Below are 224,423 nucleotides of genomic sequence, written 5' to 3'. Positions count from 1 at the left end.
GGCCGATCCGCTCGATGGTCTCGCGCAGTTCGCGCAGGCAGAACTCGGTGACGTCCTCGCCCTCGTACGCGGCGTTCTGGTAGGGATCGGGGGCGGTGAGGTGGTGTACGTGCGGGAGTTGGGGACCGAAGCCCTCGTGGTACACGGGAAGGCCCGAGACGCTTCCTGCTCCGTAGGCGATGCCGTGGTAGGCCGTTTTGCGCGAGAGGATCCACGTCCGCTCGGGCTGCTGCCTGCGGTAGTGGAAGAACCGCGCCATGCGCAGGGCGATCTCGTTGCCCTCCGCTCCCCCGCTGGTGAAGAACGCCCGGTCGAGACCGGCGGGCGCGAGATCGGTCAGCCGTACGGCCAGTTCGATCGCCTTGTCGTTGCTCATGGACTCCCAGAGGTGGAAGCACTCCAGAGTGGCCAGCTGAGCGGCGGCGGCCGCCACGATCTCCTCCCGCCCGTGCCCCACCTGCATCATGCCGAGCACCGCGGCGGCGTCCAGATACTGCTTGCCCAGACTGTCGCGTACGTAGCAGCCACGGCCCTCGACCATGACGGTGCGGTCGGTGCGGCCGCCGGGGAGATTGGGGTGGATGAGCCGGTCGCGGTCGGCCAGGACCCACTGTGCCGTCCGGTCCTGGCCGGGAATCGGTGCCGTCGAGAAGGTGGGCATGGGGCAAGCTCCTTTGCGAAGTCCCTCGGGAGACATCGGGAGAGGTACGAGGGAGGACCGCAGCCACGACGAACGGCTGCCGGATCGCGGGGAGTCTTGCAGCGGGGGGTTGTGTCCGGCTGGCACGGTCACACGAGCGGAACGTCAAGCGGCCTGCAAGGGAGCGGCGTCGTGCGTCAGCTTCCGCCTCCCCGACGCGGCACGGGCCGAGTCCGGTGCGGCCGCAGCACCGCCAGCCCGTCCTCGAGTCCGACCTTCATCGCGAAGTCGAACCGGTCCACCTCCACGCACAACTCCGCATCATCGGGGTGCGCGCCGCCGCGCCGCCCGCCACGCAGGTCGTCCGCGGCCGGGGAGGTGCGGGCACGACGCAGCCAAGGGCCGGGATCGGGAGCGTCCCCGGCCAGCAGCCGGTCCAGGTAGTCGGCGCAGGCCAGGTCCTCGGCGGCGCGGCCGTCCTCACCGGTGGCCACGAACGTCACCGCGTCGGCGCCCGCCTCCGCCAGGGCCCGGGCCGTGGCGCCCGCCACGACGAAGCTCGCGCACAGCGCCAGTTCCGCTTCGACGACCGCCAGGGCACCCACCGTTCCCGCGGTGGTCTTCTGGATCACGGTACGGCCGGTCAGGTCCGCCGCACGGATCAGGCCGGGAGAGTTGACCAGGTCGAACCCGTCGGCAGGCGGCCCGTCCTTGAGCGCGAGCCAGCCCGCGTGACGTGCCTTGACCGCCAGTGCCTCGTCCGCGTCGGCGGCGAGAACGATCTTCTCCGCCCCGCGGTGGAACGCCCAGGCGGCGGTGGTGAACGCCCTCATCACGTCGATCACGACGGCCACCTCTTCGGTGCCGTCGACCTCGGGTATTCCGACTGTTCGCGATGTCATCCCGGGATGGTTCCAGCCCACCGAAGTGATCCACAAACGGTTTCCGCCCCGGCCTGTCGAGGCCGACCGCGTCAGGCCCGACCGCCTCAGGCCAGACCGCGTCAGACCGAGCGCGCCGGGTCGGCCGGCCGCGCCGGAATGTCCCCGGCGAAGACGATCATCTGCGCGATGCGTCCCTGCTGGATGTGCACCACGTCGGTGCCCGACAGCGCGGACCGGTCGTCGGCCGCCGCGTAGCGCCACTGGTAGCGCGCCCACTCCCCCGGCGCGTCGACGTCCGAGCAGCGCTCCATCGTGCCTTCGCCGCCCGAGTGGCGGCGCAGGTCCAGGACGAAGGCGCCCACCGCCTCCACGCCCTCGGACCGGCCCCACGGCCCCCAGAAGGTGATCTCGGGGCTCAGCGCGCGCGAGAGCCGGTCGACGACGCTGACGTCGTCCGGAGCGTTGAACGCGGACAGGAACATGTCGATCGCGGCCCGTGCCTCATCGCTCTCCATTCCCCTACTACTACCACGCCCTCCCAGGACCGCCTGCGCCGATGCCGGTCGATCGAACGCACCGCTCGTTCCCCCTTGTTCAGCGCCCGCATAGCATCCCTCCGGCGGCAAAGGGGCAGCCACGCGCTCCGCCACGAGAGAATCGGGTGAGATCGATGGATCGAGAAACATCCGCGGACACGGTCGTCCTCCTTCACGGCCTCTGGATGACACCGCTGTCGTGGGAGCACTGGGTCACCCGCTACGAACAGCGCGGCCTGCGTGTCCTCACCCCGGGTATCCGGGCATCCCGCCCGGCGAGGCCGGTGTCCGGGCGATCCGCGACGATCCCTCGCCCTTGGTCGACCTGGGCGTACGCGAGATCTTCGACCACCTCGGCGAGGTCATCGGCGCACTCGACGCGAAGCCGATCATCATCGGCCACTCCTTCGGCGGGGTCTTCGTGCAGCTGCTGCTCGACACCGGATACGGAACAGCGGGGGTGTCCGTCGATGGCGCCGCCGTGAAGGGCCTCAAGGCGCTTCCCCTCAGCGAGATCAAGGCGACGCTCCCCGTACTGCGCAACCCCGCCAATCGACACCGGGCCGTGCCGATCACGGAGAAGGAGTTCCATTACGCGTTCACGAACAATCTGAGCGTCGAGGAATCGAGGAGGGTCTTCGATCGCTACGCGATTCCGGTGTCGGGCCGCATGCTGTTCCAGGCCTCTCTGGCCAACTTCACGCCGAACGCCGTGACGACCTACGACTTCGCCAACGACCACCGCGCCCCCCTGTTGTTCATCGCCGGTGGCAACGACCACATGCTCCCGCCCCCGGTGCAGCGCGAGAACTACAAGAAGAACGCGGAACGCTCCGAGGCGATCACGGCCTTCAAGCTCTTCGAGGGCCGCAGTCACTACACGTGCGGCGAACCGGGCTGGGAGGACGTCGCCGACTTCGCCCTCGACTGGGCACTGGCACCCTCGCCGGGCGAGCTCGACAAGGGCTGACGAGGACTGACGAGGACTGACGCGTCTCGTACCGCCGCACCCGCCACTGCGACCCCTGCGACCCCTGCGCCAACAACACCCCTCCCCCGGCAGTAGATTGAGGATCAACGACGGGCGAGGATGCCCTGTCGACGGGGGAGGCAGGGATGCAGGGTTCGGTCCTGGACGGCCGGTACACGCTCGTGGAGCGCATCGGCGCGGGCGGCATGGGCGAGGTGTGGCGCGCGGAGGACTCGCGGCTGCAGCGGCGCGTCGCCGTCAAGGTCCTGAGCACGCCGCGCGGCACGACGACGGCGGAGGCGGAACGCTTCCTCGCCATGTTCGTGCGCGAGGCGCGGGCCGCGGCGGCGCTCGACAGCTCGTACATCGTGCCCGTCTTCGACCACGGGTCGGCGGACGGCGTCCCGTACCTGGTGATGCCGCTGCTGTCCGGGCGTACGGTCGGGGAGTTGGTCCTGGAGGCGGGGCCCCTGGCGCCCGAGCGGGTCGCCGCGATCTCCGCGCAGGTCTGCCGGGCCCTGGCCACCGCGCACCGGGCGGGCATCGTGCACCGGGACATCAAACCGGCGAACGTGATGGTGACGGACGAGGGCACGGTCAAGGTCCTCGACTTCGGCATCGCCAAGTTCCTCGACGCCACCTCCACCGCCGGATATCTGACGGGGACGGCCGACGCGCCCGTGGGCACCCTGCACTACATGGCGCCGGAGCGCTTCACCCGTGGCACGGACGACGGGCGCTGCGACGTGTACTCGCTGGGCTGCATGGTGCACGAACTCCTCACCGGCAGACCGCCGTTCGACGCGGACTCCGCCGCCGCGCTCATGCACGGCCACGTGTACGAGACGCCGGACCCGCCGTCCGTACGCCGCCCGGAGCTGGCCCCCGCGTGGGACGACCTGGTCGGCCGGATGCTGGCCAAGCAGCCCGGCGACCGCCCCGACGCGCAGGGCGCCGGTGACGCCCTGGAGAACCTGAGCGCACGGAACCCGACCCCCCAGGCTCCGCCCTCGTCCGGCGCCCCCACCTCCTACTCCCTCGCGCCGCCGCTTCCCCCGATGCCGCAGTCCCCGCCGCCGACCGCGGAGGCATCCGGAGCACCGCCGCTCCCCACGGTCACCGGCCCGTCCCCGTACGCCCACGTCCCCTCCCCCGGCCCCTTCGTGACCCCCTCCCGCCCGGTCGGCAGGTCGCGGGCCAAGGTCTGGGGCATCGGTGCGATCGTCGCGGTGGCCGCGGGGGCCCTGGTGACGACCCTCACGATCGTCGACCCGTTCGGGGACGCGTCGAAGGACGGCGGGGACGGCGCCAAGGGGAAGGGGCAGGGAAGTTCCAGCGAGGGCAGCGGGATCCAGACCGATGAGCTGACCCGGGCCGCGACGGCGGGCCTCGTCGTCGGCGACGCCGCCGACTCCAAGGGCCCCGCACCCGCCCTCAAGGGTGCCCGCAAGGGCGGCCAGGTCACTGTGCTCGAACCGCAGGACTTCACCTCGCTCGACCCCGGCATGATGTGGCCCGGCAGCACCGACCACCAGCTCGCACGCCTCGTGTACCGCGGGCTCACCACGATCAAGGCCCAGCACGGCCGCCCGGTGAAGGTCGTCGGCGATCTCGCCGAGGACGCGGGACGGACGCCGAACGGCCGGGACTGGACGTTCAAGCTCAAGCGCGGCCTCACGTACAACAACGGAACGCCGGTCCGCTCCCAGGACTTCCGGTACGCCGTCGAACGCACCCTCGAACCGGAGCTGGCAGCGGGCGATCCGATCCTGCGCAGGTTCCTGTACGGCCTCAAGGACGCCGACGCCGAGTCCGCGAAGAAGAACGCGATCGAGACACCGGACGACCGCACGATCGTCTTCCATCTCGCCAGTGCCCACCGGGATTTCAACGTCGTCCTCGCGGGCCCTTCGGGTGCGCCGCTCCCGAAGGGGGCCACCGGCTCGGCCGGGCGCACCGAGGCGCTGCCGTCCACCGGCCCGTACCAGATCACCAGCAACCCCTCCGACACCAAGAACGTCACCCTCGCCCGCAACCCGCACTGGCAGAAGGGCAGCGACCCCGTGCGCGGCGCCTACCCCGACGGCTACCGCATCCAGACCGGAGTGCAGCTCCAGGAGATCAGGCACCGCATCGGCTCGGCGGCCGCGGGCCAGGCGTTCATGACCTTCACCGGGACCGATGATCCGGCCGGGGTCCAGGGAGGTCCCGCCGGCACGGCGAAGTCGGTCAAGTTCCCGGCCTGGAACGCCCAGTCGTACTTCATCAACACGGCCCGGGTGAAGGACCGCGACGTACGCAGGGCCATCGCGACCGCCCTGCCCGCCGACCAGGTCCTCAAGGCGAGCGGAGGGCAGGGGCGCGTGACCGCTCACCTGATGCCGCCGGGGGTGCGCGGATCAAGCAGCGCCGGCGACGTCTACCACGCGGGCAAGAACGGCAACCCGACCACCGCTCGCGCGCTCCTCGAGGACGCGGACGCACTCGGCTATCGCCTCACCCTCGCCCACCCGGACACCAGGATCGACACGGACCGCGCGGAGGCCGTCCGCGCGGGCCTGGAGAAGGCCGGGTTCAGGGTGACCGTCAAGAAGGTCTCGATCTCCTCCTTCTGGGCCGACGCGGCCGCCGGCAAGTACGACATGTTCCGCATGTCCGTCGGCGGCGGGCTGCCCACCGCCGCCAACTACCTTCCTGACCAATTCGACGGACGCCAGCCCTTCGAGACGTCGAGCAACTACAGCAGGCTCAAGAGCAAGCAGGTGAGCGAGGCGATCGACGCGGCGGGCGCCGCGCCGAACCTCGAAGCGGCAGGCAAGCTGTGGGCGGAGGTGAACCGCCTGGTGATGGAGCAGGCGGCGGCCGTACCGGTGTACGTACCGGAGCGCACCTACCTGTACTCACCGGCGCTGCGCGGGCTGCAGGTCGACCTGTCCGGGCTTTCACCGATCAACGCGTACGTACGCGGGTGAGGGTGCGCCGAGCAGGGCGCATGCCAACTCGCCCTGCTCAGTGCCGACGTGGCTCCCTCATCGGGGGCCGTGCCACGACCCCCGGCCGCGCACCGTGATGTCCAGCCGGTCCGAGGCCCGCCACTCCCCGGTGGCGCGGCTGATGACGTAGCTGACCCTGGCGGCGCCGGGCCTCGGGGTCGGGATGGTGAAGAGGGTGCTGTGCCCCACTTCGGTGGCGTCGACGACGTGTGTTTCGACCCGCGAGGTCCGCAGGACTCCGGTGTCCCAGCGCAGATAGACCTGATCTCCGCCGCTCATCCCCGCGTACGGCTCAACACGGATCACCAGCTGCGGAATTCCGTCGTCCAGGACCACCGCGCTGTCGACCGCTTCGTCGATCGTGGGTGCGGCCAGCCGGTCCACGGACGCATCGGAGACGTCTGTCATGTTGTGCTCTCCCCATGTCCCCATGCCTGCGTCGGCACACCACCACCGGGATCGGGACGGCATGCCGACGCCTTCACTGCCCATCTTCCTCAGTCAGGCGCTCCGCGTACACGCCTTGTTCGCGCTTTGTGTGCCCCGTGTGCCCTGTTGACGTACGCGCTGTCGACTGCTTGTGGTCGCACCGCTCTGCCGCGGCGTCAGGAACCCGCCGAAACCGGCGACTTCGTCGCGTCGCCCACCGACGCCTCGGTCGCCGACTTCGGGATGGCCCTGTCCTCGCGCAGCGCGGTCCAGACCCGGTGCGATGCCTTGTCCAGGGGCAGGACGCGTCCCGAGTTCCGCGCGTCGTAGGTGACCGGCATCGTGACGGTGTCGGTGCGGTCGGGGCTTATGCCCCTCAACTCCTTCGCCAGGCCGAGGAGTTTGTCCGCCGACGCCAGCTCGGAGTCGGCGCTGATGGCCTTGGTGGCGGTGTCCGCGAGTGCGTACGACTTGGCCGGGCTGCCGAGCGGATCGACGGTGTCGGCGCGGTGGATCAGGGCCTTGATGAACGCCTGCTGGAGCTGGATGCGGCCGAGGTCGCTGCCGTCGCCGACGCCGTGCCGGGTCCGGACGAGCTCCAGCGCCTCCTTGCCCTTCAGCATGTGCTTGCCCGCGGTCAGGTCGAGGCCGCTGTTGGGGTCGTCGATGGCCTCGCGGGTGGTGATGTCCACGCCGCCGAGCTCGTCGATGAGCTTCTCGAATCCCTTGAAGTCGACTTCGAGGTAGTGGTCCATGCGGACGTCCGACATCTTCTCGACCGTCTTCACGGTGCAGGCAGGGCCGCCCACCTGGTACGACGAGTTGAACATGGTCTGCCGCGCGCCCGGCGCGGTGCCGCCGTGCGGCTTCGCGCACCGGGGGCGCTCGACCATCGTGTCGCGCGGGATACTGACGACCGAAGCCTTCTTGTGGGTCTTGTCGACGTGCAGGACCATCGCCGTGTCGGCGCGGGCGCCGCTGACGCCGCGGCCGTACTGACCGCGGGTTCCGCCCCGGGAGTCCGACCCGAGCAGGAGGATGTTCATGGACCCGTCGCGCCGCTCGCCGGGCCGGTCGTGTCCGAGCGCGGCGTTGACGTCCGTGCCCCGGATGTTGCCGTCGAGGTGCTGCCAGGCGTAGGCGAGGCCTCCTCCGCCGACGAGGGCGACGCCGAGCGCGCCCCACGCGACGTACCGCAGGGCCCTCTTCCGCGGCTTGCTCCGGGTTCCGCTCCCGTACGACATGCGCTGCCCCCGCTCAGTAGGCGGAGTCGACGTTGTCGATGGAGCCGTACCTGTCGGCGGCATAGTTGGCGGCCGCGGTGATGTTGGCGACCGGGTCCGTCAGCTCGTTCGCGGTGCCCTCGACGTGGTAGGTGTCGAAGGTCGGCTGGATGACCTGCAGCAGGCCCTTGGACGGGGTGCCGTTCTGCGCGTTGACGTCCCAGCCGTTCTGCGCGTTCGGGTTTCCGGACGACTCGCGCATGATGTTGCGGTGCAGCCCCTCGTACGTACCGGGGATGCCCTTGGCCTTCATGATGTCGAGCGACTCGCGGATCCAGCCGTCGAGGCTGTCCGGGTAGTTCTTCTCGGCGGCGGCCTTGGTCACGGCGGCGCTCGGCGCGGCCGCCTCGGCGGCGTGCGCGGGCGAGGGAACCAGCGTGAGGGCCGCGGCGGCGGCACCGGCGGTGGCGATGCCTGCCACGGAGAGCTTGCGGAGACGAGCGGTGCGGCCGGTGCGGGCGGCGCCGGCCTTGATGTGCGTGGGGGACATGCGGCGGTGACTCTCCAATGCGCGGATGGCGCGTGGGGGGCTCTGCTTGCGTGTGTCAGCCAGGCATAACGGCGCACGGTGTCAGGACGCAAAGGTGTGACGTACTACCCCGGTACGCAGACCGCCCTGACCAGCCCCTTCACGACCACCACAGGGCCCCGTCGCGATTCTCCGTCGGCGCTACTACCGCGCTTAGCATGTGACGTGGCTCCTATGGGTGGGCTCACACCCACGGCGGTTTTTCAGACACGTATGCCGGGCCGGTCAGGCGCTCGGCCCCGGCAGCACGACCCGCACCACGAGCCCTCCGCCCGTGCGTGCCGTCGCCGATGCCGTGCCGCCGTGGGCGCGGGCCACCGAGCGGACCAGGGCGAGTCCCAGGCCGTGGCCGCGTTCGCTGCCCACCCGGGGCCTCGCCCGGTAGAACGGTTCGAAGAGGCGGTCGGTGATCTCCGGGGCGATCCGCGGACCGGAGTTGCCGACCTCGAGGACCACACCTTCCGCGCCCTCGTCGCGCACGGTCACGTCCACGAAGCCGTCCGGGGCTCCGGTGTTGTGGGTGACGGCGTTCTCGACGAGGTTCGTCACCAGCTGCCTCAACAGCGTCGCGCTGCCCAGGACTTCGCAGGGGGCGACATCGGCGTGGACGGCGAGCGCGGCTCCTTCGGCGGGCGCGGTGGCGTCGGCGACGACCTCCCGTACGAGAGCCGCGAAGTCGACCGGCTCGGCGTCGCACGGGACTTGGTCGGCGGCGGCGAGAGCCAGGAGTTCCTTCACGACCCGAATGTTGCGCTCATTGGTCTCCGTGAGCATCGGAAGCAGTTCGCGCAGCGACTCCCCCGAGTCGTCGGCGGCCGCGAGCTGCAGCGCGGCCCGCGTGGTGGCCAGGGGGGTGAGCAGCTCGTGCGAGGCGTTCGCGGCGAACCGCTGGTGCGCGGCGAAGGACTCCTCCAGGCGTTCCAGGGTGGTGTCGAAGGTGTCCGCGAGCTGCTTGAGCTCGTCACGCGGACCCTGCGCGTTGATGCGGTACGCCAGGTCGCCCTCGCCCGCCTGAGCGGCCGCCCGGTTGATCGTGTGCAGCGGTGCGAGCAGCCTGCGCGAGAGCACCCAGCCCGCGGCCAGCCCCACCGCGGTCACCACAAGGAGCCCGCCGATGGAGATCGCGAGCACCGAGGCCCAGACGTCCTCCTTGTCCCGGACCACGCCTGACGCGGGGATCTTCTGCCCGGGTTCGGGGGTGCCGCTCGGGCTCACCGTGTGGGGTTCGATCCACTGCGGCTCGCCGGAGGAGCTGCTCGGCAGGGGGCTCGGCACCTCGATGGGAGTCGTCAGGTCGTACGTGGGGACGAAGCGGATCCCGACGTAGATCACGGCGACCATCAGCGCCGAGCAGGCGACCAGGGCGCCGCCGAAGCCGAGGAAGAGCCGCAGATGGATGCTGAGGGCCCGGGGGCGCCCGCGCCTGGGCAGCCTCACTCGCTGCCCAGGTAGTAGCCCGCGCTGATCGCGGTGTGCACGAGCTGCGGCTCGCCCAGCTTCTTGCGCAGCGTGTGCACGACGAGGCGGACGGCGTTGGTCAGCGGGTCGGTGTGCGCGTCCCACGCCTTGTCCAGGAGGTACTCGGCGCTGAGCACCCCGCCGTCGGCGCGCAGCAGCAGCTCCAGGACCGCCAGTTCCTTCGGGGTGAGACGGATCTCCTGGCCCGCGCGGGCGACCCGGCGCCGGTGCGTGTCGAAGGTGAGGTCGGCGAAGGTGAGCACGGGCGCGTGGGCCTGGGGGCTGCGCCGGTACAGGGCGCGCAGCCGGGCGACCAGCTCGGGGAAGTCGAAGGGCTTGGCCAGGTAGTCGTCGGCGCCGAGGCCGAGGCCCGCCACCTTGTCGCCGAGGCGGCCCGCGGCCGTCAGCATGAGGATGCGGCAGTCCAGGCCCTGGGCGACGATGCGGCGGCAGACCTCGTCGCCGTGCACGCCCGGCAGGTCCCGGTCGAGGACCACCGTGTCGTAGTCGTATACGGACACCCTCTCCAGCGCGGCCTCGCCGTCGTGGACCACGTCCACCGCCATGGCCTCGCGGCGCAGCCCCATCTCGATGACGCGCGCCATGTACTGCTCGTCCTCGACCACCAGCACCCGCACGCGTCCGCCCGCCCTCGCCCGATCGGTCCGTCCCGGTCGGTGAGCCCCGATCGGTCCCGCTCGCCCCGGGACGCCGTGAAAGGAGCTTCCGCGCGGCTGAGAATTCCATGAATTACCGGATACTCGGTCCCGGTAATTCGCCCTTGCCACGCCCACATTTACCAGATCTCGTCTGTGAACCGTGTATGAGGACGGCGGCCGCACCGCGGGAACCAAACACGGTTGAAAGCGGGAACTGCCTAGCGTCCCATGGCATGAACCTCTTCAAACGGGCCTGGTGGCGGCTGACGGGCCACCTCGGGAAGACGCTGATGCTCGTCGGCCTCTTCTTCGTGATCTGCACCCTGGTGCTCTCCGGCTTCCTCATCGAGGCCGCCGCCGCACGTGCCGCGGACGCCGCCAAGCAGCGGGTGGGCGCGGTGGCCACGATGCAGCTGGACGTGAACGGCCTGATCAACTCGGGGAAAATGGAGAAGCCGGACGGGCCGCAGGGCGGCAGCATCGGCAAGGCGGGTGATCTGCACGCGAGCCTCGTCGACAAGATCTGCGAGTCGACCGCGGTGGCGAAGTGCAATTACTCGACGGACGGCGGCGCCTTTCCCACGAAATCCACCAAGCTGCACCAGCCCGTTCCCCCTCCGCAGGGCCAGGACTCACTCGGCACGGACCTGTTCAGCGCCTCCGGAATCCTCGATCTCGGCGAGGTCAAGGAATTCCGCAACGGCGACTCGGAGCTGGTCGCGGGACACGGCATCACTCCCGACAGCAAGAGCGACGAGATCGTCGTCGAGGAGCGCGTCGCCAAGGACAACCACCTCGAGGTCGGCGACCGCATGAAGCTCATGGTCGGTGTGCTGCCGGGCGCCGGTCAGGAGCGCGACAAGCGGGAGTACTCCTTCAAGGTCGTCGGCATCTACAAGAACAGCACGCCCGACAGCGGCCAGTACGTCCCCGCGATGATGGACCCGGCCAACCGCCTGTACGTCACCCCCGGCGGCGGCTCGAAGCTGGAGGGCAAGGGCGACAAGGACACCGTCCTCAAGAACGCCACCTTCACCCTCAAGGACCCCGAGGACCTCGACCGGCTCAAGAAGGACGCCGAGGCGGCGGGCGCCGATCTGCGGATCTTCCCGATCACCGTGAACGACAAGCAGTACAAGACGCTCGTCGGCCCCATCAGCAAGACCGCGGACTTCGCATCCGTCACCGTCTGGCTCGTCGCCCTCGCGGGCACCGTGATCCTCGCGCTGATCGTCGCCTCTTCGCTGCGCGAGCGCCGCAAGGAACTCGGCATCCTCCTCTCCCTGGGAGAGAGGAAGCCGCGGCTGCTCGGCCAGCACCTCGTCGAGGTCGTCGCCTGCGCGGTCGTCGCCATCGGCCTCGCGGGTGCCTGCAGCCAGGTCCTTTCGCAGAGCATCGGCGACAAGCTGCTGGCCGGTGAGGTGTCCTCGGCCGAGGAGGACGCCGCGAACAAGTCCCAGGAGCCGGACTACGCCAACTCCATGGGGAACGGCGCCGCCGGGGACAAGGAGCCCGAGGCCCGGCCGATCAGCTCCATGGACATCCGCATCGGCCCCGCCGACATCGGCAAGGTCGGCGCCACGGGGCTGGGCATCGCGGCCCTGGCCACCCTGGTCCCCGGCTCCCGCGTCCTGCGCCTGAACCCGCGCGACATCCTCACGAAGGGCGACTGACGTGACCACCCACGCCACGCACTCCAACCACTCTGCTCATTCCGACCACTCCGCCCACTCCAGCGACGCCATGCTCGAACTCACCGACGTGACCCGCACCTACCAGAGCGGCAGCCGCCGCCGCACCGTACTCAAGGGCGTCAACTACCGCTTCGAGGCCGGGCGGATGTACGCCGTCGTCGGCCCCTCCGGATCCGGCAAGACCACGCTCCTCTCCCTGGCCAGCGGCCTTGACGCGCCGAGCTCCGGCACGGTGAGCTTCCAGGGCAGGGACGTCGCGCACCTGGGCCTCGGCCGGTACCGCAACCAGCACGTGGCGACCGTCTTCCAGTCCCTGAACCTGCTGACGTACATGACCGCGGTGCAGAACATCACCTCCGCCATGGAGATCACCGGCGTCAAGGCGGGCCGCCGCAAGCAGCGCGCCGTCGAACTGCTCACGCTGCTCGGCGTCGAGCCCACCGAACACCACCGCCGCACCCTGCAGCTCTCCGGCGGCCAGCAACAACGCGTGGCCATCGCCCGCGCCCTCGCCTGCGAGGTGGACATCCTCTTCGCGGACGAGCCCACCGGCAGCCTCGACCACGAGACGGCCGACGGAATCATCGAGGTGTTCCGCCGACTCGCGCACGACGACGGCAAGTGCGTGATCGTCGTGACCCACTCCAAGGAGGTCGCGGCGGCGTCGGACGAGGTGTTGCACCTCAAGCGCGGGAAGCTGACGGCCTAGGGATAGGGGGGTGTGCGTCCTGCGGGGCACCGGCCCGTCACATGAGCGCCCTCACATGAGCGCCCTCACGTGAGCGTCCACAGCAGGACCGCATCCTTGTCCGAGTAGTGCACCGCGCTCATGAGGCCCGCCGCCAGCCACTTGCCGTCCGGGCTGAACGCCAGCGCCTCCACGGAGGTGGGGCCCTTGAACGAGCTGACCTTCTTTCCCGTCACCCTGCTCCACACCCGCACCGTGCCGTCCTGGCCACCGCTCGCCAGGAGATCGCCCGCGGGGTGGAACGCGAGCGCGTGGATCATGCTGTCCGGGTTGTCGAGCGTGACGGTCTCCTGGTTCGATCCGGTGTTCCACACGTGGATCGGTCCCGACTGGTCCGCGTAGGCCAGCAGTTCGCCGTCGGGGCTGAACGCGCCGACCGCGGCGTTCTCGCTGTCCTTGACGGTGGCCGTCGGCACGCCGGTCGGGTTCCGCAGCCGCAAGGGGCGCCCGGCCACCAGCATCTTGCCGTCGCTCCTGAACGCCACCGGGCCGCCCTCCGAGTCCTTGCGGACGGCGAGCCTCTTCCCCGAGCTCACCTCCCAGACGTACAGGCCCTTGGTGGTGGCCGCCACCACGGTCCCGCCGTCCGGGCTGATGGTGACATCGGTGGCCCAGCCGTCCTGGCCACCGGCCTTGCCGGGGCCGGTGAAGGTGCGTATGAGCTTGCCGTTCTCGGTGTTCCAGACCCGGATCTTGTTCTCCTCCGCCCGCACCACGTACTGGAGGTCGCGGCTGATCACGGTGGGCTGCAGGTATCCCGGCATGCCGATGTGTACGGGCGTGCCCTTCGTGGAGGTCACGTCCCAGCGGCAGATGCCGTTGCTGCCGGTGCCGCACAGCGTGTTGCCGTCCGCGGAGAAGGCGAGGGCGCGTACGGAGTTGAGGCCCTTCAGGGCGACGGACCCCTTGGAGGCGGAGGTGTCAGAGGTGTCGCCTGGGTTCTTGCCCGGGTCCTTCTTGTCCGCCCCGTCTGCCCCGTCCGCCCCGTCTGCCTTGTCCGTCTTCTTTCCGCCGCTGGAGTCGTCTCGCCGTGTAAGGACTACGGCCCCCGCGGTGGCCGCCGCCGCGACGCCCAGACCGGCGAAGAGGAGCGTCCGCCGGGACACTCCACCCGCGTTCCCGCCCGTGGGCTCGGTCGGGGCGCCGTCATGCGGGGCGTACGAGGGCCGGTCGGGGCTGTCACCGTGGCGAGGCGGGGCTGCTGGGCCGCGAGCAGGACCGTGTGATCCCGCACGGGCACGCGCGGGTCGACGGGGGCCTCGCTTGAGGGACTTGAGGGACTTGGGAGGCTTGAGGGACTTGAGGGGCGTCCCGCGAAGCGGGCGGGGAGGTCGCCGACGGGCGGCCGCGCGCCCGGATCCTTGGCCAGGCATTCGCTCAGCAAGGTACGGAGCCGCCCCGCCCCCTCACCGTCGCCGCCCTCGACGCCATCGAGCACCGGCGGCTGATCCAGAATCCGCTGGACGACTTCGATCAGGGTCGGTGCGTCGAACGGGCCGCGCCCCGTGGCGGCGAACGCCAGGACGGAGCCGAGGGAGAACACGTCGCTCGGGGCTCCCGCCCGGTCGGCGCGGATCTGTTCCGGTGACATGTACGAGTAGGTGCCGATGACGGTGCCCGTCGCCGTGAGGGAACTGGCGTCCACCGCCCGCGCGATGCCGAAGTCGATGATGCGCGGCCCGTCGGGGGCCAGGATGACGTTGCCGGGCTTGAGGTCGCGGTGCACCAGGCCGCATGCGTGGATCGCGGCGAGACCCTCCGCGAGACCCGCGCCGAGCCGCAGGACGGCGTCCGGGGCGAGCGCGCCGTCCGACGTGACCACGTCGTGCAGGGTCGGGCCCGGGATGAACGCCGTGACCAGCCAGGGGGACGCGGCCTCGGGGTCCGCGTCGACGACCTGCGCGGTGTGGAAACCGCCGACGCGGCGCGCGGCCTCGACCTCGCGCGCGAAACGCTCACGGAACTGCGGCGCCGCCGCGAGCTCCCGCCGGATCAGCTTCACCGCGACCTGTCGGCCACCGGGCGACGTGCCGAGGAAGACCGACCCCATGCCTCCCTCGCCGAGCCGCCCTTCCAGGCGGTAAGGGCCGACCCACTGCGGGTCGTCGGGATCCAACGCGTCCATGAGTACCGTCCGGTCGAAGAGTCGAGAAGCCAACTGAGGCGCGAGCTGGCGGAGTTGAAGTGAGTCAGGCTGTCCTACGGGAGTTTCCACAGCTGCACCGAAGGTTCGACGCCGTCCGCGTCCGCCGCCGGGTTGAGCACACCCGCCAGGGTCTTGCCGTCCGGGCTGAACGCCACCGCGGGAATCGAGGCCCGGAGCGCGGACTTCGACGGACCGCCGATCAGCGTCGCGGTGACCTCGCCGGTGGACATGGACCAGAGGGTGACGGAGCGGCCCACCGTGTCGACGCCCTCCATCTCGACGTAGCCACCCGCACCGGCGATCACGCCGTGCCCCGGCTTTCCCGGCCGGTAGGCCGCCGCCAGGACGTACTCGTGCTGGTCGGTGAGTGTCCTGGTGCTGCGGCCCGCGTCCACGTCCCAGAGCCGGACACCCGCTCCGTTGGCGATGAGGGTGGCGCCGTCCTCGCTGAACGTGACCTGGGAGTAGTTCTTCTTCCGGTCTGCGGTCAGTGTCTTGGTCAGGCGGCCGGTGCGGGCGTTCCACAGCCGGATCGTGCCCTCCTTGAGGTCGGCGGCCACGCTGGCGACCGTCGCGCCGTCCGGGCTGAACGCGACCCAGCCCATGCTCCCCGTGTGACCGGTGAGCGTGGCCCTCGCACGGCCTGTCGCGGGGCTCACCAGTTCGACGCGGCTGCCCACGCCGACGGCGAGGGTCTTGCCGTCGGGGCTGATGGCCAGGCAGTTGACGCTGTCGTACTCGCCTTCGTACGTGGTGATCACGCGCTTCGGCGCGCCGCTGCGCACGTCCCAGCTGCGCAGCGTCTTGTCGAAGCCGCCGGTGAACAGGGTGCGCCCGTCACGGCTGTACACGACCGCCATGACGTTCTCGGTGTGGCCTTCGAGCGTGGCGATCGAGCGACCGGCGCCCGCGTCCCACAGCCGCAGCGTCTTGTCCTGGGCTCCGGTGGCCAGGGTGCTGCCGTCCGGGGCGAAGGCGAGGCAGCTGATGTCCTGGGTGTGGCCGGTCAGTTGGGCGACCGGTCTGGTCGCGGTGCGGGAGGCGGAAGGGCGAGGTGTGCTGCCGCCCTTCGACGTGGGCTTCCGGTCGGACGCGGGGGCGTCTTCCGGCCAGAGGAGGTAGGCGGGCACGGCGACGGCCGCCGTGGCGGCAGCGGCGATCCCGCCGATCATCAGGGCTCGTCGCCCGACCGGCTTCGCGGCGGGATCCGTCGGGGCTGCCACGGGCGGGGCCGACGGGACGGGTGGTAGAGGGGCGACCGGCGGTGCGGCCGTGGTGGAGAGCCGGTGCAGGAGATCCGCGGCGGAGGGCCGCGCGGCGGGGTCCTTGGCCAGGCAGGTGCTCACCAGCTGGTGCAGTCCCGGGTGCCCGTCGAGCCCCGTGAGTACGGGTGGTTCGCCGGTGACCCGGTGAATGATCGCCGGGACGTTCGACGCGTCGAAGGGGCTTCGGCCGGTGGCGGCGAAGGTGAGCACCGAGCCGAGGGAGAAGACGTCGCAGGCGGGCGTGACGTCGGCCGGGGTGCGTATCTGTTCCGGCGACATGTAGGCGTACGTGCCGATGAGCGTGCCGGTGTGCGTCATCGTCCCGGTGTCCGGCGCGTGGGCGATGCCGAAGTCGATGATGCGCGGCCCGTCCGGGGCGAGGATGACATTGCCGGGCTTCAGGTCGCGGTGTACCAGGGCGCACTTGTGGATCGCGACGAGGCCCTCCGCGAGGCCCGCGCCAAGGCGCAGGACGGCATCGGCGGGCAGCGGCCCCTGCTCGGTGACGAGTTGCCGCAGCGTCGGGCCCGCGATGAACTCGGTGACCAGCCAGGGGGACGCGGCCTCGGGGTCCGCGTCGACGACCTGCGCGGTGTGGAAACCACCGACGCGGCGCGCGGCCTCGACCTCGCGCGCGAAACGCTCACGGAACTGCGGCGCCGCCGCGAACTCGCGCCGGATCAGCTTCACCGCGACCGACCGGCCGGCCGGTGACGTACCGAGGAAGACCGACCCCATGCCGCCCTGGCCAAGGCGTCCTTCGATCCGATAGGGGCCGACCTGCCGGGGGTCCGAGGGACTCAGCGACTCCACCATGCGCTACTCACCACCAACGGATATGTACACGCACGGAATTGAACCATGATCCGATCCTCGCCCAGGGCTGTGAGCGGGTGTCCGTGCGGCGACGCGGGGCGCACGGTGAGCAATTAGGAAACTTTCCTGTCAGTCTTGACGGCGCCGGGAAAGGACCTTAGCTTTTCCCGCCAACCCCACCTTTCGATCGGGCCCCCACAGCACCCCACAGCACCCCCTGAACACGCGCTGAAGCACTTCCCCACAGAGTGACGCGAACACAGGAGGCACCTCCCATGGCACATCCCACTCCCGGCCGACGCCACCCCCGGCTCCACCGCCGCTGGATCACCATCGCCGCGGCACTCGCCGTGGGCTCGCTCCTCACCGTCGCCCCGCAGTTCAGCGCGGACGCGAGCGCCGAGCAGGGCACCGCACAGGACACCGGCACCGTCCGGGCCCCGGCCGGATCGCCGGTGGCTCTGAACGGGCAGCTCAAGCTGTGCGGCACCGATCTGTGTTCCGCGCAGGGCAAGGCCGTCCAGCTCAGGGGCATGAGCTCGCACGGCACGCAGTGGTACGAGCAGTGCCTCACGGACGGCTCGCTCGACGCCCTGGCCAAGGACTGGGGTGCCGATGTGCTGCGCGTCTCCACGTACGTCCAGGAGGACGGCTACGAGACCGACCCGGCGAAGTTCACCGAAATCGCCCAGCGCGTGATCGACCAGGCCATCGAGCGCGGCATGTACGCCATCATCGACTGGCACATGCTCGACCCCGGCGACCCCAACGCGAACACCGCGCTGGCCAAGAAGTTCTTCACCGACATGGCGAAGAAGTACGCGGATCAGCCCAATGTGTTCTACGAGATAGCCAACGAACCCAGCGGCGTCGAATGGTCCGAGATCAAGTCGTACGCGGAGGAGATCATCCCCGTCATCCGGCGGTACGACCCCGACGGCATCGCGCTCGTCGGAACCCGCGCCTGGTCCTCGCTCGGCGTCTCCGAAGGCGCGGACGAGAGGGAGGTCATCGACAACCCGGTCGACGCGGAGAACGTGATGTACACGTTCCACTTCTATGCCGCCGACCACGACGACGAGTATCTGCGGACGCTGTCCAGGGCCGCCGACGAAATCCCCATGTTCGTCACCGAGTTCGGTACCCAGGAGGCATCGGGTGACGGCGGCAACGACTTCGCGATGTCCCAGAAGTACATCGACCTCATGAAGCAGAAGAACATCTCCTGGACCAACTGGAACTACTCGGACGACTCCCGCTCGGGGGCGGTCTTCAAGCCGGGCACCTGCGATGGCGACGAGTGGGCGGGCACCGGCGTGCTCAAGCCCGCTGGCGCGTGGGTGCGGGAGCGCGTCAGGGGCTGACGACACGGCGGGGCCGGACCCCTGTCCAGGGTCCGGCCCCGCCCCGCTCGTCGCGGGATCAGACCATGCGGCCCGGGCCGCCCGGGAAGTGGGCGCCGTAGTACGTACCGATCTGGTCGTGGTACGCCGGGTCGGTCAGGTGCTTGTGCTTGTCGAACTCAGGCGCGTCCTTGATCTGGTCCTTGGTCCGCGCCACCTGGATCGTCTTCGCTTCCGGGTCGATGCCCGTGATGGTCCCCGCCGGCAGCAGAACCTCCTTGCCGAAGATCCACACGCCGGTGTCGACGACGATGTACTGCGAGTCGACGTCGTTCGAGTGCTTGTCGACCTTGCCGATCTGCCCGTCCGTCGCCTCGACCTTGTACCCCGTCAGGTCGGCGTTGGGAGTGTGACCTGCCGAGGAGGGGTACCTCCAGATGTTCTCGGTCATGGTGTGACCTCCGTGCGCTAGCCGGTCCGGTCAGGCGGTGCGGACTGCACCGTGCGTCCTTCCCGGCGACACCACCCGGTTCTCCGGGCACGCCGCCGGTAAACGTCCGACACCGGCACGACCGCGCGTTCGGCGTGAACCGCACCCCCACCCGGCGCGGCCTCTGAGATGACTTTCGGCCCGGCGTGTCGAACCACCCCCCGGCACCCGCAGACCGCCACTTCTAGTCGCACTCCCGCGGCTCCGCGATGCGGTGAGCCAGCCACACGAGAGCGGGCGGCATGCGGTACTCGACGGCGTGGTGGCCGCCCTCGAAGAGTTCGAAGTGCACGTCGGTGTCCCGCACTCCGGCCTCGGCGATCGCGTCGCGGAAGGCCAGTGCGCCCAGGTCGAGGAACCACTCGTCGCGGGTTCCGGCGTCGATCCAGATGCCGCGCTGGGAGCGCAGCGCCTCGGCGTGGTCGGCGGCCATGCGTACCGGGTCCCAGGCCAGCCAGCGCTGCCACTCCTCTTCGCGCAGTGCGCCGGTGCGCGGGTCGAAGGGCAGGGTGGGCGTGCCGTCGGGCCCCGGGGAGAAGCAGGCGGAGACCCCGAGGATCTCCAGGAGGTTCAGGTCCTCCTCCTTGGTGAAGGCGACCCGCGAGCGGAAGTCGTCCCACCAGCGGAAGATGTCGCCGCCGTAGGGCCTCAACTGGCGGGCCGCGGTGAGGAAGTGCGGCTGGTACTGCGCCTGGGACAGCGAGTCCCCGGAGTGCGTGGCGAACGCGCCGAACAGGTCGGGGCGGAGCATCGCGCTGACCGCGGCGCCGAGACCGCCGCTCGACTTGCCCGCGATGGCCCGGTGTTCACGTTCGGGCAGGGTGCGGTAGTGGGCGTCGACGTACGGCACGAGCTCCTCGCACAGATACGAGTGGTAGCGGCCGGTGCCCGGCGAGTCGATGAACTGGCTGCCGCCGTACGTGGTCCAGGCGTCCACGAACACCAGCAGCGTGCCGGGCGCGTCACCGCGGGCGAAGAGCGCGTCGGCGAGCTCGGGAACGGGCTGCCGGAAGGCCGTGCGGTTGCCCCAGACCGGCAGCGTTCCCGCGTATCCGAGCAGCAGGTAGACGACGGGGTAGCGGCGCCCGGGCGCCTCCTCGTAGCCGGGCGGGGTGTAGACCCACAGCGGCCGTCGGGCGGGGTCGCGGAGGGGATTGTCACGGAGCAGCGCGCTGTCGATGACGTGCTCGTCGATGCGGCCGGAGAGCGTGAAGGTCGGCATGACCCGGGACGTTACTACGATTTCAAATTATCTGAGTCCGTAATTTATGGGCGATAGGGTGGAGCCGTGACAACAGGCAAGTCGACGACGACATCGACACAGACACGGGACTCGGTCGATCGGCACATCACCCGCTGGGAGCGGGAAGTGCCCGGTCTCGTACCGGAGTTGGAGGGCGCGGTCACCCGCATGCAGATGCTGGTCCGGCACCTGCACGGGCAGAAGGAGGCCGCCCTGGCGCGGCACGGGCTGAAGCTGTGGGAGTACGAGATCCTGTGGCGCCTGCGATCGGCGGGCGAGCCCTATCGCATGACACCCACGCGTCTCGCACGGGGACTCGGCATCCATCCGGCGACCCTCACCAACCGCCTCGACCGGCTCCAGTCGTCGGGCCTGATCACGCGCGAGCATCCACCGGAGGACCGCCGCAGTCTCCTCGTCGGCCTGACCCCCGAGGGAGCCGAGGCGTGGTCGGCGGTGATCGACGACCAGCGGGCGGCCGAGGCCACACTGCTCGCGCCCCTGGGCGAGCGCGAGTTGGCACACCTGTCCGCCCTCCTGCGGACCGTGGCGCTCGCCGTCGAGGACGGCGGCCCGCCGCTCATGCCCGACGCCACTTGAGGGCGCCCGCCACCGTCGGCGTACCGGCGGCGGGCTCTCTGTCTGCTACCTCAGGTGACGCTCACGGCCGCGGGGTGACGTTCTTGACCGGCAGCTCCTTGCTCGCACCCGCGATGTAGTAGTCCTTGGGCGCGGAGAAGAGCACGAACTCGTTGTCGTAGTCCCGGATCTTGGCGCGCACCTCGAAGTTGCCCCGGGCGTCGGTGGTGGCCCGCGCGTCGTAGGCGGACTCGTAGTAGGTCCGCAGCAGCACCTGGGTACCGGCGACCGGGCCGTGCCCGGCGGGCCAGGTGACCTTGCCCGTGACGACGAGTGTGTCACCGGCGCGCACCTTGGTGCGGTTCACCTTGTAGGTGAGGGCACTGGCGACCGGCTGGACGGTGAGCGTGTCGTAGGCGAAGTAGATCTCGTTGTCGTCGGGCGGTCCCGGGTCGTACGAGGCCTGGAACTCCACCTGATGCCGGGGGAAGACGTACACGCTGCCCTGGTCCAGCCAGCGGTCCGCCCGCACGTCGGAGAGCGCGAACCGCCCCTGGGCGTCCGCGCGGACGGCACCCAGGTCGAGGGACTCGCGCTCGGTCGGGTCGATGGGGTCGCCCCACGGGTTCCACGTCTTGTACAGGACGATCTTGGTGAGCTTGACCGGCGCGTCCGCGACGGGGGTGCCGTCGGCGCGGGTCACGGTGCCGCTGAGGTCGGTGGTGCGGTGGGCGAAGTCGGTGGTGGCGGCGCTGCTGGAGAGCGCCACCCGGTAGGCCGCCGTCGGCTCATCGGCCGTCGTGCGGGCGGCAGTTGATCCTTGCTCGGCGGTGGAGCCATGGGCGGCCGGGACGCCGAGCGCGAAGGTCGTCAGGGCGAGGGCGGCGGCCGCGGTCAGTCTCGCGGCGCGGGTACGCAGGTGCACGTGAACTCCGTTGCTGGTGCGGTCAGTTACTGGCGTGATGACTAATCGCCGGAGAGTCCGGCGTGGAGTTCGACACGCGGATGCCCGAGCGTGGTTGTAGGGGCGGCAGGGAGTGCACGGACCGTGCATGACGCGTTTGACTGCTGGTCGTCGGCCGGTCTTCTGCGCGTTGCCCTGCCCCCTGAGAGGGCTCGGAAAGACCCGTCGGCGAGGGGAAAGGACCCACACGGCGGCAGATGGATGCCGCCTTGGTCTACACCAACCACCGCTGTCCCAGTATCCTCAGCCGTGGCCAGTAGCCATTCGCCGCCTCCAGGAGGCTCACGGTGAAAGTTCGCACCAGAAGCTCGGCGATCATCGGCACCCTCTGCCTCATCGCGTCCCTCGCCCTCACCACGGCGTCCGCGGACGAGTCCGCGGCCCCGCGTCAGGCCGCCAAGGTCGCACTGACGAAGGTGACCACGGCCAAGAACCCGACCGCGGGCGCGGCAGGCCCGGGCGGAACGGTCTGGATCGCCGAACGCGCGGGAACCGTAAGGGTCTTGGACCGGGGTGCACTCAGCGCGCCCGTGCTCGACATCTCCGCCGAGACCACCACCGACGGCGAACGCGGCCTGCTGGGCATCGCGTTCGACAAGAAGTTCGCGCACTTCTACATCTCGTTCACGAACCTCGAAGGCACCAGCACCGTCGACGAGTTCGCCGTACGGCACGGCAAGATCCGGCCGGAGACCCGGCGCACCGTCATCACCCAGACCCAGCCGTACTCGAACCACAACGGCGGCGACATCAAGTTCGGCCCCGACGGCTACCTCTACATCGCCCTCGGCGACGGCGGCTCGGGCGGCGACCCGCACGGCAACGGACAGAACCTCGACACGCTGCTCGGCAAGCTGCTTCGGATCGACCCGCACGGCGGCAAGCCGTACGCGATCCCCCAGGACAATCCGTTCGTGGACGACCCGAAGGCGAAGGACGAGATCTGGGCCTACGGGCTGCGCAACCCGTGGCGGTTCTCCTTCGACGCGGGCACGGGCGACCTGCTGATCGGTGACGTCGGCCAGAGTGCCTGGGAGGAGATCGACTGGGCTCCCGCCAAGAGCGAGGGCGGCGAGAACTACGGCTGGTCCCAGATGGAGGGCAACCACCCCTTCCGCGAGGGCACCGAACCCGCGAACCACGTGCCACCGGTCCACGAGTACGACCGCACCGGCCTCGGCTGCTCGGTGACCGGCGGATTCGTCTACCGGGGCAAGGCGATCCCGGCCCTCAGGGGCCAGTACGTGTACAGCGACTACTGCGACGGCACCATCCGCTCGCTGGAGATCAAGGACGGGAAGGTGACCGGCACGCACGACCTCGGAGTCAACGGCGGCGAGGTCATCTCGTTCGTCCAGGGCGGCAATCGCGAGCTCTACGCCCTCGACATCGGCGGCAGCGTCTACCGCATCGATCGGGCGTAGCGGCGCGATGACCGAAGGGTGACCGAAGATGGGCGCATGTCAGCGGAAACGAGCGGCATCGCTCTGAGCAAGCAGGATCTTCGTGAGGTCACCGCGTACGCCGCGGCCTGCGCGGAGACGGTCCTCGACGTGTTCGAGGCCGATCGGCCGGACGACCCACGCCCCCGGGACGCGATCGGTACGGCGTGGGTGTTCGCCCGGGGCGGCGAGCGCGGGAAGGCACTGCGCGACGCCGCGTGGGCGGCGCTCAAGGCGGCCAAGGACACGGACACCGCGGCCGCCCGCGAGGCGGCGCGGGCCGCGATGGCCGCGGCGGGCGCCGCCTATCTGCACCCGTTGGCCAAGGCCACCCAGGTCAAGCACATCCTCGGCGCGGGCGCGCACGCCGCGCGAGCGGCCGAGCTCGTCGCCGGTGATGATCCGGCCGTGGGCGCCGAACACCTTCAGCGGGCGGTACGTCGTGTGACACCGGCCGTCGTCGACGTACTCACACGTTTTCCGACGGCACCGGGTGGTGGCGGACGGGTCGGTGAGCTGATCCGCGTGCTGGACGCGGATCTTCGCGGCTGACCGACCCGTCGCCGTCGGTGGCGTCGTCGTCGGCGCCCGTCATGTGGGCGAGCACCCTGGCGGCGCCGTCGGGGCCGAAGGTGTCGGCAATGGCACCGGCAGCGCCCTCGGCCGCTTCGATGGAGCGCGGCAGGAGGAGGTCCTCGTAGGCGATGACGGCCTGGTCGATGACCGAAGCGTCGACGAGGGCCTGCGCGAGGTCCGCGCCGTCGCGCATGGCGAGGTTGGCGCCCATCCCGGAGAACGGGGACATCAGGTGTGCGGCGTCTCCGAGGAGGGTGAGGCCAGGTGTGTGGGTCCAGGTGTGCGGGACGGGCAAGGCGTACAGCGGGCGGTTGACGTAGCCCGTGTCCGTGTCCGTGATGAACCCGAGCAACTCCTCGCTCCAGCCGGTGAATTTCTTCAGGAGGGCCTCGCGTACGGCGGCGGTGTCGGTGTCGGTGAGGTCGAGCCCGGCCCGGCGGTACCAGTCCTCGTCCGTACGCATGGCGACGTAGACGCGGATGTGTCCGCCGCTGTTGCGCTGGGCCACGATGCCCCGCTGGTCGTGGAGGGCCATCATCGTGCCCGCGCCGGTGAGTTCGGCCAGGCGGGGGTGGCGGGTGTCGGCGTCGTCGAAGCCGGTCTCCACGAAAGTGACACCGGTGTAGCCGGGCGTCGCGCCGGACAGTTGCCGGCGGACCCTGGACCAGGCACCGTCGGCGCCGACGACGAGGTCGGCGTCGACGGTGGTGCCGTCGGCGAAGTGCAGGCGGTGGGTGCCGTCGCCGAGGGGTTCGACGCGGGTGAGCTTGTGGTCCCAGCGCACGGTGCCGGGCTCGAGGGACTCCAGCAGCAGGGCGCGCAGTTGGCCGCGATCTATCTCGGGATTGCCCTCGACGGTCTCGGCCTCGGGCGGGACGGCGTCGAACAGGATCCGTCCTGAGCCGCCGTCCATCACCCGCATCTGCTGCCCCTCGGGACGCGACAGGGCAAGGAACTCGTCCATCAATCCTGCCTGATTCAGGGCGTGTTGACCGGAGTCCGGGTGCATGTCGAGGGTGCCGCCCTGGTCGCGTGCGGCCCCGGAGGCGTCCAGGTCGTGGACAGTGACGGCGATACCGTGCCGCTGGAGGACGCGGGCGCAGGTCAGGCCGCCAAGTCCGGCGCCGATGACCGCGATGCGGGGCGTGGGAGAGGACATGACTGATCGCTCCTTCGAGGAACTGGAGTGGGGTGGGGTGGGGCGTGGCGGGCCGCCATCTCAGAAGAGCACACCGATTCACTAACTGCAACCGTTGCACTTTATGAGTCGCTCACCTAATTGAGTCGAGCCCCTTAATGAACTGTTCAACTCAAAGGTAGACTGTCCGGCATGACCAAAACCGAGACCGCCGCCGCCTCGGCACCCGCGGGCCGCCGCGAGCGCAAGAAGGCCGCCACCCGGCAGGCCATCGCCGACGCGGCACTGCGCCTGTTCCTGGAGCGCGGGTACGACGACGTCGGCATCCGCGAGATCGCGGACGCCGCGGACGTCTCCACCACCACGCTGTTCAAGCACTTCCCGGTCAAGGAGGCCCTGGTCTTCGACGAGGACGCCGAGCACGAGGCCCGCCTGCTCGCCGCCGTACGCGAAAGGACCGCCGGGCGGTCCATCCCCGCGGCGCTGCGCGACCACGCGCTGAGCCACCGTCTGGCGGCCGCGGACAGCGACCCTCGCTTCGCCGCCTTCGCCGGTCTGGTGAACGACACCCCGGCCCTGCGCGACTACCTCCAGAGCATGTGGCTGCGTCACTCCGCCGCCCTGGCGCAGGTCATCGCCGAGGAGAGCGGCCTGCCCGCGGACGACCCCGCCTGCGCCGCCCTGGCCCACTTCGCCCTGGAGGCCCCCCGTGCCGTCCACGGCCACGACGACCCGCGCCAGGCCCTCACGCGCGCCTTCGACCTGCTGGAGAACGGCTGGCAGGCCACGTCACCCTGAGGCACCGAACTCCGCGACCGTGGACCGCACTTGCCGAAACAGCAACGAACAATGCTCTTTACGGCACACCGATTGAGACTGGCCCCACGGAATCCGGGGGAACCCACGGAGCGATCGAGGGGAAGGCACACGATGAAGAGCGCCGAAGCCGCACGGTACTGGGACGCGGTGTACACGGAACGGCCCACGCCCGAGGAGCCGCGACCGAACGCCCGCCTCGTCGAGACGGTCACCGCGCTCCCGCCGGGGGACGCGCTGGACCTCGGATGCGGGGGCGGCGGCGACGCCCTGTGGCTCGCCGACCAGGGCTGGCGCGTCACCGCTCTCGACGTCTCGGCCGTGGCGACCGCGGCGCTCGCCCAGAAGGCCCGCGCACGCGGCCTGGGCGACCGGATCACCGCCACGCAGCACGACGTACGCGCCTCGCTGCCCGACCTACGCTGCGACCTGGTCACCGCCCACTACTTCCACACCCCCTACGACCAGGACAGGACGCCCGTCCTCAACGCCGCCGCAGGTCTGCTGCGGGTGGGCGGACGACTCCTGATCGTCGACCACGGATCGACGGCACCGTGGTCATGGAACCAGGACCCCGGCGTGCGGTACCCGACCCCTCAAGAGGTCGCGGCGCTGCTGGACCTCTCCCCCGAGCAGTGGGAGATCGACCGCGCGGACACGCCGAGCCGGACGGCGATCGGCCCCGACGGAAGCACGGCCGAGGTCATCGACCACGTCCTGCTCGTACGCAGGACGGCGTGATGACCCGCAAGGACACCCCGCCGCCCCGGACCGCGAACGACGAAGCCGATGTCCTGCGCGGCTTCCTCGACTACCTGCGCGTCTCGATCGCCTCGAAGGTGGAGGGCGCCGCGGAACCCCAGGCCCGGGCGTCGATGGTGCCCTCGGGCACGAGCCTGCTCGGCGTACTCAACCACCTGGCGGCCGTGGAGAGCGCGACGTTCCTCGGTGAGAAGGTCGGCGACTGGCAGGCCACCTTCCGGCCCGACCCGCAGGACAGCGTCGCCGACGTGGTCGCCCGCTACCGGGCCACCGTCGACCGCGCGAACAAGGCCCTCGACGCATGCACCGACCTCGGCGCGCCACTCCCCCGGCCGGGGCGTCCGGGCTCATCTCCCAGTGTGCGCTGGGCACTTACCCACATGATCGAGGAAACCGGCCGCCACGCGGGCCACGCCGACATCCTCCGCGAACTCATCGACGGCGCCACCGGGCGCTGACTTCCGGCTACGACGGAGCGTGCCCGCCGCCTCCGTCGAGCAGCATCCGCGCGGCCACCGTCGCGCCGTCGGTGCGGATCGTGCCGGACACCGTCTTGGCTCGCGCGCGCGTCTCCGGTGCGAGGGCCGTCCTGAGCGCCGCCGACAGGGAGTCGACGGTCGGGGTCGGTCCGTCGTGGGCCGCGCCGATGCCCAGTTCGGCCACTCTGGCGGCCCACTGCGGCTGGTCCGCGATCTGCGGGACGAGTACCTGGGGCGCGCCCGCCAGGGCGGCCGTCGTCGTGGTGCCCGCGCCGCCGTGGTGCACCACGGCGGCCATCTGGGCGAACAGGGCCTGATGGTTGACCTCGCCGATCACCAGGCAGTCGTCCCCGTCGTCGGCGGGGGCGAGGTCGGCCCAGCCCCGGGAGAGGATCGCGCGGCGGCCCTGCGCGCGGATCGCCTCGACGGTCACCCGCGCGAGGTCCGGCGAGGTACGCAGCGCCATGCTGCCGAAGCCCGCGTACACCGGCGGTTCGCCCGCGGCCAGGAACGCCTCCACCGCTGCGGGGAGCGGGCGTCCGTCCGGCAGGATCCATGCCCCGGTCTGCACGAGGTCGAGGTTCGTCAGGTCCTGCCACGGGCCGAGGACCGGGTCCGCGGCCAGCCACACCCGGTCGGTGAGGACGTGGTCGCGGACGCTGTCCACCGGTGGCAGGCCGATCGCCGCCCGGTGCCGGTTGAGCGCCTCTCCGTACAGCGCGTCCACGCGTCGGCCGTCCTGCTCCCACAGCACCTTGAGGTCGGTCTCGTCGCTCGGCGACGGCGTGCCCGGCCGCGCACCGGGACGGAAGTACGGCGACGGCAGCCCGAACGGATGGAAGCACGCCATGACGTACCGGATGCCCAGCTTCTCGGCCACGTCACGCGCACCGGCGGGCATCAGGCCCGTCGCGAGGATCGCGTCGCACCCCTCGGCCGCCGCGGTGAGCGTCTCGAACCGCGCGGCGACCAGCTCGGGCGCGAGCCGGAAGGCGTCCTGCGCTGTCGGCGGCCGCTCGCCGGTCACCACCGAGCGCACCGACGGGCCGAGCGGCACGTGCTCCACGCCGACACGGGCGAGCAGCGTCGTGAACTCCTCGTCCGGCGGCGCGCACACCCGCGCCTGCGCGCCGAGCTCCCGCAGCCGCACCGCCACTGCCGCAAGGGGCTCGACGTCCCCGCGCGATCCCCAGGTCGACAACACCACACGCATCTCGTGAATCCCCATTTCGCATTTCCGCGTTCCCGCATTCCCGCATTTCCGCAGGTCCTGGCCTCGGCCGACCATCTTGACGCACCGACGGGGCCTTGCCGCAAGCCCCCCGTTGGGCTATAGATTGAAAGTGGCAGGGAGGTACACCTCTCTGCCTTTTCGCTGTCCGCGGCCCTGCTGCCGGTGCGCCGAATACGCGGGTCCGTCTGTGTCCGAAAGGCGGGTTTGCGGCGGGCCGGGTGTGCCGAGGAATGCCCCATGACTGAGGAGAACGCGGCGCGTGCCACGGATGTGGCGCGCGCCTACTACGACACCGGTGACATCGACGGCTTCTACTCGCAGACGTGGGGCGGTGAGGACATCCACGTCGGGGTGTACACCGATCCGCACGAAGCGATCGGTTCGGCGGCCGGGCGGACCGTCGAGCGCATGGCCTCGAAGGTGGGCGACGCGCTCGGCGCCGACAGCACCGTCCTCGACATGGGGTCGGGCTACGGCGGCGCGGCCCGCAGACTGGCCGCCGCGTACGGCTGCCATGTGGTGGCCCTCAACATCAGCGAGGTCCAGAACCAGCGGCACCGTGAACTCAACGCGGAGCGCGGCCTCGACGACCGGATCGAGGTCGTGTCCGGCTCCTTCCAGGACATCCCCGCCCCCGACGGGAAGTTCGACGTCGTCTGGTCCCAGGAAGCCCTGTGCCACAGCGGCGACCGGGCCGGGGTGCTGCGGGAGGCACGGCGGGTCCTCAAGCCCGGCGGCCACCTGGTGTTCACCGACCTCATGGCCGCCGAGGACGCCCCGGACGACGAGGTGCGCCCGGCCGCGGAGCGCCTGCGCCTCGCCGACTTCGCCACGCCGGGTTTCTACGTCGAGCAGCTCAAGGCCCTGGCCTACGCCGACGTGGCGTTCGACGACCTCAGCGACCACATGCTGACCCACTACGAGCGCCTCACCGAGGAGGTCCTGAAGGCGGCGCCAGGACTGACCGACGCCGTCAGCGCCGAGTACGTCGACCGGCTGCGGACGAGCCTGCCCCAGACGGCGGCCGCCTGCCGCAAGGGCCACTTCAGGTGGGGGATCTTCCACGGCCTTCGCGGCTGACACTGCCAGGCCGGTGGATGACACACGCCGTGGCGGCGGCCGGACACCTGAGTGCCCGGGCCGCCGCCCGCGGGAAGGGGCCGACTCCGGTCAGAGCACCCCGATGTCGTAGAAGAACTGGTAGCGCGTCGGGTCGTCCGGCAGGAACCAGTGAAAGCCCTCTTCCAGGAAGACGGCGACCAGGTTGACGGCGATGATCAGGCCGACGAACGCCAGGACGACACGGGCGATCGCGCGCTGCGGTGCGGGGGCGATCGTACGGTCAGCGGTGACGTGCGCGAGCGCCATGACGATGCCGACCGCGACCACGGACGCCTGGAACAGGATCCACGCCCAGACGTACATGTGCAGGCCGAGGACCGGCGCCCCGTAGCCCTTGTCCCCCGGCAGGATGTGCAGCATGGTCTGGCGCCAAGCGGTGAACGAGCCGCCGATCATCGCCACCAGAGCCAGGCCCCAGCCCAGCATGTAGTCCCGGCCCGTGATGGTGCCGGTCATGCCGCGACGCACGACGCAGCAGGCGCCCAGTGCGCCGAGGAGCATGAACATCCGCTGGATCATGCAGAGCGGGCAGGGATAGTCCCAGCTGACGAACTGCACGCCGAGACCCGCGCAGACGATGCCGGTCCAGCCGACGGCGAAGAAGCAGGCGAACCAGAACTGGACCTGCCCGAGCACCGCGGGCGGCCGTTGGTCCGAGGCGGCGGGAGTCGTGGTGTGGGCCATGTCAGTAAGTCAGCCCCAGCCCGAGCCCGCTGGTGATGTGGTGGTTCAGCAGCACGGCGACCAGCGCGATCACGACCGCCCAGGCGCCCAGAACCACGCCTCTTGACCGGTCCTGCCAGATCGCCACGAGCGTGGCGAGCAGGCCCGCGAAGATGATGGTGTCCATGACCGCGGACCGTACTGACGGTCCGTCATTGATTGCGGTACGCCGCGCACACGGGTCCCGGTCCGTACCTCCGCATGGCGCAAGCGGGACCTGCCGAAGCGGCGCCTCGGCAGGGGGGGTTCAGTACGAGGTCCCCATCGCGGACCTGACCTCGTCCAGGGTCTCCTCCGCGATCGCTCCGGCCTTCTCGTTCCCGGCCCGGAGCACCTTGCGGATGCGCGCCCGGTCCTTGGCGAGTTCGGTCCGGCGGGCCCGCAACGGCGCGAGGTGGTCGTTGACCGCTTCGGTCACGGTGCGCTTGAGCGCGGCCCCTCCGCCGTCGCCGATCTCCGCGGCGACCTGGACCGGGTCGCGGCCCTGGCACAGGGCGGCCAGCAGGACCAGGCTCGATACTTCGGGGCGGCGGTCCGGCTCGTAGGTGATGCGGCGGTCGGCGTCGGTCTTGGCGCCCTTGATCAGGGCGGCGGTCTCGTCGGCGGTGGCCGCCAGGGTGAGGGCGTTGCCCCGCGACTTGCTCATCTTCGTACCGTCGGTGCCCAGCAGCAGCGGTGCCGACGACAGCAGCGCGTCCGGCTGGGGAAAGACCTGTCCGTAGCGGTCGTTGAAGCGGCGTGCGACAGTGCGCGTGACCTCCAGGTGGGGCAGTTGGTCCTGCCCGACCGGCACGAGATCGGCCTTGCAGAACAGGATGTCGGCGGCCTGGTGCACCGGATAGGTGAACATCAGCCCGGACACGGAGGACTGGCGCGAGTGCGCGATCTCGTCCTTCACCGTGGGGTTACGGCGCAGTTCGGAGACGGAGACCAGGGACAGGAACGGCAGCAGCAGCTGGTTCAGGGCCGGAACGGCACTGTGCGCGAAGATCGTCGTCCGCTCGGGGTCGAGCCCGGCCGCCAGGTAGTCGAGGACCAGGTCCTCCACGCGCTCCGTGAGGTGTTCGGCGACGTCCCGGTCGGTGAGCACCTGGTAGTCGGCGATCAGGACGAGGGTGTCGACGCCGCGGTCCTGCAGTTCCACGCGGCCGCGCAGGGTGCCGAAGTAGTGCCCCAGATGCAGCCGCCCCGTCGGCCGGTCACCGGTCAGCACCCTAAACCGGGACGGAGCGGCCGCAATCTCCTTCTCCAGCTCGGCGCCGCGCCGCAACGCCGCGGCCACGTCGGCCTTGCTGACCGAGGGAGCGTCCGCCGCGTTCAGGCCTCCGTCTGTCGTGCCGCCTGTCATGCCGTCCGTCATTTCGTCTGCCAGGTCGCCTGCCATGGGCCTCTCCCGCCTCGCGCTCCCGGTGCGCCGTCACAGTAACCGCCGCATACGAGGCATATCGGCCAGGCGAGCGGGACCCGCCCGGCGCCGCCCGGCGCGTCAGCCGCTCGGCCGACGCGACGGGCCCGAACCAGATCGCCGCCCTACGGTGAGGCCATGTCCCCACCACGCGCACCACAGGCAAGCGCTACCCGGAGCGGCTCTCCTACGACCGCGAAGCCGCCTATGCCGTCCTCGACCAGGCACTCGTGGCCCATGTCGGTCTCACCACCGAGGACGGCCCGGTGGTCATCCCGACCCTGCACGTACGCGACGGGGACCGGCTGCTGCTGCACGGCTCCGCGTACGGCCGGTTCATGACCGCGGCCGCCTCGGGGATCGAGGTGTGCGTGACGGTGACGCTGTTCGACGGCCTGATCCTCGGGCGGGCCGCCTCGCACCATTCCGGCGCCTACCGGTCCGTCATGGTCTTCGGCCGGGCCACCGGGATCGAGGACCACCAGGAGCGGGCCGACCTGCTCGGCCAGATCGTGGAGGGCATCGTCCCCGACCGGCTGTCCGGCGCGCACCCGGCGCGCCGCCCCAGTACGGACGAGGCCGCCTACACCGCCGTACTCGCCCTGCCCATCGAGGAGTTCTCACTCAAGACCCGCGGCGGCTTCGCCCGGGACGAGCCCAAGGACGACGGCGTCGAGGCGTGGGCCGGGATCATCCCCTTCAACGTCACCCCGGGCACACCCATCCCCGACAGCCTCACCGGCACCCGCTTCCCCGCCCCCGACACCTCGACCCTGCGGGGCATCCAGCACAACGGCTGACCTGTCACGTGCGCCCCTAGGCCGCGAGGGAACCGCGCTCGACCGAACCGTGTTCCACGATGACGAGCGTCCCCCTGCTGCCGGGGCGCACGGCGTGTTCCACCCCCGCCTCCACCACGTACATCTCCCCGGCGCGCACCTCGATCTCGGCGCCGTCGGCCGTCAGTCGCAGTGTTCCGTCCACGACCAGCAGTGTCTCCGCGGTCTCGTGCGATTCCACGGGCACGGTGCGGCCGTCCATGCGCAGGACCTTCACCTCGGTGGGGCCGATCCGGGCGAGCACGAGTGGGCTCCAGGCGTCGGGGAGTTCCGCGGCCCTGCTCGGTACGTCGACGGGGTTCATGGCACTGCCTCCTCGCGGGCCGTCCGGTCGGAGGGCTCCATGAGCCGTCGAGGACGTCCGCAGTCGTGATCAAGGAATGAGACGACGGTACGACACGGCTGCGCACGACTGGCTGACCGTTCGGTAAAACCTCACCCGGCGTAGCGGTGAAACGGGGTGACTTCTGGGGTTCCCGGGGTCCCGGTAGCACCCCTCCGTCACAATCGGAGGTCCGGTCCGGCACGTCAACTGCCGTATGGATGCCCGATGTTGCTGGCCTCGCAGCGCTCCGCGCGTTGTGCGTGGGCGGTCGAGGGAGAAGGTGGAGATGGTGTCCGACGAGTACGACTACATCGTGGTGGGCGCGGGGTCGGCCGGTTGTGTGCTGGCGGCCAGGCTGTCCGAGGACGGGCAGAGCTCGGTCCTGCTGATCGAGGCGGGCGGGGAGGACAGTCGGGCGGAGATCGGGATACCCATGGCCTGGCCCGCGCTGCAGGGCACCGAGGTCGACTACGGCTACACCACGGTCCCGCAGACCGGTGCCGACGGAGCGGCCAGGCCCTTCCCGAGGGGGCGGACGCTCGGCGGGTCGGGCACCATCAACGGGCTCATCCATCTGCGCGGACACCGTGCCGACTTCGACCGTTGGGAGGCCCTGGGGTGTTCGGGGTGGGGGTTCGAGAGGGTCCTGCCGTACTTCCAGCGGATGGAGAGCGTCGAGGGCAGGGACCCGAAGTTCCGCGGGAACGAGGGGCCGCTGCGTCCGGCGCCCGCGCAGGAAGGCGGCCACCCGCTGTCCCAGGCGTTCCTCGACGCGGCGAGCGCGGTCGGGCACGCGCGAACCGATGACTTCAACGGCCGCGACCAGGAGGGCGCGGGCTGGCACGACTTGAACATCGTCGACGGCAGGCGGCAGACCACCGCGGACGCCTATCTGCACCCGGTCAGGAACAGCAGGCCCAATCTGTCCGTCGCCACCGGATCGCGCGCGCTGCGACTGCTCTTCGACGGCGGAAGCCGGTGCACCGGCGTGGAGTTCGGGCAGCACGGCGCCGGGCGTACCGCCCGTGCGGCGGCCGAGGTCATCGTCAGCTGCGGGGCCGTCGACTCCCCCCGGCTGCTCCTGCTCTCCGGCATCGGGCCCGCCGACGAGCTGCGGGAGTTGGGCATACCGGTGCGGCACGACCTGCCAGGGGTCGGGCGCAATCTGCACGACCACCCGCTCTGCCCGGTCGTCTTCACGGCCGACCGCCCCCTTCCCCCGGCGCGGACCAGCCTCGCCGAGACGTCCCTGCTGTGGCGCGGCGACGCCTCCGCGCAGAGCCCCGACCTGCAACTGCTGTGCATCCACGTCCCGTACCACCCGCCGTCGATGCCTCCGCCGGACAACGGCTTCACCCTCGCGGTGGCCACCGTCCCCGACAGCCGTGGCTCGGTACGGCTGAGCGGTCCGCGCCCCGATGCCCCGCCGCTGATCGACCCCAACTACCTGGGCGAGGAGAGCGACGTACGCCGCTTGCTCCAGGGCATCGCGACGGCCCGGGAGATCGCGGCGGCGCCACCCTTCGCCCCGTGGCGCGCACGCGAGGTGCTGCCCGGGGCCGGTGTCACCGACGAGCCCGGACTGCGCGACTACCTCGCCGCGGCCGTCGGCCCGTACTTCCACGCCGTGGGCACCTGCGCCATGGGCACCGGCACGGACGCGGTGGTGGCGCCCGATCTGACCGTGCACGGCGTCCAGGGCCTGCGGGTGGCCGACGCGTCGGTGATGCCGTCGATCGTCTCGGTCAACACGAACGCCGCGACCGTCATGATCGCCGAGAAGGCGGCGGACCTGATCCGGTCCGGCGCTCGGTAGGCCGGTAGTCCGGGGCAGTGACCTGCGAGCTGATCCACGGCCGCGTCGGAAGCGTCGGGAGCCTGCCGTGGTCCAGGGCGAACCGGGGCAAAGAGACGCCGAATGCCTTCGCTATCTCGTCCAGCGCGCCGGTCTCGTCCGAGCGGTCCACGGCGGGCCCGACGGGGTCGGGGAACAGGTGGTCGGGAGCGAGTGCGGCGGGGATGGCGCCTGTCCGGTGGCGTTCGGTCTCGTGGACCGTGAAGGCGTAACGCTGCTCGCCGTCCTCGGCGCAGGCGAAGTGGAACAGACCGGGGGCCCACCAGACCGTGAGGGCCCGGGTGCCGCGCGACAGCTCGGTGCCCGGGTGCGTCAGGCGGGCCGCGTCGAAGCCCGGCCAGCGGTTCGAGTCGAAGCCGAAGCTCCAGCCGTTCAGGGCGCCGACACGGGCCGTGGGGCCGCGCTCCTCCCGCTGCCAGCCGAACGGGAAGCCCCCCAGCTCGGTCTCGCCCGCCGGTGGCCCCAGTGGCCCGGTGCCGAACCGCTCCGCCAGTTCTTCGGGGCTGATGCCTTCCACCAGGACGAACCGGTACGCGTCCCTGCGCAGTTCAGCCCTGGGGTTCCGCTGGGTCAGCCAGCCGAGGCCGTCCGGCGCCGCCACCACCGCATCGTGTGCGGGTGCGAGTGCGGGCGCTGATGCCGTCTTCGCCTGACCGGCCCGGGGTGTCGTCAGCAGCCGCCTGCCCCGTTCCGGCGTGATGACGGGGCCGAGCAGCGGGTCCCCGAGCAGGCCGAACGGGGCCACGTGGTCCGCCCCGTACGGCTCCCAGCGCGGGACCGCCGCCACGAGCACCCGCCAGGCGCCGTCCGTGTCGCCCCAGCGGGCCAGCTCTCTGGCTTCCTTGACCGCGTGGCCGAAGGGGCCCGGTGCCGCGTACTCGTAGGTGCGCGCCCTGATCCGCTCAAGGACGACCTTGGCACGCTCCCTGTCCGCCGCCCAGTCGTCGCTCGCGGGGCCGAGCACGAAGGAGTCGTCCCTGCCGTAGTGGCGCAGATGGTCGCGCACCTTGAGAGGCAGCACCTCGCCCGCGTACATCGGATCGTCCATGCGCGGGTCCACCGGCACCCAGCCGCTACCTTCGAGCAGCGCCCTGAGCTGCGCGGACAGCAACTCCGCCCGCGGCCTGCCGAGGTCCCCCGCCTCGCGGAAGACGGCGAGCGCTTCGTCCAACTCGCCCCTCAGACAGGCGATTCGGGCCTCCTCCACCTTGGCGTCGAGGGCACGCGTCACCCCGTTCTCGAATCCTTCGTGGCCTCCGCCCAGGCGGTAGATCTCCTGGTACATCGCTTCCATGAACGCGCGGAACGACTCGTACCGGGTGGGCCGTTCGCCGCTCCACCCGTGGTACACGTACACCGCCCACTCCCCGTCGGCGCCCACGTCACCCGGGTCGAGCAGCACATCCGTCATGTCCGAGTCGAGCGAAAGCTGCAGCGCCCGGCCCCACATTCCGGCCTGGCGCACCTCCGCCTCGGTGGGGTCCGCGTCCAGGTTCCTCCCGTAGAGCCCAGCGAGGTCGTGCGGGTCCCCGTAGCGGCTGATGCCGTCGGCCCCCGCCAGCAGGTAGACGAACCCACCCGCATGACGCCAGCCGTCCGACACCTGGAGGAAGGAGCGCAGGGACGGCGGCAGCGGACCCGCCGTCCCCCACTCCTGGAGCCGCTCTTCCAGGGCCGTGAGGCGCCCGGGGTCGACCGGGGCGAAACCCAGCCATCGGTCGCGGACCATGTCCTCGTCGAGTTCCTCGAACTCCTCGGGATCCTCCGCGGCCTGCGCTTCCAGCCACTCCTCGCTCCACCGCTTCAGCAGCGGCCCCCACTCGAAGATCTTCATGTCCGCCATCGTGACACCCGCCACTGACAATCGATCACGCGTCACCGCGAGGCGCCTTAGGGTCGTCCTAGCCAGCCTGACGAACATCCTTACAAGCATGGGGAGTTGACATGAGCGAGAGCAGATTCGCCGATCGCGTCGTCGTGGTCACCGGCGGCGGGTCCGGTATCGGTGCCGCGACCGTGGACCGGTTCGGGCGGGAAGGCGCGACGGTGATCTCCGTCGGTCGGTCCGAGGCCAAACTGAAGCACGCCGCCGGGCAGGCACCCGCCGGTTCGACCGTCGTCCCGCGCGTCGCGGACGTCGCGGACGAGACCGCGATCGGCACGCTGATCGCCGATGTGGCCGAGGAGTTCGGCCGCCTGGACGTCCTGGTCAACAACGCCGCCATCGCGGTTCCCGGAACCGTCGAGCAGCTCGACACGGCGTCCTGGCGCCAGGTCTTCGCCGCCGACATCGACGGCGTCTTCTTCGCCTCGCGTGCCGCGCTCCCCCACCTGCGTCGGGTCGGCGGCTGCATCGTCAACGTCGGCTCGGTGTCCGGACTCGGCGCGGACTGGGGCATGGCCGCGTACAACAGCGCCAAGGGGGCCCTGGTCAACCTGACCAACGCGATGGCGCTCGACCACGCCCGCGAGGGCGTCCGGGTCAACGCCGTGCACCCGAGCCTGACCCGCACCCCCGTGGCCGCCCCCGTCGTGGAGAACGAGGAGATCCTCGCGGCGTTCCAGCAGCGGATCCCCATGGAGCGCCCCGCGGAACCGGCCGAAGTCGCCGCCGTCATCGCCTTCTTGGCCAGCGCGGACGCGAGTTTCGTCAATGGCGCCCACATTCCGGTGGACGGCGGCCTCCGGGCTTCCAGCGGCCAGCCCCGCTTGTTCTGAACCGTCGCACGGTCCGCGCGGCGTTGTCCCCGGTCGGCCGCGAGGCGGCCGACCTCCGCGGCCACACCTCAGGACGAGGACGTACGACGCCTCAGGACGAGGACGTCAGCGGCAGCGACGCGGCCGTCTGCCACTCGAATCCGTCCGGGTCGGTGAAGGGCCCGCCGTCGCCGCCGATCACGAAGCGGTGCGATCCGGTTCCCTCGGGCGCGACGCCGACCTCCTTGGCCAAGGCGCGGCGCCGGTACAGCGCGAACTTGACGCGTCCGGATCCGCCGTCGAACTCGGCGTACGTACGTCCGAAGCTCTTCGCGACGGTGAGACCGCGCCCGACGTAGAACCGCTTGCTCGCGACGACGTCCGCCACGCCCACCAGGAGCACGATCTCGTCGATCTGCCGGGTGGCAGGGCCCGTGTCCTTCTTCGCCGAGGTCGCGATCTTCCAGATCTCCCCGTCCGGGGCCTGGACGACACCGCTGTAGCCCCACAGCGACTTGGCGGCGGGCTTCAGCGTCGTGGCACCGGCCGCCAGGGCGCTGGCGATGAGGCCGTCGACCGTGGCGGGCCGGGACACCGTGAGCGCCAGCATGAACCCGCGGAAGCCGGTCGTGGAGTCCTGCGCGGCCCTCGTACGTATCGGTGAATCCAGGCCGAAGGCCTCGGCGTAGAAGCGGTTGGCCGCCGTCGGGTCGGCCACGTCAAGGGTGATGCATTCGATGTTCGCCATGCCCATCACGCTAGGCGCGGGCCTGTGAGGGGTGCTTCTCCATTCCTGACCGATGGGACGTCGGCCGCGGCGCCGATCGCGCGCTGCCGGTAGACGTCCGGCGACACACCGACCCGTTCCGTGAAGCAGGTCCTGAACGTGTCGAGGGACGGGCCGCCGACGGCCGAGCAGACCTCGGCGACGCTCAGGTCCCCGCGGCGCAGCAGGGCCGTCGCGTGTTCGATACGACGTGTCATCAGGTACGCGTACGGGGCCAGGCCGTAGGCCAGCAGGAACTGGCGGCCGAGGGGTGCGGCGGGCAGGTTCGCGGCGCGGGCGAGCACCTCGATGTCCAGCGGCCGCCCGTACTCCCGGTCGATCCGGTCACGCACGCGACGCAGCCGCGCGAGGTCGCTCAGGCGCTGCGCCTCGACGCGAGCGCGGCCCCACGAGGGTTGGCACATGAAAGAGCTCCTTCCACCTGTCGTGGGTCGGACCGCTCAGCCGACTTCCTGGATGCGGACCATGTTGCCCGCGGGGTCGCGGAAGGCGCAGTCCCGGATGCCGTACGGCTGATCGGTCGGTTCCTGGACGATCTCGGCGTCGCCCGCGCTGACCTTCTCGAACACGCCGTCGAGGTCATGGGTGGCGAGGAGGATCCAGCCGTAGGTGCCCTTGGCCATCATCTCGGCGATGGTGCGGCGTTCGTCCTCGGTGATCCCGGGGTCGGCGGCCGGTGGCGCCAGGAGGATGGACGTGCCGACCTGACCGACGGGACCGACCGTTATCCAGCGCATCCTGCCCTGTCCGACGTCGCTGCGGACCTCGAAGCCGAGGACGTCCCGGTAGAAGGCGAGGGACGCGTCCGGGTCGTCGTGCGGGAGGACGGTCGTGTGAATGGTGATGTCCATGCCGTTGATGCTAAGCGCGGCGGCCGGGCTCGGGCTTCTCGAATCGTGCGGGACCGCTACCCGACGGAACCGGCGCTCCCAGATTGGCGGGATAGTGCTCCGACGTTTTCCGTCGAGGGCGTTGACCGTGTCCCGTCATGGCGCAACCCTAATGCACGTTGCTGAATATCAGACACAGATCTGAACAACGCGCGAGCTCCGCAGTATCCCTCCCTCTCGCCCCCACGAAGGCAGGTATCAGCTCATGCACCTCATGAGCGGCACGATGAACGTCACGAGAAGGAAATCCGCACTGCTCATGACCGGCGCACTGGTCGGTGCCCTCCTCTACGGGGGTGGCACCGAGGCAGGAGCCGGGACGACCGTGTCCGCATCTCTGAACGGGAGTACCCCCGACCGGTCCACCACCGACTGGTCCGCCTCCATGGTCGATTCCACCCTCGCCCGCTACACGCCCACCACCATCGGCGGCTGGTCGTACCCGGTCGGGCTCTACCTCTACGGCCAGTACCTCACCTATCAACGCACGCACGACGAGCGGTACTTGACGTTCATCAAGGAGTACGTGGACCGTTTCGTCGGCGCCGACGGCTCCATCGGCCAGAGCTTCAACAGCCTGGACAGCATGCAGGCGGGCCGACTCCTGACGATCCTGCACCGCGAGACCGGACAGGACCGCTACCGGATCGCGGCCCACAAGATCCGCGACCGCCTCAAGACCTATCCGCGCACGGGCGACGGCGGCTTCTGGCACGCCACAGCGGCCAGTCGCGCCCATCAGCTGTGGGCCGACGGCGTCTACATGGTCAATCCGTTCCTCGTCGAGTACGGCGCGGAGTTCGGCGACACGTCGTACACCCAGGACGAGGCGGCCGAGCAACTGGCCGTGTACGGCACCCATCTGCAAGTTTCCGGCGGGCTCCTGCGGCACGCCTACGACGAGTCCCGCGAGGCGAGTTGGGCCGACAAGGACACCGGGCGCGCCCCCGAGTCCTGGTGCCGGGCCGTCGGCTGGTACTCGATGGCACTGGTGAACGTGCTCGACGCGATCCCGGCCGACCACCCCCGGCGTGCGCGGCTCCGGACCGTCCTGACGCGGCTCGCCGCCGGTCTCGAGCGGTACCAGGATCCGGCGACCGGCCGCTGGTTCCAGGTGATCGACAAGGGGGCCCGTCCCGGCAACTGGACCGAGACGTCGTGCTCCAGCATGTTCACCTACGCGCTGTCACGCGGCGCCCAACAGGGCTACATCGACGCCCATTACGCGGACGTGGCCAGGCGCGGATACGCGGGTGTGCTCGCCCGCGTCTCGCTCGACGGCGACGGGCGCACGGAACTCGCCGAGATCTCCGTCGGCACCAACGTCGGGGACTACGCGTACTACATCGGTCGCGGCCGGGCGACCAACGACTTCCACGGTCTCGGCGCCTTTCTGATCATGAACGAGCAACTCAGGGCAAGCAACTCAGCGGAAGGCAGGGACAGATGAACACGTCCAGGAGGACCGTGCTTGGAGCCGCGCTCGGCGGCGCCGCCGCGGCGGCGCTACCGGCGAGCGCGCTGGCCACGTCGGCGGGAGCGGCGGCGCCTACGGCGAGTTGGCAGTTGCGCTGGTCGCCGACGGCGAGCGGCGACGGGATGCGCGCCTGGGAGACGGTCGAGGACGACCGGGCCGACTCGCACACGGCGGGCCAGCCGCACATCCGTACCGAGGGCAAGAACTGGCGCTTCAACATGCACATGGTGGATCGCGACACCTCGACCGACCGGCAGCGCCAGGAGGTCACGGGCTGCCGCAAGGGCGACTCGTACCTGCGCTGGCTGCCGGGCCAGACCTGGCGGCTCACGTACAAGATGTTCCTGCCGAGCTCGCTGAAGGCGACCACCTCCTTCACCCACATCATGCAGATGAAGCAGCCGGGGCAGGGCAGTTCGCCGATCGTCGTGCAGTCGCTGCGGCGGGTCGACGGCGTGGAGACCATCGAACTGCAGCTGTTCACCTCGGGCACGCTGATCGGGCGTACCGCTCTCGCGCCGCTGCACGACGCCTGGACGGACGTCGACTTCCAGATGAAGATCGGCAACGGTTCGTCGGGCTCGATCCGCTGGATCCTCAAGAGCGGCGGCACGACGTTGGTCGACAAGTCGCGGACGGGCATCGACACGTTCCTCGATGACCGGGTGCGTCCCAAGTGGGGCATCTACCGTTCGCTGGGCGACACTTCGGGTTCCCTGAAGGACTGTCACATGCTGCTGACCGACCTGCGCGCCTACCAACTCGCCTGATGCGCGCGCCGCGACGCCGTTTACCGGCGATCCTGACGACCGTGTTCGCCCTGCTGCTCGGCGCGCTCGCCCTGCCGACGCCTGCCGGGGCCGATGTGGTCCACCCCCGCCAGGACTTCCTGCGCTCCTCCACCTCGGGCCTCTTCCTGCACTGGGGACAGCGCACCGCGCCGTCCCACACCAGTTGCGACGCCTGGGAGCGGGACGTCACCGCGGGCGGGTGGAGCGCCGACTACTGGGTGCGCGAGGCCCAGAAGCTGCATGCCCAGTACCTGGTGCTCGCCACGTTCCACAGCAGGCTCGGCTACGCGCGACCCTGGCCGTCCAAGATCCCGGGCAGTTGCGCGACCGAACGGGACTTCCTGGGCGAACTCGTCGCGGCCGCGAAGGCCAAGGGGCTCAAGACGATCCTGTACATGACCGACGACCCGAAGTGGCACGACGAGGGCGGCCACGAGTGGCTGGACTCGGCGGCCTACTCCGCCCACAAGGGCCGCGACGTCGACCTGCGCACCCGCGACGGCTTCGGGGAGTTCTCGTACGACCAGTTCTTCGAGGTCATGGACCGCTATCCGGACCTAGGTGGCTTCTGGATCGACAACGACAACGCGTACTGGGAGCAGCACGGCCTCTACCGGAAGATCTACGAGAAGCGCCCCCACTACACGCTCAGCAACAACAACGAGGACACGCCGATCATGGACATGGTCAGCAACGAGCAGAAGACCGGCATGTCCCCCGCCTACGACTATCCGCAGGCCGTCTACACCGCCGCGCCGCGCCTCGTCGAGGCGGACTTCAAGCTGCCCTCCACCGGCTCCTGGTGGTACACGGGCGCAGACCCGGACGTGGACCGGCAGCTCACGCTCGGGCGGCTCGTCACCAACGCCGGTTCGTCGGTGAAGGCGCTCATGGCCGAGACACCGATGGTAGACGGGCGATTCCCTTCCAAACAGGAGGAGTTCAACGACTTCGCCTCCGGCTACCTGGACCGCGTCGGCGAGTCCCTGCACGGCGTCGAGGGAGGCGGCTATCTGTACGGGGGCCTGCAGCCCGGCTTCTGGAACGACGGCGCGCACGGCGTGACGACCATCGCCAAGAGCGACCCCGACCGCCACTACCTGCACGTCCTGACCCCACCGTCGACGTCCACGCTGAAGGTCCACGACAACGGCTACCGGGTCGCCTCGGTCACCAACCTCCGCACGGGGAAGGCCATTTCGTACCGCCAGTCCGACGGCACGCTGACCTTGACGGGCCTGCGCGACTGGGATCCGTACGACACGGTCTTCAAGGTCACCACCGCGGGCCGCCAGGGCATCATCCCCGCCACCTCGTACACGATGAGCGCGAGCGCGTCGGCGAGCGGCCACGACGCGGCGCTGGCGGCGGACGGCGACCACCGCACCTACTGGGACAGCGACCGGGCGACCCCGGTGTCCCTGCGCTTCGACCTCGGCGCGGCGCGGCGCGTGCGGTACCTCGCCGTCAACCAGCGTGAGGACTCGGTGAGTTACGCCCGCTCGGACACCGAACAGTCGGCGCGCATCCGGGACTACCGCGTCTACGTCAGCGCGGACGGCACGCACTGGGGCAGCCCGGTGAAGACCGGCACCCTGCCGAGCAGGCGCGGGGTCGCGATGATCGACGTCCCGGCGACCACGGCGCGCCATGTCCGCCTGGAGGTGCTCAACACCCATGCGGCGCCGACGGACACGGACCGCTACAAGCGGCTACGGATCGACGAGGCGTGGATCGGTGACGCCTATCCGAGCGGCGCTCACACGGGCGGGGCGTCGTCAGCGCAGCACCGCCGCCAGCAGGTCGGTGCCCAGTGACGTCACGTCGGGCAGATTCAGGGTGTGCCGGACGTAGCGGCCGGGCTGCCGGGGCGCGAGCAGGCCCGCGCCGCGACACTCCCTGAACTGCCCGGAGGGAGCTATGCCGTGCCCGACGGCTCCTTCCCATCAGATCCGGCGGACCGCGTACCCCAGATACGTCACCACCGGGCTGCCCTCCGGTTCGAGCACCATGTCGACCAGGGCGGGCAGTTGCTCGTCGGTCACCGTGCCGCGCCTGCGCCCGCGCGTCGCTCGCACCAGGCTTCGTACGTCACGCGGTTTGAACGCCGAGACGTCTCGCGCGGCGAGACCGGCCCGGTCCAGGGCCTCGGCGAGCTCCGCGGGGCGGCGCAGCCGGTGTGCGGCGTAGCGGTCGCGGGGCATGATCCGGGTGCCGGGGAACCTTTGGAAGGCGCCGAGGTAGATGAGGCGGGACACGGGAGTGCGGTTCACCGTGTCGTAGACGAAGGCGCCACCGGGGCGCAGCACCCGCGCCGCCTCCGCGAGGACCGCGTCGAGGCGGTCGGTGATTTCGAGGGTGTCGGCGCAGTAGACGAGGTCGAAGGAGGCGTCCGGCAGGGCGAGTTGCTCAGCGGGCGTCGTCACGTACGTCAGGCCGAGCCCGTCGTCCGTGTCCCTGGCGAGGGCCGTCGCGGCGGGGGAAGGATCGGCGGCGACGACCTCGAAGCCGAGCTGGGCGAGCCCCCGTGCGGGCAGGCCGCGTCCGCTGCCGATGACGAGCGCGCGGCTGTCGGCCGGTGCGTGGCGCAGCTCCGCGAGCACGTGGCCCAGGTACTCAAGACGTACGGAATGGAAGGTCAGGGCCCGGATGTGGCGGCCGTCGACGATCGTGGGTCCGGCGGAGTCGACTGCGATGTGCGGGGTGGTGGTCATGGCGGGCTCCGAGTCAGGTCACGTCAGGTTCCCTCAAGGAACCTAACATTGACAGGTTCCCTCAGGGAACCCGTCGGCGATACCCTGGAGCAGTGACCCGCACCCCTCTCTCCGGCGTCGCGTGCTCGATCGCCCGCGCGACCGACCTGTTCGGCGACGCCTGGACGGCCCTGATCATGCGCGACGTCCTCGTCGGCATCCGGCGCTTCGACGAGCTGGCGGAGGACCTCGGCCTGTCCCGCAAGATCCTCGCCTCGCGCCTCGCCCGCTTGGTCGAGGAGGGTGTGCTGACGCGTGAGCGCTACCAGGACAGCCCGCCGCGCGAGGAGTACGTGGCCACGGAGAAAGGCCGGGAGCTCTACCCCGTCCTGCTGGCGCTGATGGCCTGGGGCGACAAGTGGTACGCGGAACCGGCGGGGCCACCCGCGCTGATCCGCCACGACGCCTGCGGGCACGTCACCGCGCCGGTCGTGGCCTGCGAGGCGTGCCGGGGACCGCTCACGGTGGCCGACACCACGCAACTGCCGGGACCCGGCGGGCGGGTGGGTCCCGGCACGCGACTCCTTGGACCGCTGATCGCCGCGCGGGGCGAGGCGACCCCGGACCTCGCCAGGGGCGTTGAACGACCCTGACCCGTGACGTGTCTGTCTCAGTTCGACAGACACCCCATCAGCCGGTCCGCCACCTCGGTCGCGTCCGGCCCGGCCGCGTAGACGTAGTGGTCGGGGCGCACGGCGGCGGCGGTGGCGCCGAGGTCGGCCAGCCAGCGGCGGTGCGTGCCGTCCAGGTCGGCGACGACGCGTCCCGCTGCGGTGGCGCCGAAGCCGACGACCGTGACACCCAGGTCTGCGAGCGCGGGGACGTCCAGCAGTGGCAGGGCCTCCGCCGTGACCAGGAGGCGGAAACCCCCGCCGACGATCTCGTCGAGCAGTCCTGTCCTTCGGCCGTCGCTCACTCGCCCCTGGACCGAGAGCCCGCCCCCGCCGGAGGCGAACAGGCCGGGGCCGAGGTCGGGCAGACGGATCCGTTCCGGCTCCTTGAGCGCGGCCTGACGGGCCTTCAGCACGGTGTCGCGCTCCCGGGCGAGCACCGGGTCCCGCACCGTGTGCTCGCGGCCGAGCTCCACACTCAGCTCCGTCACACCCCGCACATGCGGCTCCCGCTCGCTCTGATACGTGTCGAGCACATCGGCGCCCTGGACACCTCTGCGTACGAGATCCAGCTTGAAGGCGATGTTGAGTACGTCCCGTATGCCCGCGCACATGCCCTGCCCCAGGAACGGCGGCATCTGGTGTGCGGCATCGCCCGCGAGCAGCACACGGCCGTCCCGCCACCGCCTCGCGACCAGCGACTGGAACGTGTAGGTGGCGGCACGGACGATGTCGGCGTCGTCGCGGGACAGATGGCGCGCCACGCGGGACCACACGCGCTCCGCCGTACGCTCCCGCTCCGCGTCGTCGCCCTCGTCGAGCATGAAGGCGAACCGTTGTCGCCCGGCGGTGGTGGTGATGACGGTGGTCGGCCCCTCGGGATCGCCGATCTGCAGCATCGGCGGCAACCCCAATTCGGCTGCGGGGCGCCGGAGTTCGAAGTCGCAGACCAGCCAGGGTTCGGCGAAGCCGAGATCGTCCTGCTCGATGTCGAGGGCCGCCCGCACGAAGCTGTTGCCTCCGTCGCACCCGACCACGTGACGCGCCGCGAGGCCGGTGCCGTCCGCCGTGTCGAGTGTGACCCGATCGCGGTCCTGGGTCAGTCCCGTGACCTTCGTGCCGAACCGGATGTCGACGTTCGGCAGCGCCGCGCACAGCCCGTGGAGCGCCTTCTCCAGGTCCGGCTGGTGGAACATGTAGAGGTCGGCCCAGCCGCTGGTGCCAACGGCCCGGAACACCTGCCGGATGAGCAGCTCACCCGCTCCATTGCGCCACTCGTACGCCTCTTGCCGTCGCAGCGCGGGCGCCAACTCGTCGGCGAGGCCGAGCCCTTGTAACGCGCGCATGACCTCGCCGTCGAGGCTGGCGGCCCGGGGCAGCCCGTACAGACCGGGGTAGCGCTCGAACACCACGACCGAGTGCCCGGCCTTCCCGAGCAGCGCCGCGAGCGTCATGCCGACGGGGCCGCACCCGACCACGGCGACATCGACGCACCCATGTCCGCCGACCATCACGGCACCAGCACCAGTTTCCCGGGGGCGTGCCCGGCGATTCCTGACTTGTGCGCCTGGGCCGCCTCGTACAACGGATAGCAGCTCTCGATGAGGACCCGCAGCTCACCCGCGCCCGCCCCGGCCGCCAGACCTGCGCGTGCGGCCATCCGGACCTCGGTTCCCGCATCCTGGCCGGGTCCGTATCCGAGCACCTTGACACCTGCGGTGACGCGCCGGTCGGAGCCGACGACGGAGGCGATGCGGGCACGGTCCGCGACCAGTTCCAGGGAGACGTCGAGCGCTTCGTCGGTGCCCGCGCAGTCCACGGCGGCGGTGACGCCGTCCGGCGCGGCGGCGCGTACGCGCTCCAGCAGGCCGGGACCGTAGACGACCGGGACGGCGCCCAGTTCACGCAGCAGGTCGTGATTGCGTTCGGCGGCGGTGGCGAGCACCGTCGCGCCCCGCGCGGTCGCCAGCTGCACGGCCATCAGGCCCGCCCCTCCGGAGCCGCCGTGCACGAGCACGGTGTCGCCACGGCCGAGGCTCACGGCGTGCAGGGTGTGCGCCGCCGTGGTGCCCGAGAGCATGAGCCCGGCGGCCTCCTCCCAGGACAGCGTGGCGGGCTTGGGGGTCAGCGAGGTCACGGGGGCGGTGACGTAGTCGGCGTAGGCGGCCGTGACGGGATGGACGATCACTTCGTCGCCGAGCTCCACGCCGGTGACGCCCGCGCCGATCGCCGTGACCACGCCCGCGCATTCCAGACCGAGTGCGGGCAGGGCGTCGGCGGCGACACCTGCCGTGTCCTTGTGCGCGTCGTCCACGGTGTGGAACGTGCCGCTGTAGAGCTTCCAGTCGATGGGGTTGACCCCTGCGGCACGGACGCCGACGACGACTTCGCCGAAAGCCGGTCGCGGAATCCGCAGTTCGAAGACACCGAGCACATCGGGTGTGCCGTACGCGGTCGGCCGAACGATTCTGGCCATGAGTGTTCACTCCCGTACGAGTTGTGGTGGTGTGTGCCAACGCGATCGGCTGTCGCCGTCCTCCCGCCGTTGGCCACCACGTCAGTCTCGAACGCTCCTGGCATGATGTCTAATGCATCTTTTGCACAGAGTGTTTGCGTCAGACGCACTTGGAGGGACCGTACGTGCCCGACCAGTTGGACCTCAATCTGCTGCGTGTCTTCGACGCGTTGATGGACACCGGCAGCGTCTCCGCGGCGGCGGCCCGCCTCCACCTCTCCACACCGGCGACGAGCAGGGCGCTCGGCCGTCTGCGACGGGCGATGAACGACCAGATCCTGGTGCGCGCGGGCCGGGGGCTCGTGCCCACACCGTTCGCCCAGCGGTCGGCGGCCAAGGTCAAGGCGCTCCTCGATGCCGCGGCCGAACTCCGGGTGGATCCCGACGGAAGCGACCCGCGGTCCTGGCGGCGCACCTTCGCCATCCGCGTGAACGACGGGCTCAGTCCCGTTCTCGCGCCGCGCCTCACCCACCGGATCGCCGCCGAGGCACCCGATGTCCGGCTGCGGTTCGTCCCCCAGGACTCCAAAGAACCCGACCCGTTGCGCGACGGCTCGCTCGACCTCGACATCGGCATCGCCGACCCGCCCCCGCCCGACCTGCACACCCGGACGCTGTTCTCCGACCGCTTCGTCGCGGTGACGTCGGCCCACTCCGATCTGGGCAAGGCCGCACACCTGACCGTGGACGACCTGTGCGCCCACCCGCACATCTCCGCGTCCCGCCGGGGTCTCGCGCACGGGCCGCTCGACGAGGCGCTGGGGCGCCTGGGCCGCTCCCGCCGGGTCGTCGCCGTCGTCCCCTCCTTCGCCGTGGCCGCGCTGATGGCGCTGGAGGGGGACGTCATCTGCCTCGGGCCACGGATGGTGGCGGAGCACCTCGTCGAACGACAGGTGCCGCTGCGGTGGCACGAGGTGCCCCTGGAACTGCCCTCGGTCGATGTCCAACTGCGCTGGCACCGAAGGCTCGACGACGACCCCGCCTCCCAGTGGCTCCGCCGCCACGTGCTGGAAGCCGTCCGGCCGCTCGTCGCCACGCCCTGATCCAGGGAGCGCCCCCGCACCACGAGCGGCGGTGTGGCTACGGCGCCATCTCGTACGTCCCCGCCAGCGCCTCGACCCGCTCCCAGACCCGCGCCGAGCGGGCCTCGTCGACGACCGGGCGCCGGACGGCTCCCAGCGCCCAGCCCTGCTGCGCCTCCGTCGCGGAGTCCTTGCCGTGGAGCTCGACCGCGTGCGCGGAGAAGTCGCGTACGAGGACGGCGAAGAGCTCGTCGAGGACGTCCTGCTCCAGGCCCGTCAGGCGCGCCTGCTCGAGGATCAGCTGGCCGTGCACGACGAGCGCGAACAGCTGGCCGACGGCGAGCAGCAGGTCGAGGTCGCGGCTCTGCGCCTCGTCGGGGGCCGCGGTGGTGACGAACTCGCAGAGCGCGTCGGCCTGTTCGCGGAAGCGGGCGACGTTGGGGACCTCGGCGTACGCGTCGTACGCGGCGCGCCAGTCGTGGAAGCGGATGGCGCCGAGGCCCCTGGCCGGTCCCTGCCGGAAGAGGAAGTCGTCGTCGGCCGCGTCCAGGCGGGTGGGGACCGGCTCGTACGCGGCGGGGGCCAGGAGGTGGTTGCCCATGAACTTGAGGATCAGGGCGAGGTTGACGTGGACCGTGCCCTCCAGCTTGGGCAGGCCGCGGATCTCGACGGCCGCCTGCGCGAAGTAGTTGTCCTTCTCGAAGCCCTTGGCGGCGATGACGTCCCACATGAGGTCGATGACCTTCTCGCCCTCGGTGGTCACCTTCATCTTCGTCATGGGGTTGAAGAGGAGGTAGCGGCGGTCGTCGGGCCCTGCCGAGCGGAAGTAGTCCACGGCGCGGTCGCTGAACAGCTTCATCCCGACGAGGCGGACGTAGGCGTCGGTCAGCTCCCGGCGCACGTGCGGGAAGGCGGTGACGGGGCGGCCGTAGAGGATGCGTCCCGTGGCGTGGGTGACGGCCTCGTACATCGCGTGCTCGCAGATGCCGATCGAGGCGGTGCAGAGGTTGAACTTGCCCACGTTGACGGTGTTGAGGGCGGCGTCGAAGGCGGCACGCCCGGTGTGCAGGACGTCGTCGGGGCCGACCGGGTAGTTCGCCAGGCGGAACTCGCTGACGTACTTGGAGGAGTCGACGACGTTCTTCACCAGGTGGTACGCCTCGTGGCGGCTGTCGGCGGCGAAGAAGACGTAGCCGTCGGGGCCCTCGATGTCGGTGCGGCGGCCGAAGACGGAGACGAGCCCGGCCTTGTTGCCGTTGCCGATGTAGTACTTGGAGCCGGTGGCCAGGAAGCCGCCGTCGCCGTCCGGTTCGAGCAGCATGTCGGTCGAGTAGATGTCCGCGCCGTGGGACTTCTCGGAGAGGCCGAAGGCGAACACCTCGCCCTGGGAGAGGAGTTCGGCGGCGCGGGCGCGGGCGGCGGCGTTGTCGCTCTGCCAGACCGGACCGAGGCCCAGGATCGTGACCTGCCACGCGTACCAGTAGTCGAGGCCGTAGAAGCCGAAGATCTCGTTGAGGGCGGCGATCCTGGCGGTGTCCCAACGCTTGTCCCCCTGCCCCTCCTCGGCCGCGGCGGCCGGGGTCAGGAAGGTCGCGAACAGCCCCTCCTTGGCGGAGAACTCCAGGAAGTCCGCCAGCCAGGCGCGCGAACGGTAGTCCTCGATCAGCCTGCGCTTGCCGCGCGCCTCGAACCAGTCGACGGTCGCGCGCAGCAGCCTGCGCGTCTCGGGGTCGAAGTGCGTCGGGTCGTAGGTGTGGGGATTGAACAGCAGCTGGTCGGCCATGGTCGGTCGCCTTTCCGGCTCGGGAGGTTGAGGGAGGGTGGTCGTACGAGGTTCGGAGGGGGGCGGTGCGCGCAGGCCGCCCGTCCGGAGGGTTCAGTGGCCCGGAGCGAGCCCGTGGAGCGTGGCCAGCACGTCGTCGAGCCAGGCGACGGTCATGCGTTCGTACGCGATGCCGCCGCGCAGCACGACGTGCTGGAGCTCCCGCCCGGCATCGGGCGCGTCGGGGACCGCGGCGTCGGGCGCGTCCGGAGCCGGGGCGTCGGACGCGTCCGGAGCCGGGGCGTCGGACGTGTCGGGGGCCTGGGCATCGGGACCCGTGAAGTCGCGCCGCTCCCCCGCCAGATAGCGCGCGAGCCGGTCGGCGTGCGTCTGTCTGTAGCGCTCCACCTCGCGGACGAGCGCGGCCGGGTCGTCGAACGCCGCGCCGCGGATCTTCACGGCGAGCTCGTGGCGGACGCTCTCGGGCTCGATCGGCTCGTGCAGCCACTGGGAGAGCGCGGTCCTGCCGAGAGCCGCGACGGAGTACTCCTTCTTGTCCGGCCGCTCCCGCTGCGCCACCTCACGGACGTCGATCCAGCCGTCGCCCTCCATGCGCTTGAGCACGCGGTAGATCTGCTGGTGCGTGGCGGCCCAGAAGTACCCGATGGACCGGTCGAACCGCCGGGCCAGCTCATAGCCGGAGCCCGGCTTCTCCAGCAGGGAGACAAGAATCGCGTGCTCGAGCGCCATGCCCGAATCCTTCTATGCAACTTGTTGCATAGACAAGCCGCGCCGGGCAGGTGAGACACGGCTCACCTGGCAAGCGTCCCGTTACCCGGCGTACGGGTCGGCGCCCGCCGGGACTTCGTAGATCTTCCCGTCGACGCCCGACCGATAGAGCTTGCCCGCCGAGAATCCGCGGTCGCCGCGTCCGTAGGTGATCTGCGTGGACAGGTGCAGTCCCGACTCGACGGCGCACAGGGCCCCGTCCTCCACCCGCCAGATCTGGCCCGCGCCGTGCGTGGCGATGAGCGGGCGTCCCGCGCTGTCCAGGGTCAGGCCGTCGGGGAGGGCGAGGACGTCGGCCGGGGAGGCCGAGATCCAGCGTCGCGGGTGCGCCGGGTCGTCGACGGGAATCTTGTACAGGCCGGGGGCGACGGTGGTCTGTACGACGTAGACCTGCTTCCCGTCCGGTGAGACGGCGATCCCGTTGGGCTGGGGCACCTTGGACCAGGCGGGGTCGACCTTCCCGTCCGGTGTCACGCGGCCGATGTTCCGGCCGCCCAGGGTCGTGGTGTACACGGTGCCGTCTGCCGCGAGGGCGATGCCGTCGATGCCGCCGAGTCCGGACGCGTAGGTGGTGACCGCGCCGGATTCCGGGTCGACGAGGAGAAGTTCCGACGACGGGAAGGCGTCGCCGGTGACCGAGTGCAGGAGGTCGTTGCCGGTGCCGACGAGGAGCTTCCCGTCGTCCCGCACGACGATCCCGCCGTTGGCGCCCACGTTCCCGGTGAGCGGCACGGGGGTGCGGCCCGGCGCGTCGATGCGGTAGACGCGGCCCGTGAAGTACGCGGTGGCGAACATCCGGCCCCGCGCGTCGACGGCGATCGACTCGACCCAGTCGGGGATGTGCGCCACCCGTACCGGCGGCGCCGATGCGGTGGCCGCGCAGGCCGGTGCCGCGTGTGCGGGGGCGGGTGCGAGGACTCCCGCTGTCGCCGCGGCGACAGCGGCGGCCAGGGCGAGTCCCGCCGCGATGCCGTGTCGCGGCCCGCGTGAGCCGGTGCGAAGCCCCGTGCTTGCCTTCAACTTCATCGATTGCCCTCCGTCGTCGGGTGATCGGCCTGCCCGGCGAAGTATCGGCCCCACGGGCCGACCGCACCATGACAACTCGACAATCCCCCCGACCCACTAGCATGTAAGCCATGCGCACCGAGAGAGACTCTTACGAAATCCCTCCCGGGGTACCGCCCGTCGAGACCTTCCGCCGACTGCGCACCGACGCGGGCCTCTCCGACAAGGCCCCCGAAGCCGTCGCGCTCGCGCTGCCGAACACGTGGTACGGCGTGGTGCTCCACCACGAGGGCGAGCCCATCGGCATGGGCCGGATCATCGGCGACGGCGGCACCGCCTTCCAGATCGTCGACATCTGCGTGCACCCCGCGCACCAGGGACGGGGGCTCGGCGGCCGCATCATGGCCGCGCTCACCGAGGAGCTGGAACGCAGGGCGCCCGACACCGCGTACGTCTCGCTCATCGCGGACGGTCCCGCACGCCACCTCTACGAGAAGTTCGGCTTCGCAGACACCGCCACGCACGACTCGATCGGCATGTACCGCTTGATGCGCGCGAGTTGACGCGGGCGAGCCGGGACGGAACGTGGCGCGGCGAGGCGATCAAGACAGGCCAACCGGGGCCGCGTGGACCGTTCGTCGGCGGGATCGGGCTGCGCCAAAAGGATTCGGCAGGCAGCATGGCGCCATGCCGGATCTCGTGTGGGACGACGTCAGGGACCTCTTCGACCCCGAGGCGGTGGGGGCCCTGCCGGATGTGTCCGTGGCGGGAACCTCGGTGACGGACTGGCAGGCGGTATTCGATCTGGTCCGTTCGAGCGGCTGGCCGTGGGAGTACCTGGAGGGCGGCATCGCGGGACGACTGCCGCCCGCGGCGGAGGTCCTGGCGCGTCCCGCCGACGCCGATACGGTCGTCCTGCGGGTCTGGCCCGCCCCCGAGGTCCTGATGATCTTCCGCCCGACGTCCGCCGACGAGATCGCCTTCGACATCGACCTCCGCGAGCTGCAGGGCCAGTGCGGGGTGGACCTCCTGTGCGCCTTCCTGGCCACGGTCGGTCGCCGCCTCGGCAAGCCGGTGACGATGACCGCCGAGGGCGACAGCGGGAGCCCGGTGCTGGGTTTCGTTCCCGCGTCGGACGGCGTGGTGCTCCTCACGGAGACGCGGCTGAACTGACCGACGCGGGTGCGGGCGGACAGCGCCGCGTCGCGGATCGGCAGGTTGGTCCGCACCAACTCCTTGACGTGACATCGAGGGCTGCCTTAAATCAAGTACTGAACAAAGCGCCGCGACGGACCGCTCGCCGCGTTCAGTTCTCGACACTGGCTTGTCATGCGCATGCCTTAAAAGCATTACCGTCACCGCCCCCCACGCGAAGCGATGTGATGACAGTGCGTCCTTCTCCCTCTCCTTCCTCCTCCCCCGCCCCCTCAAGTCGCCGCCGCACCAGAATCGGCGCGCTCGCCCTGACCTGCGGCGTCGTCGGCATCGCCGCGCTCCCCACCGGAGCCTCCGCCGATTCCGCGCCCCGCTCCCCCGCCGCCGCGCCCAAGGCCGCCACGTTCACCGACGACTTCAACGGCCCCGCGGGGGCGGCGGTCGACGGCGCGAAGTGGCAGGTCGAGACCGGCGACAACGTCAACAACCACGAGCGGCAGTACTACACCGCGGGCAACAACAACGCCGCACTCGACGGCCAGGGCAACCTGGTCATCACCGCCCGCAAGGAGAACCCCGGCAACTACCAGTGCTGGTACGGCAAGTGCGAGTACACCTCGGCCCGACTGAACACCGCGGGCAAGTTCACGCAGACGTACGGCCACGTCGAGGCGCGCATGAAGGTGCCGAGGGGCCAGGGCATGTGGCCCGCGTTCTGGATGCTCGGCGCCGACATCGGCGACGTGGGCTGGCCGAACAGCGGTGAGATCGACGTGATGGAGAACGTCGGCTTCGAACCGGGCACCGTGCACGGCACGCTGCACGGCCCCGGCTACTCCGGCTCCGGCGGCATCGGCGCGGGCTACACCCTGCCGGGCGGCGAGGCGTTCGCGGACAAGTTCCACACCTTCGCGGTGGACTGGTCGCCTAACAAGGTCACCTGGTCCGTCGACGGCAACGTCTACCAGACCCGCACCCCGGCCGACCTCAACGGCAACCGCTGGGTCTTCGACAAGCCGTTCTTCCTGATCCTCAACCTCGCGGTCGGCGGCTACTGGCCCGGCGACCCGGACGGCAGCACGACGTTCCCGCAACAGCTCGTCGTGGACTACGTCCATGTGAACACCAACAACGCGGCGCCGCCCAAGAGTTAGCCCCTCAGGCGTCCCGGGAGCGCGCGTCGTCCGCGCGCTGCCGGGACGCGAGGACGTGCGCGGCCTCGCGGGTCGCCGGATACAGGTCCAGATAGAGCCCGTAGAGCTCGTCGTAGACCGCCGAAGCGGCGGGATCAGGGGCGACCACTTCGACCGTCGGATTCCAGTGCGCGATGTCGCGGGGCCCGGCGAGCCCCGCGCCGACGGCCGCGAGGAACGCGTCGCCGTACGCGGCACCGATGGTGTGCCGCGGCAGGTGCTGCGCGCGTCCGGTGACGTCGGAGACGATCCGCGTCCACAGCGCGCGAGCGCCGCCCCCGACCGCCACGAGGCGTTCGGCGGCGGCACCCGTCTCCCTCATGGCGGCGAGATTGTGCCGCACGCCGTACGCGGTGGCCTCCAGCGCCGCCCGGTACAGGTGACCCCGCCCGTGCCGCAGCGTCAGACCGTGCACGAGCCCGCGGGCGTCGGGGTCGAAGAGCGGGGTGCGCTCCCCCGCGAAGTACGGCAGCATCACGAGCCCTTCGGCACCGGGCGGCAACTCACCCGCCTCTGACGTGAGTTGCTCGTACGACGAACCGGTCAGGTCCCGCAGCCACCCGGTGACCGCGCCGGACGTCGCCATGCCCGCCGCGAGGCAGTAGGTGCCCTCGAACGCACCCGCCGTACCCCACAGACGCGGGCTGGTCAGCGGCTTCGCCAGGATGCCGATCACGAACATCGTCGTGCCGTACATCAGCATGACGTCACCCGGGGCGGCGACGCCGACGCCCGCCGCCTCCGCCCAGGCGTCGACGGTGCCCGCGACGACGGGAGTGCCCGCGGGGATGCCGGTGAGGACCTCGGCGTCGCGGGTCACGCCGCCCACGACCTCGCTGGGCCAGACCAGCTCGGGCCACTGGAGGCCCGGCGCGATCTCGTCGCAGCGCTCTTCGATCCAGGCGCGGGCCGCCAGGTCGTACAGCGGCGTGCACTGGCTCGCCGAGTGGTGGTCGAGGACGTACCGCCCGGTGAGCCGGTGCACGAGGTACGAACTGGCCATGTACCAGCGGCTGGTGGACCCGTACACCTCGGGCTCGTGGCGACGCAGCCATGCCAGTTTGGGGCCGATCGCCTGGCTGGTCAGGGGTGAGCCGCAGCGGCGGATGATCTCCTCGGGGCCGTAGCGCTCGTTCTGCTCGGTGATCTCGTCGACCGCCCGCGTGTCCACGCCGTACAGAATGGCCGCGCGCACCGGCCTGCCCCGCGCGTCCGCGGGCAGCACACAGGGCCCGATGCCGCTGACCCCGACCGCGGCGAGGGACTCCCCCGCTGGCACCTGTGCCGTCAACTCCCTTGCCAGGGAACGGAAGTCGTCCCACCACACCGCGTCCGCGTCGTGCTCGAACCAGCCGGGCCGCGGCGTGGCCGTCGCGTGCTCACGCCGCGCCTCGGCGACGAGCGTGCCGTCGGTCCTGGTGAGGACGCCCTTGGCGGAGGACGTGCCGATGTCGATGCCGAGCAGCAGGCCGGGAGCGACGGCCGGTGTCGTGGTCACGGGGTCCTCCGGTGCGAGGGGGCGGTGGGTCGGCGGGCGCGTTCGATCTCGCGTGCCGGGAACGGTGTCCGCTTGCTCTCGGTGAGCAGGCCGCGGTGGAAAGAGTTCAGGACGAGAGCGGTGCGGGCGTGCCGTTCGATGATGGCCGCGGTCTCGGGCGGTATGCCGTCCGGGCGCCGGTCCGCGATCCAGTCGCGCAGGAAGGCGTCGCGGTCCGCCGCGCCCCGTACAGCGTCGAGCAGGTGGTGGTTGAGGAGGAAGGCGGCGGTGTAGCAGTGGTCGTACGCGAGGTGGTCCGTGAGGAACCGGCTCTCCTCCCGCGACAGGTCGAAGCCGGAGCTCAGGGCGAGCCCGAAGTCGGCGAAGTAGAGCAGGCGGCCGTCGGTCAGGACGTTGGCGAAGTGGGCGTCGAAGTGCACGAGTCCGCGGGAGCTCATGAAGGCGGCGCCGCGCGCGAGTTCTTCCTCGATCCAGGCGGGAGGCGGGCCGCCGCCCTCCGTCGGTTCGTCACCGGCCGCGTCGCGGGCGGCCAGCCATCCGGCGAGGGTGTGCGGCACGTGTTCCAGGAAGAGCACCAGGCTGAACGACGCGCCGCCGATGGCCTCCAGGCGATCACGGACGGCCGGTGATCCCTCCCAGTGGGCGACGGCCCCGCCAGGCCCCGAACTCGTCGGTGAACCCTTCGGGAGGCCTGTCGGGCAGAATCCGCCAGTGGTACGTCAGCGGGAACCCCGCGTAGGCGTCGCCGAGCACCCAGTTGGTGGTCATGGTGTGCGCGGCGAGCTCCCGCCAGGCGCCGAATCCCGCCGAGCCCACCCCGTACTGGTAGAACGTCGGCAGCCCGAAGACGTTCGCCGTCGACCGCACGTTCGCGGGTCGCAGCTCGACGTCCGTCAGGGGGACCCGCTTGACGAAGACCCGCGTCCCGGCGACGTCCAGCTCCGCCGACCTGCCGCCGATGCCCTCGCCGAGCGGGACGGCGGCAGCAACAGCCTCGCCGAGCCGGTGGTCGCTCAGCAGGGCGAGCCGGGTGCTCACCTCCTCGTAGCGCGCCAGGCGCGCGGCACGCAGCGGATCCCGCTCGGACATCGGCATCGGCATCGGCGGCATGTTTCGGGCTCTCCCTGGTCAATGTGGCGTTGGTGCCGCATGATGGCGCACATGATCACGTACCGAAAGGCCGATGCCCCGTAACCGGCCCGGCGCGCTGCGCGCCGCCCAGCTCATCCCTGGTGCCGCCCCTCGCGCCACCCCACGCGCCGACCCTCGCGCTCCGCGGAGTGCACCCCCGACCCGTGTCCACGGCCTCTCGGCCAGGACCAGCGACGCGATAGACCGGGTGGAGAGGCTCTCCGGCGACTACTACCTCTACCCGGGCGCCACCGACCGCGCGTTGCGGGAGTACCGGGCGTTCCTGCGGCCGACGGGGCGGCGCCCCCTGTATCCGCGGGTCGCGCAGTGCTCGTGCCGCGGCTGCTCGTTCGACGACGTACGGCACGCCCGGGACGTACTGGACCAGGTCCTGCGGCAACTGCCTCCCCGGCCGCGCGCCGAACTCGTGCGCCGGGTACGGCCGTTGGACGCGGTGTACCTAGAGCGGACGCTGCCCGATCCGTTCGCCCGGCAGCGGCAGTACCGTGCCGACCTCTGGTGGCGCCGCCGTCTCGCGAGCGGCGCGGAGGGTGGGTGAGGCCGACGTCGGCGAGGCGATGGTGATCCAGTAGCGGCGCTTGACCCCCGTTTCGGTGCTGCGCACGTCTTCGAGGACGCCGCCGTTGCGTTCGATGGTGCGCGCCGAGCCGACGTTGCCGTCGTCGCAGGTGAGGAGGACACGGTCCAGACCGAACTCCGGCGCCTTGAGCAGCACCGCCCCCAGTGCCCACGAGGCGAGACCGCGTCGCCTGGCGGAGGGCCGGACGCTGTAGCCGATGTGTCCGCCGCCTTCCAGCAGGAAGGCGTTCAGGGAGTGCCGCAGGTCGATCGCCCCGAGGTACGTCTCGCCGTCGGCGATCCACCAGTGGGTCGCGTGGACGCTCCCCTCACCGACGGGCCGCGACCGGTCCGCCTGCCGTCGCAGCCGCTCGGCCACGCGGCGAAGCCCTCCGGGCTTTCGAGGTCGTCGTCGCCGACCAGTCGCAGACCGGCCCCGTCCTGATGCGCATCGGGCTCCCACTCGTCGCGCGCCGCGAGCCATGAGGAGTGCAGCCGCGGCGTGGGAGCGATCAGTTCAGCCATGCGGCGGACCATAACACCCGGCCAATCCGACCGGCAGATCACTACGAACCCCCAACTGACCGACAACTCATGGGAATTCAGGAAGTAAGGAGCTATCCATGCCGCGCAACACCACCACGCCGCGCCGCGGGCGGGTCAGGCGGCTCGCCGTCGCCCTCGCGACCGCCGGTGTCCTCGCGGGCGGCGCGTTCGCCGTGACGAGCCCGGCCAGTGCCTCCACCTTCTGCGGAGACACGGGGGACGGCGGTTACGGGTGCGTGATCGACCAGGGGGACGGCACGTTCAAGATGGTCAACAGCCACGGGGACATCGTCTACAACTGGTGACGTCACACGTCTGACAAGCGGACGGGCGGACAAGCAGACGGGCAGACCGCGACCGGCCATCGCCGGTGTGCGTCCGCCCGTCCGTCGTACCGGGCCCGCCGAGCGTGCCGAGCGGGTCCTAGCCGGTCTTCTTCCTGTCGAACCAGATCGTGGCCGCCGTCGGGGCGAGTCCCGCCCAGAAGATGAGCTGCGGCACCGAGCGTTCCGTCCAGGGGATCTCCGCGATCAGCAGGGCGCAGAGCATGGCCCAGGCCGCCTGGGCCACGACGACGCGGGCCCAGCGGCCGCGGCGGATCAGGGAGCGGGCGTTGAGCTGGACACCCGCGCGCAGTCGCCGGTAGCGGCGCACGGCGCCGAAGGCCCAGATCGCGGCCATGACCACGAGGACCCAGAGGCGCTGGCCCACCGGAATGGGCAACTCCGGGGCGGGCTCTTCGGCGGAGGGGAAGAGGTTGACCATGGCGCCCGCCGCGACCACGCAGATCACCGCGAGCCAGCGCGTGCCGCGCAGCAGGCGGTAGGTGGCGTGGTCGAGTTGCTGGCGCATGACCGGGGATCCCGGGTCCGCGGCGAGCGCGTCCGCGTACAGGTCGGCGGCCTGGCCCGCGCCCACTCCCGGCGCCTCGGCGGCCCGCTTGGTCTGGCGGGCGAGCGCCTCGGCGTGCGTGGGATCGATGCGGAGGATGGCCTCGTCGAGCTGATTGGCGACCGTGCCGTTGCCCGCCATGCTCGCGATGCGGTGGGCGATCTCGTGGACGTAGACGTTCTCGGGGCCCAGGCGCAGTGCCTCCATGGCCAGTTCGGCCGCCTCGCCGGAGAGCCGGTCGACGTCCTGGGTGCTGAGCTGCCTGGCGCCGGACTCCTTGGCGTACTGGACCAGGGCGGCGCGCCACACGGCGTCGGCGAGCATCGCGTACGCGAACGGGTCCTGCGGGGCGACCCGTATCAGCTCGCGCAGGACGGGCTGGACGTGCAGCCAGCCGTTGTCGCGCACCATCGCCTGGGCGCTCAGCCTGAGCGCGCCGTAGTCCTCGGGGTCCAGCTTGAGCGCTTCGGCCGCCGCCTCCTTCGCCTGCTCCACACGCTCCGTGTTGAGGTGGCAGTAGCCGATGCTGACCCAGGCCCTTATGTCTCCGGGGTCCTCCGCGAGACGGCGGCCGAGGAGGGCTCCCGCCTGGTCGTAGCGTTCGAGTTCGAGCAGCGCCTGGGCCTGCTCGACGGTCGGGTGCAGCGTGCTCACAGCTTCCGCTTCTTCTTCAGGTAGGTGATCAAGTCGTCGTACGTGCCGCCGTCGTTGGCGTACATGGCGACGTTGCGCGCGGTGGCGAACCACGGCTCGGAGGAGGGCACGGTCTGCTTCGCGGCCCCCAGCAGGTCCTTCATGCCGATCATGCGGACCGTGCCGGTACGCGCCGAGTCGAGCAGCGCGGTCTCCGCCGCCGCCTCGCACACGTGGGCGAGGTCGGCGCCCGAGAGGCCGTCGGTGACCTTGACGAGCTTGCCGAGGTCGACGTTCTCGACGGGGCGTTCCTTCAGGTGGTAGCGGAGGATCGCCTCGCGGGCCTGGGCGTCGGGCGGCAGCACGAGCAGTGTGCGGTCCAGGCGTCCGGGCCTGCGCAGCGCGATGTCCACGTCCCAGGGGACGTTGGTGGCGGCGAGCACGAACACGCCTTCGTTGGCCGCGGAGTCGATGCCGTCCAGCTCGGTGAGGAGCTGGTTGACGGTGTTGCGCAGGCCGCTGTGCTGGGTGCGGCTGCGCTTGGCGCCCAGTGCGTCGAGCTCGTCCAGGAAGATCACGCACGGGGCCTGGCGGCGGGCGGCCTGGAAGATCTCGTGCATGTTCCGTTCGGAGTTGCCGATCCACATGTCGAGCACGTCGTTGACCGACACGGACAGGAACCCCGCCCCGAGTTCACCGGCGATCGCACGGGCGATGAACGTCTTGCCGCAGCCGGGCGGCCCGTACAGGAGGAGTCCGCCGCGCAGGCTCTTGCCGTACAGCTTGCGCAGCTCGGGGTTGCGCATGGGCGCGAGGAACGCGGCCTCCAGGCGCTCCTTGACCTCCCGCATGCCGCCGACGTCGGCGAGGCGGATCGTGCCGGGGGCGTCGGGGCCGCTGACGTCCCAGGCCTCCGCGTCGCCGGGATCGCCGCTGCCGTCGGCGGTCAGGGGCGGCTCGACGGACTCGACGAAGCGGGGCGGGAGCACGTCGCCGACCTGGTCGGCGGCGGCCCGCCAGTCGAAGCCGGTGCGAGGGGCGGGTGCCGGGGCCGACGCGGACGGGTGGTGTTCCACCGAGGCCGCGGGGGCGGCGGGCCCGCTCATCGCCCGCATCATCAGCGCCCGGACCTGTTCGTCCCCCGGCGCGTGCTGCAGCGCGACCGCCGCCTCCGTGACCGCGGCGTCCTGCCGCCCCTCGGCCAGCAACAGCTCGGCCAGGTGCAGGCGTAGGGGTACGTCGCCGGGGGCCGCGTCGACGGCCGTGCGCAAGCTCTGTATGAGCGGGGAGTCCTCGGGCATGCGGATACTTTATGTACATGCCGATCTTGGCCCCCTGCCGGGCCCGATCCGGTCGTCGCACCCCAGCTCTCCCCTGTTCAGGATCATCAGGTTAGCCTTACCTGACTTTTCGGGGTGGGGCTGTGGAAAGAGAGAGCAGAATGCACGACGACGCACGCCGGAGCGGGCGTGATGTCCTGCGGGGCGTGGTGGCGGGTGAGCGGCGTCGCGTCGCGGCGGGCTGCGTGCTCGGCGCCTCGCACCAGATCGGCGAGGCGCTCATCCCCGTTCTCATCGGCGTCATCGTCGACCGCGCGATCGTCCACCCCGACGTCGCCTCCTTCGCGCGCTGGGCGCTGGTCCTCGCCGTCGTCTACGTCTTCCTCTCCGGCGGCTTCCAGCTCGGCTCCCGCGCCGGGGAGTACGCCAAGGAGTACGCGGGGCACAGCCTGCGGATGCGCCTGATGCGCCGGGTGCTCGACCCGCGCGGCGGTGCCTCCACCGGGCGGCCGCCCGGTGCCCTGGTCAGCGTGGCCACCGAGGACGCCCGGCGGGCGGGCTCGGTCGCCTTCGTGCTGCCGCTCGGCTTCTCGGCGGCCGTCGGCCTGGCGGCCGGAGCGATCCTGCTGCTGCGCGCCTCCGTCCCGCTCGGCCTGCTCATCCTGCTCGGCACCCCCGTGCTCATGGGGCTCGGTCAGCTGCTCGCCCGTCCGCTCGAACACCGCAGCCACGCCGAACAGGAGCGCGCGGCCCACGCATCGGGCGTGGCCGCCGACCTGGTCGCGGGGGTGCGCGTGCTCCAGGGCCTCGGCGCCCAGCGTGCCGCGTCGGACCGCTACCGGCTCACCAGCCGCGCCTCGCTCGACGCCACGGTGCGCGCGGCGCGCGCCGAGGCGGTGCAGACCGGCCTGATGCAGGCGTTGACCGGCGTGTTCATCGCGCTGGTCGCACTGGTGGGCGGGCGGCTCGTGCTGTCAGGCAGCATCGGGCTCGGCGAGCTGGTGGCGGCCGTGGGTCTCGCCCTGTTCATTCCGGGCCCGCTGCAGGTGATCTCGTGGATGGCCGCGGAGGTCGCCCGCTCCCGCGCCTCCGCGGGCCGCGTCGCCGAGGTGCTCGCCACGCCGGGGGACATCGCCGGGACAGGCGCCGCTGCCGGGGCCAAGGACCCCGCCGATTCCGCTGCCCCGGGTGGTGACGGCGCCCCGCGCGGCTCCCTGCGTCTGTCGGGGCTCGTCCACGAGGGGCTCGACGGCGTCGATCTGACCGTCGCCCCCGGCGAGTTCGTCGGCGTCGTCGTCACGGAGCCCGCCCACGCGGACACCCTCGTCCGCTGCCTCGCGCGCCGCGTGGACCCCGATGCGGGCCGCCTCGAACTGGACGGCGTGCCGTTCACCGACCTCGCGCCGCGCAGCCTGCGCTCCCGCGTCCTCGTCGCCGAGCACGGTGCCGAACTGTTCGCCGGATCGCTCCGGGACAACATCACGGCCATCGGCGCCAGCACCCACCCGGCAGCGGCGGCAGCGCGCGCCGACGAGGTCGCCGCGTCGTTGCCCGGCGGTCTCGACGCGCCGGTCGGCGAGCGCGGCAGGTCCCTGTCGGGCGGACAGCGCCAGCGCGTGGCGCTCGCCCGCGCCCTTGCCGCCGACCGTGACGTCCTGGTCGTGCACGACCCGACCACGGCCATCGACGCCGCGACCGAGTCCCGCATCGCCACCGGCATCCGCGAGCTCCGGCGCGGCCGGACCACCATCCTCGTCACCAGCAGCCCCGCGCTGCTCGCCGTCGCCGACCGGGTCGCCCTCATCGACGGCGGCAGGCTCGCCGACGAAGCGCCCCACGAGGAACTGGTGCGGCGCAGCTCCCTCTACCGGACGGCGGTCCTCGCATGAGCGCGACATCCAGGGTTCAGGACACCGAGCCCATCGAGCCGACCGGACCCGTCGAGCCGACCGAGGTCTCCGAGGCCACCGACCGTCCCGTACCGCCGGAAGCGCCGGACCCCTCGACCGCCCCCGCGACGGATCTGCTGCCCACCGCCACCGGCCGCAGGACCCGCGCCGCCGCGCTCGAACTGCTGCGCCCCGACCGGAGTCTGGCCGTGCGGTCCGGGCTCGTACTGGTCGCCGCGACCGCCGTCGGGCTGCTCACCCAGCCCTTGCTCGGCCGGATCGTGGACCTGGTGACCGATGCCGCCAAGGGCACGGGCACCGTGTCGCCCAACGTGCTGACGCTGCCCGTCGTGCTGCTCGCCGTCGTGGCGCTCGTGCAGGGAGCGGCGACCTCGCTGGGCATGAGCATGGTCGCCAAGCTGGGCGAATCCGTGCTCGCCCGGGTGCGCGAGCGGTTCGTCGAACGTGCCCTGAACCTGCCCGCCGACCGCATCGAACGCGCGGGCGCGGGAGACCTCACCGCGCGCGTCACCGACGACGTGGCCCGCATGTCGGAGGCGGTCCGTTCGGCGCTGCCCGAGCTGGCCCGCTCCTCGCTGACGATCGTGCTGACCCTGGTCGCCCTGGCCGTCCTCGACTGGCGCTTCCTGCTCGCGGCGCTGCTCGCCGTACCCGTACAGGCGTGGACAGCCCACTGGTACGTACGCAGGGCCATCCCGCTCTACTCGCGTCAGCGCATCGCGACCGGCGCGCAGCAGCAGCAACTCCTGGAGACGATCGGCGGGGCCGACACCGTGCGCGCCCACCTCCTGGAGGACGAGCACACCGAGCGCGTCGCCGACCGCTCCCGCGAGGCGGTCGGCCTGCGGCTGCGCGGCGTACGCCTGGTGCTCGGGTTCTACGGGCGGCTGCACATCGGCGAGTACATCGGTCTGGTCGGCGTCCTCTTCGCCGGGCTCGTCCTGGTCCGCGAGGACGCCGTCTCGGTGGGCACCGCGACGGCCGCCGCGCTCTACTTCCACAACCTCTTCGGGCCGATCAACGCGGCCCTCGTGCTGCTCGACGACGCCCAGTCGGCGACCGCGGGCCTGGCCCGGCTCGTGGGCGTCACGGATCTGCCCGACGAGACGGAGGCCGAGCGCGGGGCCGTGCCCGGATCGGCCGCGGGCCCGGACGACGCCTTCGTCTCCGTGCGCGGCGTCAGCCACTCCTACACCACCGGGTCCCCCGTCCTGCACGACGTCGATCTCGCCCTGCGCGAGGGCGAACACGTCGCGCTCGTCGGCACCAGCGGCGCGGGCAAGAGCACCCTCGCGCGGATCCTCGCCGGGGTGCAGCCGCCCACGCACGGCGATGTCCGGTCGGCGGACCGCGCCGACGGCAGGCCCGCGGCCGTGCTCGTCTCGCAGGAGCTGCACGTCTTCGCCGGAACGCTCGCCGAGGACCTGCGCCTGGCGCGCCCCGGCGCGACGGACGAAGAGCTGCGGGCGGCGCTCGCCACCGTCGACGCGCTGGCCTGGGCCGAAGCGCTGCCGGACGGTCTGAACACCGTCGTCGGTGAGGGGGCGCAGAGCCTCGACGCGGCCAAGGCACAGCAACTGGCCCTGGCCAGGCTGGTGCTCGCCGATCCGCTCGTCGCCGTCCTCGACGAGGCGACGGCGGAGGCGGGCAGCGCGGGCGCACGTCTTCTGGAACGGTCCGCGCGGGCGGCGCTCGACGGGCGCACCGCGCTGATCGTCGCCCACCGCCTGACGCAGGCCGCCACCGCCGACCGGGTCGTGGTGCTCGAACACGGCCGGGTCGTCGAGAGCGGTCCGCACGAGCGGCTCAAGGACGCGGGCGGCGCCTACGCCACGCTGTGGGCCGCCTGGTCCGGCAAGCGCGACGCCGCCCCGGCCCACGACTGAGGCTGACGGGAACAGCCCGGCCGGGGTTCAGCTCGACGCCGGGCAGGCGGTGAGGTCGGCGGGGTGGCCGGGGCCGAGGAAGACCGCCACGTCGGACCCGCCGGGAGCGGGTTGGCCGACCTGCCGCCAGCCCAGGCGCCCGCCGTGCGCGTCCGCGCGGACGGCGACCTCGTCGATCTCCTGGCTCCGGCACAGCCAGTCGGCCGTACGCGTCGGCCCCAGGGTGGCGGCGACCTGCGGATAGGAGCGGCCGTCGGGAACGGCGACGGTGTGGTCCAAGCGGTGCAGAAGCCCCTCGTGCCGCTCCCATGGACCCCGTCGTCCCCCGCGAAGGCCACCACGGCGAGAGATGACGTTGGTCCGGCTAGAGGTGCCGTTGGTCCTCCGAAGACCGGCTCATTCGTCCGGTGACTTCGCGATGCGCAGCAGATACGTGTCCATGATCCAGCCGTGCCGGGCACGCGCCTCGGCCCGCAAGTGCCGGATGCGGTCGGCCACTTCCCCTAGCGGGCCCGCGACGAGAAGTTCGTCGGGCGTGCCGAGGTAGGCACCCCAGTAGATCCAGACGTCGTCCCCCTCCACCTGGGTGAACGACTCGTGCGCGTCCAGCATGACGACGATGTCGCCGTCGTCGTTCTGGCCCACGTCCCCGAGGCGGCGGGCCGGGGTGATGTGCAGCGGACGGCCCACCTGGTTCACCGGGATCCGGTGCCGGGCGGCGAGCGTCGACACGCTGGTGATGCCGGGAATGACCTCGACGGTCGCGGACACCGAACCCCGTTCCTCGATGTCGTTGAGGATCCCCAGCGTGCTGTCGTACAGGGACGGGTCGCCCCATACGAGGAACGCGCCGGTCTCCCCCGCGCTCATCTCCTCGCGCATCAGCCGCTCGAAGATGTCCCCGCGCCGGGTTCGCCAGTCCTGCACGGCGCTCGCGTAGTCCGAGCGGTCCATGGGGCGCCGGTCCCGGCTCGGGTCCCGCACTTCCACGACCCGGTAGGGGGCCTGCGCGTGTTCTTCCAGCATGCGGTGGCGCAGGTCCGTCAGGGCCGACTTGTCCTGTCCCTTGCCGACGACGAAGAAGACGTCGGCCCGGCGGATCGCCTTCACCGCGCCCAGGGTCAGATGGTCGGGGTCGCCCGCGCCGATGCCTATGACGAGGATCCGGCGTTGTTCTGTGGTCATGAGCTGAAGTCTCGCAGGCGCGTCCCACCGGAAAATCCCTGCGCATCGCCCGGCGCCCGCCCTACTGTGGCGCGGTGACGGTTCGGATGATCATTCTCAACGGCGGTTCCAGCTCGGGGAAGACCGGGATCGTGCGCTGCCTTCAGGACGTACTCCCGGATCCGTGGCTGGCGTTCGGGATCGACTCGCTCATCGAAGCGATGCCCGCGAAGACGCAGACGTCGGACGACGGAATCGGGTTCGACGCGGACGGCGGGGTGAACATCGGGGCGGACTTCCGCGCGCTGGAGGCGGCCTGGATGGCGGGCGTCGTGGCGATGGCCAGGTCCGGCGCGCGGGTCATCGTCGACGACGTCTTCCTCGGCGGTGCGGCGAGCCAGCAGCGGTGGCAGTGGGCCGTCGGCGAGGTGAACGCGCTGTGGGTCGGCGTCAGATGCGACAGCGAGGTCGCCGCGGCCCGTGAGGTCGCGCGGGGCGACCGCGCCAAGGGAATGGCCGCGTCCCAGGCGCGCGTGGCGCACGACGGCGTGAGTTACGACTTGGAGGTGGACACGACGCACACCGAGTCCCTGACCTGCGCTCGGACGATTGCCGCGCGGGTGAACTCCGCCCAGGAACTTCGCGTCGGGTAAAGGCGTTGCCAAGAAGACGCGCGGATCGCCGCGCGCACGTAGGAACGACACGGGTAGCCGAGGTGGCACGGATGGCGATGTGGGACAAGCTCAAGGACCAGGCCAAGGGTCTGCAGTCGCAGGGAGGACGGAGCTCCGGCGGGCACGGGACGCGCGGTTCGGGGTCCGGCGGTGGATCGAAGGCCCAGCTCGTGGGCATGCTCAAGTCCCAGCTCACCTCCCTCAAGACGGAGCTCAAGAGCGGTTCCTACCGCGACGCGAGCATGGCCATGTGTGCCCTGGTCGCGGCCGCCGACGGATCGGTGGACCCGGCCGAGCGTCAGCACGTGGAATCCCTGATCGTGCAGAACGACGTCCTGCAGAACTTCCCGCCCGAGCAGCTGCGGCAGCGGTTCAACAAGCACGTCGACCAGTTGGCGGCCAACTTCCAGCACGGCAAGACGGAGGCCATGCAGGAGATCGCCAAGGCCGCGAAGAAGCCGACGGAGGCCAAGGCGGTCGTCCAGACCGGCTTCGTCGTCGCGGGCGCCGACGGGTACATCGCCCCGGCCGAGGAGCAGGTCCTGCGTGAGGCGTGCGCCGCGCTCAACGTCTCCCCGCAGGAGTTCGGTCTCTGAGTCAGGCCGACGCCCCCGGGCCCGCATCGCACCGCACGGTGCGGGCCCGCACCGGGATGTCCCGGAGGCCGAGGCGGGCACCCCGCACGCCACTGCACCGAGCCGCCGCCCTGTCACTCCGTGTTAGCCTCAGACGTTTGCACCGTCGACGCCCGGTGACTCCGCCCGCCCGGATCCCCGCCCGCGTCGGCCCCTCATTCCTGCCGTGCCTTCCTCGGTACGTACGCCTACGGAAGGCTCGTCATGACCGACGCGGACCGCACCAGCACCACGCACGGCGACGCCACCCCGGCGCTGCCCCCGGTCGCCTCCTTCGCCGACCTCGAACTGCCCGCCGCCCTGCTGCGCACGCTCGGCGAGCAGGAGGTGCGCGAGCCCTTCCCGATCCAGGCGGCGACGCTGCCGAACGCCCTCGCGGGCCGGGACGTCCTCGGCCGCGGGCGCACCGGGTCGGGCAAGACGCTCGCCTTCGGCCTGGCGCTCCTCGCCCGTACGGCGGGTCGCCGCGCGGAGCCGAAGCAGCCGCTCGCGCTGATCCTGGTGCCCACCCGGGAGCTGGCCCAGCAGGTCACCGAGGCGCTCGCCCCGTACGCGGAGGCGCTCCGGCTGCGTCTCGCCACGGTCGTCGGCGGCATGTCGATCGGTCGCCAGGCCGCCCAGCTGCGCGAAGGGGCCGAGGTCGTCGTGGCCACGCCCGGCCGGCTGCACGACCTCATCGACCGCAAGGCCTGCCGCCTCGCCCGGGTCCGGATCACCGTCCTGGACGAGGCCGACCAGATGTGCGACATGGGCTTCCTGCCGCAGGTCACCGAGGCGCTCGACCAGGTGCCCGCCGACGGCCAGCGGATGCTGTTCTCGGCGACCCTGGACCAGGACGTCGACGGCCTGGTCCGCCGCTACCTCCACGACCCGGTCGTCCACGAGGTCGACCCGTCCGCGGGCGCGGTCACGACGATGGACCACCACGTGCTGGTCGTGCACGGCCCCGACCGGTACGCCGTCATCACGGAGATCGCCGCCCGCGACGGCCGCGTCCTGCTGTTCCTGGACACCAAGCACTCCGTGGACCAGCTCACCAAGCATCTGCGGGCCAGCGGCGTGGACGCCGCCGCGCTGCACAGCGGCAAGTCCCAGCCGCAGCGCACCCGGACCCTCGCGCAGTTCAAGGCCAGCAAGATCACCGTCCTGGTCGCGACCAACGTCGCGGCCCGCGGCCTGCACGTCGACGACCTCGATCTGGTGGTCAACGTCGACCCGCCGACCGACCCCAAGGACTATCTGCACCGCGCGGGCCGCACCGCCCGTGCCGGTGAGTCGGGCCGCGTCGTGACGCTGGTGCTCTCGGGCCAGCGCCGCGAGGTGAGCCGTCTGATGGGTGAGGCGGGCATTGAGGCGACGGTCACCAAGGTGCGTTCGGGCGAGGCGCAGCTGAGCCGGATCACCGGGGCGAGGAAGCCGTCCGGTGTCCCGCTCGACGGCGGGCCCGCCGCGCCGAAGGCCAAGAACCACAACGCGCCCTTCCGCGGCATCGGTACCAGCAAGGACGCCTCGCGCGGCACGGGTGGCACCGGTGGCAAGTCCCGCAAGTCGGGTGAGGCCCGCAAGCTCGCCGAGGCGCGCAGGGCGGCCCGGGTGCGCCGCGAAGGCTGACGGCCGCCGCCCGGCGTCAGTCCTCGTCCACCGCTTGACGGTCGGTGAGGGCCCGCGCCTTGGCGTTCTCGATGTGCCGACGCATCTTCTTCGCCGCGCCTTCCGCGTCGCCCGCCGCCATCGCCTCGTAGACGGCCGTGTGCTCCCTGGCCGGTGACTCGGCCTCCGAGGCGCCCAGTTCCGTGAAGAGCCGGAAGCGCTGCACGTGGCCGCCGAGCGAGCGGTAGGCGCTCTCCAGGAACGGGTTGTCGCACTGCGCGGCGATGCGCAGGTGGAACCGCTCGTCGGCGGCCCAGTAGGCGCGCACCGATGCCGAACGCGGCGCGTCCGCGCAGTGCTTGAGCTCGTCGATGCTCGCCTTGAGCTCGGCGAGGAACTCCGGCGTGGTGCGGCGCGCGGCCTCGTGGACCATCGCCGGTTCCAGGACGAGCCGCGCGTCCATCAGCTTGATCAGCTCGCGCTCGGTGAAGAGCGGTGCGACGCGGTAGCCCTTGAGCGCCTCGCGCCGTACCAGGCCCGTGTGTTCGAGGCGCGCGAGGGCTTCGCGGAGCGGCGTCTGACTGACGTTCAGCTCGCGGGTGAGGGCCCCGATGTTGAGGGACTGGCCGGGTGACCAGAGTCCGTCCATGAACTGCCCGAGCAGCACCTCGTACATCTTGTCGGCCAGGGGTTGCCGGGCGGACGGGCGGGTCGTAGCCATCGTGCCTCCTTCGAGGCCCGACCTTAGCGCAGCCCTTCCCTCCTCTTGATCGCGACTCGATCCTATATTATTTTGCATATCGCTATAGTATAGCGATGGATCAAGGAGGATCCCTGTGCGTGCCGACGATGCTCGTGACGACGCCCCGTGTGTGCTGGTGACCACGGCGTACCTCCAACCCGGCGGCGAGGTCGACCAGTTGCTGCGCGACGCCGGATTCCGCACCCTCTTCGCCAGGCCCGCCGACCGGGACGGGGCGGGCGAACAGGACGGGGCGGACGTGCGGTCCTTGCGCTCCGCCGTCGCCCGCGCGGCCGCCGTCGGCATCGTCGCGGGGACCGACCCGTTCACGGCCGACGTGCTGGCGGCGTCCCCCGGCTTGCGGGTCGTCGGCCGCTGCGGTGCCGGGTACGACAACGTCGACGTGGCCGCCGCCGCCCGGCTCGGCATCGCCGTGACCCACTCCCCCGGCGCCAACCGGATCGCGGTCGCCGAGCACGTGCTCGGCCTGCTCGTCGGCTGCGCGCGGGGCATCCCGCAGAGCGTCGCCGACGTACGGGCGGGCGGCTGGTCGGCGCCCAGCGGGCGGGAGTTGGCGGGTGCGACGCTCGGCGTCGTGGGGCTCGGCTCGATCGGGCGGACCGTGGCACGGCTCGGTCTCGCCATCGGCATGCGCGTGGTGGGCCACGACCCGCTCCCGGACCGCGCGTTCCTCGCGGAGACCGGTGTCGCCGCGCTGTCCCTGGACGGCGTGCTGAGCGAGGCCGACTTCGTGACGCTGCACCTCGCGCTCGACGCGTCGACCCGGCATCTGATCGACGGCGCCGCGCTGCGCCGGATGCGCCCCGGCGCGTATCTGATCAACACCGCGCGGGGCGGCGTCGTCGACGAACAGGCCCTCGCCGACGCGCTCGCCGAAGGGCGGCTCGCGGGCGCCGCCCTAGACGTGACCGAGCGGGAACCACTGCCGCCGGACTCCCCGCTACGGGCGTTCGACAACGTCCTGGTCACCGGGCACATCGCGGGCGCGACGGCCGAGGCCAGGTCGCGCTCCAGCCTGATGGCCGCCCGACAGGTGCTCGACGTGCTCGCGGGCCGGACCCCGGAACACCTCGTCGGTCCGGGGGCCGTCGCGTCGCGGGCGGGGGTGCGGTGATGACGGCAGGGCGCATACCTGTGCAGCGCTCCGCGTCAGCCTCGCGGGCCCGATCGGGGGAGCCCGCACCCGCACTGCGCGTGCCGGAAGGCCCCCTGCTCGCCGCCAACCTCAAGTGGCTCTTCACCGAGCTGCCCTTCGAGCGGCGTTTCGACGCCGCGGCCGAAGCGGGCTTCGCCGGGGTCGAGTACGCCGCCCCCTACCCGTATCCCGCCCCGCGCCTGCGCGAACTGCTGCGGGCCGCGGGGTTGCGGCAGGTGCTCATCAACTCCCCCGCCGGGGAGCCCGATGCGCCGGATCGTTCGGGGCTCGCCTGCCATCCGGGGCGTACCGCGGACTTCCGCGCGGGGATCGAGCGCGGCCTGGAGTACGCGACCGGGCTCGGCGCGGGACTGCTGCACGTCCTGGCGGGCATCGTGCCGCCTGGCGTGAGCACCGAGCGGGCCTTCGCCACCTACGTCGCCAACCTCGCCTGGGCCGCGGACCGCGCGCACGGCACCGGCGTACGGCTCGTCATCGAGGCGCAGAACGAGCGGGACGCGCCCGGTTACCTGCTGCGCACCCAGGCGCGGGCCACGGCCGTCGTCGAGGCCGTCGGCACCGACCGGTTCGGGCTGCTCCTCGACCTGTACCACGCCCAGGTCACCGAGGGAGATCTCGTCCGCACGGTGCGCGCCTGCCTGCCGTACGCGCTGCACCTCCAGATCGCCGACCCGCCCGACCGCACCGAGCCCGGCACCGGCGAGGTCCGCTGGCCGCGCGTCTTCGACGCGCTGCGCGAGGGCGGCTACGCGGGCTGGCTCGGCTGCGAGTACCGGCCCGCGCACGGCACGCGGGCCGGGCTCGGCTGGGTCGCGGAGGTGACGGCATGAACGGCACCTCCTCGTACCGTCCACGCATCGCGCTGATCAGCGCCACCCCCGCGGCGACAGGCCCTGCCGCCGCCGGGCTCGCCGACGCCTTCCCCGCGGCCGAGCCGTGGCACCTGCTCGACGACGCGCTGCTCACCGACGCCGCGGCACAGGGCGGCCTCACCCCGGCCCTCGCCGACCGGATGCGGCGGCTCATCGCGTACGCCGTACAGGGCGGCGCCCACGGCGTACTCCTGACGTGTTCGCTGTACGGGCCCCTGGCGGAGCGCGCCGACGCGGGTGTTCCGGTGCTCGCGGCGGACGCGGCGGCCTTCGACGCGGCGCTCGCCGGTGGGCACCGTCGGGTGCTCGTCCTCGCCTCGTTCGACGCGGCCCTCGACGATTCGCTGGCCCGCTTCCGCGCCGCCGCGCGTGCGGCCCACTCCCCCGTCGAGGCCGTCGGACAGGTCGTCGCCGCGGGTGAACTCCCCGATCCGGCGGGCGCGGACGCCGTACTCCTCGCCCAGTACTCGCTCGCGCCGAGGGCCGACGAGCTGTCGACCGCGCTCGGCCTGCCGGTCCACGCGGGACCGCGTGCGGCCGCCCGTGCCCTGCGCGCCCGGGTCGAGCGGGGAGGCGCGTCGTGCTCGGAGTGATCGCCGACGATGTCACCGGTGCCAGCGACGTGGCCCTCGCGCTGCGCGAGAGCGGGCTGCGGACCGTCCTGTACTTCGGGGTGCCGGGCGCCGATGTGGCACCGCCCGGCGAACCCGAGGCGGTGGTCATCGCGCTCAAGAGCCGGATGGCGCCGCCCGCCAGCGCCGTGCGGGAGTCCCTCGCGGCCCTGCGCCGACTGCGCGAACACGGCGTACGGCAGGTCTACTTCAAGTTCTGCTCGACCTTCGACTCCACCGCCCAGGGGAACATCGGGCCGGTCCTCGACGCGCTCGCGGCTGCCCTGGGCGCGCCGACGGTGCTCCTGACGCCCAGTTCGCCACAGCACGGACGTACGCAGTACGAGGGTCAACTCTTCGTGAACGGCGTGCCCTTGGCGGAGTCTCCGATGCGGGACCACCCCCTGACGCCGATGCGGGACTCGTCACTGCCCCGGCTGCTGCGGGCCCAGACCGCACGGCAGGTCGGTCTGGTGCGGTGGGACACCGTACGCGGCGGCATCGAGGCCCTGCGTGCGGCGATCGCCGATGCCGCGGGGCGCGGGGACCGCTATCTGCTTGCCGACGCGCTGACCGAGGACGATCTGCGCACGCTCGGCCGGGTCGCCGCCGACGCGCCGCTGACGGCGGGGGCGGCCGGGCTCGCCGGAGGGCTCGCGCGCGCCGTCGCGGACGAGGCTCCGGACGTGGACGAGGACGGCGATCCGCTGGACGACTGGCCCGCGGCCGTCCTGTGCGGGAGTTGCTCGGCGCGCACCCTGGAGCAGCTCGACGCCCTGCGGGCCCTGGGACGTCCGGTGCACCGGCTCGATCCCGTCGCCGATCCCGACCCGGCGGCGCTGGCGGGGCGCGCCCTCGACTGGTACGACGCGCTGCCGCCTGCCGCGCCCCTGGGAGCGCCCGTCTTCCACTCCTCCGTGCCGCCCGCTCAACTGCGCTCCATTCAGCAGGTGTTGGGGACCGATCAGGCTGCTGCCGTGCTTGAGGAGGCGACCGGACGGATCGCCGCCGGGCTCGTGGCGCGCGGGGTGCGGCGCGTGATCGCGGCGGGCGGTGAGACGTCGGGCGCCGTGGTGGCCGCGCTCGGCGTCCGCGGCGGCTGGATCGGCAGGGCCGCCGCACCCGGCGTGCCCTGGATCCGCCCGACGTCCGGCACCCCGGCCGCCCTGCTGCTCAAGTCGGGGAACTTCGGCGGCCCCGACTTCCTCGCCACCGCTTCCGCGCCGCCCCGTGATCACTCCACCGCCCCGCACGGACGACACCTTGGAGACCGTCGATGACCACTCCCCTCGCGCACCCCGCCGGGCGCGCGGCGCTCGTCGCCACCGCCCGCGCGCTGGCCGACCGCTCGCTCGTGCACGGCCGCACCGGCAACGTCTCGCTGCGCACCGGCGACGGCACGATCCTCATCACCCCGACCGGCGCCGACCTCGCGACCGTGCGCCCCTCGGACCTGTCCGTCATCGACGCGGCAGGGGCCCACCTCGAAGGACCACCGCCGTCGAAGGAGGCGTTCCTGCACGCGGCGGTGTTGCGGGCCCGACCCGACGCCCGCGCCGTGGTCCACACGCACTCCCCGTACGCCGCCGCCGTGTCGTGCCTCGACGGCCTCGACCCGGACGACGCGCTGCCGCCGCTCACCGCGTACTACGCCATGCGCGTCGGGCGGCTCCCGCTGCTCCCCTACTTCGCGCCCGGCGACGTACGGCTCGCGGCGTGCGCCGAGGAGAAGGCCCATGCGCACGCGGCGCTGCTGTTGCGCCACCACGGGCCCGTCGTGGCGGCTCCCGGTCTGGACGCGGCGCTGGAGGCCGTCGAGGAGCTGGAGCAGACGGCACGGATCCACCTGTTGCTGCGCGGCACGGACCACTCCTGCCTGACCGAGCGGCAGCGCACCGCGCTGGCTCCTTCTCACCTCCCCGTCTCTGTACGTCTGTTCAGCGCCCTCGCCATCAAGAAGGCGCTGGACGAGACCCTCCTGGAGGCGTTCACCAGCACCACCGGCATCGGCGTCGACGGCGTCTACGAGCCCACCAACGTCCTGCTCGACCAGATCGAGGCCGGGGCCCGCCCCGATGTGCTGGTGGGTGTGACGGGCGCGCTGGAGAAACTGGCCGCCGCCGGGGTGCTCGACGCCTCGTCGCTGCGGCCGCTCACCCGGGTGGGGATCGGGGTCGCCGTGCCGCGAGGGGCGCCCGCCGTGGACGTCTCCACTGCCGACGCGCTCGTACGGGCGCTGACCTCCGCGCGTTCGGTGGCGTACTCCCGTACGGGGGCCAGCGGCGTCGCGTTCGCCGCGCTCCTGGAGCGGCTCGGCATCGCGGAGGAGGTCAACTCCCGTGCCACCGTGGTCCAGAAGGGGTTCACGGCCCTCGCCCTGACGGACGGGCGCGCGGATCTGGCCGTGCAGCAGCTCAGCGAGCTGCGCTTCGTGCCCGACGCGCACATCGTGGGGCCGCTGCCCGGCGAGGTCCAGCACTACACGGACCTGTCGGTCGCCCTCGGCGCGGACGCCGCGCACCGCCCCGAGCCCGCCGCGCTGCTGCGGCACCTCACGGCCGCGCCCGCACAGGACGCGTACCGTGCGGCCGGTCTGGAAGAGCCACACCCGTGAACGCGATCCTCGCCCTGGTGGCGTTCATCGGGGTCATCATCGTGTGGAACGTGGGGTTCAAACGGAACATCGGCGAGGCCATGATCCTCGGGTTCCTCGCGAGCGCGGCGTTCGGGGGCGCGGACGCGCCACGGGTGGCGTGGGAATGCCTCGTCGAGGGACTCAAGTCGGAGATCACGTTCGCGGCCCTCGCCTTCGTCTTCGTCAGCGAACTCCTCACCCGCACCGGGCTCGTGCACCGGATGATCGACATCCTCAGCTCGCTGCTCGGCCGCCGCAAGGGCGGCTCCGCGTACGCCGCCACGGTCGCGTCCGGCCTGTTCGGCGCCGTCGCGCACAACGGCGCGGCGATCGTCGCCACCGTCGGCTCGCTGGCCATCCCGTGGATGAAGCGGTCGCGGGCCAGCGGCGAGACGGCGGCGCTCGTGCTCTCCGGCAACGCGGGGGTCGGCGCGACCTTCCCCTTCAGCGGCGCGTTCTTCGTGCTGCTCGCCGCGCCGACCGTGGTGCCGGTGCTCTCCTCGCGCGACGTGGTCGCCACCCTGTTCGTCACCGGGGCGTGGATGGTCGCGATGCGGCTCGTCATCGCGTACGTCATCGTCCGGCGGCGGGGCGTCGACGCCATGGCGCCCGGGGACATCCGGCCGCTGCGCCAGTCGTTCGGCGCGGGCTGGACCTCGCTCCTGGTCCTCGCCGCTGTCGCGGTGCCCGTCCTGCTCACGACGTCGCCGGGCCGCGACTGGGCGACGGACCGGCTCGACGGGCTCGACGCCGCCGACGCCGTGCCGCTCCTGGTGTGGCTGCCGGTGATGATGCTGATCGCCGGGCTCCTCGTGGAGCGGCGGGCGCTGCCGGGGAGCGCCGGTGACTGGTGGCGGACGCTGGGCGAGATCGGTCCGAAGCTGGGGCTCGTGGGTGTGACCATGGTGTCCGCGTTCGCGGCCTCCGAGGTCCTCGACCGGCTCGGCCTCGGCGAGCAACTCGCTCCCTACCTCGATGACTTGAAGGGTGTGCCTCCGTGGGTGGCCGCGCTCGTGGTGGGCCTGGTCATCGTCATCGTCGCGGGCCCCCTCAACACCACCTCCACACTCGCGGCCGTCGGCCCCGTCGCCTTCGCCGCGCTCACCGCCTCCGGGATCCCCGCACACGTGGCGTTCGCCGCGGTCATCGTGTGGGCCTCCTCCGAGGGCTGCTCACCACCGGGCGCCGCGCCCCTCTACGTGGCCGCGGGCATCGCCGACATCAACCCGGCGCGCATCTTCGTGCCGGTCGCCCTCTACTACCTGGTGCCGTCCTATCTGTTCGGCGTGCTGATCGCGGTGGGGGCGCTGTGGATTCCCGGCTGAAAGGAGAAGCTCCATGCGCACCTTCTTCCGTACGTTCCTCTCGGGCGCGACCCGTGTCCTCCTCGTCGCCTTCCTGCTCGGCGGCTGCGCCGTGGTGGCGGGGCAGGTCGCCGCCATCGCGACGGGCGACCGGCAGCTGATGGAACTGTTCGGCACCGACGTCACCGACGCGGCGTGCGTGGTCGCGGGGGCCGCGGGGCTGTGCTCGTTCCTCGAACTGTACGTACGGGAACCGGACGGCCCCCCATCCTAAAATCCACGTAAAAACGGGCGGTTATGCTGGGGCTTCTTGTCCGGATTCGATGGGGGGCCGTCCGAAGTGAACCGATCTGCCGTGCGTGTGATGGTGGTGGACGACGAGATTCTGGTGCGGGAGGGGCTGCGGCGCATCCTGGAGACCTTCGACGGTCTCGACGTGGTCGCGGTGTGCTCCGGGACGGCCGCCGCCGAGCAGGCCGTGCGACACCGGCCCGACGTCGTCCTGCTCGATCTGCGGATGCCCGACCGGGACGGTCTGACGGTCCTCGCCGATCTGCGGTCGCTGCCCGTACCACCCGCCGTCGCGCTGCTCACCACGTTCGACGCCGACGAGCATCTGGACGCGGCGCTGCGCGGGGGCGCCATGGGCTTCCTGCTCAAGGACACGCCTCCGGCCCAACTGGAGTACGCGGTGAAGGAGTTGGCGCGGGGCGGCAGCGTGCTCGCGCCGCGCCTCGCGCGCACGGTCGTCCGGCATTACGCACACTCCGTGGACGCTTCGGGCGCCACCGGCACCAGCACCGGGGCGCAGGATCCGGTGGCCGCGACCGGCCGGCAGGGCTCGGCAGCGCCCGACCTCACCGACCGCGAGCGGGACGTCCTCGCGCTGGTCGCCGAGGGTCTTTCCAACACCGAGATCGGGCAGCGGCTCTTCATCGGCACGACCACCGTCAAGGACCACGTCAGCGCGCTGCTGGTGAAGTTCGGGGTCGCCAACCGCGTCCAGGCCGCCGTGCACGCGCACCGTCTCGGCCTGGTCCCCGCGGACCCCGTCGTCGTCGGCGGCGCCGCGAGACGATGAGGTTGCACCGCCGCACCGCCGAGCGCGGGGTCGCGTCACTGGCCTGCGCCGAGCTGCTCACCGTCGCGGGCACCTTCGACCCGCTCGGCCTCGTCGTCTGCTCGGTGGCGCTGCTCGCCCTGCCGCTGCGCCACCGCTTCCCGCTGAGCACCCTGGCCGTGACGCTGCCCGCGACCGTCACCGAGTATCTGTGGCTGCCCGCCATGCTCGCGATGTTCGTGGTGGCCTGCCGGGCGTCGCCCCGGGTGATCGGGGGCTGCGGGGTGCTGCTGTTCGCCGCCGCGCTGGTGCCCTGGCCGCCCGCCGCGCTCCTCGACCACTCCCGGCCCGAGGTCCTGACGATGGTCGAGGGCGCGGGGCTGCTCAGCCTCGGCCCCATCGTGCTCGGCCTGCTCATCAGGACCCGCGACGAACTCAGGCACCGCCTCGCGGACCTCGCCGCCACCCAGCACCGCGAGCGGTGGCTCGAGTCCCAGCGCGCGGTGACCCGCGAGCGCGCCCGGCTCGCCAGGGACATGCACGACACCGTCTCGCACCACGTCGGCATCATCGCCGTCCAGTCCGGTGTGCTCAGCGCCACCGAGCGGGACGGCGCGCGCCGTGCGGACATCGAGGTGGTGCGCGAGCACAGCGTGCGGGCGCTTGAGGAGCTGCGCGACATGGTCGGCGTGCTGCGCGGCACGGACGCGGGGGCCGCGGCCGCCGTCGGCCGCACGCGCCTGGCGGACCTGCACGGCCTGACGGCCGAGAGCCTGCTCGACGTCGGTGTGCGCATCGCCGTGGCGCCGGGCACCAGCTGGGATCCCGCGCTGGAGGCGGTCGCCTTCCGCATCGTGCAGGAGGCACTGAACAACGTCCGCAAGCACGCTCCCGGGGCGCCGGTGCAGGTGTCCGTCCTGACACCGGAGGGGCACGACGCGCTGGTGGTGGAGGTCAGCAACGGGCCGCCGGGGACGGACAGGACCGCGCCCGCGCTGCCTGCCGGTGGCCACGGCCTGGTCGGCCTGCGCGAGCGCGCGGCGCTCGTCGGCGGCCGCGTCGTCGCCCGTCCCACCGCCGAAGGCGGCTTCACCGTACGGGCCGAACTGCCGCTGTGAGCCGCCCTCTACCCGCTCGCCGCCCGATGCGGCCCCCTCCAACTGGAGGGGGCCGGTGGACGGTTCCGGCCGCCCTACCGCCCGGGCCAGCATGGTCCCCGGCCGGAACGCCCGTGACCTGGGGTGTTCGGCCGAGACCGGACGGCGGGCCAGGACAGGACCGCCGCGACACCTCAGACGCCGCCGCCCGTACGACGGTGCGGCAGGGGGAGAAGAATCCACATGATGTCGACTCAGCAGCGCCCCATGATCCGCCGTGCCTCGCTGGTGGGCGTGGCCGCGCTCACCGCGGGCGCCCTGTTCGCCGGTGCCGCCCCGGCGCTCGCCTCGCACGCCGCGGAGACCCGCGCGGCCTCCGGCTCCGCCACGGAGGAGATGCCCGAGCTGAGTGCCGAGCAGCTCCGCTTCATCGAGGACGGCATGGGTCCCGAGGCGATGGCCGAGCTGAACAGAGCCATCAGCCAGGGCGGCGACGACGGCGAGATCCGCCCGCGCGCCTTCCCCATAGCCGCCGTGGCCATCGGCGCCGCCGCCTGGTGTGCCAAGGGCGCCGTCGCGAGCATCCCCACCTCGGTGCTCAGCGATGTCGCCGACGGCAAGTTCTCCGGCAAGGGCACCTACGTCAAGAACGCCATCATCGGCTGCCTCGGCGGCGAGATCGGCGGCGTGGTCTGGAAGTTCCTGCCCGGCTGGGTCAAGAACAAGGCCGTGTCCATGGTGGCCGCCTTCATCATCAAGTACATCCGCTAGCCACTCGCTCGTCCGCTACGCACCGGGATCCACACACTCATGGCGTACCTCTTCATCCTCTGCTGCTTCGTCCTCCTCGCGGTGGTCACCCTGCTGGCCGCCCGCGTCGGCCACCGCGGGAAGGTCTGCGACCGCAGCGTCGGCTACGAGGTGCCGGATGAGGTCAAGCGCGATCCCGCGCTGCGCGCGAAGGCCAACAGCCTCGTCGCGCACTGGTGCACGGGGGCGGCGATCCTCAGCCTCGCCCCGCTGATCCCCGTCGGCAACGTGCTGTTCGCCGACGGGGACCGCTCCATCGGGACATGGGGGCTGCTGGCCTTCGCGGCGTACGGCCTGGTCGTCGTGGTCGTCGCGGGCTACCCGTTCGAGAAGATCAAGCACCTGGCCAGCTGAGCGGGGCGGTGGACCTCAGCCCGCGAAGCGGGCCATCCACGCCTCGACCTCGTCCGCCGACCGCGGCAGGCCCGCGGACAGGTTCTCGTGCCCTTGCGCGGTCACGAGCAGATCGTCCTCGATGCGTACGCCGATGCCCCGCCACTCCTCGGGCACGGTGAGGTCGTCCGCCTGGAAGTACAGGCCGGGCTCGACGGTGAGCACCATGCCCGGTTCGAGCACACCGCCCACGTACTCCTCGTTCCTGGCCTGCGCGCAGTCGTGGACGTCGAGGCCGAGCATGTGGCCTGTTCCGGCCATGGTGAAGCGGCGCTGCAGGCCGAGTTCGTACGCCCGCTCGGCCGGTCCCTCGATGAAGCCCCACTCGACGAGGCGGGCCGCCAGGTGGCGCTGGCACGCCTCGTGGAAGTCGCGGTAGGCGGCGCCCGGCTTCACGGTGGCCATGCCTGCTTCCTGGGCCTCGTACACCGCGTCGTACGCCTTGCGCTGCACGGGCGTGAAGGTCCCGCTGATCGGCAGCGTGCGCGTGACGTCGGCGGTGTAGAGGGTGTGGGTCTCCACGCCAGCGTCGAGCAGGAGCAGGTCACCGGGGCGCACCGGGCCGTCGTTGTCCGTCCAGTGCATGATCGTGGCGTGCTCGCCCGCGGCGCAGATCGAGCCGTAGCCGACGGCGTTGCCCTCCAGGCGGGCGCGGCGGAAGAACGTGCCCTCGATCCACCGCTCGGACGAGGCGATCGCCCGCGAGAGCTCGCCGATCACGTCGGTGAAGCCGCGCACGGTGGAGTCCACGGCCTTGCGCAGCTCCCCTATCTCCCACTCGTCCTTGACCAGACGGAGATCGCTGAGGGCCTCTTCGAGTTCCTCGTCGCGCTCCTCGTCGGTGGTGACGGCGGCCTCTAGGGCCGGGTCGATGCCCCGGACGATGCGGGTGGGCGCGCCGCCGCCCGCCGCGAGGTCGTCGGCCGCCGTGCGGACGTCACGGCAGGCGAGGCCGAGGACGAGCTGCGACTCGGCGAGCGAGCGGCGCCTGCCCATCCAGAGCTCGGCGGTGGGTCCTGTCCAGAACTCGTCGTCGTCCCTGCTGTCGCGCGGCAGCTGATAGCAGTACGCGTCGTGGCCGCCGTCCGCACGGGGTTCGAGGACGAGCGCGCCGTCGCGGGCCTGGTCCCCGGTCATGTGCACGTATCCCGAGTACGCGCGGAACGGGTAGGTGTCGTCGTTCGAGCGGACCTTGAGGTTCCCCGAGGGGATCACGAGACGTTCGCCGGGGAAGCGCGCGGAGAGCGCGGCGCGGCGGCGGGCCGCGTGCGGGGCCTGCTCGCCGAGGCGCAGGTCGTGCCGCTCGGTGTCCGCCCAGCCGGTCCGCATCAGCGCGGACAGTTCGTCGGAGATCCCTGCGTAGAGACCGTTCTTCCGGCCTTTCGCCACGTCGTACACCTTCCTCTGGTGGATGTTTCCTGTTTCCGGACGGTAGCGCGTGCCGCGCACCGCGGGTGCCGACCAGTGCCAGTGGCACGGATCGGCCAGCGCCGTCTCCCCCGGTCGCCGATAATGCGGATCATGACCAACGAGAAGCTCGCCGACGCCCTGCGGCGTCTGGGGCTCGAACCCGCGGCGGCCCGGGTCTATCTGGCGCTCCTCGAACTGGCCCCCGCTCCGCTCGGCTCGATGGCCCGGGCGTCCGGTCTCGACGGCGCGGAGCTCGTCACGGCGTACGGCGCGCTCGTCGACGCCGGTCTGGCCAGTGCCGCGGAGGAGGGCGGGGACGTGGTGGCCCCGGTACCGCCCACCGCGGGACTTGAGATCCTCGCCCGGCACCGGGCGGCCGAGGTCGAGGAGTCGCGCATCGCCGTCGGCGGCGCGTTCGAGTCGTTCCGGCGCCAGCGGCTCGCCGCCTACAACGACGATCTCGTCGAGGTCGTCACCGGCGAGGCCATCGGCCCCCGGATCCGGCATGCCTGGGCGAGCGCCCGCGAGCAGATCCGGCAGCTGGAGTCGCCGCCGTACTTTCCGCTGGCCGGTGCCACCGACGACGCGCTCGCCACCCTCGCGCGCGGGGTGACGCAGCGGGTCGTGTACTCGCGGGAGGCGCTGGAGCATCCCGGCCATCTCACGGAGGTCATCGAGCCGTGCGTCAACGCCGGTGAGCAGGTCAGGGTGGCCGCCTCCGTGCCGGTCAAGCTCGTGATCATCGACGAGGCGTACGCGCTCGTGTCCTTGTCGATCAGGGAGGCCGACGTGCACAACACCATGCTGGTCGTGCAGCCGTGCGGCCTGCTCTCCGCGCTCATCGCCCTCTTCGAACAGTCCTGGCAGAGCGCCCTGCCCTTCCACGGGGGCACCGCGCGCCCCGGTGGGCTGCCGCCCGCCGACCGGCGACTGCTCTGGCTGCTCGCGGGCGGCGCGAACGACGACGTCGTCGCCCGCGAACTGGGCATCAGCCGCCGCACGCTCTTCCGCCGTCTGCAGATCCTGATGGCCAGGCTCGGCGCCGCGAACCGGTTCCAGCTGGCGCTGCAGGCGCAGCGCTCCGGGTGGCTCTGAGCGGCGCGCTGCCTACGATCGGTCCATGGCTCATGCGTCGAACGACCTCGTCGTGTCCCTGGCCGCCAATCCGCTGCGGCAGCTGTCCCTGGAGCAGTTGCGCGAGCGCACGAGCATGAAGTGGCGCACCTACCCGGCCGATGTGCTGCCGCTCTGGGTGGCCGAGATGGACGTCCCGCTCGCCGATCCGGTGGCGCGCGCGGTGCACGCGGCGGTGGACCGCGGCGACACCGGCTATCCGGCGGGCACCGCCTACGCGGAGGCGTTCGCGGACTTCGCGGCGCGCCGCTGGGGCTGGGACGGCCTCGCCGTCGAACGCTCCGCGATCGTCCCCGACGTGATGCTGGGCATCGTCGAGATGCTCAAGCTGGTCTCCGGACCCGGCGACCCCGTCGTCATCAACTGCCCCGTCTATCCGCCCTTCTACCAGTTCGTACGCAGCGATCGGCGACCGGTCGTCGAGGCGCCGCTCAGCACGGCGGGCCGGATCGACTTCGCGGCCCTGGCGGCCGCCTACCAGGACGCGGCGGGCCGGGGCGGGCTCCCCGTCCACCTCCTGTGCAGCCCGCACAACCCGACCGGCACGGTGCACACGGCCGACGAGCTGTCCGAGGTGGCCCGTCTCGCGCGCCGGTACGGCGTACGTGTCGTGGTGGACGAGATCCACGCCCCGATCGTGGCCGACGGCACCCGGTTCGTGCCCTACCTGAGCGTGCCGGGCGGCGCGAACGGTCTGTCGCTGATGTCCGCGTCCAAGGCGTGGAACCTGGCGGGGCTCAAGGCCGCCATCGCCGTCGCGGGACCCGCTGCCGCCGACGATCTGGCCCGGCTTCCCGAAGAGGTCAGCCACGGGCCGAGCCACCTGGGCATCGTCGCGCACACGGCGGCGCTGCGGGACGGCGGCGCCTGGCTCGACGCCCTGCTGACCGGCCTCGACGAGAACCGCCGCCTGCTCGCCGGACTGCTCCACGACCACCTGCCGTCCGTCCGCTACCGCCCCGGCGCGGCCACCTACCTCGGCTGGCTCGACTGCCGTGAACTCGGCCTGGGCGACGATCCGGCGGCCGCGTTCTTGAAGCACGGCCGGATCGCCCTGAGCCACGGCGCGGACTTCGGCCCCGGCGGGGAGGGCTTCGTCCGCCTTAACCTCGGCACGTCTCCGGAGATCCTGACGGAGGCGGTGCGAAGGATGGCTTCGGCCGTGTGAGGATCCTGCCGCGTACCCCTCGGATCCTGCCGTATCGCGATCCGTCTGCTTCCCTCGGGAACCGGGCCCCTTCCGGAGCCGACCAACTCCGCGTGAGGCCGCAGAGGTTCGGCGGCACGGAATCGGTGGACGGAGTCGTACGGCATGGCAGGAATGAAGCGGCGGAGCGCGTTGATGTCGGCGGCGGGCCTGGGGGCGTCGGCCGTCTCCTGGAGTGCGACGGCGCGCACCGCGTCAGCGGCCGCACCGGACCGGGGGAAGGCCCGGCGGCCGCTGCGCGTGCACATCGTCGCGTTCGACGGCGCGGAGGAGCTGGATGTCTTCGGCCCGCTGGAGGTCTTCGGAGCGGCGGCCTCGATGGGACATCCGGTCGAGCCGCTGCTCGTCACGAGCGGCCGCCCCGGCAGGTTCACGGCGAGCTTCGGCACGGACGTCGCCGTACCCGGCGCCTGGGACCCCTCGGCGGCGGACGTGATCGTCGTCCCGGGCGGCGGCTTCCGCGACAAGGCGTCGCCCGGAGTCTGGTCCGAGATCAAGAAGGGCGTTCTGACACGCGAGTTGCGCCGCGCGGAACGCCCCTCCCTCACCCTGCTGGGCGTCTGCACCGGGGTGATCGTCCTGCACGCGGCCGGACTGATCGGCGACCGCCCCTGCACCACGCACCACCGCGCCCAGGACTACCTCAAGGACCAGGGAGCGGACGTCCGCACCACCCGCGTGGTCGACGACGGCAACCTGGTCTGCGCGGGCGGCGTGAGCTCCGGCATGGACGGCTCCCTGTGGCTCCTGGAACGGGAGCTCGGCTCTCAAGTGGCTTCCAGCGTAGAGGCGTTGATGGAGTACGAGCGCAGGGGGACGGTGTTGCGGACGGCGGCCGGGTAGGCTGGATGCTCTGATGCCGACTGAGCGGTCGTACCCGCGCGTGACGAAGAACTGGCGCAACGCGCCGGTCGACTCCCCGGATGGCGAGTGGGTCTCCCAACCGGAGGCCGCGAAGCTCCTCGGGGTCTCCACGGGTCGGGTGGTCTGGCGGCTCATGAGCGAGAACCTGGTGCCCGCGCACGACAACAAGGGTCGCGCAGGTGTGACCCGGGAGAGCATCGAGCGGGATCTGGAGTGGCTCGCCCACGCCTCCCTGCGCGCCAAGGCGTGGCGCTGTCTCAAAGGGCTGGTCCGCTGGCTCTGACGCGTCAGCCCGATGTTCGGGATGCCGCGCGCCGCTGTCAGCGAGCCGACGGTTGCGCCGTCGAGCCCCGTACGACGAGCTCCGGCTCGAACAGCAGCTCGCCCGGGTTGTTCTGGGCGCCGCCCTGGATCTGGGCGCAGAGCAGATCGACCGCCGCGCGCCCCATCGCCTCGATGGGCTGTCGCACCGTCGACAGGGGCGGCTCGGTGCAGGTCATGAAGGACGAGTCGTCGTAGCCGATGACCGACACGTCGGCGGGGACGGAGAGTCCTCGTCGGCGTGCCGCCCTGATCGCGCCGAGCGCCAGCGGGTCGCTCCCGCACACGATGCCGGTGACGCCCCGCTCCAGGAGGCGTCCGGCCGCGGCCTGGCCGCCCTCCAGCGAGAAGATCGAGCGCTCGACGAGGTCGTCGGTCAGCTTCGCGCCCGCCGCCTCTGCCGCGAGACGCGCGGCCGCCAGCTTGCGGCGCGACGGCTCGTGGTCCGCGGGGCCGATCACCAGACCGATCCGCTGGTGCCCGAGCGAGACGAGATGGCGCCAGGCCTGCTCGACGGCGACGGCGTCGTCGCACGCGACGCAGGGGAAGTCCAGGCCCTCCACCGCCGCGTTGATGAGGACGACCGGGATGTTGCGCTCCGCGAGCAGGTGGTAGTGCTCGTGCGGCGCGTTGGCCTCCGCGAAGAGCCCGCCGGCGAAGACCACTCCGGAGACCTGCTGCTGGAGCAGCAGGTCCACGTAGTCCGCCTCGGCGGCGCCCCCCTTGGTCTGCGTACACAGCACCGGCGTGAGCCCCCGCTGGGCGAGCGCGCCCCCGATGACCTCGGCGAACGCGGGGAAGATCGGGTTCTGCAGTTCAGGGATCACCAGACCGACGAGTCGCGCGCGCTCGCCGCGCAGCTGCGTCGGCCGCTCGTAACCGAGCACGTCCAGCGCCGTCAGTACGGACTGCCGGGTCGCCTCCGAGACGCCGGGTCTCCCGTTGAGGACACGGCTGACCGTCGCCTCGCTGACCCCTACCTTCTTGGCAACCTGTGCAAGTCGTCGCGTCATGCGCGCAAGACTAACGCAAGAAAGCAGGGGATTTACGTCTCGCGCTTGCTCGATATCGTCACTCAACGACGGCTCTGTGACGCCCAGTTGCACAGGTAGCTGTCCGAGCCGGTGTCACGTCCGCAGCCACACCGCCGTATCGTTCGGCAGCCCGCCCTGTTCGTCCAGCGGTCCGCTCGTGAGGATCAGCTCCTCGTACGCGGGGAGTTCGACGGTCCGGCCCGAGAGGTTGACCACGCAGCGCAAGCCCTGGCCGCGCGCGAAGGACAGCACTCCGTCGCGCGAGGGCAGCCACGTCATGGGGCCGTCGCCGAAACCGGCGCCCGAGCGGCGCAGGCGCAGGGCCGTGCGGTAGAGGGTGAGCATCGAGTCCGGGGCGGCGCTCTGGCGGTCCACCGCGTAGAACGCCCAGTCGGCGGGCCCCGGCAGCCAGGGCTCTCCGCGCGAACCGAAGCCGAAGTGGGGCGCGTCGGCGACCCACGGCAGCGGTACCCGGCAGCCGTCGCGGCCGGGATCGGTGCCTCCCGAGCGGAAGTGCATGGGGTCCTGGATGCGGTCCCGCGGGATGTCGGCCTCGGGCAGGCCGAGTTCCTCGCCCTGGTAGAGGTAGACCGAGCCGGGCAGCGCGAGCGTGAGCAGGGCCGCGGCGCGGGCACGCCGGGTGCCGAGGGCCAGGTCGCTGGGGATGCCGAACGCCTTCGTCGCGAAGTCGAAGCCGGTGTCGGCGCGACCGTAGCGCGTCACCGTGCGCGTCACGTCGTGGTTGCACAGGACCCAGGTGGCGGGAGCGTTGACGGGTGCGTGCTCGGCGAGCGTGTCGTCGATGGTGCGGCGCAGCCGGTCGGCGTCCCAGGGGCAGCTGAGGAAGTGGAAGTTGAAGGCGGTGTGCAGCTCGTCGGGGCGCAGGTACCGGGCGAAGCGTTCGGCGTCGGGAAGCCAGACCTCGCCGACGAACACGGCGTCGTACTCATCGGCGATCGCCCGCCAGGAGCGGTAGATGCCGTGGAGTTCGTCCTGGTCGATGTACGGGTGCGGGTCGACCCCCTCGGTGAAGTCGGGCAGCTCCGGGGCCTTGGCGAGCAGCGCGGCGGAGTCGATGCGGACGCCCGCGACCCCGCGTTCGAACCAGAAGCGCAGGACGTCCTCGTGTTCCCTGCGGACCTCGGGGTGCGCCCAGTTGAGGTCGGGCTGTTCCGGAGCGAACAGGTGGAGGTACCACTCGCCGTCGGGAACTCGGGTCCAGGTGCCGCCGGAGAACTGCGAAGGCCAGTCGTTGGGCGGGAGTTCACCGTGCGCGCCGCGGCCGGGGCGGAAGTGGAACAGCGCGCGCTCGGGGCTGCCGGGCCCCGCGCTCAGCGCGGCGCGGAACCAGGCGTGCTGGTGCGACACGTGGTTGGGGACGATGTCGACGATGACCTTGATGCCGAATTCGGCGGCCTCCGAGATGAGTTTCTCGGCCTCGCCGATGGTGCCGAACGCCGGATGGATGGTGCGGTAGTCGGCCACGTCGTAGCCGCCGTCCGCCAGTGGGGAGAGGTACCAGGGGGTGAACCACACGGCGTCGACGCCGAGTTCGGCGAGGTAGGGCAGATTGGCGCGGACGCCCGCCAGGTCGCCCGTGCCGTCGCCGTCGCCGTCCGCGAAGCTTCGGGGGTACACCTGGTAGATGACGGCGTCGCGCCACCAGTCTTCGGCGCGGGACACGGGAACAGCTGCCACGTGAGGGTCCTTTCGGGCAGGTGGGACCCCGCCACCGACCGGTGCGGGGCAGGTCCTGGCGGTCCGTTCGGTCAGCCCTTGAGGCTTCCGGCGGTGAGGCCCGCCATGATGCTGCGCTGGAAGAGGAAGAACACGACGATCATCGGGACGCTCGCGATCACGAGCCCGGCCATGATCTGGTTCTGGGTCACCGCTCCCGCAGTCTGCGAAAGGCCCACGCTGAGCGTCATCTTCTCGCTGTCGGGAAGGACGAGCAGCGGCCAGACGAAGTCCTTGAAGACGAGCACCACGGTGAAGATGGACACCACGCCGAGGATCGGCCGGGAGATCGGCAGGATGATCGACCACAGGACGCGCCAGGGCGGCACGCCGTCGATCTCGGCCGCCTCGAGGAGTTCGTTCGGTATCGAGTCGAAGAACCGCTTGAGCAGGAAGACGTTGAAGCCGTTGGCGGCGACGGGAAACCAGATCGCCCAGGGCGAGTTGAGCAGCTGCCAGCCGAAGATCGGTACATCGGTCACGGTGATGTACGCCGGGATCATCACGACGATCGGCGGGATCATGAGTGTGGCCAGCATGCCCGCGAGGATCACGTTGCCGAACATCGGCCGGAGCTTGGAGAGCGCGTACGCGGCACAGACGTCGACCGCGAGCGCGAAGAGCCAGGCGCCGACGGCGTAGAACAGGGTGTTCCGCAACAGCGTCCCGATGTCGAAGAGTTCCCAGGCGTCGGCGAACACGGAGAAGTCGGGCGACTCGGGGAACAGCGTGGGCGGCATCCGGGCGATCTCCTCGCCCGTCTTCATCGCCCCGGTGACCATCCAGTAGAACGGGAAGACGAACACCAGGGTGAAGACGACCACGACGGCGGTGAGCAGCGCCCAGTAGATCCTTCTGCCCCAGCGGGACCGCAGCTCCAGGGGCGAGACGATGGTCCTGGTGTGACCGGTGTTCAGCATGGGCCTACTTCTCCTCTCGGGTCAGCTCTCTCGGGTCAGCTCTCTCGGATCAGCTCTCTCGGGTCAGCCGCATCTGCACCGCGGCGACCGCCAGCAGGACGAGCATGAGCATCAGGCCGAGCGCGCTGCCCGCCCCGTAATTGCCGCCGTAGACGAAGGCGTACTGGTACATCAGGTAGGCGACGGTGACGGTCGCGTTCTCCGGGCCGCCGCCCGTGAGCATGTAGGGCTCGATGAACACCTGCATGGTGGCGACGATCTGGAGCATCAACATCAGCGTCAGGATCAGCCGCGTCTGCGGAATCGTGACGTGCCAGATCCGCTTGAGGATCCCGGCGCCGTCGAGCTCCGCCGCTTCGTAGAGATCGCCGGAGATGTTCTGCAGCGCCGCCAGGTAGATCAGCACCCCGGCGCCCAGGTTCATCCAGGTGGAGACGATCACCAGGGAGATCAGCGCGGTGCTCGTGGAGTCCAGCCAGGCGAGCGTCGGCAGCCCGACGGCGTCGAGCGCCTGGTTGAAGAGGCCGGGTCCTGGGTCGTAGAACCAGCGGAACAGCAGTACGGAGACGATCGGCGGCAGCATCACGGGCAGATAGACCACGAACCGGAGGTACGCCCGGGCGTGCCGCAGTTCGTTGAGCACGATCGCGACGGCGAAGGGCACCACGTAGCCGCAGAGCAGCGCGAGGAGGGTGAAGACGAACGTGTTCCGCCAAGCCTGACCGAACGCGGGATCGTTCACCACCGTACGGAAGTTGTCGAGGCCCACCCAGGACGGCTCGTCGACGAGGTTGGTCTGCTGGAAGCTGAGGACGACTTCCCTGACCATCGGCCACCACGCGAACAGCGCGAAGCAGAAGAGCGCGCCGCAGAGGAATCCATAAGCGGTCAGGTTCCGTCGCGTTGCCCTGCGCCGCCTCGACGGTGGCCGGCGCTTCGACGGTGTCCGACGCCGCGGCGCGGCCTGCCGCCTCGGCTCCCTGGTGAGTGTCGCCATCGGATCAGCGCCTGGCCAGGATCGAGTTCGCCTTGGACTCGGCGTCCCCCAGCAGCTTGTCGACGTCGGCGTTCTCCCGCGTGAGTACCGCGGACATGGCCACGTCGAGCACCGCGTACAGCTCCTGGGCCTTCTCCGGCTCCAGCTTGGGAGTGATCCCCGGGGCGGCGTCGACGTAGGGCTCGTAGTTCTTGACCGGCAGGACGGCGTTGGCCTCGCGCCCCTCGGCGATGGCCTTGCCGGTCGGCGAGTCGCCCATGTAGTCGTTGTTGGGGACGCCCACGGCCTCGCCGTTGGCCTTGCTGCGGGCGAAGTCGAAGCGCCCCTTGCCGGGCGTGTTGAACTGGAAGTCGATCCACTGCAGGGCGGCCTTGGTCTGGGCCGGACTCGCCTTGGGATTGATCATGTACGCCTCGCCGCCGGCCAGCGACGCCTTGCCGCCGGGCACACCCGTGATGCCGTAGTCCGCGGCCTTGCCCTGGAACTTCTGGGTCACATCGGTGATGACGTCCGGCGCCCCGAGCATCATGCCGGTCCTGCCCGTCGCCATCTGCTGCATCAGCGACTCCCAGCCGATCAGCACCTTGCTGCCGACGCTGTCGTCCTTCCAGCGCATGTCGTGCAGGTTCCGCAGCACGGCCTTGCCCTCGGCACTGTTGAAGGCGGCCTTGCCGTCGGTGACCATCTCTCCGCCGCGGCTGAACAGGGCCTGCGCGAAGTGCCAGCCGCCGGTGTTGCCGCCGCCGTACTCGCCGTACCCGACGTATCCGTCACCCAGCGCGGCGATCTTCTTCGCGGCGGCACGGACCTCGTCCCAGGTCCTGGGCGGCGCGTCGGGGTCGAGTCCGGCCTTGGCGAACAGCGCCCGGTTGTAGACCAGGCCGACGCCGTAGCTGACGTTGGGGACGCCGTAGACCTTGCCGTCCTTGGTGACCATGCCCCTGACGTCCTGCTTGATGTCGCCGAAGTTCTTCACCACGCCGGTCGACGCGGTGATGTCCTTGGCCTGCCTCTTGGCGATGACGTCGGCGTAGTTGGTGACCGGCACCACGAACACCGTCTCCATCTGACCGCCCGCCAGCTTCGCGGCGAACGTCTTCGGGTCGAAGCACGGCTGCTGGTCGGTGCTCTTGACCGAGACGCCCGGGTGGGCCTTCTCGAACGCGGCGACGTCGTCGTCCCACGCCTCGCGCAGCTTCGGCGCGGTCTTCGCGGGCTGGCAGGCCACGGTGATCGAGACACCCCCTCCCCCGCCGGAGCCTGACGAGTCGCCGCCACAGGCCGTGGCGGTGAAGGCGAGACCTGTCGTCAGAAGGATCGCGAGGTGACGAGGCTTCATTACGGCTCCTCTGGAGTGGCGCCCGAGCGCTGCCCTGATGGGTGCCGTCACGATAGGGCGGTCCACAGATGCATGCAAGATTTGAATCCACATACGCAAGATTGCGACTGCCTCTCGTAGTTCAGGTCCACCCATGCAGCGCTGAACGAGGCAGAGTTAGGCCGTTCACGCCACCACTTCACACCCAACTCGACGCGGACATCGCCGATTTCGCCTCACTGTCGCTTAATTGCAATGCATCACCGACACCTTGCGCTCACATGACCGCGGTGCTTCAGTGACGACCCGAAAGCGCAGGCCCCCCATGCCCGCCCCTGGAGAGGAACACCATGAGAGGGAGACACACGAGAGCGAGCCATACGAGACATACGAGAGGGAGACAACGGAGCCGAAGGCTCGTCGCCGCCTGTCTCGGAGCGATGCTGGCAGCCGTCGGTCTGCTCCCCGTCACCGCCCACGCCGCCCCGGCCCGACCGGCCTCACCGGCAGCCGACGCCACTACGAATCTCGCGCTCAACAAGCCGATCGAGGCCTCCTCCTCGACGCAGAACTACTTCGCGCCGAACGCCAACGACGGCAGCACGAACACGTATTGGGAGTCCAGCGGGCACCCTTCGACGCTCACGGTGAAGCTCGGCGCCGACGCCGACCTCGACTCGGTCGTGCTCAAGCTGAACCCGGACGCGGCCTGGTCGAGTCGTACGCAGAGCATCGAGGTGCTCGGGCGCAAGCAGTCGGCCGCCGACTTCACCTCGGTGAAGGCCAGGGCGGACTACGCCTTCGAGCCCGGCGCGCGGCAGAACACCGTGGCGATCCCGGTCTCCGGACGCTATGCCGACGTCCGTCTGAAGATCTACTCCAACAGCTCCGGATACGGCGGCCAGGTCGCCGAGTTCCAGGTCAACGGCGTACCGGCCCCCAACCCCGACCTGACAGTGCCGCAGCTGAGCTGGGAGCCCGCGGCTCCGAGCGAGAGCGACCGGATCAAGGTCAACGCCACCGTGCGCAACACCGGTTCCGCGGGCTCGGGCGCGACCACGGTCGACGTCAGCCTGGGCGGCACGGTCGCGGGCAGCGCGGCGGTGGGCGCGCTCGGCTCCGGTGAGTCGGCCACCGTCCCTGTCGACATCGGCAAGCGGGCGCAGGGCAGTTACACCGTGTCCGCGGTGGTGGATCCGCGGGACACGATCGCCGAGCAGGACAACGAGAACAACAGCCGCACCGCAGACACCAAGCTCACGGTCGGCCAGAGCCCGGGCCCCGACCTGGAGGTCACCGGCATCACGTCGAACCCGGCGAGCCCCGCGGTCGGCGCGAACGTCACGTTCGCGGTGCGGGTGCACAATCGCGGGACCAGCGCGGTGAGCGCGGGTTCGGTGACCCGCCTCACCGTGGGCGACAAGACCCTGAACGGCACCGCGCCCGCCATCGCGGCGGGCGAGAGCGCCATGGTCTCCCTCTCCGGCAGCTGGACCGCGACCAGCGGCGGCGCCACACTCACCGCGACCGCCGACGCCACCGGTGTCGTGACCGAGACCAACGAGGACAACAACGTCCTCGCGCGCTCCCTCGTGGTCGGCCGCGGCGCGGCACTGCCGTATGTGGAGTACGAGGCGGAGGACGGCACGTACGACGGCACGCTCCTTGAGGCGGACGCCGAGCGCACCTTCGGCCACACCAACTTCGCCACCGAGTCCTCGGGCCGCAAGTCGGTCCGCCTCAACTCGACAGGTCAGTACGTGGAGTTCACCTCGACGAGCGCGACCAACTCCATCGTCGTACGCAACTCCCTGCCCGACGCGCCGGGTGGCGGCGGTCAGGAGAAGACACTGAGCCTGTACGCCGACGGGAAGTTCGTGCGGAAGCTGACGCTGTCGTCCAAGCACAGCTGGCTGTACGGCAACACGGATCAGCCCGAGGGTCTCACCAACAGGCCGGGCGGTGACGCGCGGCGGCTGTTCGACGAGTCGCATGCCCTGCTCTCCCAGACCTACCCCGAGGGCACGAAGTTCCGGCTGCAGCGCGATGCCGGTGACGACGCCGCGTACTACGTCGTCGACCTGATCGATCTGGAGCAGGTGGCCCCGCCCGCGAGCAAGCCCGCCGCGTGCACCTCGATCACCGAGTACGGCGCGATCCCCAATGACGGCATCGACGACACGGCGGCGATCCAGCGGGCCGTGACCGCCGACCAGAAGGGCGACATCGCCTGCGTCTGGATCCCCGCGGGGCAGTGGCGCCAGGAGCAGAAGATCCTCACCGACGACCCGCTGGACCGAGGCCAGTACAACCAGGTCGGCATCCGCGACGTCACCATCCGCGGCGCCGGCATGTGGCACTCCCAGCTGTACACGCTGACCGCGCCGCAGGACGCGGGCGGCATCAACCATCCGCACGAGGGCAACTTCGGCTTCGACATCGACGACAACACGAAGATCTCCGACGTGGCCATCTTCGGCTCGGGCACCATCCGCGGCGGCGACGGCAACGCGGAGGGCGGCGTCGGCCTCAACGGCCGCTTCGGCAAGAACACGAAGATCAACGACGTCTGGATCGAGCACGCCAACGTCGGCACCTGGGTCGGCAGGGACTACAGCAACATCCCCGAGCTGTGGGGTCCGGGAGACGGCCTCGACTTCAGCGGCATGCGCATCCGGAACACCTACGCGGACGGCATCAACTTCACCAACGGCACCCGCAACTCGACGGTCTTCAACTCCTCGTTCCGCAACACCGGCGACGACGCGCTCGCCGTGTGGGCCAGCAAGTACGTCAAGGACACCTCGGTCGACGTCGGCCACGACAACGCGTTCCGCAACAACACCGTGCAGCTGCCCTGGCGGGCCAACGGCATCGCGGTGTACGGCGGTTACGGCAACAAGATCGAGAACAACCTCGTGTACGACACCATGAACTACCCGGGCATCATGCTCGCGACGGACCACGACCCGATCCCCTTCAGCGGGCAGACCCTGATCGCGAACAACGGCCTCTACCGCACCGGCGGCGCGTTCTGGAACGAGGACCAGGAGTTCGGCGCCATCACGCTGTTCGCCCAGGGCCCCGACATCCCCGGCGTCACGATCCGCGACACCGACATCCACGACTCGACGTACGACGGCATCCAGTTCAAGACGGGCGGCGGCGCCATGCCGGACGTGAAGATCTCCAACGTGGCGATCTCCAAGTCCAACAACGGCTCCGGCATCCTCGCCATGGGCGGCGCACGCGGCAGCGCGACGCTCACCAACGTGCGGATCACCGGTTCCCGCGACGGTGACATCCGCGTCGAGCCCGGCTCACAGTTCGTGATCAACGGCGGGGCGGCACGGGCCGTCAAGGGGGTGCCGGGGACGCGACAGGGGCTGTAGCGGGGCCAGTTGCAGCGGCAGGAGCCGTGCTGCGGGCTGCTCCTGCCGTGGTCACCCGCGCCTCACCTCCGTCTACCTTCGGACTTCCCAGGTCGGCCGTTGGAGTTGATCGTTGTACACGATGATGTCTGCGTGGTCGGTGGGGCGGGCTGTGGCGAAGTAGAGCTGCTGGGAGGGGATGTAGCGGTGGCGCCAGGACCGTTCGATGTCGATGGTGTCGGCGGTGGATCCGGCCAGCGCTGCGCCTCGCTTCAGAGCGCGGTCCACCGTCTGCTCAAACGGGATGGACACGAAGATGCGCAGGTCCCAGTGGTTGATGAGTTCTGGGCGCAGGAGGAAGACGCCGTCGAAGAGCAGTACGGCGTCGGCGGAGGCGGTTGTGGCGGGCGGGGACGACGGGGTGTCGGTGCCACTGTCGTAGACCGCGTGTTGGAACCTTCGGTCTCCGCCCGGCCCCAGCGGGTCGAGCAGGACCCGGCACAGCGCGGCGCGGTCGTGGGCGTCGAAGTAGCAGCCTTCGGCCGAGTACTGGCCGCGTCGGTAGCGCTGTGCACGGGGGAAGAGGAAGTCGTCGATGGTCGCGCGGATGACGTCGCGGCCCTGCGCGCGCAGGACGACGGCGAGCTCGTCGGCCAGCGTGGTCTTGCCCGAGGCGGGCGGCCCGTCGACGGCGACCCGCAGCGGGTGCGCGGTCGTGGCGGATCCAATCACCTCGGCCAGCCGACTGATGAGCTCGCTGCGGGAGCCTTGGTCCTTTGCTGCCTCTCTCACGGTGCCTCTGTTTGGCACCGCACGTCACGCTGCGGTCGCCGGGGAATCAGCTATGCACCGTCGTCACCATCACGCAGCGAATGAATCATGCTCTGCAGGATCCGGAACGCGCCTGACTGTTCAGCCTCGGTCATGCCGGACAGCATTCTGACCTCGACGGACCGGACCGCCGCGGTCGCCTTCTCCAGGCTCCGTCGGCCGCGAGGTGTGAGTCGCGCGGGAAGAGCCTTCCCGACCGGCGCCTCCGCGGGCCTGGTCACGTAGCCGTCTCGTTCCAGGGCTTGGAGCAGCACGTTCATCGACTGCCGCGTCACGAACGCGCCCCGCGCGAGCTCGGAGTTCGACAAGCCCGGTCGTTGGGCCAGCAGCTCGAGGCAGGAGTAGTGCGTCACGGTCATCCCGAGTGGCCGCAGCACATCCTCCATGGCCGAGCGCAGGACGCTCGACGCCTCCTTCAGCAGGTAGCCCAGTGACGTCTCCAGGTCGACACCGTCTTGATTCATGTCAGAAGTCTGACATACCTTGACCCGTGTCAGGAATCTGACACGAAGAGAAGGAGCATCGCCATGCCCGTCACCGGACCCGACTTCATCTCGCTCCAGGCGCGCGACCTCAACGCTTCACAGGCGTTCTACGAGCAGTACCTCGGCCTCGTCCGCTCGCAGGCCGGGCCTCCGCACGCCGTCGTCTTCGAGACGAAGCCAATCGCGTTCGCACTCCGCGACATCGTTCCCGGTACCGATCTCACATCCGTCCCCCAGCCCGGCATAGGTGCCGCGATCTGGCTCCACGCCACCGGCGTCCAGGCCATTCACGATGCTCTCGTCGCCGACGGTCACACCATCGTCTCCGCACCGATCGACGGGCCCTTCGGCCGGACCTTCACCTTCGCCGACCCCGACGGCTACCACGTCACCCTCCACGACCGCGTCTGATCGGCCGAGGTCGAGGTCTAGGTCCAGGTCCAGGTCTTCCGAGGGCGAGCATTTCTCCGCGGTGCCGATACCCCTTGGGTATCGGCACCGCGGAACAGGTCTTGGACACGTACAGAGCCCCGGCAGTCCACTGGAGAGCATGAACATCGCCTACTGGATCGTCGCCGGACTGCTCGCCCTCTTCTACTTCTACGCAGGCACGCTGAAGGTGATCCGCAGTCGTGATCAGCTCCGGCCGATGATGGCCTGGGTCGACCACATCCCCTTGCCCGCCCTCAGGGCGCTGGGGACCGTCGAGGTACTGGGCGCGATCGGCCTGATCCTGCCGCCGCTGACCGGCATCGCTCCCTCGCTGGCGTCCGCCGCGGCCATCGGCTTCGTACTCCTGCAGATCGGCGCCATCGCCGTCCACCTGCGGATCGAAGACCGTCGGATCGCGCTCAACGCCGGGCTCATCGTCACCGCGGCGGTGACCGCCTGGCTGGCCACTCGGCTGTAGGCGAGCACAGTCCTCGACCGGTGGGTGGGGTGCGGCTACAGGGCCAGCCGCAGCCGCCCCCGCCTTCGCCTTCGCCGAGCTGAACGTGACACGCCGTCGACCGACATGTTCGCGTCACATTAGAGATCGTTTTGCTACGGCAGCGTTGCGATCTCTGCGGCAACATTGCGGCCTCGTGGCGAAACCAGCCAAAACCTGGCTTCGCCACCCAGTGCGGACCAAGCTGACATTCGCCGCTTCGTGGCACTGTTCCGTACTCGTAAGCCCGCAGAAAGCTCCACCGCGCATGCACTCGATCTGTCTCTCCTGCGCCGTCCCGGCGCGTCCCACCTCTCTGGTGAGGGGGCGGTCCGCGCCATGCGCTATGTAGTGCGCAAGGCGGGCGGGTGGCTCCTGATGATCGCGGTCGCGACCAACGCGACGTACTTCTTGGCCAGTTGGTTTCTGGACCCGCGATCGAACTACAAGGAGCTGCGGCCCGTCCGCAGCGAGGAGCAGATCGGCCGGGCCCTCGCCCCGTACAACCTCGACCCCGGGATGCCGCTGGTGCAGCGGTGGTGGAACTGGCTCACCTCGGTGACCCTCGACTTCGACTGGGGCTCGTCGCCCACCGGTGTCTCCGTCAACGGTGAGGTGGGCTACCGCGCCCTCATCAGCGCCGAGTTGGTCGTCACGGCGACGGTTCTCTCCGTCGTGATCGGTGTCGCGCTCGCCGTCTACACCGCCTCGCGCCAGTACGGCGCGGCCGACCGCGTCGCGCAGGCCATATCCATCGCCGTGTTCAACGTGCCGACGTCCGTCGCCGCGCTCGCCGTGGTCTTCGTCGCCATCTGGCTCAACCAGCACGCCGGGATGGACTTCCTCTACGTAGCCGGGGAGAACTCGCCGGGCGTCGAGGGACTGCTCCCGACGATCGGCGACCGCCTCCTCCATCTGATCCTGCCGACGCTCACCCTGACGCTGATGGGTTACGTGGGCTATCACCTGACGCAGCGTTCGCTGCTGCTCGACACCATCAACGCCGACTTCGTCCGCACGGCCCAGGCCACCGGCCTCACTCGCGGCCAGGCCGTCCGCAGGCACGCCCTGCGCGCCGCGCTGGTTCCGACGGCGGCCTCCGTGGCCTTCAGCGTGCCCGCCATCTTCACCGGAGCCATCATCACCGAGACGATCTTCGGCTGGAACGGCATGGGCCGTTACTTCGTCCAGACCATCAGCAAGAACGACGTGCACGGCGCCGTCGCGACGGCCGCGTTCGCCGCGGTGCTCACCGCGATCGGCGCGATCCTCGCGGACATCGCCACGGTCTTCCTCGACCCGAGAGTGCGGGTGAGCTGACATGGCGACAGCAACCGACAACCGCACCGTCAGTGGGCGCCGAGATCTCGGCCGCGGGCGGCTCTATCTGCGCCGCTTCCTGCGCAACCGCCTCGCCGTCGCCGGGGTCGTGATCTTCGTGCTGCTCGTGCTGTTCAGCGTCTTCGGCGGCCTGTTCACGTCCTACACCCACACCGACGCCGACTTCGCCGCGCTCACCCAGCCGCCGAGCGACGTGCACTGGTTCGGCACCAACCAGGGCGGCAACGACGTCTACGCCAGCGCGGTGCACGGGCTGCGGCGCTCGCTGGTGATCGCCGTGAGCGTGTCCGTCCTGACGATCGTCGTCGCCGCGGTCATCGGATCCAGCGCCGCGTACTTCCGCGGCCGGGTGGAGAGGCTGACGCTCGGCGTCGTCCACTTCCTGCTGATCGTGCCCTCGTTCCTCATCCTCGCCCTGGTCTCCAACCGTCTTGCCGGTGACTGGCGCGTCCTCATCGTCGTCCTGACCCTGTTCGGCTGGATGTCCACCGCCCGGGTCGTCTGGTCCGTCTCGACCTCGCTGCGCGAACGGGACTACGTGACGGCGGCGGAGTTCATGGGCGTCCGCCCGCTGCGCATCATCCTGCGCCACATCATCCCCAACCTCGGCTCCCTGCTCATCGTCAACCTGACGCTCGGCGTCGTCGCGACCGTGCTCAGCGAGACCACGCTGTCGTTCCTCGGATTCGGCGTCCAGACCCCGGACGTCTCCCTCGGCACGATGCTCGCCGACGGGGCGACCACCGTCACCAGTGCCCCCTGGCTCTTCGCCTTTCCCGCGGGCCTCGTCGTGCTGCTCACCGTGTCGATGACCTTCATCGGCGACGGGCTTCGCGACGCCCTCGACCCCACCTCAGTGACCGGCGCGGCGGGAGGCCGACGATGACCCTCACCACCCCCTGCGCGACACCCCGGTCTCCCCCACCGGCGCCACCCCCGTGCTCTCCGTACGGGACCTGCGGATCTCCTTCCCCTCCGAGGCCGGACCCGTCGAGGCGGTACGCGGCGTCAGCTTCGACCTGCTGCCCGGCCGCACCCTCGGCATCGTCGGCGAGTCGGGATCGGGCAAGTCGGCCACCGCGATGGGCGTCATGGGCCTGCTGCCCCCCACCGCCGACCTGAGCGGCCAGGTCCTGCTCGGCGGCCAGGACCTGATCGGCCTCGACGACCGGGCGCTGTCGCGCGTGCGCGGCAAGTCCATCGGCATGGTCTTCCAGGACCCCCTGTCCGCGCTCACCCCCATCTTCTCCGTGGGCAGGCTGCTCTCCGACGCGCTGCGGGTCCACCAGGACCTGTCCAAGAAGGCTGCCTGGGAACAGGCCGTCGAACTGCTCGATCTCGTCGGCATTCCCGACCCGCGGGGCCGCGCCTCGGGCTTCCCCCACGAGTTCTCCGGCGGCATGCGCCAGCGCGTGGTCATCGCCATGGCGATCGCCAACCGGCCGCGTGTGCTGGTGGCCGACGAACCCACCACCGCGCTCGACGTCACCGTGCAGGCCCAGATCCTGGACGTACTGCGCCTCGCGCAGCGGGAGACCGGCGCCGGGCTCGTCCTGATCACCCACGACCTCGGTGTCGTGGCAGGCCACGCGGACGACGTCGCCGTCATGTACGCGGGCCGCCTCGTGGAGAAGACGGACGTGCACACGCTGTTCCGTCGGCCGACGATGCCGTACACCGCGCGGCTCCTGGCCGCGGTGCCGACCGTGGACGGCGGGGTCCGCCGCCCCCTCGTACCGATCGGTGGCGAGCCGCCCGCCCTCTCCGGCCTCCCGGACGGCTGCCCCTTCGCGAGCCGGTGTGCCGTCGCGCTCGACGCGTGCGGCTCCGACGAACCCGAGTTGCGCCAGGTCACGGGCCACGGGGACGTCGCCTGCCTGCGCGCGGACGAGATAGCCGACGGCAGACTGGACCCCACCGGGGGCGTCGCGACCGTCGAGAGGGAATCCGGTACGAGCCACGCGACGAGCGGCGACGTGGTGCTCCGTGTGGAGGACCTCGTCAAGACCTTCCCCGTCACCAAGGGCGCGTTCATCAAGCGCCGCGTCGGCACGCTGCACGCGGTCAACCAGGTCAGTTTCGAGCTGCGCGGTGGAGAGACGCTGGGTCTGGTCGGCGAGTCGGGCAGCGGCAAGACGACGACGCTGATGGAGATCCTGCGGCTCAGACAGCCCGAGGGCGGCCGGATCGAGATCGCGGGGCGGCAGGTCGGCGCGGCCACGGACACTGGTGCCGATGCCGTGGTCGGCGGCGCCGTCGATCCCGGCAGGCGCGGGCGCACCGTGCGGCACGACGTGCAGATCGTCATGCAGGACCCCCTGGGCGCCCTGGACCCCCGCCTGCCCGTCCACCAGCTGCTCGCCGAACCGCTGCGGGCCATCGGCCGTGACCGCGAAGCGATCCGCTCCCGCGTCCACGAACTCCTTGCGCTCGTCGGTCTCGACTCCTCGGTGAGCGACCGCTTCCCTGCCGCGCTCTCGGGCGGGCAGCGTCAACGCATCGGCATCGCCCGCGCGTTGGCCACCGACCCGAAACTGCTCGCCCTCGACGAGCCGCTCTCCTCCCTGGACGTTTCGGTGCAGGCAGGGGTGATCAACCTCCTCGGTCGGCTCAAGCGTGAGCTGGGGCTCGCCTACCTCATGGTCGCCCACGATCTCGCCGTGGTCCGCTACGTCTGCGACCGCATCGCGGTGATGTATCTGGGTCACATCGTCGAGACCGGCGACACGGAGACGCTCTTCTCCGACCCGAAGCACCCCTACACCCGGGCGCTCCTTTCGGCGATCCCGATTCCCGATCCGGAACGCGAACGCACCCGCGAACGGATCGTCCTGAAGGGCGAACAGCCGGGCGCCACGAACCTGCCGCGCGGCTGCGTGTTCATCGACCGCTGCCCGCTGTACCGCTTCGCCGACGACGACGTCCGGGAGCGCTGCCGCACGGAGCGCCCGGCACTCAGGGCGGCGCCGGGGCAGCAAGGGCACGAGTACGCCTGCCACGCCGCGTAACAGGCACTGCCGTGCGCGCCTCTGACGGCCAACGACCAACTCCCTCTCCAAGCCACACCTTCAACACACACAAGGACCCTCTCCCATGCGCGCAAGACTGGCCCTGCCCGTCGCCCTCATAGCAGCCATCTCCGTCACCGCCACCGCGTGCCAGTCCTCATCCGGTGACGGCGCCGCGGGCTCGGGCGCGAAGGGCACCCCGTCCGCCGCGTCGGGAGCGGCCGACTACAACCCGACGCCGTACGACAAGCTCAAGGACGGCGGGACCTACACGACGGTCGGGACGTTCGACGATCAGGGCAACCCGTTCAACGTCAACGGCACGCTGGCGGCGTCCCGGGTGTGGGCCTGGTACAACGCGAACGCGATCACCTTCTCGCCGACCGGTGAAGTGCGGTACAACCCGGACTACTTCAGCGACGTGAAGGTGTCCGTGCAGGGCGGCAACCAGAAGGTCGTCCTGACGATCAACAAGAAGGCCGCCTTCAACGACGGAACTCCCATCGACTGGACCGCGATCAAGGCCACGTGGAAGGCCAACAACGGTTCCGACAAGGACTTCGCGGCCCAGATCACGGACGGCTACAACCAGATCACCGATGTCGCGCGGGGCAAGGACGACAAACAGGCCGTCATCACCTTCAAGGGCGTCTACCCCTCCTGGCCGAGCCTGTTCTACACGTTCCTGCACCCGAAGGCCGCGAAGGTCGACAACTTCAACAAGGCGTACGTGAAGAAGGCGCGCCCCGAGTGGGGCGCGGGCCCGTACACGGTCGGCAAGTGGGACACCCACTCGGGTAACATCACCTTCGTCCGCAACCCGAAGTGGTGGGGCAAGAAGGGCAAGCTCGACAAGCGTGTCTACGTGAACCTGGAGCCGAGCGCGGGGATCAACGCCTTCAAGAACGGTCAGCTCGACTACGTCTCCGCGAGCGATGCCGAGGACCTGAAGCAGCTGAAGGGGCTCAAGGGCACCGAGATCCGCAGCGGCGGCAGCCCGTTCGGGTACGCGCTCAACTTCAACACCAAGTCGTCGGTCCTCGGGGACAAGACGGTGCGCAAGGCCATCCAGGAGAGCATCGACCGCAGCCAGATCGCCAAGATCCAGTTCCAGGGCCTGGACTACGAGGAGCCGCTGCCCGGCTCCGGTCTGCTCTACAGCTTCCAGAAGGGGTACGAGGACAACGTCTCTCCCGTCCTGAAGTACGGGCCCGACCAGGCGAAGAAGGACCTCGACGCGGCGGGCTGGAAGCCCGGGAGCGACGGGATCCGGGAGAAGGGCGGCAAGAAGCTGGAGATCGGCTACACGGTGGTGGGTGACCAACCGCTGCCCAAGGCCACCGCGGGCGCCGTCGCCGCGATGCTGAAGCCGGTCGGCGTACGCGTCACCGTCAAGAGGGTCGCCGAGGCGGACTTCGCCAGCACCCTCAACGAGCGGAAGTTCGACCTGATCCTCTCGGGCAACCGCTCCATGGATCCCTTCGGGGCCCGCTATCTGTGCGAGTTGTACTGCTCGGACCGTGACTCCAACCTGACGGGGGCCGGGTCCCCGGCGCTGGACAAGGAGATCCGTGCCACGACGGAGATCGCCGATCTGGGCAAGCAGGCAGCAGCGGCGAACAAGGTCGAGCGGAAGGCCCTCCTGAACTACGCCCGGCTCCCCATGTTCAGCGGCCCGTCGACGTACAGCGTCAAGAAGGGTCTGGCGAACGTGGGCGCGACCATCTTCTACAGCCCCCTGCCGGAGACGGTGGGCTGGGAGAAGTAGGTCCGTCGCGGTTCTTCGGGCGCGCCCGGCGCCGTCAGACCGTGCTCAGCGGATGCGCCGCCGTCGCCGAGCGCGGGGGCCAGGCGGCGGGTGCGAGGATGCCGAGGACGTAGGCCCGCGCGACGAGGGCGGGGCGGGTCGGGGCGCCCAGGAGGTCGCGCAGGCGGCCCAGGTGGTAGTCGACCGTCTGCCGGGACAGCTTCAGCGACGTGGCGATGTCGCTGTTGCTGCTGCCCTCCGCCAAGAGGGTGAGAATGCGGATCTGCGCGGCGGTGAGGGACGGATGGGCCTCGTGGGCGAGGCTCTGGTGCGTGACGACGGCCCAGACGTGCCCGGCCCGTTCCGCGGAGTGGCCCACCGTCGTCAGGTGGAGCCGCGCGCGGCGTTGCAGCCCCCGCGTCCCGCTCAGCATCACTGACGTCTCGACTCGTCTGATGCGCCGGGCTATCAGCCCCCGCCACCGGCGGTGCAGCCGGTCCAGGCCGGGCGCGGGCGCGAGCAGCGTGTGCGCCCGGCGCCCGACCAGGTCGGGCAGGCCGAGGTCGAACAGCTCGGCGGCCGCGGCGCTCGCCTCGATCACGCGACCACCGGCCGTGAGGAGCGCGCAGGGCAGCCCGGTGTGGTCGCGCAGTGCCCGCAGGTGCTCCTCGGCCTCCTTCCGCTGGACCATGGCGCGCAGGTGGTCGGTGATGTCCACGTAGATGCCGGCGACGCAGGTCTGCGCGTTCTCCCGGACGGGGAAGCGGTGGCCGACGGCGTGGCCCGCGCTGCCGTCCGGGCGGCGGTAGTCCAGGGTGTGGCGCACCGGCGTGCCCCGGGTCAGGATCTCCTGATCGAGCGTGCGGAACTGGACGGCCTCCGCGGGGGCGTCGAAGTCCTCGATGCGCCGCCCCGTGAGTTCCTGCGCGGTGGTGCCGTAGAGGTGCGCGTAGGCGTGGTTGGCCCACAGGTACCTTCCGTGCCGGTCCCGGATGAACGCGGCCGCCGGGGCCAGGTCTACGAGGTCGGCGAAGGCGGCGTACCGGCGCGGGGCTTCGGGGTGGCTGTCGACCTCCACCGCCAGGCCGCGGGTGCGGCGGTGCGTGCGGGTCGCGTCCGGCGGGCAGCTCACGTCGAAGGTCCGGCCGTCGAACCGGGCGAGCCAGCGCCCGTCCCGCGGCGAGTGTCCAGGGTCCGCGAGTTCCTGGCGGACCCGGTCCAGGAAGCGCTGGGCCGTGCCGGTGTCGGCGAAGGCACCGCCGCCCCGCTCCCGTACGTGCCACGGCTGGTCGAACTCCCACCAGAACACGGGAAGGTCCTCGAGCAGGGCCTTGAGGCCGGCATCGTCCACAGCCTTTTCTCCTTCCGTATACGTCTGGTTGACGCACAGTCACCACGCGATGCGTATCCCGTCCGGCGCTCGCGCATGCTCGGTTCTCGGCCGAAGTAGCAGCGCAGACGGGGGACTTCGCGGGCGACCCGCCGGTCCTCCCCCACGGTCGGACTCAGGCATTTGCCTGAACGCCGGGCTTCCGCAACGGCGTCACCGGGGTCCGGCGCCTGTTCCCCTTGGAAGTGCGGGTGAACGCGCCCCGCCACGCATCCCCGGTGTCCCCCGCGCTCGGCGCTCGGCACCGGTCCGTACGGCGATACGTACCAACTGGACGAAACGGAGACGAACTTCAGTGAGCAAGGTGCTGTTAGTGCATGCCAAGGGTGGTCCGCCGCTCGGTCACGTCCTGTCCCGGGCGGCCGCGAAGGCGCAGGTGCACCTCCTGGCGCTCAGCGCTCTTCCTCCCGCCGTGGCAGGTGATGCCCGGGGACTGTGCGCCTCGGTGGTGACGCCCACCGACGCGGAGCGCGGTGATCTGGTGTCCCTGATCGTCGCGCGGGCGAAGGCCGTCGGCGCGGACGCGGTGCTCACCTTCTCCGAGTACGCGGTCGTCGCCGTCGCCGAGGCGTGCGAGGCGCTCGGCCTGCCCGGTGCGGGCGGCGCCGCCGCGCTCGCCCGCGACAAGCGCCTGATGCGCCGCACCTGGCGGCAACACGGCCTGCCGCAGCCCGAGTTCCGGCCCGTCGCCACGGAGGCCGACCTCCACGAGGCGGCCACCCACCTGCCCTTCCCGCTCCTCCTCAAGGCGGCCTGGAGCGCGGGTTCCACCGCGCACCAGATCATCCGTTCCCCGCACGAGGTGACCGCCGCATGGCGCCGGTCGCGCGACGTGATGGCCGAATCGGCCCAGTTGGGCTACGCGGAACTCCATGTGGCCGAGGCCGACGCGGACTTCGTGGTCGAGCAGATCGTCACCGGCACCGCGGCGGAGTGGTTCGACGACCCGGGCTGGGGCGACTACGTCAGCGTCGAGGGCGTCGTGGCGCGGGGCGTGTTCCACCCGGTCTGCGTCAGCGGCCGGATGCCCACCGTCGAACCGTTCACCGAGCGGGCGGGCATCACTCCCGCCCAGCTGTCCCCGGACGCCCAGAACCGGGTCGTGGCGCTCGCCCGGGATTCCGTCGACGCGCTCGGCCTGCGCGACTGCGGCATCCACACCGAGATCAAGCTCGGTGCGGACGGCCGGATGTGGCTGATCGAGACGGCCGCCCGGTTCGGCGGCGCGATGACGGTGCCGCAGATCGAGGAGGTCTTCGACCTCGACCTGATCGGCATGCTCGTCGACCACCTCCTCGGCCGCACGGTCCGCTGGCCCGAGCGCGCCCTCACCCCGGCGCAGGCTCGCGGGGCGGCGGGCTCCCTCGTCGTCCTCGCGGCCGACAGCGCGGGCGAGGCCTGGCAGGACCGCAGGGCCTGGGACTTCCCCACGGTCGCGGAGTGCGTGCCGCTGAGCCGGGGCAGCCGCCTCTCGGTCGTCGCGGAGAGTTCGCTCGCCGACGGCAGCACCGTGCCGGTCTACGACCCGGCCGCCGGAGCCAACACCATGGCGGCCCTCTGCCTGCTCTCCGCCGCTGACCCGCGCACCGTGCTCCGTGATTTCGAGACCCTGGTCGACGCGCTGCCCCGGGTCCTGCCCGCCGCGCGGCCCGAGGAGGTTGCCCGATGACCGCCCAACTGCTCTCCGGCGCCCCCGAACCCGGCACGGACCGCACGGTCGTCGGCGAGAACCTCTCCCTGCCGCTCTTCCGCACGCTCTCGGGCGTCCTCGCGGGCCACCAGTACCTCAAGGTCGTCGTCGACCGCGCCGAGGACACCTGGCACCTGCTCGACACCGCCGCCCACCCCTTCCACGTCAACTACGTCGCCACCCGCGTCCTGGGCATGGAACTCACCGCCCTTGACGCCGAACTGGACGCGTTCAACGCCTCCGTCTACACCGACCCCGGGCGCCGCTTCCTGCTCGGCGTGCTGTCCCTGCACGTCGAAGAGGACGCGGAGGGCCGCGAGCGCCCCTTCCTCGTCCTGGAGACCACCGAGGCCGACACCATGCACGGTGACCTCCTCGCCTGGTTCTACGAGTACGTGCGCGTCCGGGTCGACGGCCGACTCCCGGTGCTGCTCAAGCCCGCCAACCACGGGCAGGAGGAGGAGCTCGCGCCGATCAGCGAGCAGCGCGTGCCGCGCATCCTGAGCCACGAGCTCTTCGGCACCAGGACCAGGACCCCGCTGAACTCCGGTGAGGCGACCGGGCGGCTGCGGTTCTTCCGTACGCACCAGGAGTACGAGGAGTACACGGCGGCCGAGGCCGGGCTCGGCTGGGCCGACATCGTCGCCATGCCGTGTCTGCCGGACGACGTGCCCCGGGTGGCCGGATTCCTCAACACCGCGCCGATCACACCGCTTTCGCACACCAACGTCCTCGCCTCCGGGTGGGGCATACCCAACGCGATCGTGCGCGACCTGGAATTACTCGTCGAGCGGGACGCGCTGGACGGGGCGTGGGTCAGCTACCGGGTGCGCGAGGACGAGATCTCCCTGGAACGGCTCGACCACGAGCCGGTCCTGGAGGCCCCGTCCTGGCACCAGCAGCGCATCCGCCTCGAACCGCCCCTGCTCGAGGAGACCCCCGTCCTCGCCCTGCACCGGCTCCGCAGCGGCGACCGGGACCGGTACGGCACCAAGGCGGCCAACCTCGGCGAGCTGCACCACGTGCTCGACAGCCGCACCGCCGACCTGACCGCCTTCCACCGGCGGCCGCGCCCGCCGCGCGACAACCTGTGCGGGCATCTCGCGGCACGGCTCGGCCTGACGGAGCCCGCCGCGGAGGAACTGCGCGCCGCCGCGGCCCGGTTCGTGGCCTCGACGGTCGGCGCCCCTGCGGGCGTCGCGCTCCCCTTCGCGCTGCAGCAGAACTTCCTCGCCTCCTCCGCCCCCCTCCAGCAGGGCATCGGCAAGCTCAAGATGGCACTGGAACTCGACGCCACCGACGTCCTGGACGCGCTCTGCCTGCAGCTGCAGCACCTCATCCGGCACACGCCCGTCCCCGATTCCGTCACCCGGCAGATCAACCAGGCCTTCCCCGCCGCCGCGGGCAGCCGCCTCGTGGTGCGCTCCTCGTCCAACGCCGAGGACCTGCCCGGGTTCTCCGCGGCGGGCGTCTACGACTCCGTCACCACGGTCCACGGCACGGAGGAACTCCTGGACGCCGTACGCCAGGTGTGGGCCTCCCTGGTCTCGCCCCGCAGCGTGCGCCTGCGCCACCAGGTCGGCATCTCCCTCGACGACACGTACATGGGCGTGATCATCCAGGAGTACGTGCCCGCCTCCCTCGGCGGCGTGCTGGTCACCCGCAACCCGACGCGCGACGAGGACTTCCGCAACGTCTACCTCAACTGCTCGCCGGGCTCTCCGGAGCAGGTGGTCGACGGCTCGGTGCTGCCGCAGCAGTACCTGTACAACACGGTCGAGGGCGGGGGCCGTACGGTCGCCCTGGGCTCCTTCGGGGAGCCGCTGTCCGCCGCGACCCGGGCCCGGCTCGCCGACCTGTCCCTGACCGGACGGCTCCTGCAGTCCCACTTCAGCGGGTCGGAGTGCGGCGGGGCCGACGTGGACAAGCCGCTGGACATCGAGTGGCTCATGACCGAGCAGGGTGACTTCCGGCTGGTCCAGATCCGCCCGTACGCGCTGTGAGCCCGCGCATCCGCCGGTCCGTCACCGGGGCGGGCGGCGGCCTGACGGACACCGCACGCCGGATCATCCGCCTCAACTACGGCTTCCAGTTGCTGTTCAACCTGCTGTGGTGGATGCCGGTGTTCTACGCCTACCAGAAGGCGGCCGGGCTGAGCGACGCCGAGATCTTCGGCATCCAGAGCATCTACTACGTGGCGTTCTGCCTGTTCGAGATCCCGACCGGGCTGATCGCCGACCGGATCGGCACCCGCAACTGCCTGCGGGCCGGTGCGGTGGTCATGAGCGGCCAACCTCGCTCCGGTGCTCAGCGCCTCGTACACCGGCTTCCTCGTGCACTTCCTCGCCATCGCCGCGGGCCGCTCGCTCACCTCGGGCGCGGCGAGCGCCTATCTGTACGACGGGCTGCGGGCCGAGAAGTGCGACGAGCACTACCTGAAGGCGGAGGGCACCGCACGCGCCCTCGGCCTCGCGGCGAAGGTCGTGTGCTGGCCGCTGGTCGGGCCGCTGATGGCGCTCGCCCACCCGGCCCCCTACCTGCTCAGCGCGGTCAGCGCGGCGGGCTCGCTGGCCTGTGCCGTCGCGCTGCCCCGGCTCGCCGGAGCGGACGGCGGCAGCGGGAAGGCGGCGTCCGACCGGTCGGAGGGTGGACGCAGGGGCGGCGCCTTCCTGCGGGACGCGGGCGCGGCCCTGCGCTGCGTGGCCTCCTCGCGATGGCTGGTCCTGGTCATGGTCCAGGGCGTGGCCGTCTTCACGCTCTCCCGGATCTGCCAGGTCAACCTCTTCCAGCCGATCCTGCTCGACCACGGCATCGCGGAGGCCTCGCACGGCGGAGTACTGGCCGCGATGACGGTGGCGGAGGCGGTCGGCGCGGCCCGCCCGCAGTGGCTGAGCCGCCGCCTCACACCGGTGGCCTGGGTCTCCCTGCTCAGCCTCGTCCTCGCGGGCAGCCTGGCGGGCATGGCCTTCGGCGGACCGTGGTCCGTGGTGGCGTTGCTCTGCCTGTTCGCCGCCGCGACCGGCTTCGTCTATCCGGTCCAGCGCAAGCTGGTGAACGACGCCGTGCCCCCGCGCGCCCCGCGCGCGACGATCCTCTCGGTCGAGAGCATCGTGGATCGCGCGGTGTGCGCGCTCGCCGCGATCGCCGTGGGCGCGTACGTCTCCGCGGGGCACCTGGACGCCCTGCTGCTGCACAGCGCGCTGGCGACGGCGATCCTCCTCGGCGGCTTCCAACTGGTCCTGCACAGCGGGGTGGTGAAGCGGGGGGCGAGGCCGGATCCGGCAGGGGTCAGCGCGGCCGGTGGCCGAGGAGCTCGATCAGCCCGACCGGGAGGTACGCGGGCCGGTGGGGCCGGTCGACCTGGTACGCCAGGTAGCTGAGCGAGGCCGCGACGTGGACCTCCTCGGCCGTCTCCGCCTGGTAGACGAGCCGGCAACCGCCGGAGAGGTCCTTCGCGCGCTGCCACAACACCGGAGCGGGCTTCCGTTCCGCTTCCGTACGGGGCGTCAGGATCCGGTCGCCGAAGTCCTTCCAGGCGAAGGGCGCCGAGCCCTGCCACGTGGCGTCGACCTCGCTCCGCAACCGGGCGGCACGTTCGGCGTCGGTCGAGCCCCAGGAAGACGGCACGTTGGTGATCAGGCCGACCTTGATGTGCCGTTCGCGCAGGGACCGCAGATAGGCGGCCGCGCCCGGGTGGTAGCTGGTACTGCCGTCGTCCGCGGTGTGCACCAGGGTCTCGCCCAGGTCGAAGTACACGACGGGGCAGGCGCGTTCGACGCCCACCCGTGCCGCGCCGCCCTCCGTGTGGGCGGGTGCGGCCGCACCCGCCGTCGCGCAGAGCACGGTCGACACCAGGGCCGCACCGAGCGCGAGGCCCATCCGGACCGGTCCCCTCAAGGCGGATTCATACATGGCGTTGTCGCCCCTCTTCCGGCGCACCGGCATCCGAAGATTGTCCGGTCGGTCGTCGATCCCCCGCGCTCTACCCCTGAACACCGCCCGCCACTCATGCCGCGGAGTCCAGCGTGGCTCCGCGAACTGAAGCCCAGAGCGCCCCTCTATCTCCCCCGCACGCACTGTGCTCTACGCCACAGCACGCCCTACGGTCTGATTCGGTGACAATACGCCCATGAATCTCCCTACACAGCTCAGTCCTGTGCCTGACGCAGACGGTCTCTACCTGTGGGCTCCCGAGGGCACGGGCCTTTGGGGGTACGCGAACTGCTTGTGGATCATTTCGGGTTCCGACGCCGCGGTCATCGACACGCCGTACGACGGGCCGTTGACCGAGGCGATGATCGCCGCGGCCCGGCCCTGGCTCGGTGACCGCACCGTACGGACGGTGGTCAACACCCACGCGAACGGCGACCACAGTTTCGGGAACCACCTCTTCCCCGAAGCGGAGATCATCGCCACGAACGGCGGGCACGACCACCAGCACCACGAGCCGACCCGCAGGAGATGCACGCCCTGGTCCACAACACGCCGCCCGACCTTCCGCTGGGCCGGTACCTGCGCGATCACTTCAGCGTCTTCGACTTCACGTCGGCCCGACTCACCCTGCCCACCAAGACCTTCTCCGGGCAGCACACGTTCAGCGTCGGCGACAAGGAGGTGGAGCTGTACGAGGTGGGACCCGCGCACCACGTCGGCGACCTCGTGGCCCGCGTCGGGGACGTCGTCTGCACCGGCGACGTCTTCTTCCACGGCGACCACCCGCCGCACTGGGCGGGACCGCTGCAGAACATCATCAACGCCTGCGAGTTGGTCCTGAGCTTCGACCCGCGGGTCATCATCCCCGGGCACGGGCGGCCGACCGACCAGGCCGCGCTCGAGGAGCACCTGGTCTATCTCCGCACGGTGCAGCGTGAGGTGCACCGCTGCTACGAGGCGGGTCTCAGCGCGGAGAAGACCATGGACGAGCTGTTCCAGCGGCAGGACTTCTATCCTCATCTGGGCCTGCCGGAACGGCTGATGATCGTCATCGAGCTGGAGCACAGCCACCTCAGCGGCTCTTCGTCTCCGAGCGTCCTCGAGCTCTCCAGCAAGGCGGCCGCCTGGTCCTACCGCTAGCGAAGCCCTGAATCGGGTGCCGCCCGCCCTCTTGGGCACGAGAGAGCGGGCGGCGCCATGCCGAACGTGGGATGGCCGGGGGCGGCCGGTTCGGCTCCCGCATGCGCACACCCGAAGGATGAAGGGTTCGGCTCGCAGGTGTGGCCATCAAAGAGCAGCCACCACGCGCCCCGCAACGACTCGGCCCGCCGGAGGCCGCACGGTTTCACTGGGCGGAATCGCGCGTGCTCCGGTTCGACCCAACGGAACCGTCGGTCCCCCACCGAGCTCAGGTGTCATGGCCGTCCTGGTGGCCCGCGAGGTCGGGTTTGAAGACCAGGAGGAAGAAGCGGGCGCCGGGTGAACCCAGAGGTGTGGCCGCGCACATGGTGACGTCGCCTTCGTGGGAGGGCTCGTGGTCGCGGCAGCAGCGGCTCACTCCGCGCTCCTCCTGTGGTGGCCCGGCCCAGGGATAGCGCATGCGGCGCGTGTCGCCGTTGGGATGGACGTACGCCACGTGGTTCGCCCGGTAGATCGGGCCCGACACCGGATCGGCGGCGACTTCCTTGTCGAGCGCTTGCAGGTCCGCGTTCTCCGGGTGCTGGGCCACCGCGTTGCGCAACTGGGCGGTGAGCGGCACGGCCCACTCGGTGCCCCAGTTCACCAGGTGGTGTTCGCGGGCGGTTTCATTGAGCAGCATGTAGCGCATGAGGTTGCGCTCGGGGATGGCCGGTTCGGCGTGCGGGGTGCGGGGGAACATCCGGACGAAGTCGTCGTTGTAGGCGACGACGTTCCAGGCGACGTCGTTGACATAGCACGGCTGGCCCTCGACCCGGCCGACGGCCTCGTGCCAGGCGTGTGGCACCGTCTTGCCCGCCAACGGGTCCTGCGGGTGCGGCGGTTCATGTCCGAGTGCGTAGACGTACAGGGCGATGCGTTCGCGTTCCTTGAGCCGCAGGACCTCGGCGACGCGGTCGAGGAACTCGGCCGAGGGCGAGGCCATCTCGCCGCGCTCGAGCAGGCGGTAGGTGCGCTCCGACACGTACAGCAGCTGGGCGACCTGCGCCTGGGAAAGGCCCGGTACGCGGCGGCCGCGACCGCTGCGCGGGGGCCAGCCGAGGTCGGCCGGGTTCAGCTCCTCCCGTTTCCATTTCAGCAACTGGCGCAGGGCGGCCTTATTGTCCATCTTCCGTCCTTTCGCCCCTGGGCCGCCGCGGCGCCACCTCATATACCGGATGGGGAATTACCTGAAAATCGACTACCGGAAAAAGGTGATCCTGGTGACGGGGGCCCGGTGCTGGCCACAATGGCTGCCCGGATCCGATCGTGCTGTGGGATGCGCACGGATCCTCAACCGCGAGGGGGAGATCGCGATGGCGCAACGTGCTGCCGTCATACCGCTTGAGCAGTCGGGAAGTGCCGTTCCGCTGGAGCAGTCCGGAAGTGCCGTGGGACGCACGCTCGCCGTGCTGCGAGCACTGCGCGGGCTCGGGCCCGGGACGCATTCGCTGGCGTCCATCGCCGCCCTGGCGGAATTGCCCTCGCCGACGGCTCATCGCTATGTGCAGGCGCTGGTCGGCGAGGGCGCGGTGGAGCGGCGAGGTCCGCACGGCCACTACGCCTTTGTAGAGACACCGCATTTCTTCTCTGACTTCCCCCTAGGTATGGCCGGTCCGCCAACTGGCTTGGGTTCAGCTACTGTTCGCACTGAATTGATCACCTTACAGTCACGGACCGGTCAGATCGCGGTGGCGTACGCGGCACTTCTGATCGGCGTACCGTTGCGCGTGCAGGCGGAGACGGCGCCCGGGCCCCATGCCCAGCAGTTGGCCGCCCTCCCCCGTGCGGCGCTTCAGGCGCTGTGGCGTGCCCCGTTGGAGACCGACGCGTCGGGCTGGGTCATTCAGGCCTGTCTCGGAGACACCACCGCGGCACGGCCGTCGTTCCGCCGCATCCGTGAGGACGGGTACGCGGTCGGCCCCTCCCCCCTCCGGGACAGGGCCATCATCGCGGCGCCGGTGTGGCGGGGATCCGCCGTGGCGGGCTCGGTCAGTCTGCTGGTCGCGCACAGACAGGTCCGCACCGTCTCGGTCCGGGAACGGTACGTCCATGCCGTGATGGACGCGGCCGGCGCGATCAGCCGCCAGTTGACGCGGGCCGGAGTGCGGGCGGCACCAGCGGGCTGATACTCCTGATGGTCAACTCCACTGCTCATGAAGGGTGCTCTTGTGTCCCGTTCCGTTCTGATCACCGGCGGCAGCCGAGGTATCGGCCTGGCCGCCGCGCGGGCCTTCCAGGCGGCAGGCGACCGCGTGGCGGTGACCTACCGCACCGCCGAGCCTCCCTCGGGCGTCCTGGCGATCCGCTGTGACGTCACCGACACCGCTCAGGTCGATGCCGCGTTCAAGGAGGCCGAGGACGCGCACGGGCCCGTCGAGGTCCTGGTGTGCTGCGCGGGCATCGCCAAGGACGGGCTGCTCATGCGCATGAGCGAGGACGACTTCACCTCCGTCCTCGACACCAACCTGACGGGCACGTTCCGTGCGGTCAAGCGGGCCAGCAAGGCGATGCTCCGCGCCAGGTCCGGCCGGGTCGTGCTGGTCTCCTCCGCGGTCGGTCTGCGCGGCGAGGCGGGCCAGGCCAACTACGCCGCGTCCAAGGCCGGACTCGTCGGGTTCGCCCGGTCCATGGCCCGTGAGCTCGGCTCCCGCAACATCACGTTCAACGTGGTCGCCCCCGGACTCACCAGCACCCAGATGGCGGACGTCCTCACCGACGAGCAGCGGGAGAGCCTCGTCGCCCAGATCCCGCTGGGACGGCTCGCGCTGCCGGAGGAGATAGCGTCGGCGATCACCTTCCTCGCCTCGCCGCAGGCCGGTTACGTCACCGGAGCGGTGATCCCCGTCGACGGCGGTGCCGGGATGGGGCACTAAGCCCTGCGGGAAGGGCGCCGTCCGGGGTTCCGGAGGTGCCGCGGAAACCCCTCCAGAAGCGGTCGTTAGGCTTGCGCCACGGACGGTCATCGCGTTGCCAACCCACGGGCTTCGATATGACACGAAGGGACACGCAAGTGCATCTCGATCAGCAAGGCTTGGAGGGGTGGACGCCGATGCATGACGTCTGGCGGACTGTCGTCGAGGGAGTCACCGGGTCCATGGCCTACATCGCCGACCGCAACTGGAAGCTCAAGGCGTGCAACGCCGAGTTCGAGGCGCTCTTTCCGGGCGGCAGGGCCCCCTCCAACATCATGCGGTGGATGCTCCTGGACGAGCAGGCCCGCCAGCACACGCTGACGGACTGGTCCGAGTACTGGGCACCGGCGGCCTGCCCGGCGCTCCGGCAGGCCGTCACGGACCGCCCGGCCGACCCCGAGCTCATCGACATGGCCACCGACGTCCGGCTCGATCCCGTCGTAGGGCCCATCTACCTGGCGACCGAGTCCTCGAACGCCGTGCACCCCGACGGTGCGGTGCGACCGATCCGTCATCCGGTGAAGGGGCCGGGCTGGCTGATAACCTCCGCCGCCAATCCCCTCACCGAGATCGACGCCCGGGTCGTCATCATGCAGTTCAAGCCGGGCACGACCCGCCCTCACCAGCCTTCCCCGCTGAGCCGGGAGAACATGTGGCAGCCCCAGGCCCCTGCCTGGACTGCCGACAAGCCCTAAACCAGGCGCGGGCTACCGCACGGGTCGGAGAGGGAGTGCTCTGCCGTAGATTTGGGCCGCCGCCCGGAGATCGAAGGAGCCTGGTCCATGCCCACCGCGCTGATCGCCAGACCGTACGTTGAACTCGCCGAACATCGCGTGTCGATGGACGACTTGACCGAGGACATGGCCCGGCAGCACGCCGATCTCCCCCGGCTCGCCGCCTACCTCAGGACCGCGCGGTCCACCGGAGTCCGGACGCGGTACTTCAGCCGCCCCCTCGACGCCGTGACGGTCACGGGCGACGCGACCTTCGACGAACGCAACCGCGCCGCCTACGAGGACGCACTCGCGTTGGCCCTGCGCGCCGCGCCGCGCGCGGTGGAGAACGCCGGCCTTGAGCTGGCGGACATCGACTGCGTCATCACCAGTCACGCCACCTCCTGGACCGCCCCCAGCCTCGACACGGACCTCGTCCGGACCCTGGGCCGCCAGGGGCTGCGGCCGGACATAGCCCGCATAGCCCTGGGCTCGTACGGCTGCGCGGGAGGCGCCCAGGCGCTGGCCCTGGCGCACGAACACATCGCCGCCCACCCCGGAGCGCACGTCCTGGTCGTCGTCGCGGAGTGCCTGAGCACCGCGACCTACAACCCCGTCGACACCAGCCGCGAAAGCATGATCTACAAGGTGTTGTTCGGTGACAGCGCCGCGGCCTGCGTCGTTTCCGGTCAGGACCGCGTCGGGCAGGGCCCGCGCTTCCGTATCGACGACACCTGGCAGTACGTCATGCCCGACAGCCAGACCGTGTACGCGGGACGGCTGGACTCCCACGGCCTGCACTTCGACTCCACCCGCGAGGCCACCCGCGCCATCGGCACCGTCGCCCCCGCCCTCCAGCAGTGGCTGGACGGCGACGGGCCCGCGCTCTCCCCCGACTTCTGCGTCGTGCACGCCGGTGGCCCTGCCATCCTCAACCACGCGCAGACGGCACTCCGCGTCGACCCGACCCTGGCTCCGACTCCGCGATAGAAGCCCGCAAGGGCCCGCTGCGTCACTCCTGGGACAGCCTGGAGATGTGCGGCAACCTCGGCGGCGCGTCCGTCCTCGACGTGCTGCGCCGCTCGTTCGACGAACCCTCCCCCGGAGACCAGGGCGTACTCCTCGGATTCGGCCCTGGATTCGTCGTCGCCGCCTGCAAACTCACCCGCGCCTGAAAACCGGCCCCGACCGGCCCGTGGGCAAGGGAGACCGCGGGTACCCGATGTGCACCGGCGGACTCAGGCGTAGCCCGCACAGTGCGCGTTGTTGCCCTTGCCGGTCACGCCTTTGGTCTTGGAGACGGGTCCGGCGTAGTCGGCGCCGCAGCTGCTCCGTTGCCACTGGACGAAGACGGTGTTGCGACTGATGCCCGCGTCGCGGGCCGCCTGCTGGGCATCGGTATGGGCCTCGACCCATGCCACAAGAGTGCGGCGGTGTCGGTCGTCGAGCGGTCCCAGAACCGTTCGGGCCCAGGCGGCGGCGCGCTCGTTGCCCAGCAAGTCCGCCAGGTTCGGCGGCAGTTGACGGGCGTGGGATTCAGGAGCGGCGCCACAGCCCGCGAGGGCGAGGGCCAGCTGGACATCGGCTCGGAACCGGACGTCCAAGAGGTCGTGACCGAGCGCCTGCTCCGCCCTGCGCAGATGGGCGGAGACGGTGTTGTGGCTGAGCCCGAGCAGCCGCGCGACGGCCGAGCGGGAGAGGTTCACCGCCAGGCGCGTGACCTCGGCGCTGAGCGTGGGGATCGACGCCAGCGGCTGCAGGAGTCCGTGGGCCCACGAGAGGGCGGCCTGACGGGGCAACAGGACGCCTTCCAGCGGCGTCCGGCCGTGAACAGCTTGGCTGTAGACCCCGGCAGTCGACTCGAAGGGGTGCGCGCCGCTGATGCCCAGTGCGAAGCGCGGGTCGTCGTGCACCAGGCGGCGCAGGGTCGTACGGCCAGGCCGTACGACCCTGCCGGGCCGTCCAATCCAACCGGGCCACCCGACCCCTCAGTCTCCGCGTCCTCGGCGAGCAGGCAGATCAAGTGCTCGTGGAACACCGGGCAGTGCACCATGAGATCCGCCCCGTGGTACCGGAGGGATCCTGGTGGGCCAGGGCGAGCCGGTCGCGCTCCCCCGGTGGGCAGTGCAGCAGGTACAGGCGCAGCCGATCGGCCTCCAGCAGTGGAGGAACAGCACCGACCGTCATGCGGCGGGCCGGCGTCGGACCGCCCGTCAGCAGCGCCTGCAGCACGGCGAATCGCAGTTGGCGCGCCTTGTCCCGGTAGTTCCGTCGGATCCGGTAGCTGCCCCGTGCCTGGCGCAGCAGGGTCAGGGCGGTGCCCGCGTGCGCGAGGAGCGCGGCCGCCTCCGGGGACAGCTCGGTCCGTCCGGCTGCCACCAGCACCGGATGCGGCTCCTGGGAGCCGAGGGCCTCACAGCGCAGATGCAGACCCCCGGTGTAGGTCACGGTCGTGGCCAACTCCCCGCCGGAAAGGCGCGCGAGCAGCTCGGCCACCGGCCGCAGGACCGCCCGAGGGAAGCCCGGGCCGCTCACCTCCACCGCGTGCGCGTCACTCGCGATCAACGCGATCTCGGCACCGGTCTGCTGGTGCGCCCAGTCGAGGATCCTCCGCACGTCCGGGTCGGCCCCGCGCGACACCTGCCGCCGCACCTCGCACATCAGCCCGTTCAACTGCCCGATCTGACCCTGCGTCTGCGTCTGCGCGACTGCCACGGAACCACCCCATCGCCGCCGTTCCGCTGCACGTACCCATGCGCACCACCGCACCCCCGTGGCGGCGGCCCGGTCCCGGCTCAGCGCAGCCGAGTCGCGGCGTACGCCTCGATGGCGGCCCGCTGGTACGCGGCCAGGCCCGGCGCGATCCCCTCGTACGCCGCGCGCCAGTGCTCGTTCTCCACGCAGGTGCGCCCGATCGCGCGGTACTCCTCAGCGGTGGCTGCCCTGATCCGGGCCAGGGTCCGGTACTGGGTGTCGATCTCGGCCTGCACCTCATCGGCGTCGGCGGGCAGGCCCGCGGCCAAGAGCTCCGCCAGCCGGATCATCTGCGCCGTGCGCTCGCGCTCGTCGGCCTCGCTCTCGGCCTCGCTCATCGCCGCGGCGTGCCGCTCGACGGCCCCGACCAGCTCCGGGCAGCCGTGCAGGGCCTTCATGCAGTGGGCAGACCGGATGCCCTCGAACAGGTTCTCCGGTCGGCTGATGCTGATCATGTCTGTGCCGTCCTTCCTGTGCTGCTCCAGTTCGGCGATCGTGCGGGCGACGGTGCCGGCCAGGGCATCCAGCCGGTCGCGCTCGGCGAGCAGCCGACGCCGATGGCCCCGCAGGGCCTCCAGCTCGTCGACCTGCGCGGCCAGGATGCGGCCGATCTCCGGCAGTCCCAGGCCCAGCGCCCGCAGCACGAGGACCTGCTGCAGGCGCAGCAGCTGACGCTCCTCGTAGTAACGGTGGCCGTTGGACCCGATCCAGGCCGGTGGCAGCAGGTCGATCTCGTCGTAGTGCCGTAGCGTCCGGGCCGTCACACCCGACATCCGGGCGACCTCCGCGATCGGCCAGGCCATCGCCGCCTCCCTCACTCGCGCCTCCCGGGCCGGGATTTCCCGCCCTGTTCAGGACGGTAGAGGCTGCCGCTGCGGCAGCTTCAAGCCCGACCACGTGACACATTACAGAGCGAGCGCACATAGTCCGCTCTTGCAATAACCCGCGCACGCAAGTATTGTCTTCACGTGTAAGGAGCGCCTGCATCCAGACACGACGCTCATACGGGGCCGCTTCGCCCCGCACCCCCACATCGCGTAAAGGCACTGCTCATGTCCCTCAAGAACATCCTTCCCGGCCGCCTCGGCTTCGGCACCGCCCCGCTCGGCAACATGTTCCGCGCCATCCCCGACGACGAGGCCCTCGCCACCGTCGAGGCCGCCTGGGACCACGGCATCCGCTACTTCGACACCGCTCCCTTCTACGGCGCGGGACTCGCCGAGGAGCGGCTCGGCCAGGTGCTTTCGGCCAAGCCGCGTGATGCGTACGTCCTGTCCACCAAGGTCGGCCGCGTCATCCTCGACGAGCACGAGACGGACGTCCCGGACTTCGGCGAGAAGGGCGGCCTGTTCGAGCACGGCAATCCGAACAAGATCCTCCACGAGTGGACCGCCGAGGCGACCGAGCGTTCCATCGAGGGCAGCCTCAAGCGCCTGGGCACCGACCGGCTGGACGTCGTCTGGGTCCACGACATCGCCCAGGACTTCCACGGCGACGCGTGGCTCGACAAGTTCGAGGAGGCCCGCACCGGCGCCTTCCGCGTCCTGTCCCGGCTGCGCGACGAAGGCGTCATCAAGGCCTGGGGCCTCGGCGTCAACAAGACCGAGCCCATCGAGCTGACCCTCGCCCTCGACGAGCCGAAGCCCGACGGCTTCCTCCTCGCCGGCCGCTACACCCTCCTCGACCACGAGCACGCGCTCACGCGCCTGCTGCCCATGGCCCAGGAGCAGGGCGTCGACATGGTCGTCGGCGGCCCCTACAGCTCCGGCATCCTCGCCGGTGGCGCCCACTTCGAGTACCAGCAGGCCCCCGCCGAGATCATCGAGCGCGTCGGCAAGCTGAAGGCTCTCACCGAGAAGCACGGCATCGGCATCAAGGCCGCCGCCCTGCAGTTCTCCCTCGCCCACCCCGCGTCCGCCGCCGTCGTCCCCGGCGCCACCCGGCCCAGCCGTATCGCCGAGGACACCGCGGCCCTGAACGAGACCGTCCCGGCCTCGTTCTGGACCGACGTACGCGCCGCGGGCCTGGTCAGCCCGGCGGCCCCGCTCCCCGACAACGCCTGACCTCCGCCGACACCCCCCACGCAGCAACAAGGAATCATCATGGCTTCCACGTCCGTCTCCCGTACCGTCCCCGCCTCGCCCGACAAGGTGTGGAGTCTCATCGGCGGCTTCGACGCCCTCCCCGACTGGCTCCCCTACATCCCCGAGAGCACCGCCCTCGAAGGCGGGCGCGTCCGCCGCCTGACCAATCCCGACGGCGACGTCATCATCGAGCGCCTCGTCGACTTCAACGAGGCCGAGCGCCACTACAGCTACGCCATCCTCCAGGCCCCGTTCCCCGTCGACGGCTACGTCTCCACCCTCCGGGTCCACGCGGTTCCCGGCCGCGCCGACGTCGCCGAGGTGCAGTGGTCCGGCCGCTTCAACCCCGACGGCGTCACCGAGGAGGAGGCCGTCGCTCTCTTCGCCGGGATATACGCCGACGGCCTCGACGCCCTGCACAAGGCCCTCGCCGCCTGAGGCCGGCCGCAAGGGGCTGACGGCGCCGCCTCGGCTCCGAAGGGCAACCTCCTTGGACACCTGACCAAGGTGTGATGGCATCGTTCGCAGAGAACAAGGCCATCAAACACCGCGATGTCAGGAAGCTGTGCCCGTGATGCTGTTCGCCCCGGTCAACCCCCACAACCGGCCCTCCGCCCGCGCCTCACCGGCGCCGGAGCGGACCCGTGACCCGTTCTTCGACAATGCGAAGTACCTGCTCGTGACCCTGGTCGTCATCGGCCACATCTGGGGCTCGCTGCTCCCCGCCGAACTGGACACGGTCCGCGGCGCGTACGTCGTCGTTTATCTGTTCCACATGCCCGCGTTCATTCTGTTGTGCGGATACTTCTCCCGCGGATTCACCGGGCGCCCCGACCAGGTCAGAGCGCTGCTCGCCCGCGTACTCGTCCCTTATCTCTTCTTCACCGTCGCCTACCGGGCCCTCTACACGGTGATCTGGGGCTCACCCTTCGAGCTCACGCCGACCGAGCCCACGTACCTCCTCTGGTTCCTGGTGGCCCTCTTCCTGTGGCGCCTCACCACTCCGGTGTGGCAGGCGATTCGCTTCGCCGTGCCCGCCGCCGTGGCGATCTCCCTCGGCGCAGGTCTGACCGGCATGGACTACGAACTGGCGCTGCCCCGGGTCCTGATGTTCCTGCCCTGGTTCGTCCTCGGGCTCAGGCTTCGCCCGGAGCACTTCCACCGCCTGCGCACCCCCCTCTGCCGCGCGGCCGCCGTGGTGATCCTGCTGATCGCCCTCGCATCCGCGTACGTCATGGCCCCCTCGTATGACGTCCGCTGGCTGCACATGCAGTACAGCAACGACGACCTGCACAGCGCGTGGCCGGACTACCTGGTCACCCGGATGCTCCTCTTCGGCGCCTCGGCCGTGTTGGTCGCCGCCTTCTTCGCGCTGGTGCCCACGCGGCGTACGCCCTTCACCGCGCTCGGCGCGGCGACCATGTTCCCCTTCCTGACGCACGGCCTGCTGGTGCAGATCGGCCAGGCGTACGGCGCGGGCGACCAGCTCGCGCGGCTCGGGGCCTGGGCCGTCGTCGTCACGCCGCTGCTGGGTGTCGCCCTGAGCGTGCTGTTCTCGTCCGCGCCCGTACGCCGCGTCCTGCGGCCCGTCGTCGAGCCGCGCTTCCCGCGCCGTCTCGTGCGGGACCAGCCCAAGGAGCAGGACCGGGCTTCGCCGACACGGTCCCTGCTCTAGACGTGCGATTTTCGATACGCGGACGATACGTGCCGACCGGCAGACTTCATCCATGCGCCTGGACCAGCACCACAGGGCGAGGCGTCGGCCGCCGCAACGCCACCGCACCCGTCACCGGACCGTAGGGTGATGACCGTGGACAGACAGCCCGGCTTGAGCGTCCGTCTCAAACTCACCCTCAGCTACGCCGGATTCCTCATGGTCGCGGGCGCTTTGCTGCTCGTTGCCGTGGGGTGTTCCTCCTGCGGCAGGGGTGGCTGCAGACCAATGAATCGGGGGCGGTGCGGGTGACTCCGGGCACCCTCTTCGTACGCAATTTCGCTCCGACGGCAGCCGGGGTCATGGTGTTCCTGCTGGTGTTCGGCCTCCTGGGAGGGTGGATCCTCGCCGGGCGCATGCTCGCGCCCCTGGACCGCATCGCGCACGCCACCCGCACGGCCGCGGCCGGATCGCTGTCCCACCGGATCCGGCTGCCGGGCCGCAGGGACGAGTTCCGCGAGCTCGCCGACGCCTTCGACACGATGCTCGCGCAGCTCGAAGCGCACGTCGCGGAGCAGCAGAGGTTCGCCGCCAACGCCTCGCACGAGCTGCGTACCCCGCTCGCGATCTCGAAGACCCTGCTCGACGTGGCCCACACGGACCCGGACCACGACACCGGCGAACTCATCGACCGCCTGCGCACCGTCAACACCCGGGCGATCGACCTCACCGAGGCGCTGCTCCTGCTCAGCCGCGCCAACCAGCGGTCCTTCACCCGGGAGCTGGTCGACCTGTCCCTCGTCGCGGAGGAAGTGGCCGAGACTCTCTACCCGTTCGCGGAACGGCACGGCGTCACCCTCAAGACCAGCGGCGACATCGTCTCCACGAACGGTTCGCCCGCGCTCCTGCTGCAGCTCACCACGAACCTCGTGCACAACGCGATCGTCCACAACGCGCCGGAACGGGGCACCGTCTGGGTCCACACCGGCGCCCGCCCCAAGACCGTGGTGCTCACCGTCGAGAACACCGGCGAGCAGCTCACCCCCCAGCTCGTCGCGACCCTCACCGAACCCTTCCAGCGCGGCACGGAGCGCATCCACACCCACCAGGCGGGCGTCGGCCTGGGCCTGGCCATCGTCAAGACCATCGCCGAGGCACACGAGGGAACCCTCACGCTCGCTCCCCGGCCCGCCGGTGGGCTCCGCGTCACCGTGGAACTGCCCGCGGCATCTTGAGCGTCCCCGCGGCTCACCCACCGCCACCGAAGTGGTCGCGGAGCTCGTCGCCGCAGTCGTTCTCGGAGCCGGTCCGGATTCGGGAGAAGGCCAGCACCCCGTCCCCCTCGCCTTCCTTCTTCGCCTTGGCCATCCGCGCCTCGATGTCCGCGATGTACTTGGCGCACTCGGCGCTGAGGGGCTTCTCGGGCTCCGGGTCCGGCTCCGAAGAGGCGTTCAGTTGGACTGTGGCGGCGAGGCCGGCAGCACACAGCACCGCCCACGTGGCGATCCATGTGCGGCGGCTCATCCGTATCGGCTTCGGCATCCACGCATCCTACGAGTGCGGGGGCGTCGCCCGATCGCGGTTTCCTCGCCGTCGGCGGCGGCATGACTTCTTCGCCCAACAGCCTTCCCGTAGTTGACCTTTGAGGCAAACGGAGGCCGCCTCCGTCAAGGTGGCCAGGACTCATGGCAGCTCTCGGAAGGTAGGGACACGATGATTCTCGTGACGGCTGCGACCGGCACCATTGGCAGGCACCTCGTGCGGGCGCTCGCGGAAGCGGACGTGCCCTTCCGGGCGCTGGTGCGGGACGCACGCACCGCCGGGGTCTCGTGGGTGGTGAAGATGTCGGCGTGGCAGCCCGGCCCGGACACGAAGCTGTCCGTACGCGCGCACTGGGAGATCGAGCAGCACCTCAAGGCATCCGGCCTCGCGTGGACGTCACTTCAGCCACCGGCTACATGCAGAACTTCTTCACCGGCGAGGGCGGCTTCACCCACGGCGGCGCTCTGGAAGGCCCCTACGGCGCGGGACGCGTGGCGTACATCGACGCCTACGACATCGCCGCCCGTGCCGCGGCCCTCCTGACAGGCCCGCCCCGAGGAGGCGAGACCTACGCGCTCACCGGGCCGGAGGCGCCGACGCACGAGGAGATTGCCCGGATGGTTCGTGGCTGACCTTCTACGGCTCTACGCGGAGATGGCAGCGGGCACGATGTCCGAGGTGACGACCGCGGTGCGTGAGCTGACCGGGCGTACGCCGCGTACGTTCGAGGAGTTCTCGGCGAATCGGTAGGACGCGCTCGACGCGCCACGGGGTGTTGTCCGGAATTTGACGAAAACGGTCTTCGGATAGCAACCTTCCCTGCTGACCTGCGCATAGATCGGTCCTGCCTCCCGTGCGCGCGTGCACCACGTGCCGCGCCCCGGCCCTCATGCGCGAACCCCCTCAGCAAGGAATCTCATGCCGACTTCCCCTGCCCGTACCGTCGTGCCCACCGACGGCGAGCCCACCGCGGACGACGACGAAGGCGGCCATCCGGCGCCCGTCGCGGCTCCCGGAGGCCGCGGGCGCGGGCGCACCGACATACCGGTGCTCGCCGTCAGCGGCGGGCTCCTCACCGCGTTCGTCCTGGCCGCGCTGATCGCGCCCACGGCCACGGGTGACGCCGTCAACGTCGCCTTCACGTTCGTCGCGCGGTGGTTCGGCCCACTGTGGCAGGTGCTGCTGCTCGCGACGTTCGGCGTCGCGCTGTGGCTGGGCTTCTCGCGGTACGGGAGGGTGCGGCTCGGGGGCGCCGGGGCGCGCCCGGAGTACGGCAGGTTCCAGTGGATCGCGATGATCATGTCGACGCTCCTCGCGGGCGGCGGCGTCTTCTTCGCGGCGGGCGAGCCCGTACAGCACTACGTCGACACGCCCCCCTTCTACGACGGCGCCAAGAGCGGCACCCAGGAGGCGGCCGACGCGGCGCTCTCCCAGAGTTTCGCGCACTGGGGCTTCCTCGCCTGGGCCGTCCTCGGCACGCTCGCGTCGATCGTGATGATCCGGGGCCAGGAGCGCGGTATGCCGCTGCGCCCGCGGACGCTGCTGTACCCGTTCCTCGGCGAGCGCATCCGGCACTCCCGGCTGGGGGCCGCCGTCGACATCGTCTGTGTCATCGCCGTGGTGGCCGGAACCGTCGGCCCGATCGGCTTCCTCGGCCTCCAGGTCTCCTACGGGCTCTCCGAGGTGTTCGGCATCTCCGGCGGCTACCCCGTGCAGCTCGGCGTCATCGTCCTGCTGACCGTCGTCGCCGTCCTCTCCGTCGCCAGCGGCGTCGACCGCGGCATCCAGTTCTTCAGCAAGGCCAACATCTGGCTCGCGGTCGCCCTGATGGTCGTCTTCCTGGTCCTCGGCTCCCTCGGCTTCGTGCTCGACTCGTTCCTGGGCGGCTTCGGGCAGTACGCGCGGGACTTCGTGCCGCTGGCCCTCAACCGGGGCGATCACGCGTGGCTCGGCTCCTGGACGGTCTTCTTCTTCGGCTGGTTCCTCGGCTACGGGCCGCTGATGTCCATCTTCGTGGCCCGCATCTCCAAGGGCCGCACGCTGCGCGACCTCGTGGTCTCCACCGCGATCATCCCGCCGCTGGCCACCATGTTCTGGTTCACGGTGTTCGGCGGCACCGGCATCTTCCTGGAACAGCGCGACCCCGGCTCGATCTCGGGCCCGCTGAAGTCGGTCGGCATGGACGCCGCGGTCATCTCCATGGCGCAGCGGCTCCCGATGGGCGCGGTGGTCGCGGTCGCGCTGCTCCTGCTGACGATCACGTTCGTGGTGACGACCACCGACTCGATGTCGTACAGCATCGCCGCGGCGGGTACGACGTCCGGTGAACCGACGCGCGCGGTACGGGCGTTCTGGGCCCTGCTGATGGGCACGGCGGCCGCGGTGCTGATCCTGGTCGGCGACGGCGGCATCACGGCGCTGCAGTCGTTCATCGTGGTCACGGCGGTGCCGGTGGGCTTCATCATGCTGCCGACGCTGTGGACGGCGCCCCGGGTGGCGCGGGAGATGGCTCTGGAACAGGGCGTCACCACTTGATCGTGGCCGCCACCGGCAGATGGTCGCTGCCGGTGGCGGGCAGAACCCACGAGCTCGCCGGTTCCACACCGCGGACCAGGATCTGGTCGATCCGTGCCACCGGGAAGTTCGCGGGCCAGGTGAAGCCGAAGCCGTCCCCTGCCGACTCCTGGGCCGAGTCCAGGTGTGCGGTGAGGCTGGCGAACGCGCGGTCGTTCATGGTGCCGTTCAGGTCGCCGAGCACCACCACCCGCTCGTTCGGCTCGGCGGCGACGGCCTCCGCGAGCGCCTCCGCGTGGCGGTCCCGGGTACCCGTCCGGAATCCCTCGCTGGGAACCACGCGTACGGAACCCAGATGGGCCACATACACCGCCAGCGGGCCTCGGTCCGTGGCCACCGTCGTGCGCAGCGCCCGGTTGTCGGGCAGTTTGGCCTCGGCCGACTTGGCGTCTCCCATCGGGCCGACGTCCTGCTTGATGTCGACCGGCTTCGTGTCCGACAGCGGCAACTTGCTCCACAGCCCGACCGTGCCCCGCACCACGTGGTGCGGATACGTCTTCGTCAGGGCCTTCTCGTACAGCGGCGTCGCCTGCGGGGTGATCTCCTCCAGGGCCAGCACGTCCGCCGTGGAGGCGGCCAGGTCGCGGGCGGTGCCGGTCGGGTCGGGATTGTCGGCGTCGACGTTGTGGCTGACCACGGTCAGGTCGCCGCCCGGCTGGGACTTGTCGACGAGCAGCCCGCCGAAGAGGTTCAGCCACACCGTGACCGGCAGCAGGAGCGCGATCGTCGCGGAGGCGGAACGCCGCCACAGCGCCCCGGCAAGGAGCACCGGAACGCACAGGGCTGACCACGGCAGGAACGTCTCCACCAAACTGCCCAAGCCTCCGCGGCCCGTGATCGACGCGTGCGCCAGCATGAACAGGCCCAACAGCAGCGCCAGCGCCGCGAGCACCAGGCCGCGCTTCCAGGGTCCGGGCCGGGAGCCGGTGCTGGCGCCGGTCCCGGTGCTGGTGTCACGGCGGCGTACGCCATCCCACCCGGATTCCGCCGCCGCGTCCGCGGCACTCGCGGAACCCGCGGAGTCCGCCGGGATCACTGCCTCCGCCGGAAAAGCCATCTGTCCTCGTTCGCTGCCGGTCACTTCTGCATCCTCGGATCCTGGGTGGGGTCGGCATACATGCGCGGGCAGCCGTGATCGGCCGCGCCGGTGCGCAGTTCGTAATGCCAGGGTTCGTTCTTGTAGATCTGGCACAGCCCGTACACGGCACCGTGTTCGGACAGCCATGCCGCCGCATCGGACTCCCCGATGTCGGCCGCGTCCCCCGAGACGTGGGGCGACGTCGCCGTGGTGGCCACCCACCGGGCGGCCTCGTCCTCGGAGCCGTACTTGGCGACCGCCTGCCGGAAGAGCTGTTCCTGGTACTTAGGGGAACGCCAGCCGCTGTTGACGTGGAATTCGGCTCCGTCGTCCGCGGCGGCTTCCGCGGCCTGGCGCAGGGCCCGGAGCAGATCCGGATCGAGGCGGGACACCGCCGGAACCGTGTCGTCGAAGACCGTCACGCCGTCGGGCACGACACCGTCGGCCTCGCCGACCGCTCCACGGGACGGATCCCGTGCCCCGGCCGGTGCGGACGCTCCGGGCGATCGGGCCGAGGAGGGCGGGGCGGCCGCGGAGGTGGACGAGGACTTCGACAACTGCAGTCCGATGGCCCCGGCGAGCACGGCCAAGGCGGCTGCCAGGCCGAGCACCACGAGCCACCGGATCCCGCTGGTCGTGGTGCTCGCTGACGGTGAGGTTCGATTCATGCCGCCAGTCAAGGCAGCGCCGTGTTGTCAGCGCGTATGCGGTTTTCGATACGCCGACGATATGCAACCGCTCGTAGCATCGAGAGCATGCGTGTGCTGATCGTCGAGGACGAGCCCTATCTGGCAGAAGCCGTTCGCGACGGCCTGCGTCTGGAAGCGATCGCGGCCGACATCGCGGCCGACGGGGACACCGCCCTGGAGCTGCTGGGCGTCAACGTCTACGACATCGCCGTCCTGGACCGCGACGTCCCCGGGCCGTCCGGCGACGAGATCGCCGCGCACATCGTCGCCTCCGGCAGCGGCATGCCGATCCTCATGCTGACCGCGGCCGACCGCCTCGACGACAAGGCCTCCGGATTCGAGCTCGGCGCCGACGACTACCTCACCAAGCCGTTCGACCTGCGCGAGCTCGTGCTCAGGCTCAGAGCGCTCGATCGCAGACGCGCCCACAGCAGACCCCCGTTCGAGAGATCGCGGGGCTGCGGGTGGATCCGTTCCGCAGGGAGGTCTACCGGGGCGACCGCTACATCGCGCTCACCAGGAAGCAGTTCGCCGTGCTCGAAGTCCTCGCGGCGGCCGAGGGCGGTGTCGTCAGCGCCGAGGAACTCCTGGAGCGCGCGTGGGACGAGAACGCCGACCCGTTCACCAACGCCGTACGCATCACCGTCTCGGCCCTGCGCAAACGGCTCGGCGAGCCCTCGATCATCACCACCGTGCCGGGCGCCGGGTACCGCATCACCCCGCCGCCACGGGCCGGACGTCCGGGAGCGGACCGTGGGTAGAGCGCCCAGGCTCAGCGTGAGCGTGACTCACCCTCGGCCCAGCAGCCTGGTCGGCCCGTAGAGCCGGCGCAGCTCGTCCAGGAAGAAGGCGTGGAAGCGGGCCAGTGTCGCCGCGGCTCGCGGTCCCGTCGTACGGAAAGTGGTGAGCTGGCGCAGGAACGCGGGCGGCGAGATGCGCAGGGTTCCGGCGGCGACGATGTCCGCCATGCCTTCTGTGCGGTCCTCGTCCCCGGTCAGGCGCCCTTGCGGCAAGTGCCCTTCCAGAAGGACGTAGGGAAGCGTGGTGGTCGCGGGCCACAGTCTGTCGAGTCCTGCGGGAGCGAGGTCCTTGACGCCGATCAGGGTGCGGGCCGCCCCCGTGTCGTCGGTGAGGAACAGCCGGTAGCGCAGCTCACGATGGTCCGGTGTCCGGCCCGCGCCGAAGACGTGGACCTCGCCGCCGGTCACCGGACGCCGTCCGCCCAGGCCGCGCGCCTCGATCCAGCCGTCGGCGCGGGCGGGATGTTCGGGCCGTGCCAGGAACGCGTCGATGTCGTCGATGGTGAGGGTGAGCCGGGCGCGGAGCGGCTCGCGTGCCGGGGAGCGCCGGGCGGTGCGCGGATCGCTCACCCCCATCGCGCAGTAGCCGGTCATCGTCTCGGTGAACTGCACCGAGCTGTGCGGGGTGTAGGTGTCCGAGACTCGTGCGGGGACGCCGGGCGGGGCGGGTACGTCGGAAGCTTCCTCTACGTCTGAAACTTGCTCAGCACCGGAAGTTTGATAGGCGCCGGAATCACGCTTCTCCAGCAGCCGGGTGCACGCCCGGTCGGCCAGTGCTGCCACGGTCAGGGCGGGGTTGGTCCCGACGGGGCCCGGTAACGCCGCGGCGTCCATGACGTACAGGCCCGGATGCCCGTAGACCTCTCCGAACTCGTCGCAGACGCCCTCCACTTGGTTCCTGCCCATGGGAGCGCCGCCGCAGGGGTGGACGGTGATGATCCGCTTGAGCAGCCAGTGCGGGCTGTCCGCGTAACGTCCGCCCAGAGCCTCGGACACGGCACGCAGGGCGGCACGCAGCCGTGCGTAGTGCTGGGCACTGCCGGCGGTGGACCACTCGGCGTCCAGGGTGCCGCGCCGCAGGACCAGTACCCCGTCCGGCGTGTCCCGGCCCATGCCGAGCAGCGGCAGGGAGCTGTCCGACAGGGCGCCGTCGTCGAGGAGACCGGCCAGCGAGGCCGCTGTGGCGTCCGGGTCGCCGACGGTGTGTGCGGCGAGTTGTCGGAGCAGGAAGCGTCCCGCCCGCCCCGCGTCCCGTGGCAGCCCGGCCGCTTCGACCAGCCAGCCGACGAAGGAAGGGTAGCCCCCGTCCTGGATGTAGGCGCCCCGTCCCGCCGGCGCGAAGCCGGAGTGGTCCTGACCGTCGAGGTCGTCGTCGGGCAGCCGGATGGTGCTGGTGATGACCGGGCCGCGGCTCGGGTCCACGCTGGAGGGGCGGGCGCCGTGCCCGTCCTTGGTGCGGACGGCGAACGACAGGATGTCGCCGTTGCCGGAGAAGCGCGTTCCGAGCGCCGCTCCGATGCCCGGGAGTTGTCGGTGGCTGCGCAGCAGGAGGCCGGAGGTGCCGTAGGTTCCGGCGGCGAGGACCAGGCGATCGCAGTGGAGGGTGCGGACCGGGACGCGGTCGGCGGGCGAACCGCCCGAGTCCGAGTCGGGACCGCGCCGTACGTGACCGTCCCGGTCGGGACCGTGCCGTACGTAGTCGACTTCGTATCCGCCGCGCCCGGCGGGGCGGATGGCGCGCACCTCGTGCCCCGTGCGCAGGTCTGCGCCGTGCTGTCGCGCGGTCGAGAGGTAGGTGAAGTCGAGGCTGTTCTTGGCTCCCTCGTTGCAGCCGATGTTGCACTCCCCGCACAGTCGGCACGTCCGGCGGGTGACCCCGTGCAGGTTTCCGTGGTCCGGTTCGATGACCGGCAGGCCGATGCCGGGCCGGGCGCCTGGCTCGGGCGCGAAGCTGACGGCGAGCGGGGGCAGGAAGTGCTCCAGGCCGAGCCGGTCGGCCGCGGTGCGCATCGCGCGGGCCTTGGGGACGTCGTCGTATCCGGGGTGCTCCAGCGGGTAGGGCGTGGGGGTCAGCACCCGCTCGACCGCGTCGTAGTGGGGGTCGAGGTCGGCGCGGGTCACGGGCCAGGATTCGTAGCCGCCGCCCGGCAGTTGCTGCCGGTCGACGAACCAGTGCTCGTCCTTGCGCAGCAGCACGTTGGCGTAGATGAGTGAACCGCCGCCGAGGCCGCTGGCGACGACCGAGTCGAAGTGGCGGAAGCTCCGCACGTCGAACAGGCCGTACGATCCGGTCTCGGGCGCCCAGAACGCGCGTGCCGCCTGGGCGGGTGTGCGGGCGAAGCTGCCCGGAGGGTAGTCCCGGCCGCGTTCCATCACCACCACGCCGAGCCCTGCCCGCGCCAGCCGGTCGGCGGCGACCGAGCCGCCGAACCCCGAGCCGACGACCAGGACGTCCACGTGCTCGGTCGCGGTCCTGTCCCTGGCCATGTCAGACCGCCTGCCGCTGGAGGAAGTCCAGGATCACCGGGAAGACGTCCAGGTGTGCCCTCTTGCCGATGATCGGGTCGAGGTATCCGTAGCCGGGCAGCACCGCCAACTCGTGCCGCCCCGGCGCGAGTTGAGTGAGCGTCTGATGACCGGTCACGTTGGAGTCGCCGAAGACGTGGTTGTCCTGGCCCGTCATGAAGAGGATCGAGGTGTTGATGTCGGCGGCGTTCGCGAGGTAGTCATCGGGCAGCGCCGCGTGGCGGCGGTCGTCGGGGTCGTACTTGACCGCGTGTCCCGCCCGCACCATCTTGCGGATGTGCCGGTAGTAGTGCAGGCCGGTGGGGCCCAGCAGATCGCCGATCCGGTCGTGGGTCTCCGGCTCCAGGTTGGCGTGGCTGTAGAGGGCGGGCCAACCGGCCCCCCACATCAGGCTCACGAGGTGACACGCGGAGTTGTCGCACTCCGGGTGCGCGAGCGACACCAGCTTCGACAGCGCCCAGGACCGCGTCAAACGCGGCGAGTTCCCCATCCTGGGATCGATCGCCGAGAGCCCCAGCACGTGTTCGAGCAGCGTCGGAGCGAGTTCGATCTTCCACCGGGACCAGCCGGGCACCTTGACCACCAGGCCCACGCTCTGCGCGACCATGCTGGTGATGCCCGTGACCGTCCCCGCGGCCAGACTCATCGAGAACGATGTGGAGCCCAGGCAGTGGGCGACGACGTGGATGCGCCGCCGCTGCCCGACGTGCCGACGCAGTTCGGCCAGCATGGCGGGGTGGTCGTAGTGGACGACGTCGTCGATCGAGGAGTCCCCGGGTTCGGTGTTGTACGGATACCTGCTGCTGATGCGCAGGTCGACCGTCCACACGTCGGGGAAGCCGTGGTCCAGGAGGTAGGTCGCCATGTTGTAGTGCTCGGGCATGATGAACAGGTCGCTCGATGCGGTCAGGCCGTGCATCAGGAGTACGACGTCGTCGCTCTCGCCCTCGCCCCGCTGAAAGCGGGTCAGGTTCAGGGCGAGCCCGTCCGCGGTGGTGAACGGGTGTGTCGAAACCCGCGCGTCGCCCACACCCTCGAGCGTGTGCCGCGCAATGCCGTGCCGCATGCCTATCCCCCGTCTCCGCGTCGCGCTGTCTTCGCGTTGCGCTCCAGCGGAGTGGAAACGATAGGCGACCTGGTCAACTGCGCGCATCCGACCAGTGGTTGATCTGCCGCTAGCCCCCTGGATGTAGCGAGACGGTGGTTCCACCCAGCGTGGTACGGGGGGGGTAACTCACTGGTACTACCCGAGGTGCCCGCAAAAGCTAGCCGGGCGGTTTGTCCAGGGTGTCCTGGTGATGGACAACGGCGTGGGCGACGTCCAGGAGTGCGAGGTTGTGGGTGAAGGCGTAGGCGCGCAGGCGGGCGAGGGCTTGGTCGATGGGGATGTCCAGGAGGACCGTCAGGGCGCCGGTCGCCTGGTGGATAACGGCTCGGTGCAGCGGGATCGGGTTGTTGGTGCCCATGTCGTGGATGCCGTCGGGCGTCGTAAGGATGGCGGTGACGCCTTCGGCGAGGGCGAAGAGTTGGCCGAGTTGAGAGCGGGTGGGCAGGCCGGGTGTGCTGCGGTGGCCGTTGAGGACGCCGAGGCGGATGGCGCCCAGGCTGAGGGGGACGGAGTACGCGACGCGCGGGAGCTTCCGGTGGAGGGCGGCCAGCAGGGCGGGCCACCGGTGTCCGGGCAGGGCCTGCAGGTCGGGCACGAGTACGGGTTCGCCGGTGCGGGCGACGTCCAGGGTGGGGCCTTCGCCGAGGGTGAACTGGAGGTCTTCGAAGGCGATCCCCACGATGTCGGCCGGGTCGTACCACACGAGTTCGAGGCCTGAGCGATCAAGGACGCAGAGGGTGAGCCCGTCAAGGCCGAGCGCGGCCGCGCAGGCACTGGGTGAGAGCGCGGGCAGGCCGTGCCCTGCCTGGGCAGCGGCGGACAGGAGACCGGGAATGCCGGGGGTGTCTGCGGGCACCGCGCAACTCCTTGACTGACTGGCCCGGTGAGGCGCTGCTGGCACCGGCCGCAGGGCGATACGGCAAGAGCATCACAGGTGCCGCTTCCGGTCCTGAGGCACGGCGAACGTCTCGACGGACAGCTGCCCTTCGACGACGAGTTGGCACACCTTGGTCAGTGACGTCTGGTTGCTGCGGGCGTGGGCGCGCAGATACCCGAAGGCGGCATCGGGGGTGACGTGCAGGAGGGCCCCGACGACGCCCTTGGCCTGCTCGATGGTGATCCGGCTGTTGAGCGCGGTCTGCAGTTGGCTGACCCGCTCGGCCTGGTTCTGGGAGATGCGTTGGTGCAGGATGCCGATGGTCGCGGCATCCGCCAGGGCCTGGGCCAGACGCAGGCTCGCCGGGTGAATGCCGACCGGGTCCGAGTGGAAGATGTTCACCGCGCCGATGACCTCGTCGCGCAGGCGCAGCGGGACGGCGGCCACGGTGGCGAATCCGGCCGCGCGGGCAGTTTGAGTGAAGCGTGGCCAGCGCTCGGCGGCCGCGGGCAGGGTCAGGCCCACCGGGCCGACCTGTTCCCCCTGAAGGCAGCAGTCCCTGCAGGGGCCCTCGTCGAACTCGACTTGCGCTTCCTCCAGTTGGTGGGCGGTATGAGTCGATGCGGTGACGTCCACCAGCCGCCCCTGCGCATCGACCATGACCACCCCGATCGCCGTCACGTCCAACAGAGCGATCATGTGGTCGGTCAACACGTGCAGGAAGTCGACCAGGTAGAAGCCTTCCACCAGGGTGTCGGCCAACTCCACGAACGCTCGCGCGAGTTGCTCGTCCCTCTCCCCCACTGCGCCATCGCGCACCCCTCCTCCGTCCCTCGCCCCGAACCGGCCACGGAACGGTCCGCCTGAGGGAATGCGGGTCTGGCGCCATAATCCCCGATTCCGCGCCGCCGAGCGCCAGAACGGCCACACAGTCGACCTCCGACGCGCCTTGTTCACTTCCGCTCAGTTCCGGTCACTTCCGCCGCCCACGGGCGGCACGACCGGCGACGTACTGACGACCGCGACGAACCGGCGCGTCAGGCAGTGGCCGAGCCCCGGCTTGTCCGGTGTGCGTACAGGTCCCTGAGCAGGGAGATCTCCGCTCCGTGGTGGATCATCTCGCGGTGGATGTGCAGCACGAGCGTCGCCATCGGCTCCTTCGCGAACGCCCCCTCGGCCTCGCCGCACGGCCGCGCCAAGCCGTCCTCGCCGAGTCCCCGCACCCCGGCGATCCATCGTGCGTACGCCTCGTCGAGCCGGTCCAGCGCCGCCGCGCCGGTTCCTGGGTACGCGTACGTCAGGTAATCCGCAGGCGGCCCGCCGAAGTGTGCGGCGCTGCGCGCGCCCAGGACGCCGACGAGGATGTGCCCGAGGCGCCAGGCGATCGTCGTGACCGGCGCGGGCACCGGTTCCGGATAGGCCCAGTCGATCGTGAAGTCTCCGGACCCGGCCTGTACCGGGGCCGTGCCGGTGCCGCTCGGGCGCACGGTCCAGCATTCCGGTACGGGCTCCCAGAAGTATTCGTCGTCGGTGAGGCCGTCCAGGCGCGCGCGCAGCTGGTGCTGCCAGTGCCAGTCGAGCTGGTCGACGAGGAGTGCGTTCCAGTCCAGTGCCATGGGCTCCACGCTAGGACGATGCCGTTTCCAGCGCCCCTCGGCGTGGGCCGATACCCTGGCGAAATGTTCACCTCTCGCAAAGTACGAGCAGAAGATGTCTGGAACGGCGTCGTCGTCGACAAGACCCGCTCGATGCCTGACGGATCCAACCTCTACCACTACGTCGAGGTCCGCCTTGAGGACGGTACGTCCAAGAAGGCCCGTATCGACAAGGACCTGTGGGAATCGCTGACGACGGGTGACCGCCTCGTCAAGGAGGCGGGCACGACTGCTCCGGTCAAGGCGCCCGCGTAGTCAAAGCCCCTGCGCAGACGCCATCGCCGCTGACGGCAGCCGCCATGACCGCGTTCCCCGCGTCTCACGCCGGAGCCGGAAGGTCCATCAGCGCGAGCTTGGCCGGATCGACCACGGCCGTGATGCCGGTGATCCGGCCGTCGGTGACGGTGAACGCGAGGACGGAGACCGGGGTGCCGTCCTCGTGCCAGGAAATGACTCCTGGCAGGCCGTTGACGAACGCCGCGTGCCCCAGTGTGGCCGCACCGGCGGCCAACTGCGCACCGGCGGCGATCTTGGTGGCTCCGAGGGTGACGACCACTCCCGCGGGGGTGTCGATGGTCATGCGTACGTCGGGGTCGAGCACTCGCAGCAATTCCTGGAAGTCACCGCTGCGAGCCGCCGCGAGGAATGCCTGCACCACCTTGCGCTGCTCCCGTCCGGCGCCTGTCGGCCGCTCGGTCGCCCGCACCTTCCTCCGGGCGCGGCTGGCCAGCATCTTGGCGGCAGCGGTGGACTTGTCGAGGATCCTGCCGATCTCGTCGAACGGGACCGCGAACAGGTCGTGCAGGACGAACGCCAGCCGCTCGTTCGGTCCGAGCGAGTCGAGGACGACCAGGAGCGCCAGCCCCACGGCGTCGGCGAGCACCGCGTCGTCCTCGGGAGCCGCACCGTCGTCGAGCGTCACGACGAGCTCGGGCAGCCGGTGGTCGTAGGGCGTCTCGGGGCGGGCCTGGCGCGATCGCAGGACGTCGAGGCTGATCCGGCCGACCACCGTGGTCAGCCAGCCCGCGAGGTTGTCGATGGTCGCCGCGTCCTGGCGGGAGAGGCGCAGCCAGGCCTCCTGGACCGCGTCCTCGGCATCGGCGTGGGATCCGAGCACGCGGTGGGCGACCGCGTGCAGTCGGCCGCGCTGGGCTTCGAACTCCTCGGCCATCGGGTTCGTCCGGCTGGTCTCGTACATGGTGTTACCTTCCTCGGCATCGCTCCGTCATGTGGATGACGAGCCCGAACGGGCACAGGTAACCGACGTAGGAGCGAAGCCGATGGAAGCACGTATGAAGGCCGCGATGAACCCGGATCTGGGTACCGCGATCCAGCACATCTACAAGGCGATAGCCGCCGGGGGCGTCGACCACCGCCTGCTGTCGCTGGTCCACCTGCGGGCCAGCCAGATCAACGGCTGCAGCCCGTGCGTCTTCGCCTCGATCGACGCGGCGAAGAAGGCCGGTGAGACGGACGAGCGGCTGCACAACGTGGTCGCGTGGCGCGAGACGCCCTTCTACTCCGCTGAGGAACGGGCCGCGCTGGAGCTGACCGAGGCCGCCACCCGGATCCAGGACGGCGCGGTGGGGGTGACCGACGAGATCTGGGACGCCGCGGCCGACCACTTCGACGAGGCACAGCTCTCGGCGATCATCCTGGAGATCGCGACGACCAACTTCTTCAACCGGATCAACCGCACGATCAGGGAACAGGCAGGCAAGACCTGGTGAGTTGCCACTGCGGGCGCCGTCCTCGGCGGCGCCCGCGGCGGGCAGCGGCTCAGCTCCCCTGCCACCGGCCGCGAGGCCGCAAGGATCAGTCGTTGATGGCCTCGATGCCCTGGGCCTTGAGTGCTTCGAGGTGGTCCCGCATGTGCTGGAGGACCTCGGGCGGGTGTCCTTGCCAGTCCCGGACTTCCGCCAGGACGCGCAGTACCTGGCGCGTGCGGTAGGACCGGGTCGGGTTGCCGGGGAACTTCTTGTCCGTCAGGTTCGGGTCGTCCTCGAAGGAGCCGGTGGGCTCGACGAGGTAGATCCGCTCGCGCCCCTCGCCGGCCGCCAGTTCGGCTCCCCAGACGGCGGCGTCCAACGTGGCCGTCAGGTAGACGAAGTTCGCCGTGCTGCCCTTGCCGTAGTTGGAGCCGTATCCCGGCTCCAACAGGGCCCCGACGGCGATCTCGGCCTTCGTGCCGTGGAAGAAGGGACCGGGGTCCTTGCTGCCCCACCGGATCGGCTCGCTCACATGCGCCCCTTGAACGTTGATGGTCCGGCCACGGTATCCCGGAAGGCGTGAGCTGTACGCTCTGCCGTGGCCAAAGGGGCGAGGAGGCACGGTGACCGACCACGACGAGGCGGCGGCCGTCCGGCCGTTGGCGCTGGCCTGGGCCGAACGGCACCTGGAGAGCGGTGAACGGATCGTCGCAACCGAGGCACTGCACGGCGGCATCACCGCTGAGATACGGCGGCTGACCATCGGTTCGCGAGACGGCGGCGCCCGTGAGCTGGTCCTGCGGACCTTCGTCGACCCGTTCTTCGTGGCGGCGGCCGAGTCCTTGCTGACCAGGGAGGCCCGCACCCTGACCCTGCTCGCGGAGACCGGCGTACCGACTCCTTCGCTGGTCGCGGTCGATCCGACCGCCGAGCACTGCGAGTATCCGGCGCTCCTGATGACCCACGTCGCGGGCCGGACGATCCTCGACGACGAAGGGCTGGAGGCGCGCGTCCCCGTGCTGGCGAGTCAGCTCGTGGCGATCCATGCGGTGCGCCCCGCCGAACAGCCCAAGGAGTACGAGGCGTTGACGACCGCCGACACGGTCGTGCCGCCCAAGGGCGCCGACGCGGCGGCATGGACCGCGGCGATCAACGTGATCCGCAAGCCCCCGCCGCCCTATGAGGGGCGCTTCCTGCACCGCGACTTCCAACCCGGCAACGTACTGTTCGACGCACCGCCCTCAAGGACTGCGGATGCGCGCATCACCGGCGTCATCGACTGGCCGGGATCCTGCTGGGGCCCGGCGGATCTCGATGTGGCGCACTGCTCCACCATTCTCGCGGCGCTGCACGGCCCGGCATGGGGTCTGCGGTTCGCCGAGGCGTACGAGGCTGCGGGCGGGGTGTTGGCCGCGGCCCCGAGCGAGCGGCTGTACTGGCTGGTGCGGGACGGGCTCGCGTTCTCGGAAGACGTGCGGCCGGTGGCGCGGGCATGGCGGAAGGCGGGGAGGCCGGAGCTGACGACGCGGACCGTGGAGGAGCGGCTGGACGCGTACGTCACGTCCCTGATGGACGCGCTGGGCTGAGCCGGAGCGGCTCAGCCCAGCGGGCTCAGTCCCGCCACGGCCAGCCGGAACAGTCGGTCCGCTCGGGCCGCGGGGTCGGGGTGCCGCTCCGTGGCCAGGACGATGCCGACGATCAGCGTGATGAGGTCCCCGACGGTGACGCCCGTCGCCACCGCGCCGTCCTGCGCGGCGCGTTGGAGCAACGGGCCCGCGGCTTCTTCCAACGCCGTCGAGCAGGCGTTCTCGTGCACGTGGTCAGCACCAGCGCCGTCGTACGCCAGCGCGGCCGCAAGGCCCCGGGCCGAGACGCAGTAGCCGACGACGTCACTCAGCCACTCCAGGAGCGCGTCCCGGCTGTCGCCCTTGCCGGTCAGGTCGTGGGCGCGGACGCACAGGGCCTCGATCCGTTTCCGGGAGACCGCCTCCAACAACGCCTGGCGGGTGGGGAAGTGTCTGCGTACGGTCGCCGAGCCCATCCCCGTGGTGCGGGCGATCTGTTCCAGGGAGGCGTCGGCGCCGTGGGCGGCGACCTCCTCCTCGGCCGCGGCGAGGATGCGCGTGTAGTTGCGCCGGGCGTCGGCGCGCTGGCGGTCGGGCATGGCGGTCACCTCCGATGCATGGCGAGTGGCGGGGTCCGTGCTTGCGAAGTGGCGGGGCCCGCCATATCGTACCGGAGCATAAACGGCGGGCCCCGCCGTTTAATGGACGACCACCCGGGGAGCGTCATGTCCGCAGATTCCGCGCACGTCCTGGTCACCGGCGCCACCGGCAAGCAGGGCGGCGCCACCGTCCGCGCCCTGCGCGCGGCGAGTGTTCCCGTCCGCGCCCTTGTGCGCGACCCGGGCACCGACCGCGCCAAGGCCGTCGAGGCACTCGGCGTCGAACTGGTCACCGGCGATCTGCACGACCGCGACTCCGTGCTCCGGGCCGCCGAGGGTACCCGTGCCGTCTTCTCCGTGCAGATGCCCCTCATGACCGCGGAAGGCCCTGATTTCGAGGGGGAGATGACCCAGGGCGTCAACCTCATCGAGGCCGCGAAGGCCGCCGGAGTGGCGCAGTTCGTGCACACGTCCGTCAGCGGTGCCGGTCAGCACACCGAGAGTCCCGGCTGGGCCGAGGGCCGCTGGGCTTCGATGGAACCGACCCTGGGCACCAAGAGCGCGCTTCAGGACCGGGTGCGCGCGGCGGGCTTCCCGCACTGGACCCTGCTCAAGCCGAGCTTCTTCATGGAGAACTTCCTCCCGTCCATGGCGTTCCTGTTCCCGCGCGGCATCGAGGGCGGCCTGGTGAGCGTCCTGAACCCCGGGACACGGCTGTCCCTGGTCGCGGTGGAGGACATCGGCCGGGCGGCCGCGGCGGCCATCGCCGCGCCGGAGCGGTTCCACGGGGTCGAGCTGGAGCTGGCGAGCGACTACCTGTCGATGACGGAGATCGCCGAGGTCCTGTCCCGGGCCCTGGGCACGCGCCTTTCCGCGCCGGACATGACCGAGGAGCAGGCGCTCGCCGCCGGAATGCCGGAGATGGGCGCCTCGCACGAGTGGCTGAACGTGGCCGGCCAGCCGGGCCGCCCGCAGTTCGCCAGGGACCTCGGCATCCCGCTCACCAGCTTCGAGGACTGGGCACAGGAACGTATGCCCGCCACCGCATGACACGGCGACGGGCGCCTGCGATCAGACCGTGGCGAGGGAGACCTCGGTCGACTTGATGAGCGCGACGACCGAGGCACCGGCCGCGAGGTTCAGGTCGGCGACGGCGTCCTTGGTGATGGCCGCGGTGAGCGCGCCGCCCTCGACGTCGACCTTGACGGAGGCCATGGCGCCACCGGCGGCCACGTCGGTGACGGTGCCCGCGAGCTGGTTGCGGATGGAGAGGCCCTGGACCGGCCCTGTCGCGAGGGACACCTCCGTGGACTTCACGAGGATCTTCACCTCGGAGCCCTCGGCGAGGCCGAGCTCCTTGACGGACTCGGTGGTGATCGCGGCGGTGACGTCCTGGCCGCCCGCGAGGCGGACCTTGACGGTCGCCATGGCCTCGCCGGTGGTGACGGACGTGACGGTGCCGGGAATCTGGTTGCGGATGCTCAGGCTCATGGGGTGCTGCCTCACGGAGTCGATCGGAGAAAGGTCGGAGTAAGGGGCGGTCCGCGCGGGACGGACCGTCGCGCTCTGACGCTATTACGCCCGGAAACATCCCGTTGTGCACGCATCGCATCCGCGAGGCGGATCAGGCCGCGGGGCTGGCAGATCCTCCAGGGGCCTGACGCAGTGCGGCGGCCACCAGCCCTTCGAGGGCCTCGCGCCGCACCTCGCCACCGCTCACCAGCCGGTCGAAGACCAGTCCGTCGATGCAGGTCAGCAGGGTGTGGGTGCGGTTCTCGACGTCCGTGGCGCCGTGCGCGGCGAGAAAGGTCCTGACGGCCTCACGGCCGGGGTTCTCGCGGGGTACAAGGATCTCGCGCAGCTCCGCGTCGCGCACGCTTTCGATCGTGCAGGCATAGCGGGCGAGTGAACGGCGGCGCCCCTCACCGGTGAGCCGCTGTCGGGTCAGCGCCACCATGCCGTCCACCAACTCCTCGGCGGTACGCAAGGGTGGAAGCTCTTCGGCCATGGTGCGAAGTTCCGTCTGGTCGCGTTGGACGAGGCGCGTCACGAGTCCGGTCAGCAGGGCGGCACGGGTGCGGAAGTAGGCCGAGGTGGTGCCGGGCGGCAGGGCGGCTTTCCGGTCGACGGCACGGTGGGTCAGGCCGCGCATCCCTTCGTCCGCGAGTACGTCGAGGGCCGCGTCTGCCAGAAGGGTGCGCCGATCCGAGGTCATAGCCCCTTTCTACACCCGTAGAAGCGCGGGGTAGGGTCGTTTTCTACAGGTGTAGAAAACGAGGGGGCATCGGCATGGGGAACACAGCAGTGGTGGTCGGAGGGGGCATCGGCGGGCTGGCCGCCGCGATCGGTCTGCGCCGCGTGGGATGGGACGTGACGGTCCTTGAGCGTGCGTCCACGCTCGATGACGCGGGAGCGGGCATTTCACTGGCCGCCAACGGACTGCGGGCACTGGACGAACTCGGCGTCGGCAAAGCGGTTCGGGATGCCTCGCGCGGCCAGTACACCGGTGGCACGCGGACGCCCGAGGGCAGGTGGCTGGCCCGGATGGACGGCTCGGCACTGGAAGAGGCGGTGGGCACGCCGATCATGGGCATCCCCCGCGCCACGTTGCACCGGCTGCTCCGCGACGCACTGCCCGCCGCGGCACTGGTGACCGGCGCCGAGGTGACCTCGGTCGAGCGGACCGGGCCGGGGACCGTCCAGGTCGACTGCGGCGCCACGGTCCTGGACGCCGATCTGGTGGTGGCGGCCGACGGCATCGGCAGCAAGATCCGCGGCAGGCTCTTCCCGGACCACCCCGGCCCGGTACACAGCGGCTCGACGGTGCTGCGCGCCCTCACCGAGCACGCGGTCGACCTGCGCACCGATTTCGAACTGACCTGGGGCCGCGGCGCGGAGTTCGGACACATCGCCCTCCAGGACGGTAGGGCCGAGTGGCACGCCGTCCTCAACCTGCCCGCCGGTACGCGGTTCGCCGACCCGCTGGCCGAGCTGCGCCGACGGTTCCACACGTGGCACGACCCGATCCCCGCCCTGCTCGACGCGACCCGGCCGCAGGCCGTGCTGCATCACGACGTGAACGAACTCGGCACGCCACTCCCCTCCTACGTGGTCGGCCGGATCGCGCTGCTCGGCGACGCGGCCCATGCGATGACCCCCAACCTCGGACAGGGCGCCTGCCAGGCCCTGGAGGACGCGGTGACCCTGGCCGCCTCCCTCGGCGCCGATTCCACCGTCGAAGCCGCGCTCGCCCGCTACGACGCCGAGCGCCTGCCGCGCAGCCGGGCCATCGCACGGGCCGCCCGGCAGGCCGGAAGAATGGGCCAGCGACTCTCCCACCCACTGGCTGTCACGCTGCGGAACACGGCGATGCGGCTCACACCCTCGCGACTCGCCATACGTATGCTCCTGCGCCACCACGCCTGGACCCCGCCGTCGCTGAACTGATCCGGTTCACTCCCTCACGGCACATGCACACATCACCCATCGATACGGCTTGCTTCTGTGGCCTGACATAGGCTCTTGCCTCGCATCTGCGTATACCGAATCTGAGGGCCGTGTGATGGATCAAGGCATGCTGCCGCCGGGCCAGCGGCTGGCGAAGGGATGGCCCGTCTCGCACTACGGTCCTGTGCCGCGCTTCCGTCCCGAACGCTGGTCCCTCCAAGTCTTCGGCGCGACCGAGAGCGGGGAGAAGCACTCGTGGGCCTTCGACGACCTGGCCGACATGCCCAGGGTCACCGTCGTCGCGGACCTGCACTGCGCCACCGGCACCAGCACGCTGGGCCATGAGTTCTTCGGCGTGCCCGCCACCGCCCTGCTGGACCTCGCCCCGCCCGCCGTGGACGTGTCCCACGTCATGGCGTGGGCCGAGTACGGCTACAGCGCCAACCTCCGCCTGAGCGACTTCACCGCCGACTCCACCGTCCTCGCCACCCACCACAACGGCGAGCCGCTCACCGCCGAACACGGCTTCCCGCTGCGCCTGGTGGTCCCCCACCTCTTCGGCTACAAGGGCCCCAAGTGGCTGCGCGGCATCGAGTACATGACCCAGGACCGACGCGGATTCTGGGAGGAGCGCGGCTATCACAACATCGCCGACCCCTGGACGGGCCAGCGCCACTCCTACCAGGAGGACGACGGCCCGTGACGGCCGGACCTCAGCCGGCGTTCCTGCCGGAGACGAAGCCGCGGGTGACGTGTGTGCCCGATCCGTCGTTCTGGGCCTGGTAGTTGGACTCGCCGACGCAGTCGCTGTACTCGTAGTTGGCCCTGGCCGTGCCGTTCAGGCCGCCCCCGTCGGTGGAGGTGGGGCCGCCGAAGACGACGTCGGACCTGGGCATCTCGGCGCAGCTGGGGATCCCCGCGTAGTACTCGACGAAACCGCCCTGGGAGCCCCGGAGGTTGCCGCTGCCCGTCGGTAGCGTGTAGCGGCCGAGATGGGTTTCCTTGCCGGTGACCGTGTCGCGGGCCGTGCCGGTCCAGGTGTCGGTTCCCGTCCGCTCGACCTCGATGTCGTAGCGATGGCCGTACACGGCGTCGAAGTCGACCGCGCAGGTGACGCCGGGGCCGCCGTCGGCTCCCTCGTGGCAGAGCGGGTCGGTGGTGGTCGAGCCCGCGACGAAGTTGGAGAAGCGGGCGGAGAGACGCTCGCTTCCTCCGCTGTTCACACGTGGCTGCAGGCCCGTGTATCCGACGTCCGGCGCGTTCGTGAAGCCGAACTGCTGGGCGAAGTAGATGCCGTCCTTGTGGGCCGTGCCCTTGTTGACGGTCATGGGGAAGGTGATGTTGCTCAGGCCTCCCGCGGGGGCGCCGGGGATCGACCAGCCGATCGACACGTTCCCGCCGCCGACCGACGAGGCCGCGGGGTCGGACAGTGCGAACAGCAGCCCGATGGACGCGGCGGCCGTGCCGCACCGCCGCCAGGTCTTGACTCCAGTCATGTGCTGGTCCTCCTCTGTGTGGGGGCAGAGAACGGTGCTCGCGCACTGCACCGGCGAGCACCGCGCATGGCCAGGTGACGGAGCTCAGTGTCGTCCTCTCCCCCCACCTCCACGCCATGGACATTCGCGGTACGGGCTTGGACTATCCCTCGGCGCGGTGGCCGCTGCTCAGCACAGCAACAGGGCCGCCTGCCAGGGCAGTTCACCGAGTGGCGCGGCCGGGTCTGTCGCGTGGCGCAGGGCGAGCGCGGCGCCCGCCGCTCCGTCCAGGAATCCGGGCCGGTGCACGACCGTGCGCTCGCCGGGTGCGGCCGCGGGCCACAGGAAGGGATGCGCCGGGTCCGCCACGGCGGCCAGGGAGTCGGTCAAACTCGGTATCAGCGCTGCCAGTTCCTCTCCCCCGGGCTCCTTGGCCATGAGGGTCACGATGGTGGTGAGTCCCGCCAGGCCGTGGCAGAGCGTGGGGTCGGCGAAGTCCTTGCGCTCGCAGGCGGCGGCGACCGCGGCCAGGGCCTGCCGGTTCCACTCCGGCTCCTTGAGTGCGAGCGCGGCCAGTTGGAGGGACCGGGCGGCGCCGGGCGTTCCGTAGCACCAGCCGGTGCGCGCTTCGGCCAAGTCGGGGCGGCCCCCGGCGGCCGCCGTCAACTCGGCTTCGAGCGGCACGATGTTGGGCCAGCCCGCACCGTCCGGGCTGCGGCGTGCCAGGAGCCAGGTGGCGATGGTGCGGATCGCCCGCTCCTGGCCCGGCACGCGTACGCCCGCGCGGTGGGCCAGGGAGAGCAGTGCGAGCGGCCCGGGGATGCCGTGGGCGAGGCCCGCGTTGAAGTGTCCGCCGGGGACGCCTTCGGGCTCGCTGAGCAGGATCGGGTCGCTGGTCCACCAGCCGGGGACGGTCCTGCCGCCCGGTTCCACGACCGGGCGGGTGAGTGCGACGAGGTGGGTGAGGACGAGTTCGGTGGTGTCCCGGTGGTCGGGTCCCGCCGCGAGGAGCAGCCGCCCCAGACCGGCGAGGCCCGCCACCACGTCGTACCCGGCCATCCGGGCACCGGCGGTCCCCGCCGCCACCCGCGGGGCGTCCTCCGCCACGAGTCTGCGGGCGAGCAGGGCGACTTGGGCGTCCAGCTTGCTGAGCAGCGCGGCGTACTCGCCGGGCTTGGTGACGGCCGTGCGGGCGGCGAAGGCGACCGCGGGCAGTCCCGCGTACAGCCCTTCGCGTGCGGGCCTGCGCACTCCGGTGACGGCACTCGTCAGGTGGGCGTGCGCGGCTCGCGCGTACCCGGCGTCGGTGTGGGCGAGTGCCGCGAGGAGCAACGCGACGCCCGCGTGGCCATCCGCGAGGGACTGGGGGTGCCACAGGGACCGGGTCTCGGCCAGCTCGGGGGTCTGGGCCTCGGTCACCCGTGCGGCCAGGGCGACCGGATCGGCGAGGCGGTCGGCGAGCAGCGCGACGGGGTTCTCGGTCATGATCCGGCCCTTTCCCGGTCGAGGTGTGCCTGGACCGCACCCCGGGCCACGGCCAGGGTCTGTGCCTCGGCCGTACGGTCGGTACCGAGGCGCCGATTGCAGTGCATGTGGACGAGGGAGGCGAGCACCGCGTCCGGGGAGACGCTCAGCGTGCCGCGCCGCTGTTCCTCGCGCACCAGTTGCCCGAAGCGCTCGGGCGCCGCGTGGTGCGCGTGGGCCGCGGGGCCGTCCGGCGTGATGCGTGCGAGAGCTTCTCTCCTGCGGGCCGCGAACGCCTTGTGGTGCTTTTCCCGCTTGGGGTACGTGGTGGTGATCCACTGCCGCCAGTCCCCGCCGTAGCCCCGGTGGAAGGCCCTGACCAGCCCGGCCACGTCGTGCGCGGTGGACAGGATCCGGTCGTCCGTCGGGGTCGCGAGCCGTTCGATCACCAGTCGGCTGTCCGCGTGGAACACCTCTTCGGCCGCGCCGAGCAGGACCGGGCCGCCGTAGCGCTCGGTCTCGGGGGCGTAGCTGTCGACGCGCAGTCCGCGGGCGAGTCCGTCGGCGGCCAGTTGTCCGGCCAGGTCGTGGAGCGCGGGCAGCAGTACGCCGTTGAGCAGGGCCGGATCGCCGTGCAGTCGCAGGCGCAGGTGCGGGTCCGGGTCGGCGTACCGGATGAAGAACCACCGGTCGACGCCGCCCGGTTCCTCCGGCGGGATCGGCAGCTCGGTCAGGAATCGCCGCAGCGGCCCGGTCAGGAGTTCGTCCTGGCGCTCGGCGGAGGTGTAGAGCATCGCGTAGAGCCAGGGGCCGCCGGGCGGGATCTCGCCGGTGCCGCCCCGACTCGCCGGGAGGGAGATGCGCGCGGGCTTCGCGGGCCGGGGCTTCGGCTCGGGGCCTTGCTGACAGGGCGTCAGGGTCACTACGGCTTCCGCTTCGTGGGCGCCGCCGGGTCCGTGCAGCCAACCGCTGTCGGGGTCTTGTCCCAGGGGCGGCTCGTGGACCACGGCAGCGCCCGTCCGCTCGCACTCGCGGCGCAGGATCTCCCGGTGCGCGGGAACGGAGAGGTTCAGGGGGATGCGGTGGTCGCCGAGGGTCAGCTGGACGTGGTCGGGCACGTTCCAGAGCGCGCGCCACTCCGCCAGGGAGGGGCCCTTCGCTTCCAGGCGCCAGCGGGCCGGGGCCAGGACGGTGCGTCCGACGCGTACGGCGGGCAGGAACGGCAGGTCCTCCGCGGCGCCCCATTCCCACAGCCGCCACTGCCTGCGGCCGAACGCGGCGGCCTCGATGAGGAAGCGCACCGCGTTGGGCGCGGTCAGTTCGCGGTTGAGCACGTGGAGCGCCGAAGGGGTCAGCTCGCGGCCGAGCGGGACGGACACGATCCGAAAGCCCTCGGAGTCGGCGCAGACGGCGATGTCGTCGAGGGCGAGGTCGGTGACGCCCGGCGCGGCTGGGCCGGGGTGGACGCCGATGACCAGGCGCCCGTCCAGCCAGGTCGGCACCTGCGCGACGTTGGCGTGCCGGTGGTGCGAGGCCTGGTGGTGGACCTGGACGGGGAGACGTCCGGTGTCCTCGCGCGCGGCCCGCACCGTGTGCCGGATCGCCGAGGCCTGTGCGGGCTCGAAGAGGTGGGCGAACCTGCCCATGAGGCCGCCGGACGCGGTGGCCGCGCCGTTGAGGACGAGCGTGTAGTCGCCCCGGTCCACCGCGGCGGCGGACGTCGCGGCGATCTGCACGACGAGTTCGAGGGCGGGCGGCCGCACGGTGGGCGCGTCCCGGTCCGCGGACTCGGCACGGTCGGCGGACTCCAGCTTGCCCAGCCACCGCTCGTCCAGGACGACTTCGCGCGATCCGCGCGCCTGCGCCTCGGCGGCGAGACCCAGCAACAGCCGCTGGCGTACGGCTCCCAGGGGCGCGGGCCCCGGGTCGGGGCGGTGGCTGGGCGGCAGGCGGTATCCGGCAGGGGCACCGAGGCCGATGTCGGGATCGAGGAGTTCCTTGACGGGGACGTAGCGCCCGAGGCCGTACCGCTCGACGAAGTCCTGGTGGTACGCGGTCAACCGGCTCCTGCCCTGGGGCGCGAGGCGCCACAGCGCGGCGGCGGCGTGCTCCAGCTCGCGGGCCACCTCGTGCGAGAGCACGACGGAACCGTCCAGGCGCAGGTCCACTTGGACGGCGTGCCCGCTCGCCGGGGTGTCCTTGGGTGAGGAGTCGCCGGACGAGACGTCCTCGGTGGCCCCGGCGGCGGCTCCAAGTGCCGTGCGCCAGGCGGTCCTTCCCTCACCGAGCGGGGTGCGGAGGTAGTCGGCGAGGGACGCGCGCAGCTCGGCGATGCGCCGGGCGGCGGGGGTGGCGGCCGGGAGCAGCGCCTCGACGTGGGCCAGCGGGTCGGGGGCGTCCAGCGGTGGACGAAGCTCCGTCAGCAGCACCTCCGCGCCGATGAGTTGGGCGACGAGTCGGGCGACCGCGCCGTCGGGCGCCCCCGGGAACCGCTCCTCGACCTCGCGGACCAGGTCGTCGCAGCGGACGGGACGGGCGGCGGCATCGAGCACGGCGCGGACGACCGGGGTGTGGCGCAGCGTCCGTGACTTGGGGCGGCTCTCGTCCGACGAGGCGGCGTCCTGGCCGGGTCCGGCCGGGGCGAAGGGCAGGACCAGACGCCCGCCGCGTACGAAGCACAGACCGTTGGCCACCACGCTCAGCCCTTGGTGGACGGCCGGGTCGCGCTCCCACTCGGCGATGAGCCGGGCCAGCAGACCGGCGTCGAGCCGTGCCGCCTTGTGTCCCTCACCGGTGAGTTCGCCCTTGGTCGCCGCGCCGAAGGAGCCCCACAGGACACCCGCGAGCAGGCCGAAGGGGGTGGGCCTCGACGCGGCCCGCAGGAAATAGCGGGTCACCGCCCGGTGGGCTTTGCGCAGATCGGATGGGGTTACCGGCGCGTTCGCGAGGACGGCGTCGACGGTGCGGGCGAGCGAGGGGCTGGAGACCTCCACCGCCTCGCGGAAGCGTGCGTCGGCGAGCAGTTCTTGGAGCTGGGCCCGGAGTGCGTCGAGGTCCGTGGACTCCGGCGGCGGCGCACCCGTCCCGTCCGGGCTCTGCCGCACCTCGTCCTGCCAGGTCGCGCGGGCTCTCGGCCGTGCCAGGAGCGGCGCCCTCAAAAGCACTCCGTCCGCGCAACGGAACACCGTTTCCGCGCTTTGGCCATGCCGCATCTGCGCCACTCCCCCTTACTCCATGCCCCATAAAAATAAGTTAAGAATCGTCAATTCCCTACCCAGGGAATGCGGTCACACTAACCCAGACACACTTCACCTGTAACCCCTTGACTCCGTCCGCTATCCGTACCTAGATTCCGCTCTTGTCGCCAAAGGGCGGCGGTTCGTTCGGTTTCAAAGGTTCCACAGGAAGGAATTCCCATGCCCGAGAGCATGACTCAGGACCTCTTCGACATCGACCTCACCGAGACCTCCATCCAGGACGTCGCGCAGGACAGCGCCGCGGGCGCGATCTCCGGCGAAGAGTCCTGCTTCCGCACGTGCACGACCTGTTCGCTCTGCTGACGCAGGCCGTGTGAAGGGCCGGTTCCAGCGGTGCCCCGCATGGCCGGAACCGGCCCGGTCGCGCCCTTTTCACGGGCGCGGGAACATCAAGGGGCAATGCGCATTGCCCTTAAGGGCACGCACCTTTGACCGGCTGGGCAAGTTTTCCAGTTGAGGGCATATTCCGCGCCCTTACAGAAACGCGCTCTGAATTGCTACGCGCGGAACACCTTGCGAAGGAGTTCGCCGAACTGGTCCGGGTGAGTGGTCAGACCGGTGTGCCCGCCAGGGAAATGACGGAGTTCCGTGCCGAATCGCTCCGCCAGCACGGCGGCCGGTCGGTAGGGCAGTTCACCGCGGGAGTCCTGTCCCCCGGCGAACACGAGCCGGTCCGAGAGTGCTTCCAGGCGGTCGGTGTCCGGGGCGTAGGCCATGAAGCTCGGCATGATGCGCTCGACGAAGTACGGCAGGTTGGCCATCGTCCGCTCGGCCCGTGCCGCCGCTTGGGGCGGGAGCGTCGCCTCGGCCTTCGGCTCGGCAGGCTCGCCGTTCCTGACGCCGCTGCTGCTCCGGGAACCCTCGGCGAACACGGCCATCGCCGCCATGAGTCCCTGGGTGCGGAGCGTCTCCTGTACCCGGGCGAGGAGCGCGCGGTGTTCGGCGGCGTCCGGCAGGACTTCCACCACCGGCGGCTCGTGCGCCACGAGGCGTTCGATGCGTTCGGGATGCGCGGTGAGCAGGTGCAGAGCGGCGATCGCGCCCGAGCTCATGCCGAACACCCGGGCGGGCACGCCGGGCGAGAGCAGTTCCAGGAGTCGGCAGGCGTCGTCGGCGTGTTCGGGAACCCGCTGCGTGGCATCGGGGTCGTCGAGCGTGCTCTGAGAAATGCCGCGCGGGTCGTAGGTGGCGACGGTGTACTCGGCGGCCAGGCCGTCGGCGACGTTGTCGAAGGCGGCTGCCCCGCCCGCCCCACCGGGGATCAGCAGCAGAAGAGGTCCTTCGCCGCGCACTTGGTAGTGCAGGGTCGCACCCGGCACGCGGAGGCTGCCGGTGGTCGGGGCCGCCGGGGTGCTCCCCGTCGTGGGCGTGGTCGGCGTGGTCATGCGGATTCTCCGTCTTCGAGCGGGGGCCAGTGCTCCAGGAGCGTGTGCAGGGCGTCGAGGGTGCGGACCCAGGACCGCTGCGGCGCGCGCTGGTGCGCGAAACCGCCCATGGCCTCCAAGGCGACGAATCCGTGGAACGTGCTGCGCAGCAGCCGCACCGCGTCGGTCAGGTCGGGCTCGGCAAGTCCGTAGCCGCGCAGCATGCCGTAGGTCAGCTCGACCGCGCGGCGCGGTCCCGGTGCGTGCGCGGCCAGTTCGGGGTCGATGTCGATCGGGGTCTGCGTCGCGGTGTAGCGGCCCGGGTGCCGGTGGGCGTACTCCCGCCAGGCGGTGGCGAACGCGACCAACGCGTCCTTGCCCGCGAGGCCGACCGTCGCCTCCGCGATGCGGATGGTCTTCTCGTCCGCCGCGAGGAGCGCGATCCGTCCCCGCAGATCCGCCAAGTTCCGTACGTGCGTGTAGAGACTCGCGTCCTTCACGCCGAGCCGCCGGGCCACCTGCGACATGGTCACCTGCTCGAACCCGACCTCGTCCGCCAGTTCGGCGCCCGCGACCGTCACCCGCTCCGCCGTAAGACCGGCCCTCACCATGCGCACTCCCTGGAAACTTGCCTCCCTAGGCATTTCCTAGGACCTCTAGGATGCACTTTGAGGTCCTAGGAACGCAACAGGGAAGAGCTCTCCGCCCAGCGCTACCGCCACTCGGCATGCGTGTTCATGTGCGGCCACAGAGAGACCTGACTGCCGACCGCGTCCTTGCCCCGATGCACCTTGAGGTCCGACTTCTCCCAGGGACCGATGATCGAGTACGGGTTGTCCGTGTGGACGGGCTGCACGTAGAAGGTCTGGTTCTTACGACCGTTGCAGTCCCAGACGATCAGGCCCTGCCCCTTCTTGTAGCGGCTCCCCGGCACGTCCAGGCAGAGGTTCTTGTTGTCGTACGGGTGCATCCGGTGGCCGTAGCCCTTGGGGCCCGCCGTCAGACACCACATCTCGTTGCCCTTGCCGCCCGACCACGGATACGTGATGACCTTGGCACCCTTGTGACTGCCGCCCGCGACGTTCAGGTACACGTAGGCTCCCGGCCCGCCGGGAGTTCCGAAGGTGTACGCGTAGTGGCCGTCGGGGCACTTGGGCCGCGCCTCCTGCTGCGCGACTCCGTCGGCGTGTACCACCGCCGCGGAAGCGGGAACGGCGCCGATACCCAGTGCCAGCGCCCCCAACATCCGGCCGATCCGCTGCTTTCGCATGCGTCCCCCTCAACTCGAAGTGATGGGAAAACGCTAGGAGTTCACGGATCCGGTGTCGTCGAACGAGCGCCGTAACCGCCCCTCCACCCCTCGCGGCAGCCCACCGCCGCTACCGCGCTGGTTGACTCGGCACCCGCACCCTCCGCCCGTACGGGACACCGGAACACTGGCCGGATCTTTGTGGCTTCAGCCAGTACGCCCCTACGCAGGAGTGCGGGAAGACTGCGCGCCAGGACATGACCCGGATGACCAGGCAACAGGGGAGAGCGGCACGATGAGCGCGCAGCAGTATGACGAGATCGGTGAGGCGTACGAAGGGTTCAAGGCCCTGCCGTTGGAGCAGTACTCGGTGGTGCCCGGATTCCTGGCACTGGTCGGCGACGTGCGCGGCAAGTCGGTCCTCGACCTGGCCTGCGGCACCGGTTTCTACAGCAGGGAGTTCAAGCGGCGCGGCGCCGGGGAGCTGCTCGGCATCGACATCTCCGGCGAGATGGTCGCCGTGGCACAGGCGTTGGAGGAGCGCGATCCGCTGGGTGTGCGCTACGAGGTGGGCGACGCGTCCGAACTCCGCGATTTTGAGCAGCGGTTCGACATCGGCCTGGCGGTCCAGCTGCTCAACTACGCGGAGGACATCGCCACCACGGAGCGGATGTGCCGCAACGTGCACCGGAGCCTGGCGCCCGGCGGGGAGTTCTTCCTGCTCAACCAGTCACCCGACTTCGACTTCGAAGGGCCGACTCCGGAGAAGTACGGGTTCCGCAGCGTGCTCACCGGCGAGGAGGTCGAGACCGGGCCGAAGGTGCGGACCACCGCGCTGCTCGACCCGCCGGTCTCGTTCGTCGCCAACCTCCCGCGCCGCGAGGTCTACGAGAAGTGTCTGCGGGCTGCCGGGTTCAGCGAGTTGACCTGGGTTCCCCTCACCGTGTCGGAGGCCGGTGTGCGCGAGTTCGGCGCGGATCACTGGGCGGACTTCCGCGCCAATCCCCCGCTGGAGATGCTGCGTTGCCGTGTCTGATCCGGCGGCCGCGACCGCGACCGCTTCCGTGACCGCGGCCGTCACTGGCGTCGGCGGGCGTTGAGCCGTGCCGCCTGGCGCGTCAGGTGGTCGCGCTCGGCGAGGTTGGCGGCCTTGCCCGCCGCTTCGGCGTACAGCCGGGCCGCCGTCTCCAGGTCGCCGTCCCGTTCGTGGAGGTAGGCCGCCACCGCCGTGTGCCGGGGCAGTGTGTCGTCCAGCTCCGCGAGCCGCGCGAGACCTGCGCGCGCTCCGTCGGCCTCGCCCACGGCCACGGCGCGGTTGAGCCGGACGACCGGGCTGTCGGTCAGTCGTACGAGCTCGTCGTACCACTCGACGATCTGCACCCAGTCGGTCTCCTCGGCCGTGGGCGCGTCGGCGTGCAGGGCGGCGATGGCGGCCTGGGCCTGGAACTCGCCCAGCCTGTCGCGGGCGAGGGCCGTCTGCAGGATGCCGATGCCCTCGGTGATCAGTTCGGTGTCCCAGCGGCTCCGGTCCTGTTCGGCGAGCGGCACCAGGCCGCCGTCGGGTCCTGTCCTGGCCGCGCGCCGGGCGTGGTGCAGCAGCATGAGGGCGAGCAGGCCCACCACCTCCGGGTGGTCGATCACGGCCGCGAGCTGCCGGGTGAGCCGGATGGCCTCGGCGGTCAGGTCGACATCGGCGTCCGTGGAGTAGCCCTCGTTGAAGACCAGGTAGAGGACACGCAGCACGGTGGCGACGTCTCCGTGCCGGTCGAGGCGCACGCCGGACACGGCCCGTTTGGCGCGGCTGATGCGCTGCGCCATGGTCGCCTCGGGGACCAGGTAGGCGCGGGCGATCTGGCGGGTGGTCAGTCCGCCGACGGCGCGCAGCGTGAGCGCGACGGCGGATGACGGGGTCAGGGACGGGTGGGCGCACAGGAAGTACAGCTGGAGGGTGTCGTCCGCCGCCGGTGCGGGGCCCGGGGCCGGTTCCTCCTCGATGAGGTCCTCCCGCCGGCGGCGGGCGGTGTCCGCCCGCCGCGCGTCGAGGAAGCGGCGCCAGGCCACCGTGACCAGCCAACCCTTCGGGTCGCGCGGCGGGTCGGTCGGCCAGACGCGCACCGCCTCCACCAGCGCGTCCTGCACGGCGTCCTCGGCCGCCGCGAAATCGGCTCCGCGGCGGACGAGGACGGTGAGCACACTCGGGGTGAGGCCCCGGAGCAGCGCTTCGTTCATCGGAGAGGTCACTCCGTGATGGTGGGCGCCTCGCCCAGGAACGGGCGCAGTTCCAGCCACTCGTGGATCGGCTTGCCGCCCGCGCCGGGAGCGGCCGACAGCTCCCCCGCGAGCTCGACGGCCCGCTCGTGGCTGTCGACGTCGATGATCATCCAGCCCGCGATGAGGTCCTTCGTCTCGGCGAAGGGGCCGTCGGTGACCGGCGGGCGGCCCTCGCCGTCGTAGCGGACGAAGGATCCCTCGGGGGCGAGCGCCTGGCCGTCGACGAACTCGCCGGTCTCCTTGAGCCGGTCCGCGAAGTCGTTCATGTACCGGATGTGGTCCGAGACCTCCTCGGGCGTCCACTGGTCCATGGGGACGTCATTGACCGGAGCGGGGGCGCCTCGGTAGTGCTTGAGCAGCAGGTACTTGGCCATGGTGGCTCTCCTTGGTGCTGGTGCGGCCCATTGTGGTCGCGTTCGTACCGGGGACGGAGCCGATCACGGGTTCTCGACATCGGCGGCCAGATTTTTTTCTTCCGGCTTCACTGCCCCTTCCGTGACTTCATGTACCAGGCGGCGGCGATGCCGATGAGGACGAGGATGATGAGGATCTTCATGGTCTTCAACTCCCCCACGATCGCCAGGTACATGCCTGCGGCGGGGCGGAACGCCCGCGGTCGAGGCGCGGATCACGGAGTCGGCGAACCGGTCGAGGCCGAATGCGGTGCCGTCCACGAGCCGCGCCTCGGTCAGTCCGTCGGTGTAGAGGAGCCCCATACCGGCGTCCCCCGGCGCGGACGGCAGCACGCCCGTGCCCAGGGACCTGCCCGATCAGCAGGCGGACGGCGGACGGGACCCCTGGGAGCTGGACGAGAGCGGGGAGAGCGGGGGAAACCGAGAGAACGGTGCGGGCGACGTACCCGACATCGACGAGGCCGGAACCGGTCGGCGCGGTGACTCCGGTGACGCACGGGGCGGACAGGCCGCACAGGACGGGCACGACGCGAGCGCCCCGACCGACAAGCCGGAGCCCGAGGAACCTTCCGGGTGAGGCGGCTACGTCGCGGTCGACCGGGTCGTCACGGTGCTCTCCGCGGCGTTTGGTCTTGATGTCGGTCAGGAACTCGGCCTTGGCAACTGACCCCTCCTTGGTGAACGGCATGCGTTGGTGAACCACATGCGACACGCGGCCACGCCGACAAGCCCGCTCACCTGCATTTCGTGTTCACGACATCACCCCACGTAGCCATCATGTTCGGATATCGGACACCGCTCTCACCATGCGGGCGGGATATCCACACTTGCCCGCATGCCTTCCTCGACAAGCACCCCTCCCAAGCCCCCGCTCACCCCGGAGCCACAGCTCGCCAAGGGGCTCAAGCAGCGGCACTTGTCGATGATCGCGCTCGGCGGAGTCATCGGCGCCGGGCTCTTCGTGGGGTCCGGAGCGGGCATCGCCGCCGCGGGGCCCTCGATCGTCCTCGCCTACACCGCTTCCGGCCTCCTGGTGATGCTGGTCATGCGGATGCTCGGCGAGATGTCGGCCGCCCATCCGGCCTCCGGCTCCTTCTCCGTCCACGCCGAACGCGCGATCGGACCGTGGGCGGGCTTCACCTCGGGCTGGTCGTTCTGGTTCATGCTGTGCATGGGCGTGGGCCTGGAGGGCATCGGCGCCGCCCACATCATGACCGGCTGGCTGCCCGGTACGCCCGAGTGGGCGTGGGTGGCGCTGTTCATGGTGGTGTTCTGCGGCGCGAACCTGGCGGCCGTGAAGAACTTCGGCGAGTTCGAGTTCTGGTTCGCCGCGCTGAAGGTCGGCGCGATCGTCCTCTTCCTGGTCGTCGGCGGACTCGCCATCGCCGGTGTACTGCCCGGCACGGACGCGCCGGGCACCGCCAACCTCGTCGGCCACGGAGGCTTCCTGCCCAACGGCACCGAGGGGCTGATCATCGGCCTGCTCGCCTCGGTCCTCGCGTACGGCGGCCTGGAGACCGTCACCATCGCCGCCGCCGAGTCGGACGACCCGGTGCGCGGCGTCGCCGGAGCCGTGCGCACGGCGATGTGGCGGATCGCGGTCTTCTACATCGGCTCGATGCTGGTGATCGTGGCGCTGGTGCCGTGGGACGACAAGGAGGTCGTGGAGAAGGGCCCCTACGTCGCCGCCCTCGACCAGCTGGGGATCCCCGGCGCGGGTCAGATCATGAACGTGGTCGTACTGATCGCGCTGCTTTCGGCGATGAACGCCAACATCTACGGCTCCTCGCGCATGGCCTGTTCGCTGGTCTCCCGCGGCCAGGGACCCGCCGCGCTCGGCCGCATCGTCTCCGGCGTGCCGCGCCGCTCGGTCATCGCCTCGTCGGCCTTCGGCTTCCTCTGCGTCCTGCTGAGCTACTGGCGGCCCGACGACATCTTCCAGTGGCTGCTGAACATGATCGGCGCGGTGATCCTCGTCGTCTGGACGTTCACCGCCGTCTCCCAGCTGATCCTGCGCCGCCGCACCGAGCAGGAGGAGCCCGGGAAGCTCGCGGTGCGGATGTGGGCGTATCCGTACCTGACCTGGGTGGCGCTGGCAGGCATGGCGGCCGTGTTCGTCCTGATGGCGATGGAGCCGACGACTCGGGGGCAGCTCGCGTGGACGAGCGGCCTGACGGTCGCGCTCGTGGTCGCCGGATACGTACGGCAGCGAACGGCGCACGGACGTCGTTGAGCCGGGCTCCGCGTGCCCCCGCCGGGACCTCCCGGCGGGGGCACGGTGCTAGGCGGGCACCACCGCGACCGGGCACTGCGCGTGCAGCAGGACCGCGTTGGCGGCCGAGCCGACCAGGAACGAGTCGGCGTTCACGCGACGCCGGTGGCGCCCGACGACCAGCAGGTCGGCGGTCTGTGAGGCCACGACGAGACGGCCCGCGGCGTCGGCCGCGGTGACCACCTTCTCGACGGCCACGTCGGGGAAGCGCTCGGTGAAGGCACCGAGCCGCTCGTCCTGCGCCTCGGACAGCGACTTCTCCTCGCGCGGGCTCTCGGGCGTCCCCGCCGCGTCCAGGTATCCGCCCATGAGCGCCAGGGTGGAGAAGGGCACCGGGTACGTGGTGACCACCTGGAGTCCGGCGCCCCTGCGCCGGGCCTCCTCGAACGCGAACTCCACCGTGGCATCGCTCGTCTCCGTCGGCGCGAGGCCGAGCGCGACCCTGCCGAACGTGCCCGCCGCCTCGACCGCCTCGGTCCTCGCGGCATGCGGTACGACGACCACGGGACAGGCGGCGCGCGCGGTGCAGGCGCGGCTCACGGAGCCGAGCAGCAGACTCGCGAAGCCGCCGCGCCCCCGTGAACCGAGCACCAGGAGCTGCGCCTCGTCGGCGAGTTCGATCAGCGCGGGGGCGGGACTCCCGTCGACCGCGGAGTAGCGGACGGGCGGCAGGTCCGCACGGCCCTCCATCGTCTCCCGCACCGCGGCGAGGACCGGGACCTCGTCGACGGGTGGCATGACGGGCAGCGCGCCCGGCAGGGGAAGGGCCTTCACATAGTCGGCCCTGATGTGGACGACGAGCAGTTCCGCACTGCGGCGCCGCGCGGCGTCCAGCGCCCACTCGAGGGCCTTGAGGCTGTGGTCTGATCCGTCGACTGCGGTGATGACCGGAAGGCTGTTCATGATCTCCATCCTGCGCCCGGTGAAGGCCGTACGGCAGGGACGAAGGGCCCGAACGGACGAGAAATGACGCCACCCTGCCCTCAGCAGCGGGCAACGGGACCCGGAATCGGGCAACGAGACCCCGAAGCGGGCAACGGCACCCCCTGACCTGCGGCAACGCGAAGACCCTTCGTAAGATCCTGGATGAGTACGCGGACGTCCTGACCCTGGAAGGCCGCCGGTACCCGGGCTCTCTCGCCGACCGCGAGGAGCCCGCGCCGACTCCTGCCCTGTCGTCCCCGCCGTCCGGATCTCCCGACGGCCCAGTCCCGGAACTCCCCTTCTTTGAGCACCGATGTCTTGAACACCGACGAATCCGTCGAGGCGTCGCCCGCGCCTGCCCGCCCCCGCATCCTCACCCGCCTCGCGGGCCGCGCGCCCGCCCCGCCGCCACCGGGCACCGCGCTGCACGGCATCAGCGCCGCCACCGCCGTCCTGCTCGTCCTCGTCGCCATCGGCTCGCTCATCCACGAGCCCGTGCTCATACCGCCCCTCGCCGCGTCCGCCGCGATCATCCACAGCGTGCCCGGACTGCCGCTGGCCCAGCCGCGCAGCGTGATCGCGGGCCATCTGCTGTGCGCCGTCGTCGGCTACGCCGTCGCCGCCTCGTTGGGCTCCGCGCCGTGGGCGGCGGCGCTCGCCGCGGGGATCGGCCTGGCGGTGATGACCGTCGCCCGTACCCCGCACTCACCGGCGTGCGCCACGTCCGTCGTCATCGTCCTGCACACTCCGCACCCCACCTCCTTCGTCCCTCTCCTGGTGGGCTCCACGGTGCTGCTCGTCCTCGCGGGCTGGGCCCTCTCGTACGCCCGTCCCGGGGCGGCGCGGTATCCCGCGTACTGGTGGTGAGGTGAACTCCGCGCCGGGGCAGGCCCGATGCGCGGCGTCTAACCTGCACGGGTGAGCACCGAACTGACCTTGCTGGCACGGGTCGCCTGGCACGGACAGGAGATCACCGCGCCCCGGCTGCGCGGGCTCCTGGCGCTGCTCGCGGGCGATGTGCGCACCGGCTGCGGCACCGAACGGCTCGTACAGGGGCTGTGGCCCGACGCGTTGCCGCAGCACCCGGACAAGGCCTTGCAGGTTCTGGTGTCCAGGGCGCGGGCCGCGTTGGGCGCCGACGTCCTGGTCAGTACGCCGGTCGGCTACCGGCTCGCCCTGGCCGATGAGCAGGTGGACAGTGCCGCGCTGCCGTTGCACGCCGCCACGAGCGAGGAGCGGGCCCGGGCCGGGGACCCCACGGGATCGCTGGCGGCGGCCGAGGCCGGGCTCGCGCTGTGGGAGGGCGGCGGCACCGGCGCCGCGTTCGAGGGCGAGGGCGGGGGTCGAATCGGTGGCCCCGTCGAGGAGTTGCGCGCCGCACGGGCCCCGGTGCGCGACCGGCTCGTCCGCGCGCGGGCCCTCGCCCTCGCGAGGCTGGGCCGGCACGCCGAAGCCGCCGGGCCACTGGCGATGATCTCCGAGGAGCAGCCCCGCGACGAGGAGGTGCTCGCCGAGCTGCTGCGCGGCCTGGCCGCCACGGCGGGCCCGGCGGCCGCGCTGACCCGGTACGAGGACTACCGGCGTGATCTGCGCGAGCAGCTCGGTACGGATCCGGGCGCGGGCCTCAAGGCGGTGCAGCGGGAGCTGCTCGACGATGCGCCGCGCACGGTACGGATCGGCGTTCCCCACGAGCCGAACCCGCTCCTCGGGCGGGAGGACGACATCACCGCGGTGACCGGGCTGCTGCGCGGGTCCCGCGCCGTCACCGTCGTGGGCCCAGGTGGCCTCGGCAAGACCCGGCTCGCGCATGCCGTCGGCCGCACGGCCGAGCAACGCCTGGTGTACTGCGTGCCGCTGGCCGGGGTCCGCGAGGACCAGGACGTGGCCCGGGAGGTGGCGTTCGCGCTCGGCGCGGGCCAGGGACCGCACAAGCCGGTGGGCCGGCACGCCCCGGCCTCCCCCGCTCCCCCGGCCGACCCCGTCCCCGCCATCCTCGGAGTCCTCGGCTCCGGGCCCGCGCTGCTGATCCTGGACAACTGCGAGCAGGTCGTCGAGGGCGCCGCCCGCCTCGTCCACGCACTGGTCTCCGCCTCCGCGCAGCTGCGCGTGCTCGCCACCAGCCGGGCCCCACTGGGTCTGACCTCGGAGGCGGTGTACGCACCGGACGCGCTCGCTCCCGACACGGCCGCCGAGCTGTTCACCCAGCGCGCCCGCGCCGCCAGGCCCGGTGTGCAGGTGCCGCCTCAGGCGGTGGCCGTGCTCTGCCGACATCTGGACGGTCTGCCGCTGGCCTTGGAGCTGGCGGCGGCACGGGTGCGGGTCCTGTCGGTGACGGAGATCGCCCGCCGTCTCGACGACCGGTTCGCGCTCCTGCGCGGCGGGGCCAGGGACGGGCCCGAGCGCCACCGCACGTTGCACGCGGTCGTCGAATGGAGCTGGAACCTGCTCACCCAGGACGCCCAGGCGGCGCTGCGCACCCTGTCCGTCTTCCCCGGCGGCTTCTCGGGCCCGGCGGCGGAGCACGTCCTCGGCGGGGACGCGCTCGGGCTGTTGGAGCAGCTGGCGGGCCAGTCGCTCGTCACCGTCGCCGAATCACCGGCCGGTGTGCGCTTCGGAATGCTGGAGACCGTACGGGAGTTCAGCGCGGCCCGTCGTACGGAGGCGGGTGAGGACGAGGCCGCGGAGGACCGGTTCCTGGGCTGGGCAAGGGAGTTCGGACTCGCCCACCATGACGTGCTCTTAGGTGCCGAACCCGCGGTCGCCCGTGAGCGGATCCGGGCCGAGCAGGACAATCTCGTAGGGGCCCTGCGCCTGGCCCTGGCCCGCGAGGAAGGATCCACCACCGCCGCCGTCACCGCCGTACTCGCCGCCCTGTGGTTCACCGGCTCGTACTACCCGCGCCTCGCCGCCCTCGCCGCCGACACCGGTCCTGCCCTCTCCCACCACCGCCTCGACTCCGGGCAGCCCGCCGGTGCCGCGCACGTCGAAGTGGCGCGCACCGCCGCGGTGTTGTGCGCGGCGGGCCTGTTCCTGAGCTTCGGCCCGCGCGCCGACGCCGCGCGCCAGCTCCTCGCGCTGCGTCGGCTGCCACCGGCACCGCCCGACACCCTGCCGCGCGCCACCGCGACCGTGCTCGCCGCGATCCCGGCGATGCGGCCTCCCGCGTACGACGCGCTGGACCGGCTCTGCGACAGCGGTCAGCCGCTCGTCGCCGGGATCGCCGAGTTCGTGGCCACCTACGTTTGGGAGTCCGAGCACGACACCGATCGCCAACTCGCCGCCGCGCAGCGGATGATCACCGCCCTGGCACCGGCCGACATCCCGTCCCTGCGGGTCATCAGCCACGGTCGGCTGAGTGACCTGTGTCTGCGGGCGGGACAGGGCGAGGCGGCCCACCAGCACCTCACCGTGGTGCTCGAGGCGATGGGTCGGCTCGGTGCGGAGCACGACGTACTCGGTGTGCTCGGGGTCCGCCAGGCGCTGGCCCTTGCCTGCCTGCAGCGCGGCCGTACGGACGAGGCCGAGCGCTGGCTGCGCCGGGCCGAGGGCGAGAGCGGCCCACCGGACGACGCTTCGCGCAGTCCGCACCAGGACGCCTTCTACAGTCCTCTCCCCGGCCTCCGCGCCGAGATCGCGCTCGCCCGCGGGCTGACCCCGACCGGGCTCGGCCTGTGGCGCACCGCCGTTCGACAGATGCCCGCGACCGGCTCCCAGCATCCCGGCGATCCCTGGCTGGATCCGTGGGCACTGCAGATCCAGGCCGCGGCGGTGACCGCGCACGCGACCGCCGGTGACCTCGAACCCGTCGCGGAACTGACCGAACAGCTCGGCCGACGGCTGCGTACGCTGCTCGTCGACGCGGAGGCCGGGCCCGTGGATCTCCGGGTCCTGGGAACCGTGCTGCACGCGCTGGGCACGGCTGGGCTCGCCTCGGGAACGGCTCGGTGCGCCTCGGGCGACGACGCCCGCGCCGACGCCGTACGCATGATCGCGCTGGCCGAACGGCTGCGGGCGCTGCGCGAGTTCCAGCCCACCATGTCCGCGGACCGGGCCCGCCGGGCGGCGCTGGACGCCGACGCGGCGGTGTACGCCGAGGCGGTATCGGCGTACACCGCCCTGCGGCCGGGCGAGCTGTGTCAGGCGGCCCGCGCGCTCACCTCGGGTCGCGGGTGAACAGCGAAAGGGACCAGGCGTAACCGAGCGCGGCCAGGGCCAGGCACCACGCCACCGCGAGCCATCCTTCGCCACCGATCCCGCTGCCGAGCAGCAGACCGCGCAGTGTCTCGATGGCCGGGGTGAACGGCTGGTACTCGGCAACGGGCCTGAACCAGCCGGGCATCGCGGACAGCGGCACGAACGCGCTGGAGAGGAACGGCAGGACGATCAGCGGCACCGCGTTGTTCCCGGCCGCCTCCCCGTTCGGGCTGGCCATGCCCACGCCCACCGCGATCCAGGTGAGCGCCAGGGCCACGAGGACGAGGAGCCCGAAGGCCGCGAGCCACTCCACGACCGTGGCGTTCGCGGAGCGGAAGCCGACGGCCACCGCGACGGCCCCGACTACCACCACGCTGACGACCGCCTGCAGCACGCTGCTCACCACGTGTCCCACCAGCACCGAGGCACGATGGATCGGCATCGTACGGAAGCGCGCGACGATGCCCTCGGTCATGTCGTCGCAGACCGACACCGCGGTCCCCACCAGGGAACAGCCCAGCGTCATCAGCAGGATGCCGGGGACCAGATAGGCGACGTACGCGGAACGGTCGCCGCCACCGGGACCGCCACTCAGCTCGGCGCCGATGCCCGCGCTCATCACGTCGCCGAAGATGTACACGAACAGCAGGAGCAGGACGAGGGGGGTGAGCAGGGTGTTCAGGGTGAGTGACGGATAGCGGCGTACGTGCAGGAGGTTACGGCGCAGCATGGTGACGCCGTCGCGTACGGGGGCGTTCACGAGGTCACCACCTGCTGACCGGTCACGGCGAAGAACACGTCGTCCAGGTCGGGTCTTTCGAGGGTGAGTCCCGCCACCTCGAGGCCCGCGCCGTCGACCCGGTCGAGAATCGCCTTGACCGACTGTACGCCGCCGTCGCTGGGAATCTGCAAGGTCAGCGCCTCCTCGTCACCGGTCCCGACGCCGAGCTCCCGCTCCGCCTCCGCCTCGCGGAACAGCCGTCGCGCCCTGCGGAGTTCGTCCGCGTCGGCGAACCTCAGCCGCACGTGGCCGCCGGGCACGAGCCGTTTCAGCTCGTCGGGGGTGCCCTCGGCGACGAGCGCGCCGCCGTTCAACACCGCGACGCGGTCGGCGAGTTCATCGGCCTCCTGCAGATACTGCGTGGTGAGGAAGACGGTCACGCCGTCGGCCACCAGCTCGCGGACGATCTCCCACATGGCGTGACGGCTGCGCGGGTCGAGGCCGGTGGTCGGCTCGTCGAGGAAGATGATCCGCGGGTCGCCGACCAGGGTCATGGCGATGTCCAAGCGGCGCCGCATCCCTCCGGAGTACGTGGACGCGGGCTTCTTGGCGGCCTCCACCAGATCGAAACGCTCCAGGAGCGTGGCGACGCGGCTGCGTCCTTCGCGGCGGGGCAGCCGGTGCAGGTCCGCCATCAGCCGCATGTTCTCCTCCCCGGTGATCAGCCCGTCCACCGCGGAGAACTGCCCGGTGACCCCGATCGACTCCCGCACCGCCCCCGGGTCGGCGGCCAGGTCGTGACCGCCTACGCGCAGGTCGCCGGAGTCGGCGGTGATCAGGGTGGAGAGGATCTTCACGACGGTGGTCTTCCCTGCGCCGTTCGGCCCGAGCAGAGAGAAGACGGTGCCCGCCGGAACCGTCAGATCGATCCCGTCCAGGATCGCCCGACCCCCGTACGCCTTCTTCATCCCCCGGACCCGAACCGCCATCGGATCCGGGTCGGGCGCGCTGGGTGAGACTGCCGATGCGCGGGCGGACGTATGGGTGGAGGTGCGGGGGGATGCTGCTTTTCTCGTCATGCGGAAGAGGCTGCGACGCGCCGCTTTCAGCGCACACTCACCACGGTTTCAACACCTTGAAACCGCCACCTCGACACCGGCTACCGCCCGCATCGCGCCTCAAGCAGGCCACCGGTGGCTGAACCCCTCCCGCAGCGGTCCACCGAGAAGGTCCAGCGTCTCCTGCGCCGCGGCGGCCAACGGGAGCGGGTCCGCGCGCTCGGCCACGGTCCGATGCCCCTCCAGCAGGGCCTTGCCCAGCACCGGGTCCGCGTCCAGCAAGCGGCGGGGAAGCCATCTGCCGATGCCGCTCCAGGCTCCGTGGTGGGCGGTGACCAGGTGGGCCGATTCGCGCAGCACATGGTCGGCGAGCGACAGCTGTTCGTACCGGTTGTCCGGTGAGGTGGCGGCCAGGTCGTCCATGAAGCAGGTGAGGACGTAGCGGCCGTGCTCCCCTTCGGTCGCCGTGAGCGCGGGCGGCCCTGCGGCGAGTATGTCCTGGGCCAGTTGGCGCGTTCGGGCCACGTGACCCTGCGGGTCGGTCAGCGTCAGGCCCTGTCCGTAGACGAAGAGGACGGTCGCGCGACGCCGGGCCCTGTCCCAGGCGAAGAACTCCGGTATGCCGGCGAGGGGGTTGAGGAACAGTTCGACGACGCGGCCCTCGTGACGGATCACCTCCCGGCGGCCCACGTCCGAGTCCGGCAGGAGAACGGCCACGTCCAGGTCGCTCCTGGCGGTGGCGCGCCCCTGGGCCGCGGACCCTCCCAGTACGGCGCCCAAGGCGTGCGGGAAGTGTTCCGCGACCACGCGGCGCGCTTCGGCTTCGACGGCTTTCCGGTCGGCCAAGGGCGCGCCGCCGTCCGCGATTTCCTGATCATCCATGGGGGTCGATCGTGCCAGCTTCTCCCTGTCGATCCCCGCGGAATGCGCCGAGCGCATCGGTCACCAGCTGGCGCGCGTACGCGGAGTCGTGTCCGCCGGGGCGGAACAGGATGCGGTACATCATCGGCGCGACCACGTGGTCAAGCACCCTCTCGACGTCCGGGCCGCTCTCGCCCCGGTCGGCGGCCCTGGCGAGGATGACGTCGACCTGCTCCGCCGCGTAGGCGGAGCAGCGACCCGCGTTGCTGCCGTCCGGGTCGCCGAGCAGGGCGTCGCGGATGTAGGCGCGGCCCGCCGGGGACGCCATCTCGTCGAGGAACTGTTCGGCCCAGGCCCGGAGGTCGGATGCCAGGTCTCCCGTGTCCTCCGGCGGCGCCTCGGGGCGCAGGTGTTCGACCGCCACGTCCGACAGGAGCGCCTGGAGGTCGCCCCAGCGGCGGTAGATCGTCGACGGGGTGACCTCGGCGCGGGCCGCGATCAGGGGCACGGTCAGCGCGTCGCGGCCCACCTCCGTCGAGAGGTCACGCACGGCGGTGTGCACCGCTTCCTGCACTCGGGCGCTGCGCCCGCCGGGGCGCGCCATCGGTCTACGACTCACGACGTCACCTTAAGGCCCGGTGGCGACCGCCACCGGGGCGTATCCATGGGCAGCGGCGGTCTCCTCGTAGGCGTGCCCCACCCGCAGGACCACGTCCTCGGCGAGCGGCCTGCCGAGCAGTTGCATGCCGATCGGCATGCCCGCGCGGTCGCGGCCGACCGGCAGGGACAGGGCCGGAACTCCGGTGATGTTGGCCGGGGCGGACAGGCGCACATAGGCGTCGGAGACGCTCTCCGTCGTGCCGTCGGTCCACGTGATGGTCTCCTGGCCCGAGCGCACCGCGGTCGCGGGAACGGTCGGGGCGGCGACCACGTCGACCTCGTCCAGCATGCGGAGCCACGCCTGCCGCATGAGCGTGCGGGCCCGTTGGGCGCGCAGGTAGTCCCCGGCGGACATCAGTTCCCCGGCCTCCAGCAGGACGCGGATGTCGTCGCCGTAGTGTTCGGGGGCCGAGCGCAGCGTCTGCTCGTGGTAGGCGGTGGCTTCCGGGACCATCAGGCCCCACAGGGTGGCCTGGACGTAGCGGGCCATGGGGATCTCGACCTCGACGAGGGTCGCGCCGAGGGCTTCCAGGTGGGTGAGGGCGGTGCGTACCGCGGCCTCGACCTCGGGGTCGACGTGGTCGAAGTAGTAGTTCCGGGGGACACCGACGCGCAGGCCGCGCAGGTTCCCGCCGGGGGCCGGTCGGTAGTCCGTGGCGGGCACGGACAGGCTGGCGGGGTCGCGGGGGTCGTGCCCGGCGAGGACGGACATCACCAGGGCGGCGTCCTCGACGGTGCGGGTGAGGGGTCCGACGTGGTCGAGCGACCACGACAGGGACGTCACGCCGTGCCGGGCGACGAGGCCGTACGTGGGCTTGAGGCCGACGACGCCGTTCAGCGCGGCGGGCACACGGATCGAGCCGCCGGTGTCGGTGCCCAGGGCGAAGGTCGCCGCGCCCGCCGCCACGGCGACGGCCGAACCTCCGCTCGAGCCGCCCGCCACCCGGTCCGGGTCCCAGGCATTGCGGGTCTGGGGCGTGGTCAGCCCGTAGGCGAACTCGTGCGTGTGGGTCTTGCCCACCAGGGCGGTACCGGCGGCGGCCAGGCGTGCCGCGACCGAGCTGTCGGCGGCCGCCCGGTGCTCCGACCGGACCCGGGAACTCGCCGTGGTCGCCACGCCTGCGACATCGATCAGGTCCTTGAGCGCTACGGGAATGCCGCGCAGCGGCGATCCCAGGTGACCGCGCGCACGGGACTCGCGCGCCGAGACACGTGCCGCTTCACGCTCTGCGGCACGCGCCGCGTCACGCGCCCGTTCCGCCGTCACCGTGACGTACGCCTGGAGGCCGGGCTCCGTCTGCTCGATGCGCTCCAGTACAGAGTCCACCAACTCCACCGGGGAGAGGCGGTGTTCGCGCATCTCCTCCACGGCGGCGGCGAGAGTCAGCTCATACGGCTGCATCGTGCCGCTCCTCTCCCGTGCGGTGAGCGGCGGGCGGGGTCTCGGCGAAGTCCAGCTCCCGCAGTCGGCTCACGACGGAGTGGATGTGATTCGCGGTGGCCGCCACCACGTGGTGCCGGTCGGCCGCCAGCGGGAGGCCGGAACGGGCTGCCCAGCGGGCGGCTTCCGGCGGGGTGAGTTCTTCGGGGGCAGGCATGGGAATCCCTCTCGCGCCACTAAAAGCTAACTGTTTGCGTTAGCGCCACGGTAGGGCCTAGGCTCACCTAACGCAAACGCTTAGCTTTTACGAGAAGGGGAGGCCCCCATGCCGTACTGGACCGTCGGCGACATCACCGTCCACCGCATCGACGAGACGCCCCTGCCTTCCGGCACCGGGCCCTGGCTCCTGCCCGACGCCACCGCCGACGTGGTCTCGCGACACGACTGGCTGCGCCCCGACTTCGCGGACCACGAAGGCGTACTGCGCCTGGACAGCCACAGCTTCGCGCTCACCGTGGACGGCCTCCGCGTGCTCGTCGACACGGGCATCGGCAACGGAAAGACGCGAGCCAACCCGGCGTGGCACGACCTGCGCACCGACTACCTGCGACGCCTCGCCGCCGCCGGGTTCGCACCGGACTCGGTCGACCTGGTCATCCTCACGCACCTGCACACCGACCACGTCGGCTGGAACACCCGGGAAGTGGACGGCACATGGGTCCCCACCTTCCCTCACGCCCGCTACGTCACCTCACGCGCCGAGCGGGATTTCTGGGCCGCGCAGGACATGGACGAGCCGCGCAAGCAGATGTTCCGCGACTCCGTGCACCCGGTGGAGGACGCCGGACTGCTGGATCTCGTCGACGTCCCGCCCCACGGCGCCGAAGTCGCCCCGGGGCTGCGGCTCGTGCCCGCCCCCGGCCACACGCCCGGCCAGGTGACCGTCGAGGTGAGCAGCCGCGGCGAGACAGCGGTCATCACCGGCGACTTGATCCACCACCCCGTACAACTCCCCCATCCCCACATCGGAAGCTGCGTCGACATCGACCCGGAACAGGCCGAGGCCTCACGCCGCGCCCTGCTCAGCGCGCTCGCCGACACGGACACGCTCGTTCTCGGCACACACTTCCCCGAGCCCACGTCCGGCCGCGTGACGTCGCACGACGGCGCCTATCGGCTGACGCCCGTGCCACCGACGCGCCGGGCCGCCTAGCCGGGGGGCCGCCCGGGGGCCCCGGGGGGCGAGGACCACGCGACGCGTTCGTTTGAGCGTATGCGATCGGGGCACTTCGTGATATCAGCGGAGCAACCGAGTCATCCCGCAAGGGGCGGGTTCGGCAGTGAGCCCGCTCTTCGCCCCTTGCTCAGCGGCAAGGGGCGAAGCAGCGAGGAAGCGACACATCGGACGCCGGGCGGGCGGGGCACCTCAGCCGGTCGGCGGTTCCACGTCCGCGCACTGGCTGTTCTGCCGCTGATGCGTCAGGCGACATTCCAGTTCCGCACGGATCTCGCCCGGCAGCACCCCGCTGCACCCCCAGTCGATCAGCGTCTCGGCCACCTCGCGCAGCTTGGTGTTGGTGTTCATGGAGACTTCGCGCAGGGCGTCCCACGCCTCGGCCGGAGTGATCTGCCCGAGTCCGACGAGGAGCCCTATCGCCTGGTCGACGATCGCGTGCGACTGCACGGCTTGCTGCAGCTGGGCGACCTCTTCCTTGAGTTCGGCCACCTCTTCGGCCATCTCTTCGACGACCTCTTCGGCGACCTCTTCCTCAGAGCCGGTCGCGCCCTCGGGGCGCTCATGGCCGTGCTGGGTCAATAGAGCCTCCGGTGTGAAGGTATCGGCACCACCCCCTCACTGTTGCTGCCCTTGCGTCGGCGCGCAATCCCCCATCAACGGGAGCGGTTGAGCGATTCCGTCAGCCCGTCAGCGGGTCGGGCACCGCCCGCTTCCGCCCAACCTCACTTGCTCTCAAGCTCACTTGAGGTTCTACGGTCAACGTACTGCCCGCGCGAGCAAGCGCGGGCGACGCACCGAAGAACTTTCAGGAGGGGCACCTCATGACGGCCCAGCAGATCCCCGACGCCGAACTCGCCGGACAGCCCGCCGCGTACTGGACCGGTGTCGCCTACGAGGCGCTCATCGCGTACACCCGGTCCCGGCAGGCCGAAAAGGGCTACACCCAGCCCCAGTTCTGGCTGCTGCGCAATCTGTCGAAGAACGACATCTCACCCGACGGCGCGGGGATGACCGTGCCGCAGCTGCGGGCGGCCATGGCCTCCTACATCCGGCCCGAGGACGATCTGGCGGTGGAGGCCGAGGCGCTTCTGGAGCGCGGCTGGCTGACCCTGGACGCCGAGGACCGGCTGTGGCTCACCGAGGCGGGGGAACAGGCCCGCGTCGACCTCGCGCGCAACGCTCCCGCGATCCGCGCCGCTCTCCACGAGGGCATCGACGACGCGGACTACGTCACCACGGTGAAGGTGCTGCAGCGGCTGATCCGCAACGCGCATGGCCCGAGGTCTGCCCTCGCGGCTACAGCGAGCCCCTCCGTTCGTCGGCGTCCAGGCCGCGGAGCGTCCACAGTCCGTAGAGGGCCAGCAGCGGTTTGACCAGCATCCACTCGCCGGAGCGGTAATCTGCCGCGTTCACCAGCCTCTGCGCGAGGTCGGGGCGCTGCCGCCTCAGGTAGGCGCGGGCCTTGAGCGCGTGAGCGGGCTGGGAGACGATCTTGATGCGGTCGACGTCCTCGATGAGCGGGATGACGTTCTCGATGTTCTCCCACGTCGTCGCGCTCCGGTCTTCGAGGAGCACGGTGCCGTCGTACCCAAGTTCCGACTTCGCGTAGTCAGCCATCAGCCGGGCCTCCGCCGCGCCGCTGCCGATCGCGCCGCCGCTGAAGATCAGGCGGGTCTCCCGCGCACCGTCGCCAGCGGTGATGGAGCGCATTCCGGCGCGGACCCGCCATCGGTTGATCACGTTCGCCGTCGGCTGGGGGTTCCGGAATCCCAAGACCACCACGGCTTCCGTCCCGGTCCCGGGACCGGCCCCGGAAGCGCCCCAGCCGTTCCCCACGAGAGTTCGAGACCAGCGCCGGTTCAACCACTCGCCCCAGGCCAGGGCCACGACCCCGGCCATCACCAGTCCAGCCCTTCGTCGCATGCGGCGACTCTAGGACACCTTCAATGGGAAGCGGGCGAACAGCGCGGGCAGGGCCACGGCTGCCTCCAGGCGCGGTCCGCAGCCGAGCGTCAGTCTCATGCGACTCACCTGAGAACCGGTCCCCGAGAGTGCGTCCGGATTGGCAAATCCTTTCATTCAACAGCGCCTTGGCCTGCGGTTAACGACAGCATCCGTCGACCTTTTGACAGAGGGCGACGCACTCCCATTGGTCAGTACCAACGCACCGTCATCCGTGTAGCGTGCAAGGTGTGCAGCACTGGGCCAAGACTGAGCCGGGCACCATCGACGATCTCCTCCTCGACGCGCGCGACGCGGGTCACCCAGAAGTCACCGAGCGGCTGATCAACACCTGGACCGCCAAAGGGCTACTGGACCACCCCCGCCCGCGCCCCGCACACCGCGGTTCGCACAAGGCCGAGCACCCCGCGAGCCAGCGCAGACTCCTGCTGATCCTCCTGGAGCAGCGCCGACGCGAGCCGCCGCCGAAGCTGCACGCCCTCGCCCAAGTTCCGCTGTGGCTCTGGCTGCGGTGCGACGACTGGGTGCCCACGCGCCAGGCCCACAAGGCGCTGCTCACCTGGCTGGGCCGCGGCCGCCGCAGCCAGCAGGTCGCCCGCGACGGCGCCCTCGACCCCTTGGCGTCGCTACCGCACCTCCATGCCGCGCCCCCGCTCCGCGCACGGCTCGTACGCCTGGTCACCCAGCTGAGCCTCGGCAGCCAGCTGACGCCGGGCGAACACGCCGAACTCCACGCCGCCGTAGGGGCGGTGCTGTCCCCCGACGACAACCCGGCGCGCACCCTCCTGTCCGGCGTCCCGGCCGCCCCCGCCCTCCCTGCCCGGGTGAGCGTCGACGGCGTCGTCACGCACGCCGAGACCGTGATCCTGGCCGTACAGCACCTCCTGCGCGGACGCCCCAGCGAACAGCTCCTCGAGCAGGCACGTGCCGTCCACCGCACCGCCGAGGCCCACCGGGGCCCCAGCCAACTCAAGGCGATCGACAGCACGGGGCTGCTCCTCGCCGACCTACTCAACGGGCCAGGGCTGCAAGGGCAGATCGATGGCACAGGGCAGCAACTGCTCTTCAGACTCGGCCACTTGCTGCGCCGCGAGCTCGACGCCCTCTGAGTCGCGGGCTGTGCGCGGTCATCCCCGGGAACGCCTGCGCCGCGCCCGCGCCGTGCCTCAGGATTGGGGAGTACCGGTGATCCGCCGGCGAACGCGGCTGCAAGGGGCATCGTGGCAGAACTCGTGATGGCGCTGAGGGACGGCGACGAGGCGACGGCCGTCTTCGAAGTGGACGGCGGCGAACAACCGGGCTCGGACCTGGATCTGGCGGCCGCTGGAGACAGCACGGTGGCCAGGGCGCACCTGACGCTCCAGGAGGCACTCGACCGGGTCGCGCCGACGCTCACTCATGTCGCCCGGGCCGTAAGGGAATTGAAGCCCGACGAGACGGAGATCCAGTTCGGTCTCAAGATGGGCGGCGAGACCGGAGTGATCATCGCCAAGGGAACGGCAGAGGTCAACTTCGCGATCCGGGTGGTCTGGAAGAGCAGCTGATCGCGGTGCGTGCCCAGCGCGAGGGACTCATCGTCAAGATCCGGGTCAGCACCTCGGACTCCCCTGTCGGGGTCGGCTTCGTCGTCGGCGAGCGGCACATCGTCACCTGCGCCCACGTGGTCAACGCCGCGCTCGGCCGGGACAAGAGCGTGCGCGACCGGCCCGCCGACACGGCGCGCGTGCAGGTCGAGTTCGTGTTGCTGGGCGATGCCGAGGGCGCGCCGCTGCGGCACTGCCGGATCGCCGCCTGGGATCCGCCGCCGGGCGCCGGGTGTCCGGGGCGTGACGTGGCGGGCCTGATCCTGGTGGGCGGGGACACCTTGCCGGTCGGTGCCGGTCCGGCCCGGCTGCTGGACGCGCGGGTGGGTCTGGTGGGTGACGCGCCCGTGTCGGTGTTCGGGTACGCGGGCGTGCCGGACCGGAAGGCCCACGGAGCCTGGAGCACCTGCGTACTGCGGGGTGCCGTCGGCGGCGGGCTGATCCAGCTGGACTCCGGCGCGGAGTCGGCGCTGCGCGCTCAGCCCGGCTACAGCGGGGCACCGGTCGTCGCGACCGACCGGTGGGGGGACGCCGTCGTCGGCATGCTCGCCGTCGCCAGTCGTGGCGGCGGCGCCCAGGACGCGTACGCGGTGCCGATGACCGAGGTCGCCGCGGCCTGGCCCGAGGTCCTGGGGCGCACCGTGCTGCCCCCCTGCCCCTATCGCGGGCTGCGGGCCTTCACCGCAGCCGACGCGCAGACCGGCGTGTTCGTGGGCCGGGAGCGCGAAGTCGAGCGGCTGCGCGACATGGTGAAGGCGCAGCCCTTCGTCATGGTCACAGGACCTTCGGGGGTCGGGAAGTCCTCCCTGGTCGCCGCCGGTCTACAGCCCGCCCTCGCGGCCGACGGCTGGAGCGTGGTGTCCTTCCGCCCGGGCGTGACGCCGTACGAGTCGGTCGCGCGGGCGCTGCTCGATCTGGAACACCCCGGGGGTGACCACTCGCTCGAGCAGTTGGAGAACCGGGCCGGGGCGGTGCGGGAGGATGGCTTCTGGCCCGTGGCCTCGCGGGTCGCGGTGCTCACCGGCCAACGACTCGCCCTGATCGGCGACCAGTTCGAGGAGATCCTGAGCGCAGGACCGGAGAGCGGGACGCCGCTGGAGTACCTGCGGCAGTTGCTGCCTCCCCCGGACGCCTTACAGGATCCGCGCGTACGACTGGTGTGCACGCTGCGCTCGGACTTCCTGCCCGAACTGCTCGAACTCCCCGACCTGGGCCCGCGCCTCCAGGACCGTCAGCTGAACGTCTCTCCGCTGGACGAGGGCGCGTTGACACGCGTGATCGTGGAACCGGCCCAGCTGGCGGGCGTCGCCTTCACTCCGGGGCTCGCCGAGCAGATCGCCTGCGAGGCGAGCAAGGCCGCGGGAAGCCTGCCGCTGCTCGAATTCACGCTGACCGAGTTGTGGCCGATGCAGCACGACCGCCGGATCAGCTTCGACAGCTATCACGGCCTCGGCGGTGTCTCCGGAGCCCTCAATCAGCATGCGGAGAAGGTCTACATCTGGCTCTCCGAGCAGCTCGGTCTCGACGAACCCCGTATCAAGCGCGCCCTGTTGACCATGGTCCGGGCCCGCGGTGGTGCCTCCAGCGCGGTGCGCGTCACGGCCCGCCGCGCCCATCTGGGCGGCGACTGGTCGATCGCACAGTTGCTCGCCGATCCCGAGCGCCGCCTGGTGATCCTGGGCCCCGAAGGCCCGGACACGGCCGAGATCGCGCATGAGGCCCTCATCCGCGAATGGGAACGCCTGGCCGCCTGGGTCGAGGCGGACGCGGACTTCCAGCAGTGGCTGACGCTCATGGAGGAGCGGGCCCAGGGCAAGGAGAAGGACCTGCTGTCCGCCACACGTGTGGCGGAGGCGCAGCACTGGCTCACCGAACGCAGACCGGACATTCCTTCCGAGGTCGCCGACCTGATCGAGCACAGCAGCGCGGAGGTGATCAAACAGCAGCAGACCCAGCAACTGCTCAGCCAGTCACAGGCGTTGACCGAGCAGCTGCGCGCACGGTCGGCGGAGCTCGAAAGCCACCAGATGGCCCTGGGAGAATCCCACCGGCAGCTCGAGGCCAAGACGCGCGAGATCGAGGAAGCCCGGCAGGTGCTGGAGGAACGCAATGAGCAACTCGCCTACTCGATGAGCTACAAGGCGGAGTTCCTCGCCAACATGTCTCACGAACTGCGCACGCCCCTCCAGTCCATGCTGATCCTTTCGAAGATGCTCGCCGACAACCCGGAGGCCAATCTCACGGCGCAACAGGTCCAGTTCGCCGAGACGATTCACGGCGCGGGCTCCGATCTGCTCATGTTGATCAACGACATCCTCGACCTCTCCAAGGTCGAGGCGGGCAAGATGGAGGTGTCACCGAGCCCGGTGAACCTGGCGGAACTCCTCGACTACGTCGCTGCCACGTTCCGTCCGCTGACGACGGAGAAGGGTCTCGGCCTCTCCGTTCACCTCTCCCCCGACCTGCCCCTGACCGTGCCGACGGACGAACAACGACTCCTTCAGGTACTGCGGAACCTGCTGTCCAATGCCGTGAAGTTCACCCACTCCGGGTCCATCGAACTGGCCGTGACATTCGCCGGTTCCAGCGTGCCACCGGCGATCCGTGAGGACTTGCACGAAGCGGGGTCCCTGCAGGACCCCGGCGCCGAGTTGCTCGCCTTCTCGGTGACGGACACCGGCATCGGTGTCGCGGCCGACAAGATGCAGGTGATCTTCGAAGCGTTCAAACAGGCGGACGGCACGACCAGCAGGAAGTACGGCGGCACCGGTCTCGGCCTGTCCATCAGCCGGGAGATCGCGCAGCTGCTCGGCGGCCAGATCCACGCAGCGAGCGAGCTGGGCCGCGGATCCACCTTCACGCTCTACCTTCCGCTGCAGCACCACGCCGACTTCTCCTACCCGCCTCACCCGGCCCCGGCTCCGGCAGCCCCGGCGACGCGCGATGAACCATCCGGGCCACGTCCCGTTGCCGACAGCGCCCTCGACCCCGACACCTCGTTCCTGTTCAACGGCGAGCGTGTGCTGGTGGTCGACGACGACATCCGGATCGTGTTCGCTCTCACCAGCCTGCTGGAGCATCGCGGGTTGGTGGTGCTGTACGCGGAGGACGGCCGCGAGGCCATCGACGTGCTCGAACAGCACCCCGAGGTGGCACTCGTCCTGATGGACACGATGATGCCGGACATGGACGGCTACGAGACGACCGCGGCCATCCGCAAGGAGCCGCGGTTCGCCGGTCTCCCCATCATCGCGCTCACCGCGAAGGCCATGCGGTACGACCGCGAGAAGGCGCTGGAGTCCGGCGCTTCCGACTACGTGGCGAAACCGGTGGAGCCCGACGAACTGCTCACCGTGATGCGGCGTTGGCTCCCCTGACGCCGACGCGTGGTGCGAGAGTGATCTCCATGGGAGATTCAGTCATACGGCTCACGCAGTACACCATGGCGGAGCGCGATGAGATCACCGGCGGTGGCGCCGACCCCTTCGGCGTGGCTTCGGCCGGTCTGACGTGGCGCGACAAGGACGTGCACTTCGGGCTCAGACGGCAGGACCGTCTCGTCGCGCATGCGGGGTGGGTGCGAGTGCCGCTCTCAGTAGGTTCCGATCGATGGCACGCGGCCGGTCTCGGTGGCGTCGCCGTGGCCTCCGACCTCAGAGGGCAGGGGCTCGCACGCCAGGTGGTGACCGCGGCCATGGAACACGCCCGCGACGCGGGCGGCTTGGCGCACGGGCTGCTCTTCTGCGTGCCGCGGCTCACCGCGCTCTACGGACGGATGGGCTGGCACGTTCTGGACGACGACATAGGGGTCGAGCAGCCCGATGTCGAAGGACCGGTCCGCATGCCGTTGCGCGCGATGTGGACACCGCTGACCGACGACGCGAAATGGCCGACCGGAGAGGCGCGGCTGCATTCGCTGCCGATGTGAGTACGCGCGCGCTGTGCCTCGGGCAGGGTGCGCTCAGTGCCGGATCAGGCCGCCGACCGGGACGGGGTCCACGTGGCCGGTCGCCGGTGTGGTCCGGGCCAGGGACAGGCCGATGTCGAGCAGTGACGAGCGGTCGAGGCGGGCGACGTCGGAGACCGGGGTCCAGATCGACTCGGCGGTCTCGCCGTTGGGTTCAGGACGCAGCTGGCCGCCGGTGATACGGGCCCGGTAGAAGATGCCTACGTTCTGGAGCGCGGGCCGACCGGGCACGCGGCGCTCCGCGGCCGGGACCACCCGGGAGTCCACGCCCAGCAGGCACTCGACCACGGCATCCAGACCGGTCTCCTCAGCGACCTCGCGGACCACCGTGTCGAAGGGGTCCTCCGCGTCCTCGACCCTGCCGCCGGGAAGCGTCCAAGTCCTCGTGCCGTCGGGCTTCACGGAGTGCGCGAGCAGTACCCGTCCGTCCTCGATGCACACGGCGTACGCCGCCAGTCGCAGATCCATCCCGCGAGGCTACCCAACCACCGGATCCGGCTGCCAGCGCGCCTGGTCGGTGAAGGCGCCCTCGGTCAGGACGGGGACCCTTGTACTGGCGTCCAGTTCGGTGGCGATGGCGACGTCCTGCTCGAATCCGCCCTCGATGAGTTCCCGCCCGGAGGCGCTGTCGGCCACGGCGCCTCCGACGTCCCGTGTCGCGTGGAACGCGGATGCGGCGACGGCGGCCTCGGGAGACAGTACGTCGCCGACGTGTTCACGCAGAGCGGTGATGACGGCACCCGATCCGATCAAGTCCTCCAGGGCAGGCCGCAGGCTGTCGTCGGGCCAGCGCTCGCCGCGATGGCGGAGCCGTTGGGGGAAGGCAGGACCAGGCGCGGCATGAAGGGGGCGGCGCGCAGGGACGCGGGTGAGAGCGTCCACGGGGACGTGGCGCTGGCCGCTCGGCGTCCCACGGCGAGGTTCGCACCGTGCTGGGCGGCGAACGCGGTGGCGCTCTCGTCACGCCAGCGGTAGGGGAAGACACGTGTCCCGGCATCGACCGCGACGCTCACCGCCGTGGTGAACGACAGCACATCGACGACCACGACACAGCTCACACCCGGCGCCAGCCGCTGAGCACCGGTGGGTCCCCATTCGAATCGGACACCGTGGCCCGACTGCAGGTGTGGGTGCTCGTGCGAACGGGTCCTCACCGGCGAGCGTGACGGACCGTGAGGCGTCCGAAGCCCATGGTCCCGGAGATGCGGATCTCCGGGCCACGGGGGCCACTTGACCGCCGCGGGGGCTGGTAGCGGTAGTCCTTCCACCCGGTGTTCAGTTCGTCCAGGACGACGACCGCGTCATGCGGCACGGTGATCTTCGCCCTGCCGGTGCCGACCGCCAGCTCGATGTCGATCACCGGATGCTCGATGACCGCCCGCGACAGATCCAGCCGCACACGTCCGTAGGCAGACGCGACCTTGAGCGTCCGCGGCACCTGCCACGCCCCGCTCCGCTTGATCCGTCCACCGGCGGCGCCGATCGTGGCGATGGTCCCCGGCTTCTCCGCCGGAAGCGACGACAGAGCCGCATCGAGCTCGCTCCGCCGCGTCGCCGCGAGGACTTGGCCGAGGTGTCCGTCCATCTCCTCGTGCGACAAGTACCCATCGGCGTACGCCTCTTGCAGCCGCCGCACCGCCGCGTCGCGGTCCTCGTCGCCGATCGCTGTCGGCAGGTCTTCAGGCAGGGAAGTCACCGGTTCACTGTAGTCCCCCTCTCCGCGACCGGATTGTTGGTTAGGGTGACGAGGAAAGGCTGACTCGTGAGTTCGAAGACGACGGAGGGGCTCGCGTTGGATCGCCTGGCCGGAGCGGAACTGGGCGTCGGCCCAGACCAGTTCGTGCTCGACGGGATCGTCGGCCTACTCGGTCCGGTGGGCGCGTGACCGGCCGCCCTGCGCCCACGGCGCTGCCCCCGTCGCTGCGCGCGTGGCTCGGTCTTGTCGCGGTCCTCGCCGCGCTGGCGGTCGTCGCGCTCGGAGTCCTGTACGCCGGGCACAGCGAGCCCGGCACGGTCGACCGGTGGTTCATCGATCCGACGGCGGACAGTGTGCGGCCGCCGTGGCGGCGCGTCGCGCTGGCCACGGACTTCCTGGGCGAGCCCGCCGGATCGGCGACGCTCGTCGTCGCCGCGGTGACGGGCTGCCTGCTGGTGTGCGGTCGTCGCGCGGCGGTGTTCGTCGTCGCCGGGGTCGGCGTCACCGTCGTGACGGCGACGCTCCTCAAGTCGCTGGTGGGACGGACCATCCACGGTGCCGACAACCTGTCCTACCCGAGCGGGCACACCGCCTTCCTCACCGCGCTCGCCCTCGTGGTGGCACTGCTCGCGACCGGACGGCTCGGGCTCGGCAGGACGGCAGGCCTGTCACTCGTGCTCGGCGCGGCGCTGGTGGCGGGCGCCGTCATGGGCTGGGCCCAAGTCGCCCTGGGCGCGCACTATCCGACCGACGTCCTCGGCGGCTGGTGCACGGCGCTCGCGGTGGTACCGGCGACCGCGTGGCTGGTCGACCGGACGGCCGACCGGCTGGACGGCCGAAGGGCCGACGCCGACCGGTCGGAGCGCCGCTGACGTCACATCACGTCACCTCACACCAAGCGGCGGAACACCGGCTTCACCGGTCGACCGCCCAGCCAGGGCGTGGGGTCGGCGGCGTCCAGCGCCTTCCGGTACACCGCACAAGCCTGGGCCACCACATCGACGGTGTGGTCGATGTCGGCTTCGCTGAGCGCGCTGCTCACCACGAACGACGGGGCGAGCACCCCGCCCGCGAGGAGCCGCCGCAGGAACAGGGTGCGGTACGGCTGCGAGGGCCGCCCGTTCTCGTCGAGGGTGGCGAAGACCAGGTTGCTGGCCCGGCCCCTGACGACGATGTGGTCCCCGACGCCCATGGCGGCCGTCGCGTCACGAACACCGGCGGCCAACCGCTCACCGAGGGCGTGCAGCCGCTCGGTGATGCCCTCCTCGGCGTAGGTGCTCTGTACGGCCATCGCGGCGGCCAGCGAGTGCGTCTCCGCTCCGTGCGTGGTGGACAGCAGGAACACCCGCTCGCCGGAGTGGCGAAGTCCGCCCCGCTCCATCAGCTCCCGGCGCCCCGCGAGGGCGGAGACGGCGAACCCGTTGCCGAGCGCCTTGCCGAACGTGGAGAGGTCGGGCACGACGCCGTACAGACCCTGGGCTCCCGCCTCCGACCAGCGGAAACCGGTGATCATCTCGTCGAAGATCAGTACGCAGCCGTGCCGGTCGGCCAGTTCACGGAGTGCGGCGAGATACCCCGGCGCGGGCTCGGTGTGTCCGGCCGGTTCGAGGATCAGGCAGGCGATCTCGTCCTGGTACCGGGTGAGCAACTCCTCCGTGGCGGCCAGGTCCCCGTACGGGAACGCCACGGTGAGCTCGGTGGTCGCCGCCGGGATGCCGGCCGACATCGGCGTGGTGCCGATGAACCAGTCGTCGACGGAGAAGAAGGGATGGTCGCCGCAGACGGCCACCCGAGAGCGCCCGGTGGCGGCGCGGGCCAGGCGTACCGCGGCGGTGGTGGCGTCGGAGCCGTTCTTCGCGAACTTCACCATCTCGGCGGTCGGCACCGTGGCCAGGAACCGTTCCGCGGCCTCGACCTCCATGAGGGAAGGCCGGACGAAGTTGCTGCCGCGGTCGATCTGCCGCCGCACCGCCTCGGTCACCCGCGGGTGGGCGTGGCCGAGGCTGACGGAGCGGAGTCCCGAGCCGTACTCGACGTAGCGGTTCCCGTCGACGTCCCACACGTGGGCGCCGCGGCCGTGGCTGATGACCGGGGCGAGGTTCTCGGGGTACTGGTCGTCGCCCTTGGCGTAGGTGTGGGCGCCGCCGGGGATCAGGGCGTGCAGCCGCTCGTTCGCCGTACGCGACCGGGGCAGCGCCAACTCCTCGCCCTCCCGGGCCTCTTCGGTGTGTTCGGTGTCCACGGCGACCTCACTTCTCCTTGTGCTTCAGGACCTCGGCGAGGCTCGGCGCCTCCCGGTCCCGCTGGGACATCGACGTGACGGGCAGCGGCCAGGGAATGGCGAGCTCCGGGTCGTCGAAGGCGATCGTCACGTCCTCGGCCGGATCGTGCGGACGGTCGATCCGGTACGAGGTGTCGGCGGTCTCGGTGAGCGCCTGGAAGCCGTGCGCGCACCCCGCCGGGATGTACAGGGTCACCTGTGTCTCGCCGGACAGCTCGAAGACGGCCACGTTGCGGTAGGTCGGCGAGTCCGGCCGCAGGTCCACGACGACGTCGAAGACCTTCCCGTACGAGCACCGCACCAGCTTGGCCTCGCCCGCGCCCGAGCGCAGGTGCAGTCCGCGCAGCACGCCCCGGACCGAGCGCGACAGGCTGTCCTGGATGAAGGCGTCCGGGTCGAGGCCCACCGAGCGGACCACGTCGGCGTCGAAGGTGCGGCAGAAGAAGCCGCGTTCGTCGGCGTACGGCGTCGGCTCGAAGAGGTACGCGCCGACGATCGCCGGGACTTCGGTCGCTTTCATCGGGTCTCCCGCATGGCGTGATCGTGATCGTGGGCGTGGCGTTGTGCTGGGGCTTGGGCTTGGGCGGTCGTCGGGAACAGGGCCGCGGTCAAAGCGGTGAACTGGTGCTCCAGTTGGCGGGTGGCGTCCAGGTTGCGCTCGGCGAGGGTCTCGCGCAGCTCAGCCGATCGCCGTTCCAGCTCCCGGAACTGTTCGAGCAGTCGCTCCGCGTCGACCTCGCGAGCCGGGTGGCGGTACGCGCCCAGACCCATCCGGTCCATGAGCGCGTCGCTCTTCGCCGCATAGCTGAGGGCGAGCGTCGGGGTCCCGGCCTTCAGCGCGCAGATCAGGTTGTGGTAGCGGGTGGCCACCACGGTGTCGGCGGCCGCCGTCTCCTTCATCAGGTCGGCGAGCGAGGCCGCGTCGGCCGCGGTGACCAGGGGCGAGTCCACCGCGTCGAGGATCGCGGCGACCACCGGGGCGTCGCACTCGTCACCGGTGAGCAGCCGGACCGGCCTGCCCTCGTCGACCAGCGCGCGGACGAATCGGGTCGTCCCTTCGAGATAGCGCCGGTGGATCTCGTCGGCGCGGGCGCGGTCGTCGTCACCGCCGTGGAAGTCCATGACGCCGACGCAGACCTGGCCCCCCGGCGGGCTCGAAGGCGCTTGCGGCGCGGGCAGGGCGAACGCGAGGTCCGGGTAGACCTCGTCGCGCGCGGTGTCCACGCCCATCGCCCGGATGGCGTCGCGGGACAGGGCGTCCCGGTACGACCGGTAGGTGGCGAGCCGGGCCGACCAGCGCACCAGGGCCCGGGTCGGCCTGCTGCCGATCGGTGCGGCGCCCACGCCGACCAGCGCGACCCGGGTGCCGAACAGCCGTCCTGACGCGCAGAGCAGGAACAGCGCGTACGGGAAGCCCCACGGCCGCAGCGGCAGCGTGGCCTCCAGGACGCCCATGCCCGGCACGATCACCACGTCGTGTCGGCGCACCCAGGCCCCTGTGCGGAAGGCATCGACGAGTTTGCCCAGGCCCTTCCCCACGATCGCGCCCGCCCGCGAGGCGGTCCGGTACTCGCCCCGGTACCAGTGCAGTCGCGTCGCGGGGATCCGGTACCGGGCCGCGACGACCTCGGGTCCGCCGCACAGCGCGTCCACGGCCGCGTCCGGATGCTCGGCGCGGAGGTAGCCGAGGACGGCTTCGAGCGACCCGTCGTTGCCGAGGTTCCCGGAGCCGAGCAGGCCGAACACCCCGACGCGCACCGGGGTTTCGCGTGCGGCTCTCACGCCTGCCTCCCCTCACGTCCGGCGACGAGCGCGTCGACGGAGACGGTGAGCCCGGCGGGGTCGACCGGGGCGCGGTCCTCGACCCGCTCACCGGCGCCGGGCCTGGCCCTGCTGGTCATCCACGCGGCCAGGTGGACGTAGCACGCACGCCGGTCGGCCACGGACAGCGGCGCCCGTCGGATCGCCGAGACGAAGCCGCCGACGTACTCGGCGAGCAGCCGGGGCGTCGGGTGCAGCGGGCCCGCCCTGCGCGGGTCCAGGTTGACGCACCGGGAGCGCTTGGAGGGGTTCGCCCGCTCGGCGCGGGTGGGGTGGTCGCGGCGGAAGTACAGCAGCTCGGGCACCTGGTGGAAGGGCCCGTGCAGGACGATCTCGGCGACGAACGTGCGGTCCGCGTGGTGGTAGCTGTCGTGCGGCTTGACCCGGCGCAGCATGTCGGACCGCATCACCCCGTAGAAGTCGTCGCCACCGGGCGCGAACAGGAAGCTGCGGAAGCGCTCGGGCGCGCGGGGCGCGTCGGTGGCGATCCCGTACTCGTAGGGGACCTTCACCTGGCCGTTCTCGTCGATGACGGCCTGGCCGGAGTGCGCGAGAACGATGCCGGGGCGCTCGTCGAGTGCCTCGACGCAGCGCCGCAGCAGGTCCCTTGCGTACAGGTCGTCGTGCGACGCCCACTTGAACAGTTCGCCGCGGCACTGGGTGAACACGTAGTTGTGGTTCGGCGCCGCGCCGATGTTCTTGTGCAGCCTGATGTACCGGATGCGTGAGTCCTGGGCGGCGTACTTGCGGCAGATGTCCTGCGTCCCGTCGGCCGAGGCGTTGTCCGAGATGACCAGCTCGAAGTCCTCGTAGGTCTGGCCGAGCAGGGCATCGAGCGCCTCGGCGAGGTACTCCTCGCCGTTGTACACGGGCAGGCCGATGCTCAACCGGGGATGGGCGGTCATGACGTCCTCACTTCGGGAATGGAGTTCTGGCGGCGCTCGCGCAGGGCGGCCCGCAGCTGCAGCCACCAGACGCAGGAGCCGCAGACGGTGGCGGCGGCGACGCCCCAGGCCGAGCCGACCGTGTCGGCCAGGGCCGCCCCGCCGAGCCCGCCGCCGACGTAGCAGGCGGAGGCGAACAGTTGACAGCGCAGGCTGCGCCGGGCCGCGGCGAGCGCGCGGAGCCCGGCCGCCGCGCCGGTGCCGAGTCCGGCGGCCGCGACGCCGAGCGTGACCGGCACGATGAGCTCGGACGCGGAGTGCCAGACGTCGCCGAGCACGAGCTCGCCGAGCCGGTCGGGCATCAGCAGCAGCGCCGCGCCCCAGAGCAGCGCGGCGACGGCCTGGGCGCCGCCGAGGAGCAGGCAGAACACGCCGAGGCGGTGCGGGGCCCTCCGCAGTACCCGTGCCGCCTCGGCGACGGTGACCAGCGAAAGACCCATCAGTATGGCCATGAACGGGCCGAGCAGGAGCTCGGCGCCGCGCACCACGCCCACCGCGCTGACCCCGACGATCGCGCCGAGCCCGTACGCCCGCAGCTGGCTGGCGCCGCTGACGCCGACGTTCTCGGCCAGATACCGGTAGCTGAGGTCGCGGTGCTCGCGCAGCCACTCGCGGGCCCGGGTCATCCGGGGCCGGATGCCGGACTGGAAACAGCCGTACACCGCGGCCACCGCGGCGGAGACGCCCCAGGCGAGCACGAAGGCGGCCACGGTGCCCACGCGGGCCGCCACCACCATGGCGGGGACGAGCGCGACGCCCCACACCAGGTCGTTGACGAACGCCTTGCGTCCGGTGCCCGCGGCGAAGAACGCGTACCGCCAGGCGTCCTGGAGGAGCAGCCCCGGCAGCATGACGCCGAGGCAGGCGAACGCGGGCCCAACCTGCCCGCCGAGCGCCAGACCGACCACCAGACACGCCGCGCCGATGGCGGTGCCGACGCCGAGCGCGGTGCCCGCCGACTGTGCCACCGCCCTGCGCCAGGACCAGCCGGGCACACCGCTGAAGCGCACCACGAGCGGGTCGGTGGCCAGGCCGCGGGAGACGCTGAGCACCACGCCGTACGTCACCCAGGCCAGGCTGAACACGCCGAACGCGCCGAGGCCCAGCGAGCGGGCCACGTAGATTCCCACCACGAAGTTGGACAAGCTGGAGGCCGCCTGGTCGGCGAGCCCCCAGGACAGTCGGCCGACGATGGCCCGCCGTGCGGGCCCGGCCCGTCTCGTCTTCTCCCCCTCGATGGTCATCGGCGTCATGCCTTGATCAGTCCGGCGGCGCCCAGGGCGTCCGCCGCACCGGCGACGGTGTCGAACGCCAGCCCGGACCGCTCGGCCACGTCGAGCAGGCTGTGCCCGCCGTCGGAGAGGCTGAGCACCCAGAGCATGGCCAGCTGGGCCTGCTTCGCGTCGCTGCGGCCGCCGAGCGAGTCGTACAACCCGCGTCGGCCCAGCTGGGGTTCGCCGTACGGGCTGAGGTTGAGGTAGCTCCGGTTGCGGTCGAGGACGGCGAAGGCCTCGCGGCAGACGGACAGGGTGTCCGCCATCGCCTCCGGGGAGACGAAGTCCGGGTTGTCCGCCGAGGTGTGGTACTCGGGGTATCCGGCGTACGGGGTCCTGCTGAGCGAGCCCACGCCGAGGTTGAACCCGGGTGAGCAGTACTGCCGCTCGTCGTAGCCGTACGGGGTGAACTCGGTGACGCGGTGCGGGCGTTCGGACGTGGCGAGGACGTGCCGCAGCACCCGGTCGATCTCCGCGTCGCCGCGTCTGCTCTGCTTGTACGTCAGGTCGCCCGCGTCACCGGCGCAGGCCAGTACGAGGCCGTGCTTGACCTGGTCCACCCGCTCCGCGTTGCGGGCCAGCCAGGTGATCGCCCCGACGGTGCCCGGCGCGTAGATGAACCGGTAGGTGTAGTACGGCGTCTGTTCGGCCAGCGCCCGCGCCAGGAACGTGGCGACCGCGATGCCCGCGAGGTTGTCGTTGGCCAGCGACGGGTGGCAGGTGTGGCAGGAGACGATCACCTCGTCGGGGACCTGGCCGGGGATCACGTGCTCGGCGTAGGTGAGGTGGCCGTCTTCGAGCGTGGAGTCGATACGGACCTGGTAGTCGCCGTCCGGCAGGGCGTCCAGGGTCTCCTGGGCCAGGCAGAATCCCCATTCCGGCTTGTAGTAGCTGGTGCGGTAGGGCACCCAACTCGGGTGGTCCGGAAGGGTGTACAGGTGATCGCGCAGCTCGGCGAGCGGCATGGTCCTGGACACCGGCACGCTGTAGCCGAGCACGTGCAGGCTGGACGCGGCGAAGTCGACGACCCGGTTCCCCGCGGCGTCGGCGATGTAGGCGTCGCGGATGTTCCACTCCTGCGGCACCGTCCAGTCGAGCACCTGGGTCCCGGTCGGCACCTCGTGCACCTGCAGCGGAACGTACTCGCCGACGATGCTCAGGGTGGCGCGCACGCCGTCGCCCGTGATGCTCCGGCACAGCGGGTACAGCCGCTCCACCAGGGCGTGCATCTCCTCGCCGACCGCGGTCATCGGCGCCACCGCAGGGTGTCGTCGACGGCCCCGGCCTCGGACGCCGCGCGCAGCACGGCGAGCCGGGTGAAGCGTCGCTCGAAGTCGTCGCGGGTCAGCCCGTGTTTCCGGTAGGCGTCGGCGAGTTCGAGCGCGCCCTGCTTGACCGTCCACTCGCAGTCGAAGCCGGGAATCGCGGCGCGGAACCGGGAGAAGTCCACCCGGTAGGACCGCGGATCGGCGCCGGTCTCCCCGGTGATCACCACCTTCGATCCGGACACCGCGGCGGCGACCTGCTCGGCGATCTCGGCGACCGTGACGTTGTTGACCTCGCTGCCGATGTTGAACGCGCGGTCGTAAACCTCTTCGCGCGGCGCGGTCAGCGCGGCCGTGAACGCCCGTGCGATGTCGGCGGCGTGCACGAGGGGGCGCCACGGGGTGCCGTCGGACATCACGAGGACCTCGCCGGACAGGAGCGCGTGACCCACCAGGTTGTTCAGCACGATGTCGGCGCGCAGCCGGGGCGAGAAGCCGAAGGCGGTGGCGTTGCGCATGTAGACCGGGCTGAAGTCGCCGTCGGCGAGCGCGTGCAGGTCGTCCTCCACGCGCACCTTGGACTCCGCGTACGGCGTCACGGGGCGCAGCGGGGCGGCCTCCGACACCAGGTCGCTCCCGCCCGCGGCACCGTAGACGGAGCAGGTCGACGCGTACAGGAAGCGCCGCACTCCGGCGTCGCGGGCCAGCCGTGCGAGGCGTACGGACGCGTGGTGGTTGATGTCGTAGGTGAGCTCCGGCGCGAGGGAGCCCAGGGGGTCGTTGGAGAGCGCGGCGAGGTGGATCACGGCGTCCACCCCGGCCAGGTGTTCGGCCGTGACGTCGCGCAGGTCGACCCGGTGCCCGGACGGGTCCGCGGGCGGCGGGCCGAGGACGCAGTCGGCGAACAGGCCGGAGTCGAGGCCGACGACCTCGTGCCCGGCGGCGGCGACGACCGGGGCCATGACGGTGCCCAGGTAGCCCTGGTGCCCGGTCAGCAGTACGCGCATGGTTCAGTTCCCCAGGTTCAGAGTGAGTTTGGTGGTGGCGAACGCCTCGGCGTAGCGCGCCTGGCATTCGATGCCGCGGATCCGCGCGAGGCCGATGAAGGCCTCGCGGTCGTACCAGGCCCGGTGTCGCTGCGAGGCGTAGTGCTCCTGCAGCAGCCGTACCTTCTGTTCGGCGATCTCCGGTGTGAGCGGCTGGTACGCGGTGGGACGGCCCAGATCGCCGTCCCACTTGACGATCTCGTAGCCGAGTACGAGGTGGTCGCGGAACGCGGTGGGCATCAGCTTCGCCAGGCCGCGGTGGTCCTGGTGCGCGTCGTCGGTGCGCGGGGCGAGCACGAGATCGGGGTCCGTCCGCTCGCGCAGCTCCTCGACCGCGGCCTTGGCCTCTTCCCAGTGCGCGGGAATCCGGCCGTCCGGCAGTTTGAGCACGGTGAGGCGCAGGTCGGCGCCGGGGCAGAAGGCGGCGAGCGCGGCCCGCTCCTCCTGCTCCCTGTCGCCGCCACCGCCGGTGAGCACCAGCGCGTCGACGCGGATCCCCGGCCGCGCGAGGCACGCCGTGAGGAGCGTGCCGCCCGCGCCGATGGCGATGTCGTCGCAGTGCGCGCCCACCGCGGCGATCCGCTCCAGGGGTCCCGCGCCGAGCCGGATCACGCGCTCACCCCGGCGCTGTCCCGCTCCCACACGGCCCACGGGCGGTCACCGCGGGCGTACGCCTCGTCGAGCGCGGCCCGCTCCTTCACCGTGTCGGTCGGCTTCCAGAAGCCGCGGTGCTGGTGGGCCACCAGGCGGCCCCGCTTGGCGAGTTGGCCACAGCCGTCGGCGACCAGGTCGCCGTTCTCCGGTATGTGGTCGAAGACCTCCTGGCGGAGTACGAAGTAGCCGCCGTTCTCCCACAGCGGCATGTCGCTCACCGCGGTGATGCCGCCCACCAGACCGTCCTCGGCCAGGTCCACGCAGTGGAACGAGGACTGCGGCGGCACCACCATCATCGACGCGCCCGCGTCGCGCCGGGCGAAGGAGTCGATCATCTCCGGCAGCGGGGCGTCGGTGAGCACGTCCGCGTAGTTGGCGAGGAACATCTCGTCGCCGTCGAGGTGGTGGCGCACCCGGCGAAGGCGCTCCCCGATCGGCGACTCGATGCCGGTCTGCGCGAACGTGATCGTCCAGTCGGCTATGTCGGTGGAAAGCAGCTCGGTCTTCCCGCCCCGGAGCACGAAGTCGTTGGACGTCGTCTCCTCGTAGTTGAGGAAGAAGTTCTTGATGTGGTGCGCCCCGTATCCGAGGCACAGGACGAACTCCGTGTGCCCGAAGTGGGCGTAGTAGCGCATGACGTGCCAGATCAGCGGCCTGGGGCCGACCATCGCCATCGGCTTGGGCACGTCGTCGGCGGCTCCGCTGCGCATGCGCATCCCGTAACCGCCGCAGAACAGGACGACCTTCATGCTGTGACCTCTTTCGCGACCTCGACGACGCTCAGTTCCGGGATGGGGAAGACGAGGCGGCCGCCCCAGTCGTGCACGAAGGACAGCTGCTCGACCAGTTCGGCCCGCAGGTTCCACGGCAGGACCAGGACGTAGTCCGGCTTGTCGGCGGCGATCCGCTCGGGCGGCAGGATCGGGATGCGGGTGCCCGGGGTGAACCGGCCGTGCTTGTAGGGGTTGCGGTCGACCGTGTACGCGAGCAGGTCGGGCCGGATGCCGCAGTGGTTGAGCAGGGTGTTGCCCTTGCCGGGGGCGCCGTAGCCGACGACCGTCTCGCCGCGCTCGGCCGCGGTGATGAGGAACTTGAGGAGGTCCCTGCGCACCTTGGCGACGCGGGCGGAGAACTCGGTGTATCCGGACAGCTCCTGCAGCCCGGCGGCCTTCTCCCGGGCCAGTACGTCGGACACCCGCTGCGAAGGCTCTCCGGCGACCTCGGCGGGCCGGGCCCACAGCCGGATGGAGCCGCCGTGCGTGGGCAGCAACTCGACGTCCACGAGCGCGAGGCCGCCGCTCGCGAGGGCCCGGATCGCGGACGCGACCGTGTAGTACTGGAAGTGCTCGTGGTAGATCGTGTCGTACTGGTTCTCCTCGATCAGGGTCAGCAGGTGCTGCACCTCGATGGAGACCCAGCCGTCGTCGGCGACCAGGGCGCGCAGGCCCTGGGTGAATCCGACGACGTCGGGGATGTGCGCGTACACGTTGTTGGCCACGACCAGGTTCGCCGGGCCGTGCTCGGCGCGGACGGCCGCGCCGGTGTCCGGGCTCAGGAACTCGGTGACGGTGGGCACACCGGCCTCCCGGGCCGCGGCGCCGACGTTCACCGAGGGCTCGATGCCGAGGCAGCGGATCCCCCGGTTCACCACGTGCTTCAGCAGGTATCCGTCGTTGCTCGCGACCTCGACCACGAAGGCGTCGGAGCCTTCGGTGTCGCCGGAGCCTTCGGAGCCGAGCCCCACCCGCTCCACCGCGTCCGCGACGAACGTGCGCGCGTGCTCCACCCAGGAGGTCGAGAAGGAGGAGAAGTACGCGTACTCGCTGAACGTCTCCTCGGGCGTGATCAGCGGCGGGATCTGCGCGAGCCAGCAGTCGGTGCAGACCTGCAGATGCAGCGGGTACGCGGGTTCCGGCTTGTCCAGTTGGTCCGCGGCGAGAAAGCTCTCGCACGGCGGGGTCGCCCCCAGATCGACGACGCTCGCGAGCGCCGCCGAGCCGCAGAGTCGGCATCGTGTCATTTACTGCCCCCATCCCTGCTCGCGCGGGTCCCCCACCGCGAGCCAGCGTTTCCGTTCCTTGCCGGCGGCGGGCTTTCCCCGCCGCCCAACCGGTCCGCGATCGCGGACCGGTACCCCTCCACCAGGCGCTCCAGGCCGACGGCCGGGCTGAAGCCCTGCTCGTACCGCCGCCTGGCCGCCCGGCCCATCTCCCGGTTGCGGCCCCGCTCGGCCGCGATCCGGCGCATGCAGGACGCGAGCGAGCCGGACTCGCCCGGCCGGTGCAGCAGCCCGGTCACCCCGTCGTCGACGAGTTCGACGAAGGCGCCGTGCCCTGCGGCGACGACCGGCACCCCGGCCGCCATCGCCTCCACGACGACCAGGCCGAACGCCTCCAGCCAGGTCGAGGGAGCCAGCACGGCGACCGACCGCGCGATGGCCTCCTGGCACCGGACCGTGTCGTACAGGCCGACGTAGCGCACATCGTCCCGGCCCGCCGCCCAGTCGGTCACCTCTTGCTCCAGTGGCCCGGTACCGGCGATGACGAGCGGCACGCCCACCCCGCCGCTCGCCGCGAGCTCGTCCCACGCGGCCATGAGTAGCCGCAGGCCCTTGGCCTCCGCGAGCCGCCCGAGATAGAGCAGGTGCTCGCCGTCGCCCGTCCGGCGATCGGCCGGGTCCGGTACGAAGTTGTGCTTCACCGCAAGACGCTCCGCGGGCATCCCGGCTCGTACCAGGACGTCGCGCTGCGCCGCGGAGATGCAGAAGAACCGCTCCACGCCGGACCACCACCGCCGCCGGTTGACCGACAGGCTGACCGCGAGCGGGACCGTCGCGAGGCGAGAGTCGCGGTAGCAGCCGTGCCGCACGGCGGGCAGCGGCACCGTGGAACCGACGCACTCGGTGCACGGCCGTCCGTCCCGCTGCAGCGTGCCGGGCGGGCAGATCTGGGTGTAGTTGTGCAGCGTGGCGACGGCGGGCACGCCCGCGTCGGCGCAGGCGGCGATGACCGCGGGCGAAAGCAGCGGGAAGACGTTGTGGACGTGCACCACGTCCGGGCGCTCGGTGCGCAGTCGAGCGGCGAGCTCCTTGCGGACCGACGGATTCCACGGCACGAGGAGCGGCACCGCGACCTTGCCGAGCAGGGACCGGTCGGCGATGGTGTCGCTGCGCCGCTCGAACACGTCGACCCGGTGTCCTGCCGCGCGCAGCAGTGCCACCTCCTGGTCGACGACCTTGTTCTCGCCGCTGGGCTGCGCGGAGCCGTAGCGGTTGTGCGCCACGAGAACGTGCATGTTCAGCTCACCTCCGCTCGTCGGGCCCACCGTGGGACGCGTCGTCGGGGAACGTCGGGCGGCGCGAGGTTCGCGGCCTCGGCGGGTGCCGCGAGGAGCGCGGCGGCCAGGGCCAGATGCAGCAGGTACGGCGAGGCGTCGCCGAGCCCGGCCTCGGTGTACGACGCGATCGCGCAGTAGCTGATGAGGAAGATCGCGCAGGCCCGCTGGAGCGACGGCGGCCGCAGCAGCGCGACGCCGCCGAGCACGACGATGGTCGTCCCCACCAGGACGACGCCGATCAGGCCCTGTTCGTTGTAGACGGCCAGCCAGCTGTTGTCGATGGGCAGCCCGCCGAAGGACTTGTCGCCGAGGCCCACGCCGAACAGCTGCTCCGAGGTGGTCCTGGGGGCTGCCAGCAGGGCGTCCCAGACCTTGGCCCGGCCGGTGAGGCTGGAGAAGTTCTCCTTGGTCTGGCCGCGCAGGAACCACGCCTGGAGCAGGGAGCCGAGCGCCACCGCGGCCACCGTGGCGAGCACTACCGTCCAGGTGAAGAACCGGCGGGCGGCGGAGCTGGTCAGCACGAGCGAGCCGATCGCCAGTACGAGGCCGACGACGAGCCCGAGGGTGGCCGTGCGGGTATGGGTCAGCGCGAGCAGGACGAGCGAGGGCACGATGACGAACGCCGCGCTGGCCCGGTCGGTCCTGCGGCCGAGCAGGAGCAGCACGGTGAGCCCGATGATCACTGCGGCGTACTGCCCGATCTGCGGCGGGGTGAGCGGCCACAACGCGCCGACGAGGCGTCCGCCGTAGAGCTCGGGCATGGCCGCGCCAGGTGACATGACCAGTCCCGCGGCCACCGACCCGAGCACCACGAAGTACACCCGGATGTGATGTCTGACGAACGTGAAGCTGCCGTCCCACCAGCGGCTGAGCAGCCACAGCGTGGCGACGAAGAGCGCCAGCCTCGCGCAGCGGAACAGCGCGCCGAACCCGGACTCCAGGTGCGCGCTGGAGATCACGCTCGGCACAAGGAGCAGGGTGAGCAGGAACACGTAGGAACTGGCGCGGAAGCGCAGCCGGAGATTGGCGGCGAGCGCCAGCGCGAACGCGGCGACCAGCGCGCCCATGGTGACCATCTGGATGAGCGAGCGGGGCAGCGGGACGATGGTCTTCGCCCCCGCGGAGCCGAGCGTGTTGAGGATCAGCAGCCCCCAGGCCGTCCCGACCATCTTCGACGTGTGGTCCGTGCGCATCTCAACCACCGCCCCGTACGCGGAAGGTGCTGCCCTTGTCCTGCTCGTACGGCGCGCCCTGCCACTGCCCGGAGTCGAGCACCCGGCTCGGGTCGTGGGCGACGAACTTCCACGGCCCGACGTAGGTGTTGTCGTGCCAGCGGTTGTGCTGCTTCTGGGTGATCGCCTCGGCCACCCGCTCGCCCTGGTAGGGCGACCAGTCCGGATAGGTGCCGTAGTTAGCGAGGAGCGCCATGCGGTCGCAGTTCGCCGTGCACTCGACGACGGACTTGTCGAGGGTGAAGCGGTTGTCGTGGATGTCCACCCGCTGGGTCTTCCACCGGCAGTCGGCGTAGAGCGGTGCCTTGGCGATCGCGGGCTTCGCGCAGCGGTCGACGTCCCGCACCAGCAACGTGCAGTCGCCCGAGGAGGTGTTGGCCGGGCTGTTGCAGAACCGGTCGGCGTTCTCCCACAGGGTGATCCCCGACCAGTTGTCCTCCAGTACGTTCTGGTAGATCTCGATCTTGTCCGTGCGGGCCTTGACCCGTGGTTCGCCGCCGGATTCGGAGACGTAGACGGTCGCGAAGGGGAAGTTGTCGCCGCGCTCCGCCGCCCTGCGGCCCTCGACCCAGTTGTTCCGCCGGATCGTGTTCTTCCTGATGACCGCGTTGTAGCTGGTCTCGTAGATCAGCGCGGCACCGTCGTTGGCCTCGAGTACGTTGCCCTCGATGCGGAAGTCGTTGTTGTTGGTGTCCGCCCACAATCCGGTGCCTCGGTTGTCGTGCACCCAGTTGCCGCGCACGTCGGCGCCGTTGACGGCCCAGAACTTGATGCCTCCGGTGCAGCCGCAGCCCTTGCGCTTCCGCTCCCAGTCGCCGGTGTTGTTGCCCACGATCTCGTTGCCCTCGACCACCAGGCCGCTGATGCGGCCCTTGTCCTTGTACGCGTTCATGCCGTACTGGCCGTTCTCGCGCAGGCAGTTGGCGCGGACCTGCTGGCGGGCGCCGGCCATCATTCCGGCACCGGAGTTGTGCTGGATCGTCGAGTGCTCGATCACCCAGCCGTCGGCCGAGTCGTGGTTGACCACGCCCTCGTCCGGCGGCGCCACGAAGCGTTGCACCGTCAGATAGCCGATGGTGACGTCTTGGGCGGTGCCGCCGAACGCGTACTGGTTCTTCTTCCCGCCGTCGAGCACCGCGCCCGGCGCGCCGAGGTAGCGGTTCCCCTTCTTGGGGATGACCTGGGAGTAGCGGTTGGAATCGAGCCTGTGCTTGCCCGCCTTCAGCCAGAACGTGGTGTTCGGGGGGCTGCTCTTGGTCTTCGCCACCAGGTCACCGACGACCGCGGGGTCGACCGTCACCGCCCCCTTCGGCGCCTTCGCGGGACCGTCGGCGGGCTTGGCGCACACCCGCGCCACGGACCGGGCCGCGGACGTGGACGACTGGCCCTTCGACTCCGCCGCCGGGGAGTCCGACGTGCTCACGCAGCCGGTCGCCGCCAGCAGGACGATCGCCTGCGCCGCCACCGGCAGCGTCCACTTCCGCCACTTGATCACCACGCGCCCCCTAGCCCCAGAACCTGAGTGCGGTGGTGAACCCCTGCGCGCCGTCGGCGAAGCCCGTGCCGACCAGCGTCGTGGTGGGTTCCTTGCGCCCGAATCCGGCGGAGTACCAGCCGAGCGGCGGCTCCGTCTCGCCGCGATGGGCCTGCCAGGACAGCTGCCCCGGCAGGTCGAGCACGGCGGAGCGGTCCTCGCCGTCCCGGGTCCAGGTGAGCTCGGCCCGGTGGCCCGTCAGGTCCGCGGTGATCGCCGGGCCGAGGTGGAACGCCAGGCGCACCGCCCCGCGCGGGCCGCGCACCTCGTCGGTCACTCTCAACTCCCGTGTCGCTGCGGACAGTTCCACACTGCGCCGGTGCACGGACGGCTGGTAGCCGTCGTGCTCGGCGGACCATCGGGCCGTTCCCCCCGCGGAGGCGTCGGGCGTGTCCACGGCCAGGACGCGGCTGCGGGCCTGCCTGGTCCACAGGAAGGGGCCGCCGGAGACGGACTGGTCCTTGCCGTCCAGTTCCAGGGTGTTGTGGCCGAGGGTCGAGCGGAAGTACTGCCGCCACTCGGGCTGCCCGTGGTAGCAGAACGTCCCGGGGTCTGCGAGCACGTCGACCCCGTCGTGCCTGACCTCCACGGACAGCGCGTCCGCGTGGGCGTGCGCGGCGATGGAGAGGAAGCCGTGCGGCCCGCCGTCGCAGCGGCACCAGATCCCCTCGGGGCCGCGCAGGACGGTCATGCCCGCATCCGGGAACCGGTCCGGTCGCTTCCCCGGGCGGGACACGGCCGGTACGCCCTCGGTCTTCGCGTACGGCCTGATGAGCGCGGCGAGGAGCGGGGTGCGCACATCGGTGCCGGTCACCTCCGGCCACCAGGCGAGTCGGCCGAACACGGCGTCGCCGGTGGCCAGGAGCGAGGCCCAGCGGTCGGTGCCGTCGCCGTCCACGATCAGACCGTGGCCGTCGTCGGCGTCTCCCTGACGGGGCGGCCGCAACCGGCTGTCCACCACGGCCGCGAGCGCGTCGGTCATCCGCAGCAGAACGATGCGGACCGTCGCGGGGACGGGCACGCGCGCGGCATCCGCCTCGGCCACCGCGGCCAGGCCGAGTTCGAGGACGAGTCCGTGGTATTCGGTGGCCAGTTCGCGGTTGAGGCCCGAGTGGAAGGTGTTGCTCCGCAGATGCCGCTCAAGAGAGCGCAGCGCGTCCTTGCGCCAGCGCGCCGAGGCCGGGAACCAGTCGAACGCGCAGGCCGCGGCGAACTGTCCGGCGGCCTCCGCGATGACGTGGTTGTTCGCCGAAGAACCCCGGCTGGGAAAGGCGGCGAGCCAGCGCTGGTGGTGCCAGATCTGGTTCAGCGCCACCGGGTTGTCCTCGAACAGGGCGGCCGCGCCCTGCCAGCCGTCGAGCAGCCTGCGGATCCACACCCAGGACAAGAGCCGGATGCCCAGCTCGATGCCGCTGATCCAGTGCACCCCGCGCAGCGGCGCGTTGGCCGCCCACCACCGCCTCAGGAGCTCGGCCACGCGCTCGGCGTACCGCTCCTGGCCGGTGAGCGCGTAGGCGGCGGCGAGGACGGTGAGGTACTGGTGCCGGGAGGGCTCCCAGATCTGCTTGATGTCCCCGACCACGTCCTCGTTCCGGTAGGGCACGTCGAAGGCGTAGCCCCAGGGAGCCCTGCGGCCGGTCTTCGGGTCGTACCACCAGTCGGGATCGGCCAGGTCGTCGCGGACCACCCCGAAGAACTCGCCGTGCCCGGCCATCAGCCGGTCCGCCTCGGCGACGAGGCGCTTCGCTGCGTCCGGCGGCACCGCGGCGAGCGTCCCCGCGGGCAGTACGGCGGTGAACCGGGCGCCGCTCACGCCGGGGCAGTCCGGCCGCACCGACCGCCACAGCCTCCTGCGCACCGCGTCGCCCGCCCGGCCGCCGACCTCCCGCGGCCCCATCCGAGAGAGCCGCCGCACGTACCAGCCCGCGCTCATGGTCACAGCGCCCTCGCCAACGTCACCGGCACGCCACCGGCCAGACCCGCCCGCACGGCGAGGGTGGCCGCCGTGGTGGCGACCAGCGACTCCAGCGGCACCGGCATGGGACCGCCGGTCCGCACGGCCTTGACGAACGAGGCCAGCTCCGCCTCCTGGCCCTTGTCCCGGGCCTTGGGCAGCCGCGAACTGACCCACTTCTTGGGGCCGTGGACCGAGGCGCGGACGAAGTCGTCGAGGCGCAGCACCTTGCCGTCGGCGACGAGGTCCAGGGTCTCCTTGGGGAAACTGGCCGCGCCGGTGGTGACGTAACTGATGGTGGCGGTGGACCCGTCGGGGTACCGCAGCACGATCTGCAGGTCTTCGTTTCCTGCCGTGGCGGCCGCGTACACCGAGACCGGGTCGGCGCCGAGCAGCCAGCTCGCCGTGTCGATGAAGTGCCCGCCCTCGCCCGCGAACCGCGAGCCCTCGGTGCCCTGTTGGAGGTACCAGCTGCCGTGCTGCAGCTGCCCCGCGTTGACCAGGTAGCGCAGGCTCGCCGGTCCCGTCCTGGCGCCGAACCGCTTCTTGGCCTCCCGCAACAGCGGCGAGAACCGGCGGTTGAACCCCACCTGGAGCCGGTCGTTGCCGGACTCCTCCACCGCCGCGAGCACACGTGCGAGCTCGTCCTCGGAGAGCGCCAACGGCTTCTCCACGAACACGGCCTTGCCCGCGAGGAGCGCCCTTCGGGTCAGTTCGGCGTGCGAGCTGTGCCGGGTGACGACGAACACCGCGTCGATGGACTTGTCGCCGAGCACGGCGTCGAGATCGGTGGTCGCCTCGGCGAAGCCGAACTTCCGCTTGGCGTTGGCCGCGGACAGCGCCGTCGTGGTGACGACCGTCGACAACGACACGCCGTCGCGTCCCGTCAGATGCGGCAGCAGCATCGACGTCGCGTAGTTCCCCGCGCCGACGAACGCCAGGCGCACCGGCGTCCTGACGGTCCGGGCGGGGGCAGCCGCCGCCCCACCGCCGCGCCGCACCGCGGGCACGGCCACCGACGGGGCCTCCGCTTCGCCTTCCACCGCGGCTTCGGGGTAGCGGAACAGCACGGCGACGGCCTTGAGGTCGCCGTCCTTCAGGCTCTGGTACGTCTCGACGGCGTCGTCGAAGTCGGCGATGTGGGAGATCAGGGGCTCCACGTCGACGTTGCCGCGGGCGACGAGGTCGAGGAAGCACGCCAGGTTGCGGCGCTCGGTCCAGCGCACGTAGCCGATCGGGTAGTCGCGCCCCTCCAGCTCGTACGAAGGGTCGTAGCGCCCGGGGCCGTACGACCGGGAGAACCGGACGTCGAGCTCCTTCTCGTAGTACGCGTTCCACGGCAGGTCGAGGCGGCACTTGCCGATGTCGACGACGCGGCCCCGGTCCCTGCTCAACTGGGCGGCCAGCTCGACGGGTTGGTTGCTGCCGCCGCCCGCGGCCAGGTACACCTGGTCCACGCCGTGGCCGCCGGTGAGTTCCCCGACGGTGGCCGCCACGGCCGCGGACGCGGGATCACCGCAGGCCGCCGCGCCGAGCCGCTCGGCGAGTTCGCAGCGCGCCGGGTCGGGGTCGACGCCGACGACACGTACGCCCGATGCGGTGAGGAGCTGGGCCACCAGCTGTCCGATCAGGCCGAGGCCGATGACCAGGGCCACCTCGCCGAGCTGCGGCTCGCCCTGGCGGACGCCCTGCATCGCGATCGATCCGACGGTGCCGAAGGCCGCGTGGCGGGGCGCGAGGCCGTCGGGCACCGGGGTGTAGAGGTTCTTCGGCACCCAGTTCAGCTCAGCGTGCAGCGCGTGTTCGTTGCCCGCGCAGGCCACCAGGTCGCCGGCCTTCACGTCGTCGATCCCGGCGCCGACCTGCTCGACCACCCCGCACAGCGAGTAGCCGAGCGGCGTGTACGAGTCGAGCTTGCCCATCACCTTGCGGTAGGTGGCGGGCACCCCGTTGGTGGCCACGCTCTGCATGACCTTGGCCACCTGGTCGGGGCGGGAGCGGGCCTTGCCCAGCATCGACATGCCCGCCTCGGAGACCTTCATGAGCTCGGTCCCGGTGGATATCAGCGAGAAGGCGGTCCTGACCAGCACACCGTCCGGCTTGCATCCCGGCACCGGGACGTCGAGCAGCGCCAGCTCGCCGCTCTTGTAGTTCTGCACAACCTGTTTCACCAGAACTCCTGTTGTTCTACGCCGTCAAGTGAGTGCTCTGGCCGGAGCCAGTTGTCGCGTCGCGGTACCAGTACTCGAGGGTGAGTACGTGCCAGAGATGTTTGGAGAAGTCCCGCTGCCCCGAGGCGTCCTCGGCGACCATGCGTGCCAGTGCGTCGCGGCGCAGGAACCCGGAGTTGACGAGCAGTCCGTCGTTCACCACCTCGCGCACCAGCGGTGCCAGGTCCCGGCTCATCCACGCGCGCAGCGGGGCGCTGAACAGGCCCTTGGGCCGGTACACGATCTCCCGGGGCAGCACCGAGGTGGCCGCCTCCTTGAGGACCGCCTTGCCCTGCCGTCCGACGATCTTGCGGTCGCCCGGCACGGCGAACGCCGCCTTGACGACCTCGACGTCCACGTACGGGACGCGTACCTCGGTCGACGCGGCCATGCTGGAGCGGTCCGTATAGGCGAGGTTCAGGCCCGGCAGGAACATCCGGGCGTCGCCCAGGCACATGCGGTTGACGAAGTCGTCGAGCTCGTTGTCCTCGTAGATGTCCGCGTGCTCGGTCAGGACGTCGTCGACCGTGCCCGCCAGGTCGGGATCGATCAGGGCGAGCAGCTCGTCCTGGTCGTACATGGTGTAGCTGCGCCGGAACGCGGTCTCCTCCGGCAGGTCGGCGAAGGAGAGGAACCGCTTCGCGAAGCGCACCGACCGGTACCCCCGGCGGGCCGTGGCGACCGGCAGCCGGTCCACGGCCCTGGCCACGCCGCGCCGCAGCGGCCGCGGAACGCGCTGGTAGCGCAGCGCGATCAGGTTGGCCAGGTGCTTGCGGTACCCGGCGAACAGCTCGTCGGCGCCCATCCCCGAGAGCATCACCTTGACCCCGGCCTCCCGGGCGGCCGAGCAGATCAGGAACGTGTTGATCGCGGCGGGGTCGCCGATCGGCTCGTCCAGGCTGTACGTCATCCGCGGCAGCAGGTCGAGCACGTTCGGCGCGATCTCGATCTCGTGCAGGTCGACGCCGAACCGCTCGGCGACCTGCCGGGCGTAGCGCAGGTCGTCGGGCATCGCCTCGAACTTGGCGTCCTCGGCTCGGAATCCGATCGTGTAGGCGGAGATCCCGGGCTGGTGCCGGGCGGCGAGGGCGGTCAGGTAACTGGAGTCGAGACCGCCGGAGAGGAAGGTCGCCACGGGCACGTCGGAGAGCAGGTGCTGCCGGGTCGACTCCTCGACGATGGCGGCGAGGTCCGGCCGCTCACCGCTGCGGGCCCGCTCCCGGCCTTCGGTGGCGACGTCCTTCAGGTTCCAGTACGTGCCGCGCTCCACCTGCCCGTCGGGTCTGCAGCGGAGCCAGCTGCCGGGCGGCAGCTTCTCCGCCTCGCGGAACGCGCACCGTGAGTCCGGCACCCAGTAGTAGAGGAGCGAGGCCACCAGCGCCGCGTGGTCCACCTCGAGGGGCGCGCCGTTGGCGGCGGCGAGCGCCTTGAGCTCGGAGGCGAACACCAGGCCCGCGCCGCGCCGGAGCAGGAACAGCGGCTTGATGCCGAGCTGGTCGCGGGCGAGCACCAGCTCACCGGTGCGCTCGTCGAAGATCCCGAGCGCGAACATGCCGCGCAGCCGGGGCAGGCAGTCCGTGCCCCAGTGCCGCCACGCCTCCAGGAGCACCTCGGTGTCGGAGGTGCCGCGGAAGCGCACCCCGGCGGAGGTGAGCTCGGCACGCAGCTCGGGCGCGTTGTACAGCTCGCCGTTGTACGTCAGGGCGAGGCCGTCCTTGACCATCGGCTGGGCGCCGGTCTCGGACAGGTCGATGATGGCGAGGCGGCGGTGCCCGAGGTGCACTTCGCCGTCACCGACGGGGTGGTTGTACCGGCCCGCCCCGTCCGGGCCTCGGTGGGCGAGGGTGTCGGTGAGCCGGTCGGTCACGACCTTGCCGTCCGGCCATCGGTACGTGCCTGCGATGCCACACATGTCCTACCTCGCCTCCTGGTCGTTGTCCGGGACCCCTGAGGCCCAGATCGGCTGGCGTTCCTTGCGCAGACGGCCCTTCTCGTCCTGGCGGGCCAGCCGTTCGCTGTGCCCCCGCAGTGCGATGTGCAGGCCGTCCCAGAGCGTGCCGTCGGTCTTGTCCCGCGGATCGGGGTCGATCAGCACCACGCCGATCACCGGGATGCGCTGGTCCGAGAGTTGCCGGGCCACCGTGTGCAGCCAGGTGGCACTGCCGTGTCCGGCGCGTACGACGAGCACGGTCTGGCTGCCGAGGTACTGGAGGTCGGTCCACGCCGTACCGGGCGCGACGGAACCGACACCGATGCGGCGTACCTGCGGCGGCAGGGCCTCGGCGCGCTCGCCGCTGACGACGGCCGGGTCGCCCTGCTCCTGGCGGCCGTCCGCGAGCTCCGGTCCCGGCAGGCCGTCGACGAGGACGACGCGGCCCTCCGCCGCCAGTTCCCCGGCGACGTCCCTGGCGATCACGCTCGTGGCGCGCGCGCAGCCCAGTTCGAGGAGCGACACCGGTTCCGCGGCGCCGCGCACGGTGCGGGCCAGGGTCGTGGCGAGCCGTTCGCGGGCCGCCCTGGTCCTTCGGCGCTGCCACAGTCTGGAGGGCCTGCGCAGTTCCGCGATGACCGAGGCGCCCAGGTGCGCGGCGATCTCCCGGCGCAGCACGGGTCGGCCCGCCACCACCGCGCCGACCGCGGCGGCCGCGATCCCGAGGACGAGACCGAGGAGGAACCCGATCCCGGCGTTGGTGACAGCGGTCTTGGGCAGCGAGTGCCGCACCGCGCGCGGGGCGTCGACGATCTGTGTACCGGCGATGACCCGGGGCGTGCCGACGCGCGCGTCCTCGGCGCGCTGGTCGAAGTCGGCGATCCGCGAGTTGAGCTCGGCCCTGCGGGCGAAGAGCGACTCGATGCTCGCCGAGGACTTCGGGTCGCTTTCCGGCGATCGGTTCCCGATCGCCTTGTTGACCTTGTCGAGCTCGTCCCGCATGCGGTCGCGCTGGTCGCGCAGGGCCTTGGCCTCGGCGATCGCGGCTTCCCGCATCCGCTTCACGTGGTCGGCGACGAACGCGTCGGCCAGTGCCTTGGCCCGGGCCACCGCGTCCGCGTCGGTGTCGCCCGTCACGTCGATCTGCAGCAGGTTGTTGGTCAGGCCGGTGCCCCGGTACTCCTGCATGAAGTCCTCGGGGTTCTCCCGGGACTTGAGGGTTCCCAGGGCCTTGGCGGCGATGCGGGTGGTCCCCAGCAGTTGGACGTCGGTGCGCATCAGCGTTCCGGTGTCGTTCGGCTGATCGTCCTGGTGGGCGACGAGGACCTTGGTCACCGCGGACGGCGGTGGTGGCCGGACGACCGTCACCGCCGCGCCGACGAGGAGGCCGACGAGCGCCACGACGCACCAGAGGCGGCGCCGCCTGCGGACTGCCGCCACCAGCCCTTGCAGGTCGAAGAGCGGGGCGGCGGCCGAGGGATCGGAAGTCTTGCTCGTCGTCACCCTGCACCTCCCCTCGCGTCGTTGCCCACCGCGAGCGGTGGCGTGGTGTGCCGCGGGGCGTGGTCGGCGGCGCGCTTCGGGCCGCGGACCGCCCCGGCGACGACGGTGCCGACGACCTGATGCCCGGCGTCCGCGCATGCCTCGGCGATGCCCGCGAGCTCCCCGGCGGTCCAGATGCCCGCGCTGAGCACGACCAGGGCACCGGCCTCGGTGCCGCGGTCGGGCACCAGCGGCCGGGACATCGAGACCTCCACCACCCGCAGCACGGGGTTCCCTCTGCTCGAAGAGGTCGCGGAAGGATCGCTCTGGGCCTCCGCGACGAGCTGCCCGGCGGCCTGGTGGGCGATGTCGTCGGTCTCCGGTACGACGACGATGAGCCGTCGGGAACCGGGCACCCGGTCCCGGAGGCGGGCGCACACCCGCCGGTAGCGGGCCTGTCTGCCCGCCTCGCCGCCGGACGGCTGCGGGGCCGGCACGTCCCACCGGATGTCGAGTCCGAGGATCCGGCGGAACCAGGCGCCGGGGGCACTGCCCTGCGTCCGGTGTTCGAGCCGTCCACCGGGCACGTCGACGGTGCCGAGGAACGCGGAGCCGAGCGCCGCGGCGATCTCCGGTTCGGTGCGCGGCCGACGGTTCGCCCGGGCGGCGGCGAGATGGCCGATGACCGCGCACACGAAGAACAACAGCGCCCCGGCCGCGACGAGTTGCGTCCTCGTCGGCGGCGCCTCGCCGGTCGGCAGGGCCGCCGGGCCCATGACGACCATGTTGGCCTTGTTGGTCGCCGGGTCGGCCTCGTCCAGCTTCTTCATGGCTTCCTGCAGCGAGGTGCGCAGCTTCTCCAGTTCGGTGCGGGCCTGCACGCCCTCCACGGTCTGTCCCGGATCGGCCGCGTTGGCCAGGTCGCTGATGCGGCGGTTGGTCTGCACCACTTTCTCCCGCAGCGCCTCGGGCCCCGCCGCCGTGTCGGATTCGGTGCCGTCGCCCGCCAGACGCGCGGCGAAGGTGACGAATTCCTTGGCCACCTGGTCGGAGAGCTCCTGCGCGTGCTCCGGGGTGCTTGCCGTACCTGAGATCTTGATGATGTTCCCGTCGGCGGCCGTCGCCTTCACTTGATCCCGCAGGTCGGCGGCGCTGACGCCCTTCCAGTCGAGCGCCGCCGCCGCGCGGTCGACCACCGCCGAACTGGCCGCGATCTCTGTCTGGGTCAGCAGTTCGCGCTCCTCCCACTGCCCCGCCAGCACTACCGACGTCGACGTCGTGTAGCTCGGCGGGAACAGCAGAGAGGCCCCGTAGCCGACGAGCGCCCCCACCAGGGCGACGATGGCGAGCAGCCGCCAGCGCCGTCGGAAGATCCGCCCGATCGTGACCAGGCGTATTGCGTCCTCACTCAACTGCGCTGCCTCTTCCCTGTCCTGTCCTTGGCGCTCGCCGACACCGGAGTGTGGTCACGGCAGGCGGCGGCGTAGGCGGCGAGCAGCGACTCCTGCGAGTTCCGCCAGGAAAGCTGCCCGCTGATCCGCTCCTGGCCGACCTTGCCCATCCGGGCCCGCTGCTCCGGGTCGTCCAGGAGCAGTGCGACGTGCTTGGCGAACTCGGCCTCGTCGTTGGCGGGCGCGTAGACCGCGGCGTCACCGGCGGAGACTCTCGCCTCGCGTAAGTCGAAGGAGACGATGGGTCTGCCCATGACCATGTACTCCAAGACCTTGTTCATGGTGGACACGTCGTTGAGCGGATTGCGCGGGTCGGGCGAGAGGCACACGTCCGCGGTGGACAGGTAGCGCACCAGGTCGGCGTCCGGGATGCGCCCGGTGAACTGCACCTGCTCGGCGAGCCCGAGCTGCCGGGACAGCTCCACCATCGCGTCGAAGGCGTCACCGGAGCCGACGAACACCGCGTGCCAGTCGGTCCTTCCGAGGTCGTCGCGGAGCTTGGCGAGGGCGCGCAGGGCGTAGTCGACGCCGTCCTGGGGGCCCATCACGCCGAGGTAGCACAGGAGATGGGGCTTGCCGCGCTTCAACTCCGGTTCGGGCGGCACCGGATGGAACCGGTCGATGTCGGGCGCGCTGCGCACCACGAAGACGTCCTGCGGCCGCTTGCCGCCGCGGCGCACCGCGACGTCCCGGTAGCTCTCGTTGGTGGCGAGCACGATGTCCGCGGCCCGGTAGGTCCGCCGTTCAAGGGCGCACACGGCGCGGTAGAGCAGGTCCTTGCCCCGGTCGAACCGGGAGAGGTACAGCTCGGGCACCAGGTCGTGCTGGTCGAAGACGAACCGCGCGCCCCGTCTCGTCAGCCACCGCGCGGGCAGGAACAGCAGGTCGGGCGGGTTGCAGGCGTGGACCACGTGGACCGGTCCCACCTTGCGGGCGAGGCGGGCCGTGTGCCACAGCGCGGAGCCGTACTCCCGCAGATAGCCTGCGGGCCCTCCGGTGGCCGCGCGCAACGGGTAGCGGTGGATCCGCACCCCGTCGATCACCGCCTCCGGTTCCGTGTCCCGCTTCTCCCCACGGGGGCAGATGACGTGCACCTCCCAGCCCGCGTCGCGCAGCGTCGTGCACTCCTGCCACACCCGCCGGTCGAACGGCACCGACAGGTTCTCCACCAGGATCAGCGCGCGCCGGCCGTGCCGGTCGCCGCTGGTTGCGTTACCAAGCAAGACCCATGTACCCCGGTTCGGTCCGGCGCGCTTCGGCGTCGGGAAGGCGGATGAGATCGACGATCGCCGGGCTTTCGCCGTGGGGCAGCGCCGAGAGGACGGCCGGATCCTTGGTCCCGACCAGGCACACCTCGGCGTGTTCGAGCACCTCGTCGACGGAGTCCGCCATGAGTTGCGCGAGGTGCGGCAGCCGGGTCTCGATGTACTCGCGGTTCGCGCCCATCAGCCGCGAGAGGCTCACGTTGGCATCGTGGATGCGCAGGTCGTACCCCTTGCCGTGGAGTCTCTCCGCCAGCTCGACGAGCGGGCTCTCGCGGAGGTCGTCGGTGCCGGGTTTGAAGGAGAGGCCGAAGAGGCCCACCTTGCGCTTGCCGGTGCGCTCGACCAGCTCCACCGCGCGCTGCAGGTGGTCGGAGTTGGAGGGCAGCACATGGGACAGGATGGGCACCGAGACGTCGGCCCGCTGCGCCGCGTGGACCAGGCTGCGCAGGTCCTTGGGCAGGCAGGAGCCGCCGAAGGCGAAGCCGGGCCGCAGGTAGGCGGGGCTGATGTTCAGTTTGCGGTCCGCCAGGAACACGTCCATCACCTGGTGCGAGTCCACCCCGAGCGCCTGGTACACCGCGCCCAGTTCGTTGGCGAAGCCGATCTTGAGGCCGTGGAACGCGTTGTCCGCGTACTTGATCGCCTCGGCCACCGGGACCGGCACCCTGAAGACCTCGCCGGGCAAGCCCTCGTACAGCGCGGCGATCACGTCGCCGCTGGCCGGGTCGAGTTCGCCGATGACGGTCTTGGGCGGGTCGAAGAAGTCCCGCACGCTCGTGCCCTCGCGCAGGAACTCCGGGTTGACCGCGACCCCGAAGTCCGCCCCGGACGTGCCGCCGACGTACTTCTCCAGGATCGGCACCAGCAGCTCCAGGCAGGTGCCGGGGAGCATGGTGCTGCGGAACACGACGGTGTGCCGGGCCCCTTGTCCGCCCTTCTCGGCGAGCGCGGCGCCGATCTGCTCGGTGACGCGCTCCAAGTAGGTGGTGCTCAGGCTGCCGTTGGGCTCCGACGGCGTGCCCACGCAGATCAGCGACACCTCGCTGCCCAGGACGGCCTCGCGGACGTCGCGGGTGGCGCGCAGCGCTCCGGTCCGTACGACCTCGGCGGTGAGCTCACCGATCCGCTCCTCGACCACCGGAGCCTTGCCGTCGTTCACCAGGTCGACCTTCGCCTGGTTGACGTCCACCCCGATGACCTCGTGCCCCAGGCTCGCCAGGCACGCGGCCGACACACAGCCCACGTAGCCAAGCCCCAAGACGCTTATTCTCATGACCTGTTCCTCCCCCCAGGCAGGCCCTCGCGGCCTGCCTTCCGTGCGTCGGCCGGGCGACGGCCATCGCGCATCAGTACGCTCCCTGTCCCTGGAGCACCGCACGCAGCGTCTTCCACAAGATCACTGTGTCCAGGGCGAGCGACCAGTCCTCCACGTACCGCAGGTCGAGGCGGACCGCCTCCTCCCACGGCAGGTCGCTGCGTCCGCTGATCTGCCACAGGCCGGTGAGCCCGGGCTTGACCAGGAGACGCCGCCGGATGTCCGGGCCGTAGGCCGCCGACTCCTCCGGCAGCGGAGGCCGGGGGCCGACGAGCGACATCGAGCCGGTGAGTACGTTGAGGAGCTGTGGGAGCTCGTCGATCGAGTACCGGCGCAGCACCGCTCCCACCCGGGTCACCCGAGGGTCCCGGTGGAGCTTGAAGAGCAGCCCGGCGCCCTCGTTGCGGTCGGCCAGCTGGTCGCGTGCCCCGTGGGCTCCGGTGACCATGGTGCGGAACTTGAATATGGTGAACTCCTGGCCGCCCTTGCCGACTCTGCGCTGGCGGTACAGCGCGCCACCCCTGCTGTCCATCAGTACGAGCAGCCCGACGAGCACCATCAGCGGTGCGAAGAGCATCAGCAGGATCGCCGCGCCGAGCCGGTCGACGACTCCTTTGACGGCCCGGCGGCCCCCGGTGAACGTCGGCATGCTGACCCTCAGCAGCGGGATCCCGAGCACCGCGTCGACGTGCAGCCGCGGTCCTGCCACCTCCATGAGGACGGGGGCCACGACCATCTCGGCATCGCTGCCTTCGAGGTTCCACGCCAGCCGCTGCAGCCGGTCCGGTGACCAGTGCGGGTCGGATGTGACCGCGACGACGCGGTAGCCGTCGCGGCGGACGTGGCCCGCGACGTCCGCGAGTCTTCCCACGACCGGCACACCGTCCAGGTGATCACCCTCGAGCCCTGGGTTGTCAGGTGTGCACACCGCTTCCACCCGCCAGCCGAGGTGCGGGAACTTGCGGGCCCGGGTGATCAGGTCGCGCACGGTGGCCAGGCTTCCGGCAGCGAGCACCGGCCGCAGGCAGCGTCCCTCTTTCCGCTGTTTGTGCAGCCAAAGACGGAGCAGATAGCGCTCGGTCATGGTGACGAGCGCGATGGCGGGGATCGCGACGAAGATCCAGAGCTTGATATTGCGCGAGGTGAGAGCGATCCCACCGAGCGCCAGTACGACGGCGGCCGTGAACAGTGAGCGTCCGAGTCTGCGGAATTCCTCGGCGCCCTGGCCGAGCACGGCCGGGCCCAGGCCCGGCTCAACGCGAGCGCGCCCAGCACAAGCAACTCGGTGCCGAAGGCGAGGATCCCCCACTTCTCATGCCAGTTGGCCGCGTCCCGGACTCCGAAGAAGTTGCCGATCGCCGCCACCACGATGGCGGTGGCCACGGTATCGCTGGTGATCACGGTACGGCGGTACCGCTGCTCCCAGTCGATCGCGGGCTGACCGACCGCCCCGTTCACCGGTCGCCCGCGCGCCGGTAGGAACGGGCGAACTAATTCCCCCTGCTGCACAGACCCCCCCAGGTCGCCAGTGGGCTCGACGTGTTCGCTCCACACGGTTCCTCCCCCCGGGAGGCTCCCGCCCCCCGCACTGTTGCTCCCCTCGGGAGGCGCCCCCGCCCCCCGCACCGCGCTGTTCCTCCCCCCGGGAGGCACCCCCGCCTCCCGGCCATGGCATACCGGCTCAATTCAGCGCTAGTTGAACAACCCAAACAGCGGCAGCGGACTCATGTGTCCGGCCGGAGATGTGTGATGCGCGGAGGCCCATCGAAACCTCGGGTGCTCCCCGCACCCAAGGCCCCCCTCCCGGGCCCCTAAAACTGATCACCCCCACGGTCTGGCGCCGGGGGACGCGACTACTGGCTGTCCGTCGCACCAGACCTATAGATCATTGTTTGTCGCCTCGTGTCCCCATGTGAAGCACGGTCAATCTAGACCATCGAGGCCTGCCTGGAGAGGGTATGTGTGCAACTTGTGCTCAAGCTTTGAAGCAGAATCCACGAAAAGATCACTGGTCACAGTTGCGTCGACAGCGAAGACATGCGTTGTGACCTGTGACGACGCGAGTTCTCTAGGTTGCCGGTGCCCGCGATCCGACGCCATCCCGGCGTCGCCAACTAGTCCCCATTTAGGGCTTGTTTGGCGGAATCTCGTCGGCGGGCACGGGACGGCGGCGCCGGCGGGTGGGCGCGAGGGCCGGCTCGGGACCCCGAAAAACCCGTCGGACCGGCTCTGGTGCCGCTTCGCGGGCTCCGCCGATCCCACCCCGTCCGGAGCACCCGGACAGGGGCGCGTCACGGTGAAGTGGAATGCTTTTTGGTCGAGTTGGTGGCGTTCCGAGCGTCAGATACCCACAAGCTCCAACACACCTGCCAGCGAGGTGACTTCATACGCGTGGTAGAAGGGCGCCGAGGGCTCGGTCCCCCGGTTCAGGTACACCGTCTCCCGCACACCGAGGTCGGTCGCCGACTGCAAGTCGTAGCGCGGGCTCGACGACACATGCATCGTCTCCTCGGGCAGACACCCCAACTGCTCGTACATGAACTCGAAAGCACGCAGCCTCGGCTTGTACGCCTGCGCCATCTCCGCCGTGTACAGCGCGTGGAAGGGGGCGCCGAGCTTCGCGGCGTTGCGATGGGCGTGCTCGTCGGCGGCGTTGGAGAGGATGACCAACGGGAAGTGTTCCGCCAGCTTCGCGAGGGGGCCGGGGACATCGGGGTGGGGTCCCCACTCCGGGACCGCCGCGTAGATCTCGGCGGGGTCGCCGGGACGGAACTCGACTCCGGTGCTGCGGCAGGCCCGTTCGAAGGCGCGGGAGACCACCTCGTCGTACGGCCGCCAGTCCCCCATCACCTCGTCGAGCTGGTAGCAGCCGAACCGGTGGAGGAAGGCGTCCAGCTTCTCGGGCGGCGCCACGTCCTCGATCACGTCTCTCGCCGCGGCCCCGATGGCGAAGTCCGTCAGGGTTCCGTACATGTCGAAGGTGATGAACCTGGGAGCAGGGCGGCTCAACGGACTCTCCTCACAGACGACTTCGGGCATCAGGGCGCACCTCTGAGGCGTGCCGCATCAGGGCACACGGCTGAGGCGTGCCGCATCAGCGGGCTACCGCTACGCATAGGCCAACCCACCCGGCTCACTCGTCATTCCCGCCCCACAGGTGCACTTCGGGCCCGGCTCGCCCCGGCGGCACAGCGCGCCGCCTCCCGTTCCCCGGTCATTTACAGCTACAGTTTCCTGCCCCCACAGCATCACCCGCGCCATCAACTCCCCCCACGACTGCATCCCGAACTCACGTACGCCCGTACGTGGTTCCACCGGAAAGGGAACGCCAGCCGTGTCTCCACGCACTCGCCTCAGACCGACGCTCGTCGCCTCCGCGGCCACCGTCGTCATCCTCGCCCTCGGGTTCACCGGCACCGCCCAGGCCACCGCGCCCGCCACGGCGCCCAGTTCGGCCGGGCGCTTCGGCGCCGACCCGGACCAGCCCGACAACCCCCTGTACGACGCCCCCGAGGGCTTCCAGGTCAGCTCCGGACGCGAGGCCGTCTCGCTCTCCTGGAGCACGCTCTCCGCGGCGACCGGCTACGAGGTGTACCGGGCCGAGGCGGAGGGCACCGGTCCTGACGAGGTCGGCCCCTACGCGCTGCTCGCCACCGTGAGCACGGGGGCGTACGTCGACAGCGACGCCGACCCCGACGTCGCGTACGCCTACAAGGTCCGCGCCCTGGACGACGCCGGGCACGTCTCGCCCTACACCGAGCCCGTGCGGGGCACCCGCGACACCGTCGCGCCCTTCGCCCCGCGGGACCTCAAGCTCGCCCGCGAGGACGAGCGCGGTGTGACGCTGACGTGGCGCAGCGGCGACTCGGACGCGGTGAAGTACGTGGTGTACCGCTCGGAGTCACTCAACTCCCACCTCACCAAGGTCGGTTCGACGACCTCCCTGACCTTCCGTGACACGAAGGGCGAAGCGGGCCTCCAATACGTGTACCAGGTACGGGGTGTCGACGCCGCCGGGAACGAGTCCGAGCCGTCCAACTACGTGACCGGCACCAAGACCGTCACGTCCGCCACCGCGCCGAAGGCTCCCTTCCTCAACACCCCCCAGCTCACGGGCAAACGGCTCACCCTCAGGTGGTCGCAGAGCCCGTACGTGCCGGTCTCCTCCTACACCGTCTACCGTTCCAAGACCTCCCCGGTCGACATCACCGACCCCGCCAACCGCGTGGCCACCGTGACGCGTACCGAGTACACGGCCACGGTCGGCGAGGACGTGGGCGAGCGGGACTACTACTACGCCGTCGTCGCCACCTCCCAGCACTCCGTCTCCTCGCCCGCCTCCGCGTCGTCGCGGCCGACGTACACGGCGCCGCGGCCGCCGAGTGCCACGCAGGTCTACGACATCGTGCCGGGCGCGGGCAGTGTGCGGCTCAGCTGGTACGACGTCCCGAGCGGCAGCGACGAGTCGCGAATCACCGGCTACCGCGTCTACCGCTCCACCAGTCCCCACGTCACCAAGGAGAACGCCGAGTTCAGCCGTGACACGAAGGACTCGCAGTACGTGGACCGCGGTCTGACCGGCGGCACGAAGTACTACTACGCCATCGCCACCCTCAACGAGGACGGTTTCGAGTCCGCTCTCTCCCCCGAGGTGTCGGCCACTCCGTCGGGCTGACTAGCTCCGTTCAACGGCCGCTTCCTGCAACGCCGTTGATGTTTTCGAGGCGTTGATGGCGAGTGCCAGGAGCGCCAGCGCGCCCAGTCCGAGAAGGCCCGCGACGACCGGGAGCGCTCCGGCCCCCACGCCGCTCAGCGTGACACCTCCGACGGCTCCGCCCAACGAGACCCCGAGGTAGGTGCCCGACGTGTTGAGCGCCAGGGCCTGGGGCGCGGCCGGTCCCGCGAGCAGATAGAGACGGGCCTGGATGGCGGGCGAGTTCCAGAAGGCCATGCCGCCCCAGACCGTGCCCACCACGACGAGGACGGAGAAGGGCACGGGACGGGCGAACCAGAGCAGCCCCAGGACCGCCATGCTGCCGACGAAGACGCCGATCCCGGTGATCAGTGTGCGGTCCGGGCCCCATCGGTCGGTGACCTTCCCGCCCGCCCAGATGCAGATGATGCCCGCGAACCCGGAGAGGCTGAAGGACAGCGCGCGCTGATCCACGCTCGCCCGGCTCACCGCGTCGAGATAGGGCGCCGTATACGTGAGCATCATCATCGAACCGGTCATGAGCGCGCAGTTCGCCAGGAGTCCGAGCGACACGGGTGCGGCGGCGAGCGCACGCAACTGCTCGCGTACGGCGGGCACTTCACCGGACCTGTCGTGCTCGCCGGGCAGCGTCACGAGGAGGAGGGCCAGCGCCGCGGCTCCGGCCACCGCCATCGACACGAAGGTCGCCCGCCAGCCGAAATGGCCGCCGATCCAGGTGCCGATCGGCACTCCGGCCGCGATCGAGCCCGTGACGCCGAGTGCCACGACGGCGACGTATCTGCCGATGTGAGTCTCCGGGGCCCGCTCTGCGGCATACGCGAACACCGCCGGAGTCGTGCACGCCGCCGCGAGTGCCGCCACGATGCGCAGGGCCACCAGGAGTCCGAAGCCGGTGGTCGTGGCCGCCATCAGGTTCGCGGCGATGAACAGCACGAACGCGGCGGTGAAGAGGCGTCGGCGGGACACCCGCGCCAAGGCGACCGCGGCGATCGGCGCGGCCAGGGCGACGGTGAGCGAGAAGACGGTCACCAATTGCCCGGCCTGGGCCTCGCTGACGTTCAGGTCTCGCGCGATTTCCGGCAGCACCCCCGCGATCACATAGTCATCGGTATAGAGAACGAAAGCGGCAGCGAGCAGCGCGAACAGCCACGCGGGCACGATGGATCCCCCTTGTGGTTCGGGTGTCTTTTACGGTTCAGGTTTTCCTGCAGTTCAGGTACTTCCACTTCAGCGGCGCAACGGCAGCGACCGCAGATGCGCGCGCAGCGTCGTGCGAAGGCGCGCCGCGCCGATCGATCCGTGCGGCGTCACCGCGTCGAGGGTCAGGCCACCGATGAGCGCGACGAGTCGCTCGGCCTCCTCGGCCGGGTCCGGCACTCCGAAGGCGCGCAGGGCGTCCGCGATCACCTGGCGCATGTCGGCCGCCATCTGCTCGGTCACCGGGCGGAAGAGGGGATTCACGCGTGCGGCGACGATGAACTCCATCAGCACGATCGACTCGACACGGCGTTCGCCGTCGAGCGGAAGCAGTTCCTCGACCAGTGCCTGCAGGGCGTCGACGGCGGCTTCGCCCGCGAGCCCCGACAGGGCGTCCGGTGAATTCCGGGTGAGCCTTTTCCCCATGCGGTCGCCGACTTCGGTCGCGGCCGCCGCGAGAAGCTCTCGGTGATCGCCGAAATAGTGGCGCACCGATCCGATGTTCAATCCCGATTCGGCGGCTACCTTGCGCAGCGACAAACCACTGAAGCCTTCAGCTACCAAGAGGCGGAAAGCCGCCTCGATGACGTCCTTGCGGCGCTGTTCCAAGTCAATCCGAGCTGGCATCGCTCGACAATATCACAGCTGTGATAAATACCTGAGGCGTCGCCCCCGGCGCCCGTTCAGGACGAGTCCCGTACCGCCACTTCCGGACCGAAGATCGGCGAGGTGCGGGGGGGCGCTCGCCTGTGGTCGACAACAGGGCTGCTGCGTAACTTTCTTGACGACTCATCAGGGGAAACAGTGGCAACTACCGAACGCCCCCTTGACGCACCCTTCACGCGGATGAACTATTCCCGGTCAAGAGAGCGCTCCCAAGGCCCCTGATCGTTCACTTCCTGAAACATCACACCGCCACAACAGGAGAGCCCACATGCCCACCACCCCCACACGCCGCACGGTTCTCGGCGTTATCGCCGCGTCGACCGCCGCCGCGGGCCTTCCCGCCCTGGCCGCTCCTCCGGCCAGCGCTCGGAGCGGCGCCGCCGCGCTGCCCGGCGGCGGCGACCTCGGCCCCAACGTGATCGTCTTCGATCCGTCGACGGCCGGCGTCCAGGCCAAGCTCGACGAGGTCTTCAAGCGGCAGGAGTCGGACCAGTTCGGCACGGGCCGCTACGCCTTCTTCTTCAAGCCCGGCACGTACAACGGACTCAACGCCCAACTCGGCTTCTACACCGCGATCGCGGGCCTCGGCCTCTCCCCCGACGACACGACGATCAACGGTGACGTGACGGTCGACGCGGGCTGGTTCAACGGCAACGCCACCCAGAACTTCTGGCGTTCGGCGGAGAACCTCGCGCTCAAGCCGGTCAACGGCACCAACCGGTGGGCGGTCGCGCAGGCCGCCCCGTTCCGCCGCATGCACATCAAGGGCGGCCTCAACCTCTCGCCCAACGGCTACGGCTGGGCCAGCGGCGGCTACATCGCCGACAGCCGTATCGACGGCAGCGTGGGACCGTACTCGCAGCAGCAGTGGTACACCCGCGACAGCTCCGTGGGCGGCTGGCTCAACGCGGTCTGGAACATGGTGTTCTCGGGGGTCGACGGCGCGCCGGGCCAGAGCTTCCCGAACCCTCCGTACACCACGCTCGACACCACGCCGATCTCGCGCGAGAAGCCCTTCCTGTATCTCGCGGGCACCGACTACAAGGTGTTCCTGCCCGAGAAGCGGACCAACGCGCGCGGCACCACCTGGGGCAACGGCACGCCGCGCGGCACCTCACTGCCGCTGAGCCAGTTCTACGTCGCCAAGCCCGGCGTCAGCGCGGCCACGCTCAACGCGGCATTGGCGCAGGGCCTCCACCTCCTTCTGACCCCGGGCGTCTACCACCTCGACCGGGCGGTGGAGGTGAACCGCGCCGACACCGTGGTGCTGGGTCTCGGCTACGCCACGCTGATCCCCGACAACGGCGTCACCGCGATGAAGGTCGCCGATGTGGACGGCGTACGGCTCGCCGGATTCCTCATCGACGCCGGTCCGGTCAACTCCCCCGTACTGCTGCAGATCGGCCCCCGGGGCGCGAGCGCCGACCACTCCGCCCAGCCGATCACCGTGCAGGACGTCTTCATCAGGATCGGCGGAGCCGGGCCCGGCAAGGCCACGCTCAGCATGGAGGTCAACAGCCGCCACACGATCATCGACCACACCTGGGTGTGGCGCGCCGACCACGGCGCGGGCGTGGGCTGGGAGACCAATCGCGCGGACTACGGGGTGCGCGTCAACGGCGACGACGTCCTGGCGACCGGCCTGTTCGTGGAGCACTTCAACAAGTACGACGTCCAGTGGTCCGGCCAGCGCGGCCGCACGATCTTCTTCCAGAACGAGAAGGCGTACGACGCCCCGAACCAGGCCGCCGTCCAGGACGGGAACGTCAAGGGCTTCGCCGCCTACAAGGTCGACGGCTCCGTGACGTCCCACGAGGGCTGGGGGCTCGGCAGCTACTGCAACTACACGGCCGACCCGGGCATCCGCCAGGACCACGGGTTCGCCGCGCCGAGGACGCCCGGGGTCAGGTTCCACGACCTCCTGGTCGTCTCGCTCGGCGGCATGGGTCAGTACGAGCACGTCATCAACGACACGGGCTCCGCGACCTCGGGCTCCTCGACGGTGCCGTCCACGGTGATCGCCTATCCGTGACGCGACTACGACTCCACGCTGGAGTGAGAAGCTATAACGAAAGCTATTGACCATCCCCTCCCTGTCGCTATACCTTCTAACCAACGAAGGAGCTTCTAGCGACCTGCCGGGGCGGGCATCAACTGACCGCCGCCGACATCGACTTACCACCACCAAGGGGATCACCATGTCCAACGTTCGCAGCACCAGCGTCCGCGCCGCCCTGCTGACCGTCCCGCTCGCCGTCGTCGGCATCCTCGCCACCGCCACCGCACCCGCCGGGGCCACGGCCGACCACCACGGCAAGCCCGTCACCTGCCGCGGTGCGGGCGTCGATCCCGACGCACGTGTGCGCTACAAGACCGACACCGTGATCCACGCGTCGATGCGCACCATCTGGAAGCTGCAGACCGAGGTGGAGCGCTGGCCGTCCTGGCAGGCCCACATCACCACCATGGACCGCCTCGACGACGGCCCCCTCCGCAAGGGCTCGGCGTTCCGGTGGACGACCCCGGTGCCGCCCAACCCCGCGACGCCCGCCACCAGCCTGGACATCACCTCGACCGTCGAGCAGCTCAAGCGCAACTCCTGCATACGCTGGACCGGTCCCGCGACCGGCGAAGGCCTGCACATCGACGGCGTCCACGTATGGAACTTCACCAAGGTCAAGGGCGGGGTGCGTGTGACCACCGAAGAGACCCACAGCGGCCCGCAGGTCGACGCGAACGTCCCCGCCGCCACCAAGATCCTGGGCGATGGCCTCGAAGCGTGGATGCGCGACCTGAAGACCACGGCCGAGGCACGCACTCACCACGGGCAGCACAGCCAGGCGCGCTGAGCCCGCACCGCCCGAGGGGGGACTCAGTGGCTGTTCAGCGGCTTGCCGTACTTCTGAGCCGTGGAGAGGTAGGGGAGGCCGAGCGTGCGGGGCGAGAACGCCGCCGAGCCGTCGGCCGCCCCTCTGGGGAAGAGCCATACGGCGCCCAGGGAGGCGTTCTCGCCAGGGGATCCGACCGTGACGTCCGCTCCACCGTCGGCGTTGCGGCCACCCGCGGCGACCGCCGCTCCGAAGGCGTCGCCCGCCTCGGCGACGCCCGGGACGCCGGGCGTGTCCTGGTTCCAGGCGTCGGACCTGGCAGCGCCTTCGGCGTCGAGCAGGCCCTGGGCGCCGCCACGGAGCAGCCAGGCGGCGCCCGCCCCCGCTTCGCTTCCGATGGCCTCGCCGGGGGCGCCCGCGATCAGGTCGTCGCGGCCGTCGCGGTTGACGTCCGCGACGGCGAGGGCGGCGCCGAAGCGGTCGCCGTCCTCGGCCACCCCCGGGACGCCCGCGGTGTCCTGGTTGAGGGTCTGGGCGCGGGTGCCGAACGAGCCGCCCGCGGGGCTTCCGTAGTGCAGGTGGATGCCGCCTCCCTTGGCGAGCTTCTCGGGGCCGCACGGGTCGTCGATGTTCTCGTCGGCGATCTCACGGCACTCGCCGAGCGCCAGGTCGTCGTGGCCGTCGCCGTCGAAGTCGCCGGTGGCCAGGGCGGTCACGCCCGCGTTGTCGGTGTTCCAGAAGTTGGCCAGCTCGGACCGGTCGGCGTCCCACCTCCACAGGCGCACGTGGGACTGCGTGTTGGGGTCGCCCGCGGTCCAGTACGCCACGCCGAGGTCGGCGAGGCCGTCGCTGTCGAAGTCGCCGGTGGTCAGGACGGGGGCGCGGCCGCCCATGGGGGCGGTGACGACGGTGGTGACCATGCTGTCCTCGCCCTGGATGACACGAGCGACGACCTTGTCGGTGCCGCCGATCACGATCGCTTGGTTGCCGCCGCCGGTCAGGTCGGCCGCCGCGACCGACGCGCCGTACGCGGCGGAGGGCGAAGGCCCGGTGAGGACCGTCGACGCCGGTCCCGGCCCGTTCTTCGAGCCGCCCACCGCGATGACCATGCCCGCGTCCGCGCCGCGGTCGGTGACGTCCTCGCCGGGGATGCCGACGAGCAGTTCCGCGATGCCGTCGCCGTTGAGGTCCGTCAGGGTCACGGAGGCGCCGAAGCGGTCGCCCGTTTCCGGTGCGCCGGGAACCTCGGGCGTGGCCTGGGTGACACGGATGCTGCCGTGGGCACCGACGCCCTTCGGGCCGCCCCAGACGACGTTGACGTACCCCGCCTTGGCCCGGCCGCCGACGGTCCCGTCCGGGACGCCGACGGCGAGGTCCGGGTAGCCGTCGCCGTTGAAGTCGCTCGTGGCGGTACGGGGTGCGGCAGCGGCGGCACCGGAAGGGAGGACGAACCCGGCGGCGGCCGCGGCGGCGGCGATGGCATACGTCAGGAGGCGGCGGCTGTGTGACACGGAGGCTCCCACTCGGTCGACGGGACGCAGGTCTGTCCGGTGTGACCGTCGAAGAGCGGAGCTGGTTGTACGGAGTTCATCGGCGGTCGGCTCCGGGTCCACGGTGCGGCGCATCCCCCGGGTGTGAGCTCACCCGACCCGACCGGACCCCACAGGACCCCACCCATCCGGCCCGCCCAGCCCCGTCTCCCTTCCGATCTCCATGATCCGTTCACACGCAGGCCGCCCGGCATCCGTCGGTGGCCGGGTAGGTCAGCACACATGAAGACACCCGTTTCCCTCAGAGTCACCGTGGCCGCCGCGGCCCTCGCCGCGCTCGCCGTGTCCCCGGCCGCCGCCTCCGTGGCCGACTCCCCGGCCGCCGCGCCCTCGGCACAGACGTTGAAGGTGATGACCTTCAACACCTGGCACGGCGGCAGTCAGGTTCCCGACGGCATCAACAAGATCGCATCGGCGATATCCGACTCCGGCGCGGACGTCGTCGCCCTCCAGGAGAACGACGGCGACTCGGCGCAGCGCATCGCCGACAAGCTCGGCTGGTACACCACCGCCACCGGCACGCACGTCGACATCGTCTCCCGCCATCCCATCGACCAGGAGGACTGGACCGGGTCCGGCAACGGCGTCGTCGCCGCGAAGATCAAGGGGTTCTGGATCTACTCGGCGCACCTCGACTACACCAAGTACGGTCCCTACAACGCCTGTTGGGACAACGACTCCTACGAGACCATCTATGCCGACGAGGCCAATCGCGGAAAGCAGGCCGCCGACATCGTCAAGTGGGCCGGGCCCGGGCCGGCCATCGTCGCGGGCGACTTCAACTCCCCCTCGCACCTGGACTGGACCCAGGACACGAAGGCCGACCACTGCGATTCCGTGGTCACCTGGCCCACCACCAAGGCCTTCGCCGACGCGGGCTACTGGGACTCCTACCGGGAGGTGAACCCCGATGAGGCCGCGCGCCCCGGCAACACGTGGTCGCCCGTCGTGAAGGAGACCGACGGCAAGCCCGAGCCCCAGGACCGCATCGACTTCATCCAGTACAAGGGATCGACCCTGGACGCGGTGAGTTCCACCACCGTCGGCGGCGGCGCCGGTTGGCCGTCCGACCATCTCGCGGTCATGACGACCTTCACGTACTGAGTGAACAGGCCCTCAGGAACCGGCGGATCTCGTCCGCCGATTCCCGGGGGCGGCGCAGGTGGACCCAGTGGTCGGCGTCCAGTTCCACCAGGGTGGTGCCGGGGCGTCCGGCGGCCATGTCGCGGGCCTGGGCGGTGGGCAGCACGGTGCTGGCGGTGCCGTGCAGGAGCAGCGCGGGGCAGTCGGTGGCCATCCACTGGTTCCAGTGGTCGCCGAGGACCCGGGTGTCCGAGTCGACCATGTCCCGCGGATGACAGCCGAGCCGCCAGCCGTCGCGGTGCGGCCGCATGCCGCCTTCGAGGAGCGGCGCCAACGGGCCGCAGGCGGCGATGAGTTCCTCGCGGGTCGATGCGGTGTAGGGGAGGTCGAGGAGGAAGGACAGCGGTGCGGGGTCGACGGGCGGCAGGTACGCGGGCCCTTCGATGTTGATCAGCGCGCTGACGGCCGCGGTCCGGCTCGCGGCCAGGTGGTAGCCGTTGACGGCCCCGAGGGAGTGCCCCAGCACCGGCATGGGGTGACGTGCGAGCCCGAGGTGGGCGAGCAGCGTCCCGAGATCGTCGAGATAGCCCTCCCGTCCGTACCGCTCCGCCCGGTCGGAGTCCCCGTGTCCGCGCTGATCGGGGGCGACGACCCGCCACCCGTCCGAGCCGAGCGCGGCCGCCAGGCCCCCGAACTCGGCCCCCTCGCCGAGATGTCCGTGCAGCGCGAGGAGCGGACGCCCGGCCGGGGGCCCGAAGTCCAGGTAGGAGAGGCGCCTGCCGTCGGGGGTGGTGAGGTGCGCGCGCAGGGAGGGGGCGGCGGCGGGTGGGATCGGCATGTCTTCACCGTACGAAGCGGAAGGCGCCGGTCACTACCGGGTCCGGCACAGCTCCTGTCCCACCAGTGCGCTCATGGCCTTCCCCGTGTCCTTGCCGCCGTCACCGGTGGCGTACACCACGGCACTCCGGCTCCCGTCCCGGGTGACGCCGCTCCACATGCGATAGCCGAGGAGTTCGCCCACGTGGCCGAAGTAGCTTCCGCCGCAGGGCAGTTCGATCTCGGCGATGCCCAGTCCGTAGGCCACTCCCAGCTCGGGCGCGGTCATGGTGGTCGTCATCTCGTCGAGCCGCGCCGGGTCCAGCAGGCGCCCGCCGAGGAGTGCGGCGTAGAAGCGGTTCAGGTCGTGCGTGGTGCTGATGATCGAGCCGGAGCCGACGGCCATGCTCGGATCGAGTGTCGTGACATCGATGCCGGTGCGGGTGCCCGTACCGGTGCCGAACGCCGCGTAGCCCCGGGCGTGCGGGCCCCGGATGAACGGGAAGGTGTCAGGCGCGCTCGTGTGTTCCATGCCCAGCGGGCGGATGATCCGGTCCTTCACCTCGTCCGCCCAACTCCCGCCGGCGGCCTTCTCGATGATCATCGCGGCGAGGATGTAGTTGGTGTTGGAGTACGACCAGCCCTTGCCCGGAGGGAAGGTGCGACCGTGCCGCATCGCCATGGCCACCAGTTCCCCGGGCGCGTAGGTACGGAACCGCTCGGCCCGATAGCCCTTCGCGCTGTTCAGCGCGGGGATGTCCGCCTTGATGTCGGGGATGCCGCTGGTGTGCTGCAGCAGCTGTCGCACGCTGATCTTCCTGCCGTCGTTGCCCTTGCCCTCGACCACTCCCGGCAGCCACCGCTCGACGGTGTCCTCCAGGGACATGCGCCCCTCTTCGACGAGTTGGAGCACGACGGTGGCGGTGAAGGTCTTGGTGGCGCTGCCGATCCGGAACCTGCCGTCCCGCGGCATCGGCCGTTCGGTGCCCGCCTCGGCCGTCCCGGCGCGCGCCGTGCCGTCCGCGTCCGGTGACGTCACCTCGGCGGACACGCCGACGGCCCCGGTGTCGTGGATCGCGTCCACTTCCTGTTGGAGCGGATCGGCCTGCCGCGGCCGTGCGGCGTGCGTCAGACCCGTCGATGCCGCGGCAGTCAGGCCGGTCGATGCCGCGAGGACGACCGCGGCCAGACTGGTCATGACGAGTGGGCCTCGGCGAAACCGTCTTGGCGCATGCATGGGGCATCCCCTCGCTGTTCGGCTTGCCCGCGCGTTCAGGGACCGCTCAGGCTGCGTCCGGCGGCCGTCTCACCCCTGGGCCGGTGGTCGCCGACCATCCCACCAGTGGCGGGACGACCGGCCCATCCGGCCCTCCCCCCGACGCGTCGACGTGCTGTCCTCGTGGCGGTGCCGGGGGTTATCCCCCGAAGACCCGGGCCCGGCTCAGTCGCCCTGCGACCAGGCCGCCACCGGAAGCGACAGATAGACGCCGAATTCGCTCGGCCCGGTCGCGGCCGTGATGCCCTCGTGCAGCCGGTCCACGCGTTCCTGACGGTCGGCGGCCCTGCTCTCGAAGAACTTCGAGCGGATCTCGATCACGAAGTCCAGACCGCTGCGGTCGAAGGGGCCCGCCTGCCGGAAGCGCAGCTCCACGTCGCCCGGCTGGAGGTCCCCGTCATAGGGCTCTTCGGGGCATTCCACGGCGAGCGACACCAAGTGCGGGAGTGCTGAACCGAGTTCGCGCAGCGTCGACTCGGCGACGTGCGGCGCGTAAGTGATCTCGACGAGGGGCATGAGATCACTCTATGTCAGGGCCGCAGCCCCTCCAGACACTCCAACGCCTCGTCCAGTGCGGTGGCGAAGTCCATGTCCGGATCCTCCGCCCATTCCAGCGAGACCTGCAGCATCACCCCGAACACGGCCCCGGAGTAGGCGCGCACCACGGCGTCGCCCGGGTCGCGTCCTGCGCGCTTGGCCACCTGTTCGGACATGACGCGCATGCTCTGGGTGATGCTGCCGAGACCGGCTCCCCACAGCTCCGGTTCGGAGACGATGAGGATCCAGCGTTCGCGCTGCAGGGCCATCTCCTCTTCGGAGATGTCCTCCAGCATCGAGCGGATCGTCCGCCGTTCGGCCTCGATCGGTGTCAGCTCGGGCGACTGCGCCTGGAACATCACCGAGAAGGGCAGGTCGTACTCGCGGGAGAAGACCAGGTCCTGCTTGGTCGCGAAGTAGCGGAAGACGGTGCTGGGGGCGACCTCCGCGGCCTCGGCGACCTGTTCGACCGTCGTGCCCGCGTAGCCCTGTTCCCTGAACAGCCGCACCGCCTCCCGCTGGATGGCGGCCTTGGTCCGTGCCTTCTTGCGTTCTCTCAGGCCCGGCACCGCTCTGGGCTGATCAGGCTGCGTCTGCGGCTTCATGCTCAGATTCTGCGGTCTGGGCCGCGCCCTGACCAACACGGCGCGGCAGCCACACCGCGGCGATGAGCGCGCCGAGCAGCCCCAGGCCGCCGGAGACGACAAGGACCACGTCCAGACCGTGGACGAACGCGGTGCGCACCGAATCGGCGAGGGACGGCGAGGTGGCCGCCCTGGCCACGGCGAGGCCGCCGAAGACGGACTCCTTGACCGCGTCCTGCGCGCGTTCGGGCAGTCCGTCGAGCTCAAGACCGCCCCGGTAGCCGGAGTTGAGGATCGACCCCAGGATGGCCGCGCCGAAGCTGCCGCCGAGCGTACGGATGGACTGGTTGACGCCCGAGCCGACTCCCGCGCTGTCCTCGGAGAGGGCCCCGAGTGCCGCGTCCATGACGGTGGGCAGCGCGAAGCCCAGGCCGAGTCCGTACACCGCCGTCCACGCGGCGGCGAAGCCCGTGCCGCTTCCGGTGTCCGTGGTGGCGCCGTAGAACAGCCCGGCGGCCAGCAGCGCGAGCCCGAGTCCGACCGCGGCGCGCGGCCCGATCGCCTTGGCCAGCCGGGGGGCGACGGACACGCCCACGAGCAGTCCGCCGACCATCGGAAGGAGCCGGAATCCGCTGCCGAGGGCGTCGGCGCCCAGGATCGCCTGGTAGTACTGCGGCATCGTGAACAGCACGCCGAACATGGTGAAGTTGATGACCGTGCCGAGCAGTGTGCCCGTGGTGAACCGGGCCGAGCGGAACAGGGACAGGTCGACCAGCGGATCGGCGACCCGCCGCTCCCAGAGCACGAACACCACGAGCACGAGCAGGCCGCCGAGGAGGGGTGCCAGCGTGGTGACGTCCGTCCAGCCCTTCTCGCCGCCCTGGATCACGCCGTAGGTCATCGCGGCCAGACCCGCGCTGGAGAACACCAGGCCGCCCACGTCGAACCGCTTGGCCTCCTTGGACTTGGACTCCGGCAGCCAGGCGGACACGGCAAGGAAGGCGAGGATCACCACCGGCACGTTGATCAGGAACACCGATCCCCACCAGAAGTGGTCGAGCAGATAGCCGCCCAGGATCGGCCCCAGCGGGTAGGCGAGCATCGCCGCACCCGCGACCGCGCCGATCGCCTTGGGACGCTCCTCGTCGGAGAACATCACCGGCAGCAGCGAGAGCGTGGTCGGCATGATCAGCGCGGCACCCAGGCCGAGCACGGCGCGCGCGCCGATGAACGTGCCGGGGGTCGTGGCGTAGGCGCAGGCCAGCGAGGCCACGCCGAAGATCACCAGCGCGCCGAGCAGCACCTTCTTGCGCCCGTACCGGTCCCCCAGCATTCCGGCCGGGATCATTCCGGCGGCGAAGACCAGCGTGTACGACGTGACGAACCACTGGAGTTCGACGTTGTTGGCGCCCAGGTCATCGGCCATGACCGGCAGCGCCAAGCTCAGGATCGTCACGTCGAAGCCCACGACGAGGGACGCGAGCACGAGAGCGCCGACGGCCCACCACCTGCGCGCGCCCGGATCTGCCGACATCGGAGTCCACCACCTTTCAGAGATTATGAAAGTCAACTCTCTTTTCGGAGGCTACTCTCATTTTCTCGCGGTGGCTATCGTCGGCACTCAGGTCGGGAGCAGCCCCACCTCCAGGTCGGCGACCACGCCGTAGTGATCGCTGGCCCATACGCCGTCGACCGGCTTGTCGAGGACGAGTTCGGCGCCGCGCACCCGGGCGTACGCGTGCGGGTGCGCATGCGGGGAGCCGACGAAGACATAGTCGAAGCGGCTGCGGTGACCGGGCTGGCGGACCAGACGGCCGATGTCCTCGGTCGCGTGGGGGTTGTCGGCGGACCAGGTGTGTCCGGGTCCGGAGCCCGCGATCCGCCAGGCGTCGTGGAAATGCGTGCTGCGCCCCGACAAGGACTGCCGCCCCGTCAGATAGCGGATGCTCGACGCCTCGGGATCCGCGTTGAAGTCACCGGCCATGATCGTGGGCAGGGCGGTCCTGTGCCGGGCGTCCAGATCGCTCAGGGCCAGTACCTGACGCTCGCGTTGGGCCTCCATGTCGAGCCGGAACGACGTCGTGGGCGCGATGAACAGCACGTCCCCCAACTCCGGCAGCGGCACCAGCGCCGCAAGCGTGAGCCAGGGGAGGTCGGGGACGTCCGTGCTCCGCTGGTCGAGGACTTCGACGATGCGGTGCGGCGCGCGCGTCGCGATCGCCGTGCCACCGAACCGGTCGGCATGGGGCGGCGTCGTCGCGGCCGTCTGCGACTGGTGGGTGCCGTGCAGCCCTGTTCCGTCGATGAGGCTCGGCAGCTGGTCGGGCAGCACCTCCTGCAGGGCGACGACATCCGGTGCGAGCCGCCGCAGTTCGGCGTTGATCAGCGCCGCTCGTGCGACGGCGTCGCCCCGGTTGTTCCATACGTTCAAGGTCATGACGCGTAGGTCCGCCACCACCAGTTCCTTTCCGTGTGTTGTCCGCTCCGTGCGTGGTCCGCTGCTCCTCAGGACAGCCGGACCGCGGTGACGTCGAGCTCCAGCACCACCAGCGGGCTCACCATGGCCGTCGTGAGGAAGTTCCAGTTCACGCCCCAGTCGTTCCGGTCGATGGTGGCGCCGCAGGTGAAACCGAGCCGGAGACCGCCTCGCCCGTCGTCCTCGGCTCCGGTCAGCTCGACGTCCACGGTGACGGACCTGCTCACCCCGCGCAGCGCCAGATCGCCCGTGACCTTGAACGCCGTCTCGTCGACCTGCCGCACCTCGGTAGAGGTGAAGGTCAGGTCCGGGTGGTCGCCCGCGTCCAGGAACCGCGCACGCAGCAGGTCGTCGCGCTGCGGGTTGCCGGTCCGGATGCTCGCGGCCGGGATCACGAGCCGCACGCGGGACTTCGACGGATCCTCACCGTCCACGTGCACGCCGCCCTCGCACCCCTCGAACTCCCCGCGCACCCGCGAGGCCATCCGGTGCCGGGCGACGAGCCCGACCTTGGTGCGGGCGGCGTCCAGGACGTAGTCGCCGGTCAGCTCGTCGAATCCGGTCGTGGTGGACATGTGGGTCCCTCCTCGTGCGGCAAGTGGTGGCGAGGAGTACGACGAGACAGCCGACCGGAATGTGAGGCGCCGCGCCCACCTCACATCTCGGACGGCTACCTCGTCGTACGGGTGAGGAAGGCTGTCGCACGGATGGCAGCCGGGACGACCAAGGGAGCGACGACACCATGAACACCCCATCCGAGCCGAGCGACGGCGGCCCGCTCGACCCGGGACTGAGCGCGGTCATCAGCGAGCGACGTCAGCTGATCAATGTCGCGTACCGGCTCCTCGGCTCGGTGGCCGACGCCGAGGACGTCGTGCAGGAGACGTACGCGCGGTGGTACGCGATGTCGCCCGAGGGGCGGGACGCCATCAAGTCCCCCGGCGGCTGGCTCACGAAGGTCGCGAGCCGCATCTGCCTCGACCAGCTCGGCTCGGCACGGGCGCGGCGCGAGACGTACGTGGGCGAGTGGATCCCGGAGCCGGTGCCCGATCCCTCCGAGTGGATCGGCGGGCGTCCTGCCGGGCGGACCGCCGACCCGGCCGACCGCGTCACGCTCGACGAGTCGATCAGCATGGCGTTCCTCGTCGTCCTCGAGTCGATGACACCGGCCGAGCGCGTCGCGTTCGTACTCCACGACGTCTTCCGCTACTCCTTCGCCGAAGTCGCCGACATCGTCGGCCGGACCCCCGCGGCCTGCCGTCAACTGGCCTCGTCGGCCCGCCGCCGCATCGCCGCGTCGCACGCTCGCGCGACGCCCGCGGCCCGCCGCGCCGACCTCGTCAGGGACTTCAAGCAGGCGTGGGAGGCCAAGGACATCGAGGCCCTCATCGGCCTCCTCGATCCGGACGCGACGGCCCTCGCCGACGGCGGCGGGCTGGTCAACGCCGCGCCGCGGCCGCTCGGCGGCAGCGAGGAGATCGCGCGCTACCTGATCGCCGCCACCGGCCTGACGACGGGCCAGACGATCCTGGAGCGCACGGTCAACGGCCAGCCGGGGCTGGTCTTCCAGCAGGACGGCGTCACCGTGTCGGTCATGGCGTTCGACTTCGCGGACGACCGGATCACAAGCCTGTGGGGCGTACGAAACCCCGAGAAGCTCAGGGGGTGGACGGCGGCCTGAGGGGTGCGCGTCCCTGTGCCGACGAGGCCCCGAAGTGGTCGTGGTCGGCCAGCACCGCGTCGATGACGCGGCGGTTGGCCGCGGCCTTCTCCTCGTCGGTGTCGATGCACTCGGACAGGACGAGCAGCGCCTTCCACAGCGCCCAGCCTCTGGCGCGCGCCCAGGTCGCGGCCGACTGGTCGACGGCCCGCCGGAACGCCTCCCGGCTCGCTGCCTCGAACAGGCCCCACGCGATGACCAGATCGCAGGCCGGGTCGCCGACGCCCGAGGTGCCGAAGTCGATGACGGCGGTCAGTTTGCCGCCTTCGACCAGCAGGTTCCCGGAGGCGATGTCGCCGTGGAACCACACCGGCGGCCCGTCCCACGCGGCGGCCAGCGCGGCCTCCCACACGGTGGCGGCCCGATCGGTGTCGACCCGTCCCCTCAGCGCGGCCAGGCAGCGGCGTGTCTCCGCGTCGTAGTGGGCGGGTGAGGCTCCCCGGTACCAGCTGTGCTCCCCCGCTGCCGGCCCTCCCGCGGTGTCACAGCGCTGCAGCGCGCGCACGAACTCGGCGACGGATACGGCGAATTGGGCCATGTCGTCGATGTGTCCCCGGGCCGCCGTCTCCCCTGCCAGCCAGCCGCGCACGGACCAGGGGTAGGGGTATCCCTCACCCGGTTCGCCTTTGGCCAGTACGGGTGGGACGGCGACGGGCAGCGACGGCGCGAGGCGCGGCAGCCAGTCGTTCTCCTTGTCGACGGCGGGGACGTAGCCCGCGGCGGTGGGCAGCCGCACCGTCATGTCGTCGCCGAGGCGGTAGGTGCGGTTGTCCCAGCCGTCCACCTCGACCGGGGTGACGGTCAGGCCGCTCCACCGCGGGAACTGCGCGGCGATCAGGCGCCGTACGAGCGCGGCGTCGATTCCGGCGCGGCCGTCGGGAGGGAGGGTCGAAACCATCCCGCGATCATCGCTTCGGGGCGCGGGACCGGCAAGGGAGTTTCCGGGTCCTCGGGTTCTCATCCACCTACGGAGAGCGGGCAGAAGAAGCACAAGGCAAAAAAGAAAGACAAGGAGGTCAGCCGCTCCTTGCCACTCTTAATTTATAGCGGACAGGGGGCCTTGCGGCAAGGCCCAGGTCATGGCGCAGAATCATCGCCTTGAGCCGGAATCCGCGTAGGCGGCTTCCGGGGAATTCGGATCATTGAGCAAGTGAATTGGGGGGTTGCGTTGATCGACGTGATCATCGCCGGTGGCGGGCCGACCGGCTTGATGCTGGCCTGCGAGTTGCGGCTGGCCGGGGTGCACGTGGTCGTGCTGGAGAAGCTGACCGAGCCGACCAAGCAGTCCCGTGGACAGGGGCTGCACGCGCGCAGCGTCGAGATGATGGACCAGCGTGGCCTGCTCGACCGCTTCCTCGCGGTCAGCGAGACGTACAGCGTCGGGGGGCTCTTCGGCGGCATCATGAAGCCGTGGCCCGAGCGGCTCGACACGGCGCACGCCTACGGCGTCGCCACCCCGCAGCCGCTCACCGAGCGCCTGCTGAACGAGCGTGCGGTCGAACTCGGCACCGACATCCGGCGCGGCTGCGAAGTGGTCGGGGTCGGCCAGGACGAGGCCGGGGTGGACGTCGACCTCGCGGACGGGACGCGGCTGCGTTCGCGCTACCTCGTGGGATGCGATGGCGGCCGCAGCACGGTGCGCAAGCTGATCGGCGTCGGCTTCCCCGGCGAAGCCGCCACGGTCGAGACGATGCTGGGCGAGATGGCGGTGACCGAGGATCCCGGGACGATCGCCGCCGTCGTCAAGGAGGTCACCAAGACCCAACTGCGGTTCGCCGTCTCGCCCAGTCAGGACGGGCTGTACCGCGTCATCGTGCCCGCAGGATCGGTGGCCGAGGACCGGGCGGCCGAGCCGACCCTCGACGACTTCAAGGAGCGGCTCCTCGCGGTCGCGGGCACGGACTTCGGGGTGCACTCGCCGCGCTGGCTCTCCCGGTTCGGCGACGCGACCCGGCAGGCGGAGCGCTACCGGGTCGACCGGGTCTTCCTGGTCGGCGACGCGGCGCACATCCACCCGCCGACCGGCGGGCAGGGGCTCAACCTCGGCGTACAGGACGCGTTCAACCTGGGCTGGAAGCTGGCCGCCGCGGTCAACGGCTGGGCGCCGGAAGGGCTTCTCGACACCTACCACGCCGAACGGCACCCGGTGGGCGCGGGCGTCCTTGCCAACACCCGCGCGCAGATCACCCTCCTCGGGACCGATCCGGGCGCGACCGCGCTGCGCGAGCTGTTCTCGAAGCTGATGGACTTCGAGGAGGTGAACCGGTACGTCACCGGGATCATCACCGCGGTCGACGTACGGTACGACTTCGGCGCGGGCGACGACGGCCACGAGCTGCTGGGGCGCCGGATGCGCGACGTCCGGCTCAAGCAGGGCCGCCTCTACGAGTTGACGCACGACGGCCGCGGCCTGCTGCTCGACCGGACGGGCCGCCTCTCGGTGGACGGCTGGACCGACCGGGTCGACCTCGTCACCGATGTCAGCGATATCACCGATGTCAGCGACGCACTGGACGCACCCGCGGTACTGCTGCGTCCCGACGGTCACGTGGCATGGGTCGGCGAGGATCAGGAGAGCCTGCTCCGCGAGCTGCCGAGGTGGTTCGGCGCCGCGACGGGCTGACCGCTCGCCCGGCGAACGGGCCCGCGGTGGACGGCGCGTGCCGTCCACCGCGGGCTCGCTCACAGCCGCCGGACGCGCAGCACCCCGGTCCGCATCGGCAGGGTGAACTCACCGCGGGCGGTCCCTGGCGTACTCGCGAGGAACGCGCGGATCCGGGCCAGCGCGGCCTGTTGTTCCTGTTCCGGCATGACCAGCATTCCCGCGCGCGTGGCGAGGGTCTCGACGAGGGAGTCGGCGCCGCGGCGCTGCCCGTGCGGGAAGTCCGCCTGTTCCGGCGAGCCGAACCGGGCGGCCGCGCCGGTCTTCGGGAGGTGCATGGCGGCCGTCTCGGCGCGCCAGCTCGCGGGGGTGTCGCGCGGGCCGATGGCCGCGCTCCCGCTGACGCGTGCGAGCCCGGCGACCCACTCGACCTGGTCGTCCATGAGGTTCCACAGACCGGCCAGCACGCCGCCGGGGGCGAGGACCCTGGCGATCTCGGGTCCCGCGACAGCCATGTCGAACCAGTGCATGGCGTTGCCCGCGAGCACGGCGTCCACGGAAGCGTCCGGCAGCGGGATCGCCTCGGCGCTGCCCGCCAGGGCACGGACGTCCGGCAGCGCGCCGCGCAGCTCGCTCAGCATGGCCGGATCGGGCTCGACCGCGACGACGTCGGCCCCCAGCTCGACCAGCGTGGCGGTCAACTTCCCGGTTCCCGCGCCGAGATCGAGCACGCGTGGGCCCGGCGAGGGTTCGAGCGCCCAGCGCACCGCGGTCCGCGCGTAGTCGGGACGGTGTTCGGCGTATGCGGCCGCCGCCGCGCCGAACGACGACGCGTGGAGGGGTAGTTCGCCCTGATTCATATGCGTACGGTCTCCGTTTCCTATTCGGTGCGCAGGGCCGTCGCCGTGCGGGCCCTGGCGGCCCAGCCCGCGGGCAGGAGCGCCCCCAGGGTGGCGATCAGCAGGCCGCCGAGTACGAGGGGGAGCAGTTCGACCCCGTCGTAGACGTCGATGACGGATTCGGGAAAGCGCAGCCCCACGCTGTCACCCATCGCGGGAAGAACCCAACCGTGCAGGGCCACGCCGAGCGGCACGCCCAGGGCACCCGCGACGAGGCCGGTCACGACGACCGAGGTGACGACCATCACGACGGTCTGACGGGGCGTCATGCCGAGTGCCTTGTGCACGCCGATCTCCCTGACGCGCTCGCGGGTGTCGAGCAGTACGCCGTTGAGTACGCCGAGCGCGGCGACGGCGACGAGCATCAGGGTGAGTGTCGCGGACAGCGCGT

Annotated in this window: 212 protein-coding genes and 10 pseudogenes (2 of these 222 cut by a window edge); 99 read left to right on the top strand and 123 right to left on the bottom strand. The window is 71.0% G+C overall.

The window, feature by feature from the left end; genetic code table 11:
* The 3 genes from CP970_RS42930 to CP970_RS42920 all read right to left on the bottom strand — a co-directional run.
* A protein-coding gene (locus tag CP970_RS42930) for an aminotransferase family protein (protein WP_055545177.1) crosses the window boundary here: on the bottom strand, positions 1-661 show its 5' portion. The gene continues 713 nt to the left of window position 1, outside the view; the window shows 661 of its 1,374 coding nt (coding positions 1-661); the start codon lies at positions 659-661; the stop codon falls past the left edge of the window.
* A gap of 176 nt (positions 662-837) precedes the next feature.
* Positions 838-1,542 carry a 2-phosphosulfolactate phosphatase gene (locus tag CP970_RS42925; RefSeq protein WP_055545176.1) on the bottom strand — a complete coding sequence of 235 codons (705 nt, stop codon included), beginning with the start codon at positions 1,540-1,542 and terminating at the stop codon, positions 838-840.
* A gap of 101 nt (positions 1,543-1,643) precedes the next feature.
* Complete coding sequence (locus CP970_RS42920) at positions 1,644-2,039, bottom strand: nuclear transport factor 2 family protein (protein ID WP_055545175.1); 396 nt, start codon at positions 2,037-2,039, stop codon at positions 1,644-1,646.
* Between the two features lie 220 nt (positions 2,040-2,259).
* Here CP970_RS42920 and CP970_RS42915 point away from each other — a divergent pair, with 220 nt between their 5' ends.
* Positions 2,260-3,030 carry an alpha/beta hydrolase gene (locus CP970_RS42915; protein ID WP_398656799.1) on the top strand — a complete coding sequence of 257 codons (771 nt, stop codon included), beginning with the start codon at positions 2,260-2,262 and terminating at the stop codon, positions 3,028-3,030.
* A 146-nt stretch (positions 3,031-3,176) separates the two neighbouring features.
* Positions 3,177-6,002, top strand: coding sequence for an ABC transporter substrate-binding protein (locus CP970_RS42910; RefSeq protein ID WP_150494681.1), 2,826 nt, complete (start codon positions 3,177-3,179; stop codon positions 6,000-6,002).
* A 57-nt stretch (positions 6,003-6,059) separates the two neighbouring features.
* Here CP970_RS42910 and CP970_RS42905 read toward each other — a convergent pair whose 3' ends face one another.
* The 5 genes from CP970_RS42905 to CP970_RS42885 form a co-directional block, all read right to left on the bottom strand.
* Positions 6,060-6,431 carry a hypothetical protein gene (locus CP970_RS42905; RefSeq protein WP_055544990.1) on the bottom strand — a complete coding sequence of 124 codons (372 nt, stop codon included), beginning with the start codon at positions 6,429-6,431 and terminating at the stop codon, positions 6,060-6,062.
* Between the two features lie 197 nt (positions 6,432-6,628).
* Positions 6,629-7,696 (bottom strand): LCP family protein, encoded by a 1,068-nt coding sequence (locus CP970_RS42900; RefSeq protein WP_055544991.1) that lies wholly within the window; start codon positions 7,694-7,696, stop codon positions 6,629-6,631.
* A gap of 13 nt (positions 7,697-7,709) precedes the next feature.
* Positions 7,710-8,225, bottom strand: a complete 516-nt coding sequence (locus CP970_RS42895; protein WP_055544992.1) for a transglycosylase SLT domain-containing protein — start codon at positions 8,223-8,225, stop codon at positions 7,710-7,712.
* A 264-nt stretch (positions 8,226-8,489) separates the two neighbouring features.
* On the bottom strand, positions 8,490-9,701 hold the full coding sequence (locus tag CP970_RS42890) for a sensor histidine kinase (protein ID WP_055544993.1): 1,212 nt from the start codon (positions 9,699-9,701) through the stop codon (positions 8,490-8,492).
* The gene (locus tag CP970_RS42885; RefSeq protein ID WP_055544994.1) at positions 9,698-10,360 is read right to left on the bottom strand and encodes a response regulator transcription factor; all 663 of its coding nucleotides are present in this window, start codon (positions 10,358-10,360) and stop codon (positions 9,698-9,700) included. The genes CP970_RS42890 and CP970_RS42885 overlap by 4 nt, the downstream gene beginning before the upstream one ends.
* A gap of 254 nt (positions 10,361-10,614) precedes the next feature.
* Between CP970_RS42885 and CP970_RS42880 the strand changes: the two genes are divergently transcribed.
* Together CP970_RS42880 and CP970_RS42875 are read left to right on the top strand one after the other, a co-directional pair.
* The gene (locus CP970_RS42880) at positions 10,615-12,054 is read left to right on the top strand and encodes an ABC transporter permease (RefSeq protein WP_055544995.1); all 1,440 of its coding nucleotides are present in this window, start codon (positions 10,615-10,617) and stop codon (positions 12,052-12,054) included.
* 1 nt (position 12,055) lies between these two features.
* A complete protein-coding gene (locus CP970_RS42875; protein WP_224059051.1) occupies positions 12,056-12,784 on the top strand; it encodes an ABC transporter ATP-binding protein in 729 nt (242 codons plus the stop codon).
* 65 nt (positions 12,785-12,849) lie between these two features.
* Here the strand turns inward: CP970_RS42875 and CP970_RS42870 are convergent, their stop codons facing one another.
* The 3 genes from CP970_RS42870 to CP970_RS42860 all read right to left on the bottom strand — a co-directional run bounded on the left by CP970_RS42870 (position 12,850) and on the right by CP970_RS42860 (position 17,050).
* Positions 12,850-13,929 carry a WD40 repeat domain-containing protein gene (locus CP970_RS42870; protein ID WP_191095026.1) on the bottom strand — a complete coding sequence of 360 codons (1,080 nt, stop codon included), beginning with the start codon at positions 13,927-13,929 and terminating at the stop codon, positions 12,850-12,852.
* Positions 13,863-14,948 carry a serine/threonine-protein kinase gene (locus CP970_RS42865; protein ID WP_150494677.1) on the bottom strand — a complete coding sequence of 362 codons (1,086 nt, stop codon included), beginning with the start codon at positions 14,946-14,948 and terminating at the stop codon, positions 13,863-13,865. Before CP970_RS42865 ends, CP970_RS42870 begins: the two co-directional genes overlap by 67 nt.
* Before the next feature lie 74 nt (positions 14,949-15,022).
* Positions 15,023-17,050 (bottom strand): WD40 repeat domain-containing serine/threonine protein kinase, encoded by a 2,028-nt coding sequence (locus CP970_RS42860; RefSeq protein ID WP_055544997.1) that lies wholly within the window; start codon positions 17,048-17,050, stop codon positions 15,023-15,025.
* A 275-nt stretch (positions 17,051-17,325) separates the two neighbouring features.
* On the opposite strand from CP970_RS42860, the gene CP970_RS42855 reads away from it, so the two are divergent.
* Entirely contained in the window at positions 17,326-18,414 is a 1,089-nt protein-coding gene (locus CP970_RS42855; RefSeq protein WP_055544998.1) for a glycoside hydrolase family 5 protein, read from the top strand.
* Between the two features lie 58 nt (positions 18,415-18,472).
* Here CP970_RS42855 and CP970_RS42850 read toward each other — a convergent pair whose 3' ends face one another.
* Positions 18,473-18,844 (bottom strand): PRC-barrel domain-containing protein, encoded by a 372-nt coding sequence (locus CP970_RS42850; protein WP_055544999.1) that lies wholly within the window; start codon positions 18,842-18,844, stop codon positions 18,473-18,475.
* Positions 18,845-19,067: 223 nt separating this feature from the next.
* The gene (locus CP970_RS42845) at positions 19,068-20,105 is read right to left on the bottom strand and encodes an alpha/beta hydrolase (RefSeq protein WP_055545000.1); all 1,038 of its coding nucleotides are present in this window, start codon (positions 20,103-20,105) and stop codon (positions 19,068-19,070) included.
* Positions 20,106-20,171: 66 nt separating this feature from the next.
* On the opposite strand from CP970_RS42845, the gene CP970_RS42840 reads away from it, so the two are divergent.
* Complete coding sequence (locus tag CP970_RS42840) at positions 20,172-20,726, top strand: MarR family winged helix-turn-helix transcriptional regulator (RefSeq protein ID WP_055545001.1); 555 nt, start codon at positions 20,172-20,174, stop codon at positions 20,724-20,726.
* Positions 20,727-20,787: 61 nt separating this feature from the next.
* Here CP970_RS42840 and CP970_RS42835 read toward each other — a convergent pair whose 3' ends face one another.
* A complete protein-coding gene (locus CP970_RS42835) occupies positions 20,788-21,630 on the bottom strand; it encodes a hypothetical protein (RefSeq protein ID WP_055545002.1) in 843 nt (280 codons plus the stop codon).
* A 326-nt stretch (positions 21,631-21,956) separates the two neighbouring features.
* On the opposite strand from CP970_RS42835, the gene CP970_RS42830 reads away from it, so the two are divergent.
* Positions 21,957-23,093 (top strand): PQQ-dependent sugar dehydrogenase, encoded by a 1,137-nt coding sequence (locus tag CP970_RS42830; protein ID WP_055545003.1) that lies wholly within the window; start codon positions 21,957-21,959, stop codon positions 23,091-23,093.
* Between the two features lie 36 nt (positions 23,094-23,129).
* Positions 23,130-23,663, top strand: a complete 534-nt coding sequence (locus CP970_RS42825) for a putative immunity protein (RefSeq protein WP_055545004.1) — start codon at positions 23,130-23,132, stop codon at positions 23,661-23,663.
* Here CP970_RS42825 and CP970_RS42820 read toward each other — a convergent pair.
* Positions 23,581-24,846 carry an FAD-dependent oxidoreductase gene (locus CP970_RS42820; RefSeq protein ID WP_079043285.1) on the bottom strand — a complete coding sequence of 422 codons (1,266 nt, stop codon included), beginning with the start codon at positions 24,844-24,846 and terminating at the stop codon, positions 23,581-23,583. The genes CP970_RS42825 and CP970_RS42820 overlap by 83 nt on opposite strands.
* Positions 24,847-25,017: 171 nt before the next feature.
* Between CP970_RS42820 and CP970_RS42815 the strand changes: the two genes are divergently transcribed.
* The 3 genes from CP970_RS42815 to CP970_RS42805 all read left to right on the top strand — a co-directional run bounded on the left by CP970_RS42815 (position 25,018) and on the right by CP970_RS42805 (position 26,861).
* The gene (locus CP970_RS42815) at positions 25,018-25,623 is read left to right on the top strand and encodes a TetR/AcrR family transcriptional regulator (RefSeq protein WP_055545005.1); all 606 of its coding nucleotides are present in this window, start codon (positions 25,018-25,020) and stop codon (positions 25,621-25,623) included.
* Between the two features lie 132 nt (positions 25,624-25,755).
* Positions 25,756-26,382: an SAM-dependent methyltransferase gene (locus CP970_RS42810; RefSeq protein ID WP_055545006.1), complete on the top strand. Its 627-nt coding sequence runs from the start codon at positions 25,756-25,758 to the stop codon at positions 26,380-26,382.
* On the top strand, positions 26,382-26,861 hold the full coding sequence (locus CP970_RS42805) for a DinB family protein (protein ID WP_055545007.1): 480 nt from the start codon (positions 26,382-26,384) through the stop codon (positions 26,859-26,861). The genes CP970_RS42810 and CP970_RS42805 overlap by 1 nt, the downstream gene beginning before the upstream one ends.
* A 7-nt stretch (positions 26,862-26,868) precedes the next feature.
* Here CP970_RS42805 and CP970_RS42800 read toward each other — a convergent pair whose 3' ends face one another.
* Positions 26,869-28,095, bottom strand: a complete 1,227-nt coding sequence (locus CP970_RS42800; RefSeq protein WP_055545030.1) for a glycosyltransferase — start codon at positions 28,093-28,095, stop codon at positions 26,869-26,871.
* Positions 28,096-28,353: 258 nt separating this feature from the next.
* Between CP970_RS42800 and CP970_RS42795 the strand changes: the two genes are divergently transcribed.
* The gene (locus tag CP970_RS42795) at positions 28,354-29,196 is read left to right on the top strand and encodes a class I SAM-dependent methyltransferase (protein ID WP_055545008.1); all 843 of its coding nucleotides are present in this window, start codon (positions 28,354-28,356) and stop codon (positions 29,194-29,196) included.
* A gap of 90 nt (positions 29,197-29,286) precedes the next feature.
* On the opposite strand, the gene CP970_RS42790 is transcribed toward CP970_RS42795, so the two are convergent.
* The 3 genes from CP970_RS42790 to trpS all read right to left on the bottom strand — a co-directional run bounded on the left by CP970_RS42790 (position 29,287) and on the right by trpS (position 31,345).
* Entirely contained in the window at positions 29,287-29,922 is a 636-nt protein-coding gene (locus tag CP970_RS42790) for a disulfide bond formation protein B (protein ID WP_055545009.1), read from the bottom strand.
* Position 29,923: 1 nt separating this feature from the next.
* A complete protein-coding gene (locus CP970_RS44520) occupies positions 29,924-30,088 on the bottom strand; it encodes a DUF5993 family protein (RefSeq protein ID WP_169801203.1) in 165 nt (54 codons plus the stop codon).
* Between the two features lie 120 nt (positions 30,089-30,208).
* A complete protein-coding gene (gene trpS / locus CP970_RS42785; RefSeq protein WP_224059049.1) occupies positions 30,209-31,345 on the bottom strand; it encodes a tryptophan--tRNA ligase in 1,137 nt (378 codons plus the stop codon).
* Between the two features lie 224 nt (positions 31,346-31,569).
* Between trpS and CP970_RS42780 the strand changes: the two are divergent.
* Positions 31,570-32,166: pseudogene (locus tag CP970_RS42780) on the top strand (pyridoxamine 5'-phosphate oxidase family protein); the annotation flags it as partial.
* Positions 32,167-32,182: 16 nt separating this feature from the next.
* Here the strand turns inward: CP970_RS42780 and CP970_RS42775 are convergent.
* Complete coding sequence (locus tag CP970_RS42775) at positions 32,183-32,509, bottom strand: cupin domain-containing protein (RefSeq protein ID WP_055545011.1); 327 nt, start codon at positions 32,507-32,509, stop codon at positions 32,183-32,185.
* 307 nt (positions 32,510-32,816) lie between these two features.
* Here CP970_RS42775 and CP970_RS42770 point away from each other — a divergent pair, with 307 nt between their 5' ends.
* Complete coding sequence (locus CP970_RS42770) at positions 32,817-34,346, top strand: GMC family oxidoreductase (RefSeq protein WP_055545012.1); 1,530 nt, start codon at positions 32,817-32,819, stop codon at positions 34,344-34,346.
* Here the strand turns inward: CP970_RS42770 and CP970_RS42765 are convergent.
* Positions 34,297-36,219, bottom strand: a complete 1,923-nt coding sequence (locus CP970_RS42765; protein ID WP_150494674.1) for an SMI1/KNR4 family protein — start codon at positions 36,217-36,219, stop codon at positions 34,297-34,299. The genes CP970_RS42770 and CP970_RS42765 overlap by 50 nt on opposite strands.
* Positions 36,220-36,329: 110 nt before the next feature.
* Between CP970_RS42765 and CP970_RS42760 the strand changes: the two genes are divergently transcribed.
* The gene (locus tag CP970_RS42760; protein WP_055545014.1) at positions 36,330-37,103 is read left to right on the top strand and encodes an SDR family NAD(P)-dependent oxidoreductase; all 774 of its coding nucleotides are present in this window, start codon (positions 36,330-36,332) and stop codon (positions 37,101-37,103) included.
* Positions 37,104-37,194: 91 nt separating this feature from the next.
* Here the strand turns inward: CP970_RS42760 and CP970_RS42755 are convergent, their stop codons facing one another.
* From CP970_RS42755 to CP970_RS42745, 3 genes are read right to left on the bottom strand one after another with little or no spacing between them, the layout of a single operon-like run.
* Positions 37,195-37,830 (bottom strand): VOC family protein, encoded by a 636-nt coding sequence (locus tag CP970_RS42755; protein ID WP_055545032.1) that lies wholly within the window; start codon positions 37,828-37,830, stop codon positions 37,195-37,197.
* Positions 37,831-37,835: 5 nt separating this feature from the next.
* Positions 37,836-38,273, bottom strand: a complete 438-nt coding sequence (locus CP970_RS42750) for a helix-turn-helix domain-containing protein (RefSeq protein WP_055545015.1) — start codon at positions 38,271-38,273, stop codon at positions 37,836-37,838.
* 36 nt (positions 38,274-38,309) lie between these two features.
* Positions 38,310-38,720, bottom strand: coding sequence for a VOC family protein (locus CP970_RS42745; RefSeq protein WP_055545016.1), 411 nt, complete (start codon positions 38,718-38,720; stop codon positions 38,310-38,312).
* A gap of 265 nt (positions 38,721-38,985) precedes the next feature.
* Between CP970_RS42745 and CP970_RS42740 the strand changes: the two genes are divergently transcribed.
* The 3 genes from CP970_RS42740 to CP970_RS42730 are packed head-to-tail and all read left to right on the top strand — an operon-like array spanning position 38,986 to position 42,844.
* Entirely contained in the window at positions 38,986-40,209 is a 1,224-nt protein-coding gene (locus CP970_RS42740; RefSeq protein WP_398657045.1) for a glycoside hydrolase family 105 protein, read from the top strand.
* Positions 40,206-41,006, top strand: a complete 801-nt coding sequence (locus tag CP970_RS42735; RefSeq protein ID WP_055545017.1) for a hypothetical protein — start codon at positions 40,206-40,208, stop codon at positions 41,004-41,006. The genes CP970_RS42740 and CP970_RS42735 overlap by 4 nt, the downstream gene beginning before the upstream one ends.
* Positions 41,006-42,844, top strand: a complete 1,839-nt coding sequence (locus CP970_RS42730; RefSeq protein WP_055545018.1) for a discoidin domain-containing protein — start codon at positions 41,006-41,008, stop codon at positions 42,842-42,844. Before CP970_RS42735 ends, CP970_RS42730 begins: the two co-directional genes overlap by 1 nt.
* A gap of 129 nt (positions 42,845-42,973) precedes the next feature.
* Here the strand turns inward: CP970_RS42730 and CP970_RS42720 are convergent, their stop codons facing one another.
* Positions 42,974-43,741, bottom strand: a complete 768-nt coding sequence (locus tag CP970_RS42720) for a class I SAM-dependent methyltransferase (protein ID WP_055545019.1) — start codon at positions 43,739-43,741, stop codon at positions 42,974-42,976.
* 92 nt (positions 43,742-43,833) lie between these two features.
* On the opposite strand from CP970_RS42720, the gene CP970_RS42715 reads away from it, so the two are divergent.
* The gene (locus tag CP970_RS42715) at positions 43,834-44,373 is read left to right on the top strand and encodes a winged helix-turn-helix transcriptional regulator (RefSeq protein WP_055545020.1); all 540 of its coding nucleotides are present in this window, start codon (positions 43,834-43,836) and stop codon (positions 44,371-44,373) included.
* A 17-nt stretch (positions 44,374-44,390) separates the two neighbouring features.
* Here CP970_RS42715 and CP970_RS42710 read toward each other — a convergent pair whose 3' ends face one another.
* A complete protein-coding gene (locus CP970_RS42710; protein WP_055545021.1) occupies positions 44,391-45,902 on the bottom strand; it encodes a bifunctional 3-(3-hydroxy-phenyl)propionate/3-hydroxycinnamic acid hydroxylase in 1,512 nt (503 codons plus the stop codon).
* Positions 45,902-46,867 carry an NADP-dependent oxidoreductase gene (locus CP970_RS42705; RefSeq protein ID WP_055545022.1) on the bottom strand — a complete coding sequence of 322 codons (966 nt, stop codon included), beginning with the start codon at positions 46,865-46,867 and terminating at the stop codon, positions 45,902-45,904. Before CP970_RS42705 ends, CP970_RS42710 begins: the two co-directional genes overlap by 1 nt.
* 164 nt (positions 46,868-47,031) lie before the next feature.
* On the opposite strand from CP970_RS42705, the gene CP970_RS42700 reads away from it, so the two are divergent.
* Positions 47,032-47,949 (top strand): LysR family transcriptional regulator, encoded by a 918-nt coding sequence (locus tag CP970_RS42700; protein WP_055545023.1) that lies wholly within the window; start codon positions 47,032-47,034, stop codon positions 47,947-47,949.
* 37 nt (positions 47,950-47,986) lie between these two features.
* On the opposite strand, the gene CP970_RS42695 is transcribed toward CP970_RS42700, so the two are convergent.
* The 3 genes from CP970_RS42695 to CP970_RS42685 all read right to left on the bottom strand — a co-directional run bounded on the left by CP970_RS42695 (position 47,987) and on the right by CP970_RS42685 (position 51,505).
* Positions 47,987-49,711 carry an acyl-CoA dehydrogenase family protein gene (locus CP970_RS42695; protein ID WP_055545024.1) on the bottom strand — a complete coding sequence of 575 codons (1,725 nt, stop codon included), beginning with the start codon at positions 49,709-49,711 and terminating at the stop codon, positions 47,987-47,989.
* A gap of 93 nt (positions 49,712-49,804) precedes the next feature.
* Positions 49,805-50,440 carry a PadR family transcriptional regulator gene (locus CP970_RS42690; protein ID WP_055545025.1) on the bottom strand — a complete coding sequence of 212 codons (636 nt, stop codon included), beginning with the start codon at positions 50,438-50,440 and terminating at the stop codon, positions 49,805-49,807.
* Positions 50,441-50,521: 81 nt separating this feature from the next.
* Positions 50,522-51,505 (bottom strand): SMP-30/gluconolactonase/LRE family protein, encoded by a 984-nt coding sequence (locus CP970_RS42685; RefSeq protein WP_055545026.1) that lies wholly within the window; start codon positions 51,503-51,505, stop codon positions 50,522-50,524.
* Positions 51,506-51,615: 110 nt separating this feature from the next.
* Between CP970_RS42685 and CP970_RS42680 the strand changes: the two genes are divergently transcribed.
* The 3 genes from CP970_RS42680 (at position 51,616) to CP970_RS42670 (ending at position 53,793) form a co-directional block, all read left to right on the top strand.
* Positions 51,616-52,047, top strand: coding sequence for a GNAT family N-acetyltransferase (locus tag CP970_RS42680; RefSeq protein ID WP_055545027.1), 432 nt, complete (start codon positions 51,616-51,618; stop codon positions 52,045-52,047).
* A gap of 124 nt (positions 52,048-52,171) precedes the next feature.
* Positions 52,172-52,657, top strand: coding sequence for a hypothetical protein (locus CP970_RS42675; RefSeq protein WP_055545028.1), 486 nt, complete (start codon positions 52,172-52,174; stop codon positions 52,655-52,657).
* Between the two features lie 209 nt (positions 52,658-52,866).
* Complete coding sequence (locus CP970_RS42670) at positions 52,867-53,793, top strand: glycoside hydrolase family 16 protein (protein ID WP_150494673.1); 927 nt, start codon at positions 52,867-52,869, stop codon at positions 53,791-53,793.
* A 4-nt stretch (positions 53,794-53,797) separates the two neighbouring features.
* Here the strand turns inward: CP970_RS42670 and CP970_RS42665 are convergent, their stop codons facing one another.
* Together CP970_RS42665 and CP970_RS42660 are read right to left on the bottom strand one after the other, a co-directional pair.
* On the bottom strand, positions 53,798-55,330 hold the full coding sequence (locus tag CP970_RS42665; protein WP_150494672.1) for an FGGY-family carbohydrate kinase: 1,533 nt from the start codon (positions 55,328-55,330) through the stop codon (positions 53,798-53,800).
* Positions 55,327-56,419, bottom strand: a pseudogene (locus tag CP970_RS42660) (protein kinase family protein). Before CP970_RS42660 ends, CP970_RS42665 begins: the two are co-directional and overlap by 4 nt.
* Before the next feature lie 94 nt (positions 56,420-56,513).
* Between CP970_RS42660 and CP970_RS42655 the strand changes: the two are divergent.
* Entirely contained in the window at positions 56,514-57,020 is a 507-nt protein-coding gene (locus CP970_RS42655) for a hypothetical protein (protein WP_224059048.1), read from the top strand.
* Here the strand turns inward: CP970_RS42655 and CP970_RS42650 are convergent.
* Positions 56,922-57,419 carry a GNAT family N-acetyltransferase gene (locus CP970_RS42650; RefSeq protein ID WP_224059046.1) on the bottom strand — a complete coding sequence of 166 codons (498 nt, stop codon included), beginning with the start codon at positions 57,417-57,419 and terminating at the stop codon, positions 56,922-56,924. The two genes, CP970_RS42655 and CP970_RS42650, sit on opposite strands and share 99 nt — an antisense overlap.
* Before the next feature lie 244 nt (positions 57,420-57,663).
* Here CP970_RS42650 and CP970_RS42645 point away from each other — a divergent pair, with 244 nt between their 5' ends.
* The gene (locus CP970_RS42645; protein ID WP_150494671.1) at positions 57,664-57,891 is read left to right on the top strand and encodes a hypothetical protein; all 228 of its coding nucleotides are present in this window, start codon (positions 57,664-57,666) and stop codon (positions 57,889-57,891) included.
* Between the two features lie 118 nt (positions 57,892-58,009).
* Here CP970_RS42645 and CP970_RS42640 read toward each other — a convergent pair whose 3' ends face one another.
* Together CP970_RS42640 and CP970_RS42635 are read right to left on the bottom strand one after the other, a co-directional pair.
* The gene (locus CP970_RS42640; RefSeq protein WP_224059044.1) at positions 58,010-59,131 is read right to left on the bottom strand and encodes a tetratricopeptide repeat protein; all 1,122 of its coding nucleotides are present in this window, start codon (positions 59,129-59,131) and stop codon (positions 58,010-58,012) included.
* A complete protein-coding gene (locus CP970_RS42635; protein WP_150494668.1) occupies positions 59,128-60,411 on the bottom strand; it encodes an ATP-binding protein in 1,284 nt (427 codons plus the stop codon). The genes CP970_RS42640 and CP970_RS42635 overlap by 4 nt, the downstream gene beginning before the upstream one ends.
* A gap of 140 nt (positions 60,412-60,551) precedes the next feature.
* Between CP970_RS42635 and CP970_RS42630 the strand changes: the two genes are divergently transcribed.
* Both CP970_RS42630 and CP970_RS42625 read left to right on the top strand, forming a co-directional pair.
* The gene (locus CP970_RS42630; protein WP_150494666.1) at positions 60,552-62,279 is read left to right on the top strand and encodes an ABC transporter ATP-binding protein; all 1,728 of its coding nucleotides are present in this window, start codon (positions 60,552-60,554) and stop codon (positions 62,277-62,279) included.
* Positions 62,276-64,186, top strand: coding sequence for an ABC transporter ATP-binding protein (locus CP970_RS42625; RefSeq protein ID WP_079043872.1), 1,911 nt, complete (start codon positions 62,276-62,278; stop codon positions 64,184-64,186). The genes CP970_RS42630 and CP970_RS42625 overlap by 4 nt, the downstream gene beginning before the upstream one ends.
* Positions 64,187-64,213: 27 nt before the next feature.
* Here CP970_RS42625 and CP970_RS42620 read toward each other — a convergent pair whose 3' ends face one another.
* Together CP970_RS42620 and cobF are read right to left on the bottom strand one after the other, a co-directional pair.
* Positions 64,214-64,465, bottom strand: a complete 252-nt coding sequence (locus tag CP970_RS42620) for a hypothetical protein (RefSeq protein WP_055553279.1) — start codon at positions 64,463-64,465, stop codon at positions 64,214-64,216.
* 117 nt (positions 64,466-64,582) lie between these two features.
* The gene (gene cobF / locus CP970_RS42615) at positions 64,583-65,371 is read right to left on the bottom strand and encodes a precorrin-6A synthase (deacetylating) (protein ID WP_055553277.1); all 789 of its coding nucleotides are present in this window, start codon (positions 65,369-65,371) and stop codon (positions 64,583-64,585) included.
* Between the two features lie 86 nt (positions 65,372-65,457).
* On the opposite strand from cobF, the gene cpt reads away from it, so the two are divergent.
* The 3 genes from cpt (at position 65,458) to CP970_RS42600 (ending at position 68,270) form a co-directional block, all read left to right on the top strand.
* A complete protein-coding gene (gene cpt, locus CP970_RS42610) occupies positions 65,458-66,003 on the top strand; it encodes a chloramphenicol phosphotransferase CPT (RefSeq protein WP_055553275.1) in 546 nt (181 codons plus the stop codon).
* A 71-nt stretch (positions 66,004-66,074) separates the two neighbouring features.
* Positions 66,075-66,620, top strand: a complete 546-nt coding sequence (locus tag CP970_RS42605; protein ID WP_055553273.1) for a tellurite resistance TerB family protein — start codon at positions 66,075-66,077, stop codon at positions 66,618-66,620.
* A gap of 243 nt (positions 66,621-66,863) precedes the next feature.
* The gene (locus CP970_RS42600) at positions 66,864-68,270 is read left to right on the top strand and encodes a DEAD/DEAH box helicase (protein ID WP_055553271.1); all 1,407 of its coding nucleotides are present in this window, start codon (positions 66,864-66,866) and stop codon (positions 68,268-68,270) included.
* Between the two features lie 16 nt (positions 68,271-68,286).
* Here the strand turns inward: CP970_RS42600 and CP970_RS42595 are convergent, their stop codons facing one another.
* On the bottom strand, positions 68,287-68,970 hold the full coding sequence (locus CP970_RS42595) for a GntR family transcriptional regulator (protein WP_055553268.1): 684 nt from the start codon (positions 68,968-68,970) through the stop codon (positions 68,287-68,289).
* Positions 68,971-69,085: 115 nt separating this feature from the next.
* Between CP970_RS42595 and CP970_RS42590 the strand changes: the two genes are divergently transcribed.
* The 11 genes from CP970_RS42590 (at position 69,086) to CP970_RS42535 (ending at position 78,911) form a co-directional block, all read left to right on the top strand.
* Positions 69,086-70,126 carry a phosphoglycerate dehydrogenase gene (locus CP970_RS42590; RefSeq protein WP_224059040.1) on the top strand — a complete coding sequence of 347 codons (1,041 nt, stop codon included), beginning with the start codon at positions 69,086-69,088 and terminating at the stop codon, positions 70,124-70,126.
* 80 nt (positions 70,127-70,206) lie between these two features.
* Complete coding sequence (locus CP970_RS42585) at positions 70,207-70,998, top strand: hydroxypyruvate isomerase family protein (protein WP_055553266.1); 792 nt, start codon at positions 70,207-70,209, stop codon at positions 70,996-70,998.
* Positions 70,995-71,633, top strand: a complete 639-nt coding sequence (locus tag CP970_RS42580; RefSeq protein WP_055553263.1) for a hypothetical protein — start codon at positions 70,995-70,997, stop codon at positions 71,631-71,633. The genes CP970_RS42585 and CP970_RS42580 overlap by 4 nt, the downstream gene beginning before the upstream one ends.
* Positions 71,621-72,931 carry a 3-oxo-tetronate kinase gene (gene otnK / locus CP970_RS42575; RefSeq protein WP_055553261.1) on the top strand — a complete coding sequence of 437 codons (1,311 nt, stop codon included), beginning with the start codon at positions 71,621-71,623 and terminating at the stop codon, positions 72,929-72,931. Before CP970_RS42580 ends, otnK begins: the two co-directional genes overlap by 13 nt.
* Positions 72,928-74,265 (top strand): class II aldolase/adducin family protein, encoded by a 1,338-nt coding sequence (locus tag CP970_RS45360; protein WP_079043870.1) that lies wholly within the window; start codon positions 72,928-72,930, stop codon positions 74,263-74,265. Before otnK ends, CP970_RS45360 begins: the two co-directional genes overlap by 4 nt.
* Entirely contained in the window at positions 74,262-75,611 is a 1,350-nt protein-coding gene (locus CP970_RS42560; protein ID WP_055553259.1) for an SLC13 family permease, read from the top strand. Before CP970_RS45360 ends, CP970_RS42560 begins: the two co-directional genes overlap by 4 nt.
* Positions 75,612-75,624: 13 nt before the next feature.
* On the top strand, positions 75,625-75,864 hold the full coding sequence (locus CP970_RS42555; protein WP_055553257.1) for a hypothetical protein: 240 nt from the start codon (positions 75,625-75,627) through the stop codon (positions 75,862-75,864).
* Positions 75,865-75,930: 66 nt separating this feature from the next.
* Positions 75,931-76,671, top strand: a complete 741-nt coding sequence (locus CP970_RS42550) for a response regulator transcription factor (protein ID WP_317987179.1) — start codon at positions 75,931-75,933, stop codon at positions 76,669-76,671.
* Entirely contained in the window at positions 76,668-77,768 is a 1,101-nt protein-coding gene (locus CP970_RS42545) for a sensor histidine kinase (RefSeq protein ID WP_063806201.1), read from the top strand. The genes CP970_RS42550 and CP970_RS42545 overlap by 4 nt, the downstream gene beginning before the upstream one ends.
* A 222-nt stretch (positions 77,769-77,990) precedes the next feature.
* On the top strand, positions 77,991-78,518 hold the full coding sequence (locus CP970_RS42540; RefSeq protein WP_224059038.1) for a hypothetical protein: 528 nt from the start codon (positions 77,991-77,993) through the stop codon (positions 78,516-78,518).
* Between the two features lie 39 nt (positions 78,519-78,557).
* Positions 78,558-78,911, top strand: coding sequence for a hypothetical protein (locus CP970_RS42535; RefSeq protein WP_055553246.1), 354 nt, complete (start codon positions 78,558-78,560; stop codon positions 78,909-78,911).
* A gap of 15 nt (positions 78,912-78,926) precedes the next feature.
* Here the strand turns inward: CP970_RS42535 and CP970_RS42530 are convergent, their stop codons facing one another.
* On the bottom strand, positions 78,927-80,339 hold the full coding sequence (locus CP970_RS42530) for an aminopeptidase P family protein (protein WP_055553281.1): 1,413 nt from the start codon (positions 80,337-80,339) through the stop codon (positions 78,927-78,929).
* 132 nt (positions 80,340-80,471) lie between these two features.
* Between CP970_RS42530 and CP970_RS42525 the strand changes: the two genes are divergently transcribed.
* From CP970_RS42525 to CP970_RS42510, 4 genes are all read left to right on the top strand, one after another.
* Complete coding sequence (locus CP970_RS42525; protein ID WP_191095025.1) at positions 80,472-81,455, top strand: helix-turn-helix domain-containing protein; 984 nt, start codon at positions 80,472-80,474, stop codon at positions 81,453-81,455.
* A gap of 25 nt (positions 81,456-81,480) precedes the next feature.
* Positions 81,481-82,662 (top strand): MalY/PatB family protein, encoded by a 1,182-nt coding sequence (locus tag CP970_RS42520; RefSeq protein ID WP_055553241.1) that lies wholly within the window; start codon positions 81,481-81,483, stop codon positions 82,660-82,662.
* Positions 82,663-82,806: 144 nt separating this feature from the next.
* Positions 82,807-83,544 carry a DJ-1/PfpI family protein gene (locus CP970_RS42515; protein WP_055553240.1) on the top strand — a complete coding sequence of 246 codons (738 nt, stop codon included), beginning with the start codon at positions 82,807-82,809 and terminating at the stop codon, positions 83,542-83,544.
* A gap of 13 nt (positions 83,545-83,557) precedes the next feature.
* Positions 83,558-83,848, top strand: coding sequence for a hypothetical protein (locus CP970_RS42510; protein WP_055553237.1), 291 nt, complete (start codon positions 83,558-83,560; stop codon positions 83,846-83,848).
* A gap of 37 nt (positions 83,849-83,885) precedes the next feature.
* On the opposite strand, the gene CP970_RS42505 is transcribed toward CP970_RS42510, so the two are convergent.
* From CP970_RS42505 to CP970_RS42485, 5 genes are all read right to left on the bottom strand, one after another.
* Positions 83,886-84,899: a LacI family DNA-binding transcriptional regulator gene (locus CP970_RS42505; RefSeq protein WP_055553235.1), complete on the bottom strand. Its 1,014-nt coding sequence runs from the start codon at positions 84,897-84,899 to the stop codon at positions 83,886-83,888.
* Positions 84,900-85,013: 114 nt separating this feature from the next.
* Complete coding sequence (locus CP970_RS42500; protein WP_055553232.1) at positions 85,014-86,618, bottom strand: glycoside hydrolase family 13 protein; 1,605 nt, start codon at positions 86,616-86,618, stop codon at positions 85,014-85,016.
* A gap of 71 nt (positions 86,619-86,689) precedes the next feature.
* Positions 86,690-87,577: a carbohydrate ABC transporter permease gene (locus tag CP970_RS42495; RefSeq protein ID WP_055553230.1), complete on the bottom strand. Its 888-nt coding sequence runs from the start codon at positions 87,575-87,577 to the stop codon at positions 86,690-86,692.
* 49 nt (positions 87,578-87,626) lie between these two features.
* Positions 87,627-88,574 (bottom strand): carbohydrate ABC transporter permease, encoded by a 948-nt coding sequence (locus CP970_RS42490; RefSeq protein ID WP_055553228.1) that lies wholly within the window; start codon positions 88,572-88,574, stop codon positions 87,627-87,629.
* Between the two features lie 4 nt (positions 88,575-88,578).
* Entirely contained in the window at positions 88,579-89,913 is a 1,335-nt protein-coding gene (locus tag CP970_RS42485; protein WP_055553226.1) for an ABC transporter substrate-binding protein, read from the bottom strand.
* Positions 89,914-90,332: 419 nt separating this feature from the next.
* On the opposite strand from CP970_RS42485, the gene CP970_RS42480 reads away from it, so the two are divergent.
* Complete coding sequence (locus CP970_RS42480) at positions 90,333-93,284, top strand: CARDB domain-containing protein (protein ID WP_224059037.1); 2,952 nt, start codon at positions 90,333-90,335, stop codon at positions 93,282-93,284.
* A 72-nt stretch (positions 93,285-93,356) separates the two neighbouring features.
* On the opposite strand, the gene CP970_RS42475 is transcribed toward CP970_RS42480, so the two are convergent.
* Together CP970_RS42475 and CP970_RS42470 are read right to left on the bottom strand one after the other, a co-directional pair.
* Positions 93,357-94,055 (bottom strand): cytidylate kinase family protein, encoded by a 699-nt coding sequence (locus CP970_RS42475; RefSeq protein ID WP_055553220.1) that lies wholly within the window; start codon positions 94,053-94,055, stop codon positions 93,357-93,359.
* Positions 94,056-94,105: 50 nt separating this feature from the next.
* On the bottom strand, positions 94,106-94,558 hold the full coding sequence (locus CP970_RS42470; protein WP_055553218.1) for a MarR family winged helix-turn-helix transcriptional regulator: 453 nt from the start codon (positions 94,556-94,558) through the stop codon (positions 94,106-94,108).
* A 63-nt stretch (positions 94,559-94,621) separates the two neighbouring features.
* On the opposite strand from CP970_RS42470, the gene CP970_RS42465 reads away from it, so the two are divergent.
* From CP970_RS42465 to CP970_RS42440, 6 genes are all read left to right on the top strand, one after another.
* A complete protein-coding gene (locus tag CP970_RS42465; protein ID WP_055553217.1) occupies positions 94,622-94,990 on the top strand; it encodes a VOC family protein in 369 nt (122 codons plus the stop codon).
* Positions 94,991-95,129: 139 nt separating this feature from the next.
* Positions 95,130-95,489 (top strand): DoxX family protein, encoded by a 360-nt coding sequence (locus tag CP970_RS42460; protein WP_055553215.1) that lies wholly within the window; start codon positions 95,130-95,132, stop codon positions 95,487-95,489.
* 357 nt (positions 95,490-95,846) lie between these two features.
* Positions 95,847-96,827: an ABC transporter permease gene (locus CP970_RS42455; RefSeq protein ID WP_055553213.1), complete on the top strand. Its 981-nt coding sequence runs from the start codon at positions 95,847-95,849 to the stop codon at positions 96,825-96,827.
* Position 96,828: 1 nt separating this feature from the next.
* Positions 96,829-97,734 carry an ABC transporter permease gene (locus CP970_RS42450; RefSeq protein ID WP_055553210.1) on the top strand — a complete coding sequence of 302 codons (906 nt, stop codon included), beginning with the start codon at positions 96,829-96,831 and terminating at the stop codon, positions 97,732-97,734.
* Positions 97,735-97,786: 52 nt separating this feature from the next.
* Positions 97,787-99,856: a dipeptide ABC transporter ATP-binding protein gene (locus CP970_RS42445; protein ID WP_224059036.1), complete on the top strand. Its 2,070-nt coding sequence runs from the start codon at positions 97,787-97,789 to the stop codon at positions 99,854-99,856.
* A gap of 85 nt (positions 99,857-99,941) precedes the next feature.
* The gene (locus CP970_RS42440; protein WP_191095024.1) at positions 99,942-101,624 is read left to right on the top strand and encodes an ABC transporter family substrate-binding protein; all 1,683 of its coding nucleotides are present in this window, start codon (positions 99,942-99,944) and stop codon (positions 101,622-101,624) included.
* Positions 101,625-101,658: 34 nt separating this feature from the next.
* On the opposite strand, the gene CP970_RS42435 is transcribed toward CP970_RS42440, so the two are convergent.
* The gene (locus tag CP970_RS42435; RefSeq protein WP_055545462.1) at positions 101,659-102,954 is read right to left on the bottom strand and encodes a PAS domain S-box protein; all 1,296 of its coding nucleotides are present in this window, start codon (positions 102,952-102,954) and stop codon (positions 101,659-101,661) included.
* Positions 102,955-103,297: 343 nt separating this feature from the next.
* Here CP970_RS42435 and CP970_RS42430 point away from each other — a divergent pair, with 343 nt between their 5' ends.
* The 3 genes from CP970_RS42430 (at position 103,298) to CP970_RS42420 (ending at position 108,063) form a co-directional block, all read left to right on the top strand.
* On the top strand, positions 103,298-104,662 hold the full coding sequence (locus tag CP970_RS42430; RefSeq protein WP_420855551.1) for an ATP-grasp domain-containing protein: 1,365 nt from the start codon (positions 103,298-103,300) through the stop codon (positions 104,660-104,662).
* Positions 104,659-106,686: a PEP/pyruvate-binding domain-containing protein gene (locus CP970_RS42425; protein ID WP_055545466.1), complete on the top strand. Its 2,028-nt coding sequence runs from the start codon at positions 104,659-104,661 to the stop codon at positions 106,684-106,686. The genes CP970_RS42430 and CP970_RS42425 overlap by 4 nt, the downstream gene beginning before the upstream one ends.
* A 300-nt stretch (positions 106,687-106,986) precedes the next feature.
* Positions 106,987-108,063 carry an MFS transporter gene (locus CP970_RS42420; protein ID WP_224059035.1) on the top strand — a complete coding sequence of 359 codons (1,077 nt, stop codon included), beginning with the start codon at positions 106,987-106,989 and terminating at the stop codon, positions 108,061-108,063.
* Here the strand turns inward: CP970_RS42420 and CP970_RS42415 are convergent.
* On the bottom strand, positions 107,972-108,580 hold the full coding sequence (locus tag CP970_RS42415; RefSeq protein WP_224059034.1) for a hypothetical protein: 609 nt from the start codon (positions 108,578-108,580) through the stop codon (positions 107,972-107,974). The genes CP970_RS42420 and CP970_RS42415 overlap by 92 nt on opposite strands.
* Before the next feature lie 232 nt (positions 108,581-108,812).
* On the opposite strand from CP970_RS42415, the pseudogene CP970_RS46105 reads away from it, so the two are divergent.
* Both CP970_RS46105 and CP970_RS45350 read left to right on the top strand, forming a co-directional pair.
* Positions 108,813-109,103 (top strand): annotated as a pseudogene (locus CP970_RS46105) (MBL fold metallo-hydrolase); the annotation flags it as partial.
* Positions 109,104-109,144: 41 nt separating this feature from the next.
* Positions 109,145-109,756, top strand: coding sequence for an MBL fold metallo-hydrolase (locus CP970_RS45350; protein WP_224059414.1), 612 nt, complete (start codon positions 109,145-109,147; stop codon positions 109,754-109,756).
* Between the two features lie 268 nt (positions 109,757-110,024).
* Here the strand turns inward: CP970_RS45350 and CP970_RS42405 are convergent, their stop codons facing one another.
* A complete protein-coding gene (locus tag CP970_RS42405; RefSeq protein ID WP_055545471.1) occupies positions 110,025-110,921 on the bottom strand; it encodes a helix-turn-helix domain-containing protein in 897 nt (298 codons plus the stop codon).
* Positions 110,922-110,970: 49 nt separating this feature from the next.
* Between CP970_RS42405 and CP970_RS42400 the strand changes: the two genes are divergently transcribed.
* From CP970_RS42400 to CP970_RS42380, 5 genes are all read left to right on the top strand, one after another.
* Positions 110,971-111,921 carry a helix-turn-helix domain-containing protein gene (locus tag CP970_RS42400; protein WP_224059033.1) on the top strand — a complete coding sequence of 317 codons (951 nt, stop codon included), beginning with the start codon at positions 110,971-110,973 and terminating at the stop codon, positions 111,919-111,921.
* Between the two features lie 42 nt (positions 111,922-111,963).
* Positions 111,964-112,668, top strand: coding sequence for a 3-oxoacyl-ACP reductase FabG (gene fabG, locus CP970_RS42395; RefSeq protein WP_055545473.1), 705 nt, complete (start codon positions 111,964-111,966; stop codon positions 112,666-112,668).
* Between the two features lie 116 nt (positions 112,669-112,784).
* The gene (locus CP970_RS42390) at positions 112,785-113,402 is read left to right on the top strand and encodes an MmyB family transcriptional regulator (protein ID WP_317987178.1); all 618 of its coding nucleotides are present in this window, start codon (positions 112,785-112,787) and stop codon (positions 113,400-113,402) included.
* 87 nt (positions 113,403-113,489) lie between these two features.
* Entirely contained in the window at positions 113,490-114,410 is a 921-nt protein-coding gene (locus CP970_RS42385; protein ID WP_150494660.1) for a beta-ketoacyl-[acyl-carrier-protein] synthase family protein, read from the top strand.
* 44 nt (positions 114,411-114,454) lie between these two features.
* The gene (locus CP970_RS42380) at positions 114,455-114,595 is read left to right on the top strand and encodes a hypothetical protein (RefSeq protein ID WP_150494658.1); all 141 of its coding nucleotides are present in this window, start codon (positions 114,455-114,457) and stop codon (positions 114,593-114,595) included.
* Between the two features lie 63 nt (positions 114,596-114,658).
* Here the strand turns inward: CP970_RS42380 and CP970_RS42375 are convergent, their stop codons facing one another.
* From CP970_RS42375 to CP970_RS42365, 3 genes are all read right to left on the bottom strand, one after another.
* A complete protein-coding gene (locus tag CP970_RS42375; RefSeq protein WP_055545478.1) occupies positions 114,659-115,333 on the bottom strand; it encodes a helix-turn-helix domain-containing protein in 675 nt (224 codons plus the stop codon).
* A gap of 106 nt (positions 115,334-115,439) precedes the next feature.
* Complete coding sequence (locus CP970_RS42370; protein WP_055545481.1) at positions 115,440-116,135, bottom strand: hypothetical protein; 696 nt, start codon at positions 116,133-116,135, stop codon at positions 115,440-115,442.
* 80 nt (positions 116,136-116,215) lie between these two features.
* Positions 116,216-116,977 (bottom strand): MerR family transcriptional regulator, encoded by a 762-nt coding sequence (locus CP970_RS42365; RefSeq protein WP_055545482.1) that lies wholly within the window; start codon positions 116,975-116,977, stop codon positions 116,216-116,218.
* Between the two features lie 249 nt (positions 116,978-117,226).
* Here CP970_RS42365 and CP970_RS42360 point away from each other — a divergent pair, with 249 nt between their 5' ends.
* The 5 genes and pseudogenes from CP970_RS42360 to CP970_RS42345 all read left to right on the top strand — a co-directional run bounded on the left by CP970_RS42360 (position 117,227) and on the right by CP970_RS42345 (position 121,147).
* A complete protein-coding gene (locus CP970_RS42360; RefSeq protein ID WP_055545484.1) occupies positions 117,227-118,237 on the top strand; it encodes an aldo/keto reductase in 1,011 nt (336 codons plus the stop codon).
* A 39-nt stretch (positions 118,238-118,276) separates the two neighbouring features.
* Positions 118,277-118,696: an SRPBCC family protein gene (locus CP970_RS42355; RefSeq protein ID WP_055545486.1), complete on the top strand. Its 420-nt coding sequence runs from the start codon at positions 118,277-118,279 to the stop codon at positions 118,694-118,696.
* 136 nt (positions 118,697-118,832) lie between these two features.
* Positions 118,833-119,933 (top strand): acyltransferase family protein, encoded by a 1,101-nt coding sequence (locus CP970_RS42350; protein WP_055545488.1) that lies wholly within the window; start codon positions 118,833-118,835, stop codon positions 119,931-119,933.
* 129 nt (positions 119,934-120,062) lie between these two features.
* Positions 120,063-120,181, top strand: a pseudogene (locus CP970_RS46100) (sensor histidine kinase); the annotation flags it as partial.
* Between the two features lie 93 nt (positions 120,182-120,274).
* Positions 120,275-121,147, top strand: coding sequence for a sensor histidine kinase (locus CP970_RS42345; protein ID WP_398657040.1), 873 nt, complete (start codon positions 120,275-120,277; stop codon positions 121,145-121,147).
* Between the two features lie 13 nt (positions 121,148-121,160).
* On the opposite strand, the gene CP970_RS42340 is transcribed toward CP970_RS42345, so the two are convergent.
* Positions 121,161-121,454 (bottom strand): hypothetical protein, encoded by a 294-nt coding sequence (locus tag CP970_RS42340; RefSeq protein ID WP_055545490.1) that lies wholly within the window; start codon positions 121,452-121,454, stop codon positions 121,161-121,163.
* A 171-nt stretch (positions 121,455-121,625) separates the two neighbouring features.
* On the opposite strand from CP970_RS42340, the pseudogene CP970_RS45345 reads away from it, so the two are divergent.
* From CP970_RS45345 to CP970_RS42330, 4 genes and pseudogenes are all read left to right on the top strand, one after another.
* Positions 121,626-121,715 (top strand): annotated as a pseudogene (locus CP970_RS45345) (SDR family NAD(P)-dependent oxidoreductase); the annotation flags it as partial.
* A gap of 128 nt (positions 121,716-121,843) precedes the next feature.
* Complete coding sequence (locus CP970_RS45340) at positions 121,844-122,086, top strand: Rossmann-fold NAD(P)-binding domain-containing protein (RefSeq protein ID WP_224059412.1); 243 nt, start codon at positions 121,844-121,846, stop codon at positions 122,084-122,086.
* Positions 122,079-122,204, top strand: a complete 126-nt coding sequence (locus tag CP970_RS45630) for a hypothetical protein (protein WP_263406809.1) — start codon at positions 122,079-122,081, stop codon at positions 122,202-122,204. Before CP970_RS45340 ends, CP970_RS45630 begins: the two co-directional genes overlap by 8 nt.
* 168 nt (positions 122,205-122,372) lie before the next feature.
* On the top strand, positions 122,373-123,989 hold the full coding sequence (locus tag CP970_RS42330) for a BCCT family transporter (protein WP_224059031.1): 1,617 nt from the start codon (positions 122,373-122,375) through the stop codon (positions 123,987-123,989).
* Here CP970_RS42330 and CP970_RS42325 read toward each other — a convergent pair.
* Positions 123,979-125,085 carry an endonuclease/exonuclease/phosphatase family protein gene (locus CP970_RS42325; RefSeq protein WP_079043352.1) on the bottom strand — a complete coding sequence of 369 codons (1,107 nt, stop codon included), beginning with the start codon at positions 125,083-125,085 and terminating at the stop codon, positions 123,979-123,981. The genes CP970_RS42330 and CP970_RS42325 overlap by 11 nt on opposite strands.
* 20 nt (positions 125,086-125,105) lie before the next feature.
* The gene (locus CP970_RS42320; protein ID WP_191095021.1) at positions 125,106-125,774 is read right to left on the bottom strand and encodes a M15 family metallopeptidase; all 669 of its coding nucleotides are present in this window, start codon (positions 125,772-125,774) and stop codon (positions 125,106-125,108) included.
* 87 nt (positions 125,775-125,861) lie between these two features.
* Between CP970_RS42320 and CP970_RS42315 the strand changes: the two are divergent.
* Positions 125,862-126,556 (top strand): annotated as a pseudogene (locus CP970_RS42315) (response regulator transcription factor).
* 27 nt (positions 126,557-126,583) lie between these two features.
* Here CP970_RS42315 and CP970_RS42310 read toward each other — a convergent pair.
* The 5 genes from CP970_RS42310 to CP970_RS42290 form a co-directional block, all read right to left on the bottom strand.
* Positions 126,584-129,082, bottom strand: a complete 2,499-nt coding sequence (locus CP970_RS42310; protein WP_055545496.1) for a GMC oxidoreductase — start codon at positions 129,080-129,082, stop codon at positions 126,584-126,586.
* A 1-nt stretch (position 129,083) separates the two neighbouring features.
* Positions 129,084-130,187, bottom strand: a complete 1,104-nt coding sequence (locus CP970_RS42305) for an alpha/beta hydrolase (protein ID WP_055545498.1) — start codon at positions 130,185-130,187, stop codon at positions 129,084-129,086.
* Positions 130,188-130,386: 199 nt separating this feature from the next.
* Positions 130,387-131,085, bottom strand: a complete 699-nt coding sequence (locus tag CP970_RS42300; RefSeq protein ID WP_055545500.1) for a GAF and ANTAR domain-containing protein — start codon at positions 131,083-131,085, stop codon at positions 130,387-130,389.
* 72 nt (positions 131,086-131,157) lie between these two features.
* On the bottom strand, positions 131,158-131,925 hold the full coding sequence (locus tag CP970_RS42295; RefSeq protein ID WP_055545502.1) for a GAF and ANTAR domain-containing protein: 768 nt from the start codon (positions 131,923-131,925) through the stop codon (positions 131,158-131,160).
* A 218-nt stretch (positions 131,926-132,143) separates the two neighbouring features.
* Positions 132,144-132,722, bottom strand: coding sequence for a DinB family protein (locus CP970_RS42290; RefSeq protein ID WP_206188633.1), 579 nt, complete (start codon positions 132,720-132,722; stop codon positions 132,144-132,146).
* 63 nt (positions 132,723-132,785) lie between these two features.
* On the opposite strand from CP970_RS42290, the gene CP970_RS42285 reads away from it, so the two are divergent.
* Positions 132,786-133,016 (top strand): DUF7489 domain-containing protein, encoded by a 231-nt coding sequence (locus tag CP970_RS42285; RefSeq protein ID WP_055545504.1) that lies wholly within the window; start codon positions 132,786-132,788, stop codon positions 133,014-133,016.
* 64 nt (positions 133,017-133,080) lie between these two features.
* Here the strand turns inward: CP970_RS42285 and CP970_RS42280 are convergent, their stop codons facing one another.
* Positions 133,081-133,959: a sigma-70 family RNA polymerase sigma factor gene (locus tag CP970_RS42280; RefSeq protein WP_055545507.1), complete on the bottom strand. Its 879-nt coding sequence runs from the start codon at positions 133,957-133,959 to the stop codon at positions 133,081-133,083.
* An 82-nt stretch (positions 133,960-134,041) separates the two neighbouring features.
* Between CP970_RS42280 and CP970_RS42275 the strand changes: the two genes are divergently transcribed.
* Positions 134,042-134,491 (top strand): carboxymuconolactone decarboxylase family protein, encoded by a 450-nt coding sequence (locus tag CP970_RS42275; protein ID WP_055545508.1) that lies wholly within the window; start codon positions 134,042-134,044, stop codon positions 134,489-134,491.
* Between the two features lie 85 nt (positions 134,492-134,576).
* On the opposite strand, the gene arr is transcribed toward CP970_RS42275, so the two are convergent.
* Positions 134,577-134,990, bottom strand: coding sequence for an NAD(+)--rifampin ADP-ribosyltransferase (gene arr / locus CP970_RS42270; RefSeq protein WP_055545547.1), 414 nt, complete (start codon positions 134,988-134,990; stop codon positions 134,577-134,579).
* 103 nt (positions 134,991-135,093) lie between these two features.
* Here arr and CP970_RS42265 point away from each other — a divergent pair, with 103 nt between their 5' ends.
* Entirely contained in the window at positions 135,094-136,056 is a 963-nt protein-coding gene (locus tag CP970_RS42265; RefSeq protein ID WP_055545510.1) for a phosphotransferase family protein, read from the top strand.
* 11 nt (positions 136,057-136,067) lie between these two features.
* Here CP970_RS42265 and CP970_RS42260 read toward each other — a convergent pair whose 3' ends face one another.
* On the bottom strand, positions 136,068-136,634 hold the full coding sequence (locus tag CP970_RS42260; RefSeq protein ID WP_055545549.1) for a TetR/AcrR family transcriptional regulator: 567 nt from the start codon (positions 136,632-136,634) through the stop codon (positions 136,068-136,070).
* Between the two features lie 126 nt (positions 136,635-136,760).
* Here CP970_RS42260 and CP970_RS42255 point away from each other — a divergent pair, with 126 nt between their 5' ends.
* Positions 136,761-137,684 (top strand): NmrA family NAD(P)-binding protein, encoded by a 924-nt coding sequence (locus tag CP970_RS42255; RefSeq protein WP_055545551.1) that lies wholly within the window; start codon positions 136,761-136,763, stop codon positions 137,682-137,684.
* Between the two features lie 21 nt (positions 137,685-137,705).
* Here the strand turns inward: CP970_RS42255 and CP970_RS42250 are convergent, their stop codons facing one another.
* Together CP970_RS42250 and CP970_RS42245 are read right to left on the bottom strand one after the other, a co-directional pair.
* Positions 137,706-138,125 (bottom strand): TOBE domain-containing protein, encoded by a 420-nt coding sequence (locus CP970_RS42250; RefSeq protein WP_055545512.1) that lies wholly within the window; start codon positions 138,123-138,125, stop codon positions 137,706-137,708.
* A gap of 133 nt (positions 138,126-138,258) precedes the next feature.
* Positions 138,259-138,849 (bottom strand): TetR/AcrR family transcriptional regulator, encoded by a 591-nt coding sequence (locus CP970_RS42245; RefSeq protein WP_055545515.1) that lies wholly within the window; start codon positions 138,847-138,849, stop codon positions 138,259-138,261.
* 74 nt (positions 138,850-138,923) lie between these two features.
* Here CP970_RS42245 and CP970_RS42240 point away from each other — a divergent pair, with 74 nt between their 5' ends.
* On the top strand, positions 138,924-140,081 hold the full coding sequence (locus tag CP970_RS42240) for an FAD-dependent monooxygenase (RefSeq protein WP_055545517.1): 1,158 nt from the start codon (positions 138,924-138,926) through the stop codon (positions 140,079-140,081).
* 115 nt (positions 140,082-140,196) lie between these two features.
* The gene (locus tag CP970_RS42235) at positions 140,197-140,784 is read left to right on the top strand and encodes a molybdopterin-dependent oxidoreductase (RefSeq protein ID WP_150494654.1); all 588 of its coding nucleotides are present in this window, start codon (positions 140,197-140,199) and stop codon (positions 140,782-140,784) included.
* Positions 140,785-140,794: 10 nt separating this feature from the next.
* On the opposite strand, the gene CP970_RS42230 is transcribed toward CP970_RS42235, so the two are convergent.
* The 3 genes from CP970_RS42230 to CP970_RS42220 form a co-directional block, all read right to left on the bottom strand.
* Positions 140,795-141,577, bottom strand: coding sequence for a hypothetical protein (locus CP970_RS42230; protein ID WP_055545518.1), 783 nt, complete (start codon positions 141,575-141,577; stop codon positions 140,795-140,797).
* Positions 141,578-141,745: 168 nt separating this feature from the next.
* Positions 141,746-143,041 (bottom strand): lanthionine synthetase C family protein, encoded by a 1,296-nt coding sequence (locus tag CP970_RS42225; RefSeq protein ID WP_055545520.1) that lies wholly within the window; start codon positions 143,039-143,041, stop codon positions 141,746-141,748.
* Entirely contained in the window at positions 143,038-146,232 is a 3,195-nt protein-coding gene (locus tag CP970_RS42220; protein ID WP_150494652.1) for a lantibiotic dehydratase, read from the bottom strand. Before CP970_RS42220 ends, CP970_RS42225 begins: the two co-directional genes overlap by 4 nt.
* Positions 146,233-146,436: 204 nt before the next feature.
* Here CP970_RS42220 and CP970_RS44510 point away from each other — a divergent pair, with 204 nt between their 5' ends.
* The gene (locus tag CP970_RS44510) at positions 146,437-146,580 is read left to right on the top strand and encodes a hypothetical protein (RefSeq protein WP_157877684.1); all 144 of its coding nucleotides are present in this window, start codon (positions 146,437-146,439) and stop codon (positions 146,578-146,580) included.
* 194 nt (positions 146,581-146,774) lie between these two features.
* Here CP970_RS44510 and CP970_RS42215 read toward each other — a convergent pair whose 3' ends face one another.
* The 3 genes from CP970_RS42215 to CP970_RS42205 form a co-directional block, all read right to left on the bottom strand.
* Positions 146,775-147,662, bottom strand: coding sequence for an alpha/beta fold hydrolase (locus tag CP970_RS42215; RefSeq protein ID WP_055545523.1), 888 nt, complete (start codon positions 147,660-147,662; stop codon positions 146,775-146,777).
* Positions 147,659-148,252 carry a TetR/AcrR family transcriptional regulator gene (locus tag CP970_RS42210; RefSeq protein ID WP_055545526.1) on the bottom strand — a complete coding sequence of 198 codons (594 nt, stop codon included), beginning with the start codon at positions 148,250-148,252 and terminating at the stop codon, positions 147,659-147,661. Before CP970_RS42210 ends, CP970_RS42215 begins: the two co-directional genes overlap by 4 nt.
* Positions 148,253-148,353: 101 nt before the next feature.
* Entirely contained in the window at positions 148,354-148,911 is a 558-nt protein-coding gene (locus CP970_RS42205; RefSeq protein WP_055545528.1) for an RICIN domain-containing protein, read from the bottom strand.
* A 274-nt stretch (positions 148,912-149,185) separates the two neighbouring features.
* Between CP970_RS42205 and CP970_RS42200 the strand changes: the two genes are divergently transcribed.
* On the top strand, positions 149,186-149,926 hold the full coding sequence (locus CP970_RS42200) for a class I SAM-dependent methyltransferase (RefSeq protein ID WP_055545530.1): 741 nt from the start codon (positions 149,186-149,188) through the stop codon (positions 149,924-149,926).
* Positions 149,927-149,967: 41 nt separating this feature from the next.
* Here CP970_RS42200 and CP970_RS42195 read toward each other — a convergent pair whose 3' ends face one another.
* The 3 genes from CP970_RS42195 to CP970_RS45855 form a co-directional block, all read right to left on the bottom strand.
* Complete coding sequence (locus CP970_RS42195; RefSeq protein WP_055545532.1) at positions 149,968-151,119, bottom strand: RNA polymerase sigma factor; 1,152 nt, start codon at positions 151,117-151,119, stop codon at positions 149,968-149,970.
* 8 nt (positions 151,120-151,127) lie between these two features.
* Positions 151,128-151,535 (bottom strand): YciI family protein, encoded by a 408-nt coding sequence (locus CP970_RS42190; RefSeq protein WP_055545534.1) that lies wholly within the window; start codon positions 151,533-151,535, stop codon positions 151,128-151,130.
* A 63-nt stretch (positions 151,536-151,598) separates the two neighbouring features.
* Complete coding sequence (locus CP970_RS45855; RefSeq protein WP_107098884.1) at positions 151,599-151,877, bottom strand: hypothetical protein; 279 nt, start codon at positions 151,875-151,877, stop codon at positions 151,599-151,601.
* Between the two features lie 34 nt (positions 151,878-151,911).
* Between CP970_RS45855 and CP970_RS42180 the strand changes: the two genes are divergently transcribed.
* A complete protein-coding gene (locus CP970_RS42180) occupies positions 151,912-152,151 on the top strand; it encodes a hypothetical protein (protein ID WP_240507317.1) in 240 nt (79 codons plus the stop codon).
* Between the two features lie 258 nt (positions 152,152-152,409).
* Positions 152,410-153,807, top strand: coding sequence for an amino acid permease (locus tag CP970_RS42175; protein WP_079043358.1), 1,398 nt, complete (start codon positions 152,410-152,412; stop codon positions 153,805-153,807).
* A 48-nt stretch (positions 153,808-153,855) separates the two neighbouring features.
* On the opposite strand, the gene CP970_RS42170 is transcribed toward CP970_RS42175, so the two are convergent.
* Positions 153,856-154,749, bottom strand: a complete 894-nt coding sequence (locus tag CP970_RS42170; protein ID WP_055545538.1) for a universal stress protein — start codon at positions 154,747-154,749, stop codon at positions 153,856-153,858.
* Between the two features lie 339 nt (positions 154,750-155,088).
* On the opposite strand from CP970_RS42170, the gene CP970_RS42165 reads away from it, so the two are divergent.
* Complete coding sequence (locus tag CP970_RS42165; protein WP_150494650.1) at positions 155,089-155,637, top strand: HPP family protein; 549 nt, start codon at positions 155,089-155,091, stop codon at positions 155,635-155,637.
* Between the two features lie 51 nt (positions 155,638-155,688).
* Complete coding sequence (locus CP970_RS42160) at positions 155,689-158,943, top strand: ATP-binding protein (RefSeq protein WP_150494648.1); 3,255 nt, start codon at positions 155,689-155,691, stop codon at positions 158,941-158,943.
* On the opposite strand, the gene CP970_RS42155 is transcribed toward CP970_RS42160, so the two are convergent.
* The 6 genes from CP970_RS42155 to CP970_RS42130 all read right to left on the bottom strand — a co-directional run bounded on the left by CP970_RS42155 (position 158,924) and on the right by CP970_RS42130 (position 163,862).
* Positions 158,924-159,694, bottom strand: coding sequence for an ABC transporter permease (locus tag CP970_RS42155; protein ID WP_055543548.1), 771 nt, complete (start codon positions 159,692-159,694; stop codon positions 158,924-158,926). The genes CP970_RS42160 and CP970_RS42155 overlap by 20 nt on opposite strands.
* Positions 159,695-159,720: 26 nt before the next feature.
* Positions 159,721-160,653, bottom strand: coding sequence for an ATP-binding cassette domain-containing protein (locus CP970_RS42150; RefSeq protein WP_398656754.1), 933 nt, complete (start codon positions 160,651-160,653; stop codon positions 159,721-159,723).
* Positions 160,654-160,863: 210 nt separating this feature from the next.
* Positions 160,864-161,625, bottom strand: a complete 762-nt coding sequence (locus CP970_RS42145; protein WP_055543518.1) for a nucleotidyltransferase domain-containing protein — start codon at positions 161,623-161,625, stop codon at positions 160,864-160,866.
* On the bottom strand, positions 161,618-162,208 hold the full coding sequence (locus CP970_RS42140) for a TetR/AcrR family transcriptional regulator (RefSeq protein ID WP_079043097.1): 591 nt from the start codon (positions 162,206-162,208) through the stop codon (positions 161,618-161,620). The genes CP970_RS42145 and CP970_RS42140 overlap by 8 nt, the downstream gene beginning before the upstream one ends.
* Before the next feature lie 24 nt (positions 162,209-162,232).
* Complete coding sequence (locus CP970_RS42135; protein ID WP_055543519.1) at positions 162,233-163,666, bottom strand: amidase; 1,434 nt, start codon at positions 163,664-163,666, stop codon at positions 162,233-162,235.
* On the bottom strand, positions 163,653-163,862 hold the full coding sequence (locus CP970_RS42130) for a hypothetical protein (protein WP_055543520.1): 210 nt from the start codon (positions 163,860-163,862) through the stop codon (positions 163,653-163,655). Before CP970_RS42130 ends, CP970_RS42135 begins: the two co-directional genes overlap by 14 nt.
* 108 nt (positions 163,863-163,970) lie before the next feature.
* Between CP970_RS42130 and CP970_RS42125 the strand changes: the two genes are divergently transcribed.
* Positions 163,971-164,858 carry an MBL fold metallo-hydrolase gene (locus CP970_RS42125; RefSeq protein ID WP_055543521.1) on the top strand — a complete coding sequence of 296 codons (888 nt, stop codon included), beginning with the start codon at positions 163,971-163,973 and terminating at the stop codon, positions 164,856-164,858.
* 213 nt (positions 164,859-165,071) lie between these two features.
* Here the strand turns inward: CP970_RS42125 and CP970_RS42120 are convergent, their stop codons facing one another.
* Positions 165,072-165,461, bottom strand: a complete 390-nt coding sequence (locus CP970_RS42120) for an ANTAR domain-containing protein (RefSeq protein ID WP_063805977.1) — start codon at positions 165,459-165,461, stop codon at positions 165,072-165,074.
* Positions 165,462-165,703: 242 nt separating this feature from the next.
* Between CP970_RS42120 and CP970_RS42115 the strand changes: the two are divergent.
* Positions 165,704-166,159 (top strand): annotated as a pseudogene (locus tag CP970_RS42115) (MarR family transcriptional regulator); the annotation flags it as partial.
* Positions 166,160-166,178: 19 nt separating this feature from the next.
* On the opposite strand, the gene CP970_RS42110 reads toward CP970_RS42115, so the two are convergent.
* Positions 166,179-166,805, bottom strand: a complete 627-nt coding sequence (locus CP970_RS42110; RefSeq protein WP_055543522.1) for a YdcF family protein — start codon at positions 166,803-166,805, stop codon at positions 166,179-166,181.
* Positions 166,806-166,814: 9 nt separating this feature from the next.
* Positions 166,815-166,904 carry a cytochrome P450 gene (locus tag CP970_RS45330; protein WP_224059030.1) on the bottom strand — a complete coding sequence of 30 codons (90 nt, stop codon included), beginning with the start codon at positions 166,902-166,904 and terminating at the stop codon, positions 166,815-166,817.
* Between the two features lie 170 nt (positions 166,905-167,074).
* On the opposite strand from CP970_RS45330, the gene CP970_RS42105 reads away from it, so the two are divergent.
* From CP970_RS42105 to CP970_RS42090, 5 genes and pseudogenes are all read left to right on the top strand, one after another.
* The gene (locus CP970_RS42105) at positions 167,075-167,953 is read left to right on the top strand and encodes a hypothetical protein (RefSeq protein WP_055543523.1); all 879 of its coding nucleotides are present in this window, start codon (positions 167,075-167,077) and stop codon (positions 167,951-167,953) included.
* 111 nt (positions 167,954-168,064) lie between these two features.
* A complete protein-coding gene (locus tag CP970_RS42100; protein ID WP_055543524.1) occupies positions 168,065-168,388 on the top strand; it encodes a CU044_2847 family protein in 324 nt (107 codons plus the stop codon).
* A gap of 5 nt (positions 168,389-168,393) precedes the next feature.
* Positions 168,394-170,178, top strand: a pseudogene (locus CP970_RS46095) (nSTAND1 domain-containing NTPase); the annotation flags it as partial.
* A 66-nt stretch (positions 170,179-170,244) separates the two neighbouring features.
* Positions 170,245-171,804, top strand: a pseudogene (locus tag CP970_RS45320) (response regulator); the annotation flags it as partial.
* A 29-nt stretch (positions 171,805-171,833) separates the two neighbouring features.
* A complete protein-coding gene (locus CP970_RS42090; RefSeq protein ID WP_055543525.1) occupies positions 171,834-172,355 on the top strand; it encodes a GNAT family N-acetyltransferase in 522 nt (173 codons plus the stop codon).
* Between the two features lie 33 nt (positions 172,356-172,388).
* On the opposite strand, the gene CP970_RS42085 is transcribed toward CP970_RS42090, so the two are convergent.
* From CP970_RS42085 to CP970_RS42075, 4 genes are all read right to left on the bottom strand, one after another.
* Positions 172,389-172,862 carry an NUDIX hydrolase gene (locus CP970_RS42085; RefSeq protein ID WP_055543526.1) on the bottom strand — a complete coding sequence of 158 codons (474 nt, stop codon included), beginning with the start codon at positions 172,860-172,862 and terminating at the stop codon, positions 172,389-172,391.
* A gap of 9 nt (positions 172,863-172,871) precedes the next feature.
* Positions 172,872-173,147: a 2-phosphosulfolactate phosphatase gene (locus tag CP970_RS45315; protein ID WP_240507274.1), complete on the bottom strand. Its 276-nt coding sequence runs from the start codon at positions 173,145-173,147 to the stop codon at positions 172,872-172,874.
* On the bottom strand, positions 173,144-173,440 hold the full coding sequence (locus CP970_RS45310) for a hypothetical protein (RefSeq protein WP_224059410.1): 297 nt from the start codon (positions 173,438-173,440) through the stop codon (positions 173,144-173,146). Before CP970_RS45310 ends, CP970_RS45315 begins: the two co-directional genes overlap by 4 nt.
* Before the next feature lie 104 nt (positions 173,441-173,544).
* On the bottom strand, positions 173,545-174,090 hold the full coding sequence (locus CP970_RS42075; RefSeq protein ID WP_055543527.1) for a DUF1707 SHOCT-like domain-containing protein: 546 nt from the start codon (positions 174,088-174,090) through the stop codon (positions 173,545-173,547).
* 66 nt (positions 174,091-174,156) lie between these two features.
* On the opposite strand from CP970_RS42075, the gene CP970_RS45625 reads away from it, so the two are divergent.
* Positions 174,157-174,279: a hypothetical protein gene (locus tag CP970_RS45625; RefSeq protein WP_263406808.1), complete on the top strand. Its 123-nt coding sequence runs from the start codon at positions 174,157-174,159 to the stop codon at positions 174,277-174,279.
* Positions 174,276-174,962: a phosphatase PAP2 family protein gene (locus CP970_RS42070; protein ID WP_055543528.1), complete on the top strand. Its 687-nt coding sequence runs from the start codon at positions 174,276-174,278 to the stop codon at positions 174,960-174,962. Before CP970_RS45625 ends, CP970_RS42070 begins: the two co-directional genes overlap by 4 nt.
* 17 nt (positions 174,963-174,979) lie before the next feature.
* Here the strand turns inward: CP970_RS42070 and CP970_RS42065 are convergent, their stop codons facing one another.
* The 22 genes and pseudogenes from CP970_RS42065 to CP970_RS41960 form a co-directional block, all read right to left on the bottom strand.
* A complete protein-coding gene (locus tag CP970_RS42065) occupies positions 174,980-176,332 on the bottom strand; it encodes a glutamate-1-semialdehyde 2,1-aminomutase (protein WP_055543529.1) in 1,353 nt (450 codons plus the stop codon).
* Positions 176,333-176,339: 7 nt separating this feature from the next.
* Entirely contained in the window at positions 176,340-176,891 is a 552-nt protein-coding gene (gene rfbC / locus CP970_RS42060; RefSeq protein ID WP_055543530.1) for a dTDP-4-dehydrorhamnose 3,5-epimerase, read from the bottom strand.
* Positions 176,888-178,153, bottom strand: coding sequence for a polysaccharide pyruvyl transferase family protein (locus CP970_RS42055; protein ID WP_055543531.1), 1,266 nt, complete (start codon positions 178,151-178,153; stop codon positions 176,888-176,890). Before CP970_RS42055 ends, rfbC begins: the two co-directional genes overlap by 4 nt.
* Complete coding sequence (locus tag CP970_RS42050) at positions 178,150-179,097, bottom strand: glycosyltransferase family 2 protein (protein ID WP_055543532.1); 948 nt, start codon at positions 179,095-179,097, stop codon at positions 178,150-178,152. The genes CP970_RS42055 and CP970_RS42050 overlap by 4 nt, the downstream gene beginning before the upstream one ends.
* Positions 179,094-180,380 (bottom strand): MATE family efflux transporter, encoded by a 1,287-nt coding sequence (locus CP970_RS42045; RefSeq protein WP_055543551.1) that lies wholly within the window; start codon positions 180,378-180,380, stop codon positions 179,094-179,096. The genes CP970_RS42050 and CP970_RS42045 overlap by 4 nt, the downstream gene beginning before the upstream one ends.
* Before the next feature lie 5 nt (positions 180,381-180,385).
* On the bottom strand, positions 180,386-181,660 hold the full coding sequence (locus CP970_RS42040) for a DUF4910 domain-containing protein (RefSeq protein ID WP_191095020.1): 1,275 nt from the start codon (positions 181,658-181,660) through the stop codon (positions 180,386-180,388).
* A complete protein-coding gene (locus CP970_RS42035; RefSeq protein ID WP_055543534.1) occupies positions 181,657-182,682 on the bottom strand; it encodes an NAD-dependent epimerase/dehydratase family protein in 1,026 nt (341 codons plus the stop codon). Before CP970_RS42035 ends, CP970_RS42040 begins: the two co-directional genes overlap by 4 nt.
* A 3-nt stretch (positions 182,683-182,685) precedes the next feature.
* A complete protein-coding gene (locus tag CP970_RS42030; protein ID WP_055543552.1) occupies positions 182,686-183,333 on the bottom strand; it encodes a PIG-L deacetylase family protein in 648 nt (215 codons plus the stop codon).
* Positions 183,330-184,124 (bottom strand): glycosyltransferase family protein, encoded by a 795-nt coding sequence (locus CP970_RS42025; protein WP_055543535.1) that lies wholly within the window; start codon positions 184,122-184,124, stop codon positions 183,330-183,332. Before CP970_RS42025 ends, CP970_RS42030 begins: the two co-directional genes overlap by 4 nt.
* Positions 184,121-185,395, bottom strand: coding sequence for a class I SAM-dependent methyltransferase (locus CP970_RS42020; RefSeq protein WP_055543536.1), 1,275 nt, complete (start codon positions 185,393-185,395; stop codon positions 184,121-184,123). The genes CP970_RS42025 and CP970_RS42020 overlap by 4 nt, the downstream gene beginning before the upstream one ends.
* Positions 185,392-186,669 carry a glycosyltransferase gene (locus tag CP970_RS42015; RefSeq protein ID WP_055543537.1) on the bottom strand — a complete coding sequence of 426 codons (1,278 nt, stop codon included), beginning with the start codon at positions 186,667-186,669 and terminating at the stop codon, positions 185,392-185,394. The genes CP970_RS42020 and CP970_RS42015 overlap by 4 nt, the downstream gene beginning before the upstream one ends.
* A gap of 2 nt (positions 186,670-186,671) precedes the next feature.
* Positions 186,672-187,904 carry a hypothetical protein gene (locus tag CP970_RS42010; RefSeq protein ID WP_055543538.1) on the bottom strand — a complete coding sequence of 411 codons (1,233 nt, stop codon included), beginning with the start codon at positions 187,902-187,904 and terminating at the stop codon, positions 186,672-186,674.
* Between the two features lies 1 nt (position 187,905).
* Complete coding sequence (locus CP970_RS42005; RefSeq protein WP_055543539.1) at positions 187,906-189,441, bottom strand: right-handed parallel beta-helix repeat-containing protein; 1,536 nt, start codon at positions 189,439-189,441, stop codon at positions 187,906-187,908.
* A gap of 7 nt (positions 189,442-189,448) precedes the next feature.
* Positions 189,449-191,416, bottom strand: a complete 1,968-nt coding sequence (locus CP970_RS42000) for a heparinase II/III family protein (protein ID WP_055543540.1) — start codon at positions 191,414-191,416, stop codon at positions 189,449-189,451.
* Complete coding sequence (locus CP970_RS41995) at positions 191,413-193,602, bottom strand: bi-domain-containing oxidoreductase (RefSeq protein WP_055543541.1); 2,190 nt, start codon at positions 193,600-193,602, stop codon at positions 191,413-191,415. Before CP970_RS41995 ends, CP970_RS42000 begins: the two co-directional genes overlap by 4 nt.
* A gap of 16 nt (positions 193,603-193,618) precedes the next feature.
* Positions 193,619-195,553: an asparagine synthase (glutamine-hydrolyzing) gene (asnB, locus tag CP970_RS41990; RefSeq protein ID WP_055543542.1), complete on the bottom strand. Its 1,935-nt coding sequence runs from the start codon at positions 195,551-195,553 to the stop codon at positions 193,619-193,621.
* Between the two features lie 3 nt (positions 195,554-195,556).
* Positions 195,557-197,074: a Wzz/FepE/Etk N-terminal domain-containing protein gene (locus CP970_RS41985; RefSeq protein ID WP_055543543.1), complete on the bottom strand. Its 1,518-nt coding sequence runs from the start codon at positions 197,072-197,074 to the stop codon at positions 195,557-195,559.
* Positions 197,071-198,465: a Wzz/FepE/Etk N-terminal domain-containing protein gene (locus CP970_RS41980; RefSeq protein WP_055543544.1), complete on the bottom strand. Its 1,395-nt coding sequence runs from the start codon at positions 198,463-198,465 to the stop codon at positions 197,071-197,073. The genes CP970_RS41985 and CP970_RS41980 overlap by 4 nt, the downstream gene beginning before the upstream one ends.
* On the bottom strand, positions 198,462-199,727 hold the full coding sequence (locus CP970_RS41975; RefSeq protein ID WP_055543545.1) for a glycosyltransferase family 4 protein: 1,266 nt from the start codon (positions 199,725-199,727) through the stop codon (positions 198,462-198,464). Before CP970_RS41975 ends, CP970_RS41980 begins: the two co-directional genes overlap by 4 nt.
* Positions 199,717-201,042 carry a nucleotide sugar dehydrogenase gene (locus CP970_RS41970; RefSeq protein ID WP_055543546.1) on the bottom strand — a complete coding sequence of 442 codons (1,326 nt, stop codon included), beginning with the start codon at positions 201,040-201,042 and terminating at the stop codon, positions 199,717-199,719. Before CP970_RS41970 ends, CP970_RS41975 begins: the two co-directional genes overlap by 11 nt.
* A 73-nt stretch (positions 201,043-201,115) precedes the next feature.
* Positions 201,116-202,593 (bottom strand): annotated as a pseudogene (locus tag CP970_RS41965) (sugar transferase).
* A gap of 831 nt (positions 202,594-203,424) precedes the next feature.
* Complete coding sequence (locus CP970_RS41960; protein WP_055554665.1) at positions 203,425-204,093, bottom strand: haloacid dehalogenase type II; 669 nt, start codon at positions 204,091-204,093, stop codon at positions 203,425-203,427.
* A gap of 325 nt (positions 204,094-204,418) precedes the next feature.
* Between CP970_RS41960 and CP970_RS41955 the strand changes: the two genes are divergently transcribed.
* Positions 204,419-205,759, top strand: coding sequence for a fibronectin type III domain-containing protein (locus tag CP970_RS41955; protein WP_055554667.1), 1,341 nt, complete (start codon positions 204,419-204,421; stop codon positions 205,757-205,759).
* Here CP970_RS41955 and CP970_RS41950 read toward each other — a convergent pair whose 3' ends face one another.
* Positions 205,760-206,956, bottom strand: a complete 1,197-nt coding sequence (locus CP970_RS41950; RefSeq protein WP_055554669.1) for an MFS transporter — start codon at positions 206,954-206,956, stop codon at positions 205,760-205,762.
* A 69-nt stretch (positions 206,957-207,025) separates the two neighbouring features.
* Positions 207,026-207,604 carry a TetR/AcrR family transcriptional regulator gene (locus tag CP970_RS41945; RefSeq protein ID WP_224059028.1) on the bottom strand — a complete coding sequence of 193 codons (579 nt, stop codon included), beginning with the start codon at positions 207,602-207,604 and terminating at the stop codon, positions 207,026-207,028.
* Between the two features lie 325 nt (positions 207,605-207,929).
* Between CP970_RS41945 and CP970_RS41940 the strand changes: the two genes are divergently transcribed.
* Together CP970_RS41940 and CP970_RS41935 are read left to right on the top strand one after the other, a co-directional pair.
* The gene (locus CP970_RS41940) at positions 207,930-209,693 is read left to right on the top strand and encodes a hypothetical protein (RefSeq protein ID WP_055554673.1); all 1,764 of its coding nucleotides are present in this window, start codon (positions 207,930-207,932) and stop codon (positions 209,691-209,693) included.
* Between the two features lie 166 nt (positions 209,694-209,859).
* On the top strand, positions 209,860-210,510 hold the full coding sequence (locus CP970_RS41935; protein WP_055554675.1) for an SRPBCC family protein: 651 nt from the start codon (positions 209,860-209,862) through the stop codon (positions 210,508-210,510).
* A gap of 23 nt (positions 210,511-210,533) precedes the next feature.
* On the opposite strand, the gene CP970_RS41930 is transcribed toward CP970_RS41935, so the two are convergent.
* Positions 210,534-212,000: an FG-GAP and VCBS repeat-containing protein gene (locus tag CP970_RS41930; RefSeq protein WP_224059027.1), complete on the bottom strand. Its 1,467-nt coding sequence runs from the start codon at positions 211,998-212,000 to the stop codon at positions 210,534-210,536.
* 261 nt (positions 212,001-212,261) lie between these two features.
* Between CP970_RS41930 and CP970_RS41925 the strand changes: the two genes are divergently transcribed.
* Positions 212,262-213,143 (top strand): endonuclease/exonuclease/phosphatase family protein, encoded by an 882-nt coding sequence (locus CP970_RS41925; RefSeq protein ID WP_055554677.1) that lies wholly within the window; start codon positions 212,262-212,264, stop codon positions 213,141-213,143.
* Here the strand turns inward: CP970_RS41925 and CP970_RS41920 are convergent.
* The 7 genes from CP970_RS41920 to CP970_RS41890 form a co-directional block, all read right to left on the bottom strand.
* Positions 213,133-213,960: an alpha/beta fold hydrolase gene (locus CP970_RS41920; RefSeq protein ID WP_150494646.1), complete on the bottom strand. Its 828-nt coding sequence runs from the start codon at positions 213,958-213,960 to the stop codon at positions 213,133-213,135. The two genes, CP970_RS41925 and CP970_RS41920, sit on opposite strands and share 11 nt — an antisense overlap.
* A gap of 33 nt (positions 213,961-213,993) precedes the next feature.
* Complete coding sequence (locus tag CP970_RS41915) at positions 213,994-215,136, bottom strand: serine hydrolase domain-containing protein (protein ID WP_224059026.1); 1,143 nt, start codon at positions 215,134-215,136, stop codon at positions 213,994-213,996.
* A 243-nt stretch (positions 215,137-215,379) separates the two neighbouring features.
* Complete coding sequence (locus tag CP970_RS41910; protein ID WP_055546001.1) at positions 215,380-215,730, bottom strand: hypothetical protein; 351 nt, start codon at positions 215,728-215,730, stop codon at positions 215,380-215,382.
* A gap of 14 nt (positions 215,731-215,744) precedes the next feature.
* The gene (locus CP970_RS41905) at positions 215,745-216,356 is read right to left on the bottom strand and encodes a TetR/AcrR family transcriptional regulator (protein WP_055545999.1); all 612 of its coding nucleotides are present in this window, start codon (positions 216,354-216,356) and stop codon (positions 215,745-215,747) included.
* On the bottom strand, positions 216,334-217,869 hold the full coding sequence (locus tag CP970_RS41900; protein WP_063806054.1) for an MFS transporter: 1,536 nt from the start codon (positions 217,867-217,869) through the stop codon (positions 216,334-216,336). Before CP970_RS41900 ends, CP970_RS41905 begins: the two co-directional genes overlap by 23 nt.
* Before the next feature lie 87 nt (positions 217,870-217,956).
* Positions 217,957-218,772 (bottom strand): endonuclease/exonuclease/phosphatase family protein, encoded by an 816-nt coding sequence (locus CP970_RS41895; protein ID WP_055546009.1) that lies wholly within the window; start codon positions 218,770-218,772, stop codon positions 217,957-217,959.
* Positions 218,773-218,840: 68 nt separating this feature from the next.
* Positions 218,841-219,386, bottom strand: coding sequence for a YceI family protein (locus CP970_RS41890; protein ID WP_055545997.1), 546 nt, complete (start codon positions 219,384-219,386; stop codon positions 218,841-218,843).
* Positions 219,387-219,553: 167 nt separating this feature from the next.
* Here CP970_RS41890 and sigJ point away from each other — a divergent pair, with 167 nt between their 5' ends.
* Positions 219,554-220,492: an RNA polymerase sigma factor SigJ gene (gene sigJ / locus CP970_RS41885; RefSeq protein ID WP_055545995.1), complete on the top strand. Its 939-nt coding sequence runs from the start codon at positions 219,554-219,556 to the stop codon at positions 220,490-220,492.
* Here sigJ and CP970_RS41880 read toward each other — a convergent pair.
* The gene (locus CP970_RS41880; RefSeq protein WP_055545993.1) at positions 220,470-221,429 is read right to left on the bottom strand and encodes an aminoglycoside phosphotransferase family protein; all 960 of its coding nucleotides are present in this window, start codon (positions 221,427-221,429) and stop codon (positions 220,470-220,472) included. The two genes, sigJ and CP970_RS41880, sit on opposite strands and share 23 nt — an antisense overlap.
* A 270-nt stretch (positions 221,430-221,699) precedes the next feature.
* Here CP970_RS41880 and rox point away from each other — a divergent pair, with 270 nt between their 5' ends.
* Positions 221,700-223,154, top strand: a complete 1,455-nt coding sequence (gene rox / locus CP970_RS41875; RefSeq protein ID WP_055545991.1) for a rifampin monooxygenase — start codon at positions 221,700-221,702, stop codon at positions 223,152-223,154.
* Between the two features lie 59 nt (positions 223,155-223,213).
* Here the strand turns inward: rox and CP970_RS41870 are convergent, their stop codons facing one another.
* Positions 223,214-223,993 (bottom strand): class I SAM-dependent methyltransferase, encoded by a 780-nt coding sequence (locus tag CP970_RS41870; RefSeq protein WP_055545989.1) that lies wholly within the window; start codon positions 223,991-223,993, stop codon positions 223,214-223,216.
* A 20-nt stretch (positions 223,994-224,013) separates the two neighbouring features.
* A protein-coding gene (locus CP970_RS41865) for an ABC transporter permease (RefSeq protein ID WP_191095018.1) crosses the window boundary here: on the bottom strand, positions 224,014-224,423 show its end. It continues 1,942 nt past the right edge of the window; the window shows 410 of its 2,352 coding nt (coding positions 1,943-2,352); its start codon lies beyond the right edge, outside the window; its stop codon occupies positions 224,014-224,016.

The sequence above is a fragment of the Streptomyces kanamyceticus genome, assembly GCF_008704495.1.
In the GTDB taxonomy this organism is placed as follows: Bacteria; Actinomycetota; Actinomycetes; order Streptomycetales; family Streptomycetaceae; genus Streptomyces; species Streptomyces kanamyceticus.
The sequence above is the reverse complement of the archived record's forward strand: the minus strand, read 5'-3'. Positions and strand labels throughout refer to the sequence as shown.

What these genes read in the sequence shown, in the direction of transcription:
- CP970_RS42045 (WP_055543551.1), bottom strand. Translation starts at nt 180,380, where the DNA reads ATGACCATCGAGGGGGAGAAGACGAGACGGGCCGGGCCCGCACGGCGG.
- CP970_RS42210 (WP_055545526.1), bottom strand. Translation starts at nt 148,252, where the DNA reads ATGGTGAGGGCCGGTCTTACGGCGGAGCGGGTGACGGTCGCGGGCGCC.
- CP970_RS42255 (WP_055545551.1), top strand. Translation starts at nt 136,761, where the DNA reads ATGTCCGCAGATTCCGCGCACGTCCTGGTCACCGGCGCCACCGGCAAG.
- CP970_RS42380 (WP_150494658.1), top strand. Translation starts at nt 114,455, where the DNA reads ATGTGCGGCAACCTCGGCGGCGCGTCCGTCCTCGACGTGCTGCGCCGC.
- CP970_RS42905 (WP_055544990.1), bottom strand. Translation starts at nt 6,431, where the DNA reads ATGACAGACGTCTCCGATGCGTCCGTGGACCGGCTGGCCGCACCCACG.
- CP970_RS42330 (WP_224059031.1), top strand. Translation starts at nt 122,373, where the DNA reads ATGCCGACTTCCCCTGCCCGTACCGTCGTGCCCACCGACGGCGAGCCC.
- CP970_RS42390 (WP_317987178.1), top strand. Translation starts at nt 112,785, where the DNA reads ATGACACGAAGGGACACGCAAGTGCATCTCGATCAGCAAGGCTTGGAG.
- CP970_RS42235 (WP_150494654.1), top strand. Translation starts at nt 140,197, where the DNA reads ATGGATCAAGGCATGCTGCCGCCGGGCCAGCGGCTGGCGAAGGGATGG.
- CP970_RS41920 (WP_150494646.1), bottom strand. Translation starts at nt 213,960, where the DNA reads ATGCCGATCCCACCCGCCGCCGCCCCCTCCCTGCGCGCGCACCTCACC.
- CP970_RS42745 (WP_055545016.1), bottom strand. Translation starts at nt 38,720, where the DNA reads ATGGACATCACCATTCACACGACCGTCCTCCCGCACGACGACCCGGAC.
- CP970_RS42025 (WP_055543535.1), bottom strand. Translation starts at nt 184,124, where the DNA reads ATGAAGGTCGTCCTGTTCTGCGGCGGTTACGGGATGCGCATGCGCAGC.
- CP970_RS42340 (WP_055545490.1), bottom strand. Translation starts at nt 121,454, where the DNA reads ATGCCGAAGCCGATACGGATGAGCCGCCGCACATGGATCGCCACGTGG.
- CP970_RS42365 (WP_055545482.1), bottom strand. Translation starts at nt 116,977, where the DNA reads ATGGCCTGGCCGATCGCGGAGGTCGCCCGGATGTCGGGTGTGACGGCC.
- CP970_RS42275 (WP_055545508.1), top strand. Translation starts at nt 134,042, where the DNA reads ATGGAAGCACGTATGAAGGCCGCGATGAACCCGGATCTGGGTACCGCG.
- CP970_RS42730 (WP_055545018.1), top strand. Translation starts at nt 41,006, where the DNA reads ATGCGCGCGCCGCGACGCCGTTTACCGGCGATCCTGACGACCGTGTTC.
- CP970_RS42350 (WP_055545488.1), top strand. Translation starts at nt 118,833, where the DNA reads ATGCTGTTCGCCCCGGTCAACCCCCACAACCGGCCCTCCGCCCGCGCC.
- CP970_RS42310 (WP_055545496.1), bottom strand. Translation starts at nt 129,082, where the DNA reads ATGGCCAGGGACAGGACCGCGACCGAGCACGTGGACGTCCTGGTCGTC.
- CP970_RS42490 (WP_055553228.1), bottom strand. Translation starts at nt 88,574, where the DNA reads ATGGCGACACTCACCAGGGAGCCGAGGCGGCAGGCCGCGCCGCGGCGT.
- CP970_RS42020 (WP_055543536.1), bottom strand. Translation starts at nt 185,395, where the DNA reads ATGACACGATGCCGACTCTGCGGCTCGGCGGCGCTCGCGAGCGTCGTC.
- CP970_RS42925 (WP_055545176.1), bottom strand. Translation starts at nt 1,542, where the DNA reads ATGACATCGCGAACAGTCGGAATACCCGAGGTCGACGGCACCGAAGAG.
- CP970_RS41940 (WP_055554673.1), top strand. Translation starts at nt 207,930, where the DNA reads ATGCCCACCACCCCCACACGCCGCACGGTTCTCGGCGTTATCGCCGCG.
- CP970_RS42170 (WP_055545538.1), bottom strand. Translation starts at nt 154,749, where the DNA reads ATGAACAGCCTTCCGGTCATCACCGCAGTCGACGGATCAGACCACAGC.
- CP970_RS42525 (WP_191095025.1), top strand. Translation starts at nt 80,472, where the DNA reads ATGACCAACGAGAAGCTCGCCGACGCCCTGCGGCGTCTGGGGCTCGAA.
- CP970_RS42355 (WP_055545486.1), top strand. Translation starts at nt 118,277, where the DNA reads ATGGCTTCCACGTCCGTCTCCCGTACCGTCCCCGCCTCGCCCGACAAG.
- CP970_RS42260 (WP_055545549.1), bottom strand. Translation starts at nt 136,634, where the DNA reads ATGCCCGACCGCCAGCGCGCCGACGCCCGGCGCAACTACACGCGCATC.
- CP970_RS45330 (WP_224059030.1), bottom strand. Translation starts at nt 166,904, where the DNA reads ATGAGACTGACGCTCGGCTGCGGACCGCGCCTGGAGGCAGCCGTGGCC.
- CP970_RS42625 (WP_079043872.1), top strand. Translation starts at nt 62,276, where the DNA reads ATGAGCGCGACATCCAGGGTTCAGGACACCGAGCCCATCGAGCCGACC.
- CP970_RS42230 (WP_055545518.1), bottom strand. Translation starts at nt 141,577, where the DNA reads ATGACTGGAGTCAAGACCTGGCGGCGGTGCGGCACGGCCGCCGCGTCC.
- CP970_RS45360 (WP_079043870.1), top strand. Translation starts at nt 72,928, where the DNA reads ATGACCACTCCCCTCGCGCACCCCGCCGGGCGCGCGGCGCTCGTCGCC.
- CP970_RS42680 (WP_055545027.1), top strand. Translation starts at nt 51,616, where the DNA reads ATGCGCACCGAGAGAGACTCTTACGAAATCCCTCCCGGGGTACCGCCC.
- CP970_RS42770 (WP_055545012.1), top strand. Translation starts at nt 32,817, where the DNA reads ATGGTGTCCGACGAGTACGACTACATCGTGGTGGGCGCGGGGTCGGCC.
- CP970_RS42425 (WP_055545466.1), top strand. Translation starts at nt 104,659, where the DNA reads ATGACCGCCCAACTGCTCTCCGGCGCCCCCGAACCCGGCACGGACCGC.
- CP970_RS41905 (WP_055545999.1), bottom strand. Translation starts at nt 216,356, where the DNA reads ATGAAGCCGCAGACGCAGCCTGATCAGCCCAGAGCGGTGCCGGGCCTG.
- CP970_RS42400 (WP_224059033.1), top strand. Translation starts at nt 110,971, where the DNA reads ATGGGGAATTACCTGAAAATCGACTACCGGAAAAAGGTGATCCTGGTG.
- CP970_RS42595 (WP_055553268.1), bottom strand. Translation starts at nt 68,970, where the DNA reads ATGGCTACGACCCGCCCGTCCGCCCGGCAACCCCTGGCCGACAAGATG.
- CP970_RS42510 (WP_055553237.1), top strand. Translation starts at nt 83,558, where the DNA reads ATGCCGACTGAGCGGTCGTACCCGCGCGTGACGAAGAACTGGCGCAAC.
- CP970_RS42325 (WP_079043352.1), bottom strand. Translation starts at nt 125,085, where the DNA reads ATGGCTTTTCCGGCGGAGGCAGTGATCCCGGCGGACTCCGCGGGTTCC.
- CP970_RS42760 (WP_055545014.1), top strand. Translation starts at nt 36,330, where the DNA reads ATGAGCGAGAGCAGATTCGCCGATCGCGTCGTCGTGGTCACCGGCGGC.
- CP970_RS42320 (WP_191095021.1), bottom strand. Translation starts at nt 125,774, where the DNA reads ATGAATCGAACCTCACCGTCAGCGAGCACCACGACCAGCGGGATCCGG.
- CP970_RS42085 (WP_055543526.1), bottom strand. Translation starts at nt 172,862, where the DNA reads ATGGATCTGCGACTGGCGGCGTACGCCGTGTGCATCGAGGACGGACGG.
- CP970_RS42200 (WP_055545530.1), top strand. Translation starts at nt 149,186, where the DNA reads ATGAGCGCGCAGCAGTATGACGAGATCGGTGAGGCGTACGAAGGGTTC.
- CP970_RS42535 (WP_055553246.1), top strand. Translation starts at nt 78,558, where the DNA reads ATGGCGTACCTCTTCATCCTCTGCTGCTTCGTCCTCCTCGCGGTGGTC.
- CP970_RS41900 (WP_063806054.1), bottom strand. Translation starts at nt 217,869, where the DNA reads ATGTCGGCAGATCCGGGCGCGCGCAGGTGGTGGGCCGTCGGCGCTCTC.
- CP970_RS42280 (WP_055545507.1), bottom strand. Translation starts at nt 133,959, where the DNA reads ATGTACGAGACCAGCCGGACGAACCCGATGGCCGAGGAGTTCGAAGCC.
- CP970_RS42225 (WP_055545520.1), bottom strand. Translation starts at nt 143,041, where the DNA reads ATGACCGAGAACCCCGTCGCGCTGCTCGCCGACCGCCTCGCCGATCCG.
- CP970_RS42520 (WP_055553241.1), top strand. Translation starts at nt 81,481, where the DNA reads ATGGCTCATGCGTCGAACGACCTCGTCGTGTCCCTGGCCGCCAATCCG.
- CP970_RS42670 (WP_150494673.1), top strand. Translation starts at nt 52,867, where the DNA reads ATGACAGTGCGTCCTTCTCCCTCTCCTTCCTCCTCCCCCGCCCCCTCA.
- CP970_RS41970 (WP_055543546.1), bottom strand. Translation starts at nt 201,042, where the DNA reads ATGAGAATAAGCGTCTTGGGGCTTGGCTACGTGGGCTGTGTGTCGGCC.
- CP970_RS42090 (WP_055543525.1), top strand. Translation starts at nt 171,834, where the DNA reads ATGGGAGATTCAGTCATACGGCTCACGCAGTACACCATGGCGGAGCGC.
- CP970_RS42910 (WP_150494681.1), top strand. Translation starts at nt 3,177, where the DNA reads ATGCAGGGTTCGGTCCTGGACGGCCGGTACACGCTCGTGGAGCGCATC.
- CP970_RS42820 (WP_079043285.1), bottom strand. Translation starts at nt 24,846, where the DNA reads ATGTCCTCTCCCACGCCCCGCATCGCGGTCATCGGCGCCGGACTTGGC.
- rfbC (WP_055543530.1), bottom strand. Translation starts at nt 176,891, where the DNA reads ATGAAAGCGACCGAAGTCCCGGCGATCGTCGGCGCGTACCTCTTCGAG.
- CP970_RS42250 (WP_055545512.1), bottom strand. Translation starts at nt 138,125, where the DNA reads ATGAGCCTGAGCATCCGCAACCAGATTCCCGGCACCGTCACGTCCGTC.
- CP970_RS42635 (WP_150494668.1), bottom strand. Translation starts at nt 60,411, where the DNA reads ATGCCCGAGGACTCCCCGCTCATACAGAGCTTGCGCACGGCCGTCGAC.
- CP970_RS42285 (WP_055545504.1), top strand. Translation starts at nt 132,786, where the DNA reads ATGTTCACCTCTCGCAAAGTACGAGCAGAAGATGTCTGGAACGGCGTC.
- CP970_RS42050 (WP_055543532.1), bottom strand. Translation starts at nt 179,097, where the DNA reads ATGACCGCCCATCCCCGGTTGAGCATCGGCCTGCCCGTGTACAACGGC.
- CP970_RS41910 (WP_055546001.1), bottom strand. Translation starts at nt 215,730, where the DNA reads ATGCCCCTCGTCGAGATCACTTACGCGCCGCACGTCGCCGAGTCGACG.
- CP970_RS42795 (WP_055545008.1), top strand. Translation starts at nt 28,354, where the DNA reads ATGACTGAGGAGAACGCGGCGCGTGCCACGGATGTGGCGCGCGCCTAC.
- CP970_RS42485 (WP_055553226.1), bottom strand. Translation starts at nt 89,913, where the DNA reads ATGAAGCCTCGTCACCTCGCGATCCTTCTGACGACAGGTCTCGCCTTC.
- CP970_RS42775 (WP_055545011.1), bottom strand. Translation starts at nt 32,509, where the DNA reads ATGAACCCCGTCGACGTACCGAGCAGGGCCGCGGAACTCCCCGACGCC.
- CP970_RS42685 (WP_055545026.1), bottom strand. Translation starts at nt 51,505, where the DNA reads ATGAAGTTGAAGGCAAGCACGGGGCTTCGCACCGGCTCACGCGGGCCG.
- CP970_RS44520 (WP_169801203.1), bottom strand. Translation starts at nt 30,088, where the DNA reads ATGGACACCATCATCTTCGCGGGCCTGCTCGCCACGCTCGTGGCGATC.
- sigJ (WP_055545995.1), top strand. Translation starts at nt 219,554, where the DNA reads ATGAACACCCCATCCGAGCCGAGCGACGGCGGCCCGCTCGACCCGGGA.
- CP970_RS42900 (WP_055544991.1), bottom strand. Translation starts at nt 7,696, where the DNA reads ATGTCGTACGGGAGCGGAACCCGGAGCAAGCCGCGGAAGAGGGCCCTG.
- CP970_RS42705 (WP_055545022.1), bottom strand. Translation starts at nt 46,867, where the DNA reads ATGGCCAGAATCGTTCGGCCGACCGCGTACGGCACACCCGATGTGCTC.
- CP970_RS42920 (WP_055545175.1), bottom strand. Translation starts at nt 2,039, where the DNA reads ATGGAGAGCGATGAGGCACGGGCCGCGATCGACATGTTCCTGTCCGCG.
- CP970_RS42150 (WP_398656754.1), bottom strand. Translation starts at nt 160,653, where the DNA reads ATGAAGAAGGCGTACGGGGGTCGGGCGATCCTGGACGGGATCGATCTG.
- CP970_RS42455 (WP_055553213.1), top strand. Translation starts at nt 95,847, where the DNA reads ATGCGCTATGTAGTGCGCAAGGCGGGCGGGTGGCTCCTGATGATCGCG.
- CP970_RS42765 (WP_150494674.1), bottom strand. Translation starts at nt 36,219, where the DNA reads ATGAAGATCTTCGAGTGGGGGCCGCTGCTGAAGCGGTGGAGCGAGGAG.
- CP970_RS42010 (WP_055543538.1), bottom strand. Translation starts at nt 187,904, where the DNA reads ATGCGCACGGACCACACGTCGAAGATGGTCGGGACGGCCTGGGGGCTG.
- CP970_RS42480 (WP_224059037.1), top strand. Translation starts at nt 90,333, where the DNA reads ATGCTGGCAGCCGTCGGTCTGCTCCCCGTCACCGCCCACGCCGCCCCG.
- CP970_RS42205 (WP_055545528.1), bottom strand. Translation starts at nt 148,911, where the DNA reads ATGCGAAAGCAGCGGATCGGCCGGATGTTGGGGGCGCTGGCACTGGGT.
- CP970_RS42175 (WP_079043358.1), top strand. Translation starts at nt 152,410, where the DNA reads ATGCCTTCCTCGACAAGCACCCCTCCCAAGCCCCCGCTCACCCCGGAG.
- CP970_RS41915 (WP_224059026.1), bottom strand. Translation starts at nt 215,136, where the DNA reads ATGACCAGTCTGGCCGCGGTCGTCCTCGCGGCATCGACCGGCCTGACT.
- CP970_RS41935 (WP_055554675.1), top strand. Translation starts at nt 209,860, where the DNA reads ATGTCCAACGTTCGCAGCACCAGCGTCCGCGCCGCCCTGCTGACCGTC.
- CP970_RS42035 (WP_055543534.1), bottom strand. Translation starts at nt 182,682, where the DNA reads ATGCGCGTACTGCTGACCGGGCACCAGGGCTACCTGGGCACCGTCATG.
- CP970_RS42240 (WP_055545517.1), top strand. Translation starts at nt 138,924, where the DNA reads ATGGGGAACACAGCAGTGGTGGTCGGAGGGGGCATCGGCGGGCTGGCC.
- CP970_RS42690 (WP_055545025.1), bottom strand. Translation starts at nt 50,440, where the DNA reads ATGGCGCTCGAGCACGCGATTCTTGTCTCCCTGCTGGAGAAGCCGGGC.
- CP970_RS42360 (WP_055545484.1), top strand. Translation starts at nt 117,227, where the DNA reads ATGTCCCTCAAGAACATCCTTCCCGGCCGCCTCGGCTTCGGCACCGCC.
- trpS (WP_224059049.1), bottom strand. Translation starts at nt 31,345, where the DNA reads ATGGCAGGCGACCTGGCAGACGAAATGACGGACGGCATGACAGGCGGC.
- CP970_RS42790 (WP_055545009.1), bottom strand. Translation starts at nt 29,922, where the DNA reads ATGGCCCACACCACGACTCCCGCCGCCTCGGACCAACGGCCGCCCGCG.
- CP970_RS42220 (WP_150494652.1), bottom strand. Translation starts at nt 146,232, where the DNA reads ATGCGGCATGGCCAAAGCGCGGAAACGGTGTTCCGTTGCGCGGACGGA.
- CP970_RS42540 (WP_224059038.1), top strand. Translation starts at nt 77,991, where the DNA reads ATGATGTCGACTCAGCAGCGCCCCATGATCCGCCGTGCCTCGCTGGTG.
- CP970_RS42290 (WP_206188633.1), bottom strand. Translation starts at nt 132,722, where the DNA reads ATGGCACTGGACTGGAACGCACTCCTCGTCGACCAGCTCGACTGGCAC.
- CP970_RS42855 (WP_055544998.1), top strand. Translation starts at nt 17,326, where the DNA reads ATGGCACATCCCACTCCCGGCCGACGCCACCCCCGGCTCCACCGCCGC.
- CP970_RS42450 (WP_055553210.1), top strand. Translation starts at nt 96,829, where the DNA reads ATGGCGACAGCAACCGACAACCGCACCGTCAGTGGGCGCCGAGATCTC.
- CP970_RS42190 (WP_055545534.1), bottom strand. Translation starts at nt 151,535, where the DNA reads ATGGCCAAGTACCTGCTGCTCAAGCACTACCGAGGCGCCCCCGCTCCG.
- CP970_RS42465 (WP_055553217.1), top strand. Translation starts at nt 94,622, where the DNA reads ATGCCCGTCACCGGACCCGACTTCATCTCGCTCCAGGCGCGCGACCTC.
- CP970_RS42655 (WP_224059048.1), top strand. Translation starts at nt 56,514, where the DNA reads ATGCCCCGTAACCGGCCCGGCGCGCTGCGCGCCGCCCAGCTCATCCCT.
- cpt (WP_055553275.1), top strand. Translation starts at nt 65,458, where the DNA reads ATGATCATTCTCAACGGCGGTTCCAGCTCGGGGAAGACCGGGATCGTG.
- CP970_RS42605 (WP_055553273.1), top strand. Translation starts at nt 66,075, where the DNA reads ATGGCGATGTGGGACAAGCTCAAGGACCAGGCCAAGGGTCTGCAGTCG.
- CP970_RS42110 (WP_055543522.1), bottom strand. Translation starts at nt 166,805, where the DNA reads ATGCGACGAAGGGCTGGACTGGTGATGGCCGGGGTCGTGGCCCTGGCC.
- CP970_RS42880 (WP_055544995.1), top strand. Translation starts at nt 10,615, where the DNA reads ATGAACCTCTTCAAACGGGCCTGGTGGCGGCTGACGGGCCACCTCGGG.
- CP970_RS42630 (WP_150494666.1), top strand. Translation starts at nt 60,552, where the DNA reads ATGCACGACGACGCACGCCGGAGCGGGCGTGATGTCCTGCGGGGCGTG.
- CP970_RS41890 (WP_055545997.1), bottom strand. Translation starts at nt 219,386, where the DNA reads ATGTCCACCACGACCGGATTCGACGAGCTGACCGGCGACTACGTCCTG.
- CP970_RS45350 (WP_224059414.1), top strand. Translation starts at nt 109,145, where the DNA reads ATGCACGCCCTGGTCCACAACACGCCGCCCGACCTTCCGCTGGGCCGG.
- CP970_RS42750 (WP_055545015.1), bottom strand. Translation starts at nt 38,273, where the DNA reads ATGTGCCAACCCTCGTGGGGCCGCGCTCGCGTCGAGGCGCAGCGCCTG.
- asnB (WP_055543542.1), bottom strand. Translation starts at nt 195,553, where the DNA reads ATGTGTGGCATCGCAGGCACGTACCGATGGCCGGACGGCAAGGTCGTG.
- CP970_RS42145 (WP_055543518.1), bottom strand. Translation starts at nt 161,625, where the DNA reads ATGGATGATCAGGAAATCGCGGACGGCGGCGCGCCCTTGGCCGACCGG.
- CP970_RS42155 (WP_055543548.1), bottom strand. Translation starts at nt 159,694, where the DNA reads ATGCTGCGCCGTAACCTCCTGCACGTACGCCGCTATCCGTCACTCACC.
- CP970_RS44510 (WP_157877684.1), top strand. Translation starts at nt 146,437, where the DNA reads ATGCCCGAGAGCATGACTCAGGACCTCTTCGACATCGACCTCACCGAG.
- CP970_RS42015 (WP_055543537.1), bottom strand. Translation starts at nt 186,669, where the DNA reads ATGCACGTTCTCGTGGCGCACAACCGCTACGGCTCCGCGCAGCCCAGC.
- CP970_RS42755 (WP_055545032.1), bottom strand. Translation starts at nt 37,830, where the DNA reads ATGGCGAACATCGAATGCATCACCCTTGACGTGGCCGACCCGACGGCG.
- CP970_RS42385 (WP_150494660.1), top strand. Translation starts at nt 113,490, where the DNA reads ATGCCCACCGCGCTGATCGCCAGACCGTACGTTGAACTCGCCGAACAT.
- CP970_RS42600 (WP_055553271.1), top strand. Translation starts at nt 66,864, where the DNA reads ATGACCGACGCGGACCGCACCAGCACCACGCACGGCGACGCCACCCCG.
- CP970_RS42195 (WP_055545532.1), bottom strand. Translation starts at nt 151,119, where the DNA reads ATGAACGAAGCGCTGCTCCGGGGCCTCACCCCGAGTGTGCTCACCGTC.
- CP970_RS42040 (WP_191095020.1), bottom strand. Translation starts at nt 181,660, where the DNA reads ATGACCGCGGTCGGCGAGGAGATGCACGCCCTGGTGGAGCGGCTGTAC.
- CP970_RS42305 (WP_055545498.1), bottom strand. Translation starts at nt 130,187, where the DNA reads ATGCGGCACGGCATTGCGCGGCACACGCTCGAGGGTGTGGGCGACGCG.
- CP970_RS42825 (WP_055545004.1), top strand. Translation starts at nt 23,130, where the DNA reads ATGTCAGCGGAAACGAGCGGCATCGCTCTGAGCAAGCAGGATCTTCGT.
- CP970_RS42405 (WP_055545471.1), bottom strand. Translation starts at nt 110,921, where the DNA reads ATGGACAATAAGGCCGCCCTGCGCCAGTTGCTGAAATGGAAACGGGAG.
- CP970_RS42720 (WP_055545019.1), bottom strand. Translation starts at nt 43,741, where the DNA reads ATGACCACCACCCCGCACATCGCAGTCGACTCCGCCGGACCCACGATC.
- CP970_RS41870 (WP_055545989.1), bottom strand. Translation starts at nt 223,993, where the DNA reads ATGAATCAGGGCGAACTACCCCTCCACGCGTCGTCGTTCGGCGCGGCG.
- CP970_RS42460 (WP_055553215.1), top strand. Translation starts at nt 95,130, where the DNA reads ATGAACATCGCCTACTGGATCGTCGCCGGACTGCTCGCCCTCTTCTAC.
- CP970_RS42515 (WP_055553240.1), top strand. Translation starts at nt 82,807, where the DNA reads ATGGCAGGAATGAAGCGGCGGAGCGCGTTGATGTCGGCGGCGGGCCTG.
- CP970_RS42140 (WP_079043097.1), bottom strand. Translation starts at nt 162,208, where the DNA reads ATGGCGCGCCCCGGCGGGCGCAGCGCCCGAGTGCAGGAAGCGGTGCAC.
- CP970_RS42845 (WP_055545000.1), bottom strand. Translation starts at nt 20,105, where the DNA reads ATGCCGACCTTCACGCTCTCCGGCCGCATCGACGAGCACGTCATCGAC.
- CP970_RS42800 (WP_055545030.1), bottom strand. Translation starts at nt 28,095, where the DNA reads ATGCGTGTGGTGTTGTCGACCTGGGGATCGCGCGGGGACGTCGAGCCC.
- CP970_RS42645 (WP_150494671.1), top strand. Translation starts at nt 57,664, where the DNA reads ATGCCGCGCAACACCACCACGCCGCGCCGCGGGCGGGTCAGGCGGCTC.
- CP970_RS41925 (WP_055554677.1), top strand. Translation starts at nt 212,262, where the DNA reads ATGAAGACACCCGTTTCCCTCAGAGTCACCGTGGCCGCCGCGGCCCTC.
- CP970_RS42505 (WP_055553235.1), bottom strand. Translation starts at nt 84,899, where the DNA reads ATGACGCGACGACTTGCACAGGTTGCCAAGAAGGTAGGGGTCAGCGAG.
- CP970_RS42860 (WP_055544997.1), bottom strand. Translation starts at nt 17,050, where the DNA reads ATGGTGGAGTCGCTGAGTCCCTCGGACCCCCGGCAGGTCGGCCCCTAT.
- CP970_RS42815 (WP_055545005.1), top strand. Translation starts at nt 25,018, where the DNA reads ATGACCAAAACCGAGACCGCCGCCGCCTCGGCACCCGCGGGCCGCCGC.
- CP970_RS42215 (WP_055545523.1), bottom strand. Translation starts at nt 147,662, where the DNA reads ATGACCACGCCGACCACGCCCACGACGGGGAGCACCCCGGCGGCCCCG.
- cobF (WP_055553277.1), bottom strand. Translation starts at nt 65,371, where the DNA reads ATGACCACAGAACAACGCCGGATCCTCGTCATAGGCATCGGCGCGGGC.
- CP970_RS42130 (WP_055543520.1), bottom strand. Translation starts at nt 163,862, where the DNA reads ATGCCTGCCCCCGAAGAACTCACCCCGCCGGAAGCCGCCCGCTGGGCA.
- CP970_RS42555 (WP_055553257.1), top strand. Translation starts at nt 75,625, where the DNA reads ATGCGCACCTTCTTCCGTACGTTCCTCTCGGGCGCGACCCGTGTCCTC.
- CP970_RS42440 (WP_191095024.1), top strand. Translation starts at nt 99,942, where the DNA reads ATGCGCGCAAGACTGGCCCTGCCCGTCGCCCTCATAGCAGCCATCTCC.
- CP970_RS42545 (WP_063806201.1), top strand. Translation starts at nt 76,668, where the DNA reads ATGAGGTTGCACCGCCGCACCGCCGAGCGCGGGGTCGCGTCACTGGCC.
- CP970_RS42710 (WP_055545021.1), bottom strand. Translation starts at nt 45,902, where the DNA reads ATGGTCGGCGGACATGGGTGCGTCGATGTCGCCGTGGTCGGGTGCGGC.
- CP970_RS42695 (WP_055545024.1), bottom strand. Translation starts at nt 49,711, where the DNA reads ATGGCCGACCAGCTGCTGTTCAATCCCCACACCTACGACCCGACGCAC.
- CP970_RS41880 (WP_055545993.1), bottom strand. Translation starts at nt 221,429, where the DNA reads ATGGTTTCGACCCTCCCTCCCGACGGCCGCGCCGGAATCGACGCCGCG.
- CP970_RS42850 (WP_055544999.1), bottom strand. Translation starts at nt 18,844, where the DNA reads ATGACCGAGAACATCTGGAGGTACCCCTCCTCGGCAGGTCACACTCCC.
- CP970_RS42805 (WP_055545007.1), top strand. Translation starts at nt 26,382, where the DNA reads ATGACCCGCAAGGACACCCCGCCGCCCCGGACCGCGAACGACGAAGCC.
- CP970_RS42675 (WP_055545028.1), top strand. Translation starts at nt 52,172, where the DNA reads ATGCCGGATCTCGTGTGGGACGACGTCAGGGACCTCTTCGACCCCGAG.
- CP970_RS42245 (WP_055545515.1), bottom strand. Translation starts at nt 138,849, where the DNA reads ATGACCTCGGATCGGCGCACCCTTCTGGCAGACGCGGCCCTCGACGTA.
- CP970_RS42865 (WP_150494677.1), bottom strand. Translation starts at nt 14,948, where the DNA reads ATGGACGCGTTGGATCCCGACGACCCGCAGTGGGTCGGCCCTTACCGC.
- CP970_RS41895 (WP_055546009.1), bottom strand. Translation starts at nt 218,772, where the DNA reads ATGACCTTGAACGTATGGAACAACCGGGGCGACGCCGTCGCACGAGCG.
- CP970_RS42495 (WP_055553230.1), bottom strand. Translation starts at nt 87,577, where the DNA reads ATGCTGAACACCGGTCACACCAGGACCATCGTCTCGCCCCTGGAGCTG.
- CP970_RS42810 (WP_055545006.1), top strand. Translation starts at nt 25,756, where the DNA reads ATGAAGAGCGCCGAAGCCGCACGGTACTGGGACGCGGTGTACACGGAA.
- CP970_RS42125 (WP_055543521.1), top strand. Translation starts at nt 163,971, where the DNA reads ATGCCGTACTGGACCGTCGGCGACATCACCGTCCACCGCATCGACGAG.
- CP970_RS42740 (WP_398657045.1), top strand. Translation starts at nt 38,986, where the DNA reads ATGAACGTCACGAGAAGGAAATCCGCACTGCTCATGACCGGCGCACTG.
- CP970_RS42735 (WP_055545017.1), top strand. Translation starts at nt 40,206, where the DNA reads ATGAACACGTCCAGGAGGACCGTGCTTGGAGCCGCGCTCGGCGGCGCC.
- CP970_RS42580 (WP_055553263.1), top strand. Translation starts at nt 70,995, where the DNA reads ATGAACGGCACCTCCTCGTACCGTCCACGCATCGCGCTGATCAGCGCC.
- CP970_RS45855 (WP_107098884.1), bottom strand. Translation starts at nt 151,877, where the DNA reads ATGGGGCTCCTCTACACCGACGGACTGACCGAGGCGCGGCTCGTGGAC.
- CP970_RS42345 (WP_398657040.1), top strand. Translation starts at nt 120,275, where the DNA reads ATGGTGTTCCTGCTGGTGTTCGGCCTCCTGGGAGGGTGGATCCTCGCC.
- CP970_RS42895 (WP_055544992.1), bottom strand. Translation starts at nt 8,225, where the DNA reads ATGTCCCCCACGCACATCAAGGCCGGCGCCGCCCGCACCGGCCGCACC.
- CP970_RS42135 (WP_055543519.1), bottom strand. Translation starts at nt 163,666, where the DNA reads ATGCAGCCGTATGAGCTGACTCTCGCCGCCGCCGTGGAGGAGATGCGC.
- CP970_RS42470 (WP_055553218.1), bottom strand. Translation starts at nt 94,558, where the DNA reads ATGAATCAAGACGGTGTCGACCTGGAGACGTCACTGGGCTACCTGCTG.